Consider the following 226401-nt stretch of genomic DNA (forward strand, 5'->3'; position numbering starts at 1 on the left):
TCACCACGCCGTTGGCGATGGTGTCGCACTTCATGATGCCGCCGAAGATGTTGACCAGGATGCCCTTGACGTCCGGGTTCTTCAGCATCAGCTTGAAGGCCTCGGTCACCTTCTCGGCCGTGGCGCCACCGCCGACGTCCAGGAAGTTGGCCGGCTCGCCGCCGAACAGCTTGATGGTGTCCATCGTCGCCATCGCCAGACCCGCGCCGTTGACCAGGCAGCCGATGTTGCCGTCCAGGCTGATGTAGGCCAGATCGAACTTCGAGGCTTCGACCTCGGCCGGATCCTCTTCGTCCAGATCGCGGTAGGCCACGATCTCCGGGTGACGGAACAGCGCGTTGGAGTCGAAGTTGAACTTCGCGTCCAGCGCCATCAGGTTGCCCTTGCTGTCACGGTTGAGCGGGTTGATCTCGACCAGCGAGGCATCCGTCTCCATGTAGCAGCGGTACAGGTTCTTGAACAGCGACACGGCCTGGTCCACGGTGTGGCCTTCCATGCCGATGGCGCGCGCGATCTTGGCCGCCTGCTCGTCGGTCAGACCGGCCAGCGGGTCGATCATCTCGGTGATGATCTTCTCAGGGGTCGAGTGCGCGACCTCCTCGATGTCCATGCCGCCTTCCGAGGAGGCGATGAAGGCCACGCTCTGCGTGCCGCGGTCGGTGACCAGCGAGACGTAGAACTCCTTGCCGATGTCGGCGCCGTCCTCGATGTACAGGCGGCGGACCTTCTGGCCTTCCGCACCGGTCTGGTGCGTGACCAGCTGCATGCCCAGGATGTCGGTGGCACGGGCGCGCACGTCGTCGAGCGACTTCGCGACCTTCACGCCGCCGCCCTTGCCGCGGCCGCCTGCATGGATCTGCGCCTTCACGACCCAGACCGGGCCGCCCAGCTTCTCGGCGGCTTCCACCGCCTCCTGGACCGTGAACGCCGGGTAGCCGCGCGGCACCGGCACGTCGAACTGGCGCAGGATTTCCTTGCCTTGGTATTCGTGGATCTTCATCGGGGCGATCTCCTCGATCTTCGGGTGGTGAACCTGTGGGTGGATGCGGTGGGTGCTGGTCTTCTCTGCGGGCAGGGGACAGTCAGGCCGCGCAGGCGCTGCGGCACTCTGCGGTCCCAAGCTGACCTCAGGGTGACGCAGCCTCCAGGCCGTTCTCGAAGTGCTGGCGCATCAGCCGGCTGGCCGCCTCGGCATCGCGGCGCTCGAGCGCTTCCATCAGCGCGCGATGCTCCTGCAGCGATTCCTCGGGGCGGCCCATCTTGAACAGCGAGTGATGCCGGTTGAGCTTCATGACCTTGCGCAGGTCGGTGACGATCTGCTGGCGCCAGCGGTTGCCCGACAGCGCCAGCAGCTGCATGTGGAAGGCCTCGTTGGTGGCGAAGAAGAACTCGCGCTGGCCGACCTCGCGCTCGAGCCGCTCGTGCAGCGCACGCAGCGTGGCCAGATCGGTGCTGGCGGCCGAGCGCGCGACCTCGCCGGCCGCGTCGCTCTCCAGCAGCGCGAGCAGGTGATAGACCTGGCGCACATCGTCGGTCGACATCTCGGTGACATAGGCGCCGCGGCGCACCTTCATCGTCACCAGGCCTTCGACCGCCAGCACCTTCAGCGCCTCGCGCAGCGGCGTGCGGCTGATGCCGTACTCGGCCGAGAGCTTCTGCTCGTCGATCCAGCTGCCGGGTTCGAGCTCGCGGTTGAAGATCTGCTGGCGCAGCCGCTCGGCCACATCCTGATAGAGGGCGCGAGGCGCCAGGGCATGTTCGGGGTCGTGGGTGGGCAGGCGCACGGTGGGCATCATTCGGAATTCGGTCGGGATGATAGCGGACCGGGCTGCGGTCTTGAATTCATAATTATGCATCATGTATCATGGCGATGCACTGCGTCAGGAACCCCACAACATGTCGAACTCCCCCGAATTCCAGCCAGCCTCGATGGAACAGTGGCTGAAGGCCGCCGCCAAGTCCGCGCCCGGCGGCAATGTCGAGGCGCTGAACTGGGTCACGCCGGACGGCATCACCGTCAAGCCGCTCTACACCGCGGCCGACGTGGCGGGGCTGCCCTTCACCGACACGCTGCCCGGGTTCGAGCCCTTCATCCGCGGCCCGCAGGCCACGATGTACGCGGTGCGTCCGTGGACCATCCGCCAGTACGCCGGCTTCTCGACCGCCGAGGAATCGAACGCCTTCTACCGCAAGGCGCTGGCCGCCGGCGGCCAGGGCGTCTCGGTCGCCTTCGACCTGGCGACCCACCGCGGCTACGACTCGGATCACCCGCGCGTGACCGGCGATGTCGGCAAGGCGGGCGTGGCGATCGACTCGGTCGAGGACATGAAGATCCTGTTCGACCAGATCCCGCTCGACAAGGTGAGCGTGTCCATGACGATGAACGGCGCGGTGCTGCCGGTGCTGGCGGGCTATGTCGTCGCGGCGGAAGAGCAGGGCGTGTCGCAGGACAAGCTCAGCGGGACCATCCAGAACGACATCCTCAAGGAGTTCATGGTCCGCAACACCTACATCTACCCGCCGGAGCCGTCGATGAAGATCATCGGCGACATCATCGAGTACACGGCGCAGAAGATGCCGAAGTTCAACTCGATCTCGATCTCCGGCTACCACATGCAGGAGGCGGGCGCGAACCAGGCGCTGGAGCTGGCCTTCACGCTGGCCGACGGCAAGGAATACGTCAAGACCGCGATGGCCAAGGGCCTGGATGTCGACGCCTTCGCCGGGCGGCTCAGCTTCTTCTGGGCGATCGGGATGAACTTCTATCTCGAGATCGCCAAGATGCGGGCGGCGCGTCTGCTGTGGGCGCGCATCATGAAGGGCTTCGACGCGAAGAACCCGAAGAGCCTGATGCTGCGCACCCACTGCCAGACCTCGGGCTGGTCGCTGACCGAGCAGGATCCGTACAACAACATCGTGCGCACCACGATCGAGGCGATGGCCGCGGTCTTCGGCGGCACGCAGTCGCTGCACACCAACGCGCTGGACGAGGCGATCGCGCTGCCGACCGCGTTCTCCTCGCGCATCGCCCGCAACACGCAGCTGATCATCCAGGAAGAGACCCACATCACCAATGTGGTCGATCCGTGGGCCGGCTCCTACCTGATGGAGTCGCTGACGCAGGAGATGGCCGACAAGGCGTGGGCCATCATCGAGGAAGTGGAGGCGATGGGCGGCATGACCCGGGCGGTCGATTCCGGCTGGGCCAAGCTGAAGATCGAGGCCTCGGCGGCCGAGAAGCAGGCCCGCATCGATTCGGGCAAGGACGTGATCGTCGGCGTCAACAAGTACAAGCTGGCCAAGGAGGATCCGGTCGAGATCCTCGAGGTCGACAACATGAAGGTGCGTGACGCGCAGATCGCGCGCCTGCAGCAGATCCGCGCCACGCGCGACACCGCGGCGGTGCAGGCCGCGCTGGCGGCGCTGACCGATGCGGCCCGGTCCGGCCAGGGCAACCTGCTGGATCTGGCGATCCAGGCGGTGCGCCTGCGCGCCACGGTCGGCGAGGTCTCGGATGCGCTCGAGGCAGTCTACGGCCGCCACCGCGCCGACATCCAGAAGGTCACCGGCGTCTACGCGGCGGCCTACGATTCGGCCGAGGGCTGGGAGAAGCTGCAGGGCGAGATCGCGGCCTTTGCCGAGACCTACGGCCGCCGCCCGCGCGTGATGATCGCCAAGCTTGGCCAGGACGGCCATGACCGCGGCGCCAAGGTGGTGGCCACCGCCTATGCCGATCTCGGCTTCGACGTCGACATGGGCCCGCTGTTCCAGACGCCGGAGGAATGCGCCCGCCAGGCCATCGAGAACGATGTGCATGCGGTCGGCGTCTCGACGCTGGCGGCCGGTCACAAGACCCTGGTGCCCGCGATCATCGCGGAACTGAAGAAGCAGGGCGCCGACGACATCATCGTCTTCGTCGGCGGGGTCATTCCGCAACAGGATTACGATTGCCTGTTCGAAGCCGGCGTGAAGGGGGTCTACGGCCCCGGCACGCCGATTCCGGCCTCGGCCAAGGATGTTCTGGAGCAGATCAAAGCCCATGTGTCTGCGGCCTGAGGTGCGCCCATGACCTATCGGTGATCCATGCAACCTCCCTCAGCCGCTTCTGCCGCTTCTGCCGCCGGCATGCCGCATCTCCAGCTCACCCCTGCCGGTGAGGATGATTTCGAAGCCCTGCTGTCCTTGCGGATGGCGGCGATGAGGGAGAGCCTGACGCGGCTCGGCCATTTCGATCCGCAGCGGGTGCGCGAGCGGCTGAGCCGGGGCTTCAACCCGGCGCATGCGCGCCACATCCTGCGCGATGGCGATCTGGTGGGCTTCGTCGTGGTGATTCCGCGGCCCGGGGACATGCTGCTCGATCACCTCTACATCCATCCCAGCGCGCAGGGCGAGGGCATCGGTGGCTGGGTGATGCGGCGGGTGCTGGCGGAGGCCGATGCGCGGGCCATGCCGATGTCGGTGACCGCGCTGAAGCACACCGCGGCGGCGCGCTTCTACGAGCGCCACGGCTTCATCCTGGAGGCCGAGGGCGAATGGGACCTGTATTTCCGAAGGCCGGCGCATCCGGCCAGCGATCACTAGCGATCACACCGGGCGATCACTCGCCTCCTTCGATGACCGACGACTTCTCCCACCTGCCTGCCTCCGAGCAGGCCCTGGCTGCCGGCATCGCCGGCACGCAGCCGGCGGTGCAGCGGCGCGCGATGGCCAAGGCGATCACGCTGCTCGAGTCGACCCGGGCCGACCACCGCGCCCGCGCCGACGCGCTGCTCGACGCGCTGCTGCCGCGCACCGGGCGTTCCTTCCGGCTGGGCATTTCCGGCGTTCCCGGCGTGGGCAAGTCGACCTTCATCGAGACGCTCGGGCTGCACCTGATCGGCCTGGGGCACCGGGTGGCGGTGCTGGCGGTCGATCCGTCGTCGACGGTCTCGGGCGGCTCCATCCTGGGCGACAAGACCCGCATGGAGCGGCTGTCGGTGCACCCGCACGCCTACATCCGCCCCAGCCCGTCCTCGGGCACGCTCGGCGGCGTCGCCGAGAAGACCCGCGAGGCGATGCTGGTCGCCGAGGCCGCCGGCTACGACATCGTCATCATCGAGACGGTCGGCGTCGGCCAGAGCGAGACCGCGGTCTCGGGCATGACCGACATGTTCTGCCTGCTGCAGCTGCCCAATGCCGGCGACGACCTGCAGGCGATCAAGAAGGGCGTGATGGAGCTGGCCGACCTGGTGGTCATCAACAAGGCCGACATCGACCCCGACGCCGCCACCCGCGCCCGTGCGCAGATCACCAGCGCGCTGCGCCTGCTGGGCATGCACGCCCAGCACGGTCATCCCGACCGCGGCCATGAAGGCGCGAGCCTGTGGCTGCCGCGCGTGATCCAGATCAGCGCGCTCAAGGGGGCCGGGCTCGACGATTTCTGGAGCGCGGTCAGCACCTTCCGCGAACTGCAGCAGGCCAGCGGCCGGCTGGCGCAGCGCCGCCAGCAGCAGAACCTGGCCTGGATGTGGGAACGCATCGAGTCCGGCCTGCGCGAGCGCTTCCGCGCGCACCCCGAGGTGCGCGGCCAGCTCGGCGAGCTCACCGCCCAGGTGCGCGAGGGGCGCACCGCCGCGTCGGTGGCCGCGCGCCGGCTGCTCGACCTGATGACCTGACTCCCCCCGACCCGACCGACCCTTCCCGATTCCCGAACCGATTTCGAATCACGGACCCACCCGAGGAGATCCCCATGCATGACATCCAGCAGATGCTCGAAGCCAAGCGCGCCAAGGCGCGCCTGGGCGGCGGGCAGAAACGCATCGACAGCCAGCACGCCAAGGGCAAGCTGACCGCGCGCGAGCGCCTCGAGCTGCTGTTCGACGAAGGCACCTTCGAAGAGTGGGACATGTTCGTCGAGCACCGCTGTGCCGACTTCGGCATGCAGGACAACAAGATCACCGGCGACGGCGTGGTCACCGGCTACGGCATGATCAACGGCCGCCTGGCCTTCGCGTTCAGCCAGGACTTCACCGTCTTCGGTGGCGCGCTGTCCGAGGCGCACGCCGAGAAGATCTGCAAGATCATGGACCAGGCGATGAAGGTCGGCGCGCCGGTGATCGGCCTGAACGACTCGGGCGGTGCGCGCATCCAGGAAGGCGTGGCGTCCTTGGGCGGCTACGCCGAGGTCTTCCAGCGCAATGTCATGGCCTCGGGCGTGATCCCGCAGATCTCGATGATCATGGGCCCGTGCGCGGGCGGCGCGGTGTACTCGCCGTCGATGACCGACTTCATCTTCATGGTGAAGGACTCCAGCTACATGTTCGTCACCGGCCCCGAGGTGGTGAAGACCGTGACGCACGAGGAAGTGACCGCCGAGGAGCTGGGCGGCGCGGTCACCCACACCGCCAAGTCCGGCGTGGCCGACCTGGCCTTCGAGAACGATGTGGAAGCGCTGCTGATGCTGCGCCGCTTCTTCAACTACCTGCCGCTGAACAACAAGGAAAAGCCGCCGGTGCGCCCGAGCGGCGACCCGGCGCTGCGTCTGGACCACTCGCTCGACACGCTGGTGCCGGACCATCCGAACAAGCCCTATGACATGAAGGAGCTGATCGCCAAGGTGGTCGACGACGGCGACTTCTTCGAGCTGCAGCCCGACTACGCCGCCAACATCGTCATCGGCATGGCGCGCATGGAAGGCCAGACGGTGGGCATCGTCGCCAACAACCCGCTGGTGCTGGCGGGCTGCCTGGACATCAAGAGCTCGATCAAGGCCGCGCGCTTCGTACGCTTCTGCGATGCCTTCAACATTCCCGTGATCACCTTCGTCGACGTGCCCGGCTTCATGCCCGGCACCACGCAGGAGTACGGCGGCATCATCAAGCATGGCGCCAAGCTGCTCTACGCCTACGCCGAGTGCACCGTGCCGAAGGTCACCGTCATCACCCGCAAGGCCTACGGCGGCGCCTACGACGTGATGAGCTCCAAGCACCTGCGCGGCGACGTGAACTTCGCCTGGCCGAACGCCGAGATCGCGGTGATGGGCGCCAAGGGCGCGGTAGAGATCATCTTCCGCGAGGAGAAGAAGGATCCGGCCAAGCTGGCCGAGCGCGAGGCCGAGTACAAGGCCCGCTTCGCCAATCCCTTCGTGGCGGGCGCCCGCGGCTTCATCGACGACGTGATCCAGCCGCACGAGACGCGCAAGCGCATCTGCCGCTCGCTGGTGATGCTCAAGGACAAGAAGCTGGACAACCCGTGGCGCAAGCACGGCAACATCCCCCTCTGATCACGCGGCGCGAAAGCAAACCATCATGTTCAAGAAGATCCTGATCGCCAACCGCGGCGAAATCGCCTGCCGCGTCATCGCCACCGCCCGCAAGATGGGCATCAAGACGGTGGCCGTCTACTCCGAAGCCGACAAGGACGCGCGTCATGTCGAGCTGGCCGACGAGGCCGTGCTGCTGGGCCCGGCGCCCTCGCGCGAGTCGTATCTGGTCGCCGACAAGATCATCGCCGCGTGCAAGGCCACCGGCGCCGAGGCGCTGCACCCGGGCTACGGCTTCCTGTCCGAGAACGAGGACTTCGCCCGCCGCTGCGAGGCCGAAGGCATCGCCTTCATCGGTCCGAAGCACTACTCGATCGCGGCCATGGGCGACAAGATCGCCTCGAAGAAGCTCGCCAACGAGGCCAAGGTCAGCACCATTCCGGGCTGGAACGACGCCATCGAGAGCCCGGAGCGCGCGGTCGAGATCGCCCGCGACATCGGCTATCCGGTGATGATCAAGGCCTCGGCCGGCGGCGGCGGCAAGGGCCTGCGCGTGGCCTTCAACGACAAGGAAGCCTTCGACGGCTTCGCGTCGTGCCGCAACGAGGCGCGCAACAGCTTCGGCGACGACCGCGTCTTCATCGAGAAGTTCGTCGAGAGCCCGCGCCACATCGAGATCCAGGTGCTGGGCGACAGCCACGGCAACGTGGTCTACCTGCACGAGCGCGAGTGCTCGATCCAGCGCCGCCACCAGAAGGTGATCGAAGAGGCGCCGAGCCCCTTCATCAGCGACGCCACCCGCAAGGCGATGGGCGAGCAGGCGGTGGCGCTGGCCAAGGCGGTGAAGTACCAGTCGGCCGGCACGGTCGAGTTCGTCGTCGGCAAGAACCAGGACTTCTACTTCCTGGAGATGAACACCCGCCTGCAGGTGGAGCACCCGGTCACCGAGTGCATCACCGGGCTGGACCTGGTCGAGCAGATGATCCGCGTGGCCGCCGGCGAGAAGCTCGGCTTCACGCAGGACCAGATCCCGCGCCAGGGCTGGGCGATCGAGTGCCGCATCAACGCGGAAGACCCGTTCCGCAACTTCCTGCCCTCCACCGGCCGTCTGGTGAAGTACCAGCCGCCGGCGGCCGACCTGGTGCAGGGCAGCGAGACGCTGCAGGGCGCGGCCTACGAGGCCGGTCGCTTCGGCGGCGTGCGCGTCGATACCGGCGTGTACGAGGGCGGCGAGATCCCGATGTTCTACGACTCGATGATCGCCAAGCTCATCGTGCACGGGCGTGACCGCGACGACGCGATCGCCAAGATGCGCGCCGCGCTCAACAGCTTCGTGATCCGCGGCATCAGCTCGAACATCCCGTTCCAGGCCGCGCTGCTGGCGCACCCGAAGTTCGTCACCGGCGACTTCAACACCGGCTTCATCGCCGAGCACTACGCCCAGGGCTTCAAGGCTGAGGACGTGCCGCATGACGACCCGCTGTTCCTGGTCGCGCTGGCCGCCTTCGTGCGCCGCAAGGCGCGCGAGCGTGCCGCCGGCATCAGCGGCCAGCTGCCCGGCCACGGCGTCGAGCACGGCAGCGCGCTGGTGGTGGTGCAGCTCGGTGCCGACGGCCAGAACGTCTATCACGATGTGCAGCTCGGCGACTTCGACGCGGCGTACGGCACGATGAACGTGACCGTCGGCGGCCGGGTCTACGCGATCCGCAGCGCCACCAAGCTCGGCGAGATCCTGATGAGCGGCTCGGTCAACGGCCAGCCCTTCAGCGCCCAGGTCGAGCGCGGCTCGGCCAAGCGGCCGCTGGCGATCCGGGTCGCGCACAACGGCACCGCGATCGAGGCGCTGGTGCTGCAGCCGCGCGCGGCCGACCTGCACAAGCTCATGCCCTACAAGGCGCCGCCCGACACCAGCAAGATGCTGCTGTCGCCGATGCCGGGCCTGCTGGTGCAGGTGCCGGTGGCGGTCGGCCAGAAGGTGCAGGCCGGCGAGCGTCTGGCGGTCATCGAGGCGATGAAGATGGAGAACATCCTCGTCGCCACGCAGGACTGCGTGGTCAAGGAGATCCGGGCCGCGGTCGGCGAGAGCCTGAGCGTGGACCAGCAGATCATCATCTTCGAGTGAAGCCGGGAGCCCCGATGCAAGCCAAGCCCTTCAAGATCCTCGGCATCCAGCAGATCGCCATCGGCGGGACCGACAAGCAGCGGCTGAAGACCCTCTGGGTCGACATCTTCGGCCTGTCGGTCAAGAGCACGTTTGTGAGCGAGCGCGAGAACGTCGACGAGGACATCTGCGCGCTGGGCGAAGGCCCGACCGCGGTCGAGGTCGACCTGATGCAGCCGCTCGACATCGAGAAGAAGCCGGCCGTGCACGCCACGCCGCTGAACCACGTCGGCCTGTGGGTCGACGACCTGGCCCGGGCGGTCGAGTGGATGACGGCCAACGGGGTGCGCTTCGCGCCGGGCGGCATCCGCAAGGGCGCGGCCGGCTTCGACATCTGCTTCATCCATCCGAAGGGCAACGAGCAGTTCCCGGTCGGCGGCGAAGGCGTGCTGATCGAGCTGGTGCAGGCGCCGCCCGAGGTGATCGCCGCGCTCGGTTAAGCTCGCCGGCCTTGTGACGGCCCGGTGTCCGTTGTCTGCGGATGCCGGGCCGTTTCCATTCGGATTTGCCACTTTCCATGCTGATCGATCACCTGAGCCAACAGCTGCAGCAGCGCCGCGCGCTCGGCCTCGAGCGGGTGCGCCGCATCGCCGAGGGGCCGTGCCGACCGGATCTGCCGGTGAGCTGGCCCGGCACGAATGCCGATGCAGCGACCGATGCATCGCAGCCGATGCTGGCCTTCTGCAGCAACGACTATCTGGGCCTGGCCGCGCATCCGGCGGTGGTCGAGGCGCTGGCCGAGGGCGCGCGGCGCTGGGGCGCCGGCAGCGGCGCCTCGCACCTGGTCTGCGGCCACGGCCGTGCGCACGAGCGGCTCGAGCAGGCGCTGGCCGGGTGGCTGGCGCCGCTGTGGCCCGAGGGCGCGCGGGTGCTGGGCTTCGGCACCGGCTACCTGGCCAATCTGGCGCTGATGACCGCGCTGGGCGACGCGCGCACCACGCTGTTCACCGACCGGCTCAATCACGCTTCGCTGATCGATGGTGCGCAGCTCGCGCGGGCCGAGGTGCGCCGCTATCCGCACAACCGCGTCGACCGGCTGGAGTCGATGCTGCTTGAGTGCGCCACGCCGCTGAAGCTGATCGTCACCGACGGCGTCTTCAGCATGGACGGCGACCTGGCGCCGCTGGACCGGCTCTTGGCGCTGGCCGAGCGCCACGACGCCTGGCTGGTAGTCGACGACGCGCACGGCCTGGGCGTGCTGGGCGAGGCCGGGCGCGGCAGCCTGGCGCATTTCGGCCTGCGCGGGCGCCGGCTGATCCTGATGGGCACGCTGGGCAAGGCCTTCGGCGTGGCCGGCGCCTTCGTGATGGCCGATCCGGTCATCGTCGAGTGGCTGCTGCAGACCGCGCGGCCGGGCATCTACACCACCGCCGCGCCGCCGGCGCTGGCCGAGGCGACGCTCGCCAGCCTGGAGATCATCCGCGGGCCGGAGGGCGACGCGCGGCGCGCGGCGCTGCAGGCGCGCATCCGGCAGCTGCGCGAGGGGCTGGCGGCGCTGCTGGCGGCACATCCGGGCTGCGGCTGGTCGCTGCCCGAGTCCGCCACCGCGATCCAGCCGCTGCTGATCGGCGACAACCACCGCGCCGCCGCGCTGGCCGAGCGGCTGCACCAGGCCGGGCTGTGGGTGCCGGCGATCCGCCCGCCCACCGTGCCGGAGGGCACCGCGCGGCTGCGCATCACGCTGTCGGCCGCGCACCGGCCCGAGGAGGTCGCGCGGCTGCTGGCGGTGCTGGGCCAGGCGCTGCAGGACCCGGCCGGAGGCCCGCGATGAGCGCGGTCGTGCTGCAGCCCGGCGCGGCCGATCCGCATCCGGCCTATGCCGCGCTGCGCCAGGCCGGCCCGATCCACTGGAGCGAGGATTTCTTCGGCGGCGCCTGGGTGCTGACCCGCCATGCCGATGCCGAGCAGGTGCTGCGCGATCCGCGCTTCTCGGCCGCGCGCACCGGCGGCTGGGTGCGCCGGGGCGAGACGCAGCGGCGCGAGGCGGGCGCCTTCCAGCGCCTGTTCGCGCGTGCGCTGCTGTTCCTGGACGGCCAGGACCATGCGGGGCTGCGCCGGCTGATGATGGCCGGCTTCGATGGCCAGGCGATGGCGGCGCTGCGGCCGTGGATCGAGCAGCGCTGCACCGCGCTGATGGACACGCTGCAGGCCGAGCAGGCCGCCGCACCGGAGCGGCCGGTCGACTGGATCGCCGGCGTGGCGCGCCGGCTGCCGGCCGGGGTGATCTCGCGGCTGCTCGGCCTGCCGGCCGAGGACGAGCCGATGCTGGTGGGCTGGTCCGACGAGATCGCGCCCTTCCTGGGCGCGGCCGATCCCTCGCCCGAGGTGACCCGCCGGGCCGAGCGTGCGCTGGTGGCGATGGCCGGCTATTTCCGCAGCCATTTCGCCCGCTCGCCCGGCGCGGCGGCGCAAGAGCCCGCGGGTCTGCTGGAGCGGCTGCTGCTGGCCCATCGCCAGGGCCAGGCCGGGCTGGACGACAGCGTCGGGCTGCTGGCCCAGGCGACGATGCTGCTGTTCGCCGGTCATGAGACCACCCGCCATCTGCTCGGCAATGCGGTGCAGCTGCTGCTGACGCATCCGGTGCAGTGGCAGGCGCTGCGTGCCGATCCGGGCCTGGCGCCGGCTGCGGTGCGCGAGGCGCTGCGCCACCAGTGCCCGGTGCAGTACAGCGGCCGGCGGGTGGTGACACCGCTGGAACTGCACGGCCAGCGCCTGGAGCGCGGCGATGGCGTCATCGTGCTGATCGGCGCGGCCAACCGCGACCCCGAGCGCTTCGAGCGGCCCGACGACTTCGACATCGCGCTGCCGCGCCGTGCCTCGCTGGCCTTCGGCAGCGGGCCGCATGTCTGCATCGGCGCGGCGCTGACCCGCCTCGAGGGCGAGATCATGCTCGGCCAGCTCGCGCGGCGCTGGCCGCATCTGGCGCTGGCCCGGCCCGAGACGCCCGACTGGGTGCCCGACCAGCCGCTCTACCGCGGCCTGCGCTCGCTGCCGCTGTGGCTGCAAGGCCCGCCGACCTGATCCCGGTCAAGAATTTCCCGCCCGATCGCTGACGGCAGGGGCGGCTGACAGCGAATTGACAGGCGGACGTCAGGCGTGTCATTTTGAATTATGAATTCAGCCGGACCCTCAGGATTCAGGAGACAAGCGCATGACCGCCTACGCCGACTTTCACCGCCGTTCCATCGAAGACCGTGACGGCTTCTGGGGCGAGCAGGCCCAGCTGATCGACTGGCACAAGCCCTTCGATCAGGTCTGCGACTACTCGAACCCGCCGTTCGCCAGGTGGTTCGCCGGCGGCGAGACCAATCTGTGCCACAACGCGGTCGATCGCCATCTGGCCACCCGCGCCGACCAGAACGCGCTGATCTTCGTCTCGACCGAGACCAACACCGAGAAGGCCTACAGCTACCGCGAACTGCACGCCGAAGTGCAGCGCATGGCCGCGATCTACCAGTCGCTCGGCGTCAGGAAGGGCGACCGCGTGCTGATCTACATGCCGATGATCGCCGAGGCCGCGTTCGCGATGCTGGCCTGCGTGCGCATCGGCGCGATCCACTCGGTGGTGTTCGGCGGCTTCGCCAGCCACTCGCTGGCCAGCCGCATCGACGACGCCCAGCCCACCGTGATCGTCAGCGCCGACGCCGGCATGCGCGGCGGCAAGTCGGTGCCCTACAAGCACCTGCTCGACGAGGCGATCAACCTGGCCAGGCACAAGCCCGCCAAGGTGCTGATGGTCAACCGGGGACTCGCCGACTTCGCCCGGGTCGAGGGCCGCGACGTCGACTACGCGACGCTGCGCGAGCAGAACCTGGACGCGGTCGTGCCCTGCGAGTGGGTCGAGTCCACCCACCCGAGCTACATCCTCTACACCTCCGGCACCACCGGCAAGCCCAAGGGCGTGCAGCGCGACACCGCCGGCTACACGGTGGCGCTGGCCGCGTCGATGAAGCACATCTACCTGGGCAACCCGGGCGAGACCTACTTCAGCACGTCCGACATCGGCTGGGTCGTCGGCCACAGCTACATCATCTACGGCCCGCTGATCAACGGCATGGCCACGATCATGTACGAGGGCCTGCCGATCCGCCCGGACGCCGGCATCTGGTGGAGCCTGGTCGAGAAGTACAAGGTCACCGTGATGTTCTCGGCCCCGACCGCCGCGCGCGTGCTGAAGAAGCAGGATCCGGCCTTCCTGACCAAGTACGACCTCTCGTCCCTGAAGGCGCTGTTCCTGGCCGGCGAGCCGCTCGACGAGCCGACCGCCACCTGGATCGGCGGCGCGCTGAACAAGCCCATCATCGACAACTACTGGCAGACCGAGACCGGCTGGCCGATCATGGCCATCTGCAACGGCGTGGAAAAGGCGCCGACCAAGTTCGGCTCGCCGGGCAAGGCGGTCTACGGCTACGACGTGAAGCTGATCGACGAGACCACCGGCGAGGAGATCACCGAGGCCAACAAGAAGGGCGTGATCGCCGTCAACGGCCCGCTGCCGCCGGGCTGCCTGCAGACCGTCTGGGGCGACGACAAGCGCTATGTCAGCACCTACTGGTCGAGCATCCACAACAAGGTCATGTATTCGACCTTCGACTGGGGCGTGAAGGACGAGGACGGCTACTTCTTCATCCTCGGCCGCACCGACGACGTCATCAACGTCGCCGGCCACCGCCTGGGCACCCGCGAGATCGAGGAAAGCATCTCCAGCCACCCGAACGTCGCCGAAGTGGCGGTGGTGGGCGTGGCCGACCAGCTCAAGGGCCAGGTCGCGGTCGCGTTCGCGGTGCTGAAGGATCCGAGCAAGGTCGCCGGTCCGGACGATGCCAAGGCGCTGGAGGCCGAGATCATGAAGGTGGTCGACGGCCAGCTCGGCGCGGTGGCGCGTCCGGCCTCGGTGCGCTTCGTTTCGGTGCTGCCGAAGACCCGCTCGGGCAAGGTGCTGCGCCGCGCGATCCAGGCGGTCTGCGAAGGCCGCGACGCCGGCGACCTGACGACGATGGAAGACCCGGCCGCGCTGGCACAGATCAAGGATCTGGTGTCCTGACCGGATCCTGATCCGGGATCCGCGCCTTCGATCCGCGCTGAACCGCAGGGGCCCCGTGGCGACACGGGGCCCCTTTGTCTTGTCCCCCCTTCATCGGATCTTCAGAAAGGGTTGTGAACTCTGTCACATCTGATTACATAATCGATCCATGCCGCGCATTCACATCATTGCCGGCCCGCCGGGAGCGGGCAAGACCACCTTCGCCAAGGAGTACCTGCCCCAGGAGGCGGCCTGCCGCAACTTCGTCGACGCCGACCTGATCGCCGAGGGGCTGTCGCCGTTCTCGCCCGAACGCATGACGATGCGCGCGCACAAGCTGATGCAGATCACCATCGGCGACCTGCTGCGCCGCCACGAGAGCTTCGGCTTCGAGACCACGCTGCGCAGCCGCGAAGTCGCCAGCCAGATCCCGGAATGGCGCCACCAGGGCTATGTGGTGCAGCTGGTCTTCCTGTCGCTGAGCAGTCCGGAGCTGGCGATCCAGCGTGTCGGCGAGCGGGTGCGCCAGGGCGGGCACAAGGTGGCGCCGGACGCGGTGCGACGGCGCTTCGAGGCCGGGCTGGACAACTTCCACACCCTCTACAAGGACCTGGTGGACCTGTGGGTGCATTTCGACAACTCGGGGCCGGCTCCGAAGCTGGTGGACTGGAGCGGCGCATGAACATCTTCGGCAAGGACCGATCGGCCCGCAGCGGCCGCAAGCCCGGCGGCGATCCGGTGGCGCCCGAAGTCCTGGGCGCCTTGGCGGCTCTGCGCCGCTCGACCGAGATCGCTCGGCAGATGGCCTATCTGACCGGCACCGACGTGATCCTGGTGCGCGATGGCCGGCTGGTGCGCGAGGCCGGCTCGGAGAGCTATGACCTCGACCCGGATTCGCGCAGCCGTGCGCTGCCCGGCAATGTCAGGCCGCTGAACCGGCCGACACGCTGAGACCGGCGGCACACGCCGCCCGCAGGCAGGCCACCTGCTGCGCGATCGGCGCGGGCACCGGCTGATCGCCCGCCAACACCGCGCGCAGGTGGGCGGCGGTGCTGGCGGCATCGATGCCGGCGGGCAGCACCGGCAGCTCGACCAGCACGCCGTCCTGCGGCGCCAGCGAGGCCTCGGCATCGATCCGGCCGTCGCGGAAGACCTGCATGCGCGGCTGGCGGCGTGCGTCGGCCACCGGCTCGCCCTCGGTGCCGCGCATCAGCACCGCGCAGGCCAGGCTGTCGCTCAGGTACTGGGTCAGGCTGATCGCGTATTCCGGATGCGTGTGGTTGACCACCCGCAGCGCGCCGGGCAGCACCGGCAGGATCTTCGCGATGGTGTGGCCGCTGTTGCGCAGGCCCAGCACCGGCCGGATCGCCAGCAGGCTGGCCAGCGGCCGGTTCAGCGTCTCGATCGCGACGAAGGCCGGCTGGCCGGCGGCCCAGCGCGCCGCCACCGTGGCAGCGTCGGGGCAGGGCGGCAGGCCCAGCGCGGTGAAGATGGCCGCGCTGGTGACGCGCCCGGTCGGATCCGCAGCCATGCCGTGCACCAGCACCGGCACGCCCTCGCGCGCCAGCAGCAGCGCCAGCAGCGGTGTGAAGTTGGGCAGGCGGCGCGCGCCGTTGTAGGACGGCAGCAGCACCGCCGGCCGGCCCGGATCGGGCAGGGCCAGCGTGTGCGCCATCGTCGCGTCGACGAAGCCGGCGAGCTCCTCGGGCGTCTCGCCCTTGATGCGCATGGCCAGCGCGAAGCCGCCGAGCTCCAGGTCGGTGACGCGGCCGTCCAGGATGCGCGACATCAGGTCGTGCGCCTGCTCGCGGCTCAGCGAGCGGGCGCCGTCCTTGCCACGGCCGATTTCCTTCAGATAGGGGGCGATGCTCATGGGCCGGATTGTGACCCGGCTCAGCCGGCCACCGGCACCAGCGGGATCGAGGCCTTCACCAGACCGCGCAGCACCGGCAGGCAGGAGCCGCAGTTGGTGCCGCATTTCAGCGCGCCCTGCAGCTGCGAGAGCCGCGCCTCGGCGCTGCCCTCGCAGCGGCCGAGCTGCTCGACGATCTGCGGCTCGGTCACGTTGAAGCAGGTGCAGACCTGGCGGCCGCGCTCGGTGATCGCCACCGGCGGCGTGGCGCTGGCGGCCAGCAGGCGCCGGCCGTAGGCCTGCGCCGGCAGCTCGTCCTTGACCAGCGTGCGGATCCACGATTCGGCGCGGGTGTCGCCTGCCAGCAGCACGCTGCGCAGCCGGCCGCCGTCCAGGCGGGCGCTGCGGAACTGGCCGCGCTCGGCGTCCTCGTAGCGCATCGCGGTGCGGCCGTCCAGGCCGAGCAGCGCGGCGATCTCGGCGATCAGCGCGGCCTCGGCCGGCGTGGCGGCCGAGGCGCGCCAGATCACGCCGCCCAGCCCGCCGTCATGCGGCTCGCGGCCGAAGGGCAGCACCATCGCGTGGGCAAAAGCCGGCATCAGCGCGCGCAGGCTTTCGCGCACCCGCACGATCTCTGCCTGCGGCAGCCACGCCATGCCGACCATGCGCCACGGCAGCTCGGCCTTCGCGATCGAGACGGCCGAGTGCTTGAGTTCGGGCTGCTTCGAGCCCGGGCAGAAGGTGGGCAGCGTCAGGCCGTTGACGCCCCGGCGTGGCACGCCGTCGGCATCGGTGCCGCCCAGAACCTCCTCGCCCCAGTGCATCGGGATCGAGACCTGGCCGCGGGCGACCGCTCCACCGGCCTGCGCGGCCAGCACGACGCTGCCGCGGCGCGAGCGCACCTCGACCAGATCGCCGTCCTTCAGGCCCAGCGCGTCCAGGTCGGCGGCGTTCATCTCGGCCACCGGCTCGGGCACATGGCCGAACAGGCGGCCGAGCGTGCCGGTGCGGCTCATGCCGTGCCACTGGTCGCGCAGCCGGCCGCTGATCAGCGAGAACGGGTACGGCGCGTCGACCGGCTCGGCCACCGGGCGGAAGGCCACCGGCGCGAAGCGGGCGCGGCCGTCCTCGGTCGGGAAGATGCCGTCCTCGTACAGCCGGGGGCGGCCGGCGAGGGCGCCCTCGGGCATCGGCCACTGCTGCGTGCCGTGCTGCTCGAGGTGGGCCCAGCTCAGGCCGGTGATGTCCAGGTCGCGGCCGCGGGTGCTCTCGCGGTGCTCGTTCCAGATCGACTCGGCGTCCGCATAGGGAAAGAGCGTGGCCTGGCCATGCAGGCGCTCGGGCAGGCGCTCTTCCAGGCGGCGGGCCACGTCGACCGCGATCTGCCAGTCGTGGCGGGTCTCGCCGGGCGCGGCCACCGCCGGTCGCACCCGGCTGATGCGGCGCTCGGAGTTGGTCACCGAGCCGATCTTCTCGCCCCAGGTGGTGGCCGGCAGCAGCAGGTCGGCGTACGCGACGGTCGCGGTGGTGGCGAAGGCCTCCTGCACGATGACGAACTCGGCGCGCTCGAGCGCGCGGCGCACCATCGCCTGGTCGGGCATCGACTGCGCCGGGTTGGTGCAGGCGATCCACAGCAGGCGGATCTCGCCGTCGGCGGCGGCCTCGAACATCTCGACCGCGCTGCGCCCCGGCGTGGCCGGCACGTCGGGCAGGCCCCAGAGCGCGGCGACCTCGGCGCGGTGCGCCGGATTGGCCAGATCGCGGTGGGCGCTGAGCAGGTTGGACAGGCCGCCGACCTCGCGCCCGCCCATCGCGTTGGGCTGGCCGGTCAGCGAGAAGGGACCGGCGCCAGCGCGGCCGATCTGGCCGGTGGCCAGATGCAGGTTGATCAGCGCGGCGTTCTTGTCGGTGCCCGCCGCGCTCTGGTTCAGGCCCATGCAGTACAGCGACAGCGTCGCGCCGCCCGGGCGGTCGGCCTGCGCGAACCAGCGCGCGGCCTGGATCAGGTCGGTCTCGACGATGCCGCAGACCGCGGCGGCGCGTGCCGGCGTCCAGTCGCGCACCGTCTCGCGCAGGGCCTCGAAGCCGCTGGTGTGCGCGCCGATGTAGCGCGCGTCCGTCAGGCCCTCGGCCAGCATCACATGCAGCATGCCGTGGTAGAGCGCCACATCGGTGCCGGGGCGGATCTGCAGGAAGAGGTCGGCGGTCTCGGCCGTCTCGGTGCGGCGCACGTCGACGACGATCCAGCGCTGGCCGGGGCGCGCGGCACGGGCGTCCTCCAGCCGGCGGAACAGGATCGGGTGCGCCCAGGCGGTGTTGCTGCCGGTGATGAACAGCGTGTCGGCGTGTGCGAAGTCCTCGTAGCTGCAGGGCGGGGCGTCGGCGCCGAGCGTCTTCTTGTAGCCCGCCACCGCGCTGGACATGCACAGCCGCGAGTTGGTGTCGATGTTGTTGGTGCCGAGCAGCCCCTTGGCGAGCTTGTTGAAGGCGTAGTAGTCCTCGGTCAGCAGCTGGCCCGACAGGTAGAGGCCCACCGCATCGGGGCCGTGCTGGCGAACGACGTCGGCGATGCGGTCGGCGGCGGTGTCGAGCGCGGTCGACCAGTCGATGGCTTGCAGCGGGCCGCCACGCGCCAGACGGCGTGCCGGCTGCAGCAGCCGCGCGCTGCGGGTGATCTCGCTGGCGGCGGTCAGGTGCAGCGTGCTGCCCTTGGTGCACAGCCGGCCGAGGTTGGCCGGATGCTCGGGGTCGCCGCGCACGCCGGTGATCTGCGTGCCATCGGACTCGATGATCACGCCGCAGCCGACGCCGCAGTAGGGACAGGTGGAACGGGTCTGCATCATGGCGGGAAGCCTGTCTTGTGTTCGGTGTCTTGTCTCGGGTGGGGCCTCAGGCCAGCGCTGCGACCGCGCCGGTGCGGCCGAACATCAGCTGCTCGCGCAGCTCGCCCAGCGTCGCGCCCTCCCGGATCAGGTCGAAATACCAGCTGCCGTCCGAGGTGTCGCCGTACAGGCAGGCGCCGACCAGGCGGCCCTCGCGCAGCACCAGCTTGCGGTAGACGCCGTCGACCGGGTCGGACAGCAGGATCTGCTCGCTGTCGTCGCCGCCCATGAAGTCGCCGGCGGAGAACAGGTCGATGCCGGTGACCTTCAGCCGGGTCGCGGTCTGGCTGCCGGTGTAGCGGCCGACGCCGGTCTCGCCCAGATGGGCCGCCAGAACCCGCGCCTGCTCGTACAGCGGCGCGACCAGGCCGTAGGCGATGCCGCGGTGGCTGGCGCATTCGCCCACCGCCCAGATGCGCGCGTCCGTCACAGTCTGCATCGTGTCGCTGACGCGGATGCCGCCGCGGCCGTCATGGTCGCACAGCAGGCCGGCCGAGCGCGCCAGCGCGGTGTTCGGGCGAATGCCGGCGGCCATCACCACCAGATCGGCCGGAATCTCGCGGCCGTCCTTCAGTCGCAGCGCGCGCACCCGGCCGGCCTGGCCGTCTTCGGCATCGCCCAGCAGGGCCTCGGTCTGCGCCTGCAGCGCAAAGCGCAGGCCGCGCGCCTCCAGCGCCTGCTGCAGCAGCCGGCCGGCGGTCGGGTCGAGCTGGCGGTCGAGCAGCCAGGCGCCCAGATGCACCACGGTGACCTCCATGCCGCGCAGCTTCAGGCCGTTGGCGGCCTCCAGCCCGAGCAGGCCGCCGCCGACCACCACCGCATGGCGGCGGGTGCGCGCCGCCTCGATCATGGTCTCGGTGTCGGCGATGTCGCGGTAGGCGATGACACCCTCGAGCCGGTGGCCGGGCACCGGCGGGATGAAGGGCGTCGAGCCGGTCGCCAGGATCAGCCGGTCGTAGCTGGCGCTGATCGTCGTGCCGTCGGCCCGGGTGGCGATGACCTGGCGGCGCGCCCGGTCGATCGTGGTCACGGTCGTGCCCAGATGCAGCGTGATGCCATGCCGCTCGTACCACGACAGCGGGTTCAGCACGATCTGGTCGAGCGTCTGCTCGCCGGCCAGCACCGGGCTGAGCATGATGCGGTTGTAGTTCGGATGCGGCTCGGCACCGAACACGGTGATGTCGTGCAGATCCGGCGCGATCTTCAGCAGCTCCTCGAGCACGCGCACGCCGGCCATGCCGTTGCCGATCATCACGAGCTTCATTCTGGGCATTGCGAACTCCTGGCTGCGGGAGACCCGTTCAGGGTATTCCCATGCAAATTCATCTGGAACAAGTTGCATTCCCATTCACAATGCGTCCGCATGAGCTTTGATGTCGACATCGGACACACCAGCGCCAGCGGGGTGCGGGAACACAACGAGGATTTCGCCGCTGCCGTGCGCGCCGGTGCGCAGGAGCCGGGTCGCGGCCTGATCGCGGCCGTGGCCGATGGCGTGTCGGCCGGCGGTCTGGGGCGCGAGGCCGCGCAGACCACGGTGATGAGCCTGGTGCAGGACTTCCATGCCGCACCGGCCACCTGGGAGACGACGGTCGTCCTTGACCGCCTGATCGGCGCCCAGAATGCCTGGCTCGCCGATCACAACCGACGCCGTGGCGGCCCCGGCGGCGATCGTGCCTCCGGACTGACCACGCTGACGGCGCTGGCCCTGCAGGGCCACACCTGGACGGTCGCCCACATCGGCGACACCCGTGCCTGGCTGCTGCGTGCGGGCGAGCTGCAGCAGCTCACCCAGGACCATGCCATCGATCATCCCGACTTCCGCAGCCAGCTCACCCGCGCGGTCGGCCTCGACCTGGCGGTGCGCGCCGACTACCTCCAGGGCGAACTGCAGACCGGCGACATCTTCATGCTCACCACCGATGGCGTGCATGGCGTGCTCCGGCCCGAGCAGATCCGCGCGCTGCTGGCCACCGCGCCGGCCCAGCTGGCCAGCGAGGCGGTCGTCAGGGCCGCGCTGGAAGCAGGCAGTCAGGACAACGTCACGGCGCTTGTCATGCAAGTTCTGGGCCTGGAGCCGGTGCGGCTGCAGGACACGCTGCTGCAGGCGCGCCAGCTGCCGGTGCCGCCGCGCATGCGCCCCGGCGATGTGCTCGACGGCTGGACCATCACCGCGCTGGTGGCCGACACCGGCGTGCACCGGCTCTACCAGGCGCGCGATCCGGCCAGCCGCGAGCTGGTGGCGATCAAGACGCTGCACGAGTCGCGTGCCAGCGACCGCGAGGAGCAGGCGATGCTGGCGCATGAGGCCTGGCTGGGCCTGCAGGTGACCGACAGCGGCGCGCCCGGCTTCGTGCGGGTGCGCCAGGCCCGCGCGCCGAGCGCCTTCTACACCGTCTTCGACTGGCACAGCGGCCACACGCTGGAGCAGCTGCTGGCCGAGCAGGCGCGGCGCTTCGCGATCCCCGAGGTGGTGCAGGGCGGGCTGGCGGTGTGCCGCGCGCTCGGGCGGCTGCACCGCATTGGGGTGATCCACCGCGACATCAAGCCCGGCAATCTGCATCTGGGCGAGGACGGCCAGTGGCGGGTGCTCGATCTGGGCGTGGCGGTGTCGGGCCGCGAGCCGGCATCCACGCGCACGCTGCATGCCGGCACGCCCAGCTACATGAATCCGGAGCAGTGGGAGGGCGATGCCGGACGCGCCGCCGAGCCGGGCAGCGACCTGTTCGCGCTGGGCGTGACGCTCTACCAGTGGCTGACCGGCCGGCTGCCTTACGGCGAGATCGAGCCCTGGCAGACCGCGCGCTTCCGGCGCGATCCGGTGGCGCCTTCGCGTCTGCGCCCGGAGGTGCCGATCTGGCTCGACCATGTGGTGATGAAGGCGATCGCGCGGGATGCGCGCCAGCGCTTCGAGACCGCCGAGGAGTTCGCGCTGGCGCTCGAGCGCGGTGCTTCAAGGCCGCTGAACGCGCCCCAGGCCACGCCGCTGGTGCGGCGCGATCCAGCCTGGGCCTGGAAGGTCAGCTGCGTGATCTCGCTGATCTTCAACCTGATGCTGGTGATCTGGCTGCTGTTCCTGCCGCGCTGAGCGGCAGCCGCAGCGGCATGGACGGTATCAGGCGGTGCGGCGGGCGCCCGAGGTGCCGACGGTGGTCGGCGCGCTGCGGGCACGGCCACCCTTCTCGGCCCAGGTGCGGGTCCAGCGGATCTGCACGATGCGCAGCATCACCAGCATCGCCACCGCCAGCACCGCGAAGGCCACGAAGCCCCACATATAGGTGCCGCTGTGCTGCTTGGACAGACCCATCGCGTTCGGGATGAAGCCGCCGCCCAGCGCGCCCACTTCGCCGATCATCGAGCCGGCCACCGCGGTGGTCAGCGGCCAGCGCAGCGGCACCAGCTGGAACAGCGCGCCGTTGCCCGCGCCCAGCGCGGCGAAGCACAGCATGAACAGCAGCGTGGTCGCCGCCAGCGAGCTGCCGGCGAAGCCGCAGGCCACCAGCGAGATCGCCACCAGCACCAGCACGCCGCTGAGGGTGTTGATGCCGCCGATGCGGTCGGAGATGTAGCCGCCGACGACACGCACGCCTGAGCCCATCACGGTGGCCAGCATCGTCAGCTGGCCGGCCTCGATCTTGGTGACCTTGAACTGGTCGTAGAAATAGGTCGGCAGGAAGCTGGCCAGACCGATGAAGCCGCCGAAGGTCACGACATAGATCAGGCTGAAGGACCAGCCGTCGGCCTCGAACAGGCAGGAGATGTGCTCGCGGAAGGTCTGGTGCTCGACATCCGGCGGCTCCTTCGCGGCGAACCACATCACCAGCATCGGCAGGATCATCGTGCAGGCGGCCAGGCCGTAGACGGTCTGCCAGCCGAACTTCGCCGCCAGCGGGGGCGCGAACAGCACCGCCAGCACGGTGCCGGAGTTGCCGGCGCCGGCGATGCCCATCGCCAGGCCCTTGTACTTCGGCGGATACCAGCCCGAACCGAGCGACAGCGCCACGCCGAAGGAGGCGCCGGCGATGCCCAGCAGCACGCCCATCGCCAGCACCTCGTCATAGGTGTCGACCATCATGAAGCCGAAGGTCAGCGCGGCCACGATCAGGCCCATCTCGACCATCGCCGCGTTCTTGCGGCCGATGTACTGCGCCAGGATGCCCAGCGGAAAGCGCATCAGCGCGCCGGCCAGGATCGGCACCGAGATCATGAAGCCCTTCTCGGCGGCGCTCAGGTTGAAGCTCTCGCTGATGAAGGGCGCCATCGCGCCGTTCAGGACCCAGATCGCGAAGCAGAAGTCGAAATACAGGAAGGAGGCCGCCAGGGTCGGCCAGTGGCCAGCCTTGGCGAAGGACTTGAAGTCGGACATCGGAGTGGAGGGTGCGGGGTGGGACGGCTCCGTCGCGGAAGCAGCCGCAGGGGGGGCTGTGCGCAACAGGGTCTGTGCGAGGTGCTCTGGCGGCACCATGCGGTCCGGCGGCGGACCGGGGCCGGCTTGCGGCGCCGGCGGATCGCAGCTCTGCGACCGTGCCAGCGGGCAAGCATCTTCCATGCCGGCACCTGGACGGTGCATGCCTGGCGTGGTGCGTGCTAGGTGTTGCCTCACAAGAGCGTCGCATGACGCTCCTCCCTCCTGGTTCAAGATCAAGACTTTCAAGACATGCTGAAGATCCTTGCCGTGGCTCCGGCCCAGCCTGATGCGCCAACCCTCGTGACCGACCTGGAGTCCAACGGGCTGCAGGTCTGTGCCCGCTGCACATGCGCCGGCATGGTGCGCGAGGCGGTGCGTCATGCACCAGACATGGTCATTGTCTGGGATCCCCACCCCGGCGAGGAGCTGTTCGAGGCGACGCGGCTGCTCGAGTCGGCCGCGCCCGCGCCGGTGCTGGTGTTCACCAGCGATGTCCGGGCCGAGACGATGGAGACCGCGATCGCCTCGGGCATCGACGGCTGGGTGGTCAACGGCTATGCGGCCGGGCGGCTGCGGCCGCTGATCCAGTTCACCAGCGCCCGCCACCGCCAGATGCGCCAGATGCGCGAGGAGCTCGGCGACCTGAAGCGCCGGCTCGAGGAGCGCAAGCTGGTCGACCGTGCCAAGGGCATCCTGATGAGCGCGCGCCAGATCAGCGAGGACGAAGCCTTCCGGCTGCTGCGCTCGGCCTCGATGCATGCCAAGCTGCGCATCGGCCAGGTCTCGCAGCAGGTGATCGACTCGGCCCACTATGCCGAGGCGATCAACCGCGCCGGCCGGCTGCGCATGCTGTCGCAGCGCATCGTCAAGCTCTACGCGCTGGCGGCGGCCGGTGTCGAGGTGGCCGGCTCGCGCGCGCTGCTGGCCGATTCGGTCACCCAGGTCGATCAGAGCCTGTCGGTGCTGGCGCGCAGCCTGTCGCAGCCGACCTTCGGCGATCTGCTCGGCGCGGTGCAGGGCACCTGGGCGACGGTGCAGGCCGGGCTGGGCGGTCTGCCGGTGAGCTCGCGCACGGCGGTGCTCGACCAGGAGGCCGAGCGGCTGCTGGAGCTGTCGGACCGGCTGACCCAGGCGCTGGAGAATGCCGGGCTGACGCCGTCGCTGCATGTCATCAATGTCTCGGGGCGCCAGCGCATGCTGGTGCAGCGCCTGGCCAAGCTGGCGCTGCTGCGCAGCGGCCCGGCGATCGCGCCCGCCGAGCCGCTGCCGGTCGACCTGGCGCCCACCGCCGAGGCCTTCGAGCGCGGACTGGCCTATCTGCACGAGATTCCGCTGTCGACGCCGCTGATCCGCGAGGGCCTGGCCCGAGCCGAGGCGACCTGGCGCGACATGCTCGCCGCGGTGCGTGCCGGTGCGCAGCAGGGCGCGCGCATCACGCTGGCGGCCAGCAGCGAGTCGCTGCTGGAGCTGTTCGACGCGCTGACCCGCGAGTACGAGCAGAGCATGCAGATGCTGATGGGTTGATGTCGGCGGGTGGATGCCGGTGAGGCTTCACGGCCGGCGCTGATCCGCGTCAGCGCCGGGCATGATGCGCTGCTTATCATTCCCGGATGAGCATTTCCGCGCTGTCCGACCTCTCCGATGCCGTCGTGGCTCCTGTCGCACTGAACGAGAGCCTTCTCGATCTGCTGCTGATCGACGGCGCGATGGCGACCCTGAAGCGGGCCGCGGACGGCCGCCCCGTCTGGGCCAGCCCGTCCTGGCAGGACTGGGTCGGCGGGGAGGTGCCGCTGCCGCAGCCGGTGGCCAGCGCGATCCAGGCGGCCGATGCCCGCGCGCTGGCCAGCGGGCAGCCGATGTCGGTCGACGACCATGTGTTCGAGCGCGCCGACGGGCGGCGGGTCGAGCTGCGTGCGCTGCGTCGGGTGCTGCACGGCCTGGCCGGCGAGCCGCTGCTGCTGACGCTGTGGCGCGATGTGACCGCGGTGCGGCGCGAGTCGATGCAGCTGCAGCAGGCGCTGGGTCAGATCGAGCGTCTGCAGCAGGCGATCGAGGCGATGCGCCGGCAGCACGAGCAGGGCCTGGACCGTCCGGGCGAGCTGTTCCGGCGCGAGCATTTCGAGGAGCACCTGCGCCGCGAGGCCGCGCTGTCGCAGCGCGAGCACCGCGAGTTCGCGCTGGTGCTGCTGGCGATCGACCGCATCGAGGCGATGCGCCAGAGCCACGGCGAGGCGGCGGTGCAGCGCATCGTCGAGATGATGGGCCACCTGATGCGCACCAACACCCGCGCGATGGATGTGCTGTCCCAGCTCGGGGACGGCCGCTTCGCGATCCTGCTGTCCGGCGTCGGCCTGGCGACCGCCCATGCGCGCATGGAGCATCTGCGCCGCGCCTGCGCCACCCAGGTGGTGGTGCAGGACGGTCGCAGCCTGGGATTCGAGATCTCGATCGGCATCGCCAGCTTCCCGCACACGGCCGCGACGCTGGCCGAGCTCAGCCAGGCCGCGGTGCGGGCGCTGACCGATGCGCGGCTGCGCGGGGGCAACCGCATCGCGCTGGCCTCGATCCGGCTGCCCGAGACCTCGGGGGTCTGAGCGAGGATCAGTCGGCTGCCGCCTGGCGCAGCGTCTCGCTGACCGGCCGCTGCAGCACGCCGCGCAGGCTCCACCAGCCGGCCAGCGCGGCCATCAGCGCGCCGGCGACGGTGCCGGCCAGCGGCACCCAGGGCGAGGGCGTCCAGGCGAAGCCGAACACCTGGCGTGCCAGCGCCCAGCTCACCGCCACCGCGGCCAGCGCCGCCAGGAGTCCGGCCAGTGCGCCCAGTCCGAACAGCTCGGTGCGCTGCACCTGGCGCAGCAGCGCGCTGCCGGCGCCCATCGCGCGCAGCAGCGCGAACTCCCGGGCGCGCGATTCGCGGGTGGCGCTGACGGCGGCGAACAGCACCAGCAGGCCGGCCGCCAGCGTGAAGCCGAACAGGAACTCGACCGCGCGGATCACCTGATCCAGCACCTTCTGCACCTGCGCGATCTGCTGCGACACATCGACCACGGTCAGGTTGGGAAAGTCGCGTGCCAGCTGGGCGTCGAATCCGGCCCGCGCGGGCGCCCGCAGCGCCGAGATGTAGGTCGCCGGCAGCTCCGGCATCTCCGCGCGCGGGAACATCACGAAGAAGTTGACCCGCATCGAGCCCCAGTCGACCCGGCGCAGGCTGGTGATGCGGCCCTCCACCACCGTGCCGGCGATGTCGAAGCCCATGCGGTCGCCCAGCTTCAGGCCGAGCGTTCGCGCCAGGCCTTCCTCGACGCTCAGCCCGTCGGCCTCGTCGGCCTGCCAGCGCCCGCCCGCCAGCGTGTTGTGCGTCGGCAGCGTCGCGGCATGGCTGAGGTTGAATTCGCGCTCGACCAGGCGCTGCGCCCGGTCTTCGGAGAAGCTGGCCGGGGTGACTGCCCGGCCGTTGATCGTGGTCAGCCGGCCACGGATCATCGGGTACCAGTCGTAGCCGCTGACGCCGGCCTGCTCGACCGTGCGGCGGAAGTCCGCGGCCTGGTCGGGCTGGATGTTGATGATGAAGCGGTCCGGCGCGTTGGCCGGCGTGGCGGCGCGCCAGCTGTCGACCAGATCGGTGCGCATCAGCACCAGGACCATCAGCGCCATCAGGCCGATGGCCAGCGCGCTGACCTGCAGCACCGCCAGCGCCGGGCGGGCGCCGATCTGGCGGGTCGCCAGCGCCAGCCAGCGCGGCGCGCCGGTTTCCGGCACCGCCCGGCGCAGCAGCTGCACCGCCAGCCAGGCCACGCCGGCGAAGAGCGCCCAGGCCGCCGCGAAGCCGCCGACCGCGATCGCGCCGAGCTTCGCGTCGTCGGCCACGCTCATCAGCAGTGCGGCGTAGCCCGCCAGCCCGGCGCCGAGCACGCCCAGCGAGGTCGGCCGCAGTCCGCCCAGGTCGCGGCGCAGCACCCGCAGCGGCGGCACGCGCGCGAGCTGCAGCACCGGCGGCAGCCCGAAGGCCGCCAGCAGCACCAGGCCGGTGCCCAGGCCGAACAGGCCCGGCCGCAGGCTGGGCGCGGGCAGGTCGCTCTCGACCAGGCCGGCCAGCAGCCGCACGAAGACCTCATGCACCGCCAGGCCCAGCAGCACGCCCAGCACGCTGGCGGCCAGGCCGACCATCAGCAGCTCCAGCGCATAGATGGCGGCGATGCGCTGCTGCGACAGGCCCAGCACCCGCATCAGCGCGCAGGCGTCCAGATGACGGGCCGCGAAGCCCCGTGCGGCGATGCCGACCGCCACCGCCGCCAGCAGCGCCGCCAGCACCGCGACCAGCTGCAGGAACTGGCTGGCCCGGTCCAGCGCCTGGCGCATTTCCGGGCGGGCGTTCTCGATCGACTCGATGCGCATGCCGCGCAGCCGGCCGGCCTCGATCGCGGTCTCGGCCCAGGCGACGAAGCCGCGCACCGCGGTCTGGCGCCGCTCGCCCTCGGGCGCGGCCACCGCCAGGCGCCAGCTCACCCGGCTGGCGGGCTGGATCAGGCCGGTCGACGCCAGATCGGCCTCGGCCATCAGCACCCGCGGCGCGAAGCTGACGAAGCCGGCATCGCGGTCCGGCTCGGCGCGCAGCAGCGCACCGATGCGCAGGCCGCGCTCGCCCAGCATCAGCGTGTCGCCGACCGTCAGGCCCAGGCTGTCGAGCACCGCGGCCTCGACCCACACCTCGCCGGCCTGCGGGCCCTGGCGGCGGATCTCGGTCGGGCCCTCGGCGTGCAGCGCCACCTGCAGCTCGCCGCGCAGCGGATAGGTGCTGGCGACCGCCTTGACCGAGACCAGCCGGATCGCGCCGCCGCGCGCGTCGGGCGCACGCGCCATGCTGGGAAACCGGGCGCTGGTGGCCCGCTGCAGGCCCATGCGCCGTGCGGTGTCGTCGAAGGCCGCCGGCAGGGGCTGGTCGCTGGCGATGACCGCGTCGCCCCCGAGCATCGTCAGCGCGTCGCGCGACAGTCCGGCCGCCAGCCGGTCGGCGAAGAAGCCGACCGCGCACAGTGCCGCTACCGCCAGCGCGACGGCCACCAGCATCAGCCGCAGCTCGCCGGCGCGGAAGTCGCGCAGCAGCTGGCGCCAGGCCAGGGTGGTGACCGCCGGCGGACGGGGAGGCGGAACGGTCGCGGGGCGGGCGGGCAGGGCAGTGGCGCTCATGGTGTCCGACCTTACACCAGCGCCCGCGCCGCTTCAGAACGCTGCGTGCAAAGTCGCAGAACATCACGGGGCGGCGGCCATGCTGCAATCACTTCGCCATGAACACTTCGCTGCCCACCCTCTATCTGTCCCACGGCTCCCCGATGATCGCGATCGAGGATTCGCCGGCGGCCCGCTTTCTCGACCGGCTCGGACCGGTGATCGAGCGCACCTTCGGCCGGCCTCGGGCGGCGCTGGTGGTGTCGCCGCATTCCTCGACCCGCCAGCCGATGGTGCTGGCCGGCGCGCGCCATCCGGCGATCCACGACTTCGGCGGATTTCCGGCCGAGCTGTACGCGCAGCGCTATGACGCGACGGGCGCGCCGGCCCTGGCGCTGCAGGCTTCCCGGCTGCTGGCCCGCGCCGGCATCGAGGCGCCTGCGGTCGAGGCCGAGGGCCTCGATCACGGCATCTGGACGGTGATGAAGCGCGCCTGGCCGGGCGCCGAGGTGCCGGTGGTGCCGCTGACGCTGGTGCCCGGCGCCTCGCCGCAGCAGCAGTGGGCGATCGGCGCGGCGCTGGCGCCGCTGGCCGACGAGGGCGTGCTGGTGATCGGCAGCGGTGCGATGACGCACAACCTGCGCCGCTTCTTCGGCCTGCGCGGCGCGGTCGATCCGGCCGCCGCCGATGTCGTCGCCTTCCAGGACTGGGTCCGCGACCGCGCCGCCGCGCGCGACTGGCCGGCGCTGTTCGACTACCGCCGCCAGGCGCCCGAGGCCGCGCAGCAGCATCCGACCGACGAGCACTGGCTGCCCTTCTATGTCGCGGCCGGTGCCGGCGGCAACACCGCCGGCGTGCGCATCCACGACAGCGTCGATGCCGGCGTGCTGGCGATGGACGGCTACGCCTTCGGCCCGCAGGCCGAGCGGCTGAGGCAGGCGCTGCAGGGCTGAGCCTCCTGTGTTCGGTCTGCGCCGCCACCGGCCCTGCCGCATCGAGCTGCACCTGATGCCGGTCGCCCCCGGCGAGCCTGAGGATCCGGTCGATCTCGCGGTTCTGGACGAGTCCGAGCGTGCCCGGGCGATGCGGCTGCGCCGGCCAGCCGACCGGGTGCTGTTCATCCGTGCGCATGCCCTGCTGCGCCGCGTGCTCAGCCGGCATGCGCCGATCGATCCCGCGCGCTGGCGCCTTGTCCGGGCCGAGGCGGGCAAGCCGGCGCTGTGCCCGCAGCAGCATCCGGCGCTGCAGGCGCTGCGCTTCAATCTGTCCCACTGCGCCGGCCTGGTGGCGGTGGCGCTGGCCTGGGAGCGGGAGATCGGGGTCGATGTCGAGCCGGTCGATGCCCTGCAGCCGGACGAGGCGCTGGGGCGCACCCTGCTGTCGCCCGGCGAGTGGCGGCACTGGCAGGCCCTGGTCGACGCGCACGGCGTCGACGGTGTCGACGGCATGGATGGCGGTGGTGGTGGCCGTGCTCGGCGTCATTTCCTGCTGACGCGCTGGACCCTGAAGGAGGCGCTGCTGAAGGCCGCCGGCATCGGCCTGAGCGGTCTCGAGCCTGCGGGGCTCGAGCTGCTGCCGGCGCCGAACGGGCTCTGGCGGGTGCAGCCGGGCAGGGCTGCGCTGCCGGCCGCGCTGCTGCACTGGGTCGACGGGGGCTGGCTGCAGGGCGGCCTCGAGGCCGGCTCCCACCACTGGGCCCTGGCCTGCGAGCGGCAGGCCGGCGAGACGATCGAGCTGCAGTGGCTGCGGCATTCGTCTGCCGGCGTGATCGCGCCGGGTTGATCAGGCCGTGCTGATCAGGCCGGGTTGTCCAGATCGATGAAGCGGTGCTGCAGGCCGAACTCGGCCGCGACCCGCGCGCCCAGCGCCTGCGCGCCGTAGCGCTCGGTGGCGTGGTGGCCGCAGGCGAGAAAGGCGCAGCCGGTCTCGCGCGCGATGTGCGCCTGCGGCTCGGAGATCTCGCCGGTCAGGTAGACGTCGGCGCCGGCGGCGATCGCCGGCTCGAAGTAGCCCTGGGCGCCGCCGGTGCACCAGGCCACCCGCCGCAGCGGCCGCCCGTCGCCGGGCACGACGACGGGCGCGCGGCCCAGCGTGGCCTGCACGCGTGCGGTCAGGGCCTCGAGCGAGCAGGGCCCGTCGGCTGGCGCACCGATCAGCCCGAGCGCCTTGTCGCCGAAGCTGCCCGCGACCGTCAGGCCCAGCTCGGCGCCGAGCCGGGCGTTGTTGCCGACCTCCGGGTGCGCGTCCAGCGGCAGGTGGTAGGCATAGAGACTGATGTCGTGCGCCAGCAGCGCGGCCAGCCGGCGCTTCATCCAGCCGGTGACCCGGCCGTCCTGGCCGCGCCAGAACAGGCCGTGGTGCACGACGATCGCATCGGCGCCATCGGCCGCGGCAGCCTCGATCAGCGCCAGGCTGGCGGTCACGCCGCTGACGATGCGACGCACGCGCGCACGACCCTCGACCTGCAGGCCGTTGGGACCATAATCCGAAAAACGTCCGCTCTCGAGCAGCCGGTCCATCCAGCCTGCAAGCGCGTCGCGGTCCGCGCCACCGCCGGTGTCGGTCCTCAGGTCCTCAGTCACTCTTTCCATCTCCGGTTGTCCGTTCATGCGCAGGCTCTGGCTCATATTCTCGCAGGCCGTCACGGTGGCGCTGGCCGCCGTCTTCGTGCTGGCCACGCTCAAGCCGCAGTGGCTGGGCGGGCGTCCGGGCAGCGCGCCGGTGCAGTTCAGCATCATCCAGGCGGCACCGCTGCCGCTGGACGGAGCGAGCAGCCCCGGCAGCTACGCCCCGGCCGCACGGCGCGCCTCGCCCTCGGTGGTCAGCGTGATGACCTCGGCGGCCGAGAGCCCGGCCAGTGCCAGCGATGCCCTGCGTCGCCATTTCGGCGACCCGGACGGCGGTGGCGGCAGCGCCGGCACCGGCTCGGCGGTCATCGTCTCGCCGGATGGCTATCTGCTGACCAACAACCATGTCATCGACAACGCCGAGCAGATCGAGATCGGCCTGGCCGACGGTCGGCGTGTCGCCGCCAAGGTGGTCGGCACCGATCCGGACAGCGATCTGGCGGTGCTGAAGGTCGATCTTGGCGGCCTGCCGGCCATCACCTTCGGCGATGCCGACGCGCTGCAGGTCGGCGACATCGTGCTGGCCATCGGCAATCCGTTCAATGTCGGCCAGACGGTGACTTCGGGCATCGTCAGTGCGGTCGGCCGCAGCGGCCTGGGGCTGAACACCTTCGAGAACTTCATCCAGACCGATGCGGCGATCAATCCGGGCAATTCCGGCGGCGCGCTCGTCGACATCAATGGCCAGCTGCTGGGCATCAACACCGCGATCTATTCGCGCTCGGGCGGCAGCATGGGCATCGGCTTCGCGATTCCGGTGGCCACCGCGCGCCAGGTGATGGAGGGCCTGATCACCGAGGGCGTGGTCACCCGCGGCTGGATCGGCGTGCAGCCCAGCGACCTGACCCGCGACATGGCCGAGTCCTTCGGGCTGGAGGTCGAGCGTGGCGTCCTGATCACCGGCGTGCTGCAGGACGGTCCGGCCAGTGCGGCCGGCGTGCAGCCCGGGGACGTGGTGGTGAAGGTGGCCGGCACCCCGGTGATGAACACCGCGCAGCTGCTCGACGCGGTGGCCGGCCTGCGGCCTCAGACCCAGGCAGTGCTGTCGGTGCACCGCGGCCGCCAGCAGCTCGAGCTGACGGTGCGGGTGGCGCAGCGGCCCAAGGCGCGGACCGCGCGCGGTGCGCCCGGATCAGGACGCTGAGGAGTCCGGGGCGGCCGAATACTTCATGAAGAAGCCCGCCGCCCAGATGCCGACCTCGTAGAGCAGGCCCATCGGCACCAGCAGCGCGATCATCGACACCGCATCCGGCGGCGTCACCAGGCCGGCCACCGCCGCGGCCGCCACCCAGAAGTAGCGGCGCCACTCGCGCAGCTGCTCGATGGTCACCACCCCGAGCCGGGCCAGCACCACCACCGCCACCGGCACCTCGAAGGCCACGCCGAAGGCGATGAACATCGTCAGCACGAAGTCGAGGTAGGCCTCGATGTCCGGGCTGACCGCGACCGAGGCGGGCGCCATCGACTGGATCGCCGGAAAGGCCTGGCCGAACACGAAGAAGTAGCAGAAGGCCACGCCGGTGTAGAACAGGATCGTGCTGCTGGCCACCAGCGGCAGCACCAGACGCTGCTCGTGGCGGTACAGGCCGGGCGCCACGAAGGCCCAGACCTGGTAGAGCACCCAGGGCAGCGCGACGCCGAAGCCGGCCAGCAGCGTGACCTTGATCGGGATCAGGAAGGGCGAGACGACGCCGACGGCGATCATCTTCGAGCCTTCCGGCAGCGACTTCACCAGCGGCAGCGCCAGCAGGTCGTAGACCTGGGACGGGCCGGGATAGAGGCACAGCAGGATGAAGATGGCGCCGACGCCGTAGACCGAGTGCAGCAGGCGGTCGCGCAGCTCGATCAGATGGCTGACGAAGGGCGCTTCGGTCCCGGCGAGCTCGTCGGGTTGGGGGTCAGGGCTCGAACTCACGATGGGGTGGGGGGCGCAAGGAGAAGTCCCGCCAGGCGGGACGGATGATCAGACGCTGCGGCGCGGCGGACGAAAGCGCGCGACCCGCGCGGCGCCGGACTGCACATGGCGCCGCACGCCTTCGCGCTTCTTGTACCACTGCGGAATGGCGCCACGCTTGACGCGCCATTTCTTGCGCGGGTGCACATAGGTCGGCACCGCCGGCGAGCTGTCCCACTCGTAGGGCTCGTAGGTCGGGGCGCTGTCGTCGTCCGTGCCGGCGCTGCCCGGGCCGCTCAGGGCCGCGTTGATCTGGCCGGTGGCCGAGTCCAGGCTCGAGGAGACCGACTGGCCGACATCGCGCGCCGCGGTCTCGAACTCGCGGCGCACCTTGTTGAGCTCGTCGAGCTCCATCGAGCGGTTGACCTCGGCCTTGACGTCGGCGACATAGCGCTGCGCGCGGCCGAGCAGCGTGCCGGCCATGCGCGCCACCTTGGGCAGCCGCTCCGGACCGATCACGACCAGCGCGATGCCGGCCACCAGCATCAGCTTCGAAATGCCTATGTCGAGCATTCAGGGGTTCCCGAGGAGATCCGGTTCAGCGGATCACTGCTTGGTGCGGGCCTCGACGTCGATCGCCTGGCTGTTGTCGACGCGCTTCTCGGCGACCTGCGCGGTGGCGGAGGGGGTCGGCTGGGCGGCGGCCTCGGCGGCCGGCTTGTCGCCGTCCTTCACGCCATCCTTGAAGCCCTTGACCGCCGAACCGAGGTCGGAGCCGATGTTCTTGAGCTTCTTCGTGCCGAAGACCAGCACGATGATGACGAGGAAGATGATCAGGTGAGTGGTGGACAGGCCCATGAGGGTGCTCCGTGAGTGCTGCGGGTGCGGTGGATGGTCGGGATTCTAGGTGGGGCGTCTCAGCCCTGTTTCCAGGGGCGCGGACCGCCCATGACATGCATGTGGAGGTGGTAGACCTCCTGGCCGCCGTCCGGGCCGGTGTTGATCACCGTGCGGAAGCCGTTGTCGGCGCCATGCTCGCGCGCCAGCTTCGTCGCCAGCAGCGCCATGCGGCCCAGCAGCGCCTGGTGGCGCGGCTCGGCGTCGGCCAGCGTGGCGATGTGCTCGCGCGGGATGATCAGCAGATGCACCGGCGCGGCCGGGCGGATGTCCTTGAAGGCGATCAGCTCGTCGTCCTCGTGGACCTTCTGCGCGGGGATCTCGCCGGCGGCGATGCGGCAGAAGATGCAGTTCGGGTCGTGGCTCATGGCGGCAGCTCCGTCGATGCGTGCGTCGATGCGTGAAAGGGACGATGAGGTTCAGCGCGGCCGGCTGGCGAACTCGGCCAGACCCGACAGGCCCTCGCGGCGCTCGAGCTCGGCGATCACCTGCGCCGGGGTCAGGCCGAACTGCGCCAGCGCGACGATGCTGTGGAACCACAGGTCGGCGACCTCGTAGACGATCTTGGCCGGATCGCCGTCCTTGGCGGCGATGACCACTTCGGTGGCCTCCTCGCCGACCTTCTTCAGGATGGTGTCGGTGCCCTTGTGGAACAGGCGCGCGACATAGCTCCTGTCCGGGTCGCCGCCGCGGCGCGAGGCGATCACCTCGGCCAGGCGGGCCAGGCTGTCGGTGGAGGAGGGGGCGGCGGTGGCCGGTGCGGCATCAGTCATCGGGGCGGGGGCGCAGGCGCTCATGAACGGTAGATGGTGGCGGGATCCTTCAGGACCGGATCGACCGCCTGCCAGGCCCTTTGACCGTCGGCCGTGGTGCGCAGTTCCTCGAAGAAGCAGGAATGGCGGCCGGTGTGGCAGGCGATGCCGGGCTCGTGGCCGAGCTGCGTGATGCGCAGCAGCACCACGTCCTGGTCGCAGTCGATGCGGATCGAATGCACCTTCTGCACATGGCCGGATTCCTCGCCCTTGTGCCAGAGGCGGTTGCGCGAGCGGCTCCAGTAGACCGCCTCGCCAAGCTCGGCGGTGCGCGCCAGCGCCTCGCGGTTCATCCACGCGAACATCAGCACGTCGCCGCTGTCCTTCTCCTGCGCGATCACCGGCACGAGGCCGTCGGCAGTCCAGGTGATTCTTTCCAGCCAGTCCATGGCGGTGGAGTGTAGCAACCGTCACGAAGCGGTCCGCGACGAGTCCATGACAATCGCGGCATGACGACCGATCTGCACCCTGATGCCGCTGCCGCTTCCTCTTCCTTCCCGGCCCTGGCCCGGCCGCTTGCGCTGACGCTGGGCGATGCGCTGGGCATCGGCCCGGAAATCATCGTGCGCGCCTGGCGCGAGGGCCGCATCGGCCCGGGCGTGCTGGTCATCGGCGAGCCCGCGGTGCTGCGGCGGGCGGCGCGCGCACTGCGGCGCCTCCACGATGTGCCGGAGGTGCCGATCGCGGTGATCGACGCGGTCGCGGATCTGGCCGAGGTGCCGCCGGGGGCGCTGCCGGTGCTGTTGCCCGGCCACCGCGAGCCGGCGCTGGCCGAGGCGCCGTGGGGCACGGTCGACGCGCGCGCCGGCCGGCTCGCCGCGGCCTGCATCCGCGACGCGGTCGCGCTGGCGATGCGCGGCGAGATCGCCGGGCTGGTCACCGCGCCGATCCACAAGGAGGCGCTGGCCGCCGCCGGCGAGCCCTTTCCCGGTCACACCGAGCTGCTGGCCGACGAGAGCGCGCGCCACGGCCGCCCGGCCGACGTGCGCATGATGCTGGCCAACGAGGAGCTGCGCACGGTGCTGGTCACCATCCACTGCGCGCTGCGCGAGGCGATCGATCGGGTGACGTTCGACGCGGTGCTGTCGACGCTGCGCATCAGCCACGCGTCGGCCGCGCTGTGGGGCCAGCCGCGGCCGCGCATCGCGGTGGCCGGGCTCAATCCGCATGCGGGCGAGGGCGGGCTCTTCGGCCGCGAGGAGATCGAGATCATCGCGCCGGCGATCGCCGCTGCCCGTGCCGAGGGCATCGACGCGCAGGGGCCGTTCCCGCCCGACACCATCTTCATGCGCGCGCGCCGCGGCGAGTTCGATCTGGTGCTGGCGATGTACCACGACCAGGGGCTGATCCCGGTGAAGTATCTGGGCGTCGAGCAGGGCGTGAACGTCACGCTGGGGCTGCCCTTCGTGCGCACCAGCCCGGACCACGGCACCGCCTTCGACATCGCCGGCCAGGGCCGCGCCGAGGCCGACAGCCTGGTGGCGGCGCTGGCGATGGCGCGACGGCTCGCCGCAGGCGCCGCGGGCTGATCAGCGCAGCGCCAGGTCCAGCACGTAGCCGGCGAAGACCGCGAAGCCCACCCAGTGGTTCTCGCGGAAGGCACGGAAGCACCCCTCGCGGCTGCGATGCCGGATCAGCGTGAAATGCCAGGCCACCTGCGCGGCCGCCACGGCGATGCCCAGCCAGAAGGCGCCGCCCAGACCCGCCTGCAGCGCGGCCCAGGACCAGATCGCCAGATACAGCCCGTAGAACAGCATGACCGCGGCCACATCGGCGCGGCCCAGCGTGATCGCCGAGGTGCGGATGCCGATCTTCAGGTCGTCGTCGCGGTCGACCATCGCGTACTCGGTGTCGTAGGCCAGCACCCAGAACAGGTTGCCGATCACCAGCGCCCAGGCCAGCGGGTCGACCGCGCCGCGCACCGCGGTGAAGGCCATCGGAATGCCGACGCTGAAGGCCACGCCCAGCACCGCCTGCGGCATCGCGACGAAGCGCTTGGCATAGGGGTAGGCCATCGTGATCGCCAGCGCGGCGAACGAGATCAGGATCGTGGGCGCATTGGTGCTCAGCACCAGCGCGAAGGCGCCCAGCGCCAGCGCGGCTCCGACGCCCAGCGCCTCCTTCACGCCCATCGCGCCGGAGGTGATCGGGCGCTGCGCGGTGCGCTTGACATGGCGGTCGAATTCGCGGTCGGCGACATCGTTGATGCAGCAGCCGGCGCTGCGCATCAGGATCGTGCCCAGCGTGAACACCAGCAGCAGATGCAGCCCCGGCCAGCCGCCGGCGGCCAGCCACAGCGCCGAGAGCGTCGGCCACAGCAGCAGCAGCCAGCCGGCCGGGCGGTTCCAGCGGATCAGGTCGAGATAGAGCGGCAGACGTGAGGCGAGGGCGGTCATCGCGCGGCGGGGCAGAGGCAGTCGGGCAGGACCGCCATTGTCGCCGCTCAGATCAGCGTTTCCGGCAAGGTCTGCGGCAGTGCGGCGGTCTCGGTGTTGGCCAGATCGAAGTCGCGCGGTCGGTCCGGGCGGTGGCGCTCGCCCCAGTTCAGCACGAACTCGATCACGTCACGGGCCGGCATCGGCCGCGAGGCGTAGTAGCCCTGCACCATGTCGCAGCCTTCGGCCTCGAGCACGCTGACCTGCATCGGCTCCTCGACGCCCTCGGCCACGGTGGACATGCGCAGCGACTGCGCCAGCGCCAGGATGTTGCGCACGATCGAGCGCGCGTCGCGGCTGATCAGCAGTTCGCGCACGAAGGCGCGGTCGATCTTCAGCGTGTCGAAGGGGAAGCGGCGCAGGTAGGCCAGCGAGGAGTAGCCGGTGCCGAAGTCGTCCAGCGCGATCTGCACGCCCAGCCGGCCCAGCGCATGCAGCCGCTCCACCGTGCCGCGGGTCTCGTTGATGAATACCGATTCGGTGATTTCCAGCTCGAGCCGGTGCGGCGCCAGGCCGCTGCGCTGCAGCGCGCGCTGCACCGCGTCGGGCAGGTTCTGCGCCATCACCTGTACCGGCGAGATGTTGACCGCCACCTGCAGCGGATCGGGCCAGCGCGCCGCCTCCAGGCAGGCCTGGCCGAGTGCCCATTCGCCCATCTGCAGGATCAGGCCGCTTTCCTCGGCCACCGGAATGAACTCGACCGGCGAGATCGGGCCGTGCTCGGGATGGTTCCAGCGCAGCAGCGCCTCGAAGCCGGTCACCGTCCAGTCGCGCAGGCTGACCTTGGGCTGGAAGTGCAGCTCGAGCTGGCCGCGCTCGATGGCCTCGCGCAGGTCGCGCTCCAGCACCAGGCGGCGGCGCACCTGCTCGCCCAGCCGCGCGACGAAGAAGCGCACCGAGCCGGGCGCGTGGCTCTTGGCGTCGTACAGCGCCAGGTCGGCGTGCTGCATCATCTCGTCGACCGTCATGCCGTCCTGCGGAAAGCGCGCGATGCCGACGCTCACCCGCACCGGCACCGCCGCGCCCATGACCTCGCAGGGCGCGCGCATCGCCTCGATGATGCGCTGGCCGGCGGCCCCGATCTCATCGTCCTGCCGCACCGAGCGCATCAGCACCGCGAACTCGTCGCCGCCGAGCCGGGCCACCACCTGGCCGCGGCCGGCCGCCTCCTTGAGCCGGCGCGCCACCTCGACCAGCAGCGCGTCGCCGGTGGCGTGGCCCAGGGTGTCGTTGACATTCTTGAAGCCGTCCAGGTCCAGGCACATCACCGCGCCGCAGTGCGCGGGCCCGCCGGCCTGCTCGCGGGCCTTGGCGCCGCCGAGCACCTTTTCCAGCAGCACCCGGAAGTGCGCCCGGTTGGTCAGTCCGGTCAGGGTGTCGTTGTGCGCCAGCCAGGTCAGGCGCCGATCGGCATGGCGGGCCTGGGTGACGTCGCGGGCGACGCCGCGCCAGCCCACCGGCGTGCCGCGCTCGTTGACCAGCGGCTTGGCGGTCATCGACCACCAGCGCTGCTGGCCGCCGACCATCATCGGCAGCAGCACGTCCCGGAAGGGCTGGCCTTCGGTGAGCCGCTCATGGAGCTGACCGGCCGATTCGCGCTCGCTCTCGGGCAGATCCTTCTGCAGCTCGGCCAGCAGGCCCAGCAGCGAGCGGTCGTTCAGCGTGGCGGCCTCGCGCCCGAGCGCCTCGGCCAGATGGCTGGAGACATGGCAGAGGCGGCCGCCGGCGTCGATCTCCCAGATCACGTCGCTGCCCTGCTCCTCGAAGTCGCGCAGCAGCAGGCCGACCAGCTGCATCTGGTGATCGGACTTGACCTCGGCGCTGACCCGCGCATGCAGGTTGCGCTGCACGCCGCGGCTGCTGGCGATCGCGATGCCGGCCAGCAGCAGCCACTGCAGCAGCAGGCTCCAGGCCGGCAGCCCGCCCTGCAGGCCCGCACCGATCACCGGACCCAGGCTGAGCAGGCCGAGAAAGGCATGCAGCGCACGCGGCATCGACATCAGGGTCAGCGATCCGGCGCACAGCACCGTCATCAGCGTGGCGCCGCTGACCACGCCCAGGGTCGCGTCCCCGCCAAAGGCCATCAGCACGGGCGGGGCGCTCCACAGCAGCCCGGTCAGGCCGGCCTGCAGTTCGTAGGCACCGATGCGGCGGCGATGGATGTGCAGCGGCCGGCCCTGACGGCGGCACTGATGCCAGAACTGCAGGTGGCCGAGCGTCAGCACCATCAAGGCCACCAGCCAGCCCCACAGCGGCGCCTGCGGCACGGCGGCCGGCGCGGCGGCGGCCACCGACAGCGCGCCCAGCGCCGACATCATCGACATCCAGGGCAGCGCCCGCACCACCGCCGCATGCTGGCGCAGCCGCACGCGGGCCTCGATCGCCTCGTCGGAGGCCTGCAGCGTGCGCCGCCGGTCCTCGCGGCGGCGGTCGGAGGCCTGGCGTGCGGGGCGGGGTGTCGCACGGGCCGGCACGCGCGGCGAGGCGCGGGACACGGAGGACGAGGAGCGGTGGGCGGTCTTCGGTGCGGGCATCAGCGGGGGGCGCGAAAGCGGAGAAATGGACATCCGGAGATGTCCTGTTCCCGGCTTTCGGCATCCGCGTGCCGTGCCTTGAGCTGCGCGCCGTGCGGGCAGGGGGCGGCATGCCCCCGGATTTCGGTGTCAGTCGGTGATGCGCCGCACGCCCTCGAGCGGGCAGCTCATGATCGCGTTGCGCAGCGCCGCGATCGCCTCGTAACGGGTGAAGGATCGACGCCAGGCCAGCACCACCCGGCGGGTCGGCACCGGATCGGCGAAGGGCAGGTAGCGCACCAGCGCATCGCGGTCGGTGCCGGCGCCGGGCGGGATCGACAGCTGGGGCACCACGGTCAGGCCCATGCCGGAGGCGACCATGTGGCGGATCGTCTCCAGCGACGAGCCCTCGAAGCTCTTGCGGATGCCCTCCGCATCGCTGGCGAAGCGGGCGAACTCCGGGCAGACCTCGAGCACATGGTCGCGGAAGCAGTGGCCGGTGCCCAGCAGCAGCATGGTCTCCTGCTTCAGCTCCGCCGAGGAGATGCGCTCGCGCGTGGCCAGCGGGTGATCGCGCGGCACCGCGACCATGAAGGGCTCGTCGTAGAGCGGCGCGATCGCCAGGCCGGTGTCGGGAAAGGGCTCGGCCAGCACGGTGCAGTCGAGCTCGCCGGTGCGCAGCATCTCGAGCAGGCGCACGGTGAAGTTCTCCTGCAGCATCAGCGGCATCTGCGGCACCTGCGCGATCGTGCTGCGCACCAGGTCCGGCAGCAGATAGGGGCCGATGGTGTGGATCACGCCCAGCCGCAGCGGCCCGGCCAGCGGGTCCTTGCCGCGCCGGGCGATCTCCTTGATCGAGGCGGCGCTCTCCAGCGTGACCTGGGCCTGGCGCACGATGTCCTCGCCCAGCGGCGTGACCGAGACCTCGCTGCCGCCGCGCTCGAAGATCTTGACCTCGAGTTCTTCCTCGAGCTTCTTGATGGCCACCGACAGGGTGGGCTGCGAGACGAAGCACGCTTCGGCTGCGCGCCCGAAATGTCGCTCGCGCGCGACCGCGACGATGTAGCGCAGTTCGGTAAGGGTCATGTCGCCGATTGTGCGGAAAACCCGTACCGGTGTCATGGCCCTCTTTCGGTTGGTGCGCTGCATTTCCGGGCAGGCGACCGAAGGGTTTTCACTATCCGTCTGCGCTGCCTGCTGCATTGATCCGTATCTATAATCGATCAAACTTCATTGATCGGCATCAAACCGTTGCCCATCCATTGCCATGATCCCTTTCCTTCACGCCGCGACGGCCTGTGTCCTCGCCACGATGGTTCTTGGTGCGCAGGCTCAGGATGTGGCCGGTGATCCGGCCGCCGGCCAGCGCAAGGCGGCGATGTGCATCGGCTGCCACGGCATCCCGAACTACCGCGCCAGCTTTCCCGAGGTCCATCAGGTGCCGATGATTTCCGGCCAGGGCGCCAGGTACATCGCGGCGGCGCTGAACGGCTACCGCAGCGGCGAGCGCCGTCATCCGACGATGCGAGGCGTGGCCGGCTCGCTGACCGATCAGGACATCGCCGACCTGTCGGTCTACTACGCCAGCCACCCGCCGGCGGCCAGCACCGCCGCCGCGGCTGCAGCCGCCCCGAGCGAGCAGGTGGCCGAGCTGCTCAAGCGGGGCAACTGCATGTCCTGCCACGGCGAGAACCTGAACAAGCCGATCGACGGCAGCTACCCGAAGCTGGCCGGCCAGCATGCCGACTACCTGTTCGTCGCGCTGAAGGCCTATCAGGGCGGCAACGGCCGCAACACCGGACGCGGCAACGCGATCATGGCCGGCATGGCCAAGCCCTACACGGTTGCCGAGCTGAAGGCGATGGCCGATCACATCGCCGCGCTGCCGGGCGACCTGCGAACGGTCACCCAGAGCCGCTTCCGCTGATGCGCTGGCGCTGATCAGCGCGCATCGCCGTCGACCTCGATCCAGGGGTCGGCGGCTTCCGCGTGGCTGCGGCGGAACTCGGTCGGCGCCACGCCCACCCGCTTGCGGAACACCCGGGAAAAATACAGCGCATCGTCATAGCCGACCCGCGCGGCGATCGCCGAGACCGGCGTGGCGGTGCTCTGCAGCATGTGCTTGGCCAGGATGATGCGCTGGTCCTCGCGCCAGCGCAGCAGGTTGACGCCGATCTGCTCGCGAAACAGATGGGCCAGGCGCGACGGCGACAGGCAGACCTCGGCCGCCACCTGCTCCAGGCTCAGGTCGCGCGCGAGCTGGTCGGTCAGCAGCTGGCAGGCGGTCTGGATGCGGCTGTCCAGCGGTCGCGCGTCGCTGCCGGGCTGCTCCTCGTGGCAGCGGATCAGCAGCCGCTCGACCAGATTGAGTGCCAGCTCCTGCGAGGTGCGCCGGCCGCCGCGGTGGGTGGCGTCGATGTCGGCGAACAGCTGGGCCATTTCCTCGCGCAGCGCCGGATCGGTCAGCGGCAGGCGTCCGACCTGGCCGCCCGGTGCGGTCGGCCAGCGCAGCCAGCTGGCCCAGAAGGCGCGTGGACGGAAATACACCCAGCGGTGGTGCCAGCGCTCGGCCTGCGGGGCGCGGCCGTAGTAGTGCGGCACGCCGGCCGGGAACAGCAGCAGATCGCCCTCGTGGCAGTCGAAGCGGTGCTCGCCGTCATGCACCCGCCCGCTGCCGGCCACCGTCAGGTTCAGGATGCAGCCCTTCATGCCGCCGGGGCGGTCGATGTGGAAGTCCAGCGGTCCGTCCTGCTCGATCGGCGTGAGGCCGGCGACCAGATAGAGGTTGAAGTTGTAGCCCGGCAGCAGCGGGTTGAGCTGACGGGCGGCGTCGCGGCTCACGGCGGGCCTTCAGCGGTTCTTCTGCCAGACATCGAGGAACACGGCGGCCAGCAGCACCAGTCCCTTGATCACCTGCTGGTAGTCGATGCCCACGCCCATGATCGACATGCCGTTGTTCATCACGCCCATGATGAAGGCGCCGATGACCGCGCCCATCACCTTGCCGACGCCGCCCGAGGCCGAGGCCCCGCCGATGAAGCAGGCCGCGATCACGTCGAGCTCGAAGCCCAGGCCGGCCTTGGGCGTGGCGGTGTTCAGCCGCGCGGCGAAGACCAGGCCGGCCAGCGCAGCCAGCACGCCCATCGTCACGAAGGTCATGAAGGTCAGCCGTTCGGTGTGGATGCCCGACAGGCGCGCGGCCTTCTCGTTGCCGCCCAGCGCGTAGAGGCGGCGGCCGGTGACGGTGCGGGTGGTCAGGAAGTCGAAGGCCAGCACCAGCGCGGTCATCACCACCAGCACGTTGGGCAGACCCTTGTAGGACGCCATCAGCGCGCAGAAGTACAGCAGCAGGCCGCTGAAGACCGCCAGCCGCACCGCGCACAGCGCCAGCGGCTCGGTGCGCATGCCCCAGCGGGCCTGCTGCTGGCGCGTGCGCAGCGCCGACACCATCATGACGCCGGCGGCGACCGCGCCGATCAGCAGCGTGCCGCTGCGCAGGCCGCCGTCGACGGCCAGCGGGTCGGGAATGAAGCCCGAGGCCAGGCGCTGGAACTCCTCCGGGAAGGGCCCGACCGACTGGCCCTGCAGCAGCGCCAGCGCCAGGCCCTTGAACACCAGCATGCCGGCCAGCGTGACGATGAAGGACGGAATGCGAAAGCGGGCGACGAACAGGCCCTGGGCCGCGCCGATCAGGCCGCCCACCGCCAGGCACAGCACGCTGGCGGCCAGCGGCGACCATGCCTGCTCGACGATCAGCACCGCTGCCAGCGCGCCGATGAAGCCACAGACCGAGCCCACCGACAGGTCGATGTGGCCGGCGACGATGACCAGCAGCATGCCCAGCGCCATGATGACGATGTAGCTGTTCTGCAGCACCAGATTGGTCAGGTTCAGCGGCTGCATCAGCGTGCCGTCGGTCATCACCTGGAAGAAGCCCATGATGACGACCAGGCTCAGCAGCATGCCGTAGTCGCGCAGATGGCTCTGCAGCACAGGCCAGAGGCCGCCTTCGGCGGGGCGGGAGGCGCCGGCATCGGTGCCGGGCAGGGTGGGGGCGGGCAGGGGGCGATCCATGACAGTGATGACGGTGTTCGGGAACGGAGTTCTGCGGTTCGGGCGGAGGTTCAGTTCAGGCCGCGCGAGGCGCGGCGGTGACGATGGCGCGCATCACGCGCTCCTGGGTGGCCTCGGCGGTGGGCATCTCGGCGACGAAGCGGCCCTCGTTCATCACGTAGAGACGGTCGCTCATGCCCAGCAGCTCGGGCAGCTCCGACGAGATCAGGATCACCGCCTTGCCTTCGGCTGCGAGCTGGTTGATCAGGGTGTAGATCTCGTACTTGGCACCGACGTCGATGCCGCGGGTGGGCTCGTCGAGAATCAGCACCTCGGGCCGGGTGAACAGCCACTTGGCCAGCACCACCTTCTGCTGGTTGCCGCCGCTGAGGTTGAGCGTGCGGTGGTCGACGCCCGAGCTGCGGATGCGCAGGCGCTCGCGGTAATCGCTGGCCACCGCATGCTCCTGGCCGGGCTGGATGACGCCGGCGCGCGCGACGCCGGGCAGGTTGGCCAGCGGGGTGTTGAAGCGGATGTCCTGGTCGAGCACCAGACCGCAGCCCTTGCGGTCCTCGGTCACATAGGCCAGGCCGGCGGCGATCGCGCGCTGCACGGTCGACAGGTCGACCGGCCGGCCGTGCAGCAGCGCCTGGCCGCTGATGCGCGTGCCCCAGGCGCGGCCGAAGACGCTCATCGCCAGCTCGGTGCGGCCGGCGCCCATCAGACCGGCGATGCCGACGACCTCGCCGGCGCGCACCTGCAGGCTGACGCGGTCGATGACGCGCCGCTCGGGCTGCTGCGGATGGTGCGCGCACCAGTCGCGCAGCTCGAACACCACCTCGCCCGGGCGGGCGGTGCGCGGCGGCCAGCGCTCGGCCATCGTGCGGCCGACCATCGCGCGGATCACCCGGTCCTCGCCGACCGGCTCGACGCGGCAGTCGATCGTCTCGATCGTGCTGCCGTCGCGCAGCACCGTGACCCGGTCGGCCACGCGCGCGATCTCGTTGAGCTTGTGCGAGATCAGGATGCAGGCGATGCCCTGGGCGCGCAGTCCGATCAGCAGGTCGAGCAGGGCCTGGCTGTCGCGTTCGTTGAGGCTGGCGGTGGGCTCGTCGAGGATCAGCAGCCGCACGTCCTTGGCCAGCGCCTTGGCGATCTCCACCATCTGCTGCTGGCCGATGCCCAGCCGGCCCACCGGCGTGGCCGGATCGATGTCCAGGCCCACGCGCTTGAGCAGCTGCAGCGCCCGCTGGTGCGCCGGACCGGGCTGCAGCACGCCGTGGCGCGCGATCTCGTGGCCGAGGAACAGGTTCTCGGTCACCGACAGCAGCGGCACCAGCGCCAGTTCCTGGTGGATGATGATGATGCCCAGGCGTTCGCTGTCGGCGATGCCGGCGAAGGCCTGCTCGCGGCCCTCGAACAGGATGCGGCCGTCGTGGCCACCGGCGGGGTAGACACCCGACAGCACCTTCATCAGCGTGGACTTGCCGGCGCCGTTCTCGCCGACCAGCGCGTGGATCTCGCCGGCATGCACGCGCAGGTTGACGCGGTCGAGTGCGACCACGCCGGGAAAGGTCTTGCGGATGTCCTGCATCTCCAGCAGGGGGGTGTCGTCCATCGGGGGCTCCGGTCGTTCGCGGGAATCGGGGGCGGCAGGCCGGCGCTCAGCGCAGCTGCGATTCCTTGTAGTAGCCGCTGTCGACCAGCACCGTCTTCCAGTTGCCGGCGTCCACCGGCACCGGCTTGAGCAGGTAGCTGGGCACCACCTTGACGCCGTTGTTGTAGGTCTTGGTGTCGTTGACCTCCGGCGCCTTGCCGCTGAGCACCGCGTCCACCATGTTGGCCGTCACCTTGGCCAGTTCGCGGGTGTCCTTGAAGATGGTCGAGAACTGCTCGCCCTTGAGGATGGACTTGACCGAGGGCACTTCCGCGTCCTGGCCGCTGACCACCGGGCAGGGCTGCTGCGCGGTGCAGTAGCCCACGCCCTTGAGGCTGGAGAGGATGCCGATGGACAGGCCGTCGTACGGGCTCAGCACCGCATGCACCTTGTCCTTGCCGTAGAAGGCGGAGAGCAGGTTGTCCATGCGGGCCTGGGCGACCGCGCCGTCCCAGCGCAGCGTGCCGACCTTGTCCATGCCCATCTGCTTGCTGCGCACCACCAGCTTGCCGCTGTCGATGTAGGGCTTGAGGACCGACATCGCGCCGTCGTAGAAGAAGAAGGCGTTGTTGTCGTCGGGGCTGCCGCCGAACAGCTCGATGTTGAAGGGGCCCTTTCCCTGCTTCAGGCCGAGCTTGTCGACGATCGAGGTGGCCTGCTGCACGCCGACCTGGAAGTTGTCGAAGGTGGCGTAGTAGTCGACGTTCCTGCTGCCCTTGATCAGGCGGTCATAGGCGATGACCTTGACGCCCTTGTCGGCCGCGTTCTGCAGCGCCTTCGACAGCGTGGTGCCGTCGATCGAGGCGATCACCAGCACCTTCGCGCCCTTGGTGATCATGTTCTCGATCTGGGCCAGCTGGTTGGGAATGTCGTCGTCGGCGTACTGCAGGTCGGTCCTGTAGCCACGGGCCTTGAGCACCTTGACCATGTTGTCGCCGTCGGCGATCCAGCGCGCCGAGCTCTTGGTCGGCATCGAGATGCCGATCGTGCCCTTGTCCTGGGCCTGCGCCGGACCGGCACCGCCGAGCCCGACCAGGACGCCGATCGCGCAGGCGCTGAAGGTGGCCACCAGCTGGCGGCGGGAGATGCGGGAGGTGGTCATGGCGTTTGTCTCCGTCGATGTTCCGGGTGGTTTCCGGATGGGGGTTTCGAATATCCTGGCAAGTGATCCGAAGTGATCCGTAGAGTTTTTCCGGGTTCCCGGGAAAATGATTCTCCGGATCGTCGCCCGGCCGGTCGGCTGCCGTCGGCGACGCGGACCGCAGGTTAGGTGAGACCGGGTGCAGGTCGCCTGAGGGTTCACCCGGATGACGGCAATCGTCAGCCGAAAAGTCCATGCCTTCGACCGACGATGAACAGGCCGCCGGCCAGTCCGGCACCGCTTTCAGGGGGAAGTCTGCGTTCGCGCCTGCAGCGGCCCTGTCGCAGGACCGGCCCGGGCTCCCGATATTGTCCATGGATGAAAACCATCGCGTACAGCGGCCAGCGTGCCCGGCGGGCTGATGCGCATCGCGCGCGTTTCGTGCATGTTTCCAGCCGGATCGTGTTTGTCGTCCAGCGATCGATGCCGCCACACTGCCGCTCGTCTGAATATCTGCCGCCATCGCGGTGGAAACCCCTTCGAGGATTCCGTGACGTGAATATCGACAACGCGATCAGCATCGGCATCGACTTTGGCAGCGACAGCGTGCGGGCGCTGGCCGTGCGCTGCGCCGATGGCCGGGAACTGGCCTCGGCCTCGGCGGCCTACCCGCGCTGGGCCCGCGGCCTGTACTGCGACCCGGCGGCCCAGCGCTACCGCCACCATCCGGCCGACTACATCGAGGCGATGACCGCCGCCGTGCGCGAGGTCGGCGAGGCACTCGGCGCGGCCGGCCGCGCCGCGGTGGTCGGCATCGGCATCGACAGCACCGGCTCGACGCCGGCGCCGATCGACGCCGAGGGCCGCGTGCTGGCGCTGCGCCCGGAGTTCGCCGAGAACCCGGACGCGATGTTCGTGCTGTGGAAGGACCACACCGCGATCGCCGAGGCGCAGGCGCTCAACGAACTGGCCCACGGCGGGGCGCAGCCCGACGTCACCCGCGAGGCCGGCGGCGTCTATTCCAGCGAGTGGTGGTGGGCCAAGATCCTGCACGTCAGCCGCAGCGCGCCGGCCGTGGCGGCGGCGGCCTGCAACTGGGTCGAGCTGTGCGACTGGATGCCGGCGCTGCTGGCCGGCCGCAGCGCGCCGACGGTGCTGCCGCGCGGGCGCTGCGCGGCCGGCCACAAGGCACTGTGGTCGCCGCGCTGGGGCGGGCTGCCGCCGGCCGGATTCCTGCAGGCCTATGGCGGCGACGCGCTGCAGCGGCTCGACGCGCCGCTCTACCGCACGACCCAGACCGCCGAGCTGCCGCTGGGCCGCCTCGATCCGGACTGGGCCGAGCGCCTGGGCCTGCCGGCGGGCGTGGTCGTGGCCGGCGGTGCCTTCGACTGCCACATGGGTGCGGTCGGGGCGGGTGTGGCGCCGGGGATGCTGGTCAAGGTCATCGGCACCTCGACCTGCGACATCACCGTCGTCGATCCGCGGCAGCTCGGCGAGCGCACGATTGCCGGCATCTGCGGCCAGGTCGAGGGCTCGGTGCTGCCGGGCTGGGTCGGCCTGGAGGCTGGCCAGTCGGCCTTCGGCGACCTGTACGCGTGGATGAGCGGCCTGCTCGGCGGCGCGCTCGACTGGGCGGCGCAGCGGCCCGAACTGGCGGCTTGCGCCCCGGCGCTGGCCGAGGCCCGTGCCGCGCTGCTGCCGGCGCTCAGCCAGCAGTGGCTGCAGCGCTGGCAGGCCGATCCGGCGGCCACGCTGGCGCGCACGCCGCTGATGCTCGACTGGATCAACGGCCGCCGCAGCCCCGGCGCCGACCAGCGGCTGCAGGGCGTGCTCGGCCATCTGACGCTGGCCAGCGATCCGGTCGACCTGTTCGGCGCCGCGCTGCTGGCCACCGCCTTCGGCGCACGGGCCGTCAACGAGGCCTTCGAGCACCAGGGCGTGCCGGTTCGGCGGGTGCGCGCGCTCGGCGGCATCGCGCGCAAGGCGCCGGCGCTGATGCAGCTGCTGGCCGATGTCTGCGACCGCGAGGTCGAGGTGGTCGCCTCCGACGAGTGCTGTGCGCTTGGCGCGGCCATCTTCGGCGCGGTGGCCGCCGGTGCCCACGCGGGCGTCGAGCCGGCGATGGCTGCGATGGCCAGCCCGCTGGCGGCCGTGCACCGGCCCGATGCCGCGCGCCATGCGCTGCTGCAGCCGCTGTTCCAGCGCTACCAGCGCTGGGTCGCCGCCACCGAGCCGCTGCACGCGCCGGCCGCCGAGCCGCTGGCCTTTCCCGTCCTTCCGTCCGCTGTCGAGGCCTCATGACGCTGCCCCTTTCCTTTCCTCCCGTCGCCGAATGCGTGCCGCGCCCCGAGGACGCGGCGGCCGATCGCCAGGCGCTCGACGCGCTGCGCGAGCAGGTGCTGCAGGCCAATCTGGCGCTGCCGCGCCACGGCCTGGTGCTGTTCACCTGGGGCAATGTCAGCGGCGTCGACCGTGCCCGCGGCTGGATGGCGATCAAGCCCAGCGGCGTGGCCTACGAGCGGCTGCAGCGAGAGGACATCGTGGTGCTGGCGCTGGCCGACGGCGCGAGGGTGGCCGGCACGCTCAAGCCCTCGTCGGACACCGCCACCCATCTGCACCTGTACCGCCAGTGGCCGGGCATCGGCGGCATCGTCCATACCCATTCGACGCACGCGACCGCCTGGGCCCAGGCCGGGCTGCCGATTCCCGCGCTGGGCACCACCCATGCGGACTATTTCCATGGCGAGGTGCCGTGCTCGCGCCCGCTGCGCCCCGACGAGATCGCCCGTGACTACGAGGGCGCGACCGGCGAGGTGATCGTCGAGACGCTGGCGGGGCGCGATCCCGCGGCCTGTCCGGGCGTGCTGGTCAGCGAGCACGCGCCCTTCGCCTGGGGCCGCGACGCCGCCCAGGCGGTGCACCACGCCGCGGTGCTGGAGGAGGTCGCACGCCTGGCGCTCTACACCCGCCAGCTCGACGCCGACCGGCGCCCGATCGGCACCGCGCTGCTGGACAAGCACTACCTGCGCAAGCACGGCCCCGGCGCGACCTACGGCCAGCAGCCGCCCGCCGCCCGCACCTGAACCGGGTTCTCCTCCCGTTCCTCCTTCCGTCCTGTTCCTTTCCGCTGTCTTCATCATGCCCATCACCGTTCCCGATCTCGACTGCTGGCTTGTCGTCGGCTCCCAGCACCTGTACGGCCCGAAGACGCTGCAGCAGGTCAGCGCCCATGCCGAGGCCCTGTGCGCCGGCCTGAACGCCAGCGGCGCGCTGCCGCTGCGCCTGGTGCTCAAGCCGGTGGTCACCGACAGCGACGGCATCCTGGCGCTGTGCCGCCAGGCCGATGCCGATCCGCGCTGCGCCGGCCTGGTCACCTGGATGCACACCTTCTCGCCGGCACGCATGTGGATCGCCGGCCTGGCGGCGCTGCGCAAGCCCTTCATGCAGCTGCACACGCAGTTCAACGCCGAGCTGCCGTGGGCGACCATCGACATGCAGTTCATGAACCTGAACCAGACCGCCCACGGCGGTCGCGAGTTCGGCCACATCGCCGCGCGGCTCAGGCGCCCGCACGAGGTCATCGTCGGCCACTGGAGCGAAGCCACGCTGCAGCGCCGCCTGGGCGACTGGATGCGCGTGGTCGCCGCGGTGCAGGACAGCCAGCAGCTGAAGGTCGCGCGCTTCGGCGACAACATGCGCGAGGTCGCGGTCACCGAGGGCGACAAGGTCGAGGCCCAGCTGCGCTTCGGCTATGCGGTCAACGGCCATGCGCTGGGCGATCTGGCCGCGCGCATCGACGCCATCGACGAGGACCGGGTGCAGGCGCTGCTGCAGGCCTACGAGGCCGACTACGAGCTGGTGCCCGAGGTGCGCGAGGGCGGGGAGCGCCGCGCCCGCCTGGTCGATGCCGCCCGCATCGAGGCCGGCCTGCGCGACTACCTGCAGCGCGGTGGCTTCGGCGCCTTCACCACCACCTTCGAGAACCTGCACGGCATCCGCCAGCTGCCGGGCCTGGCGGTGCAGCGCCTGATGGCCGACGGCTACGGCTTCGGCGCCGAGGGCGACTGGAAGACGGCCGCGCTGCTGCGCGCGATCAAGATCATGGGCGCCGGCAAGCCGGGCGGCGCGTCCTTCATGGAGGACTACACCTACCACCTGGTGCCGGGCGAGGAGCTGGTGCTGGGCGCGCACATGCTCGAGGTCTGCCCGAGCATCGCCGGCGCGCAGGACCGCCCGCGCCTGGACGTGCAGCCGCTGTCGATCGGCAAGAAGGACGATCCGGCGCGCCTGATCTTCGCCGCGGCGCCCGGCCGCGCGATCCACAGCACGCTGATCGACCTCGGCCACCGCTTCCGCCTGATCTGCCACGAGGTCGACGTGGTCGCGCCGCCGCAGGCGCTGCCGCACCTGCCGGTGGCCCACGCTGTCTACCGGCCGCTGCCCGATCTGGCCCGCGGCACCGAGGCTTGGATCCACGCCGGCGGCGCCCACCACACGGTGTTCAGCCAGAACGTCTCGATGGACCAGCTGCGCGCCTGGGCCGAGGTCTTCGGCATCGAGTGCGTGCACATCGGCGCCGACACCGACCCGGCGCAGCTCAAGCAGATGCTGCGCTGGGGCGAGGCGGCCTGGCGCTGAGCGCAACCGGCCGCCAGCGCGACAGCAGCAGCGCGTTGCTGATGACGCTGACGCTGCTGGCGGCCATCGCCGCGCCGGCCACCACCGGGCTCAGCAGCCCGGCCGCCGCCAGCGGAATGCCGACGATGTTGTAGATGAAGGCCCAGAACAGGTTCTGGCGGATCTTGCGGGTGGTGCGCCGCGAGATGTCGATCGCGTCGGCCACCGCGCCGGGGTCGCCGCGCATCAGCGTGATGCCGGCCGCATGCATCGCCACGTCGGTGCCGGTGCCGTCGCTGTGGGTGATTGCCAGGCCGACGTCGGCCGCGGCCAGCGCCGGCGCGTCGTTCAGGCCGTCGCCGACCATCGCCACCTTCCGGCCGTCCTCGCGCAGGGCCTGGATCACCCCGGCCTTGTCGCCGGGCAGCACCTCGGCGCGCACCTCGTCGATGCCCAGCAGCCGGCCGGCGGCCTCGACCGCGCTGCGGTTGTCGCCGCTCACCAGCAGCGTGCGCAGGCCCATCGCGCGCAGCCGGCCGATGGCCTCGACGGCGCCGGGCTTGAGCGTGTCGCCGAAGGCCAGCGCGCCGAGCAGGCGCGGCGGGCCGTCCGGCATGATCTCGGCCAGCCAGGACAGCGTGCGGCCCTCGCCCAGCCAGGCCCGGGCCTGCGCATGCAGCGGCGCGGTGGCGACGCCGAGCTCGTCCATCCAGCGCTGGCTGCCCAGCCGCAGCGCGCGGCCCTCGACCGTGCCGGAGACGCCGCGACCGGGCTCGGCGCGCAGATCGGCCGCGGCGGTCACGGTGTCGGCGGCCGAGGCCTGCGCCCGGGCCGCCTCGTTCACCGCGCGCGCCAGCGGATGCTCGCTACCCGACTGCAGTGCCGCGGCCAGGCGCAGCGCCTCGCGCTCGCTCAGGCCGGGCGCGGCCGCCAGGCCGGTCAGCGAGGGCTTGCCCGCCGTCAGCGTGCCGGTCTTGTCGAAGGCGACGACCCGCACCGCCTGCGCCACCTCCAGCGCCTGCGCGTCCTTGATCAGGATGCCGTGGCGCGCCGCCGCGCCGGTGCCGACCATGATCGCCGCCGGCGTGGCCAGACCGAGCGCGCAGGGGCAGGCGATCACCAGCACCGCCACCGCGCGCAGCAGGGCGGCCTCCCAGTCGCCGCCGATCAGGCCCCAGCCCAGCAGCGTCAGCAGCGCCAGCACGATCACCACCGGAACGAAGACCGCGCTGACCTGATCGACCAGGCGCTGGATCGGCGCCTTCTTCGCCTGCGCCGACTCGACCAGCCGCACGATGCGCGCCAGCGTGGTCTCGGCGCCCGTCGCCAGCGTGCGCACCACCAGCCGGCCCTCGCCGTTGACCGCGCCGCCGGTGACGCGCTGGCCGGGCTCGCGCGCCACCGGCAGGCTCTCGCCGGTCAGCAGCGATTCGTCCAGATGGCTGGCGCCCTCGACGATCTCGCCGTCGACCGGCACCCGCTCGCCCGGCCGGATCACCACCCGGTCGCCGACACGCACCCGCGCCAGCGGCCGCTCCTGCTCGGAGCCGTCGGGCGCGATCACCCGCGCGGTCTCCGGCGCGAGCGCCCGCAGCGCGCGGATCGCCTCGACGGTGCGGTGCTTGGCGCGCGATTCCAGCCACTTGCCCAGCATCACCAGCGTGATGACGACGGCCGCGCTCTCGAAGTAGAGATGGTGGCCGTGGCCCGTCATCAGCAGCCACATCGATAGCGCATAGGCCGCGCTGGTGCCCAGCGCGACCAGCAGGTCCATGTTGCCGCTGCCGGCACGCAGCGCATGCCAGCCGGCACGGTAGAAGCGCGCGCCCAGCCAGAACTGCACCGGCGTGGCCAGCAGCCACTGCCAGCCGCCGGGCAGCATCGCCTGCACGCCGAAGGGCTCGAGCAGCATCGGCGCCACCAGCGGCAGCGACAGCAGCGCCGCCAGCAGCACCCGCCGGCCTTCGTCCAGGAGCGGCTCGCGCGGCGCATCGGTGCCGGCCGGCGCGTCGGTCGCGGCCTCGTCGGGCACGTCGAAGCCGGTGCGTCGGATCGCCGCGGCCAGCGTCTCGCGCGCCACCGGCTCGCGGGTGTGCACGGTGGCCTGCTCGGTGGCCAGGTTGACCTCGGCCTCGGTCACGCCGGGCACCTTCTTCAGGGCCTTTTCAACGCGGGCCACGCAGGAGGCGCAGGTCATGCCGTCGATCGGCAGGGTGAATTCGGTCTGGGGGCGGGCTTGCATCGTCGTGACTGTGCCTGGGTGCGATCCAGGGTGATTGAGCATTGTCAATCTGCCCTGGCCTGAATGAGGCGGGCTTTCGGCCATCTTTTCGATTCTGCGCCTTCGGGTCGGGCGTGGCAGGGCCGGATCTTGCCGGCTCCGGGCGTGAATACCTGTCGCTTCGGGGTGCTTATCGGCCTCAAGCCGCTCGGTGGCGTCGCAAGAATGGCGAATCCTCATCCTCCGACCCTGCCCCCTCCCGCACGATGTCCGACGGCTCGCAAGACAAGCAGCTACCCGCCACACCCAAGCGGCTGGAGAAGGCGCGCAAGGAAGGCCAGATTCCGCGCTCGCGCGATCTCGGCCATCTGGCGGTGGTCGCGGCGGCGCTGGGCGTGATCGCCGCGACCATCGGGCCGGTCACCGAGCGGCTGCGCGACCTGATGGCCGCGGCGCTGCGCTTCGACGTGGTCACGCTGAAGTCTCCGGAGCGCATGCTCGAGCGCCTGCACGACATGGGCCTGTCGGTGCTGCCGATCGTGGTGATCTTCGGTCTGGTGACCGCGCTGGCGGCGCTGGCCGCGGCGGTGGGCTCCGGCGGCTGGGTGTTCACCGGCAAGGTGCTCGAGCCGAAGTTCAGCAAGATCAACCCGATCTCCGGCCTGGGGCGCATCGTCTCCAAGGCCCAGATCGGCGACATGCTCAAGGCCTGCCTGCTGGCGCTGGTGCTGGGCATCGTCGGTGCCTCCTATCTATGGACGCACCACGAGGACTTCGTGCGGCTGCAGTCGGGCGGCGGGCTGGCCCAGGGCTTCGCCGACGCCGGCGAGCTGCTGGTGTCCGGCCTGTGGCTGCTGGTGCTGGTGCTGGCGCTGTTCGCGGTGGTCGACGTGCCGCTGCAGCGCTTCCTGCATGCCTCCCGGCTGAAGATGAGCCATCAGGAGGTCAAGGAGGAGTTCAAGCAGCAGGAGGGCAACCAGGAGGTCAAGGGCCGCATCAAGGCGCGCATGCGCGAGGTCTCGCGGCGGCGCATGATGGCCGCGGTGCCCCAGGCCGATCTGGTGGTGATGAACCCGACCCACTATGCGGTGGCACTGAAGTACGACCCCGACGGTCCCGGTGCACCCCGGGTGGTGGCCAAGGGCACCGACGATCTGGCCATGCGCATTCGCGACGTGGCGGGCAGCGCCAAGGTGCCGGTGCTGCAGGCGCCGCCGCTGGCGCGGGCGCTCTACGCCACCACCGAGCTTGACCACGAGATCCCGATGCCGCTGTACAGCGCGGTGGCCCAGGTGCTCGCCCATGTCTACCGGCTGCGCGAGGCGATGGCCGGCCGCGCTCCCTATCCCGGCTCGCTCGAGGACATCGCGGTGCCTCCCGAGCTCGATCCCGCCGATCCCCGGCATTCTCCGAGGGCCGCCCGCCGAGGCGTCGCCACCCCATGAACGCCCAGATCCTCCAGCTCAAGCGCCTGTTCGGGGCGCCGGACGCCGCCCTGCTCAGCGGGCTGGCCGCGCCGCTGCTCATCATCATGGTGCTGATGATGATGGTCCTGCCGCTGCCGCCGCTGCTGCTGGACCTGCTGTTCACCTTCAACATCGCCACCGCGCTGATGGTGATGGTGGTGGCGTCCTACATGGTGCGGCCGCTGGACTTCGCGGCCTTTCCCGCGGTGCTGCTGCTGACGACGCTGCTGCGGCTGTCGCTGAACGTGGCCTCGAGCCGCGTCGTGCTGATGGAGGGCCACAACGGCCCCGGCGCGGCCGGCGCGGTCATCGAGGCCTTCGGGCATTTCCTGATCGGCGGCAACTTCGCGGTCGGCCTGATCGTGTTCGCGATCCTGGTGGTGATCAACTTCATCGTCGTCACCAAGGGCGCCGAGCGCATCGCCGAGGTCGGTGCGCGCTTCACGCTGGATGCCATGCCCGGCAAGCAGATGGCGATCGATGCCGATCTGGGCGCCGGCCTGATCGACGAGAAGGAGGCCAAGCGTCGCCGGCTGGAGGTCGGCAACGAGGCGGAGTTCTTCGGCTCGATGGACGGTGCCTCCAAGTTCGTGCGCGGCGACGCGATCGCCGGCATCCTGATCCTGTTCATCAACATCATCGGCGGCTTCGTCATCGGCGTGGCCCAGCACGGCCTCAGCGCCTCGCAGGCGGCCAACTCCTACATCATCCTGGCGGTGGGCGACGCGCTGGTGGCGCAGATTCCCGGTCTGCTGATCTCGGTGGCCGCGGCGATGGTGGTCTCGCGGGTCGGCAAGGAAGAGGCGGTCGGCTCGCAGATCGCCGGGCAGATGTTCCGCTCGCCGCAGTCGGTGGGCATGGTGGCGGCGGTCATCGGCCTGCTGGGGCTGGTGCCGGGCATGCCGCATCTGGTCTTCCTGGGCAGCGCCGCCGGCCTGGGCTGGCTGGCGCATCACCTGGCGCGCAAGGCCGAGCGCAAGGCGGCCGAGCCGAGCGAGGCCGAAGTGGCCGCCCAGGCCCGTCCGCAGCCGGGCGAGGAGGCCAGCTGGGACGACCTGCAGCCGGTCGACGCGCTGGGCATGGAGGTCGGCTACCGGCTGATCGCGCTGGTCGACAAGGAGCGCGGCGGCGACCTGCTCGCGCGCATCCGCGGCGTGCGGCGCAAGTTCGCGCAGGAGGTCGGCTTCCTGCCGCCGGTGGTGCATGTGCGCGACAACCTCGAGCTCAAGCCCAGCATGTACCGCCTGACGCTGCGCGGCGCGGTCATCGGCGAGGGCGAGGCCTATCCGGGCATGTTCCTGGCGATCAATCCGGGCCATGTGCAGATCCCGCTGAACGGCCAGAGCGGCACCGATCCGGCCTTCGGGCTGCCGGCGATCTGGATCGACGAGCGTCAGCGCGAAACAGCCCAAATGGCTGGATACACGGTTGTTGATTGCTCGACCGTGGTGGCGACCCATCTTTCACACTTGATGCAACAACACGCAGCCCGCTTGCTGGGCCGCGCCGAGACCCAGGCTCTGGTCGATCATGTGACCAAGCTGGCCCCGAAACTCATCGAAGACGTGGTTCCCAAGATGATCGGCATCGCTCCACTGCAGAAGATCCTCCAGATGCTGCTGGAGGAGGGCGTCCACATCCGGGACATGCGCTCGATCATCGAGACCCTGGCCGAGCACGCCTCCGCCGGCGTGACCGACCCGCACGAGCTGACGCGCCGGCTGCGCGTGGCGCTGGCGCCGGCGGTGGTGCAGCAGATCTACGGCACGGTGCGCGAGCTCGACGTGATCGCGCTGGAGCCCGAACTCGAGCGGCTGCTGACACAGGCGCTGATCTCGGCCAACGGCCCGGCGCTGGATCCTGGTGTTGCCGAGCAGCTGACTCGCGGCGCGATCGACGCCGCCCGTCGTCAGGAGGATCTGGGCCAGCCCGCCTGCCTGCTGGTGCCTGACCCGCTGCGGCCGTCGCTGGCGCGGCTGCTGCGCCGTGCGGCGCCCCGGCTGAAGGTGCTGGCGCACAGCGAGATCCCTGATACCCACTCGATCCGCATCGGTTCGATCATTGGAGCCCACTCATGAATGTGAAGCGCTTTTTCGGGCGCAACTCGCGCGAGGCGATGCAGAAGGTTCGTCAGGCCTTCGGCGACAACGCGGTCGTGCTGTCGACCAAGCCCAGCAGCTCCGGCATCGAGATCGTGGCGATGCCGGCCGAGAGCATCGATGCGATCGAGCGCTTCGAGTCCGGCCCGGCCGCCCAGGCCGACGAGCGCTTCGAGGATGATCTGCACGAGGCCGAGCCGATGCCCGACAGCTTCGATGCGGCGCCGACCGATGCCAGCGCGCAGGTCCAGGAAGATGTCGGCACGCTGGCGATGAGCACGCTGTCCTTCCAGGACTATGTGCGCGAGCGCATGCTGAAGAAGCGCCAGGCCGAGATGAAGTCCCGCAGCGATGGCGACGATGATCTGGCCGCACCCGGCACATCCGCTTCGGGCTCTGTCATGCAGGCGCAGGCGGCATCGGGCGGCCAGTCACGGCCGATGCCCGCACCGACGCGGGCCGGCGAGAGCCGCCGCGATTCCGGTGCTGGCAGCGCGCGGGCTGGCGAGAGCACCATGCCGGGCATGCAGCCGCCCCCGGCCACCTATGCCGACTGGATGCGCCAGCAGGAGCGCGACGAGGCGGCCGCCGCCGCTGCGGCTGCTGCCGCGACGACCGAAGAGCGCTCCTATCCGCCGGTCATGAGCCTGCATGACGACGAGCAGTTGTCCACCTCGGATGGCGATCTGTACGACAGCACCCTGATGCCGCGCCTGGACGTGCCGGCGCATTCGGCGGCGATGAACAACCCGGCGCCGGTGCGCTCCGCCGCGGGCCCGCGGGGCATCGATCCGGCCGATTCGATCCTGCCCTCGTCGATGGAGATGCTCAACGAGATCCGTGCCATGAAGGGCATGATCGAGGAGCGCTTCAACACGATGGCCTTCATGGACCGGCTCAACAACAGCCCGCGCCATGCCCAGCTCACCACCCGGCTGCTCGATGCCGGCTTCTCTCCCGGCCTGATCCGCAAGCTCTGCGACAGCCTGAGCGAGGACGTGACCGACGAGATGGTCTGGGCCGCCGACGTGCTGCAGCGCAATGTGCTGACCGGCGAGAACGAGCCCGACATCGAGGACCAGGGCGGCGTCTACGCGATGATCGGCTCGACCGGCGTCGGCAAGACCACCTCGACCGCCAAGCTGGCGACCTCCTTCGCGACCCGCCATGGCGCGGCCAATCTCGGCCTGATCACGCTTGACGCCTACCGGGTCGGCGCGCACGAGCAGCTGCGTGCCTATGGCCGCATTCTCGGCGTGCCGGTGCACACCGCGCATGACCGCGCGGCGCTGGAGGATCTGCTCGACCTGCTGTCGGGCAAGAAGATGGTGCTGATCGACACCGCGGGCCTGGCACAGCGCGACGCGCGCACCCGCGACCTGCTCGACATGCTCTCGCACCGCAGCATCAAGCGGCTGCTGGTGGTGAACGCCGCGCAGCAGGGCGAGACCATCGAGGATGTGCTCAATGCCTACTCCGCCAACCAGGCGCGCGGCATCATCCTGTCCAAGCTCGACGAGGCGGTGAAGCTCGGCCCGGCGCTCGACGCGCTGATCCGCCAGCATCTGAAGGTGGTGGCGATCTCGAACGGCCAGCGTGTTCCCGAGGACTGGCACCGCCTCAGCGCCCAGGCGCTGGTGAACCGGGCGCTGCGCAGCGGCGGACCCCAGGCCTGGCGCCTGAACACCGGCGACGTCAACCTGATCTTCTCCCGGCCCGCCTCGGCCGCGACCGAGCCTGCACCGGCCGTCAAGCCGGCGGCTTCGGCCGCTGCGAATGCATCGGCCCCTCCTGCACGTCGCCAGCCGTCTGCGGCTGTCCGTGACCTGGGCGCCTGAGCGGCCCGCCCCAGACCGCAACGGAGCACGCGATGGCCTTTCCCAGCGACTTCCGCCAGGCGCAGCCGGCCGATCAGGCCGACGGGCTGCGCCGTCTCTTCTCCGTGCGCTCCGTCCGCTTCATTCCGGTGGTGTCCAACCCGTTTGTCCAGCATCAGGACCAGCTGCTGCACCGCATGATGGTCGCGCTGGAATCGCTGGGGCTCTACACGCTGATGGTGGACGCCTCCGAGCGGGCCCCGCGGGCACGTGACGGCGGCTTCGACGGTCTGGCGAAGCTCATCGAGCCGCGCTCCGACCGCCGCGCCTATCTGGCCGCACGGGGGCTGCCCGATCGCTGGTCCGAGAGCGTGGCCGGCTCGCGCGGTTTCCTGCGGGCGATCATCGATGCGGCTCCGCTGTCGCAGGCGGTGCTGCTGCATGCCAGCGCCGCCGAGCTGACCCGCCTGTTCGGCAGCGGCGAGCAGGGCCTGAGCCGGCCTCGCCCGCTGGTGCTGTGCGACGAGCGAGCCGATGCGGTCACCCATGCCTACGCCTCGCTGAAGCGGCTGGCCACCGAGGTCGGCTGGCGCGAACACGACATGCTGATGAGCGCCGAGATCGACGCGCCGGCCTCCTGGCATGTGCCGGGGCGGCTGGCGCAGTGTGCCGACCTGTTCTTCGGGGGCGTGCAGAACGACTGCATCGAGATCGTTCCGACCCGTCCGGCGACCTGGCGAGCGGCCGAGGCGCTGGCCGCCTTCATGGACAGTGCCCTGCAGGCCGGGGCAGCCTTCGTGCCCGCCAGCCAGAGGCGTCCGCGTCCGGGTGCAGCTCCGCACCCGATTTCATCCCCCAGTCTGCAGCCGATGGTCTGACCATGTCACGGAGCCAACCGATCTACAACTCCAACGGCCAGCTCGACGCCAAGACCATGCTCGAGCAGTACAGCTCGCTGGTGCGGCGTCTGGCGCACCAGATGATCGCCCGGCTGCCGGCGAACGTCGAGCTCGACGACCTGATCCAGGTCGGCATGATCGGGCTGACCGACGCGATGAGCCGCTTCGACATCAAGCAGGGCGTGCAGTTCGAGACCTTCGCCACCCAGCGCATCCGCGGCGCCATGCTCGACGAGCTGCGCGGCGGCGACTGGATGAGCCGCAGCGGGCGCAAGCACCAGCGCGACATCGAGGGCGCGGTCCACAAGCTCGAGCAGCGTCTCGGCCGGGCGCCGCACGAGAGCGAGATCGCCGCCGAGATGGGCCTGTCGCTGCCCGACTACCAGGACCTGCTCAACCGGGTCCGTGGAACGCAGCTGGTCTATCTCGAGGACATGAGCGGCGACGAGGGCGACAGCGACTATCTGGATCGCCATGTCGCCGACACCGATGCCGATCCGCTGTCCCGGCTCAACGACCGCCGCATGCGCGAGGCGCTGGTCGAGGCGATCAAGGGCCTGCCCGAGCGCGAGCAGTACGTGATGAGCATGTACTACGAGCACGACATGAACCTGAAGGAAATCGCCGCAGTCCTGGGCGTGACCGAGTCGCGGGTGTGCCAGCTGCACAGCCAGTCGATCGCCCGGCTGCGCGCCAAGCTGCGGGCCTGGTGAGATTCAGGGCACCTCCGACGAGGTGCCCTCCAGCCGGAAATCCGAGATGTGGAAGCTGTTGCATGGTGGGCGTGCGGATGCCGACAAGGCCCTGAACCCGGCCTCCGACGAGCCGGCGCTGCCGCCAGTGTCGCCTGAGAAGGGCGTGGTCCAGCGCATCGCCGCGCAGGTGTCGAACATCGGCCGCGATGCGGCCGAGACCCGCGGCGTGATCGAGGATGCCAAGCGTGATGCGGCCGTGCATCTGGCCTCGCTGCAGCAGCTCGAGCAGTGGCTGCGCGAGGTCGAGCAGTCCCAGCGTGCGATCGGCGATGCCTCCGGCGCCACCCGCGATGCCGTGGTGCGGGCGCGCACCGAGGTCCAGCAGGTCGCCGGCGAGGTGGCCAGCATCGTCGAGGTGCTGCGCCAGGTGGCCTCGGCCGCCAGCGACATCGGCCAGATCGCGCTGCAGACCCGGCTGGTCGCCTTCAATGCCTCGGTCGAGGCCAAGCGCGCCGGCGAGGCCGGGCGCGGCTTCGGTGTGGTGGCCGATGCGGTCAAGGATCTGGCCGGCCGGGTGGAGAGCTCCTCGCGCACCATCATGGGCACGCTGACCGATCTGGACCGGCGCATCGAGTCCTTCTCGCGCGAGATCCGCTCGGGCGGGGAGGGCGCCGCGCAGGGCGCGATCCACCGCGCGTTCGCCGAGGTCGAGGTCTCGGTCGGACGGATCGACGAGACCGCCGGGCGCAGCGCCACCACCGTCCAGCAGGTCTGCGAGCGCTCGCAGCAGCTCTCCAGCGGCATCCGTCATGCCTTCGACGGCCTGGATGTGGCGCTGGACTGCAGCGACCGTTTCCTGTCGGTGTCCGAGACCCTGATCGACGAGCTGGCCGGCTGCGGTGTCGAGACCACCGACACGCCGATGATCGCACAGGCCCAGCGTGCGGCCGCCGACATGTCCAGGCTGCTCGAGCAGGCCGTCCAGCAGGGGCACATCTCGGCGCAGGCGCTCTTCGATGTGCGCTACCAGCCGCTCGAGGGCACGCAGCCGGAACAGTTTCTGGCCACCTTCTCGCCGCTGGCGGAAAGGCTCTTTCCGGCGATCCAGGAAAAGGTGCTGGGCAGCAGCGACAAGATCGCCTTCTGCATCGCGGTCGATCGCAACGGCTATGTGCCGGTGCACAACACCATCTACTGCCAGCCTCAGCGTCCCGGCGATGTGGCCTGGAACACCGCCAACAGCCGCTACCGGCGCATCTTCAACGACCGGACCGGTCTGGCCTCGGCGCGCAACGAGCGGCCGTTCCTGGTGCAGACCTACCGCCGCGACATGGGCGGTGGCAAGCATGTGATGCTCAAGGAGGCCTCGGCTCCGATCATCGTGCAGGGCCGTCACTGGGGCGGCCTGCGCATCGGTTACCGGTTCTGAGGCGACTGCAGCGCGGCCAGCCAGTCGCAGCGCAGCAGGCCGCGCTGGTGCAGCCGGCGCCGTGCTGCGGCGTAGAACGAGGGCGTCAGCGTCATCAGCAGCGACACCGGCATCATTTCCGGCGCATCGATGACGGCCAAGGCCAGCAGCAGCGTCCAGCCTGCCGCCCAGACACAGAGCACCAGATCGCACAGGGCCGCTTCCATGGCGCGACCGCCGGAATGATGGCGGTGCCATTGCTTGAGATCTTGCAGCTGCTGCAGTGTCATGGGCTGACCTGGGTACGGGCGGTGGGTGGCAGGGGAGACGGGTCTTGCAGCTTTGCTGCTGCGCAGCAATTTTAGGGTAAACCCGCGAAATTGCCCATGGGCAACACGCCTGAAAAAGCACCTCAAAGAGAGGCGCTGAAAAAAGACAAGGGCCCTGCAGGGCCCTTGATCACGCCTGATCCGACTGCAGGCGCAGCCGGGTGGGTGCAGGTCTGATCAGCGCTGGTCCAGCGGCTTGACGTCGCGACGCTCGGCGCCGACGAAGAGCTGGCGCGGACGGCCGATCTTGTACTCGGGGTCGGCGATCATCTCGTTGAGCTGGGCGATCCAGCCGACCGTGCGGGCCAGCGCGAAGATCGCGGTGAACAGCTGCACCGGGATGCCGATGGCGCGCTGCACGATGCCCGAGTAGAAGTCGACGTTCGGGTAGAGCTTGCGGGCGACGAAGTAGTCGTCTTCCAGCGCGATCTTCTCGAGTTCCATGGCCAGCTTGAACAGCGGGTCGTTCTGCAGGCCCAGCTCGTTCAGCACTTCATGGCAGGTCTCGCGCATCAGCTTGGCGCGCGGGTCGTAGTTCTTGTAGACGCGGTGACCGAAGCCCATCAGCTTGACGCCGCTGTTCTTGTCCTTCACCTTTTCCATGAACTCGCCGACCTTGGCGACGCCGCCGTTGGCCTGGATCTCCTCCAGCATGTTCAGGCAGGCCTCGTTGGCGCCGCCGTGGGCCGGACCCCACAGGCAGGCGACACCGGCGGCGATCGCCGCGAACGGGTTGGTGCCCGACGAGCCGCACAGGCGCACCGTCGAGGTCGAGGCGTTCTGCTCGTGGTCGGCGTGCAGGATGAAGATGCGGTCGAGCGCGCGCTCGATCACCGGGTTGACCTTGTAGTCCTCGCACGGCGTGGCGAACATCATGCGCATGAAGTTGCCGGCGTAGGACAGGTCGTTCTTCGGGTACATGTACGGCTGACCGACCGAGTACTTGTACGCCATCGCCACCAGCGTGGGCATCTTGGCGATCAGGCGGATCGCCGCGATCTCGCGGTGCTGCGGGTTGTTGATGTCGGTGCTGTCGTGATAGAAGGCCGACAGACCGCCGACCAGGCCGGTCAGGACCGCCATCGGGTGCGCGTCACGACGGAAGCCACGCAGGAAGAACTGCATCTGCTCGTTGACCATCGTGTGGTTGGTCACGCGGGCGTGGAAGTCCTTGCGCTGGGCCTCGTTGGGCAGATCCCCGTACAGCAGCAGGTAGCAGGTGTCCAGGTAGTCGCAGCTCACCGCCAGCTGCTCGATCGGGTAGCCACGGTACAGCAGCTCGCCCTTGTCGCCATCGATGTAGGTGATGGTCGAGTTGCACGATGCCGTCGACAGGAAGCCCGGGTCGTAGGTGAACTTGCCGGTCTGCGCGTACAGCTTGCGGATGTCCAGGACATCCGGGCCGATGGTGCCCTTGTAGATGGGCAGGTCCATCGACGCACTGCCGTCGGAGAACGAGAGTGTGGCCTTCACGTCGGAGGGGATCATGGCTGTTTCCTCGGTAGGTCGGTTGGTATGGGGGTGGAGTCCTGGGTTCCGGTCGCCTGGGGATGCTCAGGGCCGCTGACGCAGCATGGCGAGCACGTCCCGGACGTCCGGACGATCGATGTCACCCTCGGGCTCTTTCCTGCACAGCAGCAGGTCGAGCAGATCGTTATCGGCCAGATCCATCAGCACCTCGAGGCCGCCGGCCTGACGCACGGTCAGGCTGGACTCGAAGCGCTGGAAGAACCGCTCGATGAACAGATCGTTTTCCAGCAGGCCACGCCGGCAGCGCCAGCGCAGCTTGCTGAGTGCACGCTCGTCGAGCAGAGTGTCCATTGCAGTTCTTTCAGAGGTCTGACCGCAGCCGGTGCCGTGCCGGGGTGGAAGGCACGGCCCGCGCTGCGGTCGACGGATCGCGCAGGATCAGACGGCCCGGCGGACCATCAGCTCCTTGATCTTGCCGATCGCCTTCGTCGGGTTCAGACCCTTCGGGCACACGTCCACGCAGTTCATGATCGTGTGGCAGCGGAACAGGCGGTACGGGTCTTCCAGGTTGTCCAGACGCCCGGCGGTTTCCTGGTCACGGCTGTCGGCGATGAAGCGGTAGGCCTGCAGCAGGCCGGCCGGGCCGACGAACTTGTCCGGGTTCCACCAGAAGCTCGGGCAGCTGGTCGAGCAGCTCGCGCAGAGGATGCACTCGTACAGGCCGTTGAGCTCGTCGCGCTCCTCGGGCGACTGCAGACGCTCCTTCTCGGGCGGCGGCGTGTCGTTGACCAGGTAGGGCTTGATCGAGTGGTACTGCTTGAAGAACTGCGTCATGTCCACGATCAGGTCGCGGATGACCGGCAGGCCCGGCAGGGGCTTGAGGACCACCACGCCCGGCAGGTCGCGCATGTTGGTCAGGCAGGCCAGGCCGTTCTTGCCGTTGATGTTCATCGCGTCCGAGCCGCACACGCCTTCACGGCAGGAACGGCGGAACGACAGCGTCGGGTCGACCTTCTTCAGCTTGACCAGGGCGTCGAGCAGCATGCGCTCGTTGCCGTCGAGCTCGACCTCGATGGTCTGCATGTACGGCTTGGCGTCCTTGTCGGGATCGTAGCGGTAGATCTGGAAAGTGCGCTTCTGGGCCATGTTGTTTCTCCTCGGGCGCTTCTTAGAAGGTACGGACCTTCGGCGGCACCGACTCGACGGTCAGCGGCTTCAGGTTGACGGACTTGTACGACAGCGAGTTGGTGGCACTGTCCCAGAGGGTGTGCTTCATCCATTCCTTGTCGTTGCGGCCCAGCGGGAATTCCTTGTCGTCGGCACCGCGCTCGTAGTCCTTGACGGTGTGCGCGCCACGGCATTCCTTGCGGGCAGCGGCCGAGGTCATCGTGGCCTGGGCGGCCTCGATCAGGTTGTCGACTTCCAGCGCCTCGATGCGCGCGGTGTTGAAGACCTTCGACTTGTCCTTGAGCGTGATGTTGTGCACGCGCTCGCGGATCGCGTTGATCTTGACCACGCCCTCGTCCATCGTCTTCTGGGTGCGGAACACGCCGGCGTGCTGCTGCATCGCGGCGCGGATGTCGCCGGCGACATCCTGGGCGTATTCGCCCGAGGTGCTGGCGTCCAGACGGGCCAGGCGGGCCAGCGAGCGGTCGGCGGCGTCCTTCGGCAGGTCCTTGTGCGACTTCGGCGCCTTCTGATGGGCGTCGATGATGTGGTTGCCGGCCGACTTGCCGAACACCAGCAGGTCCAGCAGCGAGTTGGTGCCCAGGCGGTTGGCGCCGTGCACCGACACGCAGGAGCATTCGCCCACCGCGTACAGGCCGTTCACGATGGTGTTGACATCGTTCTGCGTCGTCACGACCTGGCCGGTGATGCCGGTCGGGATGCCGCCCATCTGGTAGTGGATGGTCGGCACCACGGGGATCGGCTCCTTGGTGATGTCGACGTTGGCGAAGTTGTGGCCGATCTCGAACACCGAGGGCAGGCGCTTCAGGATGGTGTCGCCGCCCAGGTGGGTCATGTCGAGCACGACATAGTCCTTGTTCGGACCGCAGCCGCGACCTTCCTTGATCTCCTGGTCCATGCAGCGCGAGACGAAGTCGCGCGGGGCCAGATCCTTCAGCGTCGGGGCATAGCGCTCCATGAAGCGCTCGCCGTTGACGTTGCGCAGGATCGCGCCTTCGCCGCGGCAGCCTTCGGTCAGCAGCACGCCCGCGCCGGCCACGCCGGTCGGGTGGAACTGCCAGAACTCCATGTCCTGCAGCGGGATGCCGGCGCGCGCGGCCATGCCCAGACCGTCGCCGGTGTTGATGAAGGCGTTGGTCGAGGCGGCGAAGATGCGGCCCGCGCCCCCGGTGGCCAGCAGCACGCTCTTGGCCTCGAAGATGAACAGCTCGCCGGTCTCCATCTCGAGCGCGGTCACGCCGACCACGTCGCCTTCGGCGTCGCGGATCAGGTCCAGCGCCATCCACTCGACGAAGAACTGCGTGCGCGACTTGACGTTCTGCTGGTACAGCGTGTGCAGCATCGCGTGGCCGGTGCGGTCGGCGGCGGCGCAGGCGCGCTGGACGGGCTTCTCGCCGTAGTTGGCGGTGTGGCCGCCGAACGGACGCTGGTAGATGGTGCCGTCGGCATTGCGGTCGAACGGCATGCCGAAGTGCTCGAGCTCGTAGACGACCTTCGGCGCTTCACGGCACATGAACTCGATGGCGTCCTGGTCGCCCAGCCAGTCCGAGCCCTTGATGGTGTCGTAGAAGTGGTAGTGCCAGTTGTCTTCCGACATGTTGCCCAGCGAGGCGCCGACGCCACCCTGGGCGGCGACGGTGTGCGAGCGGGTCGGGAAGACCTTGGTCAGGACGGCGACGTTCAGGCCGGCGCGCGCGAGCTGCAGCGAGGCGCGCATGCCCGAGCCACCCGCGCCGACGATGACGACATCGAACTTGCGGCGCGGCAGGGAACCAGAATAGCTGGCGGAAGTAGCGATCGACGCCATCAGAGTCTCCAGAGAACTTGCACTGCCCAGCCGGCGCAGCCGACGAGCCAGACGACCGTGGCCACCTGCAGGGTCAGGCGCAGGCCGACCGACTTGGTGACGTAGTCCATGTAGATGTCGCGCACGCCGACCCAGGCGTGCCATGCGAGGGCGACGATCACGGTGAAGGTGAGCGTCTTCATCCATTGCGCGGCGAAGATGCCCGACCAGCTGTCATAGCCCAGCGGGCCGCCGAACAGCACCTGCACCAGCAGCACGATGGTGAACAGCGCCATCAGCACCGCAGTGACACGCTGCGCGAGCCAGTCGCGCAGGCCGTAGTGCGCACCGGTGACGATGCGCTTGGAACCGTAGTTCTTGGACATGGAAAAAAGCGTCTCTCGACGTCTCTAAAGGTCGGACGGGCTCAGAACAGGCCGAACAGCTTGGCGCCGAGGGCGACGGTCAGCAGCAGGCTGATCGCGAAGCTGACGACGGCCGAAGACTTGCCCTGCTCCTTGGTGACGCTGTGGGTGGCGTCCATCCACAGGTGGCGCACGCCGGCGCAGAAGTGATGCAGGTAGGACCAGATCAGGGCCAGCACCACCAGCTTGACGAACACCCCGGGGAACGGGCCGAAACCGTGCGTGAAGACCGCAGTGAAGTCCTCGTAGGAGGCTTCCGAGCTGACGCTCTTGTCGAACATCCAGATGATGAACGGCAGCAGCACGAACATGATGATGCCGCTGGCGCGGTGGAGGATCGACAGCTTCGCCGCGAGGGGAAGCCGGTACTGGGTCGCGTCGATGAGACGCATCGGGCCTGGCCGCTGTTTGAGGGTGTCTGCCATGAGATGCCTTTGTAATTACGAAGAAACCGCGGAATTTTATTGCAACGCAGCAGTCAAGGCACGGGTGCCGACACTGCCAGCCGCTCTTTTCAGTTCAGCTCGTTGCGATAGTGATGCGTCGAGGTGTCGTAGAAGCCCCGGCGCAGTTCCACAGGCTTGTCACCATACGTGAACGACAGTCGCTCGACGCTGAGCAGGGGGCTTCCCGCGTCAACACCGAGCACGCCTGCCACCTCGCCATCCGCCGCCACTGCCCGGATCTTCTCCTCTGCCCGGATCATCCTGACGCCGAACTCGGATTCGAACAGACCGTACAGAGGCCCCTTGTAGTCGCCCATGCGCTGCGCCGTCAGTCCCTTGAAGAGACTGGCCGGCAGCCAGATGTCGTCCAGCACGATCGGGCGCCCGTTCTGCGACAGGGTGCGACGGACCTCCACCGCCATCTCGCCGGCCCGCAGCGCCAGCGCGCGGGCGACGTCGGCCGGCGCGGGAATGCGGCGGCAGTCCAGGAACTGGCGCTGCATCGGCACCGGCTCGCCGCCGCCCTCGGGCTGCAGTCGCAGGAATCGATACTGGATCTTCTGCTCGCTGTGGGTGGCGACGAAGGTGCCCTTGCCCTGGCGGCGAACCAGCAGATTCTCGGCGGCCAGTTCGTCGATAGCCTTACGCACCGTGCCCTGGCTGACACGAAAGCGCGCGGCCAGCTCCAGCTCGCTGGGAATCGCCTCGCCGGGCTTCCATTCGCCGGCCTGCAGGCCGCGCATGATCAGCGCCTTGATCTGCTGGTAGAGCGGGCTGAAGGAGGGCGCGCCACCATCCCCCGCGGAGTCCGGGGGGGCATTCATCGGCGTTGATGAAGGGGCGGATTGCGGCATGGCCGGCATTGCAGCACAAGCGGGTGTCGGGTTGCAACGCTGTTCTACAAGATGTCTTATATAAGACATAAGATCGTTGACAGTACCCGGGTCGGCACCTAGACTGCGCGGTGCTTTTCAAGTAGACCCCACCCCCCGGCAGCACTCTCGCCGTACCCCATTCCAGGAGCCTCGCCCATGAGCAAGTCCCCCGTTCGCGTCGCTGTCACCGGCGCCGCCGGTCAGATCGGTTACTCCCTGCTGTTCCGCATCGCCTCGGGCGAGATGCTGGGCAAGGACCAGCCGGTGATCCTGCAGCTGCTGGACCTGCCGCAGGCCCAGAACGCCTGCAAGGGCGTGATGATGGAACTGGAGGACTGCGCCTTCCCGCTGCTGGCCGGCATGTTCGCCACCGATGATCCGAACGTCGCCTTCAAGGATGCCGACGTCTGCCTGCTGGTGGGCGCACGTCCCCGTTCGAAGGGCATGGAGCGTGCCGACCTGCTGACCGCCAACGGCGCGATCTTCACGGTGCAGGGCAAGGCCATCGCCGAGAACGCCAAGGAAGACGTCAAGGTGCTGGTCGTTGGCAACCCCTGCAACACCAACGCCTACATCGCCGCAGCGGCTGCCAAGAAGGTCGGCCGCACCAACCCGGCCAACTACCACGGCATGCTGCGCCTGGACCACAACCGCGCGCTGAGCCAGCTCGCTGCCAAGACCGGCCGCGACGTCGCCAGCCTGAAGCAGCTGGTGGTGTGGGGCAACCATTCGCCGACCATGTACGCCGACTACCGCTTCTGCACCTCCAATGGTGACAGCGTGAAGGCCCTGGTCAACGACGCCGTCTGGAACAACGACGTGTTCCTGCCGACGGTGGGCAAGCGCGGCGCCGCCATCATCGAGGCCCGCGGCCTGTCGTCGGCCGCCTCGGCCGCCAACGCCGCCATCGACCATGTGCGCGACTGGGTGCTGGGCTCGGACGAGTGGGTGACGATGGGCGTGCCGTCGGACGGCTCCTACGGCATCCCGGAAGGCATCGTCTTCGGCTTCCCGTGCGAGTGCAAGGACGGCGGCTACAAGATCATCCAGGGTCTGGAGATCGACGCCTACAGCCAGGAAAAGATCGCCATCACCCTGAAGGAACTGACCGACGAGGCCGACGCCGTCAAGGGCATGCTCTGACGCGCTGCCAGCGCAGGTGTCCGCCGCGTTCCTGACCGGAGCGCGGCACGGACCAGCCGATCCCGGCCGGTCCACAATGAAAGGCCGGCCGCCACAAGCGCCGGCCTTTTTCCGTTTCGACCTCCACGCCCCGGATTCCGATCATGAGCACGATGTCCACCGCCCCGCACTCCGTCCATCCGCGCGACGCGCTGTTCGATGCCGGCGAGCTGCTGCCGGCCGACCTGCCGGTCTGCGACCACTATGCTGGCGTCGAAGTGCGCATGCGCAAGAGCCTGGAGATGCAGGCCGAGCTTGGCCCCGTCTTCGACATCACGCTCGACGGCGAGGACGGCGCGCCGGTCGGCGGCGAGCTCGAGCATGCGCAGCTGATCGCCGAGATGATCGACTCGGGCGCCAACCGCTTCGACCGGGTCGGCGCGCGCGTGCAGACCGTCGACCATCCGGCCTTCGAGGCGATGGTCGACGCGATCGTCGCCCGCGCTGGCGCGCGGGTGGCCTACATCATGGTGCCCAAGCCGCGCGGCCTGGCCGATGTCGAGCGCGCGGTTGCCGCGATCGACGACGCCATTGCCCGCCACGGCCTCCAACGGGCGATTCCTGTGCACGCGCTGGTCGAGACGCACGGTGCGCTGCGCGAGGTGCAGGCGCTGGCGGCGCATCCGCGCATCGAGTCGCTGTCCTTCGGCCTGATGGACTTCGTCTCCGACCACCGCGGCGCCATCCCGCAGAGCGGCATGTCGGTCAAGGGCCAGTTCGAGCATCCGCTGGTGATGCGGGCCAAGCTGGAGATCTCGGCGGCCTGCCACGGCTGGGGCAAGGTGCCCTCACACTGCGTCGTCACCGAGTTCAAGCATCTCTCGGCGCTGGAGGCGGCGGCGACCCAGGCCTGCCGCCAGCTTGGCTACACCCGGATGTGGAGCATTCACCCGGACCAGATCCGCACCATCGTCGACGCCTTCTCGCCGACCACCGCCGAGGTCGATCAGGCCGCCGAGATCCTGATGGCCGCGCAGGCCGCCGGCTGGGGGCCGATCCGTCATCGGCACCACGGTCAGGACACGCTGCACGACCGCGCCAGCTTCCGCTACTTCTGGCATGTGCTCGAGCGCGCGCATCGCACCGGCCCGCTGCCGGCCGAGATCGAGCGCCGGTTCTTTGCCCGTGCCTGAGCAGCCCCGGGGCAGGGCGGGCGCCTGTCACGCCCGGTCGCGTTCCCGGCTGTAAAGCACGGATCGACACGGGCGGGCTTGGGCACAATTCCGGCCTTTGAAGCTGCCTGTCCCGGAGTTCCCGATGTCCCTGTCCGCCCACCGCCCCCTTGTCCTGGCCCTGTTCGGTGCCGCCTGCCTGATCGGCAGCCTGCCGGCCGGTGCTTCCACCGCCGCGAAGAAGAAGCCGGCCGCGCCGGTCGAGGCGCCGCTGGCCGATCTGGCGCCCGAGCAGGTCGCCAACGCCGAGCGCGTGCATGTCGGCGACCAGGACTGCGAGTTCCGCCAGCAGGTCAAGGTGCAGCGCCACCAGGCCAAGGACGGCTATTTCCACCTGAACTTCAAGGGCAGGCAGTACACGATGGCGCCGGAGCCGACCACCACCGGCGCGGTCCGCCTCGAGGACAAGAAGAACGGTCTGGTCTGGATCCAGATCGCCAACAAGTCGATGCTGATGAATGCCCGGGCCGGCCAGCGCCTGGTCGACGAATGCGTGCATCCGAACCAGAAGATGCCGCAGTCCGTGCCGGTCGATCCGGTCACCTCGGCGGTCTCGACGGCCGAACCGGTGGCGCAGGCCCGCTGAGGTGTTGCAGCGGCACCCCTCGATCCCGATCTGATCCATCCCGCCTCTTGGCAAGTCTTATATAAGACATAAAATACCGGACTAACCCCAGCCCAGGGTCACCCGGCCCGACAGTCGGCCGGGGCACCGCCACACCGCACGGAGCTCTTCATGCTGCAAGCCTATCGCCAACACGTCGCCGAACGCGCCGCCCTCGGCATTCCGCCGCTCGCACTCGATGCCAAGCAGGTCGCCGAGCTGATCGAGCTGATCAAGAACCCGCCGGCCGGCGAGGAGGCGTTCCTGGTGGAGCTGCTGACGCACCGCGTGCCGCCGGGCGTGGACGATGCCGCCAAGGTCAAGGCCAGCTTCCTGGCGGCGGTTGCCCACGGCGAGCTGTCGGTCGCGCTGATCAGCAAGGCCAAGGCCACCGAGCTGCTCGGCACCATGGTCGGCGGCTACAACGTGCAGCCGCTGATCGAGCTGCTCGACGACGCCGAAGTCGCCGGCATCGCTGCCGAGGGCCTGAAGAAGACCCTGCTGATGTTCGACTACTTCAACGACGTCGCCGCCAAGGCCAAGGCAGGCAATGCCAAGGCCCAGGAAGTGATGCAGTCGTGGGCCGACGCCGAGTGGTTCACCAGCCGTCCGGAAGTGCCGAAGTCGATCACCGTGACCGTGTTCAAGGTGCCTGGCGAGACCAACACCGACGACCTGTCGCCGGCCCCGGACGCCACCACCCGCCCGGACATCCCGATGCACTATCTGGCGATGCTGAAGAACACCCGTCCGGACGCGGCCTTCAAGCCGGAAGAGGATGGCAAGCGCGGCCCGATCCAGTTCATCGAGGACCTGAAGAAGAAGGGCAACCTCGTGGCCTATGTGGGCGACGTGGTGGGCACCGGCTCCAGCCGCAAGTCGGCCACCAACTCCGTGATCTGGGCGACCGGCCAGGACATTCCCTATGTGCCGAACAAGCGCTTCGGTGGCGTGACGCTGGGCGGCAAGATCGCCCCGATCTTCTTCAACACCCAGGAAGACTCCGGCGCGCTGCCGATCGAGGTCGACGTGTCCAAGCTGGAGATGGGCGACGTCATTGAGGTGCTGCCGTACGACGGCAAGATCGTCAAGAACGGCGAGACCGTCGCCGAGTTCACGCTGCGCAGCGATGTGCTGTTCGACGAGGTGCGCGCCGGCGGTCGCATCAACCTGATCATCGGCCGCTCGCTGACCGCCAAGGCCCGCGAGGCACTGGGTCTGCCTGCCTCGACGCTGTTCCGTCTGCCGAAGGCTCCGGCCTCCAGCATCGCCGGCTTCACGCTCGCGCAGAAGATGGTCGGCCGTGCCTGCGGCCTGCCGGAAGGCCAGGGCGTGCGCCCGGGCACCTACTGCGAGCCGAAGATGACCACCGTGGGTTCGCAGGACACCACCGGCCCGATGACCCGCGACGAGCTGAAGGACCTGGCCTGCCTGGGCTTCTCGGCCGATCTGGTCATGCAGTCCTTCTGCCACACCGCCGCCTATCCGAAGCCGGTGGACGTGAAGACGCACCGCGAGCTGCCCAAGTTCATGGCCAACCGCGGCGGCGTGGCGCTGCGCCCGGGCGACGGCGTGATCCACAGCTGGCTGAATCGCCTGCTGCTGCCCGACACCGTGGGCACCGGCGGCGACAGCCACACCCGCTTCCCGATCGGCATCAGCTTCCCGGCCGGTTCGGGCCTGGTGGCCTTCGGCGCCGCCACTGGCGTGATGCCGCTGGACATGCCTGAGTCGGTGCTGGTGCGCTTCAAGGGCGAGATGCAGCCCGGCGTCACGCTGCGTGACCTGGTGCATGCCATCCCGCTGTACGCGATCAAGGCCGGTCTGCTGACCGTGGCCAAGGCCGGCAAGAAGAACATCTTCTCGGGCCGCATCCTGGAAATCGAAGGTCTGCCCGACCTGAAGGTGGAACAGGCCTTCGAGCTGTCCGACGCCTCGGCCGAGCGCTCGGCCGCCGGCTGCACGATCAAGCTCAACAAGGAGCCGGTGCAGGAGTACCTGAAGTCGAACATCGTGCTGATGAAGAACATGATCGCCGACGGTTACCAGGACGCGAAGACGCTGGCGCGCCGCATCGAGAAGGTCGAGGCCTGGCTGGCCAAGCCCGAGCTGCTCGAAGCCGACAAGGACGCCGAATACGCCGCCGTGATCGAGATCGACCTGGCCGAGATCACCGAGCCCATCGTCTGCTGCCCGAACGATCCGGACGACGCCAAGTTCCTGTCCGAAGTCTCGGGCACCAAGATCGACGAGGCCTTCATCGGTTCGTGCATGACCAACATCGGCCACTTCCGCGCTGCAGCCACCGTGCTGGGCGGCGCGCGCGACATCCCGGTCAAGCTGTGGGTGGCACCGCCGACCAAGATGGACGCGGCCGAGCTGACCAAGGAAGGCCATTACGCCAACTTCGGCGCCGCCGGTGCCCGCACCGAAATGCCCGGCTGCTCCCTGTGCATGGGCAACCAGGCCCAGGTGCGCGAAGGCGCGACGGTGATCTCCACCTCGACCCGCAACTTCCCCAACCGCCTGGGCAAGAACACCAACGTGTTCCTGGGCTCGGCCGAGCTGGCCGCCGTGGCCTCCAAGCTGGGCAAGCTGCCGACCAAGGAGGAATATCTGGCCGCCACTGGCGTGATCACCGCCAAGGCCGACCAGATCTACAAGTACATGAACTTCGACCAGATCGAGGAATATGTCGAGAACGCCAAGAGCGTGAACGCCTGAGGCCTGACACCGGTTCCCTGACCGATCCAGCCCGCCGGAGCCTCTGCCCGGCGGGCTTTTTCATTTCATTGGAACGGACATGAGCCACGCAGACGGCAGCGCAGACCCCAGTGCAATCACATCGCCGCCCACCTCGCCGCGACTGCTGCCGCTGGGCGACGCCGCCTGGACGCTCGAGTTCGGCCGCCGCCTCGATCCGGCGCTGGCCGAGCAGGTGGCGCGGCTGGCGGCGCGGGTGCGCGCGGCGCAGCTGCCCGGCGTGGTCGATCTGGTGCCGACGCTGCGCTCGCTGACGGTGCATTTCGAGCCCGAGGCGGTCGAGGCCGAGGCGCTGGGCGCGCAGCTGCTGGCGCTGGCCGGCGCGCCCGGCGCCGATCTGCCGGCCGGGCGCCACTGGCGGCTGCCGCTGTGCGCCGAGCCGGTCTTCGCGCCCGACCTGGCCGAGCTGGCCGAACGCGTGGGCCTGCGGCCCGAGGCGGTGATCGACGGCCTGTGCCGCGCGGTGCTGCGGGTCGGGCTGATCGGCTTCATGCCCGGATTTCCCTACCTGATCGGTCTGCCGCAGGCGCTGCACCTGCCGCGTCGCGCCACGCCGCGCACCCGGGTGCCGGCGGGCTCGGTCGCGCTGGCGGCCGGCCTGTGCGGTGTCTATCCCTGGGACAGCCCGGGCGGCTGGTGGCTGGTCGGGCATCTGCCGCTGCCGCTGTTCGAGGCGGATCATCCGCAGGCGCCGGCCTGGCTGGCGGCCGGCGACCGGCTGAGCTGGCAGCCGGTCGATGCTGCTGCCCACGCGGCGCTGGCGGCCGACTGGGCCGCCGGGCGGCTGCGGCGCGAGGACTTCCTGATGCCGGAGGACGCATGAACCCGGACGCGCAGGACGGCCGCCTCGAGGTGGTCCGCGGCGGCGCCGGCTGCACGGTGCAGGACGCCGGCCGCGTCGGGCATCGTCACGAGGGCGTGGCGCTGGCGGGCTGGCTGGACGGCTGGATGGCGGGTGCGGCCAATGCGCTGGTCGGCAATCCGCCGCAGGCGGCCTGCCTGGAATGGCGCGGCCCGGCGCTGCGGCTGCGGGTGGTGCAGGGGCCGGTGCGGGTGGCGGTGGCGGGCGGCGCGGCCGCCTGGGCGCCCGACGCGCAGGCGCAGGTGCAGGTGCAGCCGCTGCCGCCCTGGCAGAGCGTGCTGCTGGAGACGGGCGCAGTGCTGGATCTGGCGGCGCTGTCCGGGGGCTGCGCCTGGATGGCGGTCAGCGGCGGGGTGCAGGTCGCGCCGGTGCTGGGCAGCCGCTCGACCCATCTGCGCACCCGCATGGGCGGGCTGGACGGGCGCATGCTGCAGCCGGGCGATGCTTTCGGCTGCAGCACGCTGGCGCCGCAGGACCGGCGGCTGTGGTGCGCGGCGGCCGCGCCGGACTGGCTGGAGGCCGGGCCGATCCGCGTGCTGCCCGGTCCGCAGCAGGATCATTTCTCTGCCGAGGCCTGGGCGCGGCTGCTGGCGAGCGCCTGGCAGGTCACGCCGGCGCTCGACCGCATGGGCCTGCGCCTGGCCGGGCCGGCGCTGGCGCATGTCGACGCGAGCGCGGCCGACATCGTCTCCGACGGCGTGGTGCCCGGCGCGATCCAGGTGCCGGCCGACGGCCAGCCGATCGTGCTGCTGGCCGATGCGCAGACCGTCGGCGGCTACCCGAAGATCGCCACCGTCATCCGCGCCGATCTGCCGCGGCTGGCGCAGGCGCGCCCGGGCGAGCGGCTGACCTTCGCCGCGGTCGACGGGGCCGGCGCCCGTGCGGCCCTGGCTCGGCTGCGTGTGCGCTGGCAGGCCTGGTGCGCGGCGCTGCGGCCGGCGCGTCCGCCCGGCGGCATCGACGAGCAGGCGCTCTACCGCGACAACCTGATCTCCGGCATGCTGCGCGCCGAGCCCTGAACCTTCTCCTTCCTTGCCCCGACCGACCATGAGCCTGCCTGCCTGCGTGGACCTGAATGCCGATCTCGGCGAGAGCTTCGGCGCCTGGACGATGGGCGACGACGACGCGATGCTGGCGCGGGTCAGCAGCGCCAACATCGCCTGCGGCTTCCATGCGGGCGATCCGCTGGTGATGCGCCGCACGGTGCGCCGGGCGCTGGCCGGTGGCGTCGCGCTGGGCGCGCATCCCGCCTTCCCGGACCTGCAGGGCTTCGGCCGGCGCCGCATGGACCTGGCGCCGGACGAGCTGGAGGCGATGCTGATCTACCAGATCGGCGCGCTGCAGGCGCTGGCCGTGGCCGAGGGCGGCCGGGTGCGCCATGTCAAGCCGCATGGCGCGCTGAGCAATCTGGCCTGCGCGGACGAGGCGCTGGCCGACACGGTGGCGCGCGCGGTGCGCGCGCTCGACCGCGAGCTGGTGCTGCTGGCGCCGGCCTGCTCGGCGCTGGCCCGCGCCGGCGAGCGCGCCGGGCTGGCGGTGGCGCACGAGATCTTTGCCGACCGCGCCTATCGGCCCGACGGCCAGCTGGTGCCGCGCCGCCAGCCCGGCGCGATGATCCACGGCGCCGAGGCCTGCCGCGCGCATGTGCTGGCGATGCTCGAGGCCGGCGCGCTGATCGCGATCGACGGCCAGCGGCTGCCGACGCCGATCGACAGCATCTGCGTTCACGGCGACGGACCGGACGCGGTGGCCGCGGCCGACGCGATCCGCGCCGGTCTGGCAGCCGCTGGCGTGGCGGTGCGCGCCTTCTAGCGCGGACTCAGCGCGCGCCCTGCAGCCGCAGCGTCTCGCCGTGCTTCAGCACGGTGAAGGCCTCGTCGGCCAGGCCGACGAGGCGCCGCGCCGTGGCCAGGTCGCGCGGCGCCTGGTCCAGCGGCTCGTCGCACAGGCCCTCGAAGGTGCCCCAGTGCACGCCGACCGAGCGCCGGGCGCCCAGGTCGAGATGGATCTGCGCCGCGTCGGCCGGATTGACGTGCTGCGCGCGCATGAACTCGCGCGGCTCGTAGCAGCCGACCGGGATCAGCGCCAGGTCGAAGCTGCCGCGGTGGGCGAGATGCTGGCGGATGTCGGTGAAATCGCGGCTGTAGCCGGTGTCTCCGGTGTAGATCAGCCGGAACTCCGGCGCCAGCACCGCGAATCCGCCCCAGAGCGTGCGCTGCCGGTCGAAGGGCGTGCGGCTGGACCAGTGCCTGGCGGGCGTCAGCATGAACTCGACGCCGCGCTCGACATGCGACTGCCACCAGTCCAGCTCGACCACCCGCAGCCCGGCCAGGCCCAGGTCGTCGAACCAGGCCTTGAGCTTCAGCGGCACGATGAACAGCGGCGCGCCGCCCGGCTGCGCCGCCAGCGCCCGCACCGAGGCCTCGTCGAGGTGGTCGTAGTGGTTGTGCGAGACCAGCACCACGTCGATGTGCGGCAGCTGCGCGGGGGTGAGCGGCAGCGTGCCGACCCGCTTCGGCCCGGCCCAGGACACCGGCGAGGCGCGCTCGGAGAACTGCGGGTCGGTCAGCACCGCCAGGCCGCCGAGCCGCGCCAGCACCGTCGAGTGGCCGATCCAGGTGATGTTGGGCTCGGGCGCCTGCAGGTCGGGCGCGACCACCGGCAGCGGCGGCTGCGGGCGCGGCGGATCCCGGCGGCTCAGCTGCCAGCGCCAGACCTCCCACTGCGACTTGTCGATGGTGCTGCCGTCGCGGTTGCGAAAGCCCTCGGCGGTGTGATGGGCGGGGGCGCCGGCCGATGGCGGAGCCTTGTCGCCGGAACAGCCCGGCAGCGGCACCAGCAGCAGGGTCAGCAGCGCGGCCGGAAGGCGCCGAAGTCGGGCGGGCAGGGCAGGTCGGGGCATGGATCGAGGTGCGGCTGGGCAGGGCGAGAGGACGCAGGCCGGCCCGTGACCGTCCTACAGGACCAGTATGCCCGCGCCTACGCCCGTCGCGCGGCGCAGGGCCTACCGTGGAGGCCCCGCACGCGGCGAGCCTCATGGCGCCGCCTCAGCCCGTCCGAACCTCGCAGGAGTTGCCCGCCATGTCCTCAGACCGCTCGTCCTCGCTCGATCGTCGACCCACCCGGCCTGCACCGGTCTCGCCCGGCGAGGAGGTGCTGCCGCTGCCGCACGAGCGTGACCAGGGCAGCACGCCCGTCACCGGTCCCGAGCCGCCCGACCGTGCGACGATGAAGCAGGCGCATCAGGATCTGGAGCGTGGTCTGGTCGACACCGACCTGCGTGCCACGCCGGGTCTGGATGCCGAACGTCGTCGCCAGCTGGTGCCCGGCTCGCGCTGAGGCGCCCCCACCGACGTTCATGCCCCGGAGAAGACCGATGAGCGAAAGCCCTCTGTACAACGGCGTCCCCGGCGACGCCTTCGAAGATGATCTGGCCGCGGACCTGCTGGGTCCGAGCGACTCGTCCGACAGCGGCAGCGATCTGCAGGGCGCACAGCCGCTGCTGCCCGACGCCGCCGACGGCGAGCTGCTGGCCGACCGGCTCTGGCCGGAGGTGGAGGCCGCCGGCAGCGATGCGGTGGGCACCGGCGAGCGCGCCACCGCGGACGGCAACGATCCGGTGTCCGGCCAGGACATCCTGCCCGACCGCATCATCGAGCCGGACGACTTCGGCGGCGTCGATCCGCTGGGGCCGCCGCCCGGCGAGCGGGACGACGGCGGGTTCTGACGCCGCCTGCCGCTGGGCTCAGAGCATACGCGCGATCAGCGCGCCTTCGCTCGGGCCCTCCAGCGGCACCCAGACCCGCACCGGGCTGCCCGGGGCGACCTCGACCGGTGCGCCCTCCAGGCTGGTCATGCGCTCGAGCCTGACGCGGCGATTGCCCGAGGGGTGGATGACCTCGAGCGTGTCGCCGATCGCGAAGCGGTTCTTGGTCTCGACCTCGGCCCAGCCGTCCTCGCGCACGCTTCTCACCTCGCCGACGAACTGGCTGCGGTGCGAGACCGAGTGGCCGGTGATGTAGTTCTGGTAGTCCTGGCTCGGGCGGCGCTCGAGCAGGCCGCCGGTGTAGCCGCGGTTGGCCAGGCCTTCGAGCTCGAGCAGCAGCTCGGGATTGAAGGGCCGGCCGGCCACCGCGTCGTCGATCGCGCGGCGGTAGACCTGCGCGGTGCGCGCGACGTAGTAGAGGCTCTTGGTGCGGCCCTCGATCTTCAGCGAGTCGACGCCGATCTTCGCCAGCCGGGCCACATGCTCGACCGCACGCAGGTCCTTGCTGTTCATGATGTAGGTGCCGTGCTCGTCTTCCATGATCGGCATCAGCTGGCCCGGTCGCTCCTTTTCCTCGAGCAGGTAGACCCGGTCGGCCAGCGGATGGCGCGAGCCGCCGCCGCAGGTCGAGGTGGCGGCGAAGGCGCTCTCGGCCTCCTGCTGCGCGGCGGCGAAGTCGAAGTCGCTCTCCAGCTTCGTCGGCTGGGCGTCGCCGGCGTCGCTGGCCTGGTCGTCGGCGACGTGGGTCTTGTAGTCCCAGCGGCAGGCGTTGGTGCAGGTGCCCTGGTTGGGGTCGCGGCGGTTGAAGTAGCCCGACAGCAGGCAGCGACCCGAGTAGGCGATGCACAGCGCGCCATGCACGAAGACCTCCAGCTCCATGTCCGGGCAGTCCTGGCGGATCGATTCGATCTCGTCGAGGCTCAGCTCGCGCGACAGGATGATGCGGCTGATGCCGGCGCGCTGCCAGAACTTCACCGTCGCCGAGTTGGTGGTGTTGGCCTGCACCGAGAGGTGGATCGGCACCTCGGGCCACTTCTCGCGCACCTGCATGATCAGGCCGGGGTCGGCCATGATCAGCGCGTCGGGCTTGAGGTCGATGACCGGCTCGATGTCGCGCAGGTAGGTGCGCACCTTGTCGTTGTGCGCGATCAGGTTGCTGGTGACGAAGAACTTGCGGCCCCGGGCATGCGCCTCGGCGATGCCCTGGCCGATCTGTTCGAGCCGGAACTCGTTGTTGCGCGCTCGCAAGCTGTAGCGCGGCTGGCCGGCATAGACGGCATCGGCGCCGAAGTCGTAGGCGGCGCGCATCTTGGCGAGCGAGCCGGCGGGAAGCAGCAGTTCGGGGGAGAAGGCGGGTTTCACCCCGCCATTGTCCACGCTGCGCGTGCCCGGGTGGTGGGCAGGGGGTCAGGCCGGCTGCTGGCGCTTGCGCTCGTCGGTCGCCTGCGGCGTGGCGCGGGCTGGCGCCAGCCGGGCCCAGGACGGGCGCTCGTACAGGAAGCCCAGGCCGATGCGGCGGGCGATCTCCGCCATCAGCACCGCGCCGCCGATGCAGCCCACCAGCGCCAGCGTGCCCACCAGGCTGTGCTGCTGGCCGATGGCCGAGCCGCGCAGCAGCGGCACCAGCACGATCATCGGCAGGTAGAAGCCGAGGTAGACGGTGATCGAGGTGCGCCCCAGGTACTTCAGCAGACCGGCCCAGCGCTGCTCGCTCACCAGCGCGCTGATGACGACCACCGCGCTGATGCCGGCGAAGCCGAGCACGGTGGTGGCCAGGATGCTCTCGGTGAGCTGCAGCTTGACCAGCGTGCCGTTGATCAGCGCCCAGACCAGCACGATCGCCACCGCGCGGCGCCGGTGCGCACGCGCCCAGTCCGCCATCGCGAAGAAGCGGTCGGCGAAGACATGGCCGGCATAGAAATAGCCGAAATAGACCCCGAAGCGGTCGACGTGATAGATGCCGGTCTCCAGCGGAAAGAGCATCAGCAGCAGGGCCGCGGGCATCAGCAGCCAGACCGGCACCCGGCGCAGCAGCCGGGTGGCGACGAAGTAGACCGACAGCATCATCACGAACCACAACATCTGGAAGGGGTCGTAGAGCCGCCAGGCCAGAGCGGTCAGGGCTTCGGTCGCGGTGGCCGGCGTGTCATGGCCGAGCAGCCAGGTCGCCGGCACCACGATCAGCGTCCACAGCACGAAGAAATACAGATAGTGGACGACCTTGGTGTCCAGATAGTGGCGCCAGGGCCGGTCGATCACCCGCGACAGGAACAGGCCCGAGATCAGGAAGAAGTCGGGCATCCGGAACGGCTTGGCGAAGACCGCGAAATAGCCCAGCCAGCCGGCTTCGCCCCGGTTGACATAGCCCTGCATCTCGCCGACCACCCACATCGTCACCACCGCGACGATGCAGAAACCCTTGGCGAAGTCCACCCAGTCGTGACGACTGCGATGCCCGCCCGAGGTGTTGCCATTGCCCTGTCCAGCCATCTTTTCTCTCCTGGCGCTGCGGCCATCGGTTCCAGTCCGAGGCCGAGTCTAGGAGTCGAAATCCGCGCCGATCACCTCGCCCGCAGGATCGCGGGGTAAGGCAGATGTTTCCGCAAGTGATTGATCTGATGGATGTTTTCAGGGTGCCGTCAGTCCGGCTTCAGCGTGTCTTCAGCTTGGTTTGAATTGGTACCGCTGAGTCTCTCTTTGCCGTGCCGGAAGTGGCAATCGCGTGCCAGAGATACAAAAAATCACTGTTTCACAAAGATGCACATGTTGCAGGCGCCGGGGGCCGGCCCCTGCACTTCAGGGGGTGCGCCCGATGCGAGAAAGCCACACCGCCATGCCCTGGGCATTGAGCTCGATGTCGAGCGCGAGCAGCTCGTGGGCGCGCGCGGGGCTCACCGGACAGCCGGCGGCCAGCGCGGACGCGACCAGCGTCGCGGCGACCTGCTCCTTCAGCGCGGCCAGCCGGGCGGGCGCGTCGTCGGGCAGGTGCGCCAGCAGGGCCAGGCCGTCGGCCTCGAAGCGATCCAGCGTGGCGAGGAACTGCGCCGCCAGCCGCTCGACGCCGTCGACCCGGCCGAAGTGGGTCGGGTACAGGCACTGCGGCTGCATCGCCATCATTCGCTGCACCGAGCTGCGCAGCGCCTCGGGCTCGAACTGCACCGGCGTCGTGCTCGGAAAGATCCAGGCGCCGTCCGCGCCATCGAACTCGCGGTAGCTGATGCCGAAGGTGTCGCCGGTGAACCAGCCGCGGCTGCGTTCGTCCCAGATGCAGTGGTGGTGGCGCGCATGCCCGGGCGTGTCGATCAGCAGCAGCTCGCGCGAGCCGAGCGGGATGCGCTGGCCGTCATGGCTCTCGACGACGCGTGCAGCCTCGATCGGCTCGATCGTGCCGTAGGTCTGGCGCACCACCTCGACGCCGTAGACGGCGCGTGCGCCCTCGACCAGCGCGGTCGGGTCGATCAGGTGGCGGGCGCCGCGCGGATGGATCAGCGCACGGGCGCCGGGCAGATGGCGCATCAGCAGGCCGGCGCCGCCGGCATGGTCCAGATGCACATGGGTCGGGATGACCCAGTCGACCGCCTCGCGCGGCAGGCCGATGGCGTCGAGCGCCTCGAGCAGCCGCGGCACCGCGGCGTTGTGGCCGGTGTCGATGAAGGCGGCGCGGCCGGTGTCGACGATCAGGTAGGCGGCATCGAAGTTCTCGCGCTCGAAGCCGGTGTCGATCGCGAAGATGCCGTGGCCGAGGTCGGTGGTGTGCGTGGGCAGGTTCATGGGTGGACGGCGGAGGTGACTGTTGAAACAGCATGCCACGCACGCGCCGGCGCGGCTGTCACCCTCGCTAAGCTGCCGGCATGACGCTGTTTTCCGGTCCTGTCCTGTCGATCCTGATGCTGGTGGCCGGTGCCGCCGTGGCCGTGCCGCCGGGCGACGTGCCGCATGCCGCCGAGGTCGGCGCGGATGCTGGCGTGAAGGACTGGCAGGGCACGCCCTACCAGAGCGGCGGCGACGGCGCCGAGTCGCGCATGGTGCTCGATCGCCGGCTGCGCCAGTTCAATCTGCGCATCCTGCTCTCGGAGGGGCGGCGCTCTTCCTATGTGGCGGGAGCCGAGCTGTCCATCGTCGATGCGCGTGGGCAGGAGCGGCTGCGCCTGGCGGATGCCGGCCCCTATGTCGATGTGCGCCTGCCGGCCGGGCGCTACACCGTGCAGGCCCGCAGCGGTGGCCACAGCCGCCAGGCGGTGGTGCAGATCGGCACCGCTGCGCTGGCACGGCTGCATCTGCACTGGCCGGGATCTCAGGACGAGGCGGCGCCGGCGGCCGGCCCGGGCGTGCTGCCCTGATCCTCGCCGGCTGCGGGCACCGGCTCGAGCTGCAGCTCGATCTCCAGCCGTGCCGCCACATCGCGGCCGTCCCGCCGGGCCGGCAGGAAGCGGGTGGCCTCGAACATGCGCTGCAGCGCCGGCAGCGCGACCGTGTCGATCGGCTCGATCTGCAGCACCTCCAGGCCGACCAGCCGGCCCGAGGCATCGATGTCCAGCGCCAGGCGCAAGGGCAGTCCGCTGAGCGGCTGAGCGGCCAGCGCCTCGAGCAGCGTGGTGTCGGGCGCCGAGACCGGCCGCGGCGGCAGATCGAGCCCGGCGACGGCGGCTTCCGGCGCGGCGTGGCGTGGTGGCGGTGCTTCTGGCCGCGTGCTCGGCGGCGTGGCCGCCGCGGGCGTCTCCGCTGGCCGATCCGCTGGCCTCTCGGATGGCTGTGGGGGCGTCGCTGCCAGCCGGATCTGCAGCGGCCGGGACGCGGTGTCCGGCCCTGCCGGCAGCGGCTGCTCTGGCGGCGACGGCATCGGATGAGGGACCAGCTGCAGCACCAGCAGGTGCAGCAGCAGCACCGGCGCGCCCAGCAGCAGGCCGGACGGCCTCATTGCTGCATCGGCACTTCGCGCCAGTTCAGCCGGCGCAGCGTGCCGCCGCGGCCGAAGGTGCCGGGCTGGTTGCTCACGCCGCCGCCGCTGCGTCCGGCCACCAGCCGCACCTTGCCGCCGATGTTCTTGAAGCTGATGTCCGAGGCCAGTCCGTCGCTGGAGGCGCTCAGCGCGACCGCGTTGCCGCTGCTGTCGGTCAGCATGCTCCTGCCGTCGGCGAAGCTGACCGCCAGCACCCGGCTGGTGCCGGAAGGCGTGCAGGCATCGCCGCCGGGCAGGTTCAGCGCCACGCCGACCAGGCCCTGGGTGACGGTCGGCGCGAGGGTCACGCGCTCGGCGATGCCGGTCGGGCCGCTGCCCAGGTCGCGGTACCAGCCCATCGGCGCGGTCGGCGCACTGCCGATGCCGACGAGCAGGTCGGTGTTGGCCGCCAGCTTGGCGCGGGTCACGGGGAAGCTCACGCCGGCCGGCAGGGTCGAGTCGGTGTACATCGCGCTGGCGGTGCCGTCGATGATCGCGTAGAAGGTCTGGGTCTGGGTGCTGGCGATGTCGCTGTCGGCCAGCAGCCGGCCGGTGCCGACCAGCAGGTAGCGCTTGCCGGAATTCGGCTCGACCATCACCCGCACCGGCGTGGTCACCGGCTGGCCGATGCCCGAGGCATCGGTCAGCCGCGCGAACTTCAGCGCCGCGGGATAGCTGCCATTGGCACGGCTGACATCGATGCGCCAGAGATTGCCCTGCAGGTCGCCGGCGTAGAGCGCGGTGGCGGTGTAGTCGGTCAGGTCCGGGATGAAGGCGGTGACATGCGCGACGTCGTAGGGCGCGGCCAGCGTGCTGCCCGAGAGCGTGATCTTCTCGTAGAGCGCACCGGTCTTCGGGTTGAGCAGGTGGATCGAGGCGCTGCCGTCGGGCGTGTTGTAGCCGGAGGCGATGACCACGGTCCAGCCGTACTTGGCGGTCTTGAGCACCCGCGCGTCGCCGTGACCGTAGCCCAGCGAGGCGTCGGTGTATTCCCATAGCACCTTGGAGGCGACCACCTCCTCGCTGGTCCAGCTGTCGGGCTGGGTCACGTCGATCGCGTAGTAGCCGCGGCCGCCGCTGCCCAGGCCGCCGATCAGGATCGTTCGCCAGTCCGAGGTGGTCGCCGCCGGCGAGGCGCCGCCGACGCGGGCGAAGTCGACATCGAAGGCCAGCGGCGTGGCGTCGACATACGGGCGGTGCTCGTAGGACGGATTGCCCAGCGCGGCCAGGCCGCGGGTCGCGGCGGTGCTGCTGTCGCCGTAGACGAAGCTGGGCACATAGGCGAACAGCTCGGTGCCGGCGGTGGTACCGCTCAGGCTGCCGTCGAAGGCATGCATCATGCCGTCGTTGGCGCCGACATAGACGACGGTGCGCCTTCCCGAGAGGCTGCGCCGGAAGGTGTTGTAGCCCGGATTGGTGGCGTCGAAGTAGGGCGCCGAGGGCGCGCCGACCGCGTTGACCTTCGAGTTGACGATGTCGCCCAGCACCGCGCCGCGGCTGCGGTACACGCCGCCGGCGGACTGCTCGCGGGTGCGGTCGCCGCGCAGATAGTCCAGGAAGTTCGCCGCCGACTGCGCGGTGGCCTCCACCCCCGGCACCGCGGAGAACGAGGCGTAGTAGGTGCGCGGCGACAGGGCCGCCGCGCCCAGGCTGGCGCTGCGAAAGGGCAGGGCTGTGCCGGTGACGGTGCAGCAGGTCACGATCCTGCGGTTCGTCGGCAGGGTCGAGGCCAGCCGCGTGCGTGCGTTCCAGACCTCGCTTGACGAGGGCGTGCCATCGCTGGCGTAGCTGACCGACAGCCCCAGCAGCGTGCCGGTCCAGGTGCTCGGATCGTAGCTGGCCGCGTAGCTGGCGTTGCCGCTGGTCGCCTCGTTCAGCGAGGTCGACGCGAAGGCGGTCGAGGTGGCGGCCGAGGCCTGCTGGGCGATCTTCGCGAAGGCCTTGGTCAAGCCGGAGACCATCTGCGCGGCCAGGCCGCCGGTGTAGTAGTTGTCCGGGCGCAGGTCCGAGCCGACGGTGTCGGTGTTGGTGTGCCAGGCGCTCTGCGGGAGCGTCGAGCTCGAGTTGGTGCTGGCGTAGGGCTGGAAGCCGCCGGGCACCTCGAAGCCGCCGTACTTGGCGGCCAGCCAGAACTGGTTCCTGGGCAGGTAGTACTGGTTCTCCAGCACGTCCACCCAGAAGGTGTTGACCGTCTGCGCGCCGCTCAGGTCGCTGCGCAGGTCATTGGTGTGCGCGTGGTAGGCCAGGCCGGCGATGAAGTAGCTGTTGTTGCGTCCGGACGAGTAGCTGCCCAGGTTGGCGATGCCCTCGAGCTGGCCGACCATGTCGGTGGCCTTCTTGACGTCGATGCCGGTGTCGGCGGCGACCTCGGCAGGCAGGGCCGGCTCGGCGCTGGTGCGGATGGTGCTGCCCTGCAGGTTGGCATCGTTCCAGGTGTTGACGTCGCCGATGCCGATGATGAAGTTCTTCTGGCAGCTGTAGACGATCGGATCGTCCCAGCGGGTGATGACCGGGAAGCCGTCGATCACGTTGTTCAGCGCCGCGGTCGAGCCGATGCCGCTCAGGCTGCTGTAGGACGCCACCGGGCCGAGCTTGCGGTAGTAGCGCAGCCCGGCGTAGTACAGCTCGCCGAGCGGGTCGTAGCTCTTGTAGACGCCGGTGGCCGAGCCGAAGCGGTTGAGGTAGTTCATCACGCCGCTGTGCTGCAGCGTCGGCGTCAGTCCGGTCTGTGCCTGCGCGAAGGCGATGGTGTCGCTGGTGTCGGCGGTGTCGGGATTGGCCAGCATGATGCCGGTGCTGCCGTCCCACTCGGCCACGCTGTTGCCGATCGCGCTGGAGCCGGGCACCGGCTGGGTCGGGCCGATGTACTTCATGCGTGCGCGCATCACGCCGCCGTCGCGGTAGTAGCCGTCGTTCAGGTAGCCGAAGGCCGAGTAGCGCAGCTTCGAGGCGTACTTCTGCATCAGGCCTTCGGGCTTGTAGATGGGGCTGGCGGTGGTGCCGTACTTCGTGCAGTTGCTCTCCAGCCCGATCAGCGGATCGCAGACCTTGGGCTGGATGTAGATCCGGTAGGGCGTGCGGCTGGCGATCGTGCCGCCCAGGCCGGACTGGTTGCTGTAGTCGACGGTCGCGGCCAGCGGGGCGCTGCAGCTGTTGTAGACCGATCCGCCGGTCGAATGGGTCAGCGCCGCGCCCGAGCAGGTGGTGACGCTGCTCTGGGTGTTGGTGCAGACATGGGTGTAGCTGGCGCCGCCATCGCTGGTGCTGCGGGTGCAGCTCAGCGTGGTCTGCGGCGTGGTCGTGCTGACCGAGCAGGCGTTGCCCGTCGCCGCGATCCGGCAGTAGGGCGAGGAGGCGCCGGTGCCGCACCAGACATCGGTGGTGCGGTCGGCATTCAGGCCGAAGGTGCAGTCCAGCGGCGCATCGGTGCTGACCGTCATCGCCACGCCGTGGCCGTTGATCGCGGTGACGACCGCGGCCGAGGTGAAGGGCGTGGCGCCGCTGACGGTGGCCGCAGTGGGCGTGACCTTGTCGGGGAAGTAGCCCCAGCCGGGATGGCGGGTCTTCTGCAGGATGGTCTGCGTGGTGGTGTCGACCTTGCGCGTGCCGCCGGTCATGGCCCAGCGGAAGGCGTCGAGCGTCTGGGTCGAGGCCCAGTTCAGCCAGTTGCCGCTCCACAGCGGCAGCAGCGCGGTCGAGACGCAGGTGCGGGTGGTCGTCAGGCTGTAGGGGGCGAAGTGGCTGTCGGCCGGCGTCGTCGCGTTGTGCATGTAGCGGTAGCACTTGCCCGGATCGAAGTAGCCGATGTAGCTGGTGGCGCTGCTGTAGGCGCTGGTGTTGAGGTAGGCCGGCGTGCTGGCGGTCGGCCACTCGACCGACAGCGCCAGCAGCAGGTTGCCCGGCACGCTGGTCGAGGAGAACAGCGGCGCGTCGGCCAGATCGATGGCCCGCGCCGGGGCAGGGGCCAGCGCGAGCAGGGCCAGCATCTGCAGCGGCGCGAGCAGGGCCGGCGCGATGCGGCGCCACCAGCGCGGGGATCGTTCGGCGGACATCATGGGGCGGCTCCGGAAAGGTCGGACAGGCTCGGCGGGGTCAGCGCGTCAGGGTGGTCTGGAAGAAGGCCTGGGTGCCGCGCGGGCCGGTGGCGCGCACGCTCACCCGCAGCACCGGCCGCACCTCGGACTTGACCAGGCGATAGCGGTCGTCGGCGGCGCTGTCGAGCAGGCTGCTGTCGATCGCGCAGGCGGTGGCCAGCACCTCGCCTTCGGCCAGGCAGAGCCGGTCGATGACCCAGCGCACCGTCACGCCGCTGGCGCTGTCGACCAGATCGGCGCCGGTCATGCCGGCCGCGGCGAAGGCCGCGTCGCTCAGCAGCAGCGTCGGAATGCCCTGGGCATTGCTGGCCAGGCGGCGGGCGGAGTAGTTGGCCGAGCCCAGCGAGCTCAGCCGCGCCGCCTCGGTCGACAGCGCGCCACTGGCCAGCAGCAGCCGCGCCTGCGCGAAGCCGCGCTCGGCCTGGTTGATCAGGTCGCGGCGCTGACCGTACTGACCGGCCTGCAGCAGCCCGACATCCAGCGCGCGGATCAGCGACAGCGCGCCCGCCAGCATGACTGCCAGCGCGATCAGCGTGAACAGCAGCGCCAGGCCCCGCATGCGGCGGCCGGGAAGACGGGGGCGGGCCTTCATTGCAGCATCAGCAGGTTGCGCATCGGCACGGTGATCTCCAGCGTGCGGTAGCGGAAGAGCCGCTCGGCCTTCGTCAGCGAGAGCGTCTGGCTCAGGCTGCTGCCCAGATCGGCGAACAGGGTCAGCGTGGCGTCGGTGGGCGGCTTGTCCTCGTCGGCATCCGGGTCGGGGCGGGCCGAGCGCATCACCAGGCCGACGCGCATCGCCACGATGGTGCGAAGCCGTGCGTTGGCGGCAGCCGAGCCGTCCATCAGCGCGGCGATGGCGTAGTCGCCGCTGGCGGTGGTCCAGCGGTCGAGCACCCGGTCGCCATCGGTGTCGATGCCGTAGCGGGCATGCAGCGCGAACACGCCGTCGGCCAGGGCCTGCAGCGCCGGCGTGCTGGTCTGCAGCAGGTCGTAGGTGGCCAGCAGCCCGCCGTCGCCGACGCCGACGAGCTGCATCAGCGGCGGGTTGCCGTTGCCGACATGGCCGATCGCATGCGCGGTGGCCGAGACCGAGAAGCCGGTCAGCGCCGCGCTGTCGACGGTGGCGGCGTAGTAGGTGCCGGCCAGCGGCACGCTGCCGCGCCCGGCGCTGGCGTCGAAGCTGGCGGAGACCTCGCTGATCAGGCAGGGCGCGGTGCCGGTGGCCGCAGGCTGGCGGTCGCCGATCAGCAGCAGCTCGCCGCCGCTCAGGCCCACGGTGCTGTCGAGGTTCAGGGTGGTGGCGCTGGCATCGCCGGCGAAGCCCATCGGCATCTCGGACTGCCCGCTCTGGCCGCTCATCAGGATCAGCACGTCGGAGGCGCGCCCGCTGAGGTCGGGCGTGGTCTGGCCGGCGGCGATCAGCGCCGGCGCGAGCCGGAACACCCCGCTGCTGCCGGTGCTGACCGCGGCGAAGGGCGCCGGCAGCGGCGAGCCCGCCGGCCGCGGCAGGATCTGGGTGCCCGATCGCACCGCATGCAGCCGGCAGCCGAACAGGTGCGAGGCCGACTGCGCATAGCCCGAGCCGGCGCTGCGCAGCATCCGGTCGAGCTGCGACATCGCATGCGCGCCGACCTGCAGGGTGTCGCCGCCGTCGAGCGTGCGCCGGCGGCTGGTCTCGCCGGCGCCCAGCACGCCCACCACCGCCAGCGTGATGAAGGCGCAGATCAGCAGCGCCACCAGCAGCTCGACCAGCGTCAGGCCGGCCTGATGCCCGCGCCGAGGCCGCTGTCCCGGACGGGATGTTCCTGCACTCATGGCAGCACCACCCGGGTCTGGTACTGGTGGCTGCCCAGCGCCGCATCGCGCGAGGGCGGACGCCAGCGCACGGTGATGGTGACGCCGCCGCCGCTGTCGGGCGTGCCGACCGTGCCGGTCGCGTTGGGCAGGCCGTGGGTGGCGGTGTCCTGCACCTGGGCCTGCCAGGTGGCGATCACGCTGGCCGGCAGGCTGACGCTGCCGCGCAGCCACATCTCGCTGCCCAAGCGCTCGGCCAGCAGCGCCGCGCGCAGCCGGTCCTCGGCATCGACCGCATGCTGCAGCGCCCGGCCATGCAGCGCGGCCAGCCCGAGCACGCCGATCGACAGCACCAGCAGCGCCACCAGCACTTCGATCAGCGAGACGCCCCGGGCCGGGCGGCGGCGTTCCGCGCCGGGGCGAGGGGAATGCATCGCGGAAGACATCGTCCTGCTCCTTCCGGCCGGCTCAGCAGCCGTCGGTCTGGCCGGCCGCCAGGGAGCGCGCCGGGTCGCAGACGCGCACCCGCCCGCCGGCGAAGACATGCACCTCGAGCGGTCGATCGGCGCCGGCGGCGCTGGCGCGATAGACGATCGGGCGGGTCAGCGTGGTCGGCGCGCTGCAGTTCGCGCCCAGCCCGGTGCTGCTGCTGCTGACCGGCCGGCCGATCATGTTGAAGCACAGCAGCGCCGGACCGCTCAGCGTGACCTGCTCCTGCCGGGCCTTCGAGCTGCCCAGGATGAAGAGCGTGCTGTCGCCGGTCGCCTCGCCGGCCAGGCGGGGCAGGGCCTGAGCGAACCAGGCGCTGCCATCCGCGCCCGGCGCGGAGCCGAGGTCGGGCGTGCCGGCGGTCAGCGCGAACACCGTCAGCCGGTGGCGTCGCAGCGCCTCGGCCTGGGTCAGGCGCAGATCGTTGCCGATCCGCTCGGCCACGCCTCGCACCCGTGCATTGGCCGCCCAGGTGGCCAGCGGCGGGGTGGCGGCCAGCAGCAGCAGCGCGAGCACGCCCAGCGTCACCAGCAGCTCCACCAGCGTGAAGCCGCCGGGCCGGGCGGGCCCGCGCCGATGCACGGAGGGCTCAGGCTTCAGCATGTTCTCCCGGCGCGCAGGATCCAGCAGCCCGCGGGGGCTGTGCCCCAGTCGGCCGGCAGCGCGGTGCTGCGCTCGCGGCCGTTCTGGTCGAGGGTGTAGGCGAAGCCGGCGGTCGGGCCGCTGCCGGTGGCGGTGAGGGTGTAGCTCGAGGCGCTGGGCGCGCTGGCGCAGACCACCGTGAAGCTGGCGACCGTGCGGCTCTCGGTGCAGGGGCCGCCGGCGTAGCTGCCGTTGCTGAGGAAATGCTGCTCCATCGCCGCACGCACCTCGGACAGCGCCCGGGTGGCCTGGGCCACCTCGCCGCGCTGCACATGGCGGCGGTAGCTCGGGTAGGCGAAGGCCGCGAGGATGCCGATCACGGTGATGACGATCATCAGCTCCACCAGGGTGAAGCCGCGCGGCACCCCCTCGGGCGCATCGGGACGGGAAGGAACAGGGCTCACGATCACGGCTCTCCGGGCAGGCTGCGAGCGCGGGGCTCGTCCCGGGTTTGCGGCCGTCCGGACCCCGAACTTGAGCGGAAGGAAACGCCTGCGTGCCGCGCTTATCCCGGCGGTGCCGGCCCGGCGTGGCGCTTAGCCTCGGGCCGTTTTCTCGTCTCATCGTCCCGCCTTCACTTTTCGTCTGCCTTCAGCGGAGCCTCCTGGATGAACCCGAAGCCCCCCCGCGGGCGCTGGCTGCATGGCTGGCGCTGGCTCGCGCTGGCCGTCGCGGCCCAGCCCTGGGTGCTGTCCGCACAGCCCGCGCCCTCTGGCGCGCGGGTGCTGTCGAGCGGTGGCGATGGCGCCTCGGTCGCGCTGGGCGGGTCGATGGGCGAGCAGGTGGTGCTGATCATCGACGGCCGCACCCGGGTGGTCCGGGTGGGCGAGGCGGTCGACGGCATGGTGGTGCGCCGCGCGCCCGGCGGTGCGCTGCTGCTCGAGACCGGCCCGGGCCGGGCGCCGCAGCGGCTGGGCAGCACGCCGGTGCGGGTCGGCTCGCCCGCGCGCGGCATGCCGATGCCGGAGCGGCTGGTGCTGCAGGCCGGCGGCGACCGGCTCTACCGCGGCGAGGGCGAGATCAACGGCCGCGCGATCAGCGGCGTGGTCGACACCGGCGCAAGCGTGATGGTGGTGCCGGCGGCGCAGGCGCGCCGGCTCGGCCTGCCGGAGCAGGGGGGCCGCGAGGTCGACGTGCAGACCGCCGCCGGACGCAGCGTCGGGCGGCGGGTGAGGATCGACCGCGTGCGGCTCGGGCCGCTGGAGGCGCGCGATGTCGACGCGGTCGTCATCGATGTCGATCTGCCCTATGTGCTGTACGGCAACAGCTTCCTGCAGGACTTTCACCTGCAGTGGGGACAGGGGCGGCTGACGCTGTCGGTGGCGCCGCCGCCCTGAGAGCGGGCCTGAGGCCGCTCAGCTGCCGATGCGCCCGCCGTCGTTCTTCGTGATGACGATGGTGGCCGAGCGCGGGCGCTTGCCGGCGCCGTAGCCGGCGTTCGACGGCCACTGGCTGGTGTACTTCGTCGGGTCGGCGACATCGGCCATCTTCGTGTTCTCGCCCGGGTGCTGGATGTTGATGAACATCGTCTTGCCGTCCGGCGTCTCGGCCAGGCCGGTGATCTCGCAGTCCTTCGGGCCGACCAGGAAGCGCTTGAGCGTGTCGGCGGTCGGTGCCTTGCCGATGAAGGTGTCGATGCTCAGCGCGCTGCTGTGCGCCAGCGTCTTCTTCACGCCATCGCCGACCGTGCCGGGAATGCCCGCCAGCATCATGCAGTTGGTCGCGTCGGTGTAGGCGCCGTCGTCGGTCTGGATCCAGCAGATGCCGGTGGACGGGCTGAACTTCAGGCCGTCCGGGCTGGAGAAGTCCTGGTCGGCGGTCAGGCTGGACAGGTTGACCAGGCCGGTGTCGGCATCGGCCTGTGCGCCGAACAGGTAGATGTCCCAGGTGAAGGTGGTGGCGGCGGCGCTGCCAGCGGCTTCCTTGACGCGCAGGATGTGGCCGTTGACGTTGCCCTGCTGCGAGCTCGTGCCCTTCGTGTCGGTGTAGGCGCGCGGGTTGGCGCTGTCCGGCGCGAGCTGGCTGCTGCTGCCTGCGGTCGGGCTGACACGACGGTTGCTGTTGTTGGTCAGCGTGAAGTAGATCTCGCCGCTGGTCGGGTGGGTGGCGCACCACTCCGGGCGGTCCATCTTCGTGGCGCCGACCGCATCGGCGGCCAGGCGGCAGTTGATGCGGATGTCGGCCTCGTCGGCGAAGGCGTAGGCGGTGTAGGTCGCGGGGATCGCGGCCAGGTTCAGCTCGACCCACTGGCCGGTGCCGTCCGCGGCGAACTTGGCGACATAGAGCTTGCCGTTGTCGAGGTACTTGGCGCCGGTGGCCAGTCGGTCGACAGGATTGGCGTCCGCGGCCGACCAGGCGGCGTCGGAGACGAACTTGTAGATGTACTCGTTGCGCGAGTCGTCGCCCATGTAGACCGCGAGCTTCTCGCCGGCCTTGGCCAGCGAGAAGGCGGCGCTCTCGTGCGCGAAACGGCCCAGCGCGGTGCGCTTGACCATGCGGCTCGACGGCCGGTAGGGGTCCATCTCGACGATGTAGCCCATGCCGTTCATCTCGTTGCGGTAGTCGTCGGTGCCGTCGGTCGAGGTGCCGGTCTTGGCGTTGATCCAGCGGGCGTAGATGTCGGCGGTGCCAGCGGTTTCCCAGCCGTGGCGCGAGGCAGCGCCTTCGGCACGGCCGTAGCGCTTGAGCGCGACCACCGACTTGTCGTTGCCGCGGGCCAGGTCGTCGCCGGCCGGGCGGGTGAAGTAGCCGAACCAGTTCTCCTCGCCGGTCAGAAAGCTGCCCCACGGCGTCTGGCCGGTGCCGCAGTTGTTCAGCGTGCCGCGGGTGCGGGTGCCGTCGATCGAGTACTTGGTCTTCAGTAGCGCATGGCCCTTGGCCGGGCCGCCGATGTCGACTTCGCTCAGCGCGGTGACGCGGCGGTTGAAGGTCGAGTTCTGCACATAGGCCCAGGTGCTGCCGGTCTTCTTGACCTCGACCACCGCGACGCCGTGAATGGCGGTTTCCTTGTCCACTTCCGAGGTCGGGCGCGGCAGGGTCGCCGTACCGCCGTTGGCGTGCAGGAAGAAGGACGAGCGGGTCTCGTCGGTGGTGGCCTCGTGGTTGATGGCGAGCAGGCCACGGTCGTTGGCGCTGGTCGAGGGCTGGCCGTCGGCCGACAGGCCGAACCACTCCATGCCGTCATGGTGGTCGCCACCGCGGTTACCGAAATCGGTGTCGGTGCCGTCGTTCTTGTAGGCGGCGGTCGAGGCGGTCAGCGGATCGCCCAGCGCGTAGACCACGGTGGCGGTGTAGCCGGCGGCCAGCGTCACCTTGTCTTCCATGCTCTTGGGCACTGCGGTGAAGCCGAGCTTGGACAGCGCGCCGGCGTTGGGCGTGGTCGGGGCCGGGGTGTCGTCATCGCCGCCGCCGCAGCCGGCCAGCGCGACGCTGCCGAACAGGGCGGTGGCCGCGGTGCCGACGCTGCCGCGCAGCAGGCCGCGGCGGCTCAGGCGCGCATCGAGCACCGTGGCGAAATGCGGGTTGTCGCTGGTGTTGCTGTCCTCTTCGGCGCGAGCGGCGAGGTGGCTGAGATCGACGGGCTTGTTCATGGCGGAGGGTTGCTGTCGGGTGAAGAGAGGTAACGGACGGCGCGATGGTGTGCGGCTTGCGTGAAAAATCCGTGACGGATTCACGACGGCTGAGTGACTGATCTCGGCGTGAACACCGTGGCTTCACCCGCGACAATCACCCACCTTGTCCCTGCTGACCGCTTCCGCCATGAACATCGCCTCGACATCTCCTGATCTTCGCCGCCGCCTGGCCGTGACCGCGCTCGCTCTGCTGCCGCTGACGCTGGCCGGCTGTGGCGTGGTGGCGGTGGCCGGCTCGGTGGCGGGCGCGGCGATCACCGTCGGCAGCACGGCGGTGTCGGTCGGGGCCACCGTGGTCAGCACCGGCGTCAAGGTGACCGGCAAGGCGATCGGCAAGACCCTCGACGCGGTCAGCGGCGAGCCGGCCGCCGCCGCGGCCGAGGGCGGCGGCATCGTCGTGGCGCCGCTGCCGGGCGAGCCCGGCGCCAGCGTGCCGGCGCGCTGAGTCTGGCGTGGCGCGCGTCAGTCGTCGATCGGCGTGAGCTTGGCCACCGACAAGGCCAGCCACTTGGTGCCGTGACGGCCGAAGCTGACCTGGGCGCGCGCGTCGGCGCCGCTGCCCTCCAGCGCCAGCACCACGCCCTCGCCGAACTTGTTGTGGAACACGCGCAGGCCCTTGCGCAGGCCCTGGCCGCTGGGGTCGGGCTCGCGCCGCGGCGGCAGCGGGGCGGGCGCCGGGGCCGGGGCCGCGCTGCGGGCGAAGCCCGATGAGCCGCCGCCGTAGCTGCTGCCCCGGCCGGACCCGCCCCCGAAGCCGGAGCCTGAGCCGAACCCGCCGCCAAATCCACCCGAGAAGCCGCCCGAGAAGCCGCCTTCCTTCGGCGTCAGCCATTTCAGCGCGCCCTCGGGCAGCTCGGCCAGGAAGCGGCTGCGCGCGTGGTAGCGGGTCTGGCCGTGCAGCATGCGTGTCTGGCTGAAGCTCAGGTGCAGGCGCTGGCGCGCGCGGGTGATGGCCACATACATCAGCCGGCGCTCTTCCTCCAGCCCGTCGGGCTCGGCGGCGGCGTTCTCATGGGGAAACAGGCTCTCCTCCAGCCCGGTGATGAAGACCGCGTCGAACTCCAGCCCCTTGGCTGCGTGCACCGTCATCATCTGGATCGCGTCCTGGCCGGCCTGGGCCTGGTTGTCGCCGGCCTCCAGCGCGGCGTGGGTCAGGAAGGCGGCCAGCGGCGAGATGATCTCGCCGGTGTCGGCATCCGGCAGCAGGCCGGCGGTCTCGTCGACCGGCAGCGCCACCACCTCGCGGCCGAAGCCCTCGACCGTCACGAAGGATTCGGCGGCGTTGACCAGCTCCTCCAGGTTCTCCACCCGGTCCTGGCCCTCGCGCTCGGCGCGGTAGAAGTCGATCAGGCCGCTGGTGTCGAGCACATGCTCGATGATCTCGCGCAGCGTGCGCCCGCGGGTGTCCTCGCGCAGGCCGGCGACCAGCCGCACGAAGTTCGCCATCTTGGTGCCCGCCGCGCCGCCCAGCGCCCCGACCGACTGGTGCAGGCTGCGCCCGGTGGCGCGCGCGATGTCCTGCAGCTGCTCGACCGAGCGTGCGCCGATGCCGCGCGCGGGGAAGTTCACCACCCGCAGGAAGCTGGTGTCGTCGTCCGGGTTCTCGATCAGGCGCAGATAGGCCAGCGCATGCTTGATCTCGGCGCGCTCGAAGAAGCGCAGCCCGCCGTGGACGCGGTAGGGCACGCCAGCGTTGAACAGCGCCGTCTCGATGACACGCGACTGCGCGTTGCTGCGGTAGAGGATGGCGATCTCCGCGCGGGCGGTGCCGGCGCGGTGCAGCTGCTCGGCCTGCTCGAGCACCCACTGCGCCTCGGCGAAGTCGCTGGGCGACTCGTGCACCCGCACCGGTTCGCCCGGGCCCGCCTCGGTGCGCAGGTTCTTGCCCAGCCGGCCGGTGTTGTGCTCGATCAGCGCATTGGCCGAATCCAGGATGTTGCCGAAGGAGCGGTAGTTGCGCTCGAGCTTGATCCGGTGGCGCACCCGGTACTCGCGCTCGAAGTCGGCCATGTTGCCCACGCGCGCGCCCCGGAAGGCGTAGATGCTCTGGTCGTCGTCGCCGACCGCGAAGATCGCGCCGGTGGCGGCCTCGCCCAGCGCGTCGCGCTCGCCCGGCATCGCCGCGAACATCTTCAGCCAGGCGTACTGCAGCCGGTTGGTGTCCTGGAACTCGTCGACCAGGATGTGGCGGAAGCGCGCGCGGTAGTGCGCGCGCAGGTGCGGGTCGTCGCGCAGCAGCTCGAAGCTGCGCAGCATCAGCTCGGCGAAGTCGACCACGCCCTCGCGCTGGCACTGGTCCTCGTAGGCCTGGTAGATCTCGGCGAGCTTCTGCGTCTGGGCGTCGCGCACCTCGATGTCCTTCGGGCGCAGGCCGTCCTCCTTGGCGCCGGCGATGAACCAGGCGACCTGCTTGGGCACGAAGCGCTCCTCGTCGAGCTGCATCGCGCGGATCACCCGCTTGACGGCGCTGACCGCATCGCCCGCGTCGAGGATCTGGAAGGTCTGCGGCAGATTCGCCTGCTTCCAGTGCGCGCGCAGGAAGCGGTTGCACAGGCCGTGGAAGGTGCCGATCCACATGCCGCGCACGTTGAAGGGCAGCATCGCCGACAGGCGCGTGAGCATCTCCTTGGCGGCCTTGTTCGTGAAGGTCACCGCCATCAGGCCGCCGGGCGAGACCTGGCCGGTCTGCAGCAGCCAGGCGATGCGGGTGGTCAGCACGCGGGTCTTGCCGGAGCCGGCGCCGGCGAGGATCAGCGCGGGCTCGGCCGGCAGCGTCACCGCGGCGAGCTGTTCCGGGTTGAGGTTCGCCAGCAGGCGGGATTCGGGCGGCAGCGTGGCCGGGACGGGCGAGGACGACGGAAGCATCGCGGAATTCTACGGGGAGCCCCCAGGCCGCCGGCACCGTGCGCCGCCCGAGCTGAACGAGGGCGAAGAACGCCGGCGTTCCCGGTCGCGCGGCCCCGGATTCCCGTGTGGCCGCGCGACCCGGCCGGGGGGATGGCGGGTGGGCTGCGGGCTGAGAGCATGCCTGCCATCGGCCGATCCGTGCGATCGGTCACGAACAACCGCCTGAGCCGCCCGAGCCTTTTCGCCCATGAACACCTCCGACCTGCGCCGCCTGCTGCTGTTCACGCTGCTGGGCAGCCTCATGATGCTGCTGATGACCGTGCTGCATCTGGATCTGCCGACGCCGGACCTGCCGGTGCCGCTGGAGGGTGCGGCCCTGCCGGAGCAGGCCCGCACCGAGCGTCTGCAGGCCGAGGGCCGGGCGCTGTGGCAGGGCGACTGGGCGATGCAGGCCCGGCTGCCCGGTGCGGCCCGCGGCCTCGACGGTCAGGCCTCGCGCTGCGTGCGCTGCCATGGCGGCACCGCGCTGCCGCGCGCCCTGCTGACCCGTGTCGACAGCCAGGCCGGCCTGTGCCGGCTGCTGCGCGAGGGGGCTCGCGCCGACGGCAGCCGCATCGCGCCCGCCATGCCGCGCTATGACGCGACCGAATCCGACTGCGCCGCCCTGTGGATGCATCTGGCCGCGCCGACGCGCTGACGAATATCTCGACAACAGGATTTCGGGAATTTCACGATACCTAGGTACGGTTCATTCCAAAGTGGGAGTGGTCGTATATCCGATGCCGATGCAACAGGTTTTATGCGGCTGGGTACCGTGCTTGTGCCCTGTTGCTGGCTGTCGAATCAGGTTGCATGAAAACGTGATTTCTTAGCAGAATCGGGCCTCAAGTTCGCGGCCGACATGCCGCGTGCGGGTGAAGACGCTAGCCTTCGCGCCATGCCGCTCCTGTGGAGCCCCGGCGCAATGACTGGCTCGCGGACTGAGATACCCCTGGAAAGGAATCTCGGTCCTTTTCGGTGCGTCAAGGGTTTTCACCTATTCCTGCCCGATGTGTTGTCGGGACGGTCTGCAGGGCGGATCCGGATCAGAAGAAACAGAAATCAAGGCTGACCTCATGCTGGCGACTTTCTGCGGCTGGCGCCGCTCTTTCCTGCGACTCCTGTCGGGTGGCGCGCTGCTGCTGGCTTCGCTGCTGCTGGCTTCGCTGCCCGTGCGGGCGGCGGCCTTCGAATGGAACTGGGCCACCTCCACCTGCGAGGGCTCGACCGACGGCTGCCTCACCAACGGCACCCGGCGCTTTCCCGGCATCGGCTCCGGCTCGAACATGCGCGACATCCTGTTCACCCGGGTGTCGGCGGTGGGCAGCGCCACGCCGGACACGCCGCGCAGCGGCTTCGGCAGCAACTCCACCGGACCGCAGGACCATCTCGGCGGCGAAGTGCGAGGCGACATGACGGCCGGCGCGGTGTCGCAGGTGCGCTACCGCCTGACCTTCGTCGCGCCCGGCACCAGCACGCCGCTGGCGCTGCCGGTGCCGGTCTACATGACCAGCCTGGACACTGACGGGTTCAACTACCACGCCACCGGCGGCTTCCGCGAGCGCATCGAGTTCCACGGCACGCCGGCGGCCCTGCTGCCTGGCTCACAGCTCGAGCCCAGCACCAGCCTGGGCGGCGGGCAGGCCTTCCGCCCGGTGGTCTGCACCAATGGCACCGATGCGGGCTGCACCGCCTTCGGCGTCGGCGGCTATGCCTTCTATCCCGGCTTCAACAACACCATGGCGGTGCAGGTGTCGGCGATCTATCCGGCCGGCCAGACTTCGCTGGAGTTCAGCTTCGGCATCGAGGTGTCGGCGGCCGGCCCGGGCAACTTCATCGAGTCGCGCCAGTTCGGCATCCAGGTCGGCATTCCCGATCCGGATGTGCAGCCGGTCTTCTCGAACCTGCCCACTGTCATCCGCCCGGGCCAGACCTATACCGGCCTGACGCTGACTTGCTCCAATCCGGGGGCCACGGCATCGGCCCTGGCCACCAGCTGTGCGCCGACGGTCTCGACCGGCAGCATCAGCGCGCTGAGCTGCAGCCCGGCGGTGCCGGCCACGGTGGCGCCGGACGGTGCGATCACCTGCACCTTCAGCTATACCGCGCCCGGCACGCAGGGCGGCACCGACGAGGCGGCCACCCAGGTCGTCTTCACCGGCACCACCGGCTCGGTCAGCGACATCAACAAGACCAACGATGTCACCACCGCCAGCGCGCCGCTGATCGACGCGCTCGACGAGAGCCTGACGACACCGGTCGGCAGCGCCGCCTCGCTGCAGGTGCTGAGCAACGACGCCCGCGGCAGCAGCGCCGCCACCCTGGCCACCGTCTCGCTGGCCGCGGTCAGCCCGCCCACCGCAGGCTCCAGCTTCGATCCGTCGACCGGCCTGTTCAGCGTGCCGGCCGGCGCCGCGCCGGGCGTCTACAGCGTCACCTACCAGGTCTGTGCCCATCCGGCGGTGGTGCCGGCGGTCTGCGACACCGCGGTCGCCACCATCACGGTGGCCGCAGCCGACCTGTCACCGGTCTTCACCGGCCTGCCGACGGTGCTCGGTCCCGGCCAGACTTACACCGGCCTGACGCTGACCTGCACCAATGCCGCCAGCGCGACCACCGCGCAGGCGCCGGTCTGCCTGCCCTCGGCCTCTGCCGGCAGCGTCGGCAACATCGTCTGCAGCCCGGCGGGCGCGGCGACGCTGGCTGCCGGTGCCGCCATCCGCTGCACCTTCGACTACACCGCGCCCTTCACCCAGGGCGGCACCGACGATGCGGCCACGCCGGTCACCTTCACCGGCACCACCGGCGCCACCAATGACGGCAACGCCGACAACAACACCACCACCTCGGACGCGGTGATGATCGACGCGGTCGACGATGCGGTCGCGCGCACGCCGGGCCAGCCCGGCCAGACCAGCCCGGTCGGCGGCAACGACCAGTGGCCGACGGGCAGCAGCTTTTCCCGCATCGGAGGCAGCTGCACCAATGCCTCGGTCTCGGCCGATGGCACCGCCACCTTCGACGTGCCGGCCAGCGGCAGCTGCACCGTGCTCTACCGGGTCTGCGCGCCGACGCCGAACGCGACGTCCTGCGACACCGCGACGCTGACGGTCACGCCGTCGGCCACCTCGGCCGACCTGTCGGTCGCGATCACCGGCGTGCCGCCGACCGCCGCACCGGGCACTGTCGTCACCGGCACGCTGACCTGCACCAATGCCGGCCCGGATGCCGCGCTGCAGGCCACCTGTGCCGGCGGCGCCGGCACCAGCACCTCGAACTGCCGGGTCGGCGGCGTGGCGGTCACGCTGCCGCTGGCCAGCCTGGCCGCGGGTCAGGCGATCGTCTGCGACATCAGCGCCACCACGCCGTCCAGCGGCCGGCTGACCGTGCCGGCCACCACCGGCGCGTCCAACGACACCAACACCAGCAACAACAGCACCTCGGTCGAGGTGGTGGTGCTGGTCGGCCCGGACCTGCGGCTGGCCAAGTCGCATGAGCCGGCGCTGTTCATCGGCGGCCAGACCGGCCGCTACCTGCTGGTGGTGCGCAACGAGGGCGATGCGCCGACCAGCGCCGCCTACAGCGTCGAGGATCCGCTGCCGGCCGGCATGACGGTCGCCGCGCTGCCCGGCGGCAGCGGCTGGGACTGCAGCGCCACCGTCGTCGGCTCCAGCCGCCTGAGCTGCAGCCGTGCCGAGGTGCTGGCGGTCGGCCAGAGCGCGCCGGCGATCACGCTGGTGGTGAACGTGGCGGCCGCGGCCTGCGCCTCGCCCGATGCCAACGGCCAGTGCACCACCGTCAACACCGCCACCGTCTCCGGCGGCGGCGAGCATGCCTCGCGCCAGTCCGACAACCAGGGCAGCGATGCCACGCCGGTGCGCCTGGCCGGCTCGGTCAGCGGCCGGGTCTGGATCGATGCCGACCATGACCGGCGCCAGGGCAGCAGCGAGCGCGGCGCCAGCGGCGTGACCGTCGAGGTGATCAACGCGGCCGGCACGCTGGTCGGCAGCGCGCTCACCGATGCGCAGGGCGACTACATCGTGCGCGACATTCCGGTCGGCAGCTACACGATCCGCTTCCGCGACGCGGGCAGCGGCGCCTACTACGGCCGGCCGGTCTCGAACGATCCGGCCGGTGGCAACGATCCGACAGCCGACAGCGCCACCGGCGTCGTGGCGGCCGGCGTGCTGCAGGGCGTCAGCGTGCCGCTGGGCGCCACTCGCATCAACCAGAGCCTGCCGCTGGATCCGTCCGGGGTGGTCTACGACAGCGCCAGCCGCGCCGCGCTCGGCGGCGCCACGGTCGCGCTGCTGGACGCCAGCGGCGCGCTGGTGCCCTCCAGCTGCGTGGTCGGCGGCATCAACCGCCTGACCACCGTCGCCAGCGGCGCGCTGGCCGGCGCCTACAGCTTCCTGCTGCTCAATCCGGCGCCCGAAGGCTGTCCGGGCGCGGGCAGCTACCAGCTGCAGGTCACGCCGCCGGCCGGCTACCTGGCCAGCACCAGCATCCCGGCGCAGGCCGGCGTGCTGGTGCCGCCTGCCGGCTGCGTCGGCGGGGTCGGCGCCGGCGTGTGTGCGGTGCAGTCGCAGGCGCTGCCGCCCTCGGGCAGCGAGTCGACCGCCTACTATCTGTCGATCCGGCTGGACCCGGCCAGCGGTCCGGACGTGATCAACAACCACATTCCGCTGGATCCCTCGAGCAGCGGCACGCTGCTGGTGGTCAAGACCGGCGACCGCACGCAGGCGGAGATCGGCGACTCGGTGCGCTACAGCATCGCGGTTCGCCGCACCGACAGCGGCGGCGCGACGCTGCCGGCGGTCGAGATCATCGACACGCTGCCGGCGGGCTTCCGCTACATCGCCGGCACCGCGATGGTGGGCGGCGTGAAGATCGCCGATCCGAGCGGTGCGCCGGGCCCGGTGCTGCGCTTCCGGATCGGCGCGCTGGCGGCCGGCGCCAGCAGCACGCTGAGCTACCGGGTGCGCATCGGCGTGGGTGCGCAGCAGGGCACGGGCATCAACCGGGCCCAGGCCACCGGCACGCCGGGCGCGGTCTGCGGCAGCAGCGCCGATGCGCTGTGCTCCAACATCAGCCAGTTCCGGGTGACGGTCACCGGCGGCGTGTTCGGTGCGGAGGCCTGCGTGGTCGGGCGGGTCTTCGTCGACTGCAGCCATGACCATGTGCAGGGGCCTGAGGAGCCGGGCATTCCGGGCGTGCGCTTCTACCTGAACGACGGCACCTCGCTGATCAGCGATGTCGAGGGCAAGTACAGCGTCTGCGGCCTGGCACCGCGCACCGCCGTCATGGTGGTCGACGGCTCGACGCTGCCGCGCGGCAGCCGGCTCACCACCAGTTCGAACCGCAATGCGGGCGACGCCTTCAGCCTTTTCCTCGACCTGAAGAACGGCGAGCTGCACCGCGCCGACTTCATCGAGGGCAGCTGCTCGAACACCGTGCTCGAGCAGGTCAAGGCCCGCCGCGCGCGCGGCGAGACGCAGACGCTCGAGACCGAGAAGAAGGGCGGCCGGGTGCTGAAGTTCGATGGCAAGCCGGTCACCGCGCCGGCCCAGGCCACCGACAGCGCCCGCCAGCGCGGCAGCGCCGCCGGCCAGGGCGAGGCCGGTGCGGTCAAGCCGCGCCAGGCGGTCGGCACCGCAGGCACCGCCGGCGCCCGCACCGAGACCCGCGAGACGCTGCGCGAGCCGGTCTCGGTCAATCCGGCGTCCTCCGGCGCCACCGTGCCGTCGGCCGAGGAGGACGTGCGATGAGCCGCCTGCTGCCAGCCGACCGAACGAACCGATCTGTCACGACTGCCACGATGCTTCCGAACCTGTCGTCGCCCGCGCTGCTGCCGAAGCCGCTGCATCTTGCCGTGCGGCATGCGCTGCCCGCGCTGGCCGCGGGCCTGGCCCTGAGCGCCGGCCTGGCCCGCGCCCAGGTCGATGTCGATCCGGCGCAGCCGCTCGGCGAGGCACCGGGCCGCTACCGCCCGCTGTTCACGCTGCCCGAGCCGGCCGGCGCGCCGCGCATCCTGCTCGACGGCCAGTACGCGGCCAATGCCCGCGTCGGCCGGCTGGCGGTCGAGGTGCATGGCGCCGGTGCGCCGGCCGACGGGGTGACGCCGGTCGAGATCGTCGTGCGCGTCTTCGACCGCGAGGGCCGGCCGCTGCGCGAGCCGGTGCTGGTCACCGTCGAGCACCGTGGCGGCGCCCGGCTGCTGCTGCCCGAGGCCCGCACCGACGAGGACGGCGCCGACCGCCGCGACGTCGACCGCAGCGTGCCCGGCACGCAGCTGCGGGTCAGCGGCGGCGAGGCGCGCTTCAGCCTGATCGCACCGGCCCAGCCCGAGGATGTGCTGCTGCGCCTGAGCGCCGGCGAGGCCGAGGTGGCCGGCACCATCGGCTTCGATCCCGATGTGCGCGAGATGATCGCCGCCGGCCTGATCGAGGGCGTCATCGGCCGCAGCTCGCGGCGCTACGACGGCGCGGTGTCGCCGGCGCGTGTCGACGACGGTTTCGAGACCGAGCTGCGCCACTGGAGCCGCGACTTCGACAGCGGCCGCAGCCGCGCGGCGCTGCGCGCCAGCGTCTTCCTGAAGGGCAGGATCCGCGGCGACCGGCTGCTGACGCTGGCCTACGACTCCGACAAGGACACCCGCGCCCGGCTGCTGCGCGACATCCGCCCCGAGGCCTGGTATCCGGTCTACGGCGACGCCAGCGTCAAGGGCTTCGACGCGCGCAGCGCCTCGAAGCTCTATGTGCGGGTCGACCAGGGCCGCAGCTTCGTGATGTACGGCGACTTCGCCTCCGGCGAGGGCGTGACGCCGGCCGCAGGCGGTGGCGTGGTGGCCGGCACCCGGCTGCGCCAGCTCGGCAGCTACCAGCGCACGCTCACCGGTGTGAAGCTGCACCGCGAGAGCGCGGACGGCTTCGTCAATGTCTTCGCCAGCCGCGACACGCTGCGCCATGTCACCGAGGAGATCGCCGCCAACGGCACCAGCGGTCCGTTTGCGGTCGGCGGCACGCAGGCGCTCGAGAACAGCGAGCAGGTCCAGCTGATCGTGCGCGACCGCAACAACCTGAACACCGTGCTGTCGGTGACGACGCTGGTGCGGCTGAGCGACTACAGCTTCGAGCCCTTCAGCGGCCGCATCCTGCTGACCCGCCCGATCCCGAGCCAGGATGCCGACGGCAATCCGATCCACCTGCGCATCAGCTACGAGGTCGACCAGGGCGGAGACGCCTTCTGGCTGGCCGGGGCCGATGGCCAGATCAACCTGGGCGAGCGGGCCAGCCTGGGCGGCGCGATCATCGAGGACCGCAATCCGCAGGCGCCGTTCCGGCTCGCCAGCGTGCATGCGGGCGTGAAGCTGGGCGCGGCGACCGAACTGGTCGTCGAGGCCGCGCAGACCGAGGCGTCGCTGTCGGCGGTCGGCACCTCGCTGGTCGGCGCGCCGGTGCTGCCGGAGAGCGGCACCGCCACCGGCCGGGCCGCCCGCGTCGAGATCCAGCACCGTGGCGAGCGCCTGGAGGCACGGCTGCGTGCGGCGCGCACCGGCGCGGCCTTTGCCAACACCGCCGCCGGCGTGCAGCCCGGCAGCGAGCAGCTGGGCGGCTCGGTGCGCTGGCAGGCCGACGAGGACTGGGCGCTGCGCGTCGAGCTGCAGCGCGACCGCGACACCGCCACCGAGGCCCGGGCCAGCGGCGCCAGCCTCGGCGCCGACTACCGTCTGAGCCCGGCGCTGACCCTCGGCGTCGGCCTGCGCCGCATCGAGGAGAGCGGCCGCCTGCGGGGCGCGCTGGCCGGGCTGGCGGCCAATCCGTCGGCGGGCAGCCATTACGCGCCGGGCTCGGACGGCGGCTTCAGCGGCGCCGGCAGCACCACGCTGCTCAATGCCAACAGCGCGCTGGCCTCCTACGGCAGCGGCGCGGCGCCGGGCACGGTGCCCGACCTGGAGACCACCACCGCCTTTGCCGGCGCGAGCTGGCGGGCCAGCGATCGCTGGACGCTCAAGGGCCTGGCCGAGGCCGCGGTCGATGGCCAGGACCGCCACCGTGTCGAGCTGGCGGCCAGCTACCAGCTGGCCGAGCGGGCGCGCCTGTATGCGCGCGCCGAGCATCAGGACGGCCTGTCCTCGCGCTATGCGCTCGACGGCGCCAGCAGCCGCGGCCAGGCGATCGCGCTGGGCATCGACGGCCGCTACATGCACGGCGGCGATGTCTTCAGCGAATACCGCCTGCGCGACGCCAGCGACGGCCGCGCCTCGCAGGTCGCCACCGGCGTGCGCAATGTCTGGCAGCTGCGCCCGGGCTGGGCGATGAGCACCGGGCTGGAGCGGCTGCGCATTCTCGACGGCAGCGGCCAGAACGCCACCGCCGCGACGCTGGGCTCCGACTGGACCGACAGCGAGTGGTGGAAGCTCTCCGGCCGCCTGGAGTGGCGCCGGCTGGAGGCCAGCGGCGCGTCGACGACCACCAGCTCGGCGCTGACCGCGCAGGACAGCTGGCTGACGACGCTGACCGCGGTGCGCCGCCTCGACCGCGACTGGACCGTGCTGGCGCGCAACTACTACCTGGCGACCGACAACCACGGCGCACGACCGAACGGCTGGCAGGACCGCTTCCAGGTCGGTCTGGCCTGGCGCCCGGTCGACCACAACCGCATCGACGTGCTGGGCAAGTACGAATACAAGGTCGAGGACAACATCAACGCCACCGAGGAGTGGCGGCGGGTGCATGTCGGCGCGGTGCAGGCCAATGTGCATCCCGCGCGGGCCTGGTGGGCCTCGGGGCGGCTGGCGGGCAAGACGGTGTCCGAGCGCTTCCCGGTCGCCGAGGGCGGGGTGCAGGACCGCTACCGCGCCTGGCTGGTGAGCGGGCGGCTGATCCATGACCTGAGCGAGCGCTGGGACCTGGGCCTGCAGCTCAGCCTGATGCGAGGCCAGGCCAGCGGCCAGAGCGGCGCGTCCTGGCAGCGCTCGGTCGGGGTGGAGGTGGGCTATCTGGTGCAGTCCAACCTGTGGCTGTCAGCCGGGTACAACGCCAGCGGCTTCCGCGACCGCGATCTCTCGAGCGACTACACCGCGCGCGGTGCCTACCTGCGGCTGCGCTTCAAGTTCGACGCCGACCTGTTTGCCGGGGCCGACCCGGTCGTGAACCGCGCGCTGCCGCGCTGATCCATCATGAAGAACCTCCGCGTTTCCCTCTCCACGCTGGCGGCGGCGTCGCTGCTGACGCTCGCACCGGTGGCCGCCCGCGCCGATGCCGCCACCGATGGCCAGCTCGCCGCCGACCATGCCGCCTACCGCGCGCAGCAGCAGGCGATCGCCGACCTGAACGCCACCGGCCGCCACCCGCTGCGCAGCCATCCGCTGGCCAAGGCGCAGTGCTGGCTCGATGTCAGCTTCCATGAATACACCCGCAACGACCGCTCGGCCTTCCCGGCCGAGGCGCTGCACGAGTCGCGCCGCATCACCGGCTACCTGGCCGGCGGCGGCGTGCCTGGCGCCGAGGCCGATCCGTCGCGCCAGACGCCGCGGGTCAACGGCGCGGCGCGGCTGCGCGAGGACCTGTGGACCCGGCTGGGCGCGCTGCGCGAGCACCGCGGCTGGGCCTGCGCGCAGCAGCTCGCCGCCTGCGCCGAGGTCGAGCTGGTGCATGCCGGCAACGAGCACAACCAGCTCGGCTGGCGCCATGCCCGGCCCTACATCCAGATCGCCGAGGACCAGGTCGGCGATGCGGCCCGTGCGGCCGAACTGTGCCCGGTCGATCCGCCGCCCGCACCGCCGACCCCGCCGGCCCCGCCTGCGCCGCCAGTCCCGCCGGTGCCCCCGCCGGTGGTCAACGAGCGCATCGTGCTGAGCGCCAGCGTGCTGTTCGGCTTCGACCGCCGCGGCATCGACGACCTGCTGCCGGGCGGCCGCGCCCAGCTCGACCAGCTGGCGGTGCGGCTGGACAAGGTCTATGCACGCATCGACCGCCTCGAGCTGATCGGCCACACCGACCGGCTCGGCGGCGAGGCCTACAACCGCCAGCTCTCGCAGGACCGCGCCGAAACGATCCGCGCCTATCTGGCCAGCCGCGGCGTCGCGGTGTCGATGATCGCCACCGGCCGCGGCAGCGAGCAGCCGCTGGTCGAGTGCAGCCAGAAGAGCCCGGCGGCGCTGCGGGCCTGCCTGCAGCCGAACCGCCGCGTCGAGCTGGACATCACCGGCGTGCCGCGCTGAGGTCATCCGGCCGCGTGCATACTGCGGTGCAGCATGGCTTGGCTGCTGCCCGCGGTCTGCGCGCGATGTTCGACCTCCCGATCCTGCGCCGGCGTGTCCGGACCCCACTGCCGCTGAGCCTGGCACTGCAGGGCGGCGGCGCACACGGCGCCTATGCCTGGGGCGTGCTCGATGCGCTGCTCGAGAGCGGCCGCTTCGTGCCGCAGGCGATCAGCGGTGCCAGCGCCGGGGCGATGAACGCGCTGGTGCTGGCCGATGGCTGGCTGCGCGACGGCCCTGACGGCGCGCGCGAGGCGCTCGACGCCTTCTGGCACCGGCTCGGCGAGCTGCTGCCCACCCACTGGTTCGTCGTCGGTGACGAGCGCCGGCCCAGCCTGCACGGCGGCGTGCGCCTGGCGATGCAGTGGAGCCGGCTGCTGTTCGCGCCGCAGCAGCTCAATCCGCTCGACCTCAATCCGCTGCGCGACCTGCTGCTCGAGCGCATCGACTTCGAGCGGCTGCGCCAGGCGGATGCGCCGCGCCTGTTCATCGCCACCACCCGGGCCGATACCGGCCGGCTGCGGCTGTTCGACAACCGCCGACTGTCGGTGGAGGTGGCGCTGGCCTCGGCCTGCCTGCCGACGCTGCACCGCACCGTCATGATCGACGGCCTGCCGCACTGGGACGGCGGCTTCAGCGCCAATCCGCCGCTGTGGCCGCTGGTCGAGCACGGACCGGCCGAGGCCGATCTGCTGATCCTGATGCTGATGCCGCTGCGCTTCGCCGAGCTGCCCGGCGGGGCCGGCGCCATCCGCGAGCGCTCGCTCGACATCGCCTTCGGCGCGGCCTTCCAGCGCGAGGCCTGGCTGCTCGGGCGCGCCTGGCAGGATGCCCGCGCCGGCAGCGGCTGGTCCGCCGGGCCGATGGCACGTCGCTTGCGTGGACTGCGGCTGCATCTGATCGACGAGCGCCAGCAGCTGGCCGAACTGCCTGGCGAGTCCCGCCTGATCGCGCATCAGCCCTTTCTGACCCATCTGCGCGATCTGGGCCGACAGCGCGCCCAGGACTGGCTGGCGCAGCATCGTGAGGCGATCGGGCGACGTTCGACGGTCGATCTGACCGAAGCCTTCGGCTGAGGCTGCAGCCTCCCGTATCATTTCGGACAGGCATTGGATTCGTGAAAAATGGCCGTCCGAACCGGGTGGTTCCAGGGTGTGGCGCTCCGGTCGGGGCGCTGGAGAGGACACAGGCACAAGCAATGGTCGAGGGGGTCGAGACCGGTACGGGCCGCTGGCACCAGGTGGTCCGCGAAGACATCGAGGCGAGGGTTGGCAGTCCGGACATCGCGGTGCTGTGCCGTCGCTGGCGCCAGAGCCGCGATGCGCAGGGGCGAGCGCCGCTGGCGGCCTTTGCCGATGGCCTGTGGCATCGCCTGCATGGCCGGCTGATGCTGCTGCGGCGCGAGCCTGCGTCCGACCCCGCGGACGGGGCGGGCGATGACTTCGTCTATGGACACTACGGCAGCGAGATCTGCCGCCATACCGGCATCGATCGCACCGGCACGCGGCTGTCGGAGCTCGGGCCGCAGCGTGCCGCGCTGCTGGGCGCGCTGCAGACCGAGGCGCTGCAGCGCGGCGAGCCGATCTACGCGGTCCATGTCGCCGAGCGGGGCCAGCCGGTCTTCACCTGGGAGCGGCTGATCCTGCCGCTGGCGCCGTCCGATGGCGGCGAGTGGGTGCTGGTCTACTGCCGGCCGCTGCAGATGCGCCATGAGCTGTATGCCGACGTGGTCGACGCCAGCGGCGATGCGCTGCTGGCGCTGCGTCGGGTCGACACGCCCGATGCCGGCGAACCGCAGGACGAGGGCGGTGGCTGGCTGGTGCTGATGGCCAATCCACGTCTGGCCGAGCTGTTCGAGATCGACCGCGATTCGCTGGCCGGTCGGCTGGTGCACCGGGTGCTGCCGGACTGGCGGCTGCTGCATGCCGAGCAGGAATGCCTGCAGGTGATGCGCAGCGGCCGGGCCGGCCGCATCACCCGGGTGCTGATGGCCGCCGACGGCCGGCTGCGCTACCTGCAGGTGCAGATCACGCCGATGAGCGGCGGAGTGCTGCTGAGCCTGTCCGACGAGACCGACCTGCACGAGGACCGCAACCGGCTGCGCCATCTGGCCGCCACCGATGCGCTGACCACGCTGGCCAACCGCCGCCTGTTCGACGAGCAGCTGCGCGACCAGGTCGAGCAGGCCCGCGCCAGCGGCCAGCCGCTGGTGCTGGTGATGGCCGACATCGATGCCTTCAAGGCCTACAACGACCGTTATGGGCACGCTGCCGGCGATGACTGCCTGCGCCAGTTCGCGCTGCTGTTCAAGGCGGTCTTCACCCGCCAGAGCGATCTGGCCGCGCGCTACGGCGGCGAGGAATTCGCGGTGCTGCTGCCCGGCACCGGCCTGGAGGGCGCCACCGCGCTGGTCGAGCGGCTGATCGAGCTGCTGCATCAGCGCCGGCTGCCGCATGCCGCTTCGCCGGTGGCCGAGCATGTGACGGCCAGCTTCGGCGCCGCGGCCTTCGATCCGGCGCGCGACCACGACGAGCTCAGCCTGCTGCGGCGTGCCGACAGCGCGCTCTACCAGGCCAAGCAGACCGGTCGCGACCGGCTCTGCGTGGTCAGCACCGACGGCACGCCGACACGCTGACACGCTGCCTGCAGGCGCCGACACCGCCTGAATTGGCCGTGGAACGCCGGCCTTTCGCGCGATCAGGCCGTGGTACGCGTCGATAGCATCGACTGGATTCCCCCCCAGATGCAGGAGTTCCCGTCATGCACCAGATGCGCCTTCTCTCCGCCTCCCTTGTCCTGGCCTTCGGGCTGTCTGCCTGTGGTGGCAGCGACAGCACCAGCGCGCCGGCCGTGCCAGTCGCCTCGGCCTCGTCCGGCGTGCTGGTCGATGACCTGATCGCCGGTGCGACCGTCTTCTGCGACGACAACAGCAATGGCGTGCTCGATGCCGGCGAGAAGTCGGCGGTGACCGACAGCGCAGGTGCCTATGCCTTCTCCAGCGCCTGCAGCTCGCAGATCGCCTCGGTGGCCGAGACCGGCTATGACCTGACGACGCTGAAGGCGCCCAAGGGCCAGTTCATCGCGCCGGCCGGCAGCGGCGTGGTGTCGCCCTTCACCACGCTGAAGGTGGTCAGCGGCCTGTCCGACACCGATTTCCAGGCGGTGCTGAGCGGTCTGGGCCTGGCGGGCGTCGACGTGACCTCCTTCAACCCCTTCAGCGCTTCCACCGACAGCGCCCGTGCGACCACCGCCGCCGCGGTGGCCAAGGTGCTGGCCGACATCGCCGAGCTCAGCGCCGAGGCCGGCGGCAGCCCGGCTGCAGCCTTCCGCGGCGCGGTCGCGGCCATCGCCACCCAGGCGCGCAGCAGCACCACGCCGGTCTTCGCCAGCGAGACCTCGCTGCGTGCGATGGTCAATGCCGCGGTCAGCGCCGGCCTGGAGGCCGGCAACAAGGACAGCAGCGGCAATGCGGTCTGGAGCGCCAGCCAGCTGGCCGCCGCGGTCGATCTCTCCACCCAGGGCCTGACGGTGCTGGCGCAGAAGACCCGCGAGGCCGCCTCGCTGTCGGCGGCCAAGGATCTGCTGTCGAGCTCCGCGGTGCTGACCCTGGTCGGCTCGGTCGACCTGAGCGACAGCAGCGCGGTGGCCGCGGCCAGGACCCAGCTCTCCAACGCGACCGAGCTGGCCAAGCCGCAGTACGTCTACCTGAGCGACGACAGCATCGAGATCGTTCCGCTGCAGGGCAAGGAGGTCACCGCGACCATGATCCAGTTCGAGAGCTCGGCCGGTCTGACGCTGAGCGGCCAGACCCTGGCCTCGCTCGAGCAGGTCTGGCTGCCGCTGACCGCCACCAGCCTGGCCCTGCCGAAGGGCGGCGCCGACCTGGTGCTGGGCATCGAGATCGAGAACACCGCCACCGGCGGCATCCTGCAGGCCCGGCTCGCCGGCGTGACGCTGTCGCGCGACAGCGAGGGCACGGTCAAGGCCATGATCGACGATGCGGCCCGGCTGCATCTCTACCTGAAGACCGGCACCGGCATCGAGATCGGCACCGGCACCAAGGCGATCACCGACATCAGCGCGAAGATCCTGTGCAGCTGCGACAGCGGCGTCGGCATCGACCTGCAGAAGATTGCCGACGGCCTGCGCAAGAACTTCCCCGACAACACCTCGCTGATCGACAAGACGCTGGCCGAGACCGGCACCTTCCGGGTGCGCATGGTCGCCACCGGCGCCGACATGCGCCGCGCCGACGGCACCCGCCTGGGCCTGTCGCGCATCGCGGTGCGCACGCCGGGCAGCAGCGCGACCGCGGCCGAGGTCGGCGGCGTCGCGATCCAGGGTCGGGTGACCTTCTGAGTCCAGCCATGAGGACAAGGGCTGGCGCCGGCTGGCTGCTGGCCCTGGCGGCCGCACCGGCCGGGGCGGTGGCGCTCGACACGCTGCCGCTGATCGACGAGCCGCCGGCCACCGGCCTGCGCTGGCAGGTCGAGGCAGGACATGACATCGCCCGACCGCTTGGCCGGGCGATCGGCAGCGAGCGCGAGGCGGCCGCCATCGAGCGGCTGTCGCTGTCCGCACGCTGGCCGGCCTGGCAGGCCGGGCTGACACTGCGCGACATGACGCTGCATGATGGCGAGGATCTGCACCGGCTGCAGGGCTGGGACGCCTCGCTGCGCTGGCATCTGCCGACCGATGCGTCCGGCCTGACCCGCTGGGCGCTCCAGGCCGGTGCCTGGGGGCATCAGGCCGACCGGCTGTCGCAGGCCACCCGCGGCAGCCTGAAGGTCAGCGGCCTGAACGCGCAGCTGACCCGCTTCGATGTCGAGCGCCCGCGCGATCGCCAGTGGCAGCTCGATCTGCTGGGCCAGCGCACGCTGCCCTGGCCCGGGCTGGTGCTGACGGCCGCGGCCGGGCTCGGTCGCAGCGAGGTGTCCAATGCCGCGCTGGGCGGAACGGCACGCGTCGGCGGCTGCAGCCACGATCTGGAATTCGGCGCCACGCAGCTGATCGCCCGACCCGGCGAGGACTGCACGCAGGCCTTCATCATCAGCGTGCCGAACCGGCTGCTGAAGTTCGATGCCCAGCGCGAGACCCGCTACCGGGCGCGCTTCATGCACCTGGGCGCGGCGCTGCACTGGCGCCAGGGCCGCTGGCAACTGTCCGGCGGTGCCGACCTGCAGCACTGGAGCCGCCCCGGTCTCGACGACCTGTCGAGCGTGCGTGCGCCGGTCACCCGGGTGCTCACGCTGGCGACGCGGCTCGCGCATGACCTCGGCCCGGACACGCGGCTGTCTGTGCAGCTGCGCCATGCCGACCACCGCCTGGTCGGCGAGGTGCCGATGCTCTACAACGCCCGCACCGCCAGCCGCTTCGCCACCCGCCAGACCCAGGTGGAGCTGGCGCTGGCGCACCGTTTCTAGCGCGGCAGGCCTCCAGCGCGAGACCGGCGCTCGGCGCTGCCGCTACAATGGCAGGCTTCGGTTCCTCTCCCTGTAGTTCAATGGATAGAACGGGCGCCTCCTAAGCGCCAGATACAGGTTCGATTCCTGTCGGGGGGACCAGCTCGCACTGGCCCGAATCCATCCCCCAAGGCCCCGGCGTGTTCATCGCGCCGGGGCCTTGTCCTTGGCGGGCTCGGCCGACTGGCCGATCGGCGGCAGCAGCGAGCCCGAGCCCCACTGCCAGGTCCAGATCAGGTCGAGCGCGTTCTCGGCGCCTGACTGGGCGCGCAGCGTGAAGCGCCGGGCCGCGCGGTAGATCAGCTGCCAGGTGCCGCTGGCGGCGTTGAGGCTGCGCTCGTAGCCGACATACCAGCGCTGGCTGATCTGCTTGCCCAGCGTGACCACCGTCTCGCGGCTGTCGCCTTCGCCGTCCTGGCGCACCGAGAACTGGTCCAGACCGATGCGCTCGACCAGCGAGGGCGCGTCGCTCTCGCCGGCGATGAGTGCGGTGGCGGCGCGCTGCAGCAGCGCCATGTCGGTGCGGCCCAGGCCATCGGAGGCGCTGCCCAGGATCAGCCAGGACAGCCGGTCGGTGTCGCTCATCGCGGGCTCGCTGATCAGCCGGATGCGGGGCAGCTGCGCGGTGCCGGTCACGCTGATGCCGACCCGCACATCCTCCAGGTCCGGCCGGATCGCCTCGATGTCCAGCCGCGGGTTGTCCGGCAGGCCGGTGAAGCTGATGACCGAGCGCTCGACGCGCAGCTTCTGGCCGTAGGCGGCGTAGGTGCCGTCGACCGCGCGGATGCTGCCGTTGACCGCCAGCCGGTTGGCCGGGCTGCTCAGGCGCAGCTCGCCGGTCAGCCGGGTGCTCAGGCCGCGGCCGACCAGCTGGAAGCGCTCGCCCAGATCGACGCGCAGGTCCAGCGCGGTGCTGCGCTGGCTGCCGCGGGCGGCGGTCTCGCGCTGGCGGTTCGCGCCGCGTCCCCGGTCGACATCGACATCGTCGCCCAGGCTGGGCGCATCGGACTGGCTGAAGTCGAAGCGGCCCTCGTCGACCTTCAGCGCGCCTTGCAGGCGGGTCTCGGCCGCATCGACGCGCAGGTCGGCACGGCCGCTGAGGCTGGCGCGGCGGTCGATGCGCTGCAGCGCGGCGAAGCGGTCGGCCGTCATGCGCAGCGTCAGCACCGGCCGGGCATCGAGCGTGGCCTGGCCGCTCAGCTCGAGCGAGCCGGTGCCGCCGCGCATCGTGAAGCGCTCGATGCGCGCGGTGTCGCCGTCGAGGCTGGCGCGCAGCGTGGCATCGCGCCAGTCGATGCCCTCCAGCACATTGCGCACCGCGATGCGGTCGCCCTGCAGATCGCCGGCGTAGCGGGGCTGACCGAACTGGCCGTCCAGCCGCGCCTGGCCACCGACCCGGCCGCTCAGGCGCCAGCCGGCCGGCAGCCAGCCGCCCCAGTGCTCGAGCTGCGCGACCTCCAGCGCCAGGCGGCCTTCCAGCGGCGCCTCGGCCGGCGGCCACATCCGGTCGGGCGAGGTGCGCACCGTCTGGCGGCCTTCGATGTGGCCGAGCTGGCTGCCGTCGATGCGCTGGCTGAACTGCCACAGGCCGTCGTCGGCCTGCATCTGCAGCGCGATCTCGCCCAGGCCGAGCCGGCGCGGCCCGGTGCCGAGTTCGGCATCCTCCAGGCTGAGGTCGCCGCTGGCACGGCGCAGCAGCGCCGACATCGTGGTGCGCCCGTCGCGGGACTGCAGGTCGAGCCGGCCGTCGAGCGTGAGGTCGCCGCTCCAGCCCAGATCGGGCTGGAGCTTCTGCAGCACCGGCGCCAGCGCCAGCGGCTCGAGCCGGGCCTGCAGCGCGAGCCGCGGCGCGGCGGCGGTGCCGGAGCCGGCCGACTGCCACTCCAGCTGGTCCAGCGCCAGCCGGGCGTCGAGCGTCTCCAGTCGTGCGGCCCCGGCGCGGGCCGACAGGCGGCCATCGGGCTGGCGCTGCAGCACTAGCGGCAGCTCGGCCAGCCGCAGCAGCGGCTGAAGGGCAGGGGGGCTGGCGCTGCTGCTGCCGTTGCTGCTGTTGTTGTTGTTGACGCTGCCGTTCCGGGGCGCCAGGGCGGCGGGCAGCGCGCCCAGCAGCGCCACATCGCGCAGGCGGCCCTGCCAGTCCAGCGGCGCCTCGGGTGCGGGCGGCCAGCTGCGGCCGCCTGCCGACAGGCGCCCCTCCAGCACCGCCCGTGCCTGCAGCCGACGCGGCGGGCTGGCCGCGCTGGCCGTGCCGTCCGGTGCCGGCGCCGGGCTGGCGGTCATCTCGCTGTCGAGTTCCAGCCTGTGCTCGGCCGGGTTGCCGCGGCCGCGCAGCGTCAGCCGCTCGAGCTGCAGACCGGGGCGTGCGAGGCCGGCCAGATCCAGGTCCAGCTCGATCGGGTCGGTGGCGCTGCGCAGGCCTGCATCGACCCGCAGACCGAGCTGGCGCAGGTCCAGGCCATCGGGTAGCTGCAGCTGGCGGCCGTCCAGGCGGGCCTGCAGCCGCAGCTGCGGCCAGCGGCCCTGCAGCGTGCCGCTGCCGTCGATCTCGCCGGCCAGCCGGGCCTCGCTGCCGGCCAGCCGCAGCCAGGGCTGCAGGGCCTGCAGCGCGCCGCTGCGCAGCGTGAACTGCCAGCGGTCCTCGCCGCCGGCACGGCGAGGCGTGCCGGTGGCGGGAAAGAGCTGGCCGCGCAGGCTCAGGTCGGTGGCGCCGGCCTGTCCGGCCGGGCCGGGGGCTGCGCCGACGCGCGCATCCAGCTCGGCCTGCAGCATGCGGTCGGCAGCGGCGCCTTGGGGCGGTCCCTTGATCTGCAGCAGGCCGGAGAGCGGCACCCCGGCCAGCAGGCTGGGCGCGATCTCGAGCCGGGCCTGGCCGTCCAGTGCGGCCAGCCAGGCGCCGGGGTCGCCCCCGGGCGGCGGCGTGGCCGGCAGGCCGAGCGCCAGATCCATCCGGCCGTCCAGACGATGCGGGCCGCGCTGCCAGGCGCCTTGCGCCTCGCCCGGCCACCAGAGCGAGGGGTCGAAGCGCTCCAGCGTCGCCCGGCTCTGCAGCTGCCAGCGCCGGCCGGCATCGACCCGCTCGGCCCGGCCCTCGGCCTGCAGCCGGGCGCTGTCGCTGCCGATGCGCAGCTTCTCGAGGTCGATGCGCTCGGGCGTGCCGCGCATCTGCAGCTGCAGCTGCAGATCGGGCAGGTCCTGGCGTTCATGGCGGCCGCGCAGATCGGTCTGCAGGGTCGCGCGCGGCGGCTGGTCGGCATGGTCGGCGGGCGGCTGGCTCCAGCTCAGGGTCAGCGGGCCGCTCAGCCGCATCGCCGGTGCCCGCGGATCGAGCCGGGCCGGCTGCAGCTCCTGCAGCGTGGCGCTCAGCGCCAGCTCGAGCCGGTTGCCGCTGTCCGGGCCGGAGCGGCTCCAGCGGCCCTTGCCGAGCACTGTGCCGGCCGGGCCGCTGCCATCGTGCAGCACCAGTCGCAGGGTCTCGAGCGTGCCGATGTCGGGATGCGCCGGATCGCCGGTCGCGCCGATGCGCAGCGACTCCAGCGGCAGGCGCTGCCGGTCGAGCCGCCCGGGCTGCCGGTTGGTCAGGTCGATCTGCAATTGCAGCGGCGCGGCTGCACGGCCGCTGGCGCTGGCGCCGCCGGCGCTGCCGGTGCCGCCCGGCTCGAGCCGGGCCTCGATGCTGCCGCTCAGCGCGGTCTGCGGCAGCTGGCTCGACAGCGGCGCCAGATCGACCTCCTGCAGCCGGGCCTGCAGCCGGGAGAGCGGCTGCGGCTGCTCCGGCCGCAGCTGGGCCTCGGCCTCGAGCGCCTGGCCGCGTGCGAGCAGCTTCACCTTGGCCTCCAGCCGGGCCAGCGGACCGCTCAGGCCCAGATCGAGCTGCCAGTCGGTCGGCAGCGTGGCGTGGCCGCTGCTGCTGGGGCCCGCCTCGGCGCGGGCGCTGAACTGCGCCTGCACCGGCAGCGGCGCGGCCGCGCCGATCTCGAACCGGCCGTCCAGCTGCAGCTGATCGCGGCGCAGCCGGATCGCATCGAGCCGGTGCAGGCCGGCGGGTCCGGCGGGCAGCGCCAGCCGGGCCGACAGATCCTGCAGCGGCTGCTCCCGCAGGCCGTCCAGCATCAGCCGGCCGATGCGGATCTCGTCGATGTGCAGCGACAGCGGCAGCACCAGCGAGCGCGGCAGCACCATCGGCGCGCTGTCGGCGGAGCGGCCCTGCAGGTCGATCGTCCCGATCTGCAGCCGCGCCAGCCGCAGCGCCGGCGCCTGGCCGCTCGGCCAGTCGAGCACCGGCGTGCGCCAGGACAGGCCGTCGATGTGCAGCGTCTGGCTCGGGCCGAGCGGGTAGCTCAGCGAGCGGATGTCCAGGTCGCCGGCCAGCGGACCGCGCAGCCCTTCGACCTGCAGCTCCGGCACCAGCGACAGCAGCCGGCGGCTGCCCGCTTCGGTCTTGATCGCCGACAGCAGCAGCAGCGCGCCGGCGGCCAGCGCCAGCAGCAGCAAGGCCAGCAGCACGACCAGCGCGCGCCCGAGCACCGGGCGTGCCGGCGCCGGGTGGGCGGACGGTGCAGAAGCGGCGGCAGCGGCTGCGCTGTCGCTGTTCGCCTGGGCGGTCGGATCAGGCATCAGGCATCCATCAATCAGTCAGGCGGTCAGTCAAGCGGTCAGTAGGTGATGCCGAGGCTGAAGTGCAGTCGCAGCCGGCGGGCCTGCTGGCCATAGGCCAGGTCCAGCCGCAGCGCGCCGACGGGGCTGCGCCAGCGCAGGCCCACGCCGTAGCCGAGCAGCGGGTTGAAGCCTTTCCAGGAGGCCTCGGCATTGCCGGCATCCACGAAGACCGCGCCCTGGAAGGCCGGATCGCCCCGGCGCAGCGGGTGACCGGCCTCGACGCTGGCCACCGCCAGCACCCGGCCGCCGACCGCAGCGCCATCGGCGTCGACCGGGCCGAGGTCCTGGCTGCCGTAGCCGCGCACGCTGTCGTCGCCGCCGGCGCGGAACAGCAGCGTGTAGGGCACCGCCACCGCATCGCGGGCGAAGACCTGGCCGAGCTGGACCCGGGCGCTGGCGTACCAGGGTCCGAGCCGCTCGTAGCGGGTCAGCCGGCCGGTGGCGCGTGCAAACGCGCCGGTCTCGCGCGGGGTGGCGCGGTAGGACTGGCCCGCGCCGGTCAGCAGCGACAGGCTGGTGCCGCGGGTCGGCAGCAGCGCGTTGTCGAGATCGCGCCAGATCCACTGGTAGTTCAGGCTCAGCGCGGTGGTGTCGTCATTGACCGAGCCGTCGTCGATCACCCGGGTGCGCACCCGCTGCCATTCCAGGTAATAGAGCCGCTCGAGCCGCTCGTCGTCCTTGCTGCGGCCGAGCCGTGCGCTCTGCGTGGTCACCGCCAGGCCGCTGGCCTCGGCATGCTGGGCCAGTGCGGCGGCGACATTGCGATAGGGGCCGGGATGCGGATGCGAGGTCAGGTCGAGCGCGGCCAGCCGGTCGGTCTGCGCCAGCTGCAGCCGGGTGCGTGCCTGCCAGCCCCAGCCGAACCAGCGCTGGTGCTGGTGCTCGAGCGTGATGCGCGGGCCGCTGGCATCGGACACGCCCAGGCCGAGCGTGGCCTGCTGCAGCGGCCGCTCGCGCAGCCGCACCGTGACCGGCATGGCCTCGGCCAGCGCCGGATCGGGCTCCATCTGCACCGCCACGGTGTCGAACAGCGAGGAGCGGCCGAGCCGCGCCTGGAATTCCTGCAGCGTCTGCTCGCGCAGCGGATCGCCGGGCGCGAAGTTCTCGAGGGCGCGCACCGCATCGACCCGCACATGGTCGAGCCCCTCGTAGCGGATCTCGCCGAAGCGGTAGAGCGGGCCGCTGTCGGCGACCAGAAACAGCCGGGCCTGGGCCTGGGCGGCATCGATCTGTGCGACGGTGCCGCTCCAGGCCGCGGTCGCGTGGCCCTGGGCGCGCAGCAGCGCCAGCGTGGCGCCCTTGGCGCTGCTCCAGCCGTCCTGGGTGAAGGGCCGACCCGGGCCGAGCGACCAGCTCTCGCGTGCCTGGCGCTGCAGTTCCTGCGCGCGCGCCTCTCCCGCGTCGGCGGCCAGCGACAGCGCGCCCTCGAACTCGATGCGCGCGCTCTCCACCCGGGTCTGCGGACCGGGATCGACGATCAGGCGCAGCCGGACCTGCGGCAGTGCCGGGCCGCCCGGCACGACCGGGACCCGCTCGCCACGGTCGGTCGCCTCGGTGCGCACCGTCGCGCCGAAGCGGCCTTCGGTCTCGAGCAGCGCGCGCGCCTGGGCCGGCGCGGCCTGGCGCAGGCGCATCAGCTCGGTGCGCGGCACCTGCGCGGTCTCCGGGCTGGCCAGATAGCGCGACAGGTCGAGATGGCGCTGCAGCAGCGCGCGCAGCGGCTCGGGCGCCTCGATCTCCAGCGTCCAGGTCACCTCCTCGGGCGAGGCCTCGTCGCGGACGACCGGCGCGGACGGCGCCGGAGCGGTGGCCAGGGCCTGTGCCTGGGCGGTCGTCGCGGCCAGCAGGGCCAGCGCGGTCAGCGCGGTCGGCCAGGTCAGCGGACGCACCCCTCGTCGCATCGGCCTCATTTCGACAGCAGCCGCATCGCCTGCTCGAGGCCGGCCACGGTCAGCGGGAACATGCGGTGGCCCATCAGCTGCTCGATCATCGCGATGCTCTGGCGGTAGGGCCAGACGCCCTGCGGCTCCGGATTGATCCAGGCCGACTTCGGGAAGGCCCGTGTCAGGCGCTGCAGCCAGTCGGCGCCGGCCTCCGGATTGTGGAACTCGACGCTGCCGCCGACCTGGGTGATCTCGTAGGGGCTCATCGTGGCATCGCCGACCAGGATCAGCTTCCAGTCCTTGTTGTACTTGCGGATCAGGTCCCAGGTGGGCAGCTTCTCGGCGTGGCGGCGGCGGTTGTTCTTCCACACATGGTCGTAGACGCAGTTGTGGAAGTAGTAGAACTCGAGGTGCTTGAATTCGCTTTTCGCGGCACTGAAGAGTTCCTCGACCTTCGGGATGTGGTCGTCCATCGTGCCGCCGACATCCATCAGCAGCAGCACCTTGACCTTGTTGTGGCGCTCGGGCACCAGGCGGATGTCGAGCAGGCCGGCATTCGCCGCGGTCGAGTGGATGGTGTCGTCCAGGTCGAGCTCGGTCTCGGCGCCCTCGCGCGCGAAGCGGCGCAGCCGGCGCAGCGCCACCTTGATGTTGCGCGTGCCCAGCTCGACCGTGTCGTCATAGTCCCGGTAGGCGCGCTGCTCCCAGACCTTGACCGCGCTGCGCTCGCGCCCGGGGCCGCCGATGCGGATGCCGCGCGGGTTGTGCCCGCCATGGCCGAAGGGGCTGGTGCCGCCGGTGCCGATCCACTTCGAGCCGCCCTCGTGGCGCTCCTTCTGCTCCTCGAGGCGCTTCCTGAGCGTCTCCATCAGCTCGTCCCAGCCCAGCGCCTGCAGCCGGCTGCGCTCCTCGGCGGAAAGCTCGCGCTCGAGCATGCGGCGCAGCCAGTCCTCGGGCAGCTCGCGCGTGTTCTCGGTCAGCATCTCCACGCCCTTGAAGTAGGCGGAGAAGGCGCGGTCGAAGCGGTCGAAGTGCGCCTCGTCCTTGACCATGATCGTGCGGGCGAGAAAGTAGAAGTCGTCGAGGCCGGGCAGGCGACGGCCTTCGTCGTCGTCGAGCACGCCGAGCTTCAGCGCCTCGAGCAGCACCAGCAGCTCGCGCACCGACACCGGCAGCCGGGCGGCGCGCAGGGTCTGGAGGAAGTCGATCAGCATGTCCGACAGTCTAGCCAGAGCGGAGCGCAAGCGGCGATCTGGCCGGACTTGTCCCGGATGTTCCTGCGCTGCCCGGCTTCAGCGCGCCGGTGTCGAGGCCGAAATTCCCCGGATGAACCCTGATGCGCTGTTTCTGCCATCGTCCTGTCCGCCGTCCCGGTGGCTGCCGCCTGCCCGGTCTGCGGCCCGGCCGGCGTGCGGCTTCGGCCTGATCGAGCTGCTGGTGACGATGGCGCTGGTGGCGCTGGTGGCTGCCTTCGTGCTGCCTTCGCTGGCGACGTTCGCGGCGCGCCAGCGCCTGGCGGCGGTGTCGGCGGAGTTCTCGGCCGCGCTGGCGCTGGCGCGCTCGGAGGCGGTGCGCACCGGCCTGCCGGTGCTGCTGCTGCCGCTGGCGGCCGCACCGGCGGCCGGCAACGAGTACGGCGGCGGCTGGCAGGTGGTGATCGATGCCGACGGCTCCGGCACCGCCGGGCCGGCCGAGACGGTGGTGCGGCGCTTTGCCGCGCCGCCGGCGCCGCTGCGCTTCGGCGGCGATGCGCCGGTGAGCTTCGCGCCCAGCGGCTTTCTCGGCCGCAGCGTCACGCTGACGATGCGCCTGTGCCCCGGCAACGGCGCGACGCAGGGCAGCGCCTTTGCGATCCAGCCGACCGGCCTGGCCGATGTGAGCCGCATCGGAGACTGCCGGTGAGACGGCCGCGCCCGCAGTCCGGCTTCGCGATGACCGAGGCGCTGGTCACGCTGGTGGTGCTGTCGCTGGCGGCGCTGGGCCATGCGGCGCTGCAGCTGCGCAGCCTGGGCGCGCAGTCCGGCGCCGCCTGGATGAGCCAGGCCACCGTGCTGGCCTCGGATGCGGCCGACCGGATGCGCGCCAATCCGGCCGGCGTCGCGGCCGGCCGCTATGACGCACTGCTGGTGCCGGTGGCGCTCAGCCCGGCCTGCAGCCTGGCCGTGCCATGCAGCGACGCGCAGATCGCGCAGCGCGACTTCTTCCGCTGGCGTGCCGACCTGGCGGCGCTGATGCCCCAGGGCCAGGGCGTGATCTGCCGCGATGCCACGCCTGAGGACGGCAGCGCCGCCGCCCCGGCCTGCGACGGCAGCGGCACGCGGCTGGCGGTCAAGATCTTCTGGCGCGAACGCGAGCGGACCTCGCGGCTGGTGATGGTGGTGCAGCCATGAGCCTGCGGCGGCCTCTGCGACACCGCATGCGCGGCATGACCCTGGTCGAGCTGATGATCGGCCTGACGATCGGGCTGTTCCTGGTCGGCATCGCCGGATCGCTGTTCCTGGGCAGCCGCCTGACCTTCAACGCGCAGTCGCAGGTGGCGCGGCTGCAGGAGGGCGGGCGCTTCGTGGCCGAGCGGCTCGGCACCGACCTGCGCATGGCCGGATTCCGCGGCTGCCGCGGCCAGGGTGCGGGCACCACGCTGACCAATCTGCTCAGGAACCCGGGCAACTTCCAGATCGACTTCGCGCGGGGCCTGCAGGTCTCGCGGCATGACGGCGGGGCCTGGCAGCCGGCGCTCGACGCCTCGGTCTCCGGGCTGTCGCCGGCACCGGACCGGGCGGGCGATGTGGTCACGGTGCGTCGCACCGTCGGCCCGGGCTGGGCGCTGACGGCGGCGATGGTCTCGGGCGCCTCGGTGGTCAACGTGACGCCGACCTCGGTCATCCAGCGCGGTGATCTGCTGCTGCTGTCGGACTGCAGCAGCGCGGTGGTCTTCCAGGCCAGCAATGCCACGCCCGGCGGCGACGGTGCGATCGAGCACAGCGCGGCCGGCAGCCTGCAGCCGGGCAATGCCCAGGCCGATCTGGGCCGCGTCTTCCTGCAGGACGCGGTGGTGCACCGCCTGGCCACCACCACCTACTACCTGGCACCGAGCCGGCGCACCGGTCGCGCCGGCATGATGGCGCTGTGGTCGAACACCGCGCCGGCCTATGACGGCTCGGCGCAGCCGCAGGAGCTGCTGACCGGCGTCGAGCGCCTGTCGCTGCGGCTGGGGCTGGACACCAACGCCGACGGCACCGCCGAGGCCTTCGTGGCGCCGGCGCAGGTGGCCGACTGGCTGCAGGTGGTCTCGGCCGAGGTGGCGCTGCTGCTGGTGGGGGCCGACGATCAGGTCACCACTGCGGTGCAGCCGGTGATGTTCGACGGCGTGCAGATCGTGCCGACCGACCGGCGCCTGCGCAGCGTCGTGTCCTTTTCCGCCTCGCTGCGCAACAGCAGCCGATGAGGACGACGATGCCGCGCGCCCACGCCTGCACCCGCCTTCGCCCGCACCTGCCTCTGCGTCCGCCTTTGCGTGCCCGGGGATTTTCTCTGGTCACCGTGTTGCTGCTGATCGCGGTGCTGGCCTCGCTCGGGGTCGGCGCGATGAACGCCGGCCTGCTGCAGGAACGCATGGCCGGCCATGCCCGCGATCGCCAGCAGGCGATGCAGGCGGCCGAGGCCGCGCTGCGCGACGCCGAGGCCGACATCCAGGCCAACCTGAGCTACGACAGCGCCTTCACCGTCGGCTGCACCGCGGGCCTGTGCCTGCCGCCTTCGATGAGCTCGACTGCGCCGACCTCGCGGCCGCTGTGGCAGACGATCGACTGGTCGGCCTCGGCCGGCCAGAGCCGCGCCTACGGCAGCGCCACCGGCGCCTCCGCGCTGCCGGGCCTGGCCGCACCGCCGCGCTACATCGTCGAGCGCCTGCCGCCGCTGACCCCGACCTCCGGCACCTCCGCCAGCCTGTCGGCCTCGCTGGCGGATCTGCCGCAGGTCTTTCGCATCACCGCGCGCGGCGTCGGACTGCGCAGCTCGACGGTGGTGGTGCTGCAGTCGACCTACATCAAGCGATGAATCGATGACGCGATGAAGACGAATCCCCGCATTTGCCTGTTCCCGCTGCCCGCGCTGCTGGCGCTGGCCGCCGGCCCGGTCCTGGCGCAGACGGTCAGCCTGGCGCAGTCGCCGCTGTATCTGGAGGCGGGCGTCAAGCCGAACGTGCTGGTGGTCTACGACAACTCGCCGTCGATGGAGTTCATGCTGCCGGGCGGGCAGGGCACCGTCCTGCTGGCGCATCCGAACACGCGGGGCAACATCGCGCGGGCGGCGCTGCGCGACATCATCAGCACCTACCGCAGCCAGTTCCGCTGGGGCCTCGCCACCTTCGAGAACCAGGGCCTCTATGGCCCGACCTACGACAGACGGTCTTCGCTGCCGGTGATGTACTACAGCCGCAGCACGGCCGGCATGGGCCTGCTGCGTCGGGCGGTCCAGGACGACTCGACCGCGCACCAGTCGGCGCTGCTCAGCCTGCTGGCCACGGAAACCGAGAACATCAACACTCCGGAGATCAAGAACGGATCGATCGGGACACCGCTGCCCGGCGCGATGCGGACCGCCTACCAGTACTACGCCAACACGCTGTCGGGCACGTCCTCCCCCATCACCAACCGCACCTGCCAGCGCAACTATGTGCTGCTGGCGACCGATGGCGATCCGACCATCCGCATCGGCGGGACGGCCTACTCCAATGCGGAACTCATGAACCGCCAGGTCAACGGCAACTGGGTCTTCGGTCAGGCGGCCCAGGATGTGTTCACCGAGATCGGCCGTCTGCGCACGCTGACGGTGAGCGGCAATGCCGCGATCAACGGACAGTACGACGTGCAGACCTATGTCGTCGGCCTGGGCGAGGTGGCGACCAATCAGGCCTCGATCGCCGCGATGAACCGCATGGCCACCGTCGGCGGCACGGGCAGTGCCTACATGGCCACCGACCGCGCCACCCTCAGCGCTGCCTTCGCGCAGATCACCGCCGACATCCAGGCCCGCACCGCCGCCTCGGCCGGGGTGGCGATCAGCACCGGGGCCTGGAAGAGCGGCACCCAGGTCTTCCAGGCGCGCTTCAACACCGGTGACTGGTCGGGCGAGCTCCGGGCGCTGGAGATGCTCTCCAGTGGCGAACTGGCCACCACGCCGACCTGGGAGGCTGGCCAGCGTCTGGGCCTGAAGGACTGGAGCACCGGCCGGCAGATCCTCACCTACCGCGCCGCCTCGGCGCTGGGCAGCCGGGGCGTGCCGTTTCGCTGGCCGGCCAATGCCGCCGCGCCTGGCGCCAGCGAGATCCCGCTGACGCTGGTGGCCGCGCTCAATCGCAACGGCGCCGGCGTGGTCGACACCCACGGCGCGCTGCGGCTGAACTACCTGCGCGGCGACGCCAGCCGCGAACTGCGCCGCTGCCCGGCCTGCACCGCGCCGTCGGCCTTCCGCAACCGGCCGACGACGGTGCTGGGCGACATCGTCAACTCGACGCCGCTGCTGGTCACCAGCGGCGGGCGCTTCGTGCGCGACAGCGCCGAGGCCGCCGCCTACGACACCTTCCGCCGCGCGCGGGCGGCGATGGCGCCGGTGGTCTATGTCGGCGCCAACGACGGCCAGCTGCATGCCTTCGATGCCCGCACCGGCGACGAGCTCTTCGCCTATGTGCCCGGCCTGGTCGCCGACCGGCTGGCGGCGCTGCCCGAGGCCGGCTACACCCATCAGTACAGCGTCGACGGTCCGCTGGCCGCCGGCGACGTGCATTACGCCGGCGGCTGGAAGACGCTGCTGGTGGGCACCGCCGGTGCCGGCGCCAAGGGCCTGTATGCGCTGGACATCAGCGATCCGGCGAACTTCACCGAGGCGACCGCCTCGAGGGTCGCGCGCTGGGAGATCGACGGCAGCGACGCCTCGGTCGGCCACATCCTGCAGCAGCCGCTGATCGCCAAGGCGCGCAACGGCCGCTGGATGGTCTTTTCCGGCAACGGCCTCAACAGCAGCGCCGGCGTGGCGCAGCTGCTGGCCATCGATGCCGAGACCGGCGCGGTCAGCCGGATCAGCACCCTGACCGGCACCGCAGCCAGCCCGAACGGCCTGCTCGGCCTGACCGCCATCAGCACCGCAGGCGACGGCGTGGTCGACATCATCTATGCCGGCGACCAGCAGGGGCGCCTGTGGAAGTTCGACCTGTCCGCCAGCGATCCGCTGGGCTGGAAAGTGGCCTACGGTTCGGCAGCAGTACCGCAGCCGCTGTTCTCCGCCGCCTCCGGCCAGGCCATTACCGCCCGGCCGGACGTGACCCCGCATCCGGCCGGCGGCTACCTGGTCAGCTTCGGCACCGGCAGCTACCTCAGCCGCGATGACCTGGGCACCACCACCACGCAGAGCCTCTACGGCATCCGCGACAGCGGCACGACGGTGTCTGCCAACGAGCTGGTCGGCCAGTCGGTGCTGGGCACGCAGACCGGCGGCGACGGCCGCACCTACCGGTTCAGCACCTATGCGGTGGGCCGGCCCTCGACGCTGTTCAATGGCGACAACCAGCTCACCGAGGCGGCGTTCCGCACCGGGAAGAAGGGCTGGCGGCTGGACCTGCCCGCCAGCGGCGAGCGCATCGTCACCGAGGTGCTGATCCGCGCCGGCAAGGTGATCGTCTCGACCCTGATCCCGAGCAGCGATCCCTGCGCCTACGGCGGCGACGGCTGGGTGATGGAACTCGATGCCATCACCGGCAACCGCGCCGACAGCCCGGCGCTGGACACCAACGGCGACAACCGCGTCGATGCGGCCGACCGGCTCACGCTGTCGGGCCAGCTCGCGCATGTCTCCGGCGTGCGGGTCGGCGGCATTCCGTCGGCACCGAGCATCGTGCGCGCATCCGACCGCGCGCTCGACGACAAGATCGTCAACACCTCGTCCGGGACCACGGTGCGCATCCGCGAGAGCGGCATCACCGCGACCTCCGGCCGGGCAAGCTGGGAGCAGCTGCAATGAATGTCCATCGTCCCCTGTTCAGCCGCCGGTCCCGCGGCTTCACGCTGATCGAGCTGATGATCGCGGTGGCGGTCATCGGCATCCTGGCCGGGGTGGCGCTGCCGAGCTACCGCGAGCAGGTCGCCTCGGCCCGGCGCGCCGATGCCAAGGCCGCGCTGCTGGAGCTGGCACAGCGCATGGAGCGTGTCTACACCGAGCAGGGCACCTACGCCAACATCCGTCTGGGCAGCGCTGCCGGCGATCTCTATCCGACGGTCTCGCCGCAGCGGCACTACACCCTGTCGATCGTGCGCCAGGATGCCAGCGGCTTCCAGATCCGCGCCACCCGCAGCGGCGCGCAGGCCGCGGACGCCTGCGGCAACTACACCTACGACCAGGCCGGCACCCGCGGTCTGGAGTCCTCGGCGCGACCGGTCGAGAAATGCTGGTGATGCGGACAGAGTCTCCGTGCCTCAGCGGTTGCGGCTCTGCATGAACACCAGCTTCTCGAACAGCGTCAGGTCCTGCTCGTTCTTCAGCAGCGCGCCGACCATCGGCGGGATCGCCACCTTCTGGTCGGCGGTCTGAAGCGCCTCGGCGCCGATGTCCTCGGCCAGCAGCAGGCGCAGCCAGTCGATCAGCTCCGAGGTCGAGGGCTTCTTCTTCAGGCCCGGCAGGTTGCGGATGTCCTGGAAGCTCTTCAGCGCCGCGGCCAGCAGATCCTGCTTCAGGCCGGGAAAGTGCAGGTCGACGATGCGGCGCAGCGTCTCGGCCTCGGGGAAGCGGATGTAGTGGAAGAAGCAGCGGCGCAGGAAGGCGTCGGGCAGCTCCTTCTCGTTGTTCGAGGTGATGAAGACCAGCGGCCGGTGCTTCGCGCGGATGGTCTCGCGCGTCTCGTAGCAGTGGAACTCCATGCGGTCGAGCTCGCGCAGCAGGTCGTTCGGAAACTCGATGTCGGCCTTGTCGATCTCGTCGATCAGCAGCGCCACCGGCTGCTCGGCGCTGAAGGCCTGCCACAGCATGCCCGGCACGATGTAGTTGCGGATGTCGCGCACCCGCTCGGCGCTGTCGGCATCGGGCATCTGGCTGTCGCGCAGCCGGCTGACCGCGTCGTACTCGTACAGGCCCTGCTGCGCCTTGGTGGTGCTCTTGATGTGCCACTGCAGCAGCGGCAGCCCGAGCGAGGCGGCCACCTGCTCGGCCAGCATCGTCTTGCCGGTGCCGGGCTCGCCCTTGACCAGCAGCGGGCGCTGCAGACGAATGGCCGCGTTGACTGCGAGCATCAGGTCGGGCGTGGCGACGTACTGGTCGGAGCCGGTGAACTTCATGCGAAATGTCCTCGTGTGTGCGCCGTCGTGCGGCGGTTCTGGGCGCGGGCCAGTATATCGAGGCGCCTGCCGGGCGGCAGCGGTGGCCGGTCATGGACAATCCGCGCATCGACAGGCAAGGAGAACGGCATGCGCTGGCAGGTGGCGGTGGGGTCGTCGCAGGACGCGGCGGCGGCGGTGCGGGCAGGGGCCCTGGGGCTGGACCTCCAGACGGCGCCGCCCGAGCGGGTGAGGGCGATCTGCGCCCAGGTGCGCAACCAGGCCGATGGCATCATCATCGATGCGGCCCTGCCTGCGCTGGCCGGGCCGTCGGTGCTGCAGGCCCGTCTGCAGCCGCTGCGCGATGCCGGCGTCGACCGCATCGCGGTGCCGCTGGGCGAGGGCGCGGGCGCGGTGCCGATGCTGCGGCTGATCGCCGCGTCGCGGCCCGAGGCCGGTCTGCCGCTGCTGATGCCGGTGCTGGCGCTGCCGGCCGGCGCGCCGCAGGCCGCCGCGGTCGACCGGCTCGAGGCGCTGGCCTCGCTGGCCCGGCAGCAGCGGGTGGGGGCGCTGCTGCTCGATCTGGAGACCGGCGCGCCCGAGCCCGGCGCGGTCTGGTCGCTGCGGCCGGCCCGCTCCGGACTGCCGGCGCTGATCCGCCGGCTGCAGGGCGCCGGCATCGAGGTGGGCCTGCGGGTCGCGGTCCGGCGCGAGCAGATCGGTCGCCTGCGCGACTGGGCGCCGGACTTTGTGACGCTGGTCTGCCAGGAGCGTGGCGCCCACGGCGAGCCGGTGCTCGATGTCGATCGCCTGCTCGAGCGCCTGCGCGATCCGCGCACGCCGCAGCGCCGGCCGGCGCTGGCGGCCTGAGGCGTCAGCACGGAGATCGCGATGGCGCTCGACTATCTGCTGCTGAAGAAGATCCATCTGCACTGCGTCGGCCTGAGCGTGGCGCTGTTCGCGCTGCGTCTGGGGCTGCGGCTGGCCGCGCCCGAGCGCCTGGCGGCCTGGAAGGTCTTGCGGGTGCTGCCGCATGGGGTCGACACGCTGCTGCTGTCGACGGCGATCGCGATGGTGGTGGTCGGCGGCATCGATCTGCTGCAGTCCCCCTGGCTGCTGGCCAAGATCGGCGCGCTGGGGCTCTACATCGTTCTGGGCTCGGTGGCGCTCAAGCGCGCGACCACCCGCACCGGCCAGGCCGCGGCCGGTCTGGCGGCGCTGGCCACCGTCGGCTGGATCGTCGCCACCGCGGTGGGCAAGCAGCCCTGGCTGCCCTGACGGACTCTTCCTGCTTCCATTCCTCCATGACGCTTCCCGGCTTCCATTCCCCCGCGATCGGCTTCGAGCAGCCCTTCGAGATGCTCTCGGCCTGCCACGAGCGGGTCGAGCGCACGCTGGCGCTGTTCGAGCGCCTGGTCGCGCATGTGCGCGCTCAGGGCCATGACGCGGCCTCGCGCTCGGCCGCGGCCGACGTGCTGCGCTATTTCGACCTGGCTGCGCCGCACCACCACCAGGACGAGGAGCGCCATGTGCTGCCGCGGCTGCGCGCCTCGGGCACGGCGGACGCGCGGGCGCTGGCCGACACGCTCGAGACCGAGCACCGCCGCATGGAGGCGCTGTGGGCACGCCTGCGCGAGCCGCTGATCCTCTGGCGCGAGGCGCCGGACGGCGAGGTGGGCGACGGCCCGGGCCGCGACTTCCCGCTCGAGGCCGAGCGGCAGGCCTGGGCCGCGCTCTACGCCGGCCATATCGCGGCGGAGGAGGGCCGCGCCTACCCGCAGGCCCGCGCGGGGATCGACGCGCAGCCCGGCGCTGCGGAGACGCTGGCCGACATCGGCGCCGAGATGGCCGCGCGCCGCCGCACACCGCGAGGTGTGGCATGAGCGCCCGTCGCGAGTGGCTGCGCCTGGCGCTGGGCGGTGCCGCCCTGGCGCTGTTCCTGGCATGAGCACCGAGTCCTCGCTGCTGCTGCCGCAGGCCCTGGGCCTGCTGTCCGGCCTGGTCGGACCGGTGGAGCTGGTGGCCACCCTGGCGTTCGCGCTCTCAGGCGCGATCGAGGCGGCGCGGCGCCGGCTCGATGCGGTCGGCGTGGTGGTCGCCGCCTTCCTGAGCGCCTTCGGCGGCGGCACGCTGCGCGATGTGCTGCTCGACCGCCGACCCTTCTTCTGGGTCGAGAACAGCACCCAGGTCGCGGCGGTGTTCGGGCTGTGCATCGGCGCGATGGTGATGATCCGCGCCCGCCATCTGCGCCTGACCGAGCGGGCGATGTTCTGGCCCGACACGCTCGGCCTGGGCCTGTTCGGCGCCGCCGGCACGCAGATCGCGCTGTCGGTGCAGATGCCGGCGCTGATCGCGGTGCTGATGGGCGTGATCACCGCGGTCTTCGGCGGCGTGCTGCGCGACATGGTCTGCAGCCAGATCCCGGCGACGCTGCGCGACCACCGCCCCTATGCGCTGTGCGTCTTCATCGGCGGCTGGGCGCTGGTGCTGGCCTCGCAATGGCTGCACTGGTCGGCTGACGCGGCGCTGCTGGGCTCGGCGGCGGTCACCATCGTGCTGCGCTGGCTGGCGGTGGCGCTGGACTGGCGGCTGCCGGCGTGGCGCATGGACTGAGCGCGGCGTCGCGCGTTGGCCGCATCGAAGGTCAGCGTCTGTCCGGGCCCACCTCGATCGCCCGCCCCGTCTCCAGGAAGGCGCCGCCGGCGACGTAATGCAGCGTGCGCGGCGCGGTGCTGCCGGGCGTGTCGTCGACATGCCAGCGGCCGTCGCGGAACACCTGCGCATCGGCCTGCGCGGCGACCACCTCGGCGATGAACAGGTCATGCCGGCGCTGGTTCTCGACATCGGGCAGCACGCGGCATTCCAGCCAGGCCAGGCAGCCGGCGATCCGCGGCGCGCCGACCTGCGTGGCCGCCAGCCGCTCGAAGCCGCAGGCGCCGATCTTGTCGGCCTGCTCGCGCCCCGAGCCCGATCCGGCCGCCAGCACGCCGACGGCCTGCGCGCTCGACGGAATGTTCAGCACGAACTCGCCCGAGGCCTCGACCAGCTCACGGGTGAAGGTGCTGCGGTCGATGACGACCACCACCTTCGGCGGCATGAAGTCCAGCGGCATCGCCCAGGCGGCGGCCATGACATCGTCGCGCCCGGCATGGGCGCTGCTGACCAGCGTGACCGGCCCGTGGTTGAGCAGGCGGTAGGCGCGGTCGAGGGGAACGGGGAGGAGGAGGGCGGAGCTCATGGACCGGATTGTGAGCGCGCGGCCGGTGCTACCCTCGGCGACCGGATTCCCTGTCTCCCTGTCGCCACCTTCCGCTGCGCCGCGCCGATGCCTGCCGATTCCCGCCTCGTCTATTCCACCGATTCCGGCCGGGTCTGCCCGGACTGCCGCCAGCCGGTGCTGCAGTGCCTGTGCCGCGCGGCGGCCGTCTCGGGCACGCCCGACGGCGTCGTCAAGGTCAGCCGCGAGACGCAGGGCCGCGGCGGCAAGGCGGTCACCGTGGTGCGCGGCCTGGGCCTGGCGGGCGAGGAGCTGACGGCGCTGGCCAAGGCGCTGAAGGCCGCCTGCGGCAGCGGCGGCACCGCCAAGGACGGCGTGGTCGAGATCCAGGGCGACCATGTCGCCAAGGTCGTCGCCTGGCTGCAGCAGCGCGGCCGCACGGTCAGGCGTGCCGGCGGCTGAGCCGGCCGGTTTCGTTCAGCCCAGCGGCGTCAGACCGTGGCGCAGCCGGGCGCGGGCGCAGGCCTCGTCGCCGCGGCCCAGCGGTGCGAGCATGCCGAACTCGCGGCAGGGGCCGGGGCGCCATTCGTAGATGCCGCAGCCGGCCTTTTCTCCGACGGTGCCGACCAGCGCGGCGCAGCGTGGCCGGGCATGGTCGGTGCCGCGCATGCGCGCCAGCGTGTCGCCCAGCTCGACCGCCAGGCCGTCGGGCACGCAGCCGCCGCGCGACTGCAGCTCCTCGGGCGAGAAGTCGACCCGGAAGCTGGCGCAGCAGGCGCCGCAGGTGAGGCAGGGGTTGTCGGCGGGCGTGCTCATCGCGGGCGTCAGCCCAGGCGGGCGTGGTGGCGCGCGATCTGCGCGCGCACCTGGACCGGCGCGGTGCCGCCCAGCGTCGAGCGCGCGTTGAGCGAGCCCGCCAGCGTCAGCGCCTCGGCCACGTCGGCGGTGATGCGCGCGTCGTAGCCCTGCAGCGTCTCCAGCGGCAGCTCGGCCAGGTCCTTGCCCAGCGCGATCGCGTCCTTGACCGCGTGGGCCACCACCTCGTGCGCGTCGCGGAAGGGCAGGCCCTTCTTGACCAGGTAGTCGGCCAGATCGGTCGCGGTGGCGTAGCCGCGCAGCGCGGCGCGCTCCATCGCGTCCTTCTTCACCGTCAGGCCGCCCGAGCGGCTGCCGTCCGCCGCGACTTCGCCGCCGATCATCTCGGCCATGATGCGCAGCGTGTCGTTGACCGTGTCGACCGTGTCGAACAGCGGCTCCTTGTCTTCCTGGTTGTCTTTGTTGTAGGCCAGCGGCTGGCCCTTCATCAGGGTGATCAGGCCCATCAGGTGGCCGATGACGCGGCCCGACTTGCCGCGCGCCAGCTCCGCCACGTCCGGGTTGCGCTTCTGCGGCATGATGCTGGAGCCGGTGCAGTACCGGTCGCTGAGGTTGATGAAACCGAAGTTCTGGCTCATCCAGACCACGATCTCCTCGGCCAGGCGCGAGACGTGGATCATCACCAGCGAGGCGAACGCGGTGTACTCGATCGCGAAGTCGCGGTCGGAGACGGCGTCCAGGCTGTTCTGGCAGACCGCCTCGAAGCCCAGCGTGCGTGCCACGCGCTCGCGGTCGAGCGGGTAGCTGGTGCCGGCCAGCGCTGCCGAGCCCAGCGGCAGGCGGTTCACGCGCTTCCTGAGATCCGCCAGCCGCTCGGCGTCGCGCGCGAACATCTCGACATAGGCCAGCAGGTGGTGCGCGAAGCTCACCGGCTGCGCCACCTGCAGGTGGGTGAAGCCCGGCAGGATGGTGTCGACGTTCTTCTCGGCGACCGAGACCAGGGCGCGCTGCATGTCGGCCAGCAGCACCGCGGTGGCGTCGATCTCGTCGCGCAGCCACAGGCGCACGTCGGTGGCGACCTGGTCGTTGCGGCTGCGGCCGGTGTGCAGCCGCTTGCCCGCGTCGCCCACCAGCGTGGTCAGGCGCGCCTCGATGTTCAGGTGCACATCCTCCAGATCCAGCTTCCACTCGAAGCTGCCGGCCTCGATCTCGGCGCGGATCTGCGCCATGCCGCGCTCGATGTCGGCCAGGTCGGCCGCGCTGATGATGCCCTGCGCGGCCAGCATCTCGGCGTGCGCCAGGCTGCCGGCGATGTCGGCGCGCCACAGGCGCTTGTCGAAGAAGACGCTGGAGGTGTAGCGCTTGACCAGCTCGCTCATCGGTTCGGAGAACAGGGCGGACCAGGCCTGGGCCTTCTTGTCGAGCTGGTTGTCGGAGGCGGGATGGCTCATCGGAGGGGCAGTCGGGAGTCCGGACGGAGGCCGACCGGAAGTGGCAGAAACGCCCGGCAGCCCCGCGCAAGCGGGCCGGCCGGGCGACAATGGCGCAGATTGTAGAGAGCGCGCGCCCGTGAGTCCGTCCCCGTCTGCCAGCGCCGGCGAATCCGCCGGTCTGCCGCCCCGTTCCGTGCCGATGCTGTGCCAGGGCGGGCTGGTGCTGCGCACCGTGCTGTTCGTGCATGGCGTGCTGGTGCTGGGCCTGGGGCTGCAGGGCGGCGATCTGGCCGGGCTGCTGGGCAATCTGTCGGTGCTGGTGGTGGCGGTGCTGCCGGCCACGCTGGTGTGGCTGCTGGCCGGCTGCGCGCTGCGGCCGCGGCTGGCGCGGCTGGCGCCGATGCCGGCCGCCGCGCTGATGGGCCTGATCGGCCTGCTGTGCGCGCTGGGCGCCTGGGCGGAGCTGCGCTGGCTCGAGCAGGTCGATCCGGGCGCGCTGACCGCGCTGTCTGCCGCATCGAGCGGCGCGGCGCTGGCGGTGGCGGTCTGGCAGGTGCTGTGCCTGCGCGAGCGCCTCAACCTGCCCGCCGGCACCCAGGCGCGGCTGGCCGAGCTGCAGTCGCGCATCCGGCCGCATTTCCTGTTCAACGCGCTCAACAGCGCGATCACGCTGGTGCAGATCGACCCGGTGCGTGCCGAGGCGGTGCTGGAGGACCTGTCGGAGCTGTTCCGCGCCGCGCTGGCCAGCGCCGACGCGCCGGTCACGCTCGGCCAGGAGATCGAGCTGGCGCAGCGCTATCTGGCCATCGAGCAGGTGCGCTTCGGTGCGCGGCTGCGGGTGCGCTGGCAGCTCGATGCGCAGGCCGCCGCCGCCCGGGTGCCGGCGCTGATGCTGCAGCCGCTGGTGGAGAACGCGGTCAAGCACGGCATCGAGCCCTCGACCGAGGGCGGCGAGATCGTCATCCGCACCGGCGTGCGTCATGGCATGGCGCTGCTGACGGTCACCAATCCGCTGGGCGAGGGCCGCCCGCGCCGCGGCCACGGCATGGCGCTGCGCAATGTGCGCGAACGGCTGATGCTGCTGCATGACCTGGGCGTGCGCTTCGAGGCGGGCGCGATCGATGGCGGGCGCTTCCGGGTGCGCATCGCGATCGCGCTGCCGGACTGAGACCGGGTACCGGACCGAGGAAAGGGGCCGACAGGCATGGAGATGACGACGCCGCTGCGGGTGCTGCTGGTCGACGACGAGGAGCTGTCGCGGCTGCGGCTGCGCACCTTGCTGGCCGACTGCGTCGATCCGGCCGCCCAGGTGGTCGGCGAGGCGGCCACCGCGGCCGCGGCGCTGCACTGGCTGGCGCTGCATGCCGCCGATGTGGTGCTGCTCGACATCCGCATGCCCGGCATGGACGGGCTGGCGCTGGCGGCGCGGCTGCGCGCGATGCCGCAGCCGCCGCGGGTCATCTTCGTGACCGCGCATGCCGAGCATGCGCTGGCGGCCTTCGAGGTCGAGGCGGTCGACTACCTGACCAAGCCGGTGCGCCGGCTGCGGCTGCAGGAGGCGCTGGCGCGGGTGGCGCAGCGTCTGGGCGGTGCGCTGCCGGCGACCGCACCGGCGCCGCTGGCCGAACCCGCGCCGGCGGTGCCGGTCATCGTGGTGCATGAGCGCGGCGAGCTGCTGCGGGTGCCGCTGACCGAGGTGCTCTACCTGAAGGCCGAGCAGAAATACGTGACGCTGCGCACCGCACACCGCACGCTGCTGCTCGACGAGTCGCTGGCCGAGCTGGAGGAGCGGCTCGGGCGCCGCTTCCTGCGCATTCACCGCAACGCGCTGGTGGCACTGGATGCGGTGGCGGCGCTGGAGCGGCGCCGCTGGAGCGACGAGCGCGGCGAGGCCGAGGCCAGCGAGGTCTGGGCGGTGCGCATCGCCGCCACCGACGAGTGGCTGGCGGTGTCGCGCCGCCAGCTCGCCAGCGTGCGCGATCTGCTGGCGGCCGAGGGGCTGTGAGCGCCGCCCCGGCCGCCGGGCCTCAGCGCTCGGTGGCGCCCAGGTCGATGGCTGCGCCCTTGACGGTGCGTGCCACCGGCGTGTAGCTGCTGTCGAGCTGGTAGTTCACGCCGTAGGCGCTGGCTGCGCTCGGACCGGCCTTGCCGGCATCGATGATCGCGCTCGAGGCATTGGGCACGAAGCTGCTGGTGTCGAAGGGCGCGCTGCTGCCGGTCAGCAGGTTGGCGGTGCCGTTGACCTGGCCCTTGAGCGTCTTCCAGGCGGTGGTGTCGGTCCAGTCGCTGCGGATCCAGTTCACGCCCAGGTTCAGGATGCCGTCGGGCGTGTAGCTGGTGGAGAGCGAATCGTTCTCGGCCTGGCGCAGGTTCAGCGAGGTCACGGACGCGTCGAACCAGAACACGTTGTTCCACGCCTCCACCGTTTCCAGCGTCGTCGAGATCTGGAACAGGCGCACATTGGTGCCGGTGCCGTGCACGGTGTTGTTGAAGAAGTAGAGCGTGCCGCGCCGGAACAGCGTCTCGCCCCAGTTCGCGCCGGCCGCGGCACCGAAGTGGTCGCCGCCGTAGTGGAAGAAGCTGCCGTCGTCGCCGTTCTTCTTGAACTGGTTGCCGTAGACGAAGGTGCTGCGGTAGGCCGCCAGCGCGGTCGCGGTGACGGGAAAGTCCTCGGCCTCGACCATGTCGACCGAGCGCGCGCCGCCCTCGATGCGGTTGTAGCGCACCACCAGCCCGGCCGAGCGGTCCTTGACCGCGTTGCCCAGCGCGCCGCTGCGCAGCGGCCCGTAGCGGTTGAACTCGATCACCAGTCCGACGCTCTGGGTGTAGGTGGTGTGCTCGCGGTCGCTGCCGGCGATGCCGTGGCCCCACAGGTAGTTGCCGGCGATGCGGATGTTCTTCGTGACCATGAAGTCGCCGTCGTCGGTCGAGCGGCTGAAGACGGCCATCTGGCAGTCGCTGATCTCGTTGTCGGCGATCAGGATGTTCTGGCCGCGGTCGATCCAGACACAGGCGCCGAACTGCGCATAGTTCTTCCGGGTGCCGGCGGCGTCGGTGAAGGTGTAGCTCGGGTGGGCGGCGCGAATGTTCAGGCCGTCGATCTGGATCCAGGTCGGGTAGTCGGTGTAGGTGCCGCTGGCCAGCGCCTTGACGACGATGACGCTGCGGGTCTGGTGGATGTCCTGCGTCTCGGCGGTGTTGCCGTAGGCGCTGAGCAGCGCGCTGCGGGTGGTGGCACCGCTGCCCTCGATGATCGGGCGCTCGTTGTTCGGGCCGCGCACGCCGCAGATGCGCACCGGTGCGGTCTGCGTGCCCTGGGCCGCGACCAGGAACTTGCCCTTGTAGGGCGTCGACGAATAGAAGATGCGGACGGTGTCGCCGGCCTTCAGGCTTTCCCAGGGCACCTGGTCGAGTGCGGTGTAGGCCTTGCCCGGACCGACCTGGTAGTCGGTGCCCTTGCCCGAGGCTTCGCAGGCGCCCAGCGCCAGCGTCTCGACCGGCGGCGTCGGGGTCGGGGCGGGCGAGGGGCTCGGCGTGGTGCCGCCCGATCCGGTGTCTTCGCCGCCGCCGCCGCAGCCGGCCAGGGCCGCACCCAGCGCCAGGGCGGTGCCTGCCCAGAGCAGGCGCACGCGTCGTGCCCGAGTCTTGTCCATCATGCTGTCCATGGGCCGTTCGCCTGTTTCAGTGTTCGTTGTCGTGAATCGTCCTCGCCGACGAGACGTCGGCGCCGCAGGTTCGCGACGATAGGGACGGCCGAATCGAACAGGGTAAGCATTTCCCGTGCATGTAACTGTCATGCACAAAATGACACCCCCCGCGAATAGGGGGTGTAAAAAGGGAATTAGTGAAACATTAATGTGATTTGCCTGCGCATCAAATCAACTTATTCGTGAATTGTTTCACGGTCATCGTGGCAGCCGTGTGAAGTATCTTGAAATGCGCTGCGAGCCGCTGCGCCTCAGGAGTGGTCCGTCCGCTTCAGTCCGGGACGGCCTGCGGGCATGTGCACCTACATGAGGTTGCAACTGATCGGCCGATGGCGGGAGCGGACAACGCCGCCGCCCCGCCAGATGCTCAGCGGAAGTCCATCGCAGGCTCATCGCTCGACCGCGCCAAGATCGTCGCCCAGTCCGCTCATGCGGCGCAGCTGCGGCAGGCCGAGCGCGTCGATCTGATGGCTCAGCACCAGACTGACCGGGGAGGCGGTGCTGCGCTTGCCCGCGTCGATCAGCGCCGATCCGGCCACCGGGCGGAAGGAGGCGGCGTCGAAGGGCAGCGTCGTGTCGCCGAGCTGCGGCTCGACCAGATTGAGCTGGCCGCGCACCTTGTGCCAGATGTCCGAGTCCTGCCAGCCGCTGCTGATCCAGTTGCGTCCGAGGTTGACGATGCCCCCGCCGATCCAGGGTGCGGCCACCTCGCGGTCCATGCGCATGCTCTTCTCGCGGATGCTCGGGGCAAAGTGGATGACATTGTTCCAGGCCTCGACCTTTTCCTCGGTGGTGGCGATGCGGAACACCCAGGCCGCGGTGCCCTTGAGCATCAGCGTGTTGTGGAAGAAGTGCAGCGTGCCCTTGCGGAAGATCGGCTCGCCCCAGGTCGCGCCGGCCTGGCTGCCGAAATGATCGCCGCCATAGGTGATGACGCTGCCGGTGTCTCCGGTCTTGATGATCTGGTTGCCGTAGACGAAGGTGTTGCGATAGGCGGGCGTGGCCATCGCGGTGAGCGGGAAATCTTCGGCCTCGACCAGATCGATCGCGTGCGAGCCCTCCTCGATGCGGTTGTGGCGCACCACCGTGCCGGCCGAGCGGTCCTTGACGCCGTTGCCCAGCGCACCCGGGCGCAGCGGCTCGTAGCGGTTGAACTCGATCACCGTGCCGATGCTCTGGGTGTAGGTGCTGTGCTGATGCACATTGCCGACGATGCCGTGGCCGGCGAAGCGGTTGCCGGCGATGTACAGATTGCGCGTCACCGCGAAGTCGCCGTCGTCGGTCGACTTGCTGAACACGCCCATCTGGCAGTCGGTGATCTCGTTGTCGACGATCGAGATGTTGTGACCCCGCTCGACCCAGACGCAGGCTCCGAAGGGCAGATAGCTGCGCAGCGCCCCGGCGGCATTGCGGAAGCTGCGGCTCGGATGCGCGCCGGTGATCTTCAGGCCATCGATGCGGATGTGGCGCGGGTAGGCGGTCCAGCCCTGGGCCGGGTCCGACTTGATGACGATGAGGCTGCGGTCCTGGTGAATGTCGCGGGCGTAGGTGCTCGAGCCGTAGAGGCCGGAGAGCGCGGCCCGGGTGGTGGCGCCATCCGCGTCGATGACCGGGCGCGAGCCGTCGGCACCGCGCACGCCGCAGATGCGCACCGGCGCGTCGGCCGTGCCCTGGGCGACGATCGCGAACTTGCCGCGGTAGGGCGTCGGCGCGGGGTGGATGCGCACCGTGTCGCCCGCCTTCAGGCTTTCCCAGGGCACCTGGTCGAGCGTGGTGTAGGCCCGTCCCGGTCCGACCGGAAAGTCCCGCCCCTTGCCCGAGGGCTGGCAGGGTGTCAGGCCCAGCGCGGCCGCGGCCACCGTGCTGCGGGTGCTGCCGATGGCCAGCACGCCGGGCGGCGCGGAAATGGTGCGGGTCAGCGTGCTGGCGCTGGCTGCCGTGACGGCGGTGACCGAGGTGACGGCGGTGGTGGCGTTCGCCGTGCGGATGACGACCTGGGCCTGCGCCGGCCGTGCCGCCAGGACCATCAGGGCGCTGCCGGCCATCAGTCCGGCCAGACCGGTGACTGCGCCCCGAAATGCGATATTTTCGGTGGCGACGCTGCAATGAAACATGGAGACAACCTTTCGAGCCGGAAATGAGCCGGAGAAGACGACAGAATCTCCTGATCTGGAAAACTGTCATTCCCCCCTGATGGATGTCGGCATCTGGATGCGGGGGTTCAGTGCCGGGCGAAATTCACGGAGCGAAAGGTAGGCAGACCGCCGGGGGCCGCCCGTAAGCAAGTAGGGGAATCTGTAACTGCGGCGCCTCGAAACCGGTCAATCCGAGGGTGAAAGATCATGAAAAACCCCGTGGACGGGTTTTTCAGGCTCAGCCTGGTATTTGTGGGCGGGTTTCCTTCATTCGTGCGCATCGGCACGAACCGTGCGGTACCGGTCGGCCGCCTGTTCCGGGGGAGGGGGCGTGGTCCTCCCGGGTTTTTCGTGTACAGGCCGGCGGCCTGCAATTACAACTGGCCGGAAATGCCCCGCAATTCATTCGATCGATGTCGCGGAATATTTCCGGCTGCGGCGCAGCCGAATCTCGCAGATTCATGGCCTTGGCCGGTGCCTGGCGCGGCGGGTGCCGCGCTCAGGGCTGCTCGATGGCCCCCAGATCGGGGCCGCGGCCGCGGACCGGGCGTCTGGCCAGGCCGCGCTCCTCCCCGATCTGATGGCTCAGGCGCAGCGGCTGACCGGCCGAGTCGGTCGGCAGATCGCCGGCGGGCTGATCGAGGCGCGCCAGCGGCGTGCGCATCCGGCCGCTGGCCGTGCTGATGGCCGGCGGCGGGCCTTCGAACAGCTGCGCGCCGCTGGTGCGCACCCGCACGACCGAGTCCGGGCCGGCCTGGGCCCAGTCGCGCGAGATCCAGTTGCTGCCGGCAAACTCGACCGTGCCGGCCTGGTGGCCGACCCGCATCTGGGTGCTGCCCAGATTGACGATCAGGTTGCCGGTGGCGCGCACCGTCTGGCGGGCGCCGGGCATGTCGAACAGCGCCATGTACCAGGCCTGCTGCTGGGTGCCGCTGTGGATCACGGTGTTGTGGAAGAAATGCAGCGTGCCGTTGCGGAAATGGCGCTCGTCGTTGTCGCCGCCCCAGTGGATCAGCTTGACCGAACCCGAGCCCGGCAGCGACAGGTCGTTCAGGATCAGGTTGCCGTAGACCCAGGCGTCCGGATAGTGGCGATCCTCGCGCACCGGGCGCACGCCGCCTTCGATCTCGACCAGATCGAGCGCACGCGCCGCCGCGGTGATGCGGTTGAAGCGCACCACCGTGCCGCTGGAGCGGTCCTTCAGCGACGAGCCGCGTGCGCCGGGGATCAGCTGGCCGATGTCGTTGCCCTCGTAGAGCGCGCGTGCGGTCTGCACATACAGGTTGTGCTCCAGCCAGCTGCCGACATTGCCGTTGTTCCAGATGCGGTTGTGGCGGATGAAGACATTGCGGCTGGATTCCTCGTCGGAGCGGCTGTTGACGAAGATGCCGTTGCCGTTGCCGGTGATCTCGCAGTTCTCGACGGTCAGGTCCTCGACCACGATGGCGTAGATCGCCGCGGCACCGGCGACATAGCGCCCGCTCTGGCCGTCCATGCCGGTGTAGCGCCTGTCCTTGTGCGCGCCGGTGAGCTTCAGGTTCTGGATGCGGATGTGGCGCGGCCGGCTGCCCCAGGCCTGGTCGCGCGACTTGTAGATGAAGATCAGCCCGTAGGGCTCGCTGTACTGCTTGCTGAAGAAGCCGCTGGCGGCGGCATCGCGGGCGGTGGTGGCGTTCTCGCCGCTGATGACCGGGCGGCGGCACTGCGCGTCGGTGACGCCGTTGAGCACCACCGGCGCATCGGCGCGGCCCTGCGCGCGCAGGCCGATCTTGGTGCGGTAGGGCTCGGGGCGGTGGTGGATGTTGACCACGTCGCCGGCCTGCAGCGACAGCCAGGGCACCTCGTCGAGCTCGGTGAAGGTCTGGCCCGGACCGACATGCAAGGCGCGCCCGCTGCCGGTGAGCGCGGTGCTGCAGCCGTCGGCGCGGGCCGGCTCGACCACCGGCGGCGGCCACGGGCCGTCCTCGCGCGGCGCGGCGGCCTGGCTGGCCGCTGCGGCCGGTGCTTCCGGCGTGGGCACCGGCGCAGGCGCGCTGTCGAGAAAGCGGCCGGACTCGGCGCTGGGCCAGCCTGCGGCGGGCTGGCCGCTGTGCTCGGTGGGCACGCGCACGGTCTGGGCCTGAGGCAGGCCGTGCAGCAGGGTCAGGCCGCTCAAGCCAAGGAGGCCAAGGCCGAGCAGTCGGGGGGCGGGCAGGGGCATGCTGAAGGTCTCCTGTCGGTGCGTCGGGCGAGGGTCGGGAAAGCCCCGATCTTGCCGCAGCGCTGCGCTAACATCCCGCGCCACAAGCACCCTGGCACAGGGAGAGGACAGGATTTCATGAGGCTGATGCACATCGTCGACTCGCTCGAGTTCGGCGGACTTGAACGGGTGGTCACCGATCTGGCAATCGAGCAGAAGCGCCGCGGCGACACGGTCTGCGTCTTCAGCCTGCTGGCCACCGAGGGGCTCAAGCCCGAGCTGGAGGCCGCCGGCGTCGAGGTGATCGTCGGCCACAAGCGCGACGGCCTCGACATCGGGCTGATCCTGAGGCTGCGCCGCGCGATGGCCTGGCGCAACATCGATCTGGTGCATGCCCACAACTTCGTGCCCAACTACCACGCCGCCGCGGCGATCCGCACGATGTTCGGCGGCCCGGCGCAGGTCTGCAGCCTGCACGACATGGGCTTCCGGCTCGAGCGCGAGAAGCGGCTGCGCCAGTACTTCCTGTGGTCGCTCAGGCACACCCGCGGCGTGGCGATGGTGGGCTCGCAGGTGCACGGCCGCTATGTCGGCGACGGCCTGGTGCCGGCCGAGCGGGCCACCACGGTGCTCAACGGCATCCCGGTCGAGCGCTTCCGCTGGACGCCCGAGCGCCGCCGCATCGCCCGCGAGCGCCTGGGCGTGCCCGAGGACGCGCTGCTGATCGGTGCGGTCGGCCGCCAGGTGGCGCTGAAGAACCACCGGCTGCTGATCGCGCTGATGCCGGCGCTGCTGAAGCAGCACCCTTCGCTGCATCTGGCGCTGGTGGGCTCCGGCCCGCTGGAGGCGGAGCTGCGCGCCCAGGCCGAGGCCGCCGGCGTGGCCGCGCGGGTGATCTTCACCGGCCAGCGCAAGGATGTGGCCGACCTGACGCCGGGCTTCGACATCTTCGCGATGCCCTCGCTGACCGAGGGCCTGTCGATCGCGCTGCTCGAGGCCTGCGCGACCCGGCTGGCGATCGTCGCCACCGCGGTGGGCGGCAACCCCGAGATCGTGCGCGACGGCCAGACCGGCCTGCTGGTGCCGCCCGACCAGGGCGAGCCGCTGCAGGCCGCGCTGGAGCGGCTGCTGGCCGACGCGCCGCTGCGCGAGCGCCTGGGCCAGGCCGCCTGCGACTGGGTGAGCGAACACGCCTCCATCGGCGCGCTCTACCGCACCTGCAGCGCGTTCTACCAGCGCGCCCGGCAGCGGTAGCCCGCTCAGGGCCTGCCCGCCGATCCGTCACCCTCGCGCAGGCGAGGGCCCGCGCCTGCCGCTGTTCTGCTGCCACTCATGTCGCAGCAGGGCGTATTGCATGGTGTTCTCGTAGATCGGCGTGCCGTCGGCATCCTGTCGGAAGGAGATGAACTCCTTGAAGAGACCCTCCTGCCGCATGCCGAGCCGTTCGCACAGCCGCTGAGAGGCGATGTTCGTGTCCTCCACGTAGGCGTACAGCCGGCGCGCACCACGCGCCGTGAACAGGTGCGCAAAGAGCACGGCCGCGGCTTCGTGCGCATAGCCTTGTCCAAAGAAGGCCGGATTGAAGTTCCAGCCGACCGAGACGGTGTCGTCTTCCGGATCGGCGAACAGGTCACCGATGAGCTTGCCGGATGCACGCAGACACACGGCAATGCTGTGTTCGTTCCTGCTGCGCGCGGCCGCTTCCTGCTCGGCGGCCTGCAGGTCGGCCAGGGCCAGCGACAGGAAGCAGCTGGCCACAGGCCGGTGCATGTACTCGAACAAGTCGGCGGCGTCCGTGGGCGCGAAGGGCCTCAGCACGAGGCGGGCGGTTTCAAGGGTTTCCATGCGTGTGGCTTCTGGTGTTGGATGGGGCGAAAGATCGCTGGGGTTGAACCTGCTCAAGTCTTCATCGTTGCATCCGGACCGGGCGGGTCGTCCAGGGCCAGCAGGGCCGGCGACAGGAAACCGGCCAGACTGGTCAGCGTGCCCAGCACGCCGGCCACGACGAACACGCCACGCACGCCGATCCATTCACCCAGTGGGGCGGCGAGCGCCAGCCCCACCGGTGCTGCCAGCGCCATCAGGGTCGACATCAGGGCCAGCACGCGTCCCTGGAGGTGGTCGGGAATGGTCGTCTGCAGCAGCGCGGTCAGTGGCGTGTCGCCCAGCACGAAGCTGATGCCGCTCATCACCCACCAGGCCACGGCCACACCAAAGAGGCTGGCCGGCGCCATGGCCGTGAGGGCGAGCGCCGCGCAGGAGACCGCGAAACCGACCAGCGTCCAGCGCACCAGCCGGCGCGGCGCCATGACCACCACCAGCAGACCACCCAGCAGCATGCCCGCACCGGCCAGGCCTTCCATCAGGGCGACCTGCGCCGCACCACCCGCGAAATGCTCCTTGACCAGCAGGGGCACCAGCACGAAGGTGGGCATGACGGCCAGCACCACCGCGCCGAGCAGCAGGAAGAGCCGGCGCAGGCCGGGTGTGTGCCAGACCAGGTGCAGCCCTTCCCGGAACTCGCTCCACAGCCCGGTGCGGCCGGCTTCGCCGCGGGCGGGCTGGGGGATGCGCCAGCACAGCAGCGGCACGATGCCCAGCAGCGCGGTCAGCACATCGATGGACAGCGCCCAGCCGATCGGCAGCGTGCCGATCGCCAGCGCCCCCAGCGGCGCGGCGGCCACCACGGTGAGGCTGTGCAGCGTCTGGTTGAGCCCTGCCGCACGAACGATGAAATGCTTGGGCACCAGCATCACCACGCTGGCCGCTGCGGCCGGGCCCTGGAAGACCTGCATGGCACTGCGCATGGCCATCATGGCGTAGGCATGCCAGAGCTCGATGCGCGCGGTCAGGAACAGGGCGATCAGCACCCCCATGCACAGCGCACTGACGCCATCGGCCACGATCATCAGCAGCCGGCGGCTGTGGCGATCGGCCAGCGTGCCGCCCAGCGGCGCCAGCACGGCCTGCGGCAGCAGGGCCGCCATGCCGGCGCTGGCCAGCGCAGCCACGCTGCCGGTGGTGTCGGTGATCCACCACAGCAGCACGAACTGCGTCAGCGAGGAGCCCATCAGCGACATGGCCTGGCCGCCGAAGATGGACCAGAACCGGAGCCGCCAGGGCTCGGCGCTGCCGGCTTCAGGCGTGATGGCGGCCGGTGTGGTGAAAGAGGTATCGAGCGGCAGTGTCATGGCGTGGCCGTGTGTTCAAGGACGCCGCCGCCCAGGGCCTTGTACAGGGCGACGGTATTGCCGAAGGCCTCGCGGCGCAGGTCCAGCAGCGTCTGCCGGGCGGTGCGCAGCTGGCGCTGGGCGTCGAGCAGCTCCAGCCGACCCTCCATGCCGGCGCGGTAGCGCAGATCGGACAGCTGTACCCGGCGCTCGGCGCTGGCCACGGCCCGGGTCTGGGCCTCGACCTGGCGGTCGGAGGTCTGCTGCGCCGCCAGGCCGTCCGCCACCTCGCGGAAGGCGGTCTGGATGGTGCGCTCGTATTCGGCCACCGCGCTGGACCGGCGCAGTTCGGCCAGTCGCAGCTCCGCACGCAGCCGTCCGCCCTGGAACAGCGGCTGGGTGATCTGCGGCGAGAAGATCCAGGCCCGGTTCGAGCGGTCGAACAGTCTGCCGATGGCCGGACTGGCATAGCCCAGCGAGGCGGTCAGGGAAATGCGCGGAAAGAATGCCGCGCGTGCCGCACCGATGTCGGCGTTGGCCGCGATCAGCATCTGCTCGGCCTGCCGGATGTCGGGCCGGCGCGCCAGCAGGTCCGAAGGCAGGCCAGCCGGCAAGGCCGTCAGCACCTGCTGGCGGTCGAGCGGCAAGCCCTGGGGCAGATCATCGGGCAGATCAGCGCCCACCAGCAGGCGCAGTGCATTCCGAGCCTGCGCCCAGGCCCGCGTGCGCGCCTGCAGCTCGGCCTCGGCCGTGGCCACCTGGCTTTCGGCCTGGGCCAGATCCAGGGCGCTGCTCTGGCGCGCCTGCAGCAGCAGACGTGTCAGTTCAAGGGACTGTCGCCAGTCTGCGAGGGTGCGTTCGGCCAGGGCCTGCTGCTCGAGCGCCAGGCGCTCGGCCAGACAGGCGTCGGCCACGGCGCCCACCAGAGCGATCCGGGCGGCCAGGCGGCCTTCCTCGCTGGCCAGATAGCGGGCAAAGGCGGCTTCCGACAGGGCGTGCGCGCGCCCGAACAGATCGATTTCGAAGGCACTCGATCCGATGCTGGCGCTGAACTGGCCCGTGACTTCCCCGGAGCGGGACGTGCTGCCCTGAGCCGGAGCGGCCATGCGCTGGCGCGTGAACCCCCCTGTGGCCTCGAGGGCCGGCTGTCGTGCCGCGCGCTGGATGCCGTGCTGGGCCTGTGCCGCTTCGACATTCAGCGCGGCCAGGCGCAGGTCGCGGTTGTTCGTCAGGGCCAGCTCGATCAGGCGCTGCAGGCGCGGGTCGGGAAACAGCGTGCGCCAGCCGATGTCGGCGGCGGGCAGCGATCCGGCCTCCGCGGCTGCCATGGGAAACACGGCCGGCACGGGCGCTTGCGGCGTGACCCGCGGCGGTGTCAGCGAGCAGGCGGACAGCCCGAGCGCAATGGAGAGAATCAGAATCAGCCTTCTCATGGCATCGGACCTTCGCGGTTCGAGAGACGGGCCACCCGCCCGCCTTGGAAGCGTTCCTGCAGCCCGGTCACGACGACATGGAACACCGGCACGAAGAACACGGCCAGCACGGTGGCGGTGACCATGCCGCCGAACACGCCGGTGCCGATGGCGTGCTGGGTCTCGGCGCTGGCGCCCGAGGCCACCATCAGCGGCACCACGCCCAGGCCGAAGGCCAGCGAGGTCATCAGGATCGGGCGCAGGCGCAGCCGTGCCGCTTCCACGGCGGCCTCGGCCAGACCCCAGCCTTGCGCGCGCAATTGCTTGGCGAATTCGACGATCAGGATGGCGTTCTTGGCCGACAGGCCGATCACGGTGATCAGGCCGATCTTGAAGAACACGTCGTCGGGCAGGCCGCGCAGCAGCACCGCCGCCACCGCGCCGATCAGGCCCAGCGGCACCACCAGCATCACCGCCAGCGGGATCGACCAGCTCTCGTACAGGGCGGCCAGCACCAGGAAGACCACCAGCATCGACAGGGCCATGAGCAGGGGCGCCTGCGCGGCCGACTGGCGCTCCTGCAGCGACTGGCCGGTCCAGGCCACCGCGAAGCCTGGCGGCAGCTGCGCCGCGAGCCGCTCCATCTCGGCCATGGCCTGGCCGCTGGACTGGCCCGGCGCGGCCGCCCCCGAGATGCGCGTGGCCGGAAAGCCCTGGTAGCGCACCAGCTGCAGCGGCGTGTCGCTCCACACCGGCGTGACCACCTGCGACAGCGGCACCATGCCACCCCGCGCGTTGCGCACGTACAGCCGCAGCACGTCGTCGACCTGCATGCGCGCGGGCGCATCGGCCTGCAGGATGACCTGCTGCATGCGGCCGCCGTTCGGGAAGTCGTTGACATACGACGAACCCAGCGCGGTGGAGAGGGTTTCACTGATGTCAGAGAAGGACACCCCCAGCGCGTTGGCCTTGACCCGGTCGATGTCCAGCCGGACGCTGGCACCCGCCGGCAGACCGTCCGACGCCACGTCGACCACCACCGGGCTGCGTGCCGCCAGGGCCAGCAGCTGCGCCTCGGCCGCCTTCAGCGCGGCATGGCCCTGGTTGGCGCGGTCCTGCAGGCGCATCGTGAAACCGGAACTGTTGCCCAGTTCGTCGATGGCCGGCGGCATCATGCTCATCACGCTGCCTTCAGGTGTGCTGGCCATGGCCTGCTGCACCCGCTCCACTTCGTCACGCACCGTGGCGCCGTCGCGCTGGTCCCAGTCCTTGAGCAGGGTGAAGGCCATGGCCGCGTTGGGGCCCGAGCCGGAGAAGCCGAAGCCCAGGATGGACAGGTTGGACGCGATGCCCGGGCGCGTGGCCAGGTGCTGCTCGTAGTGCTTGACGACCCCGAGCGTGCGTTCGGCGGTGGCATCGGCCGGCAGCTGGATCGCCGACATGAAATAGCCCTGGTCCTCCTCGAGCAGGAAGGCCGAGGGCAGCTGGCGGAACGCCAGTACCAGGGTCACTGTCAGCGCGGCGAACACCAGCATCACCCGGCCGCTGCGGGCCAGCAGGCGAGCGACACCTGAGGTATAGCGCCGGGTCATGTGATCGAACCGGCGGTTGAACGCGCCGAAGAAGCCGCGCCTGTCGTGATGCGCCGGATCGACCGGCTGGAGCAGGGTCGCGCACAGCGCGGGGGTCAGCGTCAGCGCGAGAAAGGCCGAGAACAGGATGGCCACCGCCATGGTCAGCGCGAACTGCCGGTAGATCACGCCCACCGAGCCACCGGCGAAGGCCATGGGAATGAACACTGCGGTCAGCACCAGGGTGATGCCGATCACCGCGCCGGTGATTTCCTTCATCGCCTGGAGGGTGGCGTCCTGCGGGCCCAGCCCCTCCTGGGCCATGATGCGCTCGACGTTCTCGACCACCACGATGGCGTCGTCCACGATGATGCCGATGGCCAGCACCATGCCGAACATGGTCAGCACATTGATCGAGAAGCCCGCCACCAGCATCACCGCGAAGGTGCCCAGCAGCGCGATCGGCGCCACGATCGCCGGGATCAGGGTGCAGCGGAGGTTCTGCAGGAACAGCAGCATCACCAGGAACACCAGTACCATCGCCTCGACCAGCGTGACCACGACCTTCTCGATCGAGATCTTGACGAAGGGCGCGGTGTTGAAGGGCGTCGAGTAGCTCATGCCTGCAGGCAGGCTCTTCTCCAGTTCGGCCAGGCGCGCGAGCACGGCATTCGAGGTGCGCACCGCATTGGCTCCAGGCGAGAGCTGCACCGCCAGCGCGGTCGAGACGCGACCGTCCTCGCGGGTCGAGAAGCCGTAGGATTGCGCGCCCAGCTCGACCCGGGCCACATCGCCCAGCAGCACGCGGGAGCCGTCGGCGCTGGCGCGCAGCACGATGGCCGCGAACTGCTCGGGCGTCTGCAGCTGGCCTTGCACCGTCAGCGGCACGGTGACTCGCTGCCCGGACGTGGTGGGTGCATCGCCCACGCGGCCAGGGGCGATCTGCGCGTTCTGCTGGGCGATGGCGGCGCTGATGTCGCCCATCGTCAGCTTGTGGGCGCTGAGCCTGGCGGGGTCCACCCACACGCGCAGGGCCTGCTCGGCGCCGAACAGCTGCACCCTGCCCACGCCTTCGATGCGGCGCAGCTCCTCCACGACGTTGCGCGCCATGTAGTCGCTCAGCACCGTCTCGTCGTGGCGGCCGTCGGTGGACTTCAGCCCGACCATCATCAGGAAATTCGAGGAGGCCGACTCCACGCTGATGCCGTTCTGGCGCACCGCCTGCGGCAGGCGTGCCTCGACGGCCTTGAGCCGGTTCTGCACGTCCACCTGGGCCATCTCCGGATGGGTGCCGGGCTTGAAGATGATCGTGATCTCGGCGCTGCCCGAGGTGTCGGACGAGGACTCGTAGTACAGCAGGTTCCTGACGCTGGAGAGCTCGCGTTCGATGACGCCGAGCACCGCGTCGTTCATGGTCTGCGGTGTGGCGCCGGGGTAGCTGGCGTAGATGCTGACGGAAGGCGGCGCCACCGACGGAAAGCGCGCGATTGGCAGCTGCGGGAGGGCGATCAGGCCCAGCAGGATGATGAACAGCGCGATGACCCAGGCGAACACCGGGCGGCGGACGAAGAACTGCGGCATGGACAGGGCTCCGTCGGATCAGCGGGCAGAGTCCGCCTGCGTGGCGACCGGCATGCCTTCGGCCAGGCGTTCCATGCCTGCGACCACCACCTGCTGGCCGGCACTCAGGCCGGCGGTGACCCGGTACTGCCGATCGATCAGCTCGCCCAGCGTCACCGCGATCCGATGCGCCTTCGCGTCGGTGTCGACCGTCCAGACATGCGGCTTGCCGCCGATCCGCACCACGGCCTGCTGCGGCACCGCAAGCGCGGCGTCGAAGCGGGCCAGGGCCATGCGGACCCGCACGAACATGCCGGGCAGCAGGCGCTGCTGCGGGTTGTCCACCTGCACGCGCAGCAGGACATCGCCCGTGTCGGCATTCACCTCGATGCCGGAAAAGAGCATGTGTGCCTTGACGTCGAGGGGTGATCCATCGTCGCGCAGCACGGCGACGGGCAGGCCGCCGTCGCGTGTCGCGGGGGCCGCCATGGCCTGACGCAGGGCGTCCAGCGAGGCGGCTGGGCGACGCACATCCACATAGACCGTGTCGATCTGCTGCACGCGCGCCATCGGCGTGCTGTCGCCGCTGGCGACCAGCGCGCCCTCGGTCACCAGGGTCTGGCCGATGCGACCGGAAATCGGCGACTCCACCGTGGCGAGCTTCAGGTCCAGGCGGCGGCGCGACAAGGCGGCGCGGGCCTGGGCCACGTCGGCTTCTGCCTGCTGGCGCTGCGACAGCGCATCGTCATGGAGCTGGCGGCTGATCGCCTCGGCCTGGGCCAGGGGCTCCAGCCGCTCGGCCTGCAGCCGGGCGCGCGCCAGTGCCGCCTCGGCCCGCTGCAGGGCGGCAGCGGCGGCTTCCTCCTCGGCGCGGAAGGGCGCGGGATCGATCTCGAACAGGGCCTGGCCGGCGCGCACCTCCGCACCCTGCTCGAACAGCCGGCGCCGCACGATGCCGCTGACCTGCGGCCGGATGTCCGCGACGCGAACGGGGGCGACACGCGCCGGCAGATCCTCGGTCAGCACCAGTCTGCTGGGGGCGAGCGTCATCACGGTCACCTGCGGGACGGGCGGTTTCACTTCGGGCTCGGCGGCGGGGCCGCAGCCGCCCAGCGCAGCGAGCATCAGGGCGGGCAGCACACCCAGGCAGCGCCACGGCTTGTCGATCTTCATGACGGTTCCTTCATGCGCGGGCGCATCGGCCCGCGCGGACAGAAAAGGCAGTCTGGACCGGCAGCATGGCGGCCGCGCTGCGCTTGTGTGGAGATAGGATGGAGACACTGAACTGGTCTCAAGGCGGTCCCATGTCCACCTCATCCCTGTCCCCCGACGCAACGGCGGGTCTTCCCGCGCTCGTGCTGATTGCCGAGGACGAGCCCGAGATCGCCGAGATCCTGCAGGCCTATCTCGGACGTGCCGGCCTGCGCGCCGTCCATGCCGCCGACGGCCGCCGCGCGCTGGACATGCATCTGTCGCTGAAGCCCGATCTGGTGCTGCTCGATGTGCAGATGCCCAGACTGGACGGCTGGAAGGTGCTCTCCGAGATCCGCCATCGCGGCGAGACGCCGGTCATCATGCTGACCGCGATGGACCAGGACATCGACAAGCTGATGGGCCTGCGCTTCGGGGCCGACGACTATGTGGTCAAGCCCTTCAACCCGGCAGAGGTCGTGGCTCGCACGCAGGCGGTGCTGCGCCGCTCGAGGGGCGGCACCCGCGGTCCTGTGCGCGTGCTGAGGGTGCCGCCCTTCGAGATCGACCTGGACCAGCACGAGGTCAGCGTGGAGGTCGGCGGGGCGACGCACGGCCTGGCCCTGACCCTCACCGAGTTCAGGCTGCTCGCGCATCTGGCGCGTGCGCCCAGGCGCGTCTGCACCCGCGCCGAACTGCTGGCTGCCTGTCTGCCCGAAGGCGATTCCCAGGAGCGCACCGTCGACAGCCACATCAGCAAGCTGCGCAAGAAGCTGGAGGGACTGGGTGTCGAAGGCATGCCCGCCGGCATTCGCGGCGTCGGCTACCGGCTTTGGAGCGCGTCATGAGGCTGGTGGGCCTGAGCCGCCAGATCGCGCTGGCCATGATGGCGATCGCCTTCGGCGTCACCTTGCTGGTGGTGCTGACCTCCTATGTGTTCTATTTCTTCGCCGTCAGCCAGTGGCCGGAGCTGTTCGAGCAGCCCACCTTGCTCCCGAACGGGCCGGAGTGGGTCTGGATCGCGAGCACCACGCTGGTCGGACTGGTGTTCGCGATCGTCGCGGGCGTGCATCTGGCGCGTCGCATCCTGGTGCCGCTGAACTCGGTGACGGATGGCATCCGGCGTGTCGCGCAGGGCGACCTGGGCGCACGCGCCGTCCCGGGCGATCGCTCGCTGGGTGAAGCCGCCGGTCTGGCCGACGACTTCAACGCACTCGCCACCCAGCTGCAGCGCACCACGGAGGAGATGGCGTTCTGGAACGCGGCCATCGCCCATGAGCTGCGCACGCCGGTGACCATCCTGCGCGGACGCCTGCAAGGCCTGGCCGAGGGCGTGTTCACGCCGGACGAGTCGCAGTTCCGCAGCCTGCTCAATCAGGTCGACGGACTGGCCCGGCTGATCGAGGATCTGCGCGCAGTCAGCCTGGCCGAGAGCGGCCATCTGCATCTCCACCTCCAGCAGACCGACCTGGACGCGGAGGTCGAATCGGTGGTGGCGTTCTGCCGGCAGACGCTGCAGGCGGCGGACCAGCATCCGGTCCTCGACCTGAACGCCCGGTCCGTGCGCTGCGACCCGGTGCGCATCCGCCAGGCCCTGCTGGCTTTGCTGGACAACGTCCGGCGGCATGCGGTGCCCGGCAAGGTGCTTGTCCGGACGCGACTGGACAACGGCTGGTGCGTCCTGAGCGTGGAAGACGAGGGGCCGGGCATTCCGCCAGAGTCCGCTTCGCAGGTGTTCCAGGCGTTCCGGCGGATGCGTGCCGGTGGCGAGACCGCTGCCGATGCCGGCAGCGGTCTCGGTCTGGCGGTGGTCGCCGCCATCGCGCATGCGCATCAGGGCGATGCCCGCTGCCATTCCTCGGCCGGTGGCGGAGCCTGCTTCGAACTGTGCTGGCCCTTGTCTCTCCATTGCGCCCGTTGAGCAAGCGCTGCGGCCCGACTGCCGATCCGTCACCCTCGCGCAGGCGAGGGCCCACGCCTGCCGCTGCTGTGCTTTCTCGTGGGTGCCCGCCTGCGCGGGCATGACGGGGAGGTGGGCATGACGGGGCCGTGGCGCTTGCGCGTGGCGATGCGCACGCAGGCTGCGACAATCCCGTCCCCCTGTCGCGCCCCTTGCTGGACTGCCCATGTCATTTGATTCCCTCGGCCTGAAGCCGCCCCTGCTGAGCGCGCTGCGCGAACTCGGCTTCACGCAGCCCACGCCGGTGCAGGCCGAGGCGATTCCCGCCGCGCTCTCGGGCGCGGATCTGCAGGCCTCGGCGCAGACCGGCTCGGGCAAGACGCTGGCCTTCGCGCTGCCGCTGCTGCAGGCCGATCTGGCCGCCACCCGTGCCTGGCCGCGCGCGCCGCACGGGCTGGTGCTGGTGCCGACGCGCGAGCTGGCGATGCAGGCCGGCGAGCTGCTGCGCGATCTGGCGCGCCGGCTGCCGGATCCGCCGCGGGTGTCGGTGCTGTTCGGTGGCGTGTCGATCAATCCGCAGATGATGGGCCTGCGCGGCGGCACCGAGCTGGTGGTGGCCACGCCGGGCCGGCTGCTCGATCTGGTCGACCACAACGCGATCCGGCTCGACCATGTGCGCACGCTGGTGCTCGACGAGGCCGACCGGCTGCTCGACCTGGGCTTCGCCGACGAGCTGACCCGCGTGCTGGCGCTGCTGCCGGCGCGCCGGCAGAACCTGCTGTTCTCGGCGACCTTTCCGGCGTCGGTGCAGTCGCTGGCCGATGCGCTGCTGCGCGCGCCGGTGCGCATCGACATCGCGCCGGGGCCGGTCGCCGGTGCGGCCGGGGAGGGTGGCGAGGGCGCCGCGGCCCATCCCGACATCCACGAGCGCGCGATTGCGCTCGACGCCGGCCGGCGCACCGGCGTGCTGCGCCAGCTGCTGAAGACGCATGGCTGGGACCGGGTGCTGGTCTTCGTCGCCACCCGCCATGCCACCGAGCTGGTCGCGCACAAGCTCGGCCGCGAGGGCGTGCCGGCGCATGCGCTGCACGGCGAGCTGAGCCAGGGCACCCGCACCGAGGTGCTGGCGGCCTTCCGCGCCGGGCGCATCCGCGTGCTGGTGGTGACCGATCTGGCCGCGCGCGGCATCGACATCCCGGCGCTGCCGGCGGTGGTCAACTATGACCTGCCGCGCTCGACCGACGACTACACCCACCGCATCGGCCGCACCGGCCGCGCCGGTCTGCCCGGCACCGCGGTGAGCTTCGTCAGCGCCGCGACCGAGGCGCATTTCCGCCTGATCGAGAAGCGCCAGGGCCGGCGTGTGCCGCGCGAGCAGCTCGCCGGCTACGAGCCGACCGAGACCGCCACGCCGGAGCAGTCCGCCGGCGGCATCAAGGGCCGGCGCCCGAGCAAGAAGGACAAGCTGCGGGCGGCAGCCGCTGCCGCCGCCGCAGCAGCAGCCAATCAGGATCAGCGCGACGGCAGCTGAGCCTTCAACCAGGCGTAGGTGCGGCTCAGGCCCTCGGGCGTGGGCACGCGCTGCGTCCAGCCGATCTTCTTCAGGCCGTCGTTGCTGTAGCGGATCGGCGTGTACATCGACTTCACGACATAGGGCGTGAAGACCGCCGGCATCTGGCCCTTGGACTTCCTGTTGTAGGCCACCAGCTTGCCCGACACCCACAGGAAGGCGCTGAAGGGCAGCGTGACGACACGCATCTTCTGCACGTTCTTCAGGTAGCCGTCGAGGTACTGGCGGCAGGTCGGGATCTGGTCGTCGACCACCGCGAAGGCGCTGCCGCTGGGCGCGTGCACCGCGGCGCGTGCGACCGCGTCGGCGCAGTTCTCGACATAGGTCAGCGGCAGCAGCGCGCCGTTGCCCAGGCTGGCGAACAGGCCCATTGCCTTCAGGCCGACGCGCGGCGACAGCGCGCCGCCGCCGGGGCCGTAGATCACGCCGGGGCGCAGGATCACCGTCTCGAAGCCGTGCTGCTTCGCGTAGTCCAGGAACATGTGCTCCTGGCGGGTCTTGGCGTAGCCGTAGGGGCCCTTGTCGACGCCGACCGGCTCGATCGGGGTGTCCTCGCCCAGCGTGTCGCCCGGCTTCATCGCGTCGGTCTTGTAGACCGCAAAGGAGCTGATCAGCACGATGCGCTTCGTGCCGACGCGTCCGCAGGCCTCGAAGACATTGCGGCTGCCCATGACCGTGTTGGCGAACATGTCGGCCGCGGCGCCCTTCATGCCGGCGGCGGCATGGATGACGCAGTCCACGCCCTCGAGCATCGCGTCGAAGGAGCCGCGTGCGATCAGGTTGGCGCCCGCGGTCTCCAGGCGGGCCTGCGGGAATTCCTGCTGCAGCGACTCGATCAGGCCGGCCGGGGCGCGGCTGCGGAAGTGCAGCCGCAGGTCGTTCTGGCCCGCCATCAGCAGGCTGCGGGTGATCTGCTTGCCGAGGAAACCGCCGGCGCCGGTGAGGAGGATCTTCATGCGCGGGCCTCCGTGGCGGAGGTGGAGTTCTTCGGGTCGGCCATGCAGGCGTCGACGCCCTCGACGATCTGGTCGATGACGCGGCACACCCGCAGGATCTGCTCGGGCGGCACCGGATCGGCGCCACGGCCCTCGACCGCGTCGTAGAAGCGCTCCAGCAGCACGCGCATGCACTGGAAGTAGTGGAACTCGTAGCGGCGGAAGCGACCGATGTTGCGCCGGCCGTTGGCGGCAAGCTGCCGGGCCTGGGTCCAGGCCATGAACTGGCGGCCCAGCGCGCTGGGCGCCGACCAGCGCGAGGCGCGGATCAGCGTGCGCGAGGTGTAGTCGAGCTCGACCGAGTCGGTGGTGCCGACCACCTTCAGCGTGTGCGGCACCGGGCGGCCGTGCGCGCTGACGTTGCCGCTGACGGTGACGCCGCCGCTCCTCAGGATGAAGCGCAGCTCGTCGGGCATCGCATCGACGATGGCCGAGCCGGTGGGGCCGCGGCGGCGGAAGGCCAGCACGCGGGTGTCGATCTCGTCGCCGAGGAAGGGCACCACCTTGGCCAGCACATGGTCGAGCACGTTGTGGAACAGCTTGCCCGGCAGCCGGTGCACCCAGTGGCCCGGGTCGGTCATCACCGCCAGGCCGTAGTCGCCCGACAGGTTGTAGCCGTAGTTGGTGTCGAGGTGGACGACCTCGCCCAGCTCGCCCTTCTTCAGCAGCGCCTCCAGCTCGAGGCCCGGGGTCTCGTAGTTGTAGAGGTAGTTGACGCCCGCCTTGCGGCCGGCCTCCTGGGCCAGCTTCAGGATCTCGAGCGCCTGCGCCGCGGTCAGCGCGAAGGGCTTCTCCATGAACACATGGCAGCCCGCCGCGAAGGCCATCTTCGCCAGGAAGAGGTGCGAGTCCGGCGGCGTGGCGATGTGCACCACGTCCAGCCGCTCCTTGGCGAACATCTCGGCCGCGTCGTCGTAGCGGCCGGGGATCTTCATGCGCACCGCCAGCTGCTCGGCCATCAGCGGCTCGCGGTCGCAGACCGCGACCACCTCGCCGCGGCCGATCGCGCGGATCTGTTCGACATGGCCGTCGGCGATCTTGCCGCAGCCGATGATTCCTACCCTCAACACATCTCGCTCCCGGAGAGAAACACGATTTTTCTGGCGGATCGCTCCGCGGGTCAGCGGCTGGTGCGGCCCCAGCTTCCGGCGTAGCGGCCGGTGGCATAGCGCCAGGAGGCGACCAGGAAGGCCCAGTTCAGCGCGAACAGGAAGGCCGCCAGCTTGACCAGCGTCGGCAGCTTCACGCCGCGGCTGCTCATCTGCCAGCCGGCCCAGGCGGCCAGATAGGCCAGCGCCTGGCCCAGCGCGTACAGCGCCCAGCCCGACGAGCCGGTCTGCGCCGCCAGCGCCACCGAGGCGGCCAGCGCCAGCAGCAGCAGATGCGGCGCGGTCCAGCGCAGCACCTTGTGCGACACATAGGCGAAGGCGGTGGCCGCCGAGGTGCGCGTCAGGTACTGCGGATGGCGCACCAGCGCCTGGAAGTTGCCGATGCCGATGCGGATGCGGCGCTTGACTTCCTCGCCGATCTCCTCGGGCGTGTCTTCCTCGGCCCAGGCCTTGGGCTCGTAGACCAGCCGGTGGCCGCCGGCCGAGACATTCATCGCGATGACGAAGTCGTCGCAGATGGTGTCCGGGCGGATCGGCTGCCACAGCGCGCGGCGGATCGCGTAGATCGCGCCGTTGGCGCCCAGCAGCGCGCCGATGCGGGCCTCGAAGAACTTCAGGAACTGCTCGATGCGCCAGTACAGGCTGTCCTGGTTGTCGCCGCCGGCGTTGCCCAGCAGGCGCAGCTCGCCGGTGACGCCGCCGACCTTGGGGTCGTCGAAGCGCGAGACCAGCTTCTTGAGCGCGCCGCGCTCGAAGTAGGTGTTGGCGTCGGAGAAGACGACGATCGGCTCGGTGGTGCGCGAGACCAGGTCGTTGAGCACGCTGGCCTTGCCGCGGTTCTGCTCGAAGGGCAGCGCGACGATGCGCACCTCGCCCTCGAAGCGGCGCATCAGCTCGGCGGTGCGGTCGCGGCTGCCGTCCGAGCCGATGTAGGCGCGCAGCCGGTCGGCGGGATAGTCGAGCGCCAGCAGGTTCTCGATGCGCGAGACGATGTGGCGTTCCTCGTTGTAGGCCGAGATGACGATGGCCACCGGCGGCCAGTCCGGCTCGGTGCCGGCGGCCGAGCGCTGCATCTCCAGCCGGCGCTCGCTCTTGCGGAAGACGAAGGCGACGTCGCGCAGCCCCTGGCTGATCGCGCCGACGACGAAGAGCGCGAGCGGATAGAGGGCGTAGGAGTAGACCACCGCCACGACCCCTCCGATCGCGACGATGGCCAGCAGCAGCTCGACCACCGCTCAGTTCCCCGCCGGCATCGGGCGGTAGGCCGGGCGCGGGATGACCAGGTCGCGGTACTGGCCGGGCTCGCCGGGCAGGCCCTGCTCGGCGGCCTTGACGATGTTGTACATCTCGCGGGCGCTGACATGGTGCAGCTTCCACTCGCGGCCGTCGTTGTACTTCGCGTGCAGATGCTCGTAGCAGCGGCGCATCGGCTCGCCCAGCAGGGTGTCCATGTCGCGCTCCTGCGTGCCGTGGGTGTGGATCTTCACGAAGATCCACTCCGGCTTGCCCTCGACATGGATGCCGGTCTCGATCCAGGCATCGACCCGGTCGGGCGTGGGCGGGCAGCTGGTGCGGATGTCGGAGTTCTCGATGCGCGGGATGATGCCGAACTTGCGGTCGTTCCACTTGAAGCCCAGCGGGCCCTGGATCAGCATCAGGTCGCCCCAGGGCTTGCCGCCGGCCTTCACCCGCATGCCGGTGTCATGCGACTTGCAGCGCTCCGGATCGTCCTTGGCGTAGTAGATCTTGTTGATCGTCGAGGTCTGACAGGGATCGGGCGAGGCCGGGAAGGTGTAGTCGACATAGCAGCCTTCCTCGCGCAGCACGATCAGCTCGTTGTTGACGCCGCAGCCGAAGCCGTGCGGGTGCGAGTTGTCCAGCGCCCAGTTGCCGTGGATGAAGGCCCAGCGCGGCTGCTTCGTCACCGGATCGACCGGCAGCGCGTCGTGGCGGTCGACCAGGGTGCGGGTGAAGCGGCGCAGCTTCTCGCGCAGGCCCGCTTCGGTGTCCTTGTCATGGTGCAGATGGATCTCGATCTCGCCGTAGCCCATGCGGCAGATCTCCACCAGTGCATCGAGGTGCTCGGGGCGGTACTCCTCTTCCGGGTAGAAGAAGCTGTGGATCGGGCCGCGCCCGTCGGCGTCGCGGAACTGGTCGCACAGCGCCGGGTACTCCTGGCGCCAGCGTGCCACCCGGCGGCATTCGGTGGCGTAGTCCGGCTGCTTCCACATCGGCTCGTAGTGGTCGACGAAGCAGAACATCACATGCTTCGTGGTGCCCGGTGGCACCGGGGCGCGCCAGTCCTGCTTCAGATAGCTGAACAGCCATTCCTGGATGTTGCGCTGGCGGATGAACAGCACGACCGCGGCGCACAGCAGCAGAAGAAGCACGACAAGCACATGAACGAGCGTCATCGGAGTCTTGAAAAGGTCAAGGAAAGGAGCGCTGACAGAGGTTGACAGGGGCTGACTGAAGCGCAGTGCAAACGATTTGCCGAAGGCAATCGGGGCGAACTCTAGCATCGTGCGATTGCGGTTTTCCCCAGGGCCGCCTTACCGGAGGGGGCCTGCATGGCCTGGATCAGCCGCCACGCCCGAGCTGATGCGAGAACACGAAGCCACGAATTGCAACAATCGTCAGCAACATGATGATGAAGGTGCTGCGAACCCAGGGGATCGTGTGAATTTTTTCGTATTTGGGCGATTCCTTGTCGGTCATGCCCGGCGCGCGGCTGGCACACCACCAGGCCGACACGCACAGCGCCAGCAGGAAGTACAGCACCGGCTGGTAGGTGCGCGACAGGAACCAGGCGCAGACCAGGAAGCCGACCAGCGAGTTGCGCAGCAGCACCACCATCTGGCGGTGCGGGCTGCGCGCGGGCAGGGTCTCGACCGCCGCGCTCAGGCTCTTGAAGGTCAGCACGATCATGCCGATCCACAGGAAATAGCCGACCAGGCCGAGCTCGGCGAAGCACAGTACGAAGGAGTTGTGTGCGGTCAGATGGTGGTGGTCGGTGAAGTTGCCGTAGCCCGCGCCCCAGATCGGACGCCATTTCAGCAGCTCCAGTCCGACCGCCCAGGCCTCGATGCGCTCGCCGGCCGACTGCTCCTGCGACGAGAAGCCGCGCCCGCCCACCGCGCTGGCGCCCAGGAAGGCCACGCCGGCCAGGCCGCCGAGGATCGCGGTGCGGGTGGTGCCCAGCCAGTCGCGCACGATGAAGAACAGCAGCGAGGCCACACCCAGCAGCGCGCCGCGCGACTGGCTCAGCACGATCGCGTACATCATGACCGCGCCGGGTGCGACGATCAGCAGGGTGTTGCGCAGCCAGGCCCGCTGGCGCCAAAGCACGAACAGCAGCGGCAGGCACATCACCAGCACCTGGGAGAAGTCGTTCGGATCATTCAGGAAGCCCTGGCCGCGCACTCGCCACAGATACCAGCCGGTCTGGTCCAGCGCGGGGATCTCGGAGGCGGCTGACGGCGGTGCCCGGCTCGGATCCTCGTCCTCATGCTGGGGCGCGGTCTGGCGCAGCACCAGCTGCTGGGCAAACTGCCCGGTGTGATAGGCCTGGATGCCGAAGAGGGCCGCCACCAGCATCGACAGCACCACTGCTGCGCAGGCGAGCTTGAGCCGGCGCAGCGAGGTCACGTTCAGCGCCACCAGCACGAACAGCATCGACGAGGTGGTGAAGTCGTTCATCGCGGTGAAGGCGCCACCGGCCCAGCCGTTGAGCGCCAGCGACACGCCCAGCATCACCATGAAGGCGAACAGCAGCTTGAAGTCGATGCCGCGCGCGGCGATCTCCTTGCGCACGATGGCGCGGCTGGCGGCCAGGACGAAGCCGAGCGTCCACAGCACCAGCATCGGCCGGTACTCCGCCATTTCCGGCGCGAACAGCTCGATCGGCCGGAAGAAGCTGAGGAACACATAGAGCAGGAAGACCGCGAAACTCATGATCCGGGCGACGGTTCGTGCAAAAGGTCCGATCCTAATGCGCCCGGATGACGGCGGCACGCCTGTACCCCCGGCCGTGGTACCGAAGCGGCTTAATCTGAAATGACGAGGTACCGCGGTGTGTCGCGGAAACATCGTTGCGTGCCAAGGAATTGTCGATCCGGCAGCTTAAGATCCGGCCCGCGTTTGTCGCGTTTATCCGCGTTTCCGACCCTTGACGATCGACGATCCCTGCATGAACAAGCCTGCTGTCCAGCCCCCCCTGCGCCGCGTCCTCTATCACCATCGCACCCAGGGCAAGGCGGTCGAGGGCGTGCACATCCGCGGCATCACCGATGCACTGCGCGCCGAGGGCGTGACGGTGGACATCATCTCGCTGCCCGGTGCCGACCCGTATGCCAGCCCGAAGGCGCTGAGTCCGACCAAGCAGGCCCGGCCCTGGATGAAGTGGGTCACCAGCCTGCCCGAGCCGCTGTTCGAGCTGGCCGAGCTGGGCTACAACGCGGTGGCCGGCTGGCGCATCCGCGAGTACCTGAACGCGCACAGGGACGTCGACCTGATCTACGAGCGCTACTCGCTCTACATGTTCGTCGCGGTGATGATCGCGCGGGCCCGCAGGATCCCGGTGATCCTGGAGATCAACGACTCCACCACCGTCTACCGGGTGCGGCCGCTGTTCTTCCAGCGTCTGGCCACGATGATCGAGCGCTGGGTGTTCCGCAACGCCAATGGCCTGGTCTTCGTCTCCGGCGCTTTCCGCGACCATGTGACGAAGGCGCATGGCGGCAAGATCGCGCCGACCATCGTCTCGCACAACGCGGCCAACATCGACAAGTTCAGCCCCACGCCCGAGCAGCGCGCCGCCGCGCGGGCGAAGTGGAAGCTGGACGGCAGCGTGGTCTGCGGCTACCTCGGCGCCTTCGTGCCGTGGCATGCGATCGACCAGTTCGTCTACAAGATCGCCGACCGCCTGAAGGCCAATCCGCAGCTCAAGCTGCTGCTGGTGGGCGACGGCGCCACCTTCCCCGTGGTGCAGGAGTTCGTGCAGAAGCACGGTCTGCAGGACCAGGTGGTGATGACGGGCCGCGTCTCGCATGACGAGGTGCCGGGCCTGCTGGCGGCGATGGACATGGCGGTGCTGCCCAGCGCGGGCGACTACACCTCGCCGGTCAAGCTGTTCGAGTTCATGGCCTGCGGCATTCCGCCGGTGGCGCCGGACTTCGTGCCGATCCGCGAGGTGCTGAAGGAAGACGAGACCGGCTGGATGTTCAAGGCCGGCGACCTGGAGAGCGCGGTGCAGATGGTGCTGCGCCGCAGCCAGGACAGCGACAACCTGCGCCGTGTCGGCCAGGCCGCGCGCGCCTACATCGCCCGCGAGCGCCAGTGGCGCAACAACATCCTGCAGCTCGTCGATTTCCGCGAGCGGGTCAAGGGCCGCTGAGGGCAGGGGAGCGGGCATGAAGCTGCTGCTGTCCGACCTGCGCGCCAAGCAGGTGCTCTACGGCGAGGGCGGCCCGCCGGTCTCGCTGCTGAAGGTGGTGCTGGCCGACGGCACGCTGGCCAATGCGCTGTACCGGCTGCAGGCCTGGCTGGCGCGGATCGGGCTGGCGCCGCTGGCGCTGATCCCGCACATCCTCAACAAGTGGCTCAACGGCTGCGTCATCGGCGTGAAGGCGCAGTTCGGGCCCGGCTTCGTGCTGATCCACCCGGTGGGCGTGGTCATCAACTCCAGCGTGCGCGGCGGGCGCAATGTCTGGCTGGAGAGCAGCGTGGTGATCGGCGAGAACCGCGGCGGCTTCCCGCGGCTGGGCGACGACATCTTCGTCGGCTCGGGCGCGAAGATCATCGGCGCGGTGGCGGTCGGCGACCGCGCGCGTGTCGGCGCCAATGCGGTGGTGCTGCACGATGTGCCGGCCGGCCACACCGCGCTGGGCATTCCGGCACGCATGCGCCCGCCCCGCGCCAACTAACGCACGCCTGACAGGCTCACCGCGGCTTGATCAACGCATTCCCTAGTGCGGCGCCGCGCCGATGGCGCTAGTCTCCATCTGTCGCGCGAAGGTTTCATCGCCCTCGTGGTCGGCGCATCAGAGCATTGACCTCCTGGCCCAGATCAAGCCGGGAGGTCTTTTTTTTCGGCCCTGTCCTGCATACCCCGGCGGGTTGACCTGACGCAAGGACGCCCGGTCCGGGCTGCGATCAGATGGATGCATGTTCAATCCGCAAGGGGACAAGACACCATGCACGCCCTGATCGACTTCTTCTCCACCGACTACGGCATTCTCAGCGCGCTGGTGCTCGCCACCACGATCGGCATGCTGGTCTTCTACATCAGCTACTTCATGAAGCACATCCGCCAGGACACGGAGGCGGCCGAGCAGGCGGCCCGTGCCGCGGCGGGTCGCTCTGCCTGAGGCGGGCATCCGGGAAGGCGTCAGAACGGCGCCGTGTCCTCGAAGACCTGCGGCGTCCCGTCGGCCGGATGCGCGAAGGCGAGCCGGCAGGCATGCAGCAGCAGCCGGGGCGCAGCCTCGCGCCACGGCGTCGGCGCATAGAGTTCGTCGCCGACGATCGGATGGCCGATCGACAGCAGATGCACCCGCAGCTGGTGCGATCGGCCGGTCACCGGCTCGAGCGCGAGCCGGGCGGTGCCTGCGGTCGCGTCGCGGCCCAGCACCTGCCAGCGGGTCAGCGACGCCCGCCCGGTCAGCGGGTCGACCTTCTGGCGCGGCCGGTTCGGCCAGTCGCAGATCAGCGGCAGGTCGATCGCACCTGATGCCTCGGCCGGGCAGCCGGCCACCACCGCCTCGTAGCGCTTGTCGACCTGTCGATCGGCGAAGAGCCGGCTGAGCCGGCGGTGCATCTCGGCGCCGCGCGCCATCAGCAGCAGGCCGGAGGTGGCCATGTCGAGCCGGTGCACGATCAGCGCGTCGGGCACCCGGCGCTGCACCCGCGCGGCGACGCAGTCGGCGTTCTCGGGCCCGCGCCCGGGCACCGACAGCAGGCCGGCGGGCTTGCGCACCACCAGCATCGCCGCGTCGAGGTGGATCAGTTCGATGTCGTCGTCCATCGCCGGCATTGTCGTCGGCGCTGCGCGGGCATGACAGCCTGTCACCTGGACGCGCATGATCGGGCGGCACAATCGCGCCTCCCGACTCGTATGACGCCGACCGATGATGACGACTGACCTGTCCACCCTGGATTTCCCGACGCTGCTGGCCGCGCTGATGCGGCCGTCCTTGCTGGTCGAGCTGGCGGTGCTGGCGGCGGTGCTGGCTGCCAGCGGGCTGCTGGTGTGGCTGCTGCGCGGCATGCGTGACCGCGACCGTGACCGCGCCGGGCAGCGCGAGGCGCGCCCCTCGATCTGGTTCGGCACCCATCTGGTCGACGGCGTGCTGTTTCCGCTGCTGGCGCTGGCGCTGGCCTACGTGGCGCGCCGGGTGCTGCTCGAGCTGGGCCAGCCGCTGGCGGTGTTCCGGCTGGCGATTCCGGTGCTGCTGTCGCTGGCGGTGATCCGGCTGAGCGTGCGGGTGCTCAGCGCGGCCTTTCCGGCGTCGGCGCTGATGCGCGCGGTCGAGCGCACGATTTCCTGGGTCGCCTGGCTGGGCATGGTGCTGTGGGTGACCGGGGTGCTGCCGGTGATGCTCGACGAACTCGACCAGATCCGCTGGAAGATCGGCGCCAACACGCTGAGCCTGCGCAACATCATCGAGGGCGGCCTGTCGGCCGGCTTCGTGATGGTGGTGGTGCTGTGGATCTCGGCGGCGCTGGAGGCGCGGCTGCTGGCCGGCGCCAGCGGCGCGCAGCTGTCGCTGCGCAAGGTGGCGGCCAATGCACTGCGCGCGATCCTGCTCTTCGTTGGCCTGCTGATGGCGCTGTCGGCGGTGGGCATCGACCTGACGGCGCTGTCGGTGCTGGGCGGCGCGCTGGGCGTGGGCATCGGCCTGGGCCTGCAGAAGCTGGCGGCCAACTATGTCAGCGGCTTCGTCATCCTGGCCGAGCGCTCGCTGCGCATCGGCGACATCGTCAACGTCGGCGGCTTCGAGGGCGCGATCACCGACATCACCACCCGCTACACCGTGATCCGCGCGCCCTCGGGGCGCGAGTCGATCGTGCCCAACGAGACGCTGATCACCACCGCGGTGCAGAACCTGTCGCTGGCCGACCGCCGGGTGCTGCTCAGCACGCTGGTCAGCGTCGACTACGACACCGATGTCGAGCGACTGCGTGCGCAGCTGGTCGAGACGGTGTCGGGGGTGCCGCGGGTGCTGGCCGATCCGGGGCCGGCGGTGCAGCTCAGCAACTTCGGCGCGGATGGTCTGGAGGTCACGGTGCTGTTCTGGATCGATGATCCGGAGAACGGTCAGGGCAATGTGCGCTCGGAGGTCAATCTGGCCATCCTGGCGCTGCTGCGCCGCGAGGGCGTGGGCATTCCGTATCCGCAGCGGGTCGTGCGCTTCCAGGGCGCGCTGCAGGCGGAGGTGGCGCCGCCGGTCACGGCGCCCGCAGCGGAATCCGCACGCTGAAGCGGCTGCCCTCGCCGGGGCAGCTCTCCACCAGCAGCCGCCCGCCCAGCACCTGGGTGCAGAAATGGTGGCACAGGTGCAGGCCGATGCCGGTGCCGCCGCGACCGCGCCGGGTGGTGAAGAAGGGGTCGAAGATGCGCGGCAGCACCAGCGGGTCGATGCCGCAGCCGTCGTCGATCACCTCGATCGCCAGCTCGTCCGGGCGATGGTCGTGGCGCTCGTCATCGCTGTCGCCGCCGGCCGGATCGACCCGGCACAGCACCCGGATGCTGCCCTGCACCAGCCCGGGCGGCGGCGGGTCGAAGGCATGCATCAGCGCGTTGCCGATCAGGTTCTCGATCACCTGCCCGAGCGGGCCGGGATAGCTGTCGAGCACCAGCCCGGCGCCCGAGGCGATGTGCAGCGACACCGGCACCGGCCGGGGCGGCGCCTCGCTGCCCAGGCGCGGCACCAGCAGCCGGCGCACATCCTGCAGCACCTCGTCGAGCTCGAAGCGGCGCCGCTCCACCGCGCCGCGGTCCACCGCGAGCTGCTTGAACAGCCGGATGACCTGGCTGGCGCGCTCCAGGCCGTGCTCGATGATGTCCAGCCCGGCGCGCTGGCGCTCCAGCAGCCGCGTGACCGGCGCCGGCAGCGGTGCGGTGGCGCCGAGCTCGCGCTCGGCCTCGCCGAGCCGGCGCACCAGCGTCGAGGCGGTCATGCGCGCGCTGCCCAGCGGGGTGTTGAGCTCATGCGCGACACCGGCCACCAGCAGGCCGAGCGAGGCGAGCTTTTCCGCCTGCACCAGCTCGTCCTGCAGCTGGCGCAGCCGGCGCAGCGCGTCGTCGGCGCCGGCCTTGGCCTCGGCCAGCGCGCGGTGGTTGGTCTGCAGATCGGCCAGCAGCCGCTCGCGCTCGACCTCGGTGCGGCGCTGGCGTCGCACCAGCAGCACCGCCAGCCCGAAGGCGGCGGTGCAGGCCAGCAGGCACTGCCAGGCGCTGGCATGGCGCAGCGGCTCGACGCTGTCGCGCGGCACATGGGCGACGAAGAACCAGGGCTGCATCGCCAGCCGGCCCGCCCCGGGCTCGGCGGGCAGGAAATCCTGGAAATGCCACATGCCGGCGTCCAGCTCGCGCCGGCCGCGACCCTGCTCCTGCAGCATGCGCCAGAGTTCCGGGTCGCGCATCGCCAGCGGCTGCGGCTCGGCGATGCTGACCGCGCGGCCCTCGCTGTCGTACAGGCGCAGCGGCTCCAGCGCCGGCTGCTTGAGTCGGGCCAGCCGCGCCATCATCGCCTGCAGATCATGCTGGATGACCACCATGCCGCGCAGCCGCCCGGCGGCGTCATAGACCGGCGAGGCCGCCCGCAGCGTGTGGCGCCCGCCCTCGCGCCCGAGCGGACTGAAGCGCGCCTCGGCCGGCAGCAGGTCGGCGAAATGCGCCAGCCAGGGCATCTGCGCCGGGCGGCGCAGCGTGCTCGAGGTGGCCAGCAGCGCCATGCCGTCGAGATGCTCGGTGCGCACCCGCTCCCTGCCGTGCTCGTCGATCCAGGAGATTTCCGCGTGGCGCGGCGAGGCGCGTGCATGCGCCAGCAGTGCGCTGGCCATCGCCGAGGTGTCGGCGCTGGCCGCGGCCACGCCGATGGCGGGCATCTGGCCCAGCACCAGTGCCGAGCGCGACAGGTCGGCCAGCTCCGAGCCGGTCAGCGCGATGCCCTGCTCGAGCAGGGTGCGGGCCTGCGCGCGCAGCGGCGACAGCCGCAGGTCGAGCAGCCGCAGATAGCTGAGCGCGCCGATCAGGCCGATCAGCAGCAGCCAGGGCAGCAGCCGCAGCACCAGGATGCGGCCTTCGCTGGCGCGGGGGCGTCTGTCGAGCGCCATCCGGCGTTCACTGCGGCAGCGACAGCGGCTGCGGCAGATGGCCCTGGGTGCGCAGCCAGCCGGGCAGATCGCACATCGGCATCGGCCGGCCGATCAGCATGCCCTGCGCGGCCTGGCAGCCGCTGCGCATCAGCCAGTGGCGCTGCGCGTCGGTCTCGACGCCTTCGGCCAGCGACTTCAGCCCGAGCTGGCGCGACAGCGACACGATCATGCCCGGCAGCGTCTCCTCGTCCGGGCGCTGGCCGATCTCGCCGAGAAAGGCGCGGTCGATCTTGATCCAGTCGAGGTCGAAGCCGCGCAGCCGCGCCAGCGACGAGAAGCCGGTGCCGAAGTCGTCCAGCGCGATCTCGAAGCCGAGCTGGCGCAGCCGGTCGAGCTGCAGCGTCGCGCCATCGGCGTCGACCATGACCGCGCTTTCGGTCACCTCCAGCTCGATCGCCTCGGGCGGCACGCCGGCGGCGCTGCAGCGCGCGGCGATGTCCTGCGCCAGCGCCGGATCGGCCAGCTGCAGCGCCGACAGGTTGACCGCGATGCGCAGATGGCCCAGGCCGAGCGAGTCCAGCAGCCGCCAGGCCTGGCAGGACTGCTCCAGCACCTGGTTGAACAGCGCCGAGATGTGGCCGGAGGCCTCGGCCAGCGCGATGAAGGTCAGCGGCGGGATCTCGCGCCCGCGCCGGTCGGTCCAGCGCGCCAGCGCCTCGAAGCCCTTGAGCGAGCCGTCCTGCAGCCAGACCTGGGGCTGCAGCGCGATGCGGATCTCGCCGGCGCGCAGCGCCTCGTGCAGCGCCTGGCCCAGGCGGTAGTTGTCGCGGGCCTGCGTCTCCATGCCGGGGCGGTAGCAGACCTGCTGGCCCCAGCCGTGGCGCTTGGCGTCGTTGAGCAGGTAGCGCGCGGTCGCCAGCGTCTCCTCGGGCGGGCCGCTCACCAGCGAGAGGTCGACCTGCGCGCCGGTCAGGTGCAGCACCGCCGAGAAGTGGCCGTCGCTGACGGTGATGCCCTCGGTGCGGTCGCGGTACATCTGCGTGACCATCTGGTCGGCCGGGCCGAGCAGCGCGAAGGTGTCGTTGTCCACCCGCGCCACCATCACGTCCGGGCCGGCCTCCTCGCGCAGCCGCTCGGCCAGCGCCTGCAGCAGCCGGTTGGCGGTCTCGAAGCCGAGCATCAGGTTCAGGTTCGAGAACTGGTCGACATCCTCGAACTGCAGCACCATCGAGCCCAGCCGCTCGCCGGCGGCGTGCATGCGTCGCAGCAGGCCGTTGCGGTTGGGCAGGCCGGTGAGCTCGTCCTGGTAGGCCAGGCGATCGAGCTGGGCGATCAGGTCGAGGCGGCGCATCTGCGCGCCGACATTGGTGGCCAGCAGGCGCACCATCTCGCGCTCGGCCTCGTCCGGCGGCTGCGGGCGCGGCACCCACAGCGCGAACAGCGTCTGCTGTGCGCTGTCGGTGGCGCCGCGCAGCGCCGATGGCGGCAGCGCGCCGGGGTGCAGCGGCAGCAGCAGCTCGTGCAGCTCGTCGTCGCCCGAGCCGGCAGCGGGTGCCGGCGCGCCCAGCACATGCTCGATGCGCGCGGCCAGCAGCGGCGTGGTGCCGGTGTCGGCGTCGCCGGCGGCCAGCGTCAGCCCCTGCAGCGGGGTCTGCGCGCCGGCCGCGCCGATCACCAGCGGCCCGGTGGTGTGCGGCGGCCACATCGCCACCAGCCCGGCCGGCTCGGTCTCGAGCAGCGCCGCCACATCGTCGAGCAGCTGGCGCGCCAGGCCGGTCAGGTCCTGGCCCCGGCTGGCGCGGTCGACCGCCTGCAGCAGCCGCTCGAAGCGCCGCCGGCCCTGCTGCTCGCGCAGGATCGACTGGTGGCTGCGCAGGTTGGCGTTGAGCAGCGCCTCGAGCCGCTCGCTGCCCAGCTCGGTCTTGTGCCAGTACTCGTCGACATCGAGGTCGCGCATCACGTCGTGCATCGGCGCCATCCCGGGCTGACCGGTCAGCAGCACGATGCGGATGTCCTGGCGGCCCAGCTCGCCGCGCAGCCGGCGCACCAGCCGCAGGCCGGCGTCGTCATGCTCCATCACCACATCGAGCAGGATCACGCCGATGTCCGGATGGCGGGCCAGCTGCTCGAGCGCCTCGGCGCTGCTGCCGGCCTGCAGCAGCTCGACCTCGCGCCCCTGGAAGCGGTAGCCGTCGAGCGCGAAGGCGACCGAGCGGCGGAAGACCGGGTCGTCATCGACGGCCAGGATCCGGGGGGGCGGGGTTCCGGCGAGAGAGGGCGAGGGCGGCAGGATCAAGAAGGGCTCCGGGCGGCGGGCCGGCGTCCGGAGCAGGAATGCCCGGCCCGCCGGGGCCGCGTGCAGTCTGGCGCAGTGTGCGATTGTTGGCAATTCCTCAAGCCGGAACCGGCAAGGCCGATATGGCAACGAACTGTTTTTGCCGGTCACGGCTTGTCGATCATGGCCTCTGCACTTCCTCCGTCGCGTGCTTGTGCTTCTGTTGCGGCCTCGGGCCGCCAGACCGGGCTGACGCTGGTCGAGCTGATGCTGGTCATCGCGCTGCTGGGCGTGCTGCTGGCGCTGGCGCTGCCGATGTGGAAGAGCCACCGTGACCGCGCGCTGCAGCGCCAGGCCGCCCAGGAGCTGGGCGCGATGTCCGCGGTGCTCGCCCAGTACCGGCTCGACAACCAGGGCTCGCCGGCCTCGCTGGCCGCCGTCGGCATGGCCGGCCGGCTCGATCCCTGGAAACGTCCCTACGTCTATTACAACCTGGAGACCGGCAATCCCAGCGAGGCGCGCAAGAACCGCTCGCTGACCCCGGTCAACAGCGACTTCGACCTCTACAGCCTCGGCCCCGACGGCGAGAGCGTGCGTGCACTGACCGCCGCGGCCTCTCAGGACGATGTGGTGCGGGCCAACAACGGCCGCTTCATCGGCGTGGCCACCGCGTTCACCGACTGAAGGAGCAGGGCCGGCCCGTGACCGATCCGTCGTCGTCGCTCACCGCGCCGCGCCGTCCGCGCTGGCGGCTGCCGCTGCTGGGCAGCCCGCTGGCGCGGCGCATCCTGCTGCTCTTCCTGGTCGCGGCCACCGTGCCGCTGCTGCTGCTGGGCGCGGGCAGCAGCCGGATGCTGGAGCTGCTCGAGCGCCAGGCCGGCCAGCGCGAGCAGGAGCTGCTGCTGCGTGGCGTGGCGCTGCAGGTGCGCGAGCGGCTGCTGGTGGCGCGCGACCAGATGCACAGCTGGCCGGTGCCTGCGGGCGAGACGGCTGAGCTGCCGGCGCTGCCCGGGCTGGGCCGGCAGTTCGTGCGGGCGCTGCACCTGGATGGCCGCGGGGCGCGCTTGGCCGGCGACGATCTGCTGCGCGAGATGGCCGCGCCGCTGCCCGCCGTCACGCCGGACCGCGCGCAGCTGCTGGTGCGCGAGCGCAACGGCCGCACCGCGCTGATGATCCTGCTGCCGGTCGAGCCGGCCGGGCTGTGGCTGGCCGAGCTGTCGCCGGCCCACCTGTGGCAGCCCCTGCTCGATGCCGGGCTGGACGGCGCGGCCTGGTGCGTGCAGGACGGCCAGGGCCTGATGCTGCACTGCCCGGCGGTGCCGCAGACCGGCGCTCAGGCCTCCGGGCAGGCTGCGCGACTGCATGCACGCTGGCCGCTGTTCCTGGAGGGCGACTTCCTGCTGGCCTCGGCCGGCGACTGGATCTTCGATCTGAGCGCGCCGGTCGAGCCGGTGCTGCTGGCCGGGCAGTCGATCCGGCGCCTGGTCACCGGCACGCTGGCGGGAACGCTGCTGCTGGTGCTGCTGCTGAGCGTCAGCATGATCCGGCGCACGCTGGGGCCGCTTCAGCAGCTGCGCCGCGGCGTGCGTCGGGTCGAGCAGCTCGAGGCCGGCGCCCGGGTCGAGGTGCGTGGCAGCGACGAGTTCGCCGAGCTGGGCCGGGCCTTCAACCGCATGGCCGAGCGCATCGCCGACCAGTTCGTGTCGCTGGAGCTGCTGGCCTCGGTGGACCGGGACATCGTCGGTCGGCAGCCGGTGGACGAACTCTTCCGGCGCATGCTGGTCGAGGCGATCGGTCGGCTCGATGCCCGCGCGATGGCGCTGGCGCGCATCGAGCCCGGCCGCATGCCGCGGCTGCTGCTGCAGTGGAACGACCGCCAGCATCTGCACAAGATCCGTCGCAGCGTGCGGGTGCTGACCCCGCCGGAGCACCAGATGCTGCTGGCGCTGCAGGACGACGGCGCCTGGCCGCAGGCCTGTGCCTGGAGCCAGGCGCTGGGCGAGGATCTGCAGGCCTTTCCGCTGCGCTGGCAGTCGCGCACGCTCGGGGTGATGCTGCTGGCCTGGCCGCGCGAGCCCGGCGCGCTGGCGCGACGCCGCGCCACCGATCTGCGCGACCGGCTGGCGGTGGCGCTTGCGGCCGAGCTGCGCGAGCGCGAGCTGACCTGGCAGGCCGGGCACGACGACCTGACCGGTCTGCTCAACCGCAACGGCCTGCACCAGCTGCTCGATGCCCGCCTGGGCGATCCGGAGGCGTCCGAGCCCTCGGCTTCCACGGCGCAGGCCGAGCTGGCGCTGCTCTTCATCGATCTGGATCATTTCAAGTCGGTCAACGACAGTCTGGGCCACGGTCTGGGCGACGAGCTGCTGCGCCAGGCGGCCGACCGCATCGAGGCCTGCGTGCCGGCGCGCTCGCCGGTGGCGCGCCCGGGCGGCGACGAGTTCGTGGTCGTGCTCGAGGCGGCGGATGCGGCCGACGCGGCCGAGGTGGCCACGGCGATCTGCCGGCGCATGGCGCTGCCCTTCCAGGTGGGTGGACGCGAGCATTTCCTGGGCGCGAGCATCGGCATCGCGCTGGCGCCGCTGCATGGGCGCAGCCGCTCGGTGCTGATGCGCCATGCCGACATGGCGATGTACAGCGCCAAGGAAGGCGGCCGCGGCCGCCACGCGATGTTCGAGGAGCCGCTGGACGCGCGGCTGCACGAGCGTGGCGCGCTGCTGGCCGACCTGCGCCAGGCGGTGGCCCGGCGCGAGCTGCTGCTGCACTACCAGCCCCGGGTGGCCGCGGCCGATGGCGGCATCCGCTCGGCCGAGGCGCTGGTGCGCTGGCAGCATCCCGGCCGGGGTCTGGTGCCGCCGGGCGTCTTCATTCCGCTGGCCGAGGAGTCCGACCTGATCGAGTCCATCGGCAGCTGGGTGCTCGACGAGGCCTGCCGCCAGCTGGCGCTCTGGCGCCGCCAGGGGCGGGTGCTGGACCGGCTGTCGGTCAATGTCTCGCCGCGCCAGCTGCAGTCGGGCCGGCTGGTCGAGACGGTGGAGGCGGCGCTGCTGCGCCACGGCGTGCCGTGGCGCCAGCTCGAGCTGGAGGTCACCGAGAGCCTGCTGGTGGGCGATGCCCGCCAGGCCAGCGCGCAGCTGGCCGAGCTGCGCCAGCGCGGCGTGCTGATCGCGCTGGACGACTTCGGCACCGGCTACTCCTCGCTGGCGACGCTGCGCGACCTGCCGATCGACGTGATGAAGGTCGACCGCGCCTTCGTGCGCGACCTGGGCAGCGATGCCTCGGCGCAGGCGATCACCCGGGCGATCCTGACGCTGGCGCAGTCGCTGGGCAAGCACTCGGTGGCCGAAGGCATCGAGGGCGAGGCGCAGGCCGCCGCGCTGCGCCAGCTCGGCTGCGACGAGCTGCAGGGCTATCTGTTCGGCCGGCCGATGCCGGCGGCCGAGTTCGAGCAGCGGCTGCCACAGATCTCGGCGGCGGTGGCGGCCTCGGTCACGGATTGAACTTTCTGCTGGCGCATCATTCTCAATCCGGCTTCCGCCACGTCTGTCCTTGCCTGGTTGTCATGATCGAACAGTTGCGCCGACTGCTGCCCACGCCCGAGGCCGCCGCCTCCAACCGCTGGCTGCGCTGGCTGGGGCCGGCGCTCCATCATCCCCGCCTGTGGCGAGCCAGTCGCCGCGCGGTGGCGCTGGGGGCGGCGATCGGGGTGTTCTTCGGCTTCCTGATCCCGATCGCGCAGATTCCGGTGTCCGCCGCGGTGGCGGTCGCGCTGCGCGCCCATGTGCCCAGCGCGATGGCCAGCACGCTGGTGACCAATCCGATCACCTTTCCGCCGGTGTACTACGCGGCCTGGCAGGTCGGCGGCTGGCTGCTGTCCGAGCCGGTGCCTGGCGACACGGCTGTGCCTGCGGTCCGCGCCGACGAGACCGCCGCCGCATCGGCCGAGGATCTCGGCTGGTGGGACCGGATCACCGGCGTGGGCAAGCCGCTGCTGCTCGGGCTGACGGTCTTTGCCTGCGGCTTCGGGGCGCTGGTCTATCTGGGCGTCGGCTGGATCTGGCGCTGGCGGGTGCTGTCCCGCCGGCGCCGCCGTCTCGGCGGACCGAGCGGCCGGTGAGAGGGTGATCCGAGCCGGCCGTCCGGCTGGCTCCGGTCAGCCTTCGACGACCGGGATCTTGCCGATCCTGGCCTGCCAGGTCTTCGGTCCCTCGATGTGGGCCGAGGTGCCGCCGGCGTCCACCGCCACCGTCACCGGCATGTCGACCACGTCGAACTCGTAGATCGCTTCCATGCCCAGATCGGCGAAGCCCACCACCTTGGCGGCCTTGATGGCCTTCGAGACGAGGTAGGCGCTGCCGCCGACCGCCATCAGGTACGCGCTCTTGTGGTTCTTGATCGCCTCGATGGCGACCGGGCCACGCTCGGCCTTGCCCACCATCGCGATCAGGCCGGTCTTGGCCAGCATCATCTCGGTGAACTTGTCCATGCGGGTGGCGGTGGTCGGGCCTGCCGGGCCGACGACTTCGTCGCGCACCGGGTCGACCGGGCCGACGTAGTAGATGACGCGGTTGGTGAAGTCCACCGGCAGCGGTTCGCCCTTGGCCAGCATGTCCTGGATGCGCTTGTGTGCGGCATCGCGGCCGGTGAGCATCTTGCCGTTGAGCAGCAGCGTCTGGCCCGGCGTCCAGCTGGCCACTTCGGCCGGGGTCAGCGTGTTCAGGTCGACGCGCTTGCTCTTGTTGTAGTCGGGCGCCCAGTTGACGTTGGGCCACAGGTCCAGGCTCGGCGGGTCCAGGTAGACCGGGCCGGAGCCGTCCATCACGAAGTGCGCGTGGCGGGTGGCGGCGCAGTTCGGGATCATCGCGATCGGCTTGGAGGCCGCGTGCGTCGGGTAGGTCTTGATCTTGACGTCCAGCACCGTCGTCAGGCCGCCCAGGCCTTGCGCGCCGATGCCCAGCGCGTTGACCTTCTCGTACAGCTCGATGCGCAGTTCTTCCAGCTTGTTCTGCGGGCCGCGCTCGAGCAGCTCGTACATGTCGATGTCGTCCATCAGCGCTTCCTTGGCCAGCAGCGCGGCCTTCTCCGCGGTGCCGCCGACGCCGATGCCCAGCATGCCCGGCGGGCACCAGCCCGCGCCCATCGTCGGCACGGTCTTGAGCACCCAGTCGACGATGTTGTCCGAGGGGTTGAGCATGTAGACCTTGGACTTGTTCTCGGAGCCGCCGCCCTTGGCCGCGACGATCACGTCCACCTTGTCGCCGGGCACGACTTCCATGAACACCACGGCCGGCGTGTTGTCCTTGGTGTTCCTGCGCTCGAAGATCGGTTCGGAGAGCACCGAGGCGCGCAGCTTGTTGTCCGGGTTGTTGTAGCCGCGGCGCACGCCTTCGTCGATCGCGTCCTGGATCGAGCCGGTGAAGCCCTGCCACTTCACGTCCATGCCGATCTTCAGGAACACGTTGACGATGCCGGTGTCCTGGCAGATCGGGCGGCGGCCCTCGGCGCACATGCGGCTGTTGGTCAGGATCTGCGCGATCGCGTCCTTGGCGGCCGGGCTTTCCTCGCGCTCGTAGGCGCGCGCCAGGTGGGCGATGTAGTCGGCCGGATGGTAGTAGCTGATGTACTGGAGGGCGGCGGCGACCGATTCGATCAGGTCGTCCTGGCGGATGATGGTCATGGCGGACTGGAGCTTTCTGGGTCGGGGTGACGGGCTGGCATCGACTGGGCCGCGATCCTGCGCCATCCGACTTGCATCAATCTGGCACAGTCGGCGACACGCTCGGGCATCGCCGGGCGGGGTCCGGTCAGACCGGCGAGTTTACTCAAGCCGGCTGCGGTCGATTCCGGACCGGCCTCGGATGGATTTCGGATCCATCCCAGATCCATCCCGGATCCATCCCGGATCGATCCCGGATCGATCCCGAAAAAGCGGACGGTTCCGGATCTGAAACGCGGCTTTCGGGGGGCTCTTCACCCCGTGGTTCCAAAAAGTACTCAGGTATGCTGGTCCAGCGTGTTCTGGTTCACGGAATACGCGGGAGCGGGGCTCGTTCCTGCTCTTGTTCCGGCAATCCTCTTGTGCGAATGGCATCCCTGCGATGCATCTCTCATGACTCCAGGCGAAGACGACAGCTCCCGTTCTCCTGACGCTGGCGAGGCAGCGCCCGCCCTGGTACCGGCTCCGGCCCCGTCCGGGCGCCGCTGGCCGGGCATCCTGGCGCGCTGGGGCACCGCGGCGGTGGTGCTGGCCGGCCTGACGCATGTGGCGATGTGGGAGATGCGCACCTCGACGCTGCAGGCACGCTTCTTCGCCGACTGGGCGGCGCAGCTCGATCATCAGGTTCGCACCGAGCCGGCCACCGCCAGCCGCTATCCGCGCACCGGGCCGAGCGACATCCGCATGGGCTACACCCGCATGCCCGAGTTTCTCGACAGTCTGGCCGGACGCGGCTATGTGCTGACCGCGCAGGCGCAGCAGTCGCCCGCGCTGCAGGACTTCATGGACCGCGGCTTCTTCCCGCCCTATCCGGAGCGGACGCAGGCCGGGCTGCGGGTGCTGGACTGCCGCGGCGAGCCGCTGTTTCGCTCGCGCTTTCCGCTGCACACCTATGCCGGCGAGGCGCAGGTGCCACCGGTGGTCGCACGCATGCTCGGCTTCATCGAGAACCGCGAGGTGCTCGACGAGAGCGAGCCGCTTCACAACCCGGCCATCGAGTGGACCCGGCTGGGCAAGGCGGTGGTCGATCAGGTCATCGCGGTCGCCGACGATGACCATGCCGCCGCCGGCGGCAGCACGCTGGCGACGCAGACCGAGAAGTTCCGCCATTCGCCGGAGGGGCGCACCGCCTCGGCGCATGACAAGTATCTGCAGATGGTCTCGGCCTCGGTGCGGGCCTACCGCGACGGCGAGAACACGGTGGCGGCGCGCCGGCGCATCCTGCTCGACTATCTCAACAGCCTGCCGCTGGGCGCGCAGCGCGGCTGGGGCGAGGTGCATGGCGTCAACGACGGCCTGCAGGCCTGGTACGGCGCGGATGTCGAGGCCAGCAACCGGCTGCTGGCCCAGCCCTCCGACCAGGCCGAGGGCCTGGCCGAGCGCGGCCTGGCGCTGCGCCGCATGCTCAGCCTGCTGATCGCGCAGCGCCGCCCGGCGCATTATTTCGGCCCGGGCCACGAGCAGCTGATGGCGATGACCGCCAGCTATCTGCGCCTGCTCGCGGCCGAGGGCATCATCGGCCCGGGTCTGCGCGATGCGGCGCTGGCCGCGCCGCTGCAGGTGCAGCACGCCCATGCCGGCGCGATCCCGAACCTGGAGTTCGGCGAGCGCAATGCCTCCTCGCTGCTGCGGGTGCAGCTGTCGGGGCTGCTGAACACCCCGCGCCTGTACGAGCTCGACCGCTTCGACCTGAGCGCCTCGAGTCCGCTCGACGGCCATCTGCAGCGCGAGATCACCGAGCGGCTGCACCGGCTGCGCGATCCGGCCTTCGCCCGCGAGGCCGGCCTGCTGGGCTTCCAGCTGCTGGAGAAGGGCGACCCGTCGAAGCTGCTCTACAGCTTCACGCTCTACGAGCGGGGCGAGGGCGCCAACTTCGTGCGGGTGCAGACCGACAACCTCGACCAGCCCTTCGACATCAACGGCAGCGCGAAGCTCGAGCTGGGCTCGACCGCCAAGCTGCGCACGCTGGCGACCTATCTGGACATCATCGCCGAGCTGCACCGTGAATACGCCGGCATGAAGCGCGCGCAGCTCGCCGAGGTCGAGGTCGGCGCGAAGGACCGGCTGAGCCGCTGGGCGATCGACTGGCTGTCGAGCACCGAGGACCGCTCGCTGGCGACGATGCTCGAGGCGGCGATGCAGCGCCGCTATTCCGCCAGTCCCGGCGAGCGCTTCTTCACCGGCGGCGGCGCGCACACCTTCTCCAACTTCAACGCCGCCGACAACGGCCGGCTGGCGACGCTGCACGAGTCGCTGCGCGATTCGCTCAATCTGCCCTTCATCCGGCTGATGCGCGACATCGTCTACCACCACATGTACCACGCCTCGAGCGATGCCAGCGACATCCTCGAGGGCGACGACGACAACCCGCGCCGCCAGGAACTGCTCAAGCTCTTCATCAACAAGGAAGGGCGGCAGTTCATGCGCAAGTTCTACCAGCGCCACCATGGCAAGACGCCGGCCGAGGTGCTCGACCGTCTGGCCGAGAGCGTCAACCGCACCGCGCCGCGGCTGGCGGTGATCTACCGCTCGGTCGAGCCGGAGGGCTCGCAGGCCGACTTCTCCGCCTACATCCGCCGTCACCTGCCGGGGGCGGCGCTGGCCGACGACTACCTCGAGACGCTCTACAAGCGCCACGCGCCGGGCAACTACTCGTTGGCCGACCGCGGCTACCTGGCGCGGCTGCATCCGCTGGAGCTGTGGGTGGCGTCCTATCTGCGCCAGCATCCGCAGGCCGAGCTGGCGCAGGTGCTCGACGCCGGCGCGACCGAGCGCGAGCAGTCCTATGCCTGGCTGATGCGCAGCAAGGCCCGGCGTGGCCAGAACAGCCGCATCCTGCAGCTGCTGGAGGCCGAGGCCTTCGCGAAGATCCATGCGCAGTGGAAGAAGGTGGGCTTCCCCTTCGACACGCTGGTGCCGTCCTATGCCACCTCCATCGGCAGCTCCGGCGACCGGCCGGCGGCGCTGGCCGAGCTGATGGGCATCATCGTCAACGATGGCCTGCGGCTGCCGACCGTGCACATCGACCGGCTGCATTTCGCCGCGGGTTCGCCCTACGAGGCGGCGCTGCGGCGCGCACCCTCGGCGGGCGAGCAGGTGATGGCGCCGGAGGTGGCGGCCACGCTGCGCCGCGCGCTGGGTCTGGTGGTCAGCGAAGGCACCGCACGGCGGCTCAAGGGCGTGCTGGATGTTGACGGGCAGGCGCCGCTGCCGATCGGCGGCAAGACCGGCACCGGCGACAACCGCCTCAACACCTACACCCGTGGTGGCGGCCTGGCCGCTTCCCGGGTCACCAGCCGCACCGCGACCTTCGTGTTCTATCTGGGGCCGCGCCATTTCGGCACGCTGACCGCCTTCGTGCTCGGGCCCGAGGCCGGTGGCTACAAGTTCACCAGCGCGCTGCCGACGCAGATCCTGAAGTCGATGGCGCCGCTGCTCCGGCCGGTGCTGGCCGGTCAGGCCGAGGCCAGCTGCCCGGCGGCGCCGTCGGGCACGGCATTGGCCGTCCGGGCGCCCTGAGCGGGTCGCCGCGGCCTGGGCCTGGGCGGCCTCAGTGGCCCGCGCCGCCGTGCGGCGCGGCCGGCACCGGATGCATGATCCGGTCGGCGGTGGCGATCGCGATGGCCGAGAACAGGAAGGCCACATGGATCACCGTCTGCCACAGCAGCACCTTGTCGCTGTAGTTCTCGGCGTTGATGAAGGTCTTGAGCAGATGGATCGAGCTGATGCCGATGATCGCGGTGGCCAGCTTGACCTTCAGCACCGAGGCGTTGACATGGTCGAGCCACTCCGGCTGGTCCGGATGGCCCTCCAGGTTCAGCCGCGACACGAAGGTCTCGTAGCCGCCGACGATCACCATGATCAGCAGGTTGGAGATCATCACCACGTCGATCAGGCCGAGCACCACCAGCATGATGACGGTCTCGTTCAGGCCGGTGACCGGCGCATTGCTCTTGTAGCCGATGCTCTGCACCAGGATGTCGAGCGCGTGCTGGTTGCCGAAGGCCGCCTCGATCAGATGGACCAGCTCCTTCCAGAACTGGAACACGTAGACGCCCTGGGCCAGGATCAGGCCGAGGTAGAGCGGCAGCTGCAGCCAGCGGCTGGCGAAGATCAGGCGCGACAGCGGATTGCTGCCGGAGCGGGAGAACTCGGAGGGATTCTTGTGGGGCATGAGCGAGCGCGAAGCGACGTGAAGGAAAAGGGAACGGGCGAGGTCAGGCCGCGTGGCCAATCTGTCGATCAGGGTTTGTCCTGGGGTTGTGCCATGAATTGCAGTGACGACCGACAGCATCCAGGGATCGGTGTGTCGCGGTGAATTCAGGGAAAACCAGCGGATTCTAGGCGGGTAGGCGTGTCAGGATGAAGCGCATCGCCGTGCGCGGCCTTGTACATCGGGGCTAACACGGCGGGAACGGGATTTGCAAAGTAAGGGCTTCGTAAGAGCCCCTGCCTACTGTCAGGTCCGGCACTTTTTCACCGCAGGAGACACGCGTGACCCAAGCCGAGAATACCCCCGATACCAAGATCTATCAGCCGTCCGAGGCCTTTGTCGCCAACGCTGCGGTTTCCGGCATGGCCGCCTACGAGGCGCTGTGCGCCAAGGCCGAAGCGGATTACGAAGGTTACTGGGCCGATCTGGCCCGCGAGCTGATCAGCTGGAAGACGCCGTTCACCAAGACGCTGAACCAGGCCGAGGCGCCGTTCTTCAAGTGGTTCGAGGACGGCACGCTGAACGCCTCCTACAACTGCCTGGACCGCAACGTCGAGCGCGGCCTGGGCGACAAGACCGCCATCATCTTCGAGGCCGACGGCGGCGAAGTCACCAAGGTCAGCTACAGCGAGCTGCTGGCCAGGACCTGCCGCATCGCCAACGGCCTGAAGAGCCTGGGCATCGGCAAGGGCGACCGCGTCGTCATCTACATCGCGATGTCGATCGACGGCGTGGCGGCGATGCAGGCCTGCGCCCGCATCGGCGCGACCCACTCGGTGGTGTTCGGCGGCTTCTCGGCGCAAAGCTTGCGCGACCGCATCGAGGACACCGGCGCCAAGGCGGTCATCACCGCCGACTGCCAGGTGCGCGGCGGCAAGAAGCTGCCGCTGAAGGCGATCGTCGACGAGGCGCTGGCGATGCCGGGCTGCGAGAAGATCGAGAAGGTGCTGGTGGTCAATCGCGCCGACGCCGCCGTCACGATGAAGGACGGCCGCGATGTGTGGATGCACGAGCTGGTCGCCAGCCAGCCCGACACCTGCGAGCCGGAATGGGTCGATGCCGAGCATCCGCTGTTCCTGCTCTACACCTCGGGCTCGACCGGCAAGCCCAAGGGCGTGCAGCACTGCACCGGCGGCTACCTGCTGCACGCGGCGCTGACCTGCAAGTGGACCTTCGACCTGAAGCAGGACGATGTCTTCTGGTGCACCGCCGACATTGGCTGGGTCACCGGCCACACCTACATCACCTACGGCCCGCTCGCGCTGGGCGGCACCGAGATCGTGTTCGAAGGCGTGCCGACCTACCCGGACGCCGGCCGCTTCTGGAAGATGATCCAGGACCACAAGGTCTCGATCTTCTACACCGCGCCGACCGCGATCCGCTCGCTGATCAAGGCCGCCGAGTCGAACGACGCCGTCCACCCGAAGAGCTACGACCTCTCCAGCCTGCGCCTGCTGGGCTCGGTGGGCGAGCCGATCAATCCGGCCGCCTGGGAGTGGTACTACCAGCACGTCGGCGGCAGCCGCTGCCCGATCGTCGACACCTTCTGGCAGACCGAGACCGGCGGCCACATGATCACCCCGCTGCCGGGTGCCACGCCGATGGTGCCGGGCTCGTGCACGCTGCCCTTCCCGGGCATCCAGTTCGCGGTGGTCGACGAGACCGGCAACGAGCTGCCCTGGGGCAAGGGCGGCATCCTGGTCTGCAAGAAGCCCTGGCCGTCGATGATCCGCACCATCTGGGGCGACCCGGAGCGCTTCAAGAAGTCCTACTACCCGGAAGACTTCAAGGGCCAGCTCTACCTGGCGGGCGACGGCGCGATCCGCGACGCCAAGACCGGCTACTTCACCATCACCGGCCGCATCGACGACGTCCTGAACGTGTCGGGCCACCGCATGGGCACGATGGAGATCGAGTCGGCGCTGGTGAGCTGCACCGAGCTGGTCGCCGAGGCCGCGGTCGTCGGCCGTCCGGACGAGACCACCGGCGAGGCGGTCTGCGCCTTCGTCGTGCTCAAGCGTCCGTTGCCCTCGGGCGACGAGGCCAAGGCCATCGCCAAGCAGCTGCGCGACCATGTCGGCCGCGAGATCGGTCCGATCGCCAAGCCCAAGGACATCCGCTTCGGCGAGAACCTGCCCAAGACCCGCTCGGGCAAGATCATGCGCCGCCTGCTGCGCTCGCTGGCCAAGGGCGAGGCCATCACGCAGGACACCTCGACGCTGGAGAATCCGGCGATCCTGGGTCAGCTGGGTCAGGCGTACTGATCTGACGCCCCAGCCCGCCCGGCCCGTGTGACGCGGGCCGGAAAGCACAAAGCCCCGCATCGCGGGGCTTTTTCGTTTCGTCGAGCTGTCCGTCGAGCTGTCGTCGGCGCATCAGCGCATCGGTTCAGCCCGCGATCCGGCTCACTTCGTGCTCAGCACCCAGGCGGCCAGCGCCTTGGCCTCGTCCGGGGTGACGTTGTTGGCCGGCATCGGGATCTGGCCCCAGACGCCGACGCCGCCCTTGACGATCTTGTCGGCCAGCTTGGCGGCGGCCGTCTTGTCGCCCTTGTACTTGGCGGCGACATCCTTGTAGGCCGGACCGACCAGCTTCTTGTCGACCGCATGGCAGGCCATGCAGTTCTTCTTGGCGGCCAGATCGGCGCTGGCGAAGGCCGGGCTGGTCAGCGTGACGGCGGCCAGGGCGGCGAGGGCGAACAGAGGCTTCATCGGGAGTTCCTGTCTGAGGGTGGGTTGGGGAAAATGGCAGGCGAACGGGAAACCAGGCGTGAAGACGGTCCTGAAATGCAACCGCTTCGTCGCATCCACAACGATTCTAGAAGCCGGCACGCTGACATGCCTTGATGCAGCCCCGGAGAATTCAGACTTCCGAGCCTATGCTGGTCAACTGGGCAACACGCTCAGGCGACGGATCCTGCACTGGCGTTGCACAAGGGAGAACAAGATGGCACTGATGATTCTCGGCCTGGCCCTGATCGCGCTGAAGGCCCTGGGCCTGGCGCCGGTCTCCGGCTGGGACTGGTGGCTGGTGATCGCGCCGCTGGCGCTGGCGCCGCTCTGGTGGTGGTTCTCCGACCTGAGCGGACGCACCCGGCGTCTCGAGGAGCAGCGCCACGAGGCACGCCGGCAGGCACGTCGGCGCTCGACCATCGCCTCGCTCGGCCGGCGCCACTGAGGCGCGCGCTGCGCAGGCTCTGCGGGCGGATGCAAGGCACCGGCAGGTTCCGGCCCTTATCATCCGCGCCATGCTGATCCATCCTCAGTTCGATCCGGTCGCGCTTGCGCTCGGCCCCGTCCAGGTCCACTGGTACGGTCTGACCTATCTGGCCGCCTTCGGCCTGTTCTACTGGCTGGCCACCCGCCGCATTCTTCAACCGGTCTATGCCGCACGCGGCTGGACCCCGCGCGAGGTCGAGGACCTGCTGTTCTACGGCATCGTCGGCGTCATCCTGGGCGGGCGCCTGGGCTATGTGCTGTTCTACAAGCCGGCGCACTATCTGGCCCACCCGATGGAGGTGTTCGCGGTCTGGAAGGGCGGCATGGCCTTTCATGGCGGCCTGCTGGGCGTGATCGCCGCGATGGCGGTGTTCGCCTGGGTGCGCAAGCGCGGATTCTTCGAGGTCACCGACCTGGTCGCGACCTGCGTGCCGACCGGGCTGGCCTGCGGCCGGCTGGGCAACTTCATCAACGGCGAGCTCTGGGGCCGCGCGGCCGATGCGTCGCTGCCCTGGGCGATGGTCTTTCCGCAGTCGGGCAGCGAGCTGGCCCGCCATCCCTCGCAGATCTACCAGTTCCTGCTGGAGGGGCTGCTGCTGTTCGTCATCCTGTGGCTGTATGGCCGCAGTCACGGCGCGCACCACCGCGCCGACGGCACGGCGGTCTGGGGCCGGGTCTCGGGCCTGTTCCTGATCGGCTACGGGCTGTTCCGCTTCATCGCCGAGTATTTCCGCGAGCCCGACAGCTTCCTGGGCCTGCTGGCGCTGAACCTCAGCATGGGCCAGTGGCTGTGCGTGCCGATGATGGTGGCCGGCGCCTTGATCTGGGCCTGGGCCGGGAGGCGCGCATGAGTGCCGCTCCGCTTCGCGTGCTGGGCATCGAGTCTTCCTGCGACGAGACCGGCGTGGCGCTGGTCGAGCTGCCCGAGGGCGTGACGGGCGCGGCCGCGCCGCGGCTGCTCGCGCATGCGCTGCACAGCCAGATCGACATGCACCAGGCCTACGGCGGCGTGGTGCCGGAGCTGGCCTCGCGCGATCACATCCGCCGCGTCGTGCCGCTGCTGCGCGAGACGCTGGCCGGCGCCGGCCTCGGGCTGGAGGCGGTCGATGTCGTCGCGCACACCCGCGGGCCCGGCCTGGCCGGCGCGCTGCTGGTGGGCACCGGCGCGGCCTGCGCGCTGGCGATGGCGCTGGACCGGCCGGTGCTGGGCGTGCATCACCTCGAGGGCCATCTGCTGTCGCCCTTCCTCTCGGCCGATCCGCCGGGGTTTCCGTTCGTCGCGCTGCTGGTCTCGGGCGGGCACACCCAGCTGATGCGGGTCGACGGCGTCGGCCGTTACCAGCTGCTCGGCGAGACCATCGACGATGCGGCCGGCGAGGCCTTCGACAAGTCGGCCAAGATGCTCGGCCTGGGCTATCCCGGCGGGCCGGCGCTGGCGCGGCTGGCCGAGCAGGGCGATCCGCAGGCCTACCGGCTGCCGCGGCCGCTGCTGCGCGGCGATCTGCTCGACTTCTCGTTTGCCGGGCTGAAGACGGCCGTCTGGACCCAGCTGGCGAAGATCGATGCCGGCGAGGACGCGGCCGGCGACGGCCATGCGCAGGAGCGCGCCGATCTGGCCGCCTCGACCCAGGCGGCGATCGTCGAGGTGCTGGTGGCCAAGTCGCTGCTGGCGCTGAAGCAGACCGGGCTGAAGCGCCTGGTGGTGGCCGGCGGCGTCGGCGCCAACCGCCAGCTGCGCGCCGATCTGGACGCGCAGTGCCGCCGCCGCGGCGTGCGGGTGCACTATCCCGAGCTGCATCTGTGCACCGACAACGGCGCGATGATCGCGCTGGCCGCAGCGATGCGGCTGCAGTCCGGCCAGGCCGAGGCGCGGCGCCAGTACGACTTCGATGTCCGCCCGCGCTGGGATCTGGCCAGCGTCTGATCCGCCTCTGTTTCTGATGTCCAGGATGAATTTCCGTCTGAATGTCGTTGTGCGCGCTGCTCTGGCCGGTGCGCTGCTCGGCCTGTGTGCCGTGGCCCAGGCCGCCGAGCCGGTGCGGCTGGCGCTGATCGAGGGCCTGTCGGGCCCGTTCGCCAATGCCGGCGAGGCGGTGGCGCGCAATCTGGGCTGGGCGATCGAGCGGGTCAATGCCCGTGGTGGCGTGAAGCTGCCGGGCGGCGCGCGCCCGCTGGAGCTGGTGCGCATGGACAGCAAGGGCTCGACCGAGGAGGCGCTGGCGCTGCTGCGCGCGGCCACCGACCAGGCCGTGCCGGTGGTGATGCAGGGCAACAGCTCGGCGGTGGCGGCTGCGCTGGTCGAGGCGCTCAACCGCCACAACGCCCGCGAGCCCCAGCGTCGCGCGCTGTTCCTCAACTACGCCGCGGTCGATCCGGTGCTGACCAACGAGAAGTGCAGCCCCTGGCATTTCCGCTTCGACGCGCATGCCGACATGCGCCTGTCGGCGCTGGTCGATGTGCTGCAGCAGGACAGCGCGCTGCGCAGCATCTACCTGATCGGCCAGGACTACAGCTTCGGCCAGCATGTGCTGAAAAGGGGGCGCGAGATGATCGCCGCGCGCCGGCCCGACATCCGCATCGCCGGCGAGGAGCTGCATCCGGTCGGCCGCATCAAGGACTTCCTGCCCTACGCGACCAAGATCAAGGCCAGCGGCGCGCAGGCGGTGCTGACCGGCAACTGGGGCAATGACCTGACGCTGCTGATCAAGGCCGCGCGCGATGTCGGCTTCGAGGGCAGGTTCTACACCTTCTACGGCAATGCGCTGGGCGTGCCGGCCACGCTGGGCGAGAGCGGGGCAGGGCGGGTGCTCGCGGTGGCGGAGTGGCATCCGAATGCCGGCGACAAGGCCTCCGAGGCGCTGGTGCGATCCTTCCGCCAGCGCTTCCCGAAGCCGCAGGACGACTATCTGCACCTGCGCATGCAGGTGATGGTCGAGATGCTGGCGCAGGCGATCGAGCGCGCCGGCTCGCTGGACGCGACCGCGGTCGCGCGTGCGCTGTCGGGCGCGCGCTTCGACGGCCGGGCGCTCGGCGGCCTGGGCGCGGGCCGGATGCGCGCCGCCGACCACCAGTTCATCCAGCCGCTCTATGTCAGCACGATGCAGAAGGCCGGCAGCGAGGGCGTGCGCTTCGATGTCGAGGGCAGCGGCTACGGCTTCCGCACCGTGCGCTATCTCGAGCCGGATCAGACGGCGCAGCCGCATTCGTGCAAGATGGCCCCCATCTGAAATTTCCCGTCGGGAGCCCTGATGCGCGCGCTGATCGCCGACCTTCCCGCCTCGCGCATCCGCGAGGTCGCCGATGCCGGCCTGGGCCGCTCCGACGTGCTGGCCTTCTGGTTCGGCGAGAGCGACGAGATCACGCCGGTGCCGGTGCGCGATGCGGCCGTCACCTCGATCGAGGCGGGCGAGACTTTCTATTCACCCAACCTCGGCCTGCCGGAGCTGCGCGCGGCGCTGGCTGCGCAGGTCTCGCGGCTGCATGCGCCGCCGGTGCCGATCGGGCCGGAGCGGGTCGCGGTGACGTCCTCGGGCGTCAGCGCGCTGATGCTGGCGCAGCAGGCGCTGGTCGAGGCCGGCGACGAGGTGGTGGTGGTCGTGCCGGTCTGGCCCAATCTGGCCGCGCAGCCGGCGATCCTGGGCGCGCGGGTGCGCCGGGTGAGCCTGCAGCCGGGCGCCGGCGGCGTCTGGTCGCTTGATCTGGATGCGCTGCTCGCCGCCGTCACGCCGGCCACGCGGGTGCTGATCGTCAATGCACCGAACAACCCGACCGGCTGGACGATGAGCCGCGCCGAGCAGCAGGCGCTGCTGGCGCACTGCCGTCGCACCGGCACCTGGATCGTCGCCGACGAGGTCTACGAGCGGCTGCATTACCCGCAGGATCCGCCGCCCGCCGGCTCGGGCGAGGCGGCGCGGCTGTGCGCGCCGAGCTTTCTCGACATCGCCGCGCCCGACGATCGGCTGATCGTCATCCACAGCTTCTCGAAGAGCTTCCTGATGACCGGCTGGCGCCTGGGCAGCCTGATCGCGCCCGAGGCGCTGATGCCGCACATCGCCAAGCTGATCGAGTTCAACACCTCCTGCGCGCCGGTCTTCGTGCAGCGCGCCGGGCTGGCGGCGCTGGCGGCCGCGCCCGAGGCGGTGCCGGCGCTGCAGTCGCGGCTGCGGCTGTGCCGCGACACGCTGGTCGACGCGCTGCAGGCGCTGCCCCGCGTCGAGGTCGCACGCCCCGACGGCGCGATGTACGCCTTCCTGCGCATCGAGGGCGAGCCCGACTCGCTGGCGCTGGCGCGCCGCCTGGTGGCCGAGCACGGCCTGGGTCTGGCGCCGGGCTCGGCCTTCGGGCCGGAGGGCGAGGGCTGGCTGCGGTGGTGCTTCGCGTCACGCCAGCCGCAGCGGCTGCTCGCCGGCGTCGATCGGCTCGCGCAGGCCTTGGCGCTATAATGGCGGGCTTCGCCGGTCGCCAGACTGGCGAAGACCACACGGCGCGGATCGGTTCCATCCGCGACCGCAAGTCAAACCATCAATCCGGAACCGAAGGAAACGCACATGTCCGAAATCAACAAGGCCGAGATCGTCGCCGCCAACGCCCGCGGCGTGGCCGACACCGGCTCTCCTGAAGTCCAGGTCGCGCTGCTGACCGCGCGCATCAACCACCTGACCCCGCACTTCAAGGCCAACAAGAAGGACCACCACGGTCGTCGCGGCCTGCTGCGCATGGTCAGCCGCCGTCGCAAGCTGCTGGACTACCTGAAGGCCAAGGACGCCGACCGCTATGTCGCGCTGATCCAGAAGCTGGGCCTGCGCAAGTAATCTGCGCATGCATGCGAAGAGCCTGTCTGGATCAGCCAGCACAGGCTCTTTGTTTTTCTGAATTCCCGACGTCCCTCTTCCCAGTTCCTCATCAGTCCCTTCGGTCGCGCGTGGGCGCTGCTGTGTCATTCCACCGGGGTCGCGCCAGCGGCCTGCGGCCCCGGTGGAATGGCATCCCAGCCGCGGTGACCGGGACCCTCACACGGAAATCCCCTCCATGAGCCTGTTCAACAAAGTCACCAAGACCTTCACCTGGGGTCAGCACACCGTCACGCTGGAAACCGGCGAGGTTTCGCGCCAGGCCTCCGGCGCCGTCATCGTCAACATCGACGACACCGTGGTGCTGGCCACCGTGGTCGGCGCCAAGGGCGCCAAGCCGGGCCAGGACTTCTTCCCGCTGACCGTCGACTACATCGAGAAGACCTACGCCGCCGGCAAGATCCCGGGCAGCTTCTTCAAGCGCGAGGCCAAGCCCTCCGAGCTGGAGGTGCTGACCAGCCGCCTCATCGACCGCCCGCTGCGCCCGCTGTTCCCGGAAGGCTTCTACAACGAGGTGCATGTCGTCGTGCACCTGCTGTCGCTGAACCCGGAGGTCTCGGCCGACATCGCCGCCCTGATCGGCTCCAGCGCCGCGCTGGCGATCTCGGGCATCCCGTTCAACGGCCCGGTCGGCGCCGCGCGCGTGGGCTATGTCAACGGCGAGTACGTGCTCAACCCCGGTCCGACGCAGCTGAAGTCCTCCAAGCTGGACCTGGTGGTCGCCGGCACCGAGGCCGCCGTGCTGATGGTCGAGTCCGAGGCCGACCAGCTGTCGGAAGAGGTGATGCTGGGCGGCGTGAGCTTCGGCCACGCCCAGGCCAAGGTGGCGATCGCCGCGATCAACGATCTGGTGCGTGACGCCGGCAAGCCCGACTGGATCGAGTCCGGTCTGTGGACCCCGCCGGCCAAGAACGAGCCGCTGATCGCCAAGGTCGAGGAATTCGGTCTGGCCAGGATCCAGGCTGCCTACCAGATCCGCTCCAAGCAGGCCCGCACCCAGGCCTGCCGCACCGCCTACGCCGAGACCAAGGCCGCGCTGACCGCCGCCGGCGTCGAGTTCGACGGCGTCGAGGTCGACAACCTGCTGTTCGAGCTGGAAGCCAAGACCGTCCGTGGTCAGATCCTGGCCGGCGAGCCGCGCATCGACGGCCGCGACACCCGCACCGTGCGCCCGATCGAGATCCGCACCGGCGTGCTGCCGCGCACCCACGGCTCGGCGCTGTTCACCCGTGGCGAGACGCAGGCGCTGGTCGTCGCGACCCTGGGCACCGACCAGGACGCGCAGCGCATCGACGCGCTGGCCGGCGAGTTCCGCGACACCTTCCTGTTCCACTACAACATGCCCCCGTTCGCTACCGGCGAAGTGGGCCGCATGGGCTCGACCAAGCGCCGCGAGACCGGTCACGGCCGTCTGGCCAAGCGCGCGCTGGTGCCGCTGCTGCCGAACAAGGAAGACTTCGCCTACACCATCCGCGTCGTCTCGGAGATCACCGAGTCCAACGGCTCGTCGTCGATGGCTTCGGTCTGCGGCGGCTGCCTGGCGATGATGGACGCCGGCGTGCCGATGAAGGCGCATGTCGCCGGCATCGCGATGGGCCTGATCAAGGAAGGCAACAAGTTCGCCGTCCTGACCGACATCCTGGGCGACGAGGACCACCTCGGCGACATGGACTTCAAGGTGGCCGGCACCACCGCCGGCGTGACCGCGCTGCAGATGGACATCAAGATCCAGGGCATCACCCCGGAGATCATGCAGGTCGCGCTGGCCCAGGCCAAGGAAGCCCGTCTGCACATCCTGGGCAAGATGACCGAGGCCGTGTCGGGCGCCAACACCGAAGTGTCCGAGTTCGCGCCGCGCCTCTACACCATGAAGATCAATCCGGAGAAGATCCGCGACGTGATCGGCAAGGGCGGCTCGGTCATCCGCGCGCTGACCGAGGAGACCGGCTGCCAGATCGACATCGGCGAGGACGGCACCATCACCATCGCCTCGACCGACGCGGTCAAGGCCGAGGAGGCCAAGAAGCGCATCGCCGACATCACCGCCGAGGCCGAGATCGGCAAGGTCTATGAAGGCCCGGTCACCAAGATCCTGGACTTCGGCGCGCTGATCAACATCCTGCCGGGCAAGGACGGCCTGCTGCACATCAGCCAGATCGCGCACCAGCGCGTCGAGAAGGTCACCGACTTCCTGTCGGAAGGCCAGATCGTCAAGGTCAAGGTGCTGGAGACCGACGAGAAGGGCCGCATCAAGCTGTCGATGAAGGCCCTGATCGAGCGTCCGGAAGGCATGGAAGAGGAGCGTTTCGAGCGCGCCCCGCGCCGCGAGTATGGCGACCGCCCGGAGCGTGGCGATCGTGGCCCGCGCCGTGATCGGGGCGATCGTGCTGACCGTGGCGAGCGCGCCGAGCGTCCGCCGCGTGGCGAGCAGGGCGCTGCGCCGGGCGCCGCCGATGCGCCGGCCGAGCAGCAGCAACAGCAGCAGCAGTGATGCGGGCCTGAGACGCTGCAGCCAGACGCACGGAGGATGACGCGATGAAGGCCATCGAGATCACGCGCCCCGGCGCCCCCGAGGTGCTGGTGCAGGGCCTGCGCCCCGACCCGGTTCCGGGTGCAGGCGAGGTGCTGATCCGCGTGGCCGCCAGTGGCGTCAACCGTCCGGATGTGCTGCAGCGCAAGGGGCTGTATCCGCCGCCGCCGGGTGCCTCCGACCTGCCGGGTCTGGAGGTGGCGGGCGTCATCGTGGATGGCGACGCCGCCGCGATGGCCGCGGCCGGCCTGTCGATCGGCCAGCGCGTGTGTGCGCTGACGCCGGGCGGCGGCTATGCCGAGCTGTGCGTGACGCCGGCGGTGCAGTGCCTGCCGGTGCCGGACGGCCTGTCCGATCTGGAGGCGGCCAGCCTGCCGGAGACCTTCTTCACCGTCTGGTCGAACGTCTTCATGCGCGGCGGGCTGCAGCCCGGCGAGACCTTCCTGGTCCAGGGTGGAACCAGCGGCATCGGCGTGACCGCGATCCAGCTGGCCAAGGCCTTCGGGGCCACGGTCATCGCCACCGCCGGCAGCGACGACAAGTGCCAGGCTTGCCTGGCGCTGGGCGCCGACCATGCGATCAACTACCGCACGGCCGACTTCCAGGCCGAGGCGCTGCGCCTGACGGGTGGCCGCGGCGTCGACGTCATTCTCGACATGGTCGCGGGCGACTATGTCGCGCGCGAGGTCGCCTGCCTGGCCGAGGACGGTCGCCTGGTCATCATCGCGGTGCAGGGCGGCACGAAGGCACAGCTCGACGCCGGTCTGGTGTTGCGCCGTCGTTTGACGGTGACCGGCTCCACGCTGCGTCCGCGCTCGGTCGCCTTCAAGGGCGAGATCGCCGCGGCGCTGCGCCGCCAGGTCTGGCCGCTGCTGGCCTCGCGCCGCATTCGCCCGGTCATCCATGCGGTGATGCCGGCGGCCGAGGCCGCCGCCGCCCATGCGCTGATGGAGTCGAACCAGCATGTCGGCAAGATCGTGCTGCGCTGGGACGCGCTCCCGGCCTGACGCATTCCGGATTTCTCAACTCGATATCGATAGGGACTGAAGATGACGACACGTCGCAAACTGGTGGTGGGCAACTGGAAGATGCATGGCAGCCATGCCGCCAACGCCGAGCTGCTGCAGGGCATCCTGGCCGCGCGTCCGTTCGCGGCGGCCGATGTGGCGGTCTGCGCGCCGTTCCCCTACCTGTCCGAGGTCGCGGTGACGCTGGCCAACAGCGGCGTGGCCTGGGGCGCGCAGGATGTCTCGGCGCACGCGCAGGGCGCCTACACCGGCGAGGTCTCGGCGGCGATGCTGCAGGAGTTCGGCTGCCGCTTCGCGATCGTCGGCCACTCGGAGCGTCGGGCCTACCACGGCGAGACCGACCAGCAGGTCGCCGACAAGGCCCAGGCGGCCCTGTCCAAGGGCCTGACCCCGATCGTCTGCGTCGGCGAGACGCTGGCACAGCGCGAGGCCGGCGAAACCGAAGCGGTCGTCAAGCGCCAGCTCTCGGCGGTGATCCACACGCTGGGCCAGTGCATCGGCGAGATCGTCGTCGCCTACGAGCCGGTCTGGGCGATCGGTACCGGCCGCACCGCCTCGCCCGAGCAGGCGCAGGCGGTCCATGCGGTGCTGCGCGCGCAGCTGGCTGCGGCCACCGCGCGGGCGGCGGACATGAAGCTGCTCTATGGCGGCAGCGTCAAGCCTGACAATGCCGCGATCCTTTTTTCCCAGGCCGACATCGATGGCGGCCTGATCGGCGGTGCAGCGCTGAAGGCGGCGGATTTCGTCGCCATCGCGCGGGCCGCAGGCTGATGGCCGCGCACGGGGCGCGCTTCAGCGGTCTTTCTCGGAGTCTTCTCGATGCAAGTGATGATGAATATCGTGCTGCTGCTGCAGATGGCGGCAGCGGTGGCGATGATCGGGCTGGTGCTGGTCCAGCAGGGCAAGGGTGCCGACATGGGCGCCTCCTTCGGCGGCGGCGCCTCGGGCAGCCTGTTCGGTGCGACCGGCAGTGCCAACTTCCTGTCGCGCTCGACCGCGATTGCCGCCACGGTGTTCTTCCTGTGCACCCTGGCGCTGGCCTACTTCGGCAACCTGCGTCCGCAAGACTCCGGCAGCAGCATTCTTGACCGTGCCGCCGCGCCGGTGGCGGCCAGTGCACCGGCCTCCGCTGCTCCGGCCGCGGCACAGATCCCGGGCCTGGTCGCTCCGGCGGCCTCCGCCCCGGCCTCGCGCTGAGCCGTGCCCTGTGCGTTCTCGGGGGTGGTGACTGGATTCATCGAAGTGGTGAATTCGATACACACTCTCGAGATCGTCACGGCAAGAGTGGCAGGGGCTTGAGATAAACCCTGAGCCACGCTAGAATTCATGTCTGTGCTGAAGAGCAAACCTCAAGCAAATCAGTCGCAGCAGCTGCCGGATAATCCAGCATCTTCTTGATGGATCTTCCGGCAGGATCGTGAAGCACGATCAACAACCCGATGCCGTCGTGGTGAAATTGGTAGACACGCTATCTTGAGGGGGTAGTGGCGAAAGCTGTGCGAGTTCGAGTCTCGCCGACGGCACCATAAATCAAGTGACACGTGGATCGATTCCTCATGCGGCAATCGATCCGGCGCCCTGGCAAAGCACAGGGAACAGGTGGGCGCGCTGAGCATTCGGTAGGACACTCCGGTGTCTTCCATGACAGCGCGCTTTATTTTTGCCGCACGAGGATCTGCCGAGCCGACCGACATGAACCTGGAACAATATCTCCCCGTCATTCTGTTCATCCTCGTCGGCATCGGTGTCGGCGTTGCCCCTCAGATCCTCGGTGCGCTGCTCGGCCCGCATCGCCCCGACCCGGCCAAGAACTCTCCCTACGAGTGCGGCTTCGAGGCCTTCGAGGATGCGCGCATGAAGTTCGACGTGCGCTACTACCTCGTCGCGATCCTCTTCATCCTGTTCGACCTCGAGATCGCCTTCCTGTTCCCCTGGGCGGTGTCGCTGCGTGAAATCGGCGCGACAGGCTTCTGGGCGATGATGATCTTCCTGGGCATCCTGGTCGTCGGGTTTGTCTACGAATGGAAGAAGGGCGCCCTCGACTGGGAGTGAGTTTTCTCCCGGTACGACAATCGATCGATCACCGCAAGAGCCACGGAAGAACACGATGGGCATTGAAGGCGTTTTGAAAGAAGGCTTCGTCACGACGAGTGTCGATGCTCTGATCAACTGGTCGAAGACTGGTTCCCTCTGGCCGATGACTTTCGGTCTGGCGTGCTGCGCCGTCGAGATGATGCATGCGGGTGCGTCCCGCTACGACATCGACCGCTTCGGCATGCTGTTCCGGCCGAGTCCGCGGCAGTCCGACCTGATGATCGTCGCCGGCACGCTGTGCAACAAGATGGCGCCGGCGCTGCGCAAGGTCTACGACCAGATGGCCGAGCCGCGCTGGGTGCTGTCGATGGGCTCCTGTGCCAACGGTGGCGGCTACTACCACTACAGCTACTCGGTCGTGCGCGGCTGCGATCGGGTCGTGCCGGTCGACGTCTACGTTCCGGGCTGCCCGCCGACCGCCGAGGCGCTGCTCTACGGCATCCTGCAGCTGCAGGCCAAGATCCGCCGCGAGAACACCATCGCGCGCTGATCGCCAAGGGAAATCGACATGACCCAGAAACTCGACACCCTGCAGGCCGCGCTCGAGCGCATTCTCGGCGATCGCGTGACCAGGCTGGTCCGCGCACGCGGCGAGCTCACGATCACCGTCAAGGCGGGCGACTACTTCGCCGTCTGCAAGACGCTGCGCGATCATCCGGACCTGGCCTTCGAGCAGCTGATCGACCTGTGCGGCGTGGACTACAGCACCTACCGCGACGGTGAATACGACGGCCTGCGCTATGCGGTGGTCTCGCACCTGCTGTCGGTCAGCAAGAACTGGCGTCTTCGCATCAAGGTGTTCGCGACCGACGACGACTTTCCGGTCGTGGCCGCGGTCACGCCGCTGTGGACGGCCGCCAACTGGTTCGAGCGCGAGGCCTTCGATCTGTACGGCATCGTCTTCGAAGGCCATGAGGATCTGCGCCGCATCCTGACCGACTACGGCTTCATCGGTCACCCGATGCGCAAGGACTTCCCGGTCACCGGCCATGTCGAGATGCGCTACGACCCCGAGCAGAAGCGCGTGATCTACCAGCCGGTGACGATCGAGCCGCGCGAGATCACCCCGCGCGTCATCCGCGAAGACAACTACGGCGGTCTGCACTGAGCGGCGCGGCACCAGAGGTTTGATGAGCCATGGCTGAGATCAAGAACTACACCCTGAACTTCGGTCCGCAGCACCCGGCGGCCCACGGCGTGCTGCGCCTGGTGCTGGAGCTCGACGGCGAAGTCATCCAGCGTGCGGACCCGCACATCGGTCTGCTGCACCGCGCCACCGAGAAGCTGGCCGAGCACAAGACCTTCATCCAGTCGCTGCCGTACATGGACCGTCTCGACTACGTGTCGATGATGTGCAACGAGCATGCGTACTGCCTGGCGATCGAGAAGCTGCTCGGCATCGAGGTGCCGGAGCGTGCGCAGTACATCCGCGTGATGTTCAGCGAGATCACCCGCCTGCTGAACCATCTGCTGTGGCTGGGCTGCCACGGCATGGACTGCGGCGCGATGAACATGCTGATCTACTGCTTCCGCGAGCGCGAGGACCTCTTCGACATGTACGAGGCGGTGTCGGGCGCGCGCATGCATGCGGCCTATTTCCGTCCGGGTGGCGTCTACCGCGACCTGCCGGACTCGATGCCTCAGTACAAGCACAGCAAGATCCGCAACGCCAAGGCGATGGCCAAGCTCAACGAGAACCGCCAGGGCTCGATGCTTGACTTCATCGAGGACTTCGTGCGCCGCTTCCCGAAGCTGGTCGACGAGTACGAGACGCTGCTGACCGACAACCGCATCTGGAAGCAGCGCACCGTCGGCATCGGCGTGGTGAGTCCGGAGCGTGCGCTCAACCTGGGTCTGACCGGCGCGATGCTGCGCGGCTCGGGCATCGCCTGGGATCTGCGCAAGACGCAGCCCTACGATGTCTACGACCGCATGCAGTTCGACATCCCGGTGGGCGTGAACGGCGACACCTACGACCGCTACCTGGTGCGCGTCGAGGAAATGCGGCAAAGCAACCGCATCATCCAGCAGTGCGTCGACTGGCTGCGCAAGAACCCCGGTCCGGTCATCACCGACAACCACAAGGTGGCCCCGCCTTCGCGCGTCGAGATGAAGACCTCGATGGAAGAGCTGATCCACCACTTCAAGCTCTTCTCCGAAGGCTTCCACGTCCCCGAGGGCGAGGCCTACGCGGCGGTCGAGCACCCGAAGGGCGAGTTCGGCATCTACCTGATCAGCGACGGGGCCAACAAGCCCTACCGCATGAAGATCCGCCCGCCCGGCTATGTGCATCTGGCGGCGCTCGACGAGATGTCGCGCGGCCACATGATCGCCGACGCGGTCGCCATCATCGGCACGATGGACGTCGTGTTCGGCGAGATCGACCGCTGAGTCCGAAGATCACTGAAGTCCGCTGAGAACCATCCATGTTCAGTGAAGCCACCCTGGCGCGGTTCGCGCGCGAAGTTGCCAAGTACCCGGCCGAGCAGAAGCAGTCGGCCGTGATGGCGTGTCTGTCGATCGCCCAGCAGGAGCAGGGCTGGGTCTCGCCGGAGGCCGAGAAGGCCATCGCCGACTATCTGGGCATGGCCCCGATCGCGGTGCGCGAGGTCACGACCTTCTACAACATGTACAACCAGCGTCCGGTCGGTCAGTTCAAGCTGAACGTCTGCACCAACCTGCCGTGCCAGCTGCGCGACGGCCAGAAGGCGCTGGAGAACCTGTGCAAGGAACTCGGCATCGAGGACGGCGGCACCACGCCCGACGGCGTGTTCACCGTGCAGAAGTGCGAGTGCCTGGGCGCCTGCGCCGACGCGCCGGTGATGCTGGTCAACGATCGCCAGATGCTCAGCTACATGAGCGACGACCGCCTGAAGGAACTGGTGAAGGTGCTGCGTGCCAGCGCCAAGCCGGCTGCCGCGGCCGCAAAGAAGAACTGAACGGAGTGGACAGGCCATGACGCTCGCGCTCGATCTCTCGAAGTTCCAGGCCACCGGCCTGGAAACCTGTTTCCATGACCGCCACATCAACCCGCAGATCTATGCGGGTCTGGACGGCAGCAACTGGCGCCTGAAGGACTACGAGGCCCGTGGCGGCTATCAGGCCCTGAAGAAGATCCTGGGCAAGGACGGCGGCGCCGGTCTGACCCAGGATCAGGTCATTGCCGAGGTCAAGGCCTCCGGCCTGCGCGGCCGCGGCGGTGCAGGCTTCCCGACCGGCCTGAAGTGGAGCTTCATGCCGCGCGCGCTGCCGGTGCAGAAGTACCTGGTCTGCAACACCGACGAAGGTGAGCCGGGGACCTGCAAGGACCGCGACATCATGCGGTACAACCCGCACATCGTCATCGAGGGCATGATCATCGCGGCCTACGCGATGGGCATCTCGGTCGGCTACAACTATGTGCACGGCGAGATCTTCGAGGTCTACGAGCGCTTCGAGGAAGCGCTGGAAGAGGCCCGCGCGGCCGGCTACCTGGGCAACAACATCCTGGGCTCGAGCCACAGCTTCCAGCTGCACGCGCACCACGGCTTCGGCGCCTACATCTGCGGCGAAGAGACCGCGCTGATCGAGTCGATCGAAGGCAAGAAGGGCCAGCCGCGCTTCAAGCCGCCGTTCCCGGCCAGCTTCGGTGTCTACGGCAAGCCGACGACGATCAACAACACCGAGACCTTCGCGGCGGTGCCCTGGATCATCCGCAACGGCGGCCAGGCCTATCTCGAGTGCGGCAAGCCGAACAACGGCGGCACGAAGATCTTCTCGATGGTCGGCGACGTGCAGCGTCCCGGCAACTACGAGATCCCGATGGGCACGCCCTTCAGCAAGCTGCTGGAGCTGGCGGGCGGCGTCAAGGGCGGCAGGAAGCTCAAGGCGGTGATTCCGGGCGGCTCGTCCTCGCCGGTGCTGCCGGCCGACATCATGATGGCCTGCACGATGGACTATGACTCCATCGCCAAGGCCGGCTCGATGCTGGGCTCGGGCGCGGTCATCGTGATGGACGAGACCCGCTGCATGGTCAAGAGCCTGCTGCGCCTGTCCTACTTCTACGCGCACGAGTCCTGCGGCCAGTGCACGCCGTGCCGCGAGGGCACCGGCTGGCTGTTCAAGATGGTCGAGCGCATCGAGCACGGCCACGGTCGTCCCGATGACTTGGCGCTGCTCGACAACGTCGCAGAGAACATCATGGGCCGCACCATCTGCGCGCTCGGCGACGCCGCGGCGATGCCGGTGCGCGGCATGCTCAAGCACTTCCGCGACGAGTTTGCCCACCACATCGAACACAAGACCTGCAAGGTCCCGTCGTACATCTGATCTGATCGGGGCAGACGAACATGGTTGAAATCCAACTCGACGGCAAGAAGGTGGAAGTGCCCGAAGGCAGCATGGTGATGCATGCGGCCGAGAAGGCGGGCACGATGATTCCGCACTTCTGCTATCACAAGAAGCTCTCGATCGCGGCCAACTGCCGCATGTGCCTGGTCGACGTGGAGAAGGCTCCGAAGCCGATGCCCGCCTGCGCAACCCCGGTGACGCAGGGCATGATCGTGCGCACCAAGAGCGACAAGGCGATCAAGGCCCAGCAGTCGGTGATGGAGTTCCTCCTCATCAACCACCCGCTGGACTGCCCGATCTGCGACCAGGGCGGTGAATGCCAGCTCCAGGACATGGCGGTCGGCTACGGCAAGGGCGCCTCGCGCTACGAGGAAGAGAAGCGCGTCGTCTTCCACAAGGAGGTCGGCCCGCTGATCTCGATGGAGGAGATGAGCCGCTGCATCCAGTGCACCCGCTGCGTGCGCTTCGGCCAGGAGATCGCCGGCCAGATGGAGCTGGGCATGGTCAACCGGGGCGAGCACTCGGAGATCACCACCTTCGTCAACGGCACGGTCGACTCCGAGCTGTCGGGCAACATGATCGACATCTGCCCGGTCGGCGCGCTCACCAGCAAGCCCTTCCGCTACTCGGCCCGCACCTGGGAGCTGTCGCGTCGCAAGAGCGTGAGCCCCCATGACTCGACCGGCGCGAACCTGATCGTGCAGGTCAAGAACCACAAGGTGCTGCGCGTCGTGCCGCTGGAGAACGAGGCCGTCAACGAGTGCTGGATCGCCGACCGCGACCGCTTCAGCTACGAGGCCCTGAACAGCGATGCCCGCCTGACCCAGCCGATGGTCAAGCAGGGCGGCCAGTGGAAGAACGTCGACTGGACGGTCGCGCTGGAATATGTCGCCAACGGCCTGAAGAACATCAAGTCGCAGCATGGCGCCGCCTCGATCGGCGCGCTGGCCTCGGCCACCAGCACCAGCGAGGAACTCTTCCTGCTGGGCCAGCTGGTGCGCGGCCTGGGCAGCCAGAACATCGACCACCGCCTGCGCCAGAGCGACTTCCGCGTGGACGCCGGCGCGGTGCGCTGGCTGGGCCTGCCGATCGCCGAGCTGTCGTCGGTCGACCGTGCGCTGGTCATCGGCTCCTTCCTGCGCAAGGACCATCCGCTGTTCGCGCAGCGTCTGCGCCAGGCGGCTCGCCATGGCGCGCAGGTCATGCGCATCGGTGCGCAGGCCGAGGACTGGGCGCTGCCGGTCGGCGCGGAGATCGTCGCGGCCCCGTCGCAGTGGCTGTCGGTGCTGATCGAGGTCGCGGCCGCCGTGGCCACCGCCAAGGGCGTGACTGCGCCGCTGGCGGTGCAGCCGGGTGAACAAGCCCAGGCCATCGCCGAGGCGCTGCTGTCGGGCTCGAAGGGCGCGGTGCTGCTGGGTCAGGCGGCTTCCGCCCACCCGCAGGCAGCCGAGCTGCTGTCCATCGCCAACTGGATCGCCGCGCAGACCGGCGCGTCCTGCGGCTTCCTGGGTGATGCTGGCAACCAAGTCGGCGCCCAGCTGGTCGGCGCGCTGCCGGGCCAGGGCGGCCTGAATGCCGCCGAGATGCTGGCCAAGCCGCTGAAGGCCTATCTGCTGTTCAACACCGAGCTGGTGCTGGACGCGGCCAACGCCGCCCAGGCCGCCAAGGCGCTGGCCGCGGCCGAGATGGTCGTCGCCTTCAGCCCCTTCCAGGCCAATGTCGAGTTCGCCGACGTGATCCTGCCGATCGCGCCGTTCACCGAGACCGGTGGCAGCTTCGTCAACGCCGAAGGCCGCGTGCAGTCCTTCCACGGCGTGGTGCGTCCGCTGGGCGAGACCCGTCCGGGCTGGAAGGTGCTGCGCGTGCTGGGCAATCTGCTGGGCCTGAACGCCTTCACGCAGGAATCGGTCGAGGACGTGCGCGCCGCTGCCGGCCTGAACGATGCCGCCAAGGTGTCGGCCCGCCTGTCCAACGCCAGCAGCGCCACCCCGCAGCTGGTCGCGGCCCCGGCGGGTCTGCAGCGCATCGCCAACGTGCCGCTCTACGCCACCGATTCGGTCGTGCGTCGCGCGCCCTCGCTGCAGGCCACCGCCGATGCCGCCGCGCCGCTGCTGGCCATTGGCACCGCACTGGCCGCGAAGCTGGGCGTGCAGACCGGTGCCAAGGTCCGCGTCAAGCAGGGCGAAGGCAGCGTCGTGCTGCCGGTGGCCATCGATGCCACGCTGGCCGCCGACACCGTGCGCGTCAGCGCCGGTTGCCCTGAAACCGCCGCGCTCGGTGCCGTCTTCGGCACCGTGAGCCTCGAGCGCGCCTGAGTCGCCGTCGCAGAAAAGAGCTGATGATGCTGGATACCCTGCAAACCACCGGCGCCGCGACCCTGGGAGGTGCGTGGCCCGTCGTCTGGACCCTGCTGAAGATCGTCGCGGTGCTGCTGCCGCTGCTGGGCTGCGTGGCCTATCTGACGCTGTGGGAGCGCAAGGCCATCGGTCGCACCCAGGTGCGTCCGGGCCCGAACCGCGTCGGCCCGATGGGTCTGCTGACCCCGATCGCCGATGCGGTCAAGCTGATCTTCAAGGAGATCATCGCCCCGACCGCCGCGAACAAGGGCCTGTTCTTCCTCGGCCCGATCATGACCATCATGCCGGCGCTGGCCGCCTGGGCGGTCGTGCCTTTCGGACCTGAGGTCGCGCTGGCCAATGTCAACGCCGGCCTGCTGTTCCTGATGGCGATCACCTCGCTCGAGGTCTACGGCGTGATCATCGCCGGCTGGGCCTCGAACTCGAAGTACGCCTTCCTGGGCGCGATGCGCGCCTCGGCGCAGATGGTCAGCTACGAGATCGCGATGGGCTTCTGCTTCGTCGTGGTGCTGATGGTCGCCGGCAGCCTGAACATGAGCGACATCGTCGTCAGCCAGACCAAGGGCCAGTTCGCCGACATGGGCCTGAACTTCCTGTCCTGGAACTGGCTGCCGCTGCTGCCGATCTTCGTCATCTACTTCATCTCGGGTCTGGCCGAGACCAACCGCCACCCGTTCGACGTGGTGGAAGGTGAGGCGGAAATCGTCGCCGGTCACATGATCGAGTACTCGGGCATGTCGTTCGCGATGTTCTTCCTGGCCGAGTACGCCAACATGATCCTGGTGTCGATGCTGGCCGTGCTGATGTTCCTGGGGGGCTGGGATGCGCCGGTCGCGGCCCTGAGCTTCATCCCGGGCTGGATCTGGCTGGGCATCAAGACCTTCGTGGTGGTCACGATGTTCCTGTGGGTGCGTGCGACCTTCCCGCGCTACCGCTACGACCAGATCATGCGTCTGGGCTGGAAGATCTTCATTCCGCTCACGCTGGTGTGGCTGGTGGTGGTGGGTCTGTGGATCCAGTCGCCCTGGAACATCTGGAAATAAATCGAGCCAGCAAGGAAGCACACCGTGTCTGCTGTCAAGGATTTCGTCTCCAGCTTCATGCTGCTGGAGCTGCTCAAGGGAATGAAGCTGACGGGTCGTCACTTCTTCCAGAAGACGGTCACCGTCCAGTTCCCGGAAGAGAAGACGCCGCTGAGCCCGCGTTTCCGCGGCCTGCATGCGCTGCGCCGCTACGAGAACGGCGAGGAACGCTGCATTGCCTGCAAGCTGTGCGAAGCGGTCTGCCCGGCAATGGCCATCACGATCGAGGCCGGCGAGCGCAAGGATGACGGCAGCCGCCGCACCACGCGCTACGACATCGATCTGACCAAGTGCATCTTCTGCGGCTTCTGCGAGGAAAGCTGCCCGGTCGACTCGATCGTCGAGACGCACATCTTCGAATACCACGGCGAGAAGCGCGGCGACCTGTACTTCACGAAGGACATGCTGCTGGCCGTCGGTGATCGGTACGAGAAAGAGATTGCAGCCAACAAGGAGGCGGACGCCAAGTACCGGTAAGCCATTCCACCCAGACTCGCTGGTGCCGTCATGGTGACGGTGCCGGGCCGGGCTGGGCCTGCGCATCGAGTACCCGACATCGACATGGACACGACCACCGCGCTCTTCTACGTCTTTTCCGCCGTGCTGCTGTTCTCGGGCTTCCGGGTCATCACGGCCCGCAGCCCCGTGCATGCGGCGCTCTTCCTCGTGCTGGCCTTCTTCAGCGCCTCGTGCGTCTGGATGCTGCTGCATGCCGAATTCCTGGCCATCTCCCTGGTCCTGGTGTACGTCGGCGCCGTCATGGTGCTGTTCCTGTTCGTCGTGATGATGCTCGACATCAATCTCGACCTGCTGCGCCAGGGTTTCTGGAAACATTTCCCGGTCGCCGGCCTGGTTGGCGTGATCATCGCGCTGGAAATGGCCTGGGTGCTGCAGCGCGGCTTCAACGTGCCGGATCCGAAGCCGATGCCGGGTGCCGAGACCGTGCCCAACACCAAGCTGCTGGGCATCGAGATCTACACCGACTATCTCTACCCGGTCCAGCTCGCCGCGGTGCTGCTGCTGGTGGCGATGATCGCCGCGGTGGCCCTGACGCTGCGTCGTCGCAAGGATGTGCGCGGCCAGAACCCGTCGGAGCAGGTCAAGGCGAAGAAGGCCGACCGCCTGCGCATCGTCAAGATGGACGCCGTGCGCGAGCTGCCCTCCCAGCCCGCCGCCGAGACGACCGCACCGGCCGCTGACGCCGCGAAAGGAAAGGCATGATCACCCTCGGACACTACCTGACGCTGGGCGCGATCCTGTTCGCGCTGTCGGTGATCGGCATCTTCCTGAACCGCAAGAACCTGATCGTGCTGCTGATGGCCATCGAGCTGATGCTGCTGTCGGTCAACCTGAACTTCGTGGCCTTCTCCCACTACCTGGGTGACATGGCCGGCCAAGTCTTCGTGTTCTTCATCCTGACGGTCGCTGCGGCCGAATCCGCGATCGGTCTGGCCATTCTGGTCGTGCTGTTCCGCAACCGCTCGACCATCAACGTCGACGAGCTCGATTCGCTGAAGGGCTGACGCCAAGGGGAAAACCAGAAAATGTCTCAGCTCTCGCAATCGACACTGCTGGCGGTTCCGCTGGCGCCCCTGGCGGGCGCCATCATCGCCGGCTTCTTCGGCAAGGCCGTGGGTCGCACAGGCTCGCATGTGGCCACCATTCTTGGCGTGCTGGTCGCGCTGATCCTGTCGGTGATGACGCTCATCGACGTGATCGGCGGCGCACGCTTCAACCAGACCGTCTACGAGTGGATGGTGCTGGGCGACCTGAAGATGGAAGTCGGCTTCATGGTCGACGGCCTGACGGCGATGATGATGTGCGTGGTGACCTTCGTGTCGCTGATGGTGCACATCTACACCATCGGCTACATGGAAGAGGATCCGGGCTACCAGCGCTTCTTCAGCTACATCTCGCTGTTCACCTTCTCGATGCTCATGCTGGTCATGAGCAACAACTTCCTGCAGCTGTTCTTCGGCTGGGAAGCGGTGGGCCTGGTCTCCTACCTGCTGATCGGCTTCTGGTACAAGAAGCAGACGGCGATCTTCGCCAACATGAAGGCCTTCCTGGTCAACCGGGTCGGCGACTTCGGCTTCATCCTGGGCATCGGCCTGATCGCGGCCTACGCGGGCACGCTGAACTACACCGAGGCCTTTGCCAAGGCCGACGAGTACGCCAAGCTGGGCTTCGACAATCCGTTCGGCGGCGAGCCGTGGATGCTGATCACCGTGACCTGCATCTGCCTGTTCATCGGTGCGATGGGCAAGTCGGCGCAGTTCCCGCTGCATGTCTGGCTGCCGGACTCGATGGAAGGTCCGACCCCGATCTCGGCGCTGATCCACGCGGCGACCATGGTGACGGCCGGCATCTTCATGGTGACGCGCATGAGCCCGCTGTTCGAGCTGTCGGACACCGCGCTGAACTTCATCCTGATCATCGGCTCGATCACCGCGCTGTTCATGGGCTTCCTGGGCATCATCCAGAACGACATCAAGCGGGTGGTCGCCTACTCGACGCTGTCGCAGCTGGGCTACATGACGATCGCGCTGGGCGCCTCGGCCTACTCGGTCGCGGTGTTCCACCTGATGACGCACGCGTTCTTCAAGGCGCTGCTGTTCCTCGGCGCGGGCTCGGTCATCATCGGCATGCACCATGACCAGGACATCCGCAACATGGGCGGCCTGCGCAAGTACATGCCCATCACCTGGATCACCTCGCTGCTGGGCAGCCTGGCGCTGATCGGCACGCCGTTCTTCTCGGGCTTCTACTCGAAGGACTCGATCATCCTGGCCCTGGGTGCGAGCAACCTGGCCGCAGCGCCGATCGCGCTGACCGCGGCGGTGGCCGGCGTCTTCGTGACCGCCTTCTACTCGTTCCGGATGTACTTCCTGGTCTTCCACGGCAAGGAGCACTTCCATCACAAGCCCTTCCCGGGCGAGCACGACCATCATGACGACGACGGCCACGGCCATGCGCACACGCCGCACGAGTCGCCCTGGGTGGTGACGGTGCCGCTGCTGCTGCTGGCGATTCCGTCGGTGGTGATCGGCTACCTGACGATCGAGCCGCTGCTGTTCGGCGACTTCCTGAAGGATGCGGTCCATGTCGACGCGGCCCGCCATCCGGCGATGGCCCAGCTGGCCGAGCACTTCCATGGCGCGGCGGCCATGGCCACCCACTCGCTGGTCACGCTGCCGCTGTGGCTGGCGGTCGGTGGCGTGGTGACCGCCTATGTCTTCTACATGCTGGTGCCTGCTGTTCCTGCCTTCTTCGCCCGCGCGCTCGCGCCGCTGGTGACGCTGATGGAAAACAAGTACTACATGGACTGGATCAACGAGCACATCTTCGCTGCGGGTGCACGCCTGCTGGGTCGCGGCTTGTGGAAGGTGGGTGACGTGACCCTGATCGACGGCGCAGCCGTCAACGGGTCCGCTCGCCTGGTCGGCTGGATCGGCTCGCTGGTGCGACTCCTCCAGACCGGTTACATCTACCACTATGCACTGGTCATGCTTGTCGGCGTCTTCGCGCTGATGACGTGGTTCGTGTGGCTGCATCGCTGAGCGGAGGCACCTGAACATGGCATACCTCTCTCTTGCGATCTGGATCCCGATCGTCTTCGGGATCATCCTGCTGGCCGTCGGCCGCGATGATCAACCCGGCACCGCGCGCTGGATCGCGCTGGTCGGCTCGCTGGTCAGCTTCCTGGTCACGATCCCGGTGATCACCGGCTTCGACAACTCGACGGCTGCGATGCAGTTCGTCGAGAAGATCAGCTGGATCCCGCGCTTCAATGTCAACTACCACCTGGGTGTCGACGGCATCTCGATGTGGTTCGTCCCGCTGACCGCCTTCATCACCGTGCTGGTGGTGGGAGCCGGCTGGGAGGTCATCACCGACCGCGCGCACCAGTACATGGGCGCCTTCCTGATCATGTCCGGCCTGACGGTGGGCGTGTTCTCGGCGGTCGACGGCCTGCTGTTCTACGTCTTCTTCGAGGCGACCCTGATCCCGATGTACATCCTCATCGGCATCTGGGGCGGTCCGCGCCGCGTCTACGCCGCGATCAAGTTCTTCCTGTACACGCTGGCCGGCTCGCTGCTGATGCTCGTCGCGCTGATCTACCTGTACTACAAGTCGGGTGGCAGCTTCGACATCCTGACGTGGCACAAGCTGCCGCTGCCGATGGACGTGCAGACGCTGATCTTCTTCGCCTTCCTGGCCGCCTTCGCGGTGAAGGTGCCGATGTGGCCGGTCCACACCTGGCTGCCGGACGCCCACGTCGAGGCGCCCACCGGCGGCTCGATGGTGCTGGCCGCGATCATGCTGAAGCTGGGCGCCTACGGCTTCCTGCGCTTCTCGCTGCCGATCGCGCCGGACGCCTCGCATGAGTGGTCCTGGCTGCTGATCACGATGTCGCTGATCGCCGTGATCTACATCGGTCTGGTGGCGATGGTGCAGAACGACATGAAGAAGCTGGTCGCCTATTCGTCGATCGCGCACATGGGCTTCGTCACCCTGGGCTTCTTCTTCTTCAGCGAGCTGGGCATTTCCGGCGGTCTGGTGCAGATGGTCTCGCACGGCTTTGTGTCGGGTGCGATGTTCTTCTCGATCGGCGTGCTGTACGACCGCGTGCACTCCCGTGAGATCGCCAGCTACGGCGGTGTGGTCAACACGATGCCCAAGTTCGCCGCCTTCGCGGTCTTCTTCGGCATGGCCAATGCCGGTCTGCCGGGCACGGCAGGCTTCATCGGCGAGTGGATGGTCATCCTGGGTGCGGTGAAGTACAACTTCTGGATCGGCCTGCTGGCCGCCACCGCGCTGATCTTCGGCGCCGCCTACACGCTGTGGATGGTCAAGCGCGTCTACTTCGGCGATGTCGCCAACGACCATGTCCGCGAGCTGACCGACATCAACGCCCGCGAATTCGCGATCCTGGCGATCCTGGCCCTGTGCACGCTGGGCATGGGCCTGTATCCCAAGCCCTTCACCGACGTGATGCATGTGTCGGTGACCGAGCTGATCCGCCACGTCGGCGTCTCGAAACTGTGATCACGGAGCGCTGCACCCCATGACTGCAATGAACTGGCTCGCGGTGTATCCCGAGATCTTCCTGCTGGTGATGACCTGCGTGGTCGCGCTGGCCGACCTCTTCGTCACCGACCCGAAGCGCACGCCGACCCATGTGCTGACGCTGCTGACGCTGGCCGGCGTCGGCGCGATGCACTGGACCTACATCCAGGACGGCGAGACCCTCTATGCGATGAACCGCATGGTGGTGTCCGATCCGATGGGTCACCTGCTGGCCCTGTTTGCGGTGATCGCGATCGCGGTCACGCTGATCTACGCGCGTCCCTATGCCGAGAGCCGCGAGATGCTCAAGGGCGAGCTGTATTCGCTCAGCCTGTTCTCGCTGCTGGGCATCTCGGTGATGGTGTCGGCCAACAACCTGCTGGTGACCTACATCGGCCTGGAACTGATGAGCCTGTCGCTGTACGCGCTGGTGGCGCTGCGCCGCGACCACGCCCAGTCGACCGAAGCCGCGATGAAGTACTTCGTGCTCGGCGCGCTGGCTTCCGGCTTCCTGCTCTACGGCATGTCGATGCTGTATGGCGCGACCGGCTCGCTGGACATCGGCACCATCTTCGACGTCATCGCCAAGGGCGAGGCCAACCGTCAGGTGCTGACCTTCGGTCTGGTGTTCATCGTCTCCGGCCTGGCCTTCAAGCTCGGCGCCGTGCCCTTCCACATGTGGGTGCCGGACGTCTACCAGGGTGCGCCGACCGCCGCCACGCTGCTGATCGCCGGTGCGCCGAAGATCGCCTCCTTCGGCATGGCGATGCGTCTGCTGGTCGACGGCATGATGGGTCTGGCGGCCGACTGGCAGCAGATGCTGGGCGTGCTGGCGGTGTGCTCGCTGCTGATCGGCAACCTGGCGGCGATCGCGCAGACCAACCTCAAGCGCATGCTGGCCTATTCGACCATCGCGCAGATGGGCTTCCTGCTGCTGGGCATGATCGCCGGCGTGGTCAACGGCAACACCCTGTCGGCCGCCAACGCCTACAGCTCGTCGCTGTTCTACATCCTGACCTATGTGGTCACGACGCTGGGCACCTTCGGTCTGATCATGCTGCTGGCGCGCCAGGGCTTCGAGGCCGAGGACATCGTCGACCTGGCCGGTCTGCACAAGCGCAGCCCGGTGCTGGCCGCGGTGATGGCGATCTTCCTGTTCTCGCTGGCCGGCGTGCCGCCGATGGTGGGCTTCCATGCCAAGCTGGCGGTGCTGCAGGCACTGATCTCCACCAATGATCCGGTGCTGATCCAGCTGGCCATCTTCGGTGTGGTGATGTCGCTGATCGGCGCCTTCTACTACATCCGCGTCGTCAAGGTCATGTACTTCGACGAGCCGAAGGACAGCGCCACGATCGTCATCGCCGGCGGCCCGCGCACTGCGCTGTCGCTCAACGGCGCGGCGGTGCTGCTGCTGGGCATCATCCCGGGCGGCCTGATGACGCTGTGCTCGCAGGCCATCGTCAAGTCGCTGGCCGGCTGACGACGGAGTCCGTGAGGTGAGCTCATCCGCCTCGATCTGGCTGGTGCTGCTGCTGGCGGCGGTGCTGGCCAACCTGCCGTTCGTCACCGAGCGGCTTCTGGCCTTCGGCCCGCTGCGCGCGCCCAAGGCCCTGGCCTGGCGCCTGCTGGAGCTGCTGCTGCATACCGGGATCGTCATCCTGGTCGGGCGGCTGCTGGAGTCACGCGCCGGCCAGATGGTCCCGCAGGGCTGGCAGTTCTACGCCGTGCTGCTGTGCCTGATGCTGACGCTGGCCTTTCCCGGCTTCGTCTGGCGCTATCTGCGCCGTCAGCGCTGAAGTCCATGCTGCCTGATCTTGCCGATCTGCCCGAGGGCGACGACCACCTGCGCGAGCAGCGCCTGGACTCGACGCTGGCCCACTCGGGCCGCTTCCTGCAGGTGATGCACGACACGGTGCGCCTGCCCGACGGCTCGGTCTCCTACCGCGAATACATCGTCCACCCGGGCGCGGTCATGGTGGTGCCGATCCTCGACGACGGCCGCCTGCTGCTCGAGCGCCAGTACCGCTATCCGCACCACCGCGCCTTCATCGAGTTTCCCGCGGGCAAGATCGACGCCGGCGAGGCGGGCATCACCTGCGGCGTGCGCGAGCTGCACGAAGAGACCGGCTGCAGCGCCGCCGAGTGGGCGCTGGCCGGCGAGCTGCGCAACGCGATCGCCTATTCCGACGAGCGCATCGAGATCTGGTTCGCACGCGGCCTGACGGTCGGCGAGCGCCGGCTCGACGAGGGCGAGTTCCTCGATGTCTTCGCCGCCAGCGAGCAGCAGCTCTCCGACTGGATCCGCGACGGCGAGGTGACCGATGCCAAGACGATGATCGCGCTGCTGTGGCTGCAGCAATGGCGCGCCGGCCGCTGGGCCTTGGACTGGCGGCCTGCCGAGGCCTGGAGCCGCGGCCGATAATTCCGGTCCATGAAAGTATTCGATCTGCAGTGCGAGGCCGGGCACGGCTTCGAGGGCTGGTTCGGCTCCGAGGAGGACTACCAGTCCCAGTGCGCGCGCGGCCTGCTGACCTGTCCGCTGTGCGGCAGTGCCGAGGTGGTGCGCCTGCCCTCGGCGCCGCGGCTGAACCTGTCGACCTCGCGGGCCGAGACCCCGAGCGCACGCTCTGCGGCACCGGTCCAGGTGCCGTCGACCCGACCGGTCTCCCATCCGGCCCCGGCGGCCACGCCCGAGCGGCAGCAGGCCGAGGCGATCTTCCTGCAGGCGGTGCGCCATGTGCTGGCGCATACCGAGGATGTCGGTCCGCGCTTCGCCGAGGAAGCCCGGCGCATTCATCACGGCGATGCCGAGGCCCGCGGCATTCGCGGCCAGGCCACGCCCGAGGAGCGTCGCGAGTTGCGCGAGGAGGGCATCGAGGTGCTTGCGCTGCCGGTGCCCGAAGGGCTGGACGGCCCGCTGCAGTAGATGCAGCCAACAAGGCCCCTGGGATGAGCCGGGCGGGTTCGCTGCGTCGGGCTTTCAGCCTGCCGGCAGCATCCGGTCCGGGTTCATCCGGCCGTCCGGGTCCAGTGCCTGCTTGATCGAGCGCATCAGCGCCAGCGCCACCGGCGACTTGCGCCGCTGCAGCTCGTCGCGCTTGAGCCGGCCGATGCCGTGCTCGGCCGAGATCGTGCCGCGGTGTGCCTGCACCGCATCGTGCACCAGCATGTTGACCGCGTCTTCCTGCGCGTCCAGGAAGCGGCCCGGATCCTCGCCCTCGGGCGCCTGCACGTTGTAGTGCAGGTTGCCGTCGCCCAGGTGGCCGAAGGTGACCGGGCGCACGCCGGGCCAGCGCGCGCGCAGCGCCGCATCCGTGCGGGCCACGAACTCGGGAATCGCCGACACCGGCAGCCCGATGTCGTGCTTGATGTTGAGCCCCTCGGCCGACTGCGCCGCCGACACCGACTCGCGCAGCTGCCACATCGCGCGCGACTGCGCCAGCGACTGCGCCACCGCCGCGTCGCCGATCATGCCCGCGTCCAGCGCGCGCGCCAGCAGCGCCTCGAGCAGGCCCTGCGCATGGGCCTCGCCCTCGCTGTCGGAGAGTTCCAGCAGCACCGTCCAGGCGCAGGCCGACAGCGGCTGCGGGATCTGCGGGAAATGCCGTGCCACCAGCGACAGCGCATGCCGGCCGATCACCTCGAAGCCGGTCAGCGCGTCGCCCGCCTGGCTGCGCGCCAGGCGCAGCAGCGCCACGCAGGTCTCGAGCGAGTCGCAGGCCGCCAGCGCGGTGCGGGTGGCCGCCGGCTGCGGCTGCAGCTTCATGACCGCGGCGGTGATCACGCCCAGCGTGCCCTCGCTGCCGATGTAGAGGTGGCGCAGGTCGTAGCCGGTGTTGTCCTTGCGCAGGCCCGACAGCCCGTCCCAGATCTCGCCGGCGGGCGTGACCACCTCCAGTCCCAGGCAGAGCTCGCGGGCGTTGCCGTGGCGCAGCACCTGGGTGCCGCCGGCATTGGTCGCCAGATTGCCGCCGACGGTGCAGCTGCCCTCCGAGGCCAGGCTCAGCGGCAGCCACAGCCCTTCGGCCTCGGCGGCCTGCTGCGCGGCCTGCAGCACGCAGCCGGCCTCGACCGTCATCGTCAGATTGGCCGGATCGATCGCACGCACCCGCTCGAGCCGGCGCAGGCTCAGCAGCAGCTGCGTACCGCTGGCGTCGGGCACCGAGGCGCCGACCAGGCCGGTGTTGCCGCCCTGCGGCACGACCGCGACGCGGTGCTCGGCGCACAGGCGCATCACCTGCGCGACCTCCTCGGTCGTGCCGGGCCGGGCCACCGCCAGCGCGCGGCCCGGCCAGCGCCGGCGCCAGTCCAGCGTCCAGGCCGACAGGTCGCCTTCGCGCAGCACCTGCGCCGGGCCGATCCGGGCTGCAAGCTGCTCGAGAAACTTCGGGGTGTCCAGGCTCTCCAGGCTCATGCGGCGGGCTCTGCGGTCTTTTCTGCAGCCAGCAGACGGCCGGCTGCCAGCCGTGCACGCACATGCCAGGCGCAGGCGCCGAACAGCAGCACCGACAGCACGATCTCGGTCAGGGCCAGCGCCGGGCCCAGGCCGCGTTCGCCCAGCACCCGCACGCCGCCCTCGGCCGCGTAGAGCCAGACCGCCAGACTCAGCCAGCGGTAGGTGTAGAGCCGCATGCGCCACAGGCCGGGCAGGGCCAGCACCAGCGGCACCACCTTGATCGCCAGCGTGCCGCGCCCGGTCGGGGCCAGCACCAGCTCCCACAGCAGCCCCAGCACGACCAGCGCCAGGCACAGTCCGAAGGTCAGCCAGCGGCTGCGCTGCACCGCGGGCGTGGGCGGTCGCGGCTGGCCGTCGACCGGATCGACCGGATCGGTGGAATGGGCGGCAGTCGGGTGGGGCGAGGGGACGGGAGCGTCGTTCATGTGGGCGGGGATCGTGTTCGTTCCCGGGCGGGCCGGGGGCTTTGGCATGATATCCGTCATGAATATCTCCCGATCGCACTGGCCCTGGCGCGAGACCCTGCAGACCCTGCGCCAGCGCTTTCGCGAAGACCGGCTGGGCGTGGCGGCCGGCAGCCTGACCTTCACCACCACCGTCTCGCTGGTGCCGCTGCTGACGGTGGCCTTCGCGATCTTCACCGTCTTTCCGATGTTCGCCAGCCTGCGCAAGGCGCTGGAGCTGTACTTCCTGCAGAACCTGGTGCCTGACGCGATCGCGCGGCCGGTGCTGCAGCAGCTCACGCTGTTCGCCACCAAGGCCAGCCGGGTGGGGGCGGTGGGTCTGGTGGTGCTGTTCTTCACCGCGATCGCGATGCTGCAGACCATCGACCGTTCGCTCAACGCGATCTGGCGGGTGCGTCAGCCCCGGTCGCTGACCCGCCGGGTGCTGGTGTACTGGACCACCGCCACGCTCGGGCCGCTGATGCTGGGCTTCAGCCTGTCGCTGACCTCCTGGGCCCTGACCGCGTCGCGCGATGTGGTCGAAAGCCTGCCGGGCGGGGTGGCGCTGCTGCTGGGGCTGGCCGAGCTGCTGCTGATGGCCCTGGGCGCGGCGATGCTGTTCCGCTTCGTGCCCAACACCCAGGTGCGCTGGACCCATGCGTTGGCGGGCGGGATCTTCGTCGCGGTGGCCTTCGAGATCGCCAAGAAGCTGCTGGCCTGGTACTTGAGCCTGGTGCCGACCTACACCACGATCTACGGCGCCTTCGCGACCCTGCCGATCCTGCTGATCTGGATCTATCTGGGCTGGGTCATCGTGCTGCTGGGCGCGGTGGTGGCGGCCTACATGCCCAGCCTGGACCTGCGGGTGCGCCGGCGCGAGTACCGGCCGGGCTGGCGCTTCGTGCTGGCGCTGGAACTGCTGGGCGAGCTGGCCCGGGCGCGTCAGACGCCAGCGCGCGGCATGGCGCTGGCCGCGCTGTGCGAGCGCCTGCGTCTGGACCCGCTGCAGGCCGAGCCGGTGCTGGAGGTGCTGCAGCGCCTCGACTGGATCGGGCTGCTGGCCGAGGACGGCGAGGCGCGCCATGTGCTGCTGGCCGAGCCGGCGGCCACGCCTCTGGCCCCGCTGGTCGAGCGGCTGCTGCTGGCCGGCGATCCGCTGCTGCAGCCGCTGCAGCAGCGCACCGGCCTGTCGGAACTCACCCTGGCCGATGCCCTGGCCAGGCCTGGGGAGCCTGACTGCCTGGATCCGCAACATTCCGTGAACTGAAGTCCGGCAGCGTGGACCCGGACATGAGCCGGAGCAGCACCCGGACCCGGCAGGTTTTTGTGGTTTCAGCCGGGGAACCCGCGCCCTAGGCTTGCGCAGTTCTCGCAGCCTGCCTGCGAGCATGATTCCTGTTGTTCCCATTCCAGGCAGTTCGAGGGAAGGAAACCTGCATGCGCACCAATCTGCCGATCACCCAGCGGGAGTACGCTTTCCCGGCCGGGCAGGCCCTGGTCTCCACGACCGATCTCCAGGGGCGGATCCTCTATTGCAATCCGGCCTTCATCGAGGTCAGCGGCTACATCCGGGAGGAATTGCTCGGTCAGCCCCACAACATGATTCGCCACCCCGACATGCCGGAAGAGGCCTTCCGCGACATGTGGCAGACGATCGAGTCGGGGCAGCCCTGGTCCGGACTGGTGAAGAACCGGCGCAAGAACGGCGATCACTACTGGGTCATGGCCAATGTGACGCCTCTGCTCGATGGCGATCGACCTGTGGGCTACATGTCGGTGCGCACCCTGCCTGACCGTCAGCAGGTGAGCGAGGCCGAGACCTTGTATGCCCGCATGCGCGAGGCGGCGAGCCGGGGCGGCGGCGGACCGCGCCTGCAGGCGGGTCGTCTGGCGCCTCAGGGCGTGCTGGCCCGCGGGTTGGACCGCCTGCAGGGCGACGGTCACTGGCGCACCCAGGCGCTGTGCCTGCTTGGCGTGGCCGGCGGCTGGGGCGGCGCGCAGCTGATGTCGCTCTGGCCCGGGCAGCTTGCCGCGACGGCGGCGGCGGCGCTCCTGGCTGCCGGTGTGTCGGTCGGCGTGGCCGCGCTGATCCGCCGGCAGAACCAGGAGCCGCTGAAGGCGCTGCTGCGCTTTGCCAACCGGCTGGCTGCCGGCGATCTGACCGGGCAGCTGCCGACCGGCCAGCCCGGGCTGAGCGGCCGGCTGGCGCGAGCGCTCAATCAGCTCTCGGTCAACCTGATGGCCATCGTCGGCGACACCCGTGCCGGCGTCGAGCGGCTGCGGCACACCTCGCATGATCTGGCCAGCGGCAACCGCAATCTGGCCGAGCGCACCGAATCCCAGGCCTCCAGCCTGGAGCAGACCTCCGCGTCGATGGCCGAGATCACCGAGACGGTGCGGCACAGCGCCGATACCGCCCGCGATGTCGCCGATGTGGCGCGCCAGGCGGCCGACGTGACTGCGCGCAGCACCGAGGCGGTCAAGGAGGTCACCGTCACGGTCGAGGCGATCGCGGATGCCTCGCGACGCATCCGCGAGATCACCCAGGTGATCGACGGCATCGCGCTGCAGACCAATCTGCTGGCGCTCAATGCCGCGGTGGAGGCCGCACGCGCTGGCGAGCAGGGACGGGGTTTCGGTGTCGTGGCTGGCGAGGTGCGCCAGCTCGCGCAGCGCACCTCGGTGGCGGCCCGCGAGATCAAGGACCTGATCGAGGATGCCGGTCTGAAGGTCGAGGCCGGCTCCGAGCAGACCCGTCGGGCCTGCGGCACGATGGAGGAGGCCCAGGCGGCGGTGCAGCGCATGAGCGAGCTGGTGGCGGGCATCAGCGCCGGTGCCTCCGAGCAGCTCAACGGCATCTCCCAGATCAACGAGGCGGTCTCGCACATGGATCAGCTCACGCAGAAGAACGCGGCGCTGGTCGACGAGCTGTCCTCGGCATCCGAGACGGTCACCGGCCAGGCCCAGGCGGTGACCGAGGCGGTGGCGGTGTTCCGGCTCGATGCGGCGGCACCGGCGCTGGCCCACGCCAGCGATGCGGTCAGCCTGCGTCGGGAGATGAAGGCGCGTCGGCTGGCGACGGCCTGACGGGACGGGCCGTCGCCTCGGCCTGCAGCACCGCCTGCAGCGCCGCGACGAAGCCTTCGGGGTCGTCCTCCATCATCGCGTGGCCGGCCTGAGGCAGCGTCTGCTGCTCGGCCTGCAGCGCATCCCTCAGCGCCGCGGTGCGTCGCACCGGGGTCATCTGGTCGAGCTCGCCGCAGATCAGGTGGCAGCGCGGCGGGCCGCCGGCCTCGGTCAGCAGGCGTGCCGCCGCCAGCGCGCTGTCATGGCGGTCGCAGGCGGCCAGATCCAGCTCCAGCAAGGTGCGCCGGCCTTCGGGCAGCAGCCGTGCATCGCAGCCGGCCAGCACCCGCTGCATGCGTGCCCTGCTGGCGGCCTGACGCTCGGCACGGCCGTCCGACGGGCCCGCATGTGACAGCGAGGCGATCAGCTCGATCGCCTGGAGCGGGGCTTCGGCCGCCTGCTGCAGCAGCACCGGTGCCACCCGCATCGGGAACGCGGTGCCGACCAGCACCAGATCGCTGATCTGCGGATCCTGCGGCGCCTTGTCAGGCCCCGCCAGACGCGCAGCCACCTCCAGCGCGATCAGCGAGCCCATGCTGTGGCCGACCAGCACGGTCCGCCTGAGCCCGGCCGATCGCAGCAGGGCCAGCAGGGTGTCGGCCATCGCGCCGATGTCTGCGTCAGGCGGGCCCTCGCTGAGGCCGTGGCCGGGCAGGTCCGGCACCAGCACGCCCAGGCCCTGCGTCCGGCACCAGCGCGCCGCATGCGTCCAGACGCTCCGGTCGTTGAGCGCGCCATGCACGAACACGACGCATCGTGAATCGGGGGCGGCGCCAGGCGTCTGGTCGGCATGCAGCTGGCGTCCGGCCAGCATGAATCGCATCGGCATCACACAGGTCTCCTCGGGGTGAACTCGGGCAGGATGTGGGCTATATTGGCGCAACAGCACCGTTTCTTGCGTCCCGAATCCGACAACTCCAAGGACCTCCCCATGAAAGTCAGCGACATCCTGCGTGTCAAGGGAAACACGCTCTTCACCGTCACCCCGAACCAGCCGCTGGCCGAAGCCGTGGCCGTGATGGCCGAGCATGACATCGGCTCGCTGGTGGTCATGGAGCACGGCGACCTGGTCGGCATGCTCACCTTCCGCGAGGTCATCCAGGCGGTCGTGCGCAACCAGGGCTCCATCGGCGCGATGACGGTGCGTGGCGTGATGGACGATCACCCGCTGACCTGCACGCCCGGCACCGAGATGGACGAAGTGCGTCGCATGATGCTCGAGCGCCATGCCCGCTACATGCCGGTCATGAGCGCCCGCACGCTGATGGGCGTGATCTCCTTCTACGACGTGGCCAAGGCGGTGGTCGACAGCCAGGACTTCGAGAACCGCATGCTCAAGGCCTACATCCGCGACTGGCCGGCCGAGGCGGGCAGCGACGAGGCGGCCTCGCGCACCTGAACCTGGTGCACCTGATCGGGCTCATCGCCATTCTCTGACGGCAGCACGACCGTCAGGTAGTCGCCCAGCTCGCGGATGCGGCGCAGCACCTCGCCGCTTTCGTCCAGACGAAGCACCGGAACCGGGTGGTCGTAGTCGCCGCGCTGCAGTGCGTCCAGCGCCTGCTGCGCCTGCAGCAGCGGCTCGGTCAGGGCGCGCCCGTGTGACTGCACCAGCGCCAGCGCCAGGCCGAGTGCGCCCAGCAGCAGTGCGCCTGCCAGCGGACTGCCGGCCGGACCGGGCCACTGATGCGACACCAGCAGCGCCAGCGTGGCCAGGCCAAGCGGCAGCAGGGCGCAGAGCAGCAGCCGGGTCCGGATCGACAAGGCAGGGCGGCGACGTCCGGGCGCGATGCGGCAGCTGCAGCGAGAGCGGTGGACAGGACAGGGTCGCTTTGGCATGGTTGTTTCTGCTTGTAACAGGTCTGACCATGCCATAAAAAAAGCACGGCGCCCTTAAGAGGCCGTGCTGTCAACGAGTCAGGATGACTCGAGGCTGGAACCGAAAGCGGTCACCCGGTCACATGTCGAGCATCGAGCCGGTCAGGCCCATGTCGGAACTGCCCATCAGGGCCTCGATGTCGAGCAGGATGAGCATGCGCTCCTGCAGGCTGGCGATGCCGGTGATGTAGTGGGTGTCGACGCTGGCATCCATGTCCGGCGTGGGGCGGACTGCCTCGCCGGGCAGCTCCAGCACGTCCGACACCGAATCCACCACCGCGCCGACGACGCGACCGTTGATGTTCAGCACGATCACGACGGTGAAGCTGTTGTACTCGGCGGAGTCGCAGCCGAATTTCAGCCGCAGGTCGACGATCGGCACGATGACGCCGCGCAGATTGACCACACCCTTGAAGCAGGATGCGGCGTTGGCGATGCGGGTCGGCGCCTCGTAGGAGCGGATTTCCTGGACCTTGAGGATGTCGATGCCGTATTCCTCGTTGCCCAGGCGGAAGGTCAGGTACTCGCCGCGCAGGTGGGCCATGCTGCCGCCCTCGGAGCCAGCCTGGCCGCGCTGCTGGGACTTGCTCGAGGCGCCGGAAGGGGAGCGGGTCGCGGTGGGGGTTTCGAAAGCCGTGCTCATGGGAGGTCCCTGGTGACGATGGATGGATTTTCGGTATCGACAGGCCTGGGGAAGTCCTGAGCAGCAGGGCATTCGCCGGACAATTCGCGCCGTCTCGGCCGGCCGGGACCGGGCGCCTACAATCGCCGCCATTTCCTCGAACTCTTCCACCATGTCCGGCAGCACCTTCGGCCTCCTGTTTCGCGTCACCAACTTCGGCGAGAGCCACGGCCCGGCGATCGGCTGCGTCATCGACGGCTGCCCGCCGGGGCTCGAGCTCTCCGAAGCGGACATCCAGCCCGATCTGGACCGCCGCCGCCCCGGCACCAGCCGCCATGTGACGCAGCGCAACGAGCCCGACGCGGTGGAGATCCTCTCCGGCGTCTATGAAGGCAAGACCACCGGCACGCCGATCTGCCTGCTGATCCGCAACACCGACCAGCGCAGCAAGGACTACGGCAACATTCTCGATACCTTCCGTCCCGGCCACGCCGACTACACCTACTGGCGCCGCTACGGCCTGCGCGATCCGCGCGGCGGCGGGCGCTCGTCGGCGCGGCTGACCGCGCCGATGGTGGCCGCCGGCGCGGTGGCGAAGAAGTGGCTGCAGCAGCGCCACGGCACCACCTTCGCCGGCTGGATGACCCAGCTCGGCGACGTGGCGATCCCGTTCGAGGACGAGGCGCAGATTCCGGTCAACCCCTTCTTCGCGCCGGCGGGCGAGACCAAGGTGGCCGAGCTCGAGGCCTACATGGACGCGCTGCGCCGGTCGGGTGACTCGGTCGGCGCGCGGCTGAAGGTGGTGGCGCGCGGCGTGCCCGTCGGTCTGGGCGAGCCGCTGTTCGACAAGCTCGATGCCGACATCGCGTACGCGATGATGGGCATCAACGCGGTCAAGGGCGTGGAGATCGGCGACGGCTTCGGTGTGGTCACGCAGCGCGGCAGCGAGCACGGCGACGAGATGCTGCCGACCGGCTTCGCCAGCAACCATGCCGGCGGCGTGCTGGGCGGCCTCTCGACCGGTCAGGACCTGGAGGTCTCCATCGCGATCAAGCCGACCAGCTCGATCCGCATCCCGAAGGCCTCGGTCAACCGCGCCAGTGAGCCGACCTCGGTCGAGACCTTCGGCCGCCATGACCCGTGCGTGGGCATCCGCGCCACGCCGATCGCCGAGGCGATGCTGGCGCTGGTGGTGATGGACCATGTGCTGCGCTGGCGCGCGCAGTGCGCGGATGTCGTGCTGCCGGTGCCGCCGCTGGCCGGCCAGATCGCACCGCAGGCCTGAGATCGGCTTCGGCCGCGTTCAGCGCTGCTGGATGCGCCGGATCGCCTGCCGGGACGAGTGGCCGCGTCTGACCTCGATGCGGCCTGCCTGCAGGTCCAGGGTCACGGTGCGCGGCACGAAGTCGCCGACATCGACCGCCTGCAGATCGAAGCCGTGGTGGTCGATCAGCTCGCAGCCGATGGCGATGTTGCGCTCGCCGATGTTGAAGTTCGGGCCGTCCCGGCCCGGCATGGTGTCGGCGCCGCCGTAGAGGTGGGTCTGGAAATCCGCGGGCCGGGTGCTGCTGCGCTCGATGGCGTGCAGCAGCAGACCGATCGCCTCGTCGCCGAAGCGGGCGTCGGGCGAGCCGTCGCGGCGCTGCCTGCCGGGCAGCAGGTAGTGGCACATCGCGCCGATGCGTCGCTGCGGATGCCACAGCACCAACGCGACGCACGAGCCCAGCAGCGTGCGCACCGTGCCGGCCTGGGTGCCGAAGTAGAGCTGGCCGGCCAGCAGGTTCAGGGCATGGCCCTGGCGGGGCTGCACGAAGCCGGAGACCGGTTCGCGGTGGTGTACCGCCGCTTCAGTGAGGCGGCTGCGCATGCTGGCGATGCTCGCCGATCAGCCCGACCAGGCGCTGCGGATCGAGGATCGCGGCCAGATCGAGCTCGGGCGTGGCCTGCTGGCGGTGGCGCACCATGCTGCGCAGATGCGCCGCGTCGATGCGCGTGCCCAGCCGCGGTACCGGCTCGAGGTCGCGTTCGGCGATGTTGATGACCTCCTGCACCGCGTCGACCAGCACGCCCAGCGTCTGCGTGCCGCCGTCGTCGGGCAGGCAGACGTCGACGATGACGATGCAGGTGCGTCGGCCGATGACGGTGGCGGGCAGGCCGAGCCGGGCGCCGAGGTCGATCACCGGCACGACGACGCCGCGCAGGTTCATCACGCCGCGAACGAAGGCCGGCATCAGCGGCAGCGGCGTCATGTGGCCGACCTCGAGGATCTCGCGCACCAGGTCGATGCGCACCGCGCAGGGCTCCAGGCCGAGCGCGAAGCACAGGAACTGGTGCAGCGGCGATCCGTCGTCCTCCCGGGCCGGCTGGCTGTGACCGCGGGAGGCGGAAGCGATCGATGAGGCGATCATGGCAGGCGGGGCGCGCGGGCCGGGTTCAGAAGTGACCGAATCCGGCCTCGACCGCCATCGCCGCGCGGCCGCGCGAGCCGCTGCCCGTCGGCATGCTGCGGGCGCGGCGGCTGCCTTCGTCGAAGCCGCCCGACGACCGTGCGGAGCCCATGCGGGCCGGCGCGGCGTGGTGGCCGAAGCCGCCTTCGTCCTGGGCCAGACGGAAGAAGGCGATCATCTCCTGCAGCTGCGCGGCCTGACCCGAGAGCTCCTCGGCGGTGGCCGAGAGCTCCTCGGAGGCCGAGGCGTTCTGCTGCGTCGCGCCGTTGAGGTGGCTCATCGCGGTGGTGATCTGGTTGACGCCCGCAGCCTGTTCGCCCGAGGCGGCCGAGATCTCCTGCACCAGCTCGGAGGTGCGGTTGATCGTCGGCACCATCTGCGTCAGCACATTGCCGGCCTGCTCGGCCAGCTGCACGCTCGAGCCCGCGAGCTGGCCGATTTCCTGCGCGGCGACCTGGCTGCGCTCGGCGAGCTTGCGCACCTCGGCGGCGACCACCGCGAAGCCCTTGCCATGTTCGCCGGCGCGTGCCGCCTCGATCGCGGCATTGAGCGCCAGCAGATTGGTCTGATAGGCGATGTCGTCGATGATCGAGATCTTCGAGGCGATCGACTTCATCGCCTCGACGGTGCGGGTGACTGCCGAGCCACCCGTCACCGCCTCGCTGGCGGCCTTGGAGGCCATGCCGTCGGTGATGTTGGCGTTCTCCGAGTTCTGCTTGACCGAGGCGGCCATCTCCTGCAGCGAGGCGGTGGTCTCCTCGACGCTGGCGGCCTGCTCCGAGGCTGACTGCGACAGTGTCTGCGAGGTGCTCGAGACCTGGCCGGCCGCGGCGGTCAGCGCGTCGGCGGCGGCCATCACGTCGCTGATGGTGCGCGAGAGCTTGGTCATCGTGTTGTTGACCGCATCCTTCAGCTCGGCGAAGGAGCCGGCGTAGTGGCCCTGCACCGGCCGGGTCATGTCGCCGGCTTCCATGCAGGCCATGACCTGCTGGACCTCCTGGATCGGCTCGACGATGGCATCCATCGTGTTGTTGATGCCTTCGATGATGCGGCGGAAGTCGCCGGCATGGCGAGCGGCGTCGGCCCGCACGTCGAGCCGGCCGTCGGAGGCGGCATCGGCCAGGGTCCGGGTGTCCTCGACCAGCGCCTTCAGGTTGCCGCGCACCTGCTCGATGGTGCGGTTGATGAAGGCCTTCTTGCCGGGCAGCTGCACCATCGGCGCATCGAAGTTGCCGTCGCCGAAGGCCTGGAAGCAGGCCATGGCCTGCTTCTTGACCGTGATGTGTGCGCCGACCATCGCATTGATGCCTTCGGCCACCGTGCGGAAATCGCCATTGAAGCGGGAGGCATCGACCACCACGTCGATGTCGCCGCGCTCGTGCTCGGCCGCCATGTGGTTCATCTGGGTAATCAGGCCCTTGAGGTTGCGCCGGACCTGCTCGATCGTGTCGTTGATGAAGGCCTTCTTGCCCGGCAGTTGCGGCATCGGGGCATCGAAATTGCCCTGGCCGAACTCGTGCACCACGCTGATCGCCATCTTCTTGACCGCGATGTGCGCGGCCACCAGGTCATTGATGCCCTGCGCCATCTGGCGCAGCTCGCCGCGGTAGCGGCTGGCATCGATGACGACATCGATGTCGCCCTTGTCATGCTCCGCATGCATGCGGGACAGATCGAGACGCATCTGCGCGACGGTGTCGATCAGCTGGTTGACGGCGGCGGCGGTGCCGTGCAGATGCGGCGGCAGCGCCGCTGCGTCGACCCGCTGCGAGAAGTCGCCCTGGGCGGCGGCCTGGACGGCGCGGGCGAGATGGCGCTCGATCGCGTCCTGTTCACGCTGGGCCTGGTAGATGCTCTTGATCTGGAACATGGTGGACTTCTCCGGAGGTCAGGCCCGCAGCGCGTCCAGACCGTAGCGTTGCAGGGACTCGACCACGGCGGTCGACGGCTGGAGGATCTGGAGGGTGCGGCCTGATTCGCGCAGGCTGCGCGAGAGTGCCAGCAGCAGTTGGATGCCGGCGCTGTCGCAGGCGCTGATGCCCGACAGGTCAAGCCGGCCGTCGGCCTGCGGCAGCCATTCGAGCAGCCGTTCGCGCAGCGCGGTGGCCTGCACGATCGTCAGCTCGCCATCGAGGGCCAGCGCCTCGGCAGGCGCTTCGGGGCAGGTGAGGTCGTTCACATGCACAGACGCGAAACCGCGTCGACCAGCTGCGAGGGCTGGAAGGGCTTGGTGATCCAGGCGCGCACGCCGGCGGCCTTGCCCTCGGCCTTCTTGGTGTCCTGCGACTCGGTCGTCAGCATGATGATCGGCGTGAACTTGAAGGGACCTGCCTTGACGAAGCGCGCGAAGCTCAGCCCGTCCAGGCGCGGCATGTTGACGTCGCAGACGATCAGGTTGGGCTTGTGCGCCTCGAGCTTGCCCTTGGCGTCCTCGCCGTCGACGGCCTCGACGACCGCATAGCCAGCCTTCTGCAGGGCCAGCTTCACCACGGTCCGGAAACTGCTCGAATCGTCGACGACCAGAATGGTCTTGCTCATGAAATCACCTCGGTCGGGGCTGTTGTTCAGGGGTGTCGTGCCGGTGCTCGGACCGGTGCTGGATCAGAAGCATCAGAAGAACTCGATGCCGGTGGGCGCGGGAGGGCTGCCTTCGCCGCTGTTGCCGTCATGCAGCAGCTGCTGCTCGCGCATCGTGTACGAGTGTTCGAGCTGCGTGAGCCAGCGCATCGCGTCGGCATGGGTGGCGTGCTCGTTGCTTGCCATCCATTCGATGAAGCGCTGCATGTCGGCAGCCACGCCGTGCAGCATCTGGCTCATGCGGTCCTGGAACTGCAGGCCGACGAGCACCTGCTCCAGATCCTGCTCGATGCGTGTGCTCAGGCTGCGAATGGTGTCGGCCATCGCGCCGGCATTGGTCGGCAGACTGTCGGCCAGCAGCCGGTCGATCGCCTGGGCGGCCTGGCTGCGGGCGGCATCGTGCTGCACATGGTCGCTGCGCAGGTCGGCAGCGACCTGGCGCGACAGTGCCGCCAGGCTGTGGCGGGTGCTGTCCAGTCGCTGCAGGCCGTCGACCACGTCCGGATCGGCGCCGGCACCCAGGCTGGCCTCGCGCAGCGAGCGCTCGATGTCCTCGAGCTGCAGCAAACCTTCGGAGAACTGGGACAGCAGCCGTTCGCGGTGCTGCCGGGCACGGTCGACCTGATCGATCAGCTCGCCCAGGATCACGTCGCGGCGCTGGGTCCAGGCGCCGGCGCTCATCGGGGCGACCGTCTCGTCGGCCTGGCGGCTGACCTGGGTGACACCGTCGCACAGCTGCGAGAAGGTCTCCAGCAGCCGGCAGACGCCGTCCTCGACCGCGACGCGCGAGGCGTCGACATGCCGCTTCCACACCGGCACGACCTCGGCAACCATCAGGCGCGGGCCGTCGCTGACGGGGGCGTCATCCGCACGATCGGGGACCGGGGGCGCGGTCGGTGCGGCGTCTTCGTGCTCAGGCTGCATGGGCATGTCGGGTCGGGTGGAGGGGGCGCATTCGTGCCCCCGCACTGTGACCCGCCGGCGCGATGCCCGATCGGCCGAATTCGGGACCGAATCGTCCTCAGTTGTCCCCGGAGGGCGAGGGGGCGCTGGCGCCCATCGCCTCTTTCCAGATCCGCACCGGCACATGGTGCGTCAGCCGGAACAGCGCCCGGTCGACCAGCGCTTCGTGCACCTCGTGGCCGACGCCGTCGGCGATGTCGAGCGTGGCGTCGCCGCCCTCCAGGCCGGAGAGATGCTCGAAGGCGGCGCGCGAGTTCGATGCGGCGATCACCGCGTCCTCGGCGCCGTGCAGGAAGTGATAGCTGGTCAGCGGCGAGACCGTCTCGGGCAGACGCGCGTAGCGGCCCGAGAAGGCCAGCACGCGTCCGGCCAGGCCGGGCACCGCCGCGCAGGCCTCCAGCGCCATGATCGAGCCCTGCGAGAAGCCGATCAGCGCGGTGGCGGCCTCGCCGATGCCGAAGTGGCGCTGGCAGGCACGGATCAGCTCGACGAAGGCCGGCAGCGCCGCGCGCACCCGCGCCGGGCGGTCTTCCTCGGTCACGCCCTGGATCGAGAACCACTGGCGTCCGGCCAGTGCCGGGCTGGCGTCGAAGGGCTCGACGCCGTCGGGCAGCACGAAGGCCGCGGCGGGAAAGGACTCGCGCAGCGCATGCGCCAGCGGCACGAGATCCTGCGCGCTGGCGCCGACGCCGTGCAGCAGGATCATCAGCTGCTTCGGGGGCTCGCTGGACTCGGGCAGGATCTGGATCAGTCGGATGTTCATGGCGCCCGACTGTACTTCAGCCCTTGACCGCGTTCGCTGCTCAGGCGCCGCAGGCCTGGCGGATGTCGGCGGCGAAGGCGTCGACCGACTCCGGCCGGGTGTCCCAGCTGCACATGAAGCGGCAGCCTCCGCCCGCGATGAACTGGTAGAAGCGCCAGCCCTTGGCATGCAGCGCGTTCACCGCCGGCTGCGGCAGCCGCGCGAAGACCGCGTTGGCCTGCGGCGCGTGCAGCAGCTCGACGCCGGGCACGTCGCGAAGGGCGGCGTGCAGCCGCGCGGCCATCGCGTTGGCATGGCGCGCGTTGGCCAGCCAGGTGTCGTTCTCGAGCAGCCCCAGCCACGGCGCCGAGATGAAGCGCATCTTCGACGCCAGCTGGCCGGCCTGCTTGACCCGCCAGGCGAAGTCCTCGGACAGCGCCCGGTCGAAGAACACGACCGCCTCGCCGACCGGCAGGCCGTTCTTCGTGCCGCCGAAGCAGAGCACGTCGACGCCGGCGCGCCAGGTGATGTCGCTCGGATGGCAGCCCAGCGTGGCCACCGCATTGGCGAAGCGCGCGCCGTCCATGTGCACCTTGAGGTGGCGGCGCTTGGCGATCGCGGCGATCGCGCGCACCTCCTCGACGCTGTAGACCGTGCCCAGCTCGGTGGCCTGGGTCAGGCTCACCACCTTCGGCTTCGGGTAGTGGATGTCGTGGCGCTTGGTCACCAGCGATTCCACCGCGTCCGGCGTGAGCTTGCCGAGCCGCGCCGAGGCGCTCTCGGATTCGCCCACCAGCAGCTTCGAGCCGTTGGAGAAGAACTCCGGCCCGCCGCATTCGTCGGTCTCGATGTGGGCCACCGGGCTGCAGATCACCGAGTGGTAGCTCTGGCACAGCGAGGCCAGCGCCAGCGAGTTGGCCGCCGTGCCGTTGAAGACGAAATAGACGTCGCAGTCGGTCTGGAAGAGCTCGCGCAAGCCCTCCGAGACCTGCTGCGTCCAGCGGTCCTCGCCGTAGGCCGGCTCGTGGCCGCTGGTCTGCGCCTCCATGAACCAGCGCGCGGCGTTCGGGCACATGCCGGCGTAGTTGTCGCTGGCGAAATGCTGCAGGGGCAGGGCGCGGTCGGAAGGCGTCATCGGCAGGTCTCGTCAGGGCAGGTTCAGTTGGACTCGAACGCGCTCATCGGCACGCAGGAGCAGAACAGGTTGCGGTCGCCGTGCACATTGTCGACGCGGCCGACCGGGCTCCAGTACTTCGTGCGGCGCAGGCTGGCCACCGGGTAGGCGGCGGTCTCGCGGCTGTAGCCGTGCGTCCACTCGCCCGACACCAGGCTGGCGGCGGTGTGCGGCGCGTTCTTCAGCGGATTGTCCTCGCGCGGCCAGGCGCCGGACTCGACCTGCGCGATCTCGGCGCGGATGGCGATCATCGCGTCGCAGAAGCGGTCCAGCTCGGCCAGCGATTCGCTCTCGGTGGGCTCGACCATCAGCGTGCCGGCGACGGGGAAGGACAGCGTCGGCGCGTGGAAGCCGTAGTCGATCAGGCGCTTGGCGACGTCCTCGGCGCTGATGCCCGAGGTCTCTTTCAGCGGGCGCAGGTCGAGGATGCACTCGTGCGCCACGCCGCCACCCTGGATGCCGTCGATGCCGCCGCTGAAGTGGATGTCGTAGTGCGCGGCCAGACGGGCGGCCACATAGTTGGCGTTCAGGATCGCGGTCTCGGTGGCGGCCTTCAGGCCCTCGGCGCCCATCATGCGGATGTACATCCACGAGATCGGCAGCACCGCCGCGTTGCCCAGCGGCGCGGCCGACACCGCGCCCACGCCGCCCTCGCGGGTCTCGCCCGCGGTCGCGTGGCCGGGCAGGAAGGGCACCAGGTCCTCGACGACGCAGACCGGGCCGACGCCGGGGCCGCCACCGCCGTGCGGGATGCAGAAGGTCTTGTGCAGGTTCAGGTGGCTGACGTCGCCGCCGAACTCGCCCGGCGCGGCCAGGCCGACCAGCGCGTTCATGTTGGCGCCGTCGACATAGACGCGGCCGCCGAAGTCGTGGACGAGCTGGCACAGCTCGCGCACCCGCGGCTCGAACACGCCGTAGGTCGACGGGTAGGTGATCATGATCGCGGCGAGCTGGTCCGCATGCTTCTCGCACTTGGCGCGCAGGTCGTCGAGGTCGACGCTGCCGTTGGCGTCGCACTTCACCACCACCACCTGCAGGCCGACCATCTGCGCCGAGGCCGGGTTGGTGCCGTGCGCGCTCTCCGGGATCAGGCAGATGTTGCGGTGGCTCTCGCCGCGCGAGGCGTGCCAGCCCTGGATCGCCAGCAGGCCGGCGTACTCGCCCTGCGAGCCGGCGTTGGGCTGCAGGCTGATGCCCTTGTAGCCGGTGGCCTGGGCCAGCCAGGCGGTGAGCTGCGCGTTCAGCTCGGCATAGCCGGCGAGCTGATCGGCCGGCGCGAACGGGTGCACCTGGGCGAATTCCGGCCAGGTGATCGGGATCATCTCGGAGGTCGCGTTGAGCTTCATCGTGCACGAGCCCAGCGGGATCATGCTGCGGTCCAGCGCCAGGTCCTTGTCCGAGAGCGCGCGGATGTAGCGCAGCATCTCGGTCTCGCTGTGGTGCGTGTTGAAGACCGGGTGGGTCAGGAACGCGGAGCTGCGCACCAGCGCGGCCGGGATCATCGGCGCGACGGTGTCGGCGTAGGCGTCCAGGCTCGGCAGCGGCGTGTCGCCCGCCGCAGCGCCGAAGACCGCCCACAGCGCTTCCACGTCGGCGCGGGTCGAGGTCTCGTCGAGCGAGATCGCCAGCGTGTCGGCGCTGGCGGCGCGCAGGTTGCGGCCCGCAGCGACTGCCGCGGCCATCAGCGCGTCGCGGCGATCGCCCGCGGCGACCTGCAGCGTGTCGAAGGCGCTGTCGTGCAGCAGCGTCCAGCCCAGCGCCTTCAGGCCTTCGGCCAGGATCGCGGTCAGGCGGGCGACGCGCTGCGCGATGCGGGTCAGGCCCTCAGGGCCGTGGTAGACCGCGTACATGCTGGCGACCACCGCCGGCAGCACCTGCGCGGTGCAGATGTTCGAGGTGGCCTTCTCGCGGCGGATGTGCTGCTCGCGGGTCTGCAGCGACAGGCGGTAGGCGGGCGCGCCGTGGCTGTCGATGCTCACGCCCACCAGACGGCCGGGCAGCGAGCGCTTGAAGGCGTCCTGGGTCGCCAGGTAGGCGGCGTGCGGGCCGCCGGCGCCCATCGGCATGCCGAAGCGCTGCGTCGTGCCCAGCGCGATGTCGGCGCCCAGCTCGCCCGGCGAGGTCAGCAGCGTCAGCGCCAGCAGGTCGGCGGCGACGATGGCCAGGGCACCGGCGGCGTGGGCGGCATCGATGATCGGGCGCAGGTCGCGGATCTGGCCGTTCACGCCCGGATACTGCAGCAGCACTGCGAAGGCCGGCGCGGCCGCCAGCGACGCGGCGATCTCGGTCGCGTGCACCTGGTCGACGCTGATGCCCAGCGGCTTGGCGCGCGTCTGGATCACCTCGAGCGACTGCGGCAGCACGTCATGCGCGACGACGAAGCGGGTCGACTTCGACTTGCCCACCCGCGCGGCCAGCGTCATCGCCTCGGCCGCGGCGGTGGCCTCGTCGAGCATCGACGCGTTGGCGATCGCCATGCCGGTCAGGTCGGTGACCATGGTCTGGAAGTTCACCAGCGCTTCCATGCGCCCCTGGCTGATCTCGGCCTGATACGGCGTGTAGGCGGTGTACCAGGCCGGGTTCTCGAGGATGTTGCGCAGGATGACGCCCGGCGTGTGCGTGCCGAAGTAGCCGCAGCCCAGGTGCGAGGTCAGCACGCGGTTCTTGCCCGCCAGCGCCTTCAGTTCGGTCAGCGCCTCGGCCTCGGTCAGCGGCGCGGGCAGGTCCATCGGCGCGGGGCGCGCGATCGAGGGCGGCACGATCGCGTCGATCAGCGCACGGCGGCTGGCCGGACCGATCGACGCCAGCATGCGGGCTTCATCGGCCGCGTCCGGGCCGATGTGGCGCGCGGTGAACTCGCGCGGGTTCTCGAGGTCGCTCAGGCGGGGCAGGGCGGGAGTCGTCATGGCGGTGGCGTCGTCGTCGGGCAAAGGCGCGGCCCGGACCGGGGCCTGCAGGCGTCCGGCCGCAGGGCGGTCAGGCGGGAGGAGAAGGGGGCGCGGCGGCGGGGGCGCATGGCGTGCGGTTCATGCGGATCGCACCAGGCTCCCGCGCCGGCCGGCATCAGCCCTGGGTCAGGGCGTCGTAGGCGGTG

Annotated in this window: 188 protein-coding genes, 2 tRNA genes and 1 pseudogene (1 of these 191 only partly in view); 107 read left to right on the plus strand and 84 right to left on the minus strand. The window is 70.2% G+C overall.

Annotation, left to right across the window (positions count from 1 at the left end; all coding sequences use genetic code 11):
• Positions 1 to 1000: ADP-forming succinate--CoA ligase subunit beta (gene sucC / locus HZU84_RS01110; RefSeq protein ID WP_180692740.1), on the minus strand; the 1000-nt coding region annotated here is incomplete at its 3' end.
• 127 nt (positions 1001 to 1127) lie between these two features.
• A complete protein-coding gene (locus HZU84_RS01115; RefSeq protein WP_051631993.1) occupies positions 1128 to 1793 on the minus strand; it encodes a GntR family transcriptional regulator in 666 nt (221 codons plus the stop codon).
• 103 nt (positions 1794 to 1896) lie between these two features.
• On the opposite strand from HZU84_RS01115, the gene scpA reads away from it, so the two are divergent.
• The 11 genes from scpA (at position 1897) to HZU84_RS01170 (ending at position 15375) form a co-directional block, all read left to right on the plus strand.
• On the plus strand, positions 1897 to 4056 hold the full coding sequence (gene scpA, locus HZU84_RS01120; protein WP_149504061.1) for a methylmalonyl-CoA mutase: 2160 nt from the start codon (positions 1897 to 1899) through the stop codon (positions 4054 to 4056).
• A gap of 141 nt (positions 4057 to 4197) precedes the next feature.
• Positions 4198 to 4581 (plus strand): GNAT family N-acetyltransferase, encoded by a 384-nt coding sequence (locus tag HZU84_RS01125; RefSeq protein WP_241461986.1) that lies wholly within the window; start codon positions 4198 to 4200, stop codon positions 4579 to 4581.
• A gap of 32 nt (positions 4582 to 4613) precedes the next feature.
• Positions 4614 to 5654 carry a methylmalonyl Co-A mutase-associated GTPase MeaB gene (meaB, locus tag HZU84_RS01130; protein WP_149504060.1) on the plus strand — a complete coding sequence of 347 codons (1041 nt, stop codon included), beginning with the start codon at positions 4614 to 4616 and terminating at the stop codon, positions 5652 to 5654.
• 74 nt (positions 5655 to 5728) lie between these two features.
• A complete protein-coding gene (locus HZU84_RS01135; RefSeq protein WP_149504059.1) occupies positions 5729 to 7261 on the plus strand; it encodes an acyl-CoA carboxylase subunit beta in 1533 nt (510 codons plus the stop codon).
• A 25-nt stretch (positions 7262 to 7286) separates the two neighbouring features.
• Positions 7287 to 9362, plus strand: a complete 2076-nt coding sequence (locus tag HZU84_RS01140) for an acetyl-CoA carboxylase biotin carboxylase subunit (RefSeq protein WP_149504058.1) — start codon at positions 7287 to 7289, stop codon at positions 9360 to 9362.
• 14 nt (positions 9363 to 9376) lie between these two features.
• Positions 9377 to 9841, plus strand: coding sequence for a VOC family protein (locus HZU84_RS01145; RefSeq protein ID WP_149504057.1), 465 nt, complete (start codon positions 9377 to 9379; stop codon positions 9839 to 9841).
• 77 nt (positions 9842 to 9918) lie between these two features.
• Entirely contained in the window at positions 9919 to 11172 is a 1254-nt protein-coding gene (gene bioF / locus HZU84_RS01150; RefSeq protein WP_149504056.1) for an 8-amino-7-oxononanoate synthase, read from the plus strand.
• Positions 11169 to 12422: a cytochrome P450 gene (locus tag HZU84_RS01155; RefSeq protein ID WP_149504055.1), complete on the plus strand. Its 1254-nt coding sequence runs from the start codon at positions 11169 to 11171 to the stop codon at positions 12420 to 12422. The genes bioF and HZU84_RS01155 overlap by 4 nt, the downstream gene beginning before the upstream one ends.
• 130 nt (positions 12423 to 12552) lie before the next feature.
• Positions 12553 to 14445: a propionate--CoA ligase gene (locus tag HZU84_RS01160; protein WP_149504054.1), complete on the plus strand. Its 1893-nt coding sequence runs from the start codon at positions 12553 to 12555 to the stop codon at positions 14443 to 14445.
• 148 nt (positions 14446 to 14593) lie between these two features.
• On the plus strand, positions 14594 to 15106 hold the full coding sequence (locus tag HZU84_RS01165) for an ATPase (protein ID WP_149504053.1): 513 nt from the start codon (positions 14594 to 14596) through the stop codon (positions 15104 to 15106).
• Positions 15103 to 15375: a hypothetical protein gene (locus HZU84_RS01170; RefSeq protein ID WP_149504052.1), complete on the plus strand. Its 273-nt coding sequence runs from the start codon at positions 15103 to 15105 to the stop codon at positions 15373 to 15375. Before HZU84_RS01165 ends, HZU84_RS01170 begins: the two co-directional genes overlap by 4 nt.
• Here the strand turns inward: HZU84_RS01170 and ybiB are convergent.
• From ybiB to HZU84_RS01185, 3 genes and pseudogenes are all read right to left on the minus strand, one after another.
• The gene (gene ybiB / locus HZU84_RS01175; RefSeq protein WP_149504051.1) at positions 15347 to 16297 is read right to left on the minus strand and encodes a DNA-binding protein YbiB; all 951 of its coding nucleotides are present in this window, start codon (positions 16295 to 16297) and stop codon (positions 15347 to 15349) included. The genes HZU84_RS01170 and ybiB overlap by 29 nt on opposite strands.
• 20 nt (positions 16298 to 16317) lie before the next feature.
• Positions 16318 to 19119, minus strand: a complete 2802-nt coding sequence (locus HZU84_RS01180; protein ID WP_149504050.1) for a nitrate reductase — start codon at positions 19117 to 19119, stop codon at positions 16318 to 16320.
• Between the two features lie 70 nt (positions 19120 to 19189).
• Positions 19190 to 20431: pseudogene (locus HZU84_RS01185) on the minus strand (NAD(P)/FAD-dependent oxidoreductase); the annotation flags it as partial.
• Positions 20432 to 20521: 90 nt separating this feature from the next.
• On the opposite strand from HZU84_RS01185, the gene HZU84_RS01190 reads away from it, so the two are divergent.
• Complete coding sequence (locus tag HZU84_RS01190; protein WP_149504048.1) at positions 20522 to 22246, plus strand: bifunctional protein-serine/threonine kinase/phosphatase; 1725 nt, start codon at positions 20522 to 20524, stop codon at positions 22244 to 22246.
• Between the two features lie 27 nt (positions 22247 to 22273).
• On the opposite strand, the gene HZU84_RS01195 is transcribed toward HZU84_RS01190, so the two are convergent.
• A complete protein-coding gene (locus HZU84_RS01195) occupies positions 22274 to 23524 on the minus strand; it encodes an MFS transporter (protein WP_149504047.1) in 1251 nt (416 codons plus the stop codon).
• 291 nt (positions 23525 to 23815) lie between these two features.
• On the opposite strand from HZU84_RS01195, the gene HZU84_RS01200 reads away from it, so the two are divergent.
• Both HZU84_RS01200 and HZU84_RS01205 read left to right on the plus strand, forming a co-directional pair.
• Positions 23816 to 25090 carry a type IV pili methyl-accepting chemotaxis transducer N-terminal domain-containing protein gene (locus HZU84_RS01200; RefSeq protein WP_149504046.1) on the plus strand — a complete coding sequence of 425 codons (1275 nt, stop codon included), beginning with the start codon at positions 23816 to 23818 and terminating at the stop codon, positions 25088 to 25090.
• Positions 25091 to 25176: 86 nt separating this feature from the next.
• Positions 25177 to 26160, plus strand: a complete 984-nt coding sequence (locus HZU84_RS01205; protein WP_149504045.1) for a GGDEF domain-containing protein — start codon at positions 25177 to 25179, stop codon at positions 26158 to 26160.
• Positions 26161 to 26167: 7 nt separating this feature from the next.
• Here HZU84_RS01205 and HZU84_RS01210 read toward each other — a convergent pair whose 3' ends face one another.
• Positions 26168 to 28753, minus strand: a complete 2586-nt coding sequence (locus HZU84_RS01210) for an ABC transporter permease (protein WP_149504044.1) — start codon at positions 28751 to 28753, stop codon at positions 26168 to 26170.
• 98 nt (positions 28754 to 28851) lie between these two features.
• Here HZU84_RS01210 and HZU84_RS01215 point away from each other — a divergent pair, with 98 nt between their 5' ends.
• Both HZU84_RS01215 and HZU84_RS01220 read left to right on the plus strand, forming a co-directional pair.
• The gene (locus HZU84_RS01215) at positions 28852 to 29685 is read left to right on the plus strand and encodes a DODA-type extradiol aromatic ring-opening family dioxygenase (protein WP_149504043.1); all 834 of its coding nucleotides are present in this window, start codon (positions 28852 to 28854) and stop codon (positions 29683 to 29685) included.
• A 7-nt stretch (positions 29686 to 29692) separates the two neighbouring features.
• Entirely contained in the window at positions 29693 to 30514 is an 822-nt protein-coding gene (locus tag HZU84_RS01220; RefSeq protein WP_149504042.1) for a 4'-phosphopantetheinyl transferase family protein, read from the plus strand.
• 14 nt (positions 30515 to 30528) lie between these two features.
• Here the strand turns inward: HZU84_RS01220 and HZU84_RS01225 are convergent, their stop codons facing one another.
• Entirely contained in the window at positions 30529 to 31323 is a 795-nt protein-coding gene (locus HZU84_RS01225; RefSeq protein WP_149504041.1) for a Nif3-like dinuclear metal center hexameric protein, read from the minus strand.
• A 16-nt stretch (positions 31324 to 31339) separates the two neighbouring features.
• On the opposite strand from HZU84_RS01225, the gene HZU84_RS01230 reads away from it, so the two are divergent.
• Positions 31340 to 32503 carry a S1C family serine protease gene (locus tag HZU84_RS01230; RefSeq protein WP_149504040.1) on the plus strand — a complete coding sequence of 388 codons (1164 nt, stop codon included), beginning with the start codon at positions 31340 to 31342 and terminating at the stop codon, positions 32501 to 32503.
• Here the strand turns inward: HZU84_RS01230 and tatC are convergent.
• From tatC to hisI, 6 genes are read right to left on the minus strand one after another with little or no spacing between them, the layout of a single operon-like run.
• The gene (gene tatC, locus HZU84_RS01235; protein WP_149504039.1) at positions 32492 to 33274 is read right to left on the minus strand and encodes a twin-arginine translocase subunit TatC; all 783 of its coding nucleotides are present in this window, start codon (positions 33272 to 33274) and stop codon (positions 32492 to 32494) included. The genes HZU84_RS01230 and tatC overlap by 12 nt on opposite strands.
• A gap of 48 nt (positions 33275 to 33322) precedes the next feature.
• Positions 33323 to 33826, minus strand: coding sequence for a Sec-independent protein translocase protein TatB (tatB, locus tag HZU84_RS01240; RefSeq protein WP_149504038.1), 504 nt, complete (start codon positions 33824 to 33826; stop codon positions 33323 to 33325).
• 33 nt (positions 33827 to 33859) lie between these two features.
• Positions 33860 to 34111, minus strand: coding sequence for a Sec-independent protein translocase subunit TatA (tatA, locus tag HZU84_RS01245; protein ID WP_149504037.1), 252 nt, complete (start codon positions 34109 to 34111; stop codon positions 33860 to 33862).
• Between the two features lie 59 nt (positions 34112 to 34170).
• Positions 34171 to 34518: a histidine triad nucleotide-binding protein gene (locus HZU84_RS01250; RefSeq protein WP_037481929.1), complete on the minus strand. Its 348-nt coding sequence runs from the start codon at positions 34516 to 34518 to the stop codon at positions 34171 to 34173.
• A 51-nt stretch (positions 34519 to 34569) separates the two neighbouring features.
• Entirely contained in the window at positions 34570 to 34923 is a 354-nt protein-coding gene (locus tag HZU84_RS01255; RefSeq protein ID WP_149504036.1) for a phosphoribosyl-ATP diphosphatase, read from the minus strand.
• Positions 34924 to 34943: 20 nt separating this feature from the next.
• Positions 34944 to 35351 (minus strand): phosphoribosyl-AMP cyclohydrolase, encoded by a 408-nt coding sequence (hisI, locus tag HZU84_RS01260; protein WP_149504035.1) that lies wholly within the window; start codon positions 35349 to 35351, stop codon positions 34944 to 34946.
• 60 nt (positions 35352 to 35411) lie between these two features.
• On the opposite strand from hisI, the gene pdxA reads away from it, so the two are divergent.
• Entirely contained in the window at positions 35412 to 36491 is a 1080-nt protein-coding gene (gene pdxA, locus HZU84_RS01265; protein ID WP_149504034.1) for a 4-hydroxythreonine-4-phosphate dehydrogenase PdxA, read from the plus strand.
• Here the strand turns inward: pdxA and ubiA are convergent, their stop codons facing one another.
• The 3 genes from ubiA to HZU84_RS01280 all read right to left on the minus strand — a co-directional run bounded on the left by ubiA (position 36492) and on the right by HZU84_RS01280 (position 40996).
• The gene (gene ubiA / locus HZU84_RS01270) at positions 36492 to 37358 is read right to left on the minus strand and encodes a 4-hydroxybenzoate octaprenyltransferase (protein ID WP_149504033.1); all 867 of its coding nucleotides are present in this window, start codon (positions 37356 to 37358) and stop codon (positions 36492 to 36494) included.
• Between the two features lie 47 nt (positions 37359 to 37405).
• Positions 37406 to 39931 carry a putative bifunctional diguanylate cyclase/phosphodiesterase gene (locus tag HZU84_RS01275; RefSeq protein ID WP_180692741.1) on the minus strand — a complete coding sequence of 842 codons (2526 nt, stop codon included), beginning with the start codon at positions 39929 to 39931 and terminating at the stop codon, positions 37406 to 37408.
• A gap of 129 nt (positions 39932 to 40060) precedes the next feature.
• Entirely contained in the window at positions 40061 to 40996 is a 936-nt protein-coding gene (locus HZU84_RS01280) for a LysR substrate-binding domain-containing protein (RefSeq protein ID WP_149504031.1), read from the minus strand.
• Between the two features lie 181 nt (positions 40997 to 41177).
• Between HZU84_RS01280 and HZU84_RS01285 the strand changes: the two genes are divergently transcribed.
• Positions 41178 to 41837 (plus strand): c-type cytochrome, encoded by a 660-nt coding sequence (locus HZU84_RS01285; RefSeq protein WP_149504030.1) that lies wholly within the window; start codon positions 41178 to 41180, stop codon positions 41835 to 41837.
• Positions 41838 to 41851: 14 nt separating this feature from the next.
• Here HZU84_RS01285 and araC read toward each other — a convergent pair whose 3' ends face one another.
• From araC to chvE, 4 genes are read right to left on the minus strand one after another with little or no spacing between them, the layout of a single operon-like run.
• A complete protein-coding gene (gene araC, locus HZU84_RS01290) occupies positions 41852 to 42751 on the minus strand; it encodes an arabinose operon transcriptional regulator AraC (RefSeq protein ID WP_149504029.1) in 900 nt (299 codons plus the stop codon).
• Between the two features lie 9 nt (positions 42752 to 42760).
• The gene (mmsB, locus tag HZU84_RS01295) at positions 42761 to 43984 is read right to left on the minus strand and encodes a multiple monosaccharide ABC transporter permease (RefSeq protein ID WP_149504028.1); all 1224 of its coding nucleotides are present in this window, start codon (positions 43982 to 43984) and stop codon (positions 42761 to 42763) included.
• A gap of 55 nt (positions 43985 to 44039) precedes the next feature.
• A complete protein-coding gene (gene mmsA / locus HZU84_RS01300) occupies positions 44040 to 45581 on the minus strand; it encodes a multiple monosaccharide ABC transporter ATP-binding protein (protein ID WP_149504027.1) in 1542 nt (513 codons plus the stop codon).
• Positions 45582 to 45627: 46 nt separating this feature from the next.
• Positions 45628 to 46722 (minus strand): multiple monosaccharide ABC transporter substrate-binding protein, encoded by a 1095-nt coding sequence (gene chvE / locus HZU84_RS01305; RefSeq protein WP_149504026.1) that lies wholly within the window; start codon positions 46720 to 46722, stop codon positions 45628 to 45630.
• 534 nt (positions 46723 to 47256) lie between these two features.
• Here chvE and HZU84_RS01310 point away from each other — a divergent pair.
• The 3 genes from HZU84_RS01310 to araA are packed head-to-tail and all read left to right on the plus strand — an operon-like array spanning position 47257 to position 51339.
• A complete protein-coding gene (locus HZU84_RS01310) occupies positions 47257 to 49002 on the plus strand; it encodes a ribulokinase (RefSeq protein WP_223120887.1) in 1746 nt (581 codons plus the stop codon).
• The gene (locus HZU84_RS01315) at positions 48999 to 49784 is read left to right on the plus strand and encodes an L-ribulose-5-phosphate 4-epimerase (protein WP_149504025.1); all 786 of its coding nucleotides are present in this window, start codon (positions 48999 to 49001) and stop codon (positions 49782 to 49784) included. The genes HZU84_RS01310 and HZU84_RS01315 overlap by 4 nt, the downstream gene beginning before the upstream one ends.
• A gap of 55 nt (positions 49785 to 49839) precedes the next feature.
• Entirely contained in the window at positions 49840 to 51339 is a 1500-nt protein-coding gene (araA, locus tag HZU84_RS01320; protein ID WP_149504024.1) for an L-arabinose isomerase, read from the plus strand.
• On the opposite strand, the gene HZU84_RS01325 is transcribed toward araA, so the two are convergent.
• Positions 51299 to 53560: a heavy metal translocating P-type ATPase gene (locus HZU84_RS01325; RefSeq protein WP_244954283.1), complete on the minus strand. Its 2262-nt coding sequence runs from the start codon at positions 53558 to 53560 to the stop codon at positions 51299 to 51301. The genes araA and HZU84_RS01325 overlap by 41 nt on opposite strands.
• A gap of 245 nt (positions 53561 to 53805) precedes the next feature.
• Here HZU84_RS01325 and flhB point away from each other — a divergent pair, with 245 nt between their 5' ends.
• Genes flhB through HZU84_RS01355 form a run of 6 tightly spaced genes read left to right on the plus strand, consistent with a single transcriptional unit; the run spans position 53806 to position 61944 of the window.
• On the plus strand, positions 53806 to 54984 hold the full coding sequence (gene flhB / locus HZU84_RS01330; protein WP_149504022.1) for a flagellar biosynthesis protein FlhB: 1179 nt from the start codon (positions 53806 to 53808) through the stop codon (positions 54982 to 54984).
• Positions 54981 to 57083: a flagellar biosynthesis protein FlhA gene (gene flhA / locus HZU84_RS01335; protein ID WP_037482642.1), complete on the plus strand. Its 2103-nt coding sequence runs from the start codon at positions 54981 to 54983 to the stop codon at positions 57081 to 57083. Before flhB ends, flhA begins: the two co-directional genes overlap by 4 nt.
• Entirely contained in the window at positions 57080 to 58942 is a 1863-nt protein-coding gene (gene flhF, locus HZU84_RS01340) for a flagellar biosynthesis GTPase FlhF (RefSeq protein ID WP_149504021.1), read from the plus strand. The genes flhA and flhF overlap by 4 nt, the downstream gene beginning before the upstream one ends.
• Before the next feature lie 32 nt (positions 58943 to 58974).
• A complete protein-coding gene (locus HZU84_RS01345) occupies positions 58975 to 59799 on the plus strand; it encodes a flagellar biosynthesis protein (protein WP_149504020.1) in 825 nt (274 codons plus the stop codon).
• Between the two features lie 20 nt (positions 59800 to 59819).
• A complete protein-coding gene (locus HZU84_RS01350) occupies positions 59820 to 60533 on the plus strand; it encodes an RNA polymerase sigma factor FliA (RefSeq protein WP_149505280.1) in 714 nt (237 codons plus the stop codon).
• Positions 60534 to 60579: 46 nt separating this feature from the next.
• Positions 60580 to 61944, plus strand: a complete 1365-nt coding sequence (locus HZU84_RS01355) for a methyl-accepting chemotaxis protein (RefSeq protein WP_149504019.1) — start codon at positions 60580 to 60582, stop codon at positions 61942 to 61944.
• Here HZU84_RS01355 and HZU84_RS01360 read toward each other — a convergent pair.
• The 8 genes from HZU84_RS01360 to HZU84_RS01395 form a co-directional block, all read right to left on the minus strand.
• Positions 61932 to 62150, minus strand: coding sequence for a hypothetical protein (locus HZU84_RS01360; protein WP_149504018.1), 219 nt, complete (start codon positions 62148 to 62150; stop codon positions 61932 to 61934). The genes HZU84_RS01355 and HZU84_RS01360 overlap by 13 nt on opposite strands.
• Before the next feature lie 279 nt (positions 62151 to 62429).
• A complete protein-coding gene (locus HZU84_RS01365) occupies positions 62430 to 63740 on the minus strand; it encodes a citrate synthase (RefSeq protein WP_149504017.1) in 1311 nt (436 codons plus the stop codon).
• Between the two features lie 66 nt (positions 63741 to 63806).
• The gene (locus HZU84_RS01370; protein ID WP_037482631.1) at positions 63807 to 64073 is read right to left on the minus strand and encodes an FAD assembly factor SdhE; all 267 of its coding nucleotides are present in this window, start codon (positions 64071 to 64073) and stop codon (positions 63807 to 63809) included.
• 87 nt (positions 64074 to 64160) lie between these two features.
• Positions 64161 to 64868, minus strand: a complete 708-nt coding sequence (locus tag HZU84_RS01375; protein ID WP_149504016.1) for a succinate dehydrogenase iron-sulfur subunit — start codon at positions 64866 to 64868, stop codon at positions 64161 to 64163.
• Positions 64869 to 64890: 22 nt separating this feature from the next.
• The gene (gene sdhA / locus HZU84_RS01380; RefSeq protein ID WP_149504015.1) at positions 64891 to 66717 is read right to left on the minus strand and encodes a succinate dehydrogenase flavoprotein subunit; all 1827 of its coding nucleotides are present in this window, start codon (positions 66715 to 66717) and stop codon (positions 64891 to 64893) included.
• On the minus strand, positions 66717 to 67082 hold the full coding sequence (gene sdhD, locus HZU84_RS01385) for a succinate dehydrogenase, hydrophobic membrane anchor protein (protein ID WP_037482624.1): 366 nt from the start codon (positions 67080 to 67082) through the stop codon (positions 66717 to 66719). The genes sdhA and sdhD overlap by 1 nt, the downstream gene beginning before the upstream one ends.
• A 41-nt stretch (positions 67083 to 67123) precedes the next feature.
• Positions 67124 to 67546, minus strand: a complete 423-nt coding sequence (gene sdhC / locus HZU84_RS01390) for a succinate dehydrogenase, cytochrome b556 subunit (protein WP_037482622.1) — start codon at positions 67544 to 67546, stop codon at positions 67124 to 67126.
• 89 nt (positions 67547 to 67635) lie between these two features.
• Positions 67636 to 68421 (minus strand): GntR family transcriptional regulator, encoded by a 786-nt coding sequence (locus HZU84_RS01395; RefSeq protein ID WP_375139013.1) that lies wholly within the window; start codon positions 68419 to 68421, stop codon positions 67636 to 67638.
• Positions 68422 to 68598: 177 nt separating this feature from the next.
• Between HZU84_RS01395 and HZU84_RS01400 the strand changes: the two genes are divergently transcribed.
• From HZU84_RS01400 to HZU84_RS01430, 7 genes are all read left to right on the plus strand, one after another.
• A complete protein-coding gene (locus tag HZU84_RS01400) occupies positions 68599 to 69585 on the plus strand; it encodes a malate dehydrogenase (RefSeq protein ID WP_149504013.1) in 987 nt (328 codons plus the stop codon).
• A 152-nt stretch (positions 69586 to 69737) separates the two neighbouring features.
• Positions 69738 to 70757 carry an HpcH/HpaI aldolase/citrate lyase family protein gene (locus HZU84_RS01405; RefSeq protein WP_149505279.1) on the plus strand — a complete coding sequence of 340 codons (1020 nt, stop codon included), beginning with the start codon at positions 69738 to 69740 and terminating at the stop codon, positions 70755 to 70757.
• 124 nt (positions 70758 to 70881) lie between these two features.
• Positions 70882 to 71382 carry a hypothetical protein gene (locus tag HZU84_RS01410; RefSeq protein WP_149504012.1) on the plus strand — a complete coding sequence of 167 codons (501 nt, stop codon included), beginning with the start codon at positions 70882 to 70884 and terminating at the stop codon, positions 71380 to 71382.
• 150 nt (positions 71383 to 71532) lie between these two features.
• Positions 71533 to 74124, plus strand: coding sequence for a bifunctional aconitate hydratase 2/2-methylisocitrate dehydratase (gene acnB, locus HZU84_RS01415; protein ID WP_149504011.1), 2592 nt, complete (start codon positions 71533 to 71535; stop codon positions 74122 to 74124).
• A 79-nt stretch (positions 74125 to 74203) separates the two neighbouring features.
• Positions 74204 to 74986 carry a 5-oxoprolinase subunit B family protein gene (locus HZU84_RS01420; protein WP_149504010.1) on the plus strand — a complete coding sequence of 261 codons (783 nt, stop codon included), beginning with the start codon at positions 74204 to 74206 and terminating at the stop codon, positions 74984 to 74986.
• On the plus strand, positions 74983 to 76044 hold the full coding sequence (locus HZU84_RS01425) for a 5-oxoprolinase subunit C family protein (protein ID WP_149504009.1): 1062 nt from the start codon (positions 74983 to 74985) through the stop codon (positions 76042 to 76044). The genes HZU84_RS01420 and HZU84_RS01425 overlap by 4 nt, the downstream gene beginning before the upstream one ends.
• 28 nt (positions 76045 to 76072) lie before the next feature.
• Positions 76073 to 76837, plus strand: coding sequence for a LamB/YcsF family protein (locus tag HZU84_RS01430; RefSeq protein ID WP_180692743.1), 765 nt, complete (start codon positions 76073 to 76075; stop codon positions 76835 to 76837).
• Between the two features lie 7 nt (positions 76838 to 76844).
• On the opposite strand, the gene HZU84_RS01435 is transcribed toward HZU84_RS01430, so the two are convergent.
• Positions 76845 to 77927 (minus strand): MBL fold metallo-hydrolase, encoded by a 1083-nt coding sequence (locus tag HZU84_RS01435; protein ID WP_149504008.1) that lies wholly within the window; start codon positions 77925 to 77927, stop codon positions 76845 to 76847.
• 179 nt (positions 77928 to 78106) lie between these two features.
• Between HZU84_RS01435 and HZU84_RS01440 the strand changes: the two genes are divergently transcribed.
• Both HZU84_RS01440 and HZU84_RS01445 read left to right on the plus strand, forming a co-directional pair.
• The gene (locus HZU84_RS01440; protein ID WP_149504007.1) at positions 78107 to 78364 is read left to right on the plus strand and encodes a hypothetical protein; all 258 of its coding nucleotides are present in this window, start codon (positions 78107 to 78109) and stop codon (positions 78362 to 78364) included.
• 37 nt (positions 78365 to 78401) lie between these two features.
• Positions 78402 to 78752 (plus strand): chemotaxis protein, encoded by a 351-nt coding sequence (locus HZU84_RS01445; RefSeq protein WP_149504006.1) that lies wholly within the window; start codon positions 78402 to 78404, stop codon positions 78750 to 78752.
• A gap of 18 nt (positions 78753 to 78770) precedes the next feature.
• Here the strand turns inward: HZU84_RS01445 and trhP are convergent, their stop codons facing one another.
• From trhP to HZU84_RS01460, 3 genes are all read right to left on the minus strand, one after another.
• Positions 78771 to 80153, minus strand: coding sequence for a prephenate-dependent tRNA uridine(34) hydroxylase TrhP (gene trhP, locus HZU84_RS01450; protein ID WP_256365850.1), 1383 nt, complete (start codon positions 80151 to 80153; stop codon positions 78771 to 78773).
• A gap of 45 nt (positions 80154 to 80198) precedes the next feature.
• A complete protein-coding gene (locus tag HZU84_RS01455) occupies positions 80199 to 81281 on the minus strand; it encodes an acyltransferase family protein (RefSeq protein WP_149504005.1) in 1083 nt (360 codons plus the stop codon).
• A gap of 306 nt (positions 81282 to 81587) precedes the next feature.
• Positions 81588 to 82562 (minus strand): MBL fold metallo-hydrolase, encoded by a 975-nt coding sequence (locus HZU84_RS01460; protein ID WP_149504004.1) that lies wholly within the window; start codon positions 82560 to 82562, stop codon positions 81588 to 81590.
• Between the two features lie 80 nt (positions 82563 to 82642).
• Here HZU84_RS01460 and HZU84_RS01465 point away from each other — a divergent pair, with 80 nt between their 5' ends.
• Complete coding sequence (locus tag HZU84_RS01465) at positions 82643 to 83131, plus strand: hypothetical protein (protein ID WP_149504003.1); 489 nt, start codon at positions 82643 to 82645, stop codon at positions 83129 to 83131.
• Here HZU84_RS01465 and HZU84_RS01470 read toward each other — a convergent pair.
• From HZU84_RS01470 to HZU84_RS01500, 7 genes are read right to left on the minus strand one after another with little or no spacing between them, the layout of a single operon-like run.
• The gene (locus tag HZU84_RS01470) at positions 83086 to 83709 is read right to left on the minus strand and encodes a hypothetical protein (RefSeq protein ID WP_149504002.1); all 624 of its coding nucleotides are present in this window, start codon (positions 83707 to 83709) and stop codon (positions 83086 to 83088) included. The genes HZU84_RS01465 and HZU84_RS01470 overlap by 46 nt on opposite strands.
• Positions 83706 to 87785, minus strand: a complete 4080-nt coding sequence (locus tag HZU84_RS01475) for a pilus assembly protein (protein ID WP_149504001.1) — start codon at positions 87783 to 87785, stop codon at positions 83706 to 83708. Before HZU84_RS01475 ends, HZU84_RS01470 begins: the two co-directional genes overlap by 4 nt.
• A gap of 37 nt (positions 87786 to 87822) precedes the next feature.
• On the minus strand, positions 87823 to 88416 hold the full coding sequence (locus HZU84_RS01480) for a hypothetical protein (protein WP_149504000.1): 594 nt from the start codon (positions 88414 to 88416) through the stop codon (positions 87823 to 87825).
• Positions 88413 to 89639, minus strand: a complete 1227-nt coding sequence (locus HZU84_RS01485) for a PilW family protein (RefSeq protein ID WP_149505276.1) — start codon at positions 89637 to 89639, stop codon at positions 88413 to 88415. The genes HZU84_RS01480 and HZU84_RS01485 overlap by 4 nt, the downstream gene beginning before the upstream one ends.
• Positions 89636 to 90064 carry a type IV pilus modification protein PilV gene (pilV, locus tag HZU84_RS01490; protein WP_244954282.1) on the minus strand — a complete coding sequence of 143 codons (429 nt, stop codon included), beginning with the start codon at positions 90062 to 90064 and terminating at the stop codon, positions 89636 to 89638. The genes HZU84_RS01485 and pilV (HZU84_RS01490) overlap by 4 nt, the downstream gene beginning before the upstream one ends.
• A gap of 22 nt (positions 90065 to 90086) precedes the next feature.
• A complete protein-coding gene (locus tag HZU84_RS01495; protein WP_149503999.1) occupies positions 90087 to 90710 on the minus strand; it encodes a prepilin-type N-terminal cleavage/methylation domain-containing protein in 624 nt (207 codons plus the stop codon).
• The gene (locus HZU84_RS01500; RefSeq protein WP_149503998.1) at positions 90704 to 91153 is read right to left on the minus strand and encodes a type IV pilin protein; all 450 of its coding nucleotides are present in this window, start codon (positions 91151 to 91153) and stop codon (positions 90704 to 90706) included. Before HZU84_RS01500 ends, HZU84_RS01495 begins: the two co-directional genes overlap by 7 nt.
• Before the next feature lie 204 nt (positions 91154 to 91357).
• Between HZU84_RS01500 and HZU84_RS01505 the strand changes: the two genes are divergently transcribed.
• A complete protein-coding gene (locus HZU84_RS01505; protein ID WP_180692744.1) occupies positions 91358 to 92086 on the plus strand; it encodes a retropepsin-like aspartic protease family protein in 729 nt (242 codons plus the stop codon).
• 18 nt (positions 92087 to 92104) lie between these two features.
• Here HZU84_RS01505 and HZU84_RS01510 read toward each other — a convergent pair whose 3' ends face one another.
• Entirely contained in the window at positions 92105 to 94339 is a 2235-nt protein-coding gene (locus HZU84_RS01510) for a PhoX family protein (protein ID WP_149503996.1), read from the minus strand.
• A gap of 214 nt (positions 94340 to 94553) precedes the next feature.
• Between HZU84_RS01510 and HZU84_RS01515 the strand changes: the two genes are divergently transcribed.
• Positions 94554 to 94826, plus strand: coding sequence for a hypothetical protein (locus HZU84_RS01515; RefSeq protein WP_149503995.1), 273 nt, complete (start codon positions 94554 to 94556; stop codon positions 94824 to 94826).
• Positions 94827 to 94843: 17 nt separating this feature from the next.
• Here the strand turns inward: HZU84_RS01515 and HZU84_RS01520 are convergent, their stop codons facing one another.
• Entirely contained in the window at positions 94844 to 97246 is a 2403-nt protein-coding gene (locus HZU84_RS01520) for a UvrD-helicase domain-containing protein (RefSeq protein WP_149503994.1), read from the minus strand.
• Positions 97247 to 97475: 229 nt separating this feature from the next.
• Between HZU84_RS01520 and HZU84_RS01525 the strand changes: the two genes are divergently transcribed.
• The 9 genes from HZU84_RS01525 (at position 97476) to HZU84_RS01565 (ending at position 113095) form a co-directional block, all read left to right on the plus strand.
• Entirely contained in the window at positions 97476 to 97925 is a 450-nt protein-coding gene (locus HZU84_RS01525) for a hypothetical protein (protein ID WP_149503993.1), read from the plus strand.
• Between the two features lie 418 nt (positions 97926 to 98343).
• Complete coding sequence (locus HZU84_RS01530) at positions 98344 to 103035, plus strand: SdrD B-like domain-containing protein (protein ID WP_149503992.1); 4692 nt, start codon at positions 98344 to 98346, stop codon at positions 103033 to 103035.
• A gap of 50 nt (positions 103036 to 103085) precedes the next feature.
• A complete protein-coding gene (locus tag HZU84_RS01535; RefSeq protein WP_180692745.1) occupies positions 103086 to 106442 on the plus strand; it encodes a hypothetical protein in 3357 nt (1118 codons plus the stop codon).
• Between the two features lie 6 nt (positions 106443 to 106448).
• Positions 106449 to 107492 (plus strand): OmpA family protein, encoded by a 1044-nt coding sequence (locus tag HZU84_RS01540; protein WP_149503990.1) that lies wholly within the window; start codon positions 106449 to 106451, stop codon positions 107490 to 107492.
• A 65-nt stretch (positions 107493 to 107557) separates the two neighbouring features.
• Complete coding sequence (locus tag HZU84_RS01545) at positions 107558 to 108607, plus strand: patatin-like phospholipase family protein (RefSeq protein ID WP_149503989.1); 1050 nt, start codon at positions 107558 to 107560, stop codon at positions 108605 to 108607.
• A 122-nt stretch (positions 108608 to 108729) separates the two neighbouring features.
• Positions 108730 to 110166, plus strand: a complete 1437-nt coding sequence (locus HZU84_RS01550) for a GGDEF domain-containing protein (protein ID WP_149503988.1) — start codon at positions 108730 to 108732, stop codon at positions 110164 to 110166.
• Positions 110167 to 110291: 125 nt separating this feature from the next.
• A complete protein-coding gene (locus HZU84_RS01555; RefSeq protein WP_149503987.1) occupies positions 110292 to 111890 on the plus strand; it encodes a hypothetical protein in 1599 nt (532 codons plus the stop codon).
• An 8-nt stretch (positions 111891 to 111898) separates the two neighbouring features.
• Positions 111899 to 112954, plus strand: a complete 1056-nt coding sequence (locus tag HZU84_RS01560; RefSeq protein WP_149503986.1) for a hypothetical protein — start codon at positions 111899 to 111901, stop codon at positions 112952 to 112954.
• A 66-nt stretch (positions 112955 to 113020) separates the two neighbouring features.
• Positions 113021 to 113095, plus strand: a tRNA-Arg gene (locus tag HZU84_RS01565).
• A gap of 42 nt (positions 113096 to 113137) precedes the next feature.
• Here the strand turns inward: HZU84_RS01565 and HZU84_RS01570 are convergent.
• The 3 genes from HZU84_RS01570 to HZU84_RS01580 are packed head-to-tail and all read right to left on the minus strand — an operon-like array spanning position 113138 to position 120746.
• Entirely contained in the window at positions 113138 to 117607 is a 4470-nt protein-coding gene (locus HZU84_RS01570) for a translocation/assembly module TamB domain-containing protein (protein ID WP_149503985.1), read from the minus strand.
• Between the two features lie 38 nt (positions 117608 to 117645).
• Positions 117646 to 119550 (minus strand): autotransporter assembly complex protein TamA, encoded by a 1905-nt coding sequence (locus HZU84_RS01575; RefSeq protein ID WP_149503984.1) that lies wholly within the window; start codon positions 119548 to 119550, stop codon positions 117646 to 117648.
• Positions 119551 to 119555: 5 nt separating this feature from the next.
• Complete coding sequence (locus tag HZU84_RS01580) at positions 119556 to 120746, minus strand: vWA domain-containing protein (protein WP_149503983.1); 1191 nt, start codon at positions 120744 to 120746, stop codon at positions 119556 to 119558.
• A gap of 112 nt (positions 120747 to 120858) precedes the next feature.
• On the opposite strand from HZU84_RS01580, the gene HZU84_RS01585 reads away from it, so the two are divergent.
• From HZU84_RS01585 to HZU84_RS01610, 6 genes are read left to right on the plus strand one after another with little or no spacing between them, the layout of a single operon-like run.
• Complete coding sequence (locus tag HZU84_RS01585) at positions 120859 to 121434, plus strand: GspH/FimT family pseudopilin (RefSeq protein WP_180692746.1); 576 nt, start codon at positions 120859 to 120861, stop codon at positions 121432 to 121434.
• The gene (pilV, locus tag HZU84_RS01590) at positions 121431 to 121922 is read left to right on the plus strand and encodes a type IV pilus modification protein PilV (protein WP_149503981.1); all 492 of its coding nucleotides are present in this window, start codon (positions 121431 to 121433) and stop codon (positions 121920 to 121922) included. Before HZU84_RS01585 ends, pilV (HZU84_RS01590) begins: the two co-directional genes overlap by 4 nt.
• Positions 121923 to 121948: 26 nt before the next feature.
• Positions 121949 to 122977, plus strand: coding sequence for a PilW family protein (locus tag HZU84_RS01595; protein WP_180692755.1), 1029 nt, complete (start codon positions 121949 to 121951; stop codon positions 122975 to 122977).
• Between the two features lie 8 nt (positions 122978 to 122985).
• Positions 122986 to 123588 carry a pilus assembly PilX family protein gene (locus HZU84_RS01600; RefSeq protein ID WP_220786185.1) on the plus strand — a complete coding sequence of 201 codons (603 nt, stop codon included), beginning with the start codon at positions 122986 to 122988 and terminating at the stop codon, positions 123586 to 123588.
• A gap of 12 nt (positions 123589 to 123600) precedes the next feature.
• A complete protein-coding gene (locus HZU84_RS01605; RefSeq protein WP_149503978.1) occupies positions 123601 to 126546 on the plus strand; it encodes a pilus assembly protein in 2946 nt (981 codons plus the stop codon).
• A complete protein-coding gene (locus tag HZU84_RS01610; RefSeq protein WP_149503977.1) occupies positions 126543 to 126977 on the plus strand; it encodes a type IV pilin protein in 435 nt (144 codons plus the stop codon). Before HZU84_RS01605 ends, HZU84_RS01610 begins: the two co-directional genes overlap by 4 nt.
• A 21-nt stretch (positions 126978 to 126998) precedes the next feature.
• Here HZU84_RS01610 and HZU84_RS01615 read toward each other — a convergent pair whose 3' ends face one another.
• Positions 126999 to 127853, minus strand: coding sequence for an AAA family ATPase (locus tag HZU84_RS01615; RefSeq protein ID WP_149503976.1), 855 nt, complete (start codon positions 127851 to 127853; stop codon positions 126999 to 127001).
• Between the two features lie 129 nt (positions 127854 to 127982).
• Between HZU84_RS01615 and HZU84_RS01620 the strand changes: the two genes are divergently transcribed.
• The 4 genes from HZU84_RS01620 to HZU84_RS01635 all read left to right on the plus strand — a co-directional run bounded on the left by HZU84_RS01620 (position 127983) and on the right by HZU84_RS01635 (position 130445).
• On the plus strand, positions 127983 to 128702 hold the full coding sequence (locus HZU84_RS01620) for a hypothetical protein (RefSeq protein WP_149503975.1): 720 nt from the start codon (positions 127983 to 127985) through the stop codon (positions 128700 to 128702).
• Positions 128703 to 128723: 21 nt separating this feature from the next.
• A complete protein-coding gene (locus HZU84_RS01625; protein WP_149503974.1) occupies positions 128724 to 129110 on the plus strand; it encodes a SirB2 family protein in 387 nt (128 codons plus the stop codon).
• Positions 129111 to 129136: 26 nt separating this feature from the next.
• Entirely contained in the window at positions 129137 to 129715 is a 579-nt protein-coding gene (locus HZU84_RS01630; protein WP_149503973.1) for a hemerythrin domain-containing protein, read from the plus strand.
• Positions 129716 to 129776: 61 nt separating this feature from the next.
• On the plus strand, positions 129777 to 130445 hold the full coding sequence (locus tag HZU84_RS01635; protein ID WP_149503972.1) for a trimeric intracellular cation channel family protein: 669 nt from the start codon (positions 129777 to 129779) through the stop codon (positions 130443 to 130445).
• 31 nt (positions 130446 to 130476) lie between these two features.
• Here the strand turns inward: HZU84_RS01635 and HZU84_RS01640 are convergent, their stop codons facing one another.
• Positions 130477 to 131070: a flavin reductase family protein gene (locus HZU84_RS01640; protein WP_149503971.1), complete on the minus strand. Its 594-nt coding sequence runs from the start codon at positions 131068 to 131070 to the stop codon at positions 130477 to 130479.
• Positions 131071 to 131157: 87 nt separating this feature from the next.
• On the opposite strand from HZU84_RS01640, the gene HZU84_RS01645 reads away from it, so the two are divergent.
• Positions 131158 to 131511: a translation initiation factor Sui1 gene (locus tag HZU84_RS01645; RefSeq protein ID WP_149503970.1), complete on the plus strand. Its 354-nt coding sequence runs from the start codon at positions 131158 to 131160 to the stop codon at positions 131509 to 131511.
• 15 nt (positions 131512 to 131526) lie between these two features.
• On the opposite strand, the gene HZU84_RS01650 is transcribed toward HZU84_RS01645, so the two are convergent.
• Both HZU84_RS01650 and argH read right to left on the minus strand, forming a co-directional pair.
• Complete coding sequence (locus HZU84_RS01650) at positions 131527 to 131865, minus strand: YkgJ family cysteine cluster protein (RefSeq protein WP_149503969.1); 339 nt, start codon at positions 131863 to 131865, stop codon at positions 131527 to 131529.
• Between the two features lie 8 nt (positions 131866 to 131873).
• Entirely contained in the window at positions 131874 to 133316 is a 1443-nt protein-coding gene (gene argH, locus HZU84_RS01655) for an argininosuccinate lyase (RefSeq protein WP_149503968.1), read from the minus strand.
• A 118-nt stretch (positions 133317 to 133434) separates the two neighbouring features.
• Between argH and HZU84_RS01660 the strand changes: the two genes are divergently transcribed.
• On the plus strand, positions 133435 to 134466 hold the full coding sequence (locus HZU84_RS01660) for a sensor histidine kinase (RefSeq protein WP_244954281.1): 1032 nt from the start codon (positions 133435 to 133437) through the stop codon (positions 134464 to 134466).
• Between the two features lie 42 nt (positions 134467 to 134508).
• Positions 134509 to 135303: a LytR/AlgR family response regulator transcription factor gene (locus HZU84_RS01665; protein WP_149505273.1), complete on the plus strand. Its 795-nt coding sequence runs from the start codon at positions 134509 to 134511 to the stop codon at positions 135301 to 135303.
• Positions 135304 to 135325: 22 nt separating this feature from the next.
• Here HZU84_RS01665 and HZU84_RS01670 read toward each other — a convergent pair whose 3' ends face one another.
• The 3 genes from HZU84_RS01670 to HZU84_RS01680 all read right to left on the minus strand — a co-directional run bounded on the left by HZU84_RS01670 (position 135326) and on the right by HZU84_RS01680 (position 141340).
• Positions 135326 to 136963, minus strand: coding sequence for a hypothetical protein (locus HZU84_RS01670; protein WP_149503967.1), 1638 nt, complete (start codon positions 136961 to 136963; stop codon positions 135326 to 135328).
• A 431-nt stretch (positions 136964 to 137394) separates the two neighbouring features.
• Complete coding sequence (locus HZU84_RS01675) at positions 137395 to 139050, minus strand: right-handed parallel beta-helix repeat-containing protein (RefSeq protein WP_149503966.1); 1656 nt, start codon at positions 139048 to 139050, stop codon at positions 137395 to 137397.
• Between the two features lie 589 nt (positions 139051 to 139639).
• The gene (locus tag HZU84_RS01680; RefSeq protein WP_149503965.1) at positions 139640 to 141340 is read right to left on the minus strand and encodes a right-handed parallel beta-helix repeat-containing protein; all 1701 of its coding nucleotides are present in this window, start codon (positions 141338 to 141340) and stop codon (positions 139640 to 139642) included.
• Between the two features lie 117 nt (positions 141341 to 141457).
• Between HZU84_RS01680 and HZU84_RS01685 the strand changes: the two genes are divergently transcribed.
• On the plus strand, positions 141458 to 142573 hold the full coding sequence (locus HZU84_RS01685) for a glycosyltransferase (protein WP_149503964.1): 1116 nt from the start codon (positions 141458 to 141460) through the stop codon (positions 142571 to 142573).
• A 27-nt stretch (positions 142574 to 142600) separates the two neighbouring features.
• On the opposite strand, the gene HZU84_RS01690 is transcribed toward HZU84_RS01685, so the two are convergent.
• From HZU84_RS01690 to HZU84_RS01710, 5 genes are read right to left on the minus strand one after another with little or no spacing between them, the layout of a single operon-like run.
• Positions 142601 to 143164 (minus strand): GNAT family N-acetyltransferase, encoded by a 564-nt coding sequence (locus HZU84_RS01690; RefSeq protein ID WP_149503963.1) that lies wholly within the window; start codon positions 143162 to 143164, stop codon positions 142601 to 142603.
• 53 nt (positions 143165 to 143217) lie between these two features.
• Positions 143218 to 144510 carry an MFS transporter gene (locus tag HZU84_RS01695; protein WP_149503962.1) on the minus strand — a complete coding sequence of 431 codons (1293 nt, stop codon included), beginning with the start codon at positions 144508 to 144510 and terminating at the stop codon, positions 143218 to 143220.
• The gene (locus HZU84_RS01700) at positions 144507 to 145922 is read right to left on the minus strand and encodes an efflux transporter outer membrane subunit (RefSeq protein ID WP_149503961.1); all 1416 of its coding nucleotides are present in this window, start codon (positions 145920 to 145922) and stop codon (positions 144507 to 144509) included. Before HZU84_RS01700 ends, HZU84_RS01695 begins: the two co-directional genes overlap by 4 nt.
• A complete protein-coding gene (locus tag HZU84_RS01705) occupies positions 145919 to 149053 on the minus strand; it encodes a multidrug efflux RND transporter permease subunit (protein ID WP_149503960.1) in 3135 nt (1044 codons plus the stop codon). Before HZU84_RS01705 ends, HZU84_RS01700 begins: the two co-directional genes overlap by 4 nt.
• Positions 149054 to 149071: 18 nt before the next feature.
• The gene (locus tag HZU84_RS01710; protein WP_149503959.1) at positions 149072 to 150205 is read right to left on the minus strand and encodes an efflux RND transporter periplasmic adaptor subunit; all 1134 of its coding nucleotides are present in this window, start codon (positions 150203 to 150205) and stop codon (positions 149072 to 149074) included.
• A 131-nt stretch (positions 150206 to 150336) separates the two neighbouring features.
• Here HZU84_RS01710 and HZU84_RS01715 point away from each other — a divergent pair, with 131 nt between their 5' ends.
• The 3 genes from HZU84_RS01715 to HZU84_RS01725 all read left to right on the plus strand — a co-directional run bounded on the left by HZU84_RS01715 (position 150337) and on the right by HZU84_RS01725 (position 153654).
• Positions 150337 to 151071: a response regulator gene (locus tag HZU84_RS01715; RefSeq protein ID WP_149503958.1), complete on the plus strand. Its 735-nt coding sequence runs from the start codon at positions 150337 to 150339 to the stop codon at positions 151069 to 151071.
• Entirely contained in the window at positions 151068 to 152144 is a 1077-nt protein-coding gene (locus HZU84_RS01720) for an ATP-binding protein (protein ID WP_149503957.1), read from the plus strand. The genes HZU84_RS01715 and HZU84_RS01720 overlap by 4 nt, the downstream gene beginning before the upstream one ends.
• Before the next feature lie 205 nt (positions 152145 to 152349).
• Positions 152350 to 153654, plus strand: a complete 1305-nt coding sequence (locus HZU84_RS01725) for a DEAD/DEAH box helicase (RefSeq protein WP_149503956.1) — start codon at positions 152350 to 152352, stop codon at positions 153652 to 153654.
• On the opposite strand, the gene HZU84_RS01730 is transcribed toward HZU84_RS01725, so the two are convergent.
• The 5 genes from HZU84_RS01730 to HZU84_RS01750 all read right to left on the minus strand — a co-directional run bounded on the left by HZU84_RS01730 (position 153636) and on the right by HZU84_RS01750 (position 159751).
• Positions 153636 to 154649 carry an NAD-dependent epimerase/dehydratase family protein gene (locus tag HZU84_RS01730; RefSeq protein ID WP_149503955.1) on the minus strand — a complete coding sequence of 338 codons (1014 nt, stop codon included), beginning with the start codon at positions 154647 to 154649 and terminating at the stop codon, positions 153636 to 153638. The two genes, HZU84_RS01725 and HZU84_RS01730, sit on opposite strands and share 19 nt — an antisense overlap.
• Positions 154646 to 155755, minus strand: coding sequence for a Gfo/Idh/MocA family protein (locus tag HZU84_RS01735; RefSeq protein WP_180692748.1), 1110 nt, complete (start codon positions 155753 to 155755; stop codon positions 154646 to 154648). The genes HZU84_RS01730 and HZU84_RS01735 overlap by 4 nt, the downstream gene beginning before the upstream one ends.
• A 53-nt stretch (positions 155756 to 155808) precedes the next feature.
• Positions 155809 to 157029: a glycosyltransferase family 2 protein gene (locus HZU84_RS01740; protein ID WP_149503953.1), complete on the minus strand. Its 1221-nt coding sequence runs from the start codon at positions 157027 to 157029 to the stop codon at positions 155809 to 155811.
• Positions 157030 to 157032: 3 nt separating this feature from the next.
• Positions 157033 to 158211, minus strand: coding sequence for a hypothetical protein (locus HZU84_RS01745; RefSeq protein ID WP_149503952.1), 1179 nt, complete (start codon positions 158209 to 158211; stop codon positions 157033 to 157035).
• A gap of 166 nt (positions 158212 to 158377) precedes the next feature.
• On the minus strand, positions 158378 to 159751 hold the full coding sequence (locus HZU84_RS01750; protein ID WP_180692749.1) for an O-antigen ligase family protein: 1374 nt from the start codon (positions 159749 to 159751) through the stop codon (positions 158378 to 158380).
• Between the two features lie 235 nt (positions 159752 to 159986).
• Here HZU84_RS01750 and HZU84_RS01755 point away from each other — a divergent pair, with 235 nt between their 5' ends.
• The 3 genes from HZU84_RS01755 (at position 159987) to HZU84_RS01765 (ending at position 162165) form a co-directional block, all read left to right on the plus strand.
• Positions 159987 to 161192: a glycosyltransferase family 4 protein gene (locus HZU84_RS01755; protein WP_149503950.1), complete on the plus strand. Its 1206-nt coding sequence runs from the start codon at positions 159987 to 159989 to the stop codon at positions 161190 to 161192.
• A 16-nt stretch (positions 161193 to 161208) separates the two neighbouring features.
• Entirely contained in the window at positions 161209 to 161721 is a 513-nt protein-coding gene (locus HZU84_RS01760) for a serine O-acetyltransferase (protein ID WP_037482769.1), read from the plus strand.
• A 270-nt stretch (positions 161722 to 161991) separates the two neighbouring features.
• Positions 161992 to 162165 (plus strand): DUF3149 domain-containing protein, encoded by a 174-nt coding sequence (locus HZU84_RS01765; RefSeq protein WP_149503949.1) that lies wholly within the window; start codon positions 161992 to 161994, stop codon positions 162163 to 162165.
• Positions 162166 to 162185: 20 nt separating this feature from the next.
• Here HZU84_RS01765 and HZU84_RS01770 read toward each other — a convergent pair whose 3' ends face one another.
• Positions 162186 to 162821 carry a pseudouridine synthase gene (locus HZU84_RS01770; RefSeq protein WP_149503948.1) on the minus strand — a complete coding sequence of 212 codons (636 nt, stop codon included), beginning with the start codon at positions 162819 to 162821 and terminating at the stop codon, positions 162186 to 162188.
• Positions 162822 to 162924: 103 nt separating this feature from the next.
• Between HZU84_RS01770 and HZU84_RS01775 the strand changes: the two genes are divergently transcribed.
• Positions 162925 to 164277 carry a mechanosensitive ion channel family protein gene (locus HZU84_RS01775; protein WP_244954280.1) on the plus strand — a complete coding sequence of 451 codons (1353 nt, stop codon included), beginning with the start codon at positions 162925 to 162927 and terminating at the stop codon, positions 164275 to 164277.
• Here the strand turns inward: HZU84_RS01775 and HZU84_RS01780 are convergent.
• Together HZU84_RS01780 and HZU84_RS01785 are read right to left on the minus strand one after the other, a co-directional pair.
• Entirely contained in the window at positions 164246 to 166135 is a 1890-nt protein-coding gene (locus HZU84_RS01780; protein ID WP_149503947.1) for a sensor histidine kinase, read from the minus strand. The genes HZU84_RS01775 and HZU84_RS01780 overlap by 32 nt on opposite strands.
• A gap of 7 nt (positions 166136 to 166142) precedes the next feature.
• On the minus strand, positions 166143 to 168413 hold the full coding sequence (locus tag HZU84_RS01785; protein ID WP_149503946.1) for a two-component system response regulator: 2271 nt from the start codon (positions 168411 to 168413) through the stop codon (positions 166143 to 166145).
• Between the two features lie 162 nt (positions 168414 to 168575).
• Here HZU84_RS01785 and HZU84_RS01790 point away from each other — a divergent pair, with 162 nt between their 5' ends.
• The 3 genes from HZU84_RS01790 to HZU84_RS01800 all read left to right on the plus strand — a co-directional run bounded on the left by HZU84_RS01790 (position 168576) and on the right by HZU84_RS01800 (position 172509).
• Complete coding sequence (locus tag HZU84_RS01790; RefSeq protein WP_149503945.1) at positions 168576 to 169076, plus strand: prepilin-type N-terminal cleavage/methylation domain-containing protein; 501 nt, start codon at positions 168576 to 168578, stop codon at positions 169074 to 169076.
• A gap of 17 nt (positions 169077 to 169093) precedes the next feature.
• Entirely contained in the window at positions 169094 to 171892 is a 2799-nt protein-coding gene (locus HZU84_RS01795) for a putative bifunctional diguanylate cyclase/phosphodiesterase (protein WP_149503944.1), read from the plus strand.
• 62 nt (positions 171893 to 171954) lie between these two features.
• Complete coding sequence (locus HZU84_RS01800) at positions 171955 to 172509, plus strand: DUF2062 domain-containing protein (protein ID WP_149503943.1); 555 nt, start codon at positions 171955 to 171957, stop codon at positions 172507 to 172509.
• Between the two features lie 36 nt (positions 172510 to 172545).
• On the opposite strand, the gene HZU84_RS01805 is transcribed toward HZU84_RS01800, so the two are convergent.
• Positions 172546 to 174069, minus strand: a complete 1524-nt coding sequence (locus HZU84_RS01805; RefSeq protein WP_149503942.1) for a fumarate hydratase — start codon at positions 174067 to 174069, stop codon at positions 172546 to 172548.
• Between the two features lie 432 nt (positions 174070 to 174501).
• Here HZU84_RS01805 and HZU84_RS01810 point away from each other — a divergent pair, with 432 nt between their 5' ends.
• Entirely contained in the window at positions 174502 to 177627 is a 3126-nt protein-coding gene (locus HZU84_RS01810) for a transglycosylase domain-containing protein (RefSeq protein WP_149503941.1), read from the plus strand.
• 31 nt (positions 177628 to 177658) lie between these two features.
• On the opposite strand, the gene HZU84_RS01815 is transcribed toward HZU84_RS01810, so the two are convergent.
• Positions 177659 to 178282: a TIGR00645 family protein gene (locus HZU84_RS01815; protein ID WP_149503940.1), complete on the minus strand. Its 624-nt coding sequence runs from the start codon at positions 178280 to 178282 to the stop codon at positions 177659 to 177661.
• A 353-nt stretch (positions 178283 to 178635) separates the two neighbouring features.
• Here HZU84_RS01815 and acs point away from each other — a divergent pair, with 353 nt between their 5' ends.
• Positions 178636 to 180585 (plus strand): acetate--CoA ligase, encoded by a 1950-nt coding sequence (acs, locus tag HZU84_RS01820; protein ID WP_375139014.1) that lies wholly within the window; start codon positions 178636 to 178638, stop codon positions 180583 to 180585.
• A gap of 141 nt (positions 180586 to 180726) precedes the next feature.
• On the opposite strand, the gene HZU84_RS01825 is transcribed toward acs, so the two are convergent.
• Entirely contained in the window at positions 180727 to 181032 is a 306-nt protein-coding gene (locus HZU84_RS01825) for a c-type cytochrome (protein WP_149503938.1), read from the minus strand.
• A gap of 235 nt (positions 181033 to 181267) precedes the next feature.
• On the opposite strand from HZU84_RS01825, the gene HZU84_RS01830 reads away from it, so the two are divergent.
• The 28 genes from HZU84_RS01830 to HZU84_RS01965 all read left to right on the plus strand — a co-directional run bounded on the left by HZU84_RS01830 (position 181268) and on the right by HZU84_RS01965 (position 207805).
• Positions 181268 to 181498: a TIGR04438 family Trp-rich protein gene (locus tag HZU84_RS01830; RefSeq protein WP_180692750.1), complete on the plus strand. Its 231-nt coding sequence runs from the start codon at positions 181268 to 181270 to the stop codon at positions 181496 to 181498.
• Positions 181499 to 181568: 70 nt separating this feature from the next.
• Entirely contained in the window at positions 181569 to 182390 is an 822-nt protein-coding gene (lgt, locus tag HZU84_RS01835; protein ID WP_149503936.1) for a prolipoprotein diacylglyceryl transferase, read from the plus strand.
• A complete protein-coding gene (gene tsaD / locus HZU84_RS01840) occupies positions 182387 to 183463 on the plus strand; it encodes a tRNA (adenosine(37)-N6)-threonylcarbamoyltransferase complex transferase subunit TsaD (RefSeq protein WP_149503935.1) in 1077 nt (358 codons plus the stop codon). The genes lgt and tsaD overlap by 4 nt, the downstream gene beginning before the upstream one ends.
• Before the next feature lie 25 nt (positions 183464 to 183488).
• A complete protein-coding gene (locus tag HZU84_RS01845) occupies positions 183489 to 184766 on the plus strand; it encodes a branched-chain amino acid ABC transporter substrate-binding protein (protein WP_149503934.1) in 1278 nt (425 codons plus the stop codon).
• A 21-nt stretch (positions 184767 to 184787) separates the two neighbouring features.
• On the plus strand, positions 184788 to 185981 hold the full coding sequence (locus HZU84_RS01850; protein WP_149503933.1) for a pyridoxal phosphate-dependent aminotransferase: 1194 nt from the start codon (positions 184788 to 184790) through the stop codon (positions 185979 to 185981).
• Positions 185982 to 186086: 105 nt separating this feature from the next.
• On the plus strand, positions 186087 to 186350 hold the full coding sequence (gene rpsO, locus HZU84_RS01855) for a 30S ribosomal protein S15 (protein ID WP_149503932.1): 264 nt from the start codon (positions 186087 to 186089) through the stop codon (positions 186348 to 186350).
• Positions 186351 to 186567: 217 nt separating this feature from the next.
• Positions 186568 to 188880, plus strand: coding sequence for a polyribonucleotide nucleotidyltransferase (pnp, locus tag HZU84_RS01860; protein ID WP_149503931.1), 2313 nt, complete (start codon positions 186568 to 186570; stop codon positions 188878 to 188880).
• Between the two features lie 44 nt (positions 188881 to 188924).
• Positions 188925 to 189926, plus strand: coding sequence for an NAD(P)H-quinone oxidoreductase (locus tag HZU84_RS01865; protein ID WP_149503930.1), 1002 nt, complete (start codon positions 188925 to 188927; stop codon positions 189924 to 189926).
• Between the two features lie 42 nt (positions 189927 to 189968).
• On the plus strand, positions 189969 to 190718 hold the full coding sequence (tpiA, locus tag HZU84_RS01870) for a triose-phosphate isomerase (protein ID WP_037482745.1): 750 nt from the start codon (positions 189969 to 189971) through the stop codon (positions 190716 to 190718).
• 48 nt (positions 190719 to 190766) lie between these two features.
• A complete protein-coding gene (gene secG, locus HZU84_RS01875) occupies positions 190767 to 191144 on the plus strand; it encodes a preprotein translocase subunit SecG (protein ID WP_149503929.1) in 378 nt (125 codons plus the stop codon).
• 244 nt (positions 191145 to 191388) lie between these two features.
• Positions 191389 to 191473, plus strand: a tRNA-Leu gene (locus HZU84_RS01880).
• A 166-nt stretch (positions 191474 to 191639) separates the two neighbouring features.
• Positions 191640 to 191999 carry an NADH-quinone oxidoreductase subunit A gene (locus tag HZU84_RS01885; protein ID WP_037482741.1) on the plus strand — a complete coding sequence of 120 codons (360 nt, stop codon included), beginning with the start codon at positions 191640 to 191642 and terminating at the stop codon, positions 191997 to 191999.
• 55 nt (positions 192000 to 192054) lie between these two features.
• Positions 192055 to 192531, plus strand: coding sequence for a NuoB/complex I 20 kDa subunit family protein (locus HZU84_RS01890; RefSeq protein ID WP_037482740.1), 477 nt, complete (start codon positions 192055 to 192057; stop codon positions 192529 to 192531).
• Positions 192532 to 192549: 18 nt separating this feature from the next.
• Positions 192550 to 193149, plus strand: coding sequence for an NADH-quinone oxidoreductase subunit C (locus tag HZU84_RS01895; RefSeq protein WP_149503928.1), 600 nt, complete (start codon positions 192550 to 192552; stop codon positions 193147 to 193149).
• A 29-nt stretch (positions 193150 to 193178) separates the two neighbouring features.
• Positions 193179 to 194432, plus strand: a complete 1254-nt coding sequence (locus tag HZU84_RS01900) for an NADH-quinone oxidoreductase subunit D (RefSeq protein WP_149503927.1) — start codon at positions 193179 to 193181, stop codon at positions 194430 to 194432.
• Between the two features lie 35 nt (positions 194433 to 194467).
• Complete coding sequence (nuoE, locus tag HZU84_RS01905) at positions 194468 to 194980, plus strand: NADH-quinone oxidoreductase subunit NuoE (protein ID WP_149503926.1); 513 nt, start codon at positions 194468 to 194470, stop codon at positions 194978 to 194980.
• Positions 194981 to 194996: 16 nt separating this feature from the next.
• Positions 194997 to 196349 (plus strand): NADH-quinone oxidoreductase subunit NuoF, encoded by a 1353-nt coding sequence (nuoF, locus tag HZU84_RS01910; RefSeq protein ID WP_149503925.1) that lies wholly within the window; start codon positions 194997 to 194999, stop codon positions 196347 to 196349.
• 20 nt (positions 196350 to 196369) lie between these two features.
• Positions 196370 to 198685: an NADH-quinone oxidoreductase subunit NuoG gene (gene nuoG, locus HZU84_RS01915; protein ID WP_149503924.1), complete on the plus strand. Its 2316-nt coding sequence runs from the start codon at positions 196370 to 196372 to the stop codon at positions 198683 to 198685.
• Between the two features lie 26 nt (positions 198686 to 198711).
• Positions 198712 to 199770, plus strand: coding sequence for an NADH-quinone oxidoreductase subunit NuoH (gene nuoH / locus HZU84_RS01920; protein WP_149505271.1), 1059 nt, complete (start codon positions 198712 to 198714; stop codon positions 199768 to 199770).
• Between the two features lie 24 nt (positions 199771 to 199794).
• A complete protein-coding gene (gene nuoI / locus HZU84_RS01925) occupies positions 199795 to 200286 on the plus strand; it encodes an NADH-quinone oxidoreductase subunit NuoI (protein WP_256365849.1) in 492 nt (163 codons plus the stop codon).
• An 84-nt stretch (positions 200287 to 200370) separates the two neighbouring features.
• A complete protein-coding gene (locus HZU84_RS01930) occupies positions 200371 to 201030 on the plus strand; it encodes an NADH-quinone oxidoreductase subunit J (protein ID WP_037482721.1) in 660 nt (219 codons plus the stop codon).
• On the plus strand, positions 201027 to 201332 hold the full coding sequence (gene nuoK / locus HZU84_RS01935; RefSeq protein WP_037482719.1) for an NADH-quinone oxidoreductase subunit NuoK: 306 nt from the start codon (positions 201027 to 201029) through the stop codon (positions 201330 to 201332). The genes HZU84_RS01930 and nuoK overlap by 4 nt, the downstream gene beginning before the upstream one ends.
• A gap of 21 nt (positions 201333 to 201353) precedes the next feature.
• Complete coding sequence (gene nuoL / locus HZU84_RS01940; RefSeq protein WP_149503923.1) at positions 201354 to 203369, plus strand: NADH-quinone oxidoreductase subunit L; 2016 nt, start codon at positions 201354 to 201356, stop codon at positions 203367 to 203369.
• A 16-nt stretch (positions 203370 to 203385) separates the two neighbouring features.
• Positions 203386 to 204858, plus strand: a complete 1473-nt coding sequence (locus HZU84_RS01945; protein ID WP_149503922.1) for an NADH-quinone oxidoreductase subunit M — start codon at positions 203386 to 203388, stop codon at positions 204856 to 204858.
• Positions 204859 to 204877: 19 nt separating this feature from the next.
• A complete protein-coding gene (nuoN, locus tag HZU84_RS01950) occupies positions 204878 to 206359 on the plus strand; it encodes an NADH-quinone oxidoreductase subunit NuoN (protein WP_149503921.1) in 1482 nt (493 codons plus the stop codon).
• A gap of 16 nt (positions 206360 to 206375) precedes the next feature.
• A complete protein-coding gene (locus HZU84_RS01955; protein WP_149503920.1) occupies positions 206376 to 206675 on the plus strand; it encodes a DUF2818 family protein in 300 nt (99 codons plus the stop codon).
• 5 nt (positions 206676 to 206680) lie between these two features.
• A complete protein-coding gene (locus tag HZU84_RS01960; protein ID WP_149503919.1) occupies positions 206681 to 207301 on the plus strand; it encodes an NUDIX domain-containing protein in 621 nt (206 codons plus the stop codon).
• Positions 207302 to 207310: 9 nt separating this feature from the next.
• Entirely contained in the window at positions 207311 to 207805 is a 495-nt protein-coding gene (locus HZU84_RS01965) for a DUF1178 family protein (protein WP_149503918.1), read from the plus strand.
• A 54-nt stretch (positions 207806 to 207859) separates the two neighbouring features.
• Here HZU84_RS01965 and HZU84_RS01970 read toward each other — a convergent pair whose 3' ends face one another.
• On the minus strand, positions 207860 to 209293 hold the full coding sequence (locus HZU84_RS01970; protein WP_149503917.1) for an FAD-binding oxidoreductase: 1434 nt from the start codon (positions 209291 to 209293) through the stop codon (positions 207860 to 207862).
• Positions 209290 to 209760, minus strand: coding sequence for a DUF2069 domain-containing protein (locus tag HZU84_RS01975; protein ID WP_149503916.1), 471 nt, complete (start codon positions 209758 to 209760; stop codon positions 209290 to 209292). The genes HZU84_RS01970 and HZU84_RS01975 overlap by 4 nt, the downstream gene beginning before the upstream one ends.
• A gap of 58 nt (positions 209761 to 209818) precedes the next feature.
• Here HZU84_RS01975 and HZU84_RS01980 point away from each other — a divergent pair, with 58 nt between their 5' ends.
• Entirely contained in the window at positions 209819 to 211045 is a 1227-nt protein-coding gene (locus HZU84_RS01980) for a YihY family inner membrane protein (RefSeq protein WP_310734028.1), read from the plus strand.
• Between the two features lie 170 nt (positions 211046 to 211215).
• Positions 211216 to 212865, plus strand: a complete 1650-nt coding sequence (locus tag HZU84_RS01985) for a methyl-accepting chemotaxis protein (protein WP_149503914.1) — start codon at positions 211216 to 211218, stop codon at positions 212863 to 212865.
• Here HZU84_RS01985 and HZU84_RS01990 read toward each other — a convergent pair.
• Positions 212819 to 213733, minus strand: a complete 915-nt coding sequence (locus HZU84_RS01990; protein ID WP_180692751.1) for an alpha/beta fold hydrolase — start codon at positions 213731 to 213733, stop codon at positions 212819 to 212821. The genes HZU84_RS01985 and HZU84_RS01990 overlap by 47 nt on opposite strands.
• Positions 213734 to 213835: 102 nt before the next feature.
• On the opposite strand from HZU84_RS01990, the gene HZU84_RS01995 reads away from it, so the two are divergent.
• On the plus strand, positions 213836 to 214303 hold the full coding sequence (locus tag HZU84_RS01995) for a CBS domain-containing protein (protein ID WP_149503912.1): 468 nt from the start codon (positions 213836 to 213838) through the stop codon (positions 214301 to 214303).
• Here HZU84_RS01995 and HZU84_RS02000 read toward each other — a convergent pair.
• Both HZU84_RS02000 and HZU84_RS02005 read right to left on the minus strand, forming a co-directional pair.
• A complete protein-coding gene (locus HZU84_RS02000; protein WP_149503911.1) occupies positions 214246 to 214668 on the minus strand; it encodes a HAMP domain-containing protein in 423 nt (140 codons plus the stop codon). The genes HZU84_RS01995 and HZU84_RS02000 overlap by 58 nt on opposite strands.
• A gap of 193 nt (positions 214669 to 214861) precedes the next feature.
• Entirely contained in the window at positions 214862 to 215326 is a 465-nt protein-coding gene (locus HZU84_RS02005) for a chemotaxis protein CheW (protein ID WP_244954526.1), read from the minus strand.
• A gap of 250 nt (positions 215327 to 215576) precedes the next feature.
• On the opposite strand from HZU84_RS02005, the gene aroC reads away from it, so the two are divergent.
• Positions 215577 to 216689: a chorismate synthase gene (gene aroC, locus HZU84_RS02010; RefSeq protein ID WP_149503909.1), complete on the plus strand. Its 1113-nt coding sequence runs from the start codon at positions 215577 to 215579 to the stop codon at positions 216687 to 216689.
• Between the two features lie 18 nt (positions 216690 to 216707).
• Here aroC and HZU84_RS02015 read toward each other — a convergent pair whose 3' ends face one another.
• The 10 genes from HZU84_RS02015 to gcvH form a co-directional block, all read right to left on the minus strand.
• Positions 216708 to 217271: a chemotaxis protein CheD gene (locus HZU84_RS02015; RefSeq protein ID WP_149503908.1), complete on the minus strand. Its 564-nt coding sequence runs from the start codon at positions 217269 to 217271 to the stop codon at positions 216708 to 216710.
• Positions 217252 to 217812, minus strand: a complete 561-nt coding sequence (locus HZU84_RS02020; RefSeq protein WP_149503907.1) for a chemotaxis protein CheW — start codon at positions 217810 to 217812, stop codon at positions 217252 to 217254. The genes HZU84_RS02015 and HZU84_RS02020 overlap by 20 nt, the downstream gene beginning before the upstream one ends.
• A 25-nt stretch (positions 217813 to 217837) precedes the next feature.
• On the minus strand, positions 217838 to 219721 hold the full coding sequence (locus tag HZU84_RS02025) for a methyl-accepting chemotaxis protein (RefSeq protein ID WP_149503906.1): 1884 nt from the start codon (positions 219719 to 219721) through the stop codon (positions 217838 to 217840).
• An 18-nt stretch (positions 219722 to 219739) separates the two neighbouring features.
• Positions 219740 to 220030: an STAS domain-containing protein gene (locus HZU84_RS02030; RefSeq protein ID WP_180692752.1), complete on the minus strand. Its 291-nt coding sequence runs from the start codon at positions 220028 to 220030 to the stop codon at positions 219740 to 219742.
• Complete coding sequence (locus tag HZU84_RS02035; RefSeq protein WP_149503904.1) at positions 220027 to 220389, minus strand: response regulator; 363 nt, start codon at positions 220387 to 220389, stop codon at positions 220027 to 220029. Before HZU84_RS02035 ends, HZU84_RS02030 begins: the two co-directional genes overlap by 4 nt.
• Positions 220390 to 220461: 72 nt before the next feature.
• The gene (locus HZU84_RS02040) at positions 220462 to 221358 is read right to left on the minus strand and encodes a hypothetical protein (protein ID WP_149503903.1); all 897 of its coding nucleotides are present in this window, start codon (positions 221356 to 221358) and stop codon (positions 220462 to 220464) included.
• A 91-nt stretch (positions 221359 to 221449) separates the two neighbouring features.
• Positions 221450 to 222154, minus strand: a complete 705-nt coding sequence (ypfH, locus tag HZU84_RS02045; protein ID WP_149503902.1) for an esterase — start codon at positions 222152 to 222154, stop codon at positions 221450 to 221452.
• A 40-nt stretch (positions 222155 to 222194) separates the two neighbouring features.
• On the minus strand, positions 222195 to 223268 hold the full coding sequence (locus HZU84_RS02050; protein ID WP_149503901.1) for a threonine aldolase family protein: 1074 nt from the start codon (positions 223266 to 223268) through the stop codon (positions 222195 to 222197).
• A 23-nt stretch (positions 223269 to 223291) separates the two neighbouring features.
• Entirely contained in the window at positions 223292 to 226213 is a 2922-nt protein-coding gene (gene gcvP, locus HZU84_RS02055; RefSeq protein WP_149503900.1) for an aminomethyl-transferring glycine dehydrogenase, read from the minus strand.
• A 157-nt stretch (positions 226214 to 226370) separates the two neighbouring features.
• On the minus strand, positions 226371 to 226401 hold the final stretch of the coding sequence (gene gcvH, locus HZU84_RS02060) for a glycine cleavage system protein GcvH (protein WP_149503899.1). It continues 341 nt past the right edge of the window; only the last 31 of its 372 coding nucleotides appear in the window; its start codon lies beyond the right edge, outside the window; the stop codon is at positions 226371 to 226373.

The organism is Sphaerotilus sulfidivorans, from assembly GCF_013426975.1.
In the GTDB taxonomy this organism is placed as follows: Bacteria; Pseudomonadota; Gammaproteobacteria; order Burkholderiales; family Burkholderiaceae_C; genus Sphaerotilus; species Sphaerotilus sulfidivorans.

Excerpts from the sequence above, each read along its gene's own strand:
- HZU84_RS01255 (WP_149504036.1), bottom strand. The coding sequence starts at position 34,923 with ATGACTGATGCCGCACCGGCCACCGCCGCCCCCTCCTCCACCGACAGC.
- HZU84_RS02020 (WP_149503907.1), bottom strand. The coding sequence starts at position 217,812 with ATGATCGCCTCATCGATCGCTTCCGCCTCCCGCGGTCACAGCCAGCCG.
- HZU84_RS01865 (WP_149503930.1), top strand. The coding sequence starts at position 188,925 with ATGAAGGCCATCGAGATCACGCGCCCCGGCGCCCCCGAGGTGCTGGTG.
- HZU84_RS01960 (WP_149503919.1), top strand. The coding sequence starts at position 206,681 with ATGCTGCCTGATCTTGCCGATCTGCCCGAGGGCGACGACCACCTGCGC.
- HZU84_RS02040 (WP_149503903.1), bottom strand. The coding sequence starts at position 221,358 with ATGCCCATGCAGCCTGAGCACGAAGACGCCGCACCGACCGCGCCCCCG.
- HZU84_RS01250 (WP_037481929.1), bottom strand. The coding sequence starts at position 34,518 with ATGAGCCACGACCCGAACTGCATCTTCTGCCGCATCGCCGCCGGCGAG.
- pdxA (WP_149504034.1), top strand. The coding sequence starts at position 35,412 with ATGACGACCGATCTGCACCCTGATGCCGCTGCCGCTTCCTCTTCCTTC.
- HZU84_RS01585 (WP_180692746.1), top strand. The coding sequence starts at position 120,859 with ATGAACCCTGATGCGCTGTTTCTGCCATCGTCCTGTCCGCCGTCCCGG.
- HZU84_RS01525 (WP_149503993.1), top strand. The coding sequence starts at position 97,476 with ATGAACACCTCCGACCTGCGCCGCCTGCTGCTGTTCACGCTGCTGGGC.
- ypfH (WP_149503902.1), bottom strand. The coding sequence starts at position 222,154 with ATGAACATCCGACTGATCCAGATCCTGCCCGAGTCCAGCGAGCCCCCG.
- secG (WP_149503929.1), top strand. The coding sequence starts at position 190,767 with ATGCAAGTGATGATGAATATCGTGCTGCTGCTGCAGATGGCGGCAGCG.
- HZU84_RS01635 (WP_149503972.1), top strand. The coding sequence starts at position 129,777 with ATGAGCACCGAGTCCTCGCTGCTGCTGCCGCAGGCCCTGGGCCTGCTG.
- HZU84_RS01665 (WP_149505273.1), top strand. The coding sequence starts at position 134,509 with ATGACGACGCCGCTGCGGGTGCTGCTGGTCGACGACGAGGAGCTGTCG.
- HZU84_RS01420 (WP_149504010.1), top strand. The coding sequence starts at position 74,204 with ATGAGCCACGCAGACGGCAGCGCAGACCCCAGTGCAATCACATCGCCG.
- flhA (WP_037482642.1), top strand. The coding sequence starts at position 54,981 with ATGAACGCCCAGATCCTCCAGCTCAAGCGCCTGTTCGGGGCGCCGGAC.
- HZU84_RS01885 (WP_037482741.1), top strand. The coding sequence starts at position 191,640 with ATGAACCTGGAACAATATCTCCCCGTCATTCTGTTCATCCTCGTCGGC.
- HZU84_RS01745 (WP_149503952.1), bottom strand. The coding sequence starts at position 158,211 with ATGACGCTCGTTCATGTGCTTGTCGTGCTTCTTCTGCTGCTGTGCGCC.
- HZU84_RS01215 (WP_149504043.1), top strand. The coding sequence starts at position 28,852 with ATGAACACTTCGCTGCCCACCCTCTATCTGTCCCACGGCTCCCCGATG.
- HZU84_RS01395 (WP_375139013.1), bottom strand. The coding sequence starts at position 68,421 with ATGCCGCAATCCGCCCCTTCATCAACGCCGATGAATGCCCCCCCGGAC.
- ybiB (WP_149504051.1), bottom strand. The coding sequence starts at position 16,297 with ATGAGCATCGCCCCCTATCTGAAGGAAATCGGCCGTGGCAAGGACGGC.
- mmsB (WP_149504028.1), bottom strand. The coding sequence starts at position 43,984 with ATGGATCGCCCCCTGCCCGCCCCCACCCTGCCCGGCACCGATGCCGGC.
- sdhC (WP_037482622.1), bottom strand. The coding sequence starts at position 67,546 with ATGGCAGACACCCTCAAACAGCGGCCAGGCCCGATGCGTCTCATCGAC.
- HZU84_RS01825 (WP_149503938.1), bottom strand. The coding sequence starts at position 181,032 with ATGAAGCCTCTGTTCGCCCTCGCCGCCCTGGCCGCCGTCACGCTGACC.
- HZU84_RS01360 (WP_149504018.1), bottom strand. The coding sequence starts at position 62,150 with ATGGAAGCGGCCCTGTGCGATCTGGTGCTCTGTGTCTGGGCGGCAGGC.
- acnB (WP_149504011.1), top strand. The coding sequence starts at position 71,533 with ATGCTGCAAGCCTATCGCCAACACGTCGCCGAACGCGCCGCCCTCGGC.
- HZU84_RS01965 (WP_149503918.1), top strand. The coding sequence starts at position 207,311 with ATGAAAGTATTCGATCTGCAGTGCGAGGCCGGGCACGGCTTCGAGGGC.
- HZU84_RS01750 (WP_180692749.1), bottom strand. The coding sequence starts at position 159,751 with ATGAGTTTCGCGGTCTTCCTGCTCTATGTGTTCCTCAGCTTCTTCCGG.
- argH (WP_149503968.1), bottom strand. The coding sequence starts at position 133,316 with ATGAGCCATCCCGCCTCCGACAACCAGCTCGACAAGAAGGCCCAGGCC.
- HZU84_RS01435 (WP_149504008.1), bottom strand. The coding sequence starts at position 77,927 with ATGCCCCGACCTGCCCTGCCCGCCCGACTTCGGCGCCTTCCGGCCGCG.
- HZU84_RS01405 (WP_149505279.1), top strand. The coding sequence starts at position 69,738 with ATGTCCACCGCCCCGCACTCCGTCCATCCGCGCGACGCGCTGTTCGAT.
- HZU84_RS01485 (WP_149505276.1), bottom strand. The coding sequence starts at position 89,639 with ATGAGTGCAGGAACATCCCGTCCGGGACAGCGGCCTCGGCGCGGGCAT.
- HZU84_RS01510 (WP_149503996.1), bottom strand. The coding sequence starts at position 94,339 with ATGAACAAGCCCGTCGATCTCAGCCACCTCGCCGCTCGCGCCGAAGAG.
- chvE (WP_149504026.1), bottom strand. The coding sequence starts at position 46,722 with ATGACCACCTCCCGCATCTCCCGCCGCCAGCTGGTGGCCACCTTCAGC.
- pnp (WP_149503931.1), top strand. The coding sequence starts at position 186,568 with ATGAGCCTGTTCAACAAAGTCACCAAGACCTTCACCTGGGGTCAGCAC.
- nuoH (WP_149505271.1), top strand. The coding sequence starts at position 198,712 with ATGCTGGATACCCTGCAAACCACCGGCGCCGCGACCCTGGGAGGTGCG.
- HZU84_RS01535 (WP_180692745.1), top strand. The coding sequence starts at position 103,086 with ATGCTTCCGAACCTGTCGTCGCCCGCGCTGCTGCCGAAGCCGCTGCAT.
- HZU84_RS01805 (WP_149503942.1), bottom strand. The coding sequence starts at position 174,069 with ATGACCATCATCCGCCAGGACGACCTGATCGAATCGGTCGCCGCCGCC.
- aroC (WP_149503909.1), top strand. The coding sequence starts at position 215,577 with ATGTCCGGCAGCACCTTCGGCCTCCTGTTTCGCGTCACCAACTTCGGC.
- HZU84_RS02050 (WP_149503901.1), bottom strand. The coding sequence starts at position 223,268 with ATGACGCCTTCCGACCGCGCCCTGCCCCTGCAGCATTTCGCCAGCGAC.
- HZU84_RS01710 (WP_149503959.1), bottom strand. The coding sequence starts at position 150,205 with ATGAAGATCGACAAGCCGTGGCGCTGCCTGGGTGTGCTGCCCGCCCTG.
- HZU84_RS01850 (WP_149503933.1), top strand. The coding sequence starts at position 184,788 with ATGCGCGCGCTGATCGCCGACCTTCCCGCCTCGCGCATCCGCGAGGTC.
- HZU84_RS01980 (WP_310734028.1), top strand. The coding sequence starts at position 209,819 with ATGAATATCTCCCGATCGCACTGGCCCTGGCGCGAGACCCTGCAGACC.
- tsaD (WP_149503935.1), top strand. The coding sequence starts at position 182,387 with ATGAGTGCCGCTCCGCTTCGCGTGCTGGGCATCGAGTCTTCCTGCGAC.
- HZU84_RS01995 (WP_149503912.1), top strand. The coding sequence starts at position 213,836 with ATGAAAGTCAGCGACATCCTGCGTGTCAAGGGAAACACGCTCTTCACC.
- HZU84_RS01140 (WP_149504058.1), top strand. The coding sequence starts at position 7,287 with ATGTTCAAGAAGATCCTGATCGCCAACCGCGGCGAAATCGCCTGCCGC.
- HZU84_RS01440 (WP_149504007.1), top strand. The coding sequence starts at position 78,107 with ATGTCCTCAGACCGCTCGTCCTCGCTCGATCGTCGACCCACCCGGCCT.
- HZU84_RS01475 (WP_149504001.1), bottom strand. The coding sequence starts at position 87,785 with ATGATGTCCGCCGAACGATCCCCGCGCTGGTGGCGCCGCATCGCGCCG.
- HZU84_RS01625 (WP_149503974.1), top strand. The coding sequence starts at position 128,724 with ATGGCGCTCGACTATCTGCTGCTGAAGAAGATCCATCTGCACTGCGTC.
- ubiA (WP_149504033.1), bottom strand. The coding sequence starts at position 37,358 with ATGACCGCCCTCGCCTCACGTCTGCCGCTCTATCTCGACCTGATCCGC.
- HZU84_RS02005 (WP_244954526.1), bottom strand. The coding sequence starts at position 215,326 with ATGGCCCACCTGCGCGGCGAGTACCTGACCTTCCGCCTGGGCAACGAG.
- HZU84_RS01640 (WP_149503971.1), bottom strand. The coding sequence starts at position 131,070 with ATGAGCTCCGCCCTCCTCCTCCCCGTTCCCCTCGACCGCGCCTACCGC.
- HZU84_RS01845 (WP_149503934.1), top strand. The coding sequence starts at position 183,489 with ATGAATTTCCGTCTGAATGTCGTTGTGCGCGCTGCTCTGGCCGGTGCG.
- HZU84_RS01480 (WP_149504000.1), bottom strand. The coding sequence starts at position 88,416 with ATGAAGGCCCGCCCCCGTCTTCCCGGCCGCCGCATGCGGGGCCTGGCG.
- meaB (WP_149504060.1), top strand. The coding sequence starts at position 4,614 with ATGACCGACGACTTCTCCCACCTGCCTGCCTCCGAGCAGGCCCTGGCT.
- HZU84_RS01680 (WP_149503965.1), bottom strand. The coding sequence starts at position 141,340 with ATGCCCCTGCCCGCCCCCCGACTGCTCGGCCTTGGCCTCCTTGGCTTG.
- nuoK (WP_037482719.1), top strand. The coding sequence starts at position 201,027 with ATGATCACCCTCGGACACTACCTGACGCTGGGCGCGATCCTGTTCGCG.
- HZU84_RS01700 (WP_149503961.1), bottom strand. The coding sequence starts at position 145,922 with ATGAGAAGGCTGATTCTGATTCTCTCCATTGCGCTCGGGCTGTCCGCC.
- HZU84_RS01160 (WP_149504054.1), top strand. The coding sequence starts at position 12,553 with ATGACCGCCTACGCCGACTTTCACCGCCGTTCCATCGAAGACCGTGAC.
- HZU84_RS01425 (WP_149504009.1), top strand. The coding sequence starts at position 74,983 with ATGAACCCGGACGCGCAGGACGGCCGCCTCGAGGTGGTCCGCGGCGGC.
- HZU84_RS01755 (WP_149503950.1), top strand. The coding sequence starts at position 159,987 with ATGAACAAGCCTGCTGTCCAGCCCCCCCTGCGCCGCGTCCTCTATCAC.
- HZU84_RS01810 (WP_149503941.1), top strand. The coding sequence starts at position 174,502 with ATGACTCCAGGCGAAGACGACAGCTCCCGTTCTCCTGACGCTGGCGAG.
- HZU84_RS01770 (WP_149503948.1), bottom strand. The coding sequence starts at position 162,821 with ATGGACGACGACATCGAACTGATCCACCTCGACGCGGCGATGCTGGTG.
- lgt (WP_149503936.1), top strand. The coding sequence starts at position 181,569 with ATGCTGATCCATCCTCAGTTCGATCCGGTCGCGCTTGCGCTCGGCCCC.
- HZU84_RS01575 (WP_149503984.1), bottom strand. The coding sequence starts at position 119,550 with ATGCGACGAGGGGTGCGTCCGCTGACCTGGCCGACCGCGCTGACCGCG.
- HZU84_RS02025 (WP_149503906.1), bottom strand. The coding sequence starts at position 219,721 with ATGTTCCAGATCAAGAGCATCTACCAGGCCCAGCGTGAACAGGACGCG.
- HZU84_RS01285 (WP_149504030.1), top strand. The coding sequence starts at position 41,178 with ATGATCCCTTTCCTTCACGCCGCGACGGCCTGTGTCCTCGCCACGATG.
- HZU84_RS01800 (WP_149503943.1), top strand. The coding sequence starts at position 171,955 with ATGATCGAACAGTTGCGCCGACTGCTGCCCACGCCCGAGGCCGCCGCC.
- HZU84_RS01225 (WP_149504041.1), bottom strand. The coding sequence starts at position 31,323 with ATGGAAAGAGTGACTGAGGACCTGAGGACCGACACCGGCGGTGGCGCG.
- HZU84_RS01595 (WP_180692755.1), top strand. The coding sequence starts at position 121,949 with ATGCGCGGCATGACCCTGGTCGAGCTGATGATCGGCCTGACGATCGGG.
- HZU84_RS01615 (WP_149503976.1), bottom strand. The coding sequence starts at position 127,853 with ATGAAGTTCACCGGCTCCGACCAGTACGTCGCCACGCCCGACCTGATG.
- HZU84_RS01570 (WP_149503985.1), bottom strand. The coding sequence starts at position 117,607 with ATGCCTGATCCGACCGCCCAGGCGAACAGCGACAGCGCAGCCGCTGCC.
- HZU84_RS01370 (WP_037482631.1), bottom strand. The coding sequence starts at position 64,073 with ATGGACACTCTGCTCGACGAGCGTGCACTCAGCAAGCTGCGCTGGCGC.
- HZU84_RS01545 (WP_149503989.1), top strand. The coding sequence starts at position 107,558 with ATGTTCGACCTCCCGATCCTGCGCCGGCGTGTCCGGACCCCACTGCCG.
- HZU84_RS01550 (WP_149503988.1), top strand. The coding sequence starts at position 108,730 with ATGGTCGAGGGGGTCGAGACCGGTACGGGCCGCTGGCACCAGGTGGTC.
- HZU84_RS01990 (WP_180692751.1), bottom strand. The coding sequence starts at position 213,733 with ATGCCGATGCGATTCATGCTGGCCGGACGCCAGCTGCATGCCGACCAG.
- araA (WP_149504024.1), top strand. The coding sequence starts at position 49,840 with ATGCCCATCACCGTTCCCGATCTCGACTGCTGGCTTGTCGTCGGCTCC.
- HZU84_RS01200 (WP_149504046.1), top strand. The coding sequence starts at position 23,816 with ATGCTGAAGATCCTTGCCGTGGCTCCGGCCCAGCCTGATGCGCCAACC.
- HZU84_RS01815 (WP_149503940.1), bottom strand. The coding sequence starts at position 178,282 with ATGCCCCACAAGAATCCCTCCGAGTTCTCCCGCTCCGGCAGCAATCCG.
- HZU84_RS01620 (WP_149503975.1), top strand. The coding sequence starts at position 127,983 with ATGCGCTGGCAGGTGGCGGTGGGGTCGTCGCAGGACGCGGCGGCGGCG.
- HZU84_RS01355 (WP_149504019.1), top strand. The coding sequence starts at position 60,580 with ATGTGGAAGCTGTTGCATGGTGGGCGTGCGGATGCCGACAAGGCCCTG.
- HZU84_RS01560 (WP_149503986.1), top strand. The coding sequence starts at position 111,899 with ATGAGGACAAGGGCTGGCGCCGGCTGGCTGCTGGCCCTGGCGGCCGCA.
- HZU84_RS01455 (WP_149504005.1), bottom strand. The coding sequence starts at position 81,281 with ATGGCTGGACAGGGCAATGGCAACACCTCGGGCGGGCATCGCAGTCGT.
- tatA (WP_149504037.1), bottom strand. The coding sequence starts at position 34,111 with ATGGGCCTGTCCACCACTCACCTGATCATCTTCCTCGTCATCATCGTG.
- HZU84_RS01230 (WP_149504040.1), top strand. The coding sequence starts at position 31,340 with ATGCGCAGGCTCTGGCTCATATTCTCGCAGGCCGTCACGGTGGCGCTG.
- HZU84_RS01790 (WP_149503945.1), top strand. The coding sequence starts at position 168,576 with ATGGCCTCTGCACTTCCTCCGTCGCGTGCTTGTGCTTCTGTTGCGGCC.
- HZU84_RS01165 (WP_149504053.1), top strand. The coding sequence starts at position 14,594 with ATGCCGCGCATTCACATCATTGCCGGCCCGCCGGGAGCGGGCAAGACC.
- HZU84_RS01520 (WP_149503994.1), bottom strand. The coding sequence starts at position 97,246 with ATGCTTCCGTCGTCCTCGCCCGTCCCGGCCACGCTGCCGCCCGAATCC.
- HZU84_RS01280 (WP_149504031.1), bottom strand. The coding sequence starts at position 40,996 with ATGACCCTTACCGAACTGCGCTACATCGTCGCGGTCGCGCGCGAGCGA.
- mmsA (WP_149504027.1), bottom strand. The coding sequence starts at position 45,581 with ATGGACGACACCCCCCTGCTGGAGATGCAGGACATCCGCAAGACCTTT.
- HZU84_RS01760 (WP_037482769.1), top strand. The coding sequence starts at position 161,209 with ATGAAGCTGCTGCTGTCCGACCTGCGCGCCAAGCAGGTGCTCTACGGC.
- HZU84_RS02015 (WP_149503908.1), bottom strand. The coding sequence starts at position 217,271 with ATGCGCAGCCGCCTCACTGAAGCGGCGGTACACCACCGCGAACCGGTC.
- HZU84_RS01775 (WP_244954280.1), top strand. The coding sequence starts at position 162,925 with ATGATGACGACTGACCTGTCCACCCTGGATTTCCCGACGCTGCTGGCC.
- tpiA (WP_037482745.1), top strand. The coding sequence starts at position 189,969 with ATGACGACACGTCGCAAACTGGTGGTGGGCAACTGGAAGATGCATGGC.
- nuoN (WP_149503921.1), top strand. The coding sequence starts at position 204,878 with ATGACTGCAATGAACTGGCTCGCGGTGTATCCCGAGATCTTCCTGCTG.
- HZU84_RS01630 (WP_149503973.1), top strand. The coding sequence starts at position 129,137 with ATGACGCTTCCCGGCTTCCATTCCCCCGCGATCGGCTTCGAGCAGCCC.
- HZU84_RS01605 (WP_149503978.1), top strand. The coding sequence starts at position 123,601 with ATGAAGACGAATCCCCGCATTTGCCTGTTCCCGCTGCCCGCGCTGCTG.
- HZU84_RS01445 (WP_149504006.1), top strand. The coding sequence starts at position 78,402 with ATGAGCGAAAGCCCTCTGTACAACGGCGTCCCCGGCGACGCCTTCGAA.
- HZU84_RS01705 (WP_149503960.1), bottom strand. The coding sequence starts at position 149,053 with ATGCCGCAGTTCTTCGTCCGCCGCCCGGTGTTCGCCTGGGTCATCGCG.
- HZU84_RS01720 (WP_149503957.1), top strand. The coding sequence starts at position 151,068 with ATGAGGCTGGTGGGCCTGAGCCGCCAGATCGCGCTGGCCATGATGGCG.
- HZU84_RS01930 (WP_037482721.1), top strand. The coding sequence starts at position 200,371 with ATGGACACGACCACCGCGCTCTTCTACGTCTTTTCCGCCGTGCTGCTG.
- HZU84_RS01315 (WP_149504025.1), top strand. The coding sequence starts at position 48,999 with ATGACGCTGCCCCTTTCCTTTCCTCCCGTCGCCGAATGCGTGCCGCGC.
- HZU84_RS01975 (WP_149503916.1), bottom strand. The coding sequence starts at position 209,760 with ATGAACGACGCTCCCGTCCCCTCGCCCCACCCGACTGCCGCCCATTCC.
- sdhA (WP_149504015.1), bottom strand. The coding sequence starts at position 66,717 with ATGGCGTCGATCGCTACTTCCGCCAGCTATTCTGGTTCCCTGCCGCGC.
- HZU84_RS01540 (WP_149503990.1), top strand. The coding sequence starts at position 106,449 with ATGAAGAACCTCCGCGTTTCCCTCTCCACGCTGGCGGCGGCGTCGCTG.
- HZU84_RS01325 (WP_244954283.1), bottom strand. The coding sequence starts at position 53,560 with ATGCAAGCCCGCCCCCAGACCGAATTCACCCTGCCGATCGACGGCATG.
- HZU84_RS01725 (WP_149503956.1), top strand. The coding sequence starts at position 152,350 with ATGTCATTTGATTCCCTCGGCCTGAAGCCGCCCCTGCTGAGCGCGCTG.
- HZU84_RS01685 (WP_149503964.1), top strand. The coding sequence starts at position 141,458 with ATGAGGCTGATGCACATCGTCGACTCGCTCGAGTTCGGCGGACTTGAA.
- HZU84_RS01195 (WP_149504047.1), bottom strand. The coding sequence starts at position 23,524 with ATGTCCGACTTCAAGTCCTTCGCCAAGGCTGGCCACTGGCCGACCCTG.
- sdhD (WP_037482624.1), bottom strand. The coding sequence starts at position 67,082 with ATGTCCAAGAACTACGGTTCCAAGCGCATCGTCACCGGTGCGCACTAC.
- HZU84_RS01890 (WP_037482740.1), top strand. The coding sequence starts at position 192,055 with ATGGGCATTGAAGGCGTTTTGAAAGAAGGCTTCGTCACGACGAGTGTC.
- nuoG (WP_149503924.1), top strand. The coding sequence starts at position 196,370 with ATGGTTGAAATCCAACTCGACGGCAAGAAGGTGGAAGTGCCCGAAGGC.
- HZU84_RS01945 (WP_149503922.1), top strand. The coding sequence starts at position 203,386 with ATGGCATACCTCTCTCTTGCGATCTGGATCCCGATCGTCTTCGGGATC.
- bioF (WP_149504056.1), top strand. The coding sequence starts at position 9,919 with ATGCTGATCGATCACCTGAGCCAACAGCTGCAGCAGCGCCGCGCGCTC.
- HZU84_RS01985 (WP_149503914.1), top strand. The coding sequence starts at position 211,216 with ATGCGCACCAATCTGCCGATCACCCAGCGGGAGTACGCTTTCCCGGCC.
- HZU84_RS01190 (WP_149504048.1), top strand. The coding sequence starts at position 20,522 with ATGAGCTTTGATGTCGACATCGGACACACCAGCGCCAGCGGGGTGCGG.
- HZU84_RS01125 (WP_241461986.1), top strand. The coding sequence starts at position 4,198 with ATGAGGGAGAGCCTGACGCGGCTCGGCCATTTCGATCCGCAGCGGGTG.
- flhF (WP_149504021.1), top strand. The coding sequence starts at position 57,080 with ATGAATGTGAAGCGCTTTTTCGGGCGCAACTCGCGCGAGGCGATGCAG.
- HZU84_RS01210 (WP_149504044.1), bottom strand. The coding sequence starts at position 28,753 with ATGAGCGCCACTGCCCTGCCCGCCCGCCCCGCGACCGTTCCGCCTCCC.
- HZU84_RS01495 (WP_149503999.1), bottom strand. The coding sequence starts at position 90,710 with ATGCTGAAGCCTGAGCCCTCCGTGCATCGGCGCGGGCCCGCCCGGCCC.
- HZU84_RS01275 (WP_180692741.1), bottom strand. The coding sequence starts at position 39,931 with ATGCCCGCACCGAAGACCGCCCACCGCTCCTCGTCCTCCGTGTCCCGC.
- HZU84_RS01180 (WP_149504050.1), bottom strand. The coding sequence starts at position 19,119 with ATGATGCAGACCCGTTCCACCTGTCCCTACTGCGGCGTCGGCTGCGGC.
- tatB (WP_149504038.1), bottom strand. The coding sequence starts at position 33,826 with ATGCTCGACATAGGCATTTCGAAGCTGATGCTGGTGGCCGGCATCGCG.
- HZU84_RS01410 (WP_149504012.1), top strand. The coding sequence starts at position 70,882 with ATGTCCCTGTCCGCCCACCGCCCCCTTGTCCTGGCCCTGTTCGGTGCC.
- HZU84_RS01155 (WP_149504055.1), top strand. The coding sequence starts at position 11,169 with ATGAGCGCGGTCGTGCTGCAGCCCGGCGCGGCCGATCCGCATCCGGCC.
- HZU84_RS01135 (WP_149504059.1), top strand. The coding sequence starts at position 5,729 with ATGCATGACATCCAGCAGATGCTCGAAGCCAAGCGCGCCAAGGCGCGC.
- HZU84_RS01580 (WP_149503983.1), bottom strand. The coding sequence starts at position 120,746 with ATGCTGATCGACTTCCTCCAGACCCTGCGCGCCGCCCGGCTGCCGGTG.
- hisI (WP_149504035.1), bottom strand. The coding sequence starts at position 35,351 with ATGGACTGGCTGGAAAGAATCACCTGGACTGCCGACGGCCTCGTGCCG.
- HZU84_RS01505 (WP_180692744.1), top strand. The coding sequence starts at position 91,358 with ATGAACCCGAAGCCCCCCCGCGGGCGCTGGCTGCATGGCTGGCGCTGG.
- HZU84_RS01610 (WP_149503977.1), top strand. The coding sequence starts at position 126,543 with ATGAATGTCCATCGTCCCCTGTTCAGCCGCCGGTCCCGCGGCTTCACG.
- HZU84_RS01205 (WP_149504045.1), top strand. The coding sequence starts at position 25,177 with ATGAGCATTTCCGCGCTGTCCGACCTCTCCGATGCCGTCGTGGCTCCT.
- HZU84_RS01670 (WP_149503967.1), bottom strand. The coding sequence starts at position 136,963 with ATGGACAGCATGATGGACAAGACTCGGGCACGACGCGTGCGCCTGCTC.
- nuoE (WP_149503926.1), top strand. The coding sequence starts at position 194,468 with ATGTTCAGTGAAGCCACCCTGGCGCGGTTCGCGCGCGAAGTTGCCAAG.
- scpA (WP_149504061.1), top strand. The coding sequence starts at position 1,897 with ATGTCGAACTCCCCCGAATTCCAGCCAGCCTCGATGGAACAGTGGCTG.
- flhB (WP_149504022.1), top strand. The coding sequence starts at position 53,806 with ATGTCCGACGGCTCGCAAGACAAGCAGCTACCCGCCACACCCAAGCGG.
- HZU84_RS01145 (WP_149504057.1), top strand. The coding sequence starts at position 9,377 with ATGCAAGCCAAGCCCTTCAAGATCCTCGGCATCCAGCAGATCGCCATC.
- HZU84_RS01695 (WP_149503962.1), bottom strand. The coding sequence starts at position 144,510 with ATGACACTGCCGCTCGATACCTCTTTCACCACACCGGCCGCCATCACG.
- rpsO (WP_149503932.1), top strand. The coding sequence starts at position 186,087 with ATGTCCGAAATCAACAAGGCCGAGATCGTCGCCGCCAACGCCCGCGGC.
- HZU84_RS01470 (WP_149504002.1), bottom strand. The coding sequence starts at position 83,709 with ATGAGGCCGTCCGGCCTGCTGCTGGGCGCGCCGGTGCTGCTGCTGCAC.
- gcvP (WP_149503900.1), bottom strand. The coding sequence starts at position 226,213 with ATGACGACTCCCGCCCTGCCCCGCCTGAGCGACCTCGAGAACCCGCGC.
- nuoF (WP_149503925.1), top strand. The coding sequence starts at position 194,997 with ATGACGCTCGCGCTCGATCTCTCGAAGTTCCAGGCCACCGGCCTGGAA.
- HZU84_RS01970 (WP_149503917.1), bottom strand. The coding sequence starts at position 209,293 with ATGAGCCTGGAGAGCCTGGACACCCCGAAGTTTCTCGAGCAGCTTGCA.
- HZU84_RS01650 (WP_149503969.1), bottom strand. The coding sequence starts at position 131,865 with ATGAGCACGCCCGCCGACAACCCCTGCCTCACCTGCGGCGCCTGCTGC.
- HZU84_RS01375 (WP_149504016.1), bottom strand. The coding sequence starts at position 64,868 with ATGGCCCAGAAGCGCACTTTCCAGATCTACCGCTACGATCCCGACAAG.
- HZU84_RS01715 (WP_149503958.1), top strand. The coding sequence starts at position 150,337 with ATGTCCACCTCATCCCTGTCCCCCGACGCAACGGCGGGTCTTCCCGCG.
- HZU84_RS01115 (WP_051631993.1), bottom strand. The coding sequence starts at position 1,793 with ATGCCCACCGTGCGCCTGCCCACCCACGACCCCGAACATGCCCTGGCG.
- HZU84_RS01430 (WP_180692743.1), top strand. The coding sequence starts at position 76,073 with ATGAGCCTGCCTGCCTGCGTGGACCTGAATGCCGATCTCGGCGAGAGC.
- HZU84_RS01730 (WP_149503955.1), bottom strand. The coding sequence starts at position 154,649 with ATGAAGATCCTCCTCACCGGCGCCGGCGGTTTCCTCGGCAAGCAGATC.
- HZU84_RS01780 (WP_149503947.1), bottom strand. The coding sequence starts at position 166,135 with ATGGCGCTCGACAGACGCCCCCGCGCCAGCGAAGGCCGCATCCTGGTG.
- HZU84_RS01465 (WP_149504003.1), top strand. The coding sequence starts at position 82,643 with ATGACGCTGTTTTCCGGTCCTGTCCTGTCGATCCTGATGCTGGTGGCC.
- HZU84_RS01645 (WP_149503970.1), top strand. The coding sequence starts at position 131,158 with ATGCCTGCCGATTCCCGCCTCGTCTATTCCACCGATTCCGGCCGGGTC.
- HZU84_RS02035 (WP_149503904.1), bottom strand. The coding sequence starts at position 220,389 with ATGAGCAAGACCATTCTGGTCGTCGACGATTCGAGCAGTTTCCGGACC.
- nuoL (WP_149503923.1), top strand. The coding sequence starts at position 201,354 with ATGTCTCAGCTCTCGCAATCGACACTGCTGGCGGTTCCGCTGGCGCCC.
- HZU84_RS01530 (WP_149503992.1), top strand. The coding sequence starts at position 98,344 with ATGCTGGCGACTTTCTGCGGCTGGCGCCGCTCTTTCCTGCGACTCCTG.
- HZU84_RS01365 (WP_149504017.1), bottom strand. The coding sequence starts at position 63,740 with ATGATCCCCTCCGACGTGAAGGCCACACTCTCGTTCTCCGACGGCAGT.
- HZU84_RS01765 (WP_149503949.1), top strand. The coding sequence starts at position 161,992 with ATGCACGCCCTGATCGACTTCTTCTCCACCGACTACGGCATTCTCAGC.
- HZU84_RS01830 (WP_180692750.1), top strand. The coding sequence starts at position 181,268 with ATGGCACTGATGATTCTCGGCCTGGCCCTGATCGCGCTGAAGGCCCTG.
- HZU84_RS01170 (WP_149504052.1), top strand. The coding sequence starts at position 15,103 with ATGAACATCTTCGGCAAGGACCGATCGGCCCGCAGCGGCCGCAAGCCC.
- HZU84_RS01600 (WP_220786185.1), top strand. The coding sequence starts at position 122,986 with ATGCCGCGCGCCCACGCCTGCACCCGCCTTCGCCCGCACCTGCCTCTG.
- HZU84_RS01345 (WP_149504020.1), top strand. The coding sequence starts at position 58,975 with ATGGCCTTTCCCAGCGACTTCCGCCAGGCGCAGCCGGCCGATCAGGCC.
- HZU84_RS01900 (WP_149503927.1), top strand. The coding sequence starts at position 193,179 with ATGGCTGAGATCAAGAACTACACCCTGAACTTCGGTCCGCAGCACCCG.
- HZU84_RS01675 (WP_149503966.1), bottom strand. The coding sequence starts at position 139,050 with ATGGCCGGCAGCGCCCTGATGGTCCTGGCGGCACGGCCGGCGCAGGCC.
- HZU84_RS01690 (WP_149503963.1), bottom strand. The coding sequence starts at position 143,164 with ATGGAAACCCTTGAAACCGCCCGCCTCGTGCTGAGGCCCTTCGCGCCC.
- HZU84_RS01555 (WP_149503987.1), top strand. The coding sequence starts at position 110,292 with ATGCACCAGATGCGCCTTCTCTCCGCCTCCCTTGTCCTGGCCTTCGGG.
- HZU84_RS01895 (WP_149503928.1), top strand. The coding sequence starts at position 192,550 with ATGACCCAGAAACTCGACACCCTGCAGGCCGCGCTCGAGCGCATTCTC.
- HZU84_RS01400 (WP_149504013.1), top strand. The coding sequence starts at position 68,599 with ATGAGCAAGTCCCCCGTTCGCGTCGCTGTCACCGGCGCCGCCGGTCAG.
- HZU84_RS01460 (WP_149504004.1), bottom strand. The coding sequence starts at position 82,562 with ATGAACCTGCCCACGCACACCACCGACCTCGGCCACGGCATCTTCGCG.
- pilV (WP_244954282.1), bottom strand. The coding sequence starts at position 90,064 with ATGTCTTCCGCGATGCATTCCCCTCGCCCCGGCGCGGAACGCCGCCGC.